161 protein-coding genes, 2 tRNA genes and 1 pseudogene are annotated in these 174,085 nt (G+C 58.6%); 86 read left to right on the top strand and 78 right to left on the bottom strand.

The window, feature by feature from the left end:
* Window positions 1-287 precede the first annotated feature (287 nt).
* Window positions 288-1,490, bottom strand: a complete 1,203-nt coding sequence (tyrS, locus tag GJU83_RS18325) for a tyrosine--tRNA ligase (RefSeq protein WP_069184837.1) — start codon at window positions 1,488-1,490, stop codon at window positions 288-290.
* A gap of 304 nt (window positions 1,491-1,794) precedes the next feature.
* On the opposite strand from tyrS, the gene GJU83_RS18320 reads away from it, so the two are divergent.
* A complete protein-coding gene (locus GJU83_RS18320; RefSeq protein ID WP_153634913.1) occupies window positions 1,795-3,204 on the top strand; it encodes a M23 family metallopeptidase in 1,410 nt (469 codons plus the stop codon).
* Between the two features lie 7 nt (window positions 3,205-3,211).
* Window positions 3,212-4,309, top strand: coding sequence for an anhydro-N-acetylmuramic acid kinase (locus GJU83_RS18315; RefSeq protein ID WP_069184823.1), 1,098 nt, complete (start codon window positions 3,212-3,214; stop codon window positions 4,307-4,309).
* Window positions 4,310-4,320: 11 nt separating this feature from the next.
* Here GJU83_RS18315 and erpA read toward each other — a convergent pair whose 3' ends face one another.
* From erpA to argC, 4 genes are all read right to left on the bottom strand, one after another.
* Window positions 4,321-4,653: an iron-sulfur cluster insertion protein ErpA gene (gene erpA, locus GJU83_RS18310; RefSeq protein WP_205632679.1), complete on the bottom strand. Its 333-nt coding sequence runs from the start codon at window positions 4,651-4,653 to the stop codon at window positions 4,321-4,323.
* 84 nt (window positions 4,654-4,737) lie between these two features.
* Complete coding sequence (locus GJU83_RS18305) at window positions 4,738-5,223, bottom strand: bactofilin family protein (protein WP_153634912.1); 486 nt, start codon at window positions 5,221-5,223, stop codon at window positions 4,738-4,740.
* A gap of 1 nt (window position 5,224) precedes the next feature.
* Complete coding sequence (locus tag GJU83_RS18300; RefSeq protein WP_069184836.1) at window positions 5,225-5,965, bottom strand: DUF6776 family protein; 741 nt, start codon at window positions 5,963-5,965, stop codon at window positions 5,225-5,227.
* Between the two features lie 16 nt (window positions 5,966-5,981).
* Window positions 5,982-7,019 carry an N-acetyl-gamma-glutamyl-phosphate reductase gene (argC, locus tag GJU83_RS18295; RefSeq protein ID WP_153634919.1) on the bottom strand — a complete coding sequence of 346 codons (1,038 nt, stop codon included), beginning with the start codon at window positions 7,017-7,019 and terminating at the stop codon, window positions 5,982-5,984.
* Window positions 7,020-7,173: 154 nt separating this feature from the next.
* On the opposite strand from argC, the gene GJU83_RS18290 reads away from it, so the two are divergent.
* The 6 genes from GJU83_RS18290 to GJU83_RS18265 all read left to right on the top strand — a co-directional run bounded on the left by GJU83_RS18290 (window position 7,174) and on the right by GJU83_RS18265 (window position 13,376).
* The gene (locus GJU83_RS18290) at window positions 7,174-8,949 is read left to right on the top strand and encodes a chloride channel protein (RefSeq protein ID WP_153634911.1); all 1,776 of its coding nucleotides are present in this window, start codon (window positions 7,174-7,176) and stop codon (window positions 8,947-8,949) included.
* A gap of 3 nt (window positions 8,950-8,952) precedes the next feature.
* Window positions 8,953-9,375, top strand: a complete 423-nt coding sequence (gene hemJ / locus GJU83_RS18285; RefSeq protein ID WP_153634910.1) for a protoporphyrinogen oxidase HemJ — start codon at window positions 8,953-8,955, stop codon at window positions 9,373-9,375.
* Window positions 9,376-9,416: 41 nt separating this feature from the next.
* Window positions 9,417-10,175 (top strand): bifunctional hydroxymethylpyrimidine kinase/phosphomethylpyrimidine kinase, encoded by a 759-nt coding sequence (thiD, locus tag GJU83_RS18280; RefSeq protein ID WP_153634909.1) that lies wholly within the window; start codon window positions 9,417-9,419, stop codon window positions 10,173-10,175.
* Window positions 10,172-10,831, top strand: a complete 660-nt coding sequence (gene thiE, locus GJU83_RS18275) for a thiamine phosphate synthase (RefSeq protein ID WP_153634908.1) — start codon at window positions 10,172-10,174, stop codon at window positions 10,829-10,831. Before thiD ends, thiE begins: the two co-directional genes overlap by 4 nt.
* Before the next feature lie 15 nt (window positions 10,832-10,846).
* The gene (gene hemL / locus GJU83_RS18270) at window positions 10,847-12,127 is read left to right on the top strand and encodes a glutamate-1-semialdehyde 2,1-aminomutase (protein WP_153634907.1); all 1,281 of its coding nucleotides are present in this window, start codon (window positions 10,847-10,849) and stop codon (window positions 12,125-12,127) included.
* 328 nt (window positions 12,128-12,455) lie between these two features.
* Window positions 12,456-13,376 (top strand): lipase family alpha/beta hydrolase, encoded by a 921-nt coding sequence (locus GJU83_RS18265; protein WP_153634906.1) that lies wholly within the window; start codon window positions 12,456-12,458, stop codon window positions 13,374-13,376.
* A gap of 34 nt (window positions 13,377-13,410) precedes the next feature.
* Here GJU83_RS18265 and GJU83_RS18260 read toward each other — a convergent pair whose 3' ends face one another.
* From GJU83_RS18260 to GJU83_RS18245, 4 genes are read right to left on the bottom strand one after another with little or no spacing between them, the layout of a single operon-like run.
* Window positions 13,411-14,733, bottom strand: a complete 1,323-nt coding sequence (locus GJU83_RS18260) for a tetratricopeptide repeat protein (RefSeq protein WP_153634905.1) — start codon at window positions 14,731-14,733, stop codon at window positions 13,411-13,413.
* A 53-nt stretch (window positions 14,734-14,786) separates the two neighbouring features.
* The gene (locus tag GJU83_RS18255; RefSeq protein WP_228715209.1) at window positions 14,787-15,152 is read right to left on the bottom strand and encodes a hypothetical protein; all 366 of its coding nucleotides are present in this window, start codon (window positions 15,150-15,152) and stop codon (window positions 14,787-14,789) included.
* Window positions 15,149-15,847, bottom strand: coding sequence for an anti-sigma factor family protein (locus tag GJU83_RS18250; protein WP_228715208.1), 699 nt, complete (start codon window positions 15,845-15,847; stop codon window positions 15,149-15,151). The genes GJU83_RS18255 and GJU83_RS18250 overlap by 4 nt, the downstream gene beginning before the upstream one ends.
* Before the next feature lie 4 nt (window positions 15,848-15,851).
* Entirely contained in the window at window positions 15,852-16,439 is a 588-nt protein-coding gene (locus GJU83_RS18245; protein WP_167516412.1) for an RNA polymerase sigma factor, read from the bottom strand.
* A 224-nt stretch (window positions 16,440-16,663) separates the two neighbouring features.
* On the opposite strand from GJU83_RS18245, the gene GJU83_RS18240 reads away from it, so the two are divergent.
* Window positions 16,664-17,599 (top strand): DUF4382 domain-containing protein, encoded by a 936-nt coding sequence (locus tag GJU83_RS18240; protein WP_153634904.1) that lies wholly within the window; start codon window positions 16,664-16,666, stop codon window positions 17,597-17,599.
* A 58-nt stretch (window positions 17,600-17,657) separates the two neighbouring features.
* Here the strand turns inward: GJU83_RS18240 and GJU83_RS18235 are convergent, their stop codons facing one another.
* Together GJU83_RS18235 and mrcB are read right to left on the bottom strand one after the other, a co-directional pair.
* Window positions 17,658-18,239, bottom strand: coding sequence for a tetratricopeptide repeat protein (locus GJU83_RS18235; protein ID WP_153634903.1), 582 nt, complete (start codon window positions 18,237-18,239; stop codon window positions 17,658-17,660).
* Entirely contained in the window at window positions 18,236-20,476 is a 2,241-nt protein-coding gene (gene mrcB / locus GJU83_RS18230; RefSeq protein WP_228715207.1) for a penicillin-binding protein 1B, read from the bottom strand. The genes GJU83_RS18235 and mrcB overlap by 4 nt, the downstream gene beginning before the upstream one ends.
* Window positions 20,477-20,723: 247 nt before the next feature.
* On the opposite strand from mrcB, the gene GJU83_RS18225 reads away from it, so the two are divergent.
* Genes GJU83_RS18225 through GJU83_RS18215 form a run of 3 tightly spaced genes read left to right on the top strand, consistent with a single transcriptional unit; the run spans window position 20,724 to window position 23,051 of the window.
* Entirely contained in the window at window positions 20,724-22,274 is a 1,551-nt protein-coding gene (locus tag GJU83_RS18225; RefSeq protein WP_370686089.1) for a bifunctional aminoglycoside phosphotransferase/ATP-binding protein, read from the top strand.
* Window positions 22,275-22,314: 40 nt separating this feature from the next.
* The gene (locus tag GJU83_RS18220; protein ID WP_069184808.1) at window positions 22,315-22,683 is read left to right on the top strand and encodes a pentapeptide repeat-containing protein; all 369 of its coding nucleotides are present in this window, start codon (window positions 22,315-22,317) and stop codon (window positions 22,681-22,683) included.
* On the top strand, window positions 22,680-23,051 hold the full coding sequence (locus tag GJU83_RS18215) for a Rieske (2Fe-2S) protein (RefSeq protein WP_153634900.1): 372 nt from the start codon (window positions 22,680-22,682) through the stop codon (window positions 23,049-23,051). The genes GJU83_RS18220 and GJU83_RS18215 overlap by 4 nt, the downstream gene beginning before the upstream one ends.
* On the opposite strand, the gene sfsA is transcribed toward GJU83_RS18215, so the two are convergent.
* Entirely contained in the window at window positions 23,035-23,766 is a 732-nt protein-coding gene (gene sfsA, locus GJU83_RS18210) for a DNA/RNA nuclease SfsA (RefSeq protein WP_153634899.1), read from the bottom strand. The two genes, GJU83_RS18215 and sfsA, sit on opposite strands and share 17 nt — an antisense overlap.
* A gap of 178 nt (window positions 23,767-23,944) precedes the next feature.
* On the opposite strand from sfsA, the gene dksA reads away from it, so the two are divergent.
* The 11 genes from dksA to pgi all read left to right on the top strand — a co-directional run bounded on the left by dksA (window position 23,945) and on the right by pgi (window position 35,825).
* The gene (gene dksA, locus GJU83_RS18205) at window positions 23,945-24,385 is read left to right on the top strand and encodes an RNA polymerase-binding protein DksA (RefSeq protein WP_008173182.1); all 441 of its coding nucleotides are present in this window, start codon (window positions 23,945-23,947) and stop codon (window positions 24,383-24,385) included.
* Between the two features lie 61 nt (window positions 24,386-24,446).
* Window positions 24,447-25,319 (top strand): tRNA glutamyl-Q(34) synthetase GluQRS, encoded by an 873-nt coding sequence (gene gluQRS, locus GJU83_RS18200; RefSeq protein WP_153634898.1) that lies wholly within the window; start codon window positions 24,447-24,449, stop codon window positions 25,317-25,319.
* A gap of 50 nt (window positions 25,320-25,369) precedes the next feature.
* Window positions 25,370-25,546: a hypothetical protein gene (locus GJU83_RS18995; RefSeq protein WP_048497702.1), complete on the top strand. Its 177-nt coding sequence runs from the start codon at window positions 25,370-25,372 to the stop codon at window positions 25,544-25,546.
* The gene (locus GJU83_RS18195; RefSeq protein WP_153634897.1) at window positions 25,536-28,499 is read left to right on the top strand and encodes an ATP-binding protein; all 2,964 of its coding nucleotides are present in this window, start codon (window positions 25,536-25,538) and stop codon (window positions 28,497-28,499) included. The genes GJU83_RS18995 and GJU83_RS18195 overlap by 11 nt, the downstream gene beginning before the upstream one ends.
* 7 nt (window positions 28,500-28,506) lie before the next feature.
* Entirely contained in the window at window positions 28,507-29,910 is a 1,404-nt protein-coding gene (locus GJU83_RS18190; RefSeq protein WP_069184803.1) for a sigma-54-dependent transcriptional regulator, read from the top strand.
* 417 nt (window positions 29,911-30,327) lie between these two features.
* Window positions 30,328-30,588, top strand: a complete 261-nt coding sequence (locus GJU83_RS18185) for a hypothetical protein (RefSeq protein ID WP_227514598.1) — start codon at window positions 30,328-30,330, stop codon at window positions 30,586-30,588.
* Window positions 30,581-31,945 (top strand): polynucleotide adenylyltransferase PcnB, encoded by a 1,365-nt coding sequence (gene pcnB, locus GJU83_RS18180; RefSeq protein WP_069184801.1) that lies wholly within the window; start codon window positions 30,581-30,583, stop codon window positions 31,943-31,945. Before GJU83_RS18185 ends, pcnB begins: the two co-directional genes overlap by 8 nt.
* On the top strand, window positions 31,945-32,442 hold the full coding sequence (gene folK, locus GJU83_RS18175) for a 2-amino-4-hydroxy-6-hydroxymethyldihydropteridine diphosphokinase (RefSeq protein ID WP_153634896.1): 498 nt from the start codon (window positions 31,945-31,947) through the stop codon (window positions 32,440-32,442). Before pcnB ends, folK (GJU83_RS18175) begins: the two co-directional genes overlap by 1 nt.
* Before the next feature lie 59 nt (window positions 32,443-32,501).
* Window positions 32,502-33,296 (top strand): 3-methyl-2-oxobutanoate hydroxymethyltransferase, encoded by a 795-nt coding sequence (gene panB, locus GJU83_RS18170; RefSeq protein ID WP_153634895.1) that lies wholly within the window; start codon window positions 32,502-32,504, stop codon window positions 33,294-33,296.
* Window positions 33,293-34,141: a pantoate--beta-alanine ligase gene (panC, locus tag GJU83_RS18165; protein ID WP_153634894.1), complete on the top strand. Its 849-nt coding sequence runs from the start codon at window positions 33,293-33,295 to the stop codon at window positions 34,139-34,141. Before panB ends, panC begins: the two co-directional genes overlap by 4 nt.
* Window positions 34,142-34,163: 22 nt before the next feature.
* Window positions 34,164-35,825, top strand: coding sequence for a glucose-6-phosphate isomerase (gene pgi / locus GJU83_RS18160; RefSeq protein WP_153634893.1), 1,662 nt, complete (start codon window positions 34,164-34,166; stop codon window positions 35,823-35,825).
* On the opposite strand, the gene folK (GJU83_RS18155) is transcribed toward pgi, so the two are convergent.
* A complete protein-coding gene (gene folK / locus GJU83_RS18155) occupies window positions 35,808-36,332 on the bottom strand; it encodes a 2-amino-4-hydroxy-6-hydroxymethyldihydropteridine diphosphokinase (protein WP_153634892.1) in 525 nt (174 codons plus the stop codon). The two genes, pgi and folK (GJU83_RS18155), sit on opposite strands and share 18 nt — an antisense overlap.
* Window positions 36,332-36,706 carry a dihydroneopterin aldolase gene (locus GJU83_RS18150; protein WP_136631297.1) on the bottom strand — a complete coding sequence of 125 codons (375 nt, stop codon included), beginning with the start codon at window positions 36,704-36,706 and terminating at the stop codon, window positions 36,332-36,334. The genes folK (GJU83_RS18155) and GJU83_RS18150 overlap by 1 nt, the downstream gene beginning before the upstream one ends.
* A 140-nt stretch (window positions 36,707-36,846) precedes the next feature.
* On the opposite strand from GJU83_RS18150, the gene plsY reads away from it, so the two are divergent.
* Window positions 36,847-37,437 (top strand): glycerol-3-phosphate 1-O-acyltransferase PlsY, encoded by a 591-nt coding sequence (plsY, locus tag GJU83_RS18145; protein WP_153634891.1) that lies wholly within the window; start codon window positions 36,847-36,849, stop codon window positions 37,435-37,437.
* Between the two features lie 3 nt (window positions 37,438-37,440).
* Here the strand turns inward: plsY and tsaD are convergent, their stop codons facing one another.
* A complete protein-coding gene (tsaD, locus tag GJU83_RS18140) occupies window positions 37,441-38,496 on the bottom strand; it encodes a tRNA (adenosine(37)-N6)-threonylcarbamoyltransferase complex transferase subunit TsaD (RefSeq protein ID WP_153634890.1) in 1,056 nt (351 codons plus the stop codon).
* A 238-nt stretch (window positions 38,497-38,734) separates the two neighbouring features.
* Between tsaD and rpsU the strand changes: the two genes are divergently transcribed.
* The 8 genes from rpsU to GJU83_RS18100 all read left to right on the top strand — a co-directional run bounded on the left by rpsU (window position 38,735) and on the right by GJU83_RS18100 (window position 50,674).
* Entirely contained in the window at window positions 38,735-38,950 is a 216-nt protein-coding gene (gene rpsU, locus GJU83_RS18135; protein ID WP_007153483.1) for a 30S ribosomal protein S21, read from the top strand.
* 149 nt (window positions 38,951-39,099) lie between these two features.
* Window positions 39,100-40,827, top strand: a complete 1,728-nt coding sequence (dnaG, locus tag GJU83_RS18130; RefSeq protein WP_153634889.1) for a DNA primase — start codon at window positions 39,100-39,102, stop codon at window positions 40,825-40,827.
* Window positions 40,828-40,946: 119 nt separating this feature from the next.
* Window positions 40,947-42,791: an RNA polymerase sigma factor RpoD gene (gene rpoD, locus GJU83_RS18125; RefSeq protein WP_069184791.1), complete on the top strand. Its 1,845-nt coding sequence runs from the start codon at window positions 40,947-40,949 to the stop codon at window positions 42,789-42,791.
* A 96-nt stretch (window positions 42,792-42,887) separates the two neighbouring features.
* A tRNA-Ile gene (locus GJU83_RS18120) sits at window positions 42,888-42,964 on the top strand.
* Window positions 42,965-43,169: 205 nt separating this feature from the next.
* Window positions 43,170-44,507 (top strand): alkane uptake protein AupA, encoded by a 1,338-nt coding sequence (gene aupA / locus GJU83_RS18115; protein WP_153634888.1) that lies wholly within the window; start codon window positions 43,170-43,172, stop codon window positions 44,505-44,507.
* Between the two features lie 12 nt (window positions 44,508-44,519).
* A complete protein-coding gene (locus tag GJU83_RS18110) occupies window positions 44,520-47,747 on the top strand; it encodes an Ig-like domain-containing domain (RefSeq protein ID WP_153634887.1) in 3,228 nt (1,075 codons plus the stop codon).
* A gap of 157 nt (window positions 47,748-47,904) precedes the next feature.
* Window positions 47,905-50,199, top strand: coding sequence for a molybdopterin oxidoreductase family protein (locus tag GJU83_RS18105; RefSeq protein ID WP_069184788.1), 2,295 nt, complete (start codon window positions 47,905-47,907; stop codon window positions 50,197-50,199).
* 19 nt (window positions 50,200-50,218) lie between these two features.
* Window positions 50,219-50,674: a DUF2489 domain-containing protein gene (locus tag GJU83_RS18100; RefSeq protein WP_069184787.1), complete on the top strand. Its 456-nt coding sequence runs from the start codon at window positions 50,219-50,221 to the stop codon at window positions 50,672-50,674.
* A 335-nt stretch (window positions 50,675-51,009) separates the two neighbouring features.
* Here the strand turns inward: GJU83_RS18100 and GJU83_RS18095 are convergent, their stop codons facing one another.
* From GJU83_RS18095 to GJU83_RS18085, 3 genes are all read right to left on the bottom strand, one after another.
* Window positions 51,010-52,374 carry an HDOD domain-containing protein gene (locus GJU83_RS18095; RefSeq protein ID WP_153634886.1) on the bottom strand — a complete coding sequence of 455 codons (1,365 nt, stop codon included), beginning with the start codon at window positions 52,372-52,374 and terminating at the stop codon, window positions 51,010-51,012.
* A 150-nt stretch (window positions 52,375-52,524) separates the two neighbouring features.
* The gene (gene recG / locus GJU83_RS18090; protein ID WP_153634885.1) at window positions 52,525-54,600 is read right to left on the bottom strand and encodes an ATP-dependent DNA helicase RecG; all 2,076 of its coding nucleotides are present in this window, start codon (window positions 54,598-54,600) and stop codon (window positions 52,525-52,527) included.
* An 8-nt stretch (window positions 54,601-54,608) separates the two neighbouring features.
* Entirely contained in the window at window positions 54,609-55,568 is a 960-nt protein-coding gene (locus GJU83_RS18085; RefSeq protein WP_069184785.1) for a hydrogen peroxide-inducible genes activator, read from the bottom strand.
* Window positions 55,569-55,644: 76 nt separating this feature from the next.
* Between GJU83_RS18085 and GJU83_RS18080 the strand changes: the two genes are divergently transcribed.
* Complete coding sequence (locus GJU83_RS18080) at window positions 55,645-56,511, top strand: NAD-dependent epimerase/dehydratase family protein (protein ID WP_069184784.1); 867 nt, start codon at window positions 55,645-55,647, stop codon at window positions 56,509-56,511.
* A gap of 67 nt (window positions 56,512-56,578) precedes the next feature.
* On the opposite strand, the gene GJU83_RS18075 is transcribed toward GJU83_RS18080, so the two are convergent.
* The 4 genes from GJU83_RS18075 to gmk all read right to left on the bottom strand — a co-directional run bounded on the left by GJU83_RS18075 (window position 56,579) and on the right by gmk (window position 60,289).
* Window positions 56,579-56,965 carry a deaminase RidA gene (locus tag GJU83_RS18075; protein ID WP_008169589.1) on the bottom strand — a complete coding sequence of 129 codons (387 nt, stop codon included), beginning with the start codon at window positions 56,963-56,965 and terminating at the stop codon, window positions 56,579-56,581.
* A 78-nt stretch (window positions 56,966-57,043) separates the two neighbouring features.
* On the bottom strand, window positions 57,044-59,185 hold the full coding sequence (locus GJU83_RS18070; RefSeq protein ID WP_069184783.1) for a RelA/SpoT family protein: 2,142 nt from the start codon (window positions 59,183-59,185) through the stop codon (window positions 57,044-57,046).
* A gap of 171 nt (window positions 59,186-59,356) precedes the next feature.
* The gene (gene rpoZ / locus GJU83_RS18065; protein ID WP_069184782.1) at window positions 59,357-59,569 is read right to left on the bottom strand and encodes a DNA-directed RNA polymerase subunit omega; all 213 of its coding nucleotides are present in this window, start codon (window positions 59,567-59,569) and stop codon (window positions 59,357-59,359) included.
* 87 nt (window positions 59,570-59,656) lie between these two features.
* On the bottom strand, window positions 59,657-60,289 hold the full coding sequence (gmk, locus tag GJU83_RS18060) for a guanylate kinase (protein ID WP_069184781.1): 633 nt from the start codon (window positions 60,287-60,289) through the stop codon (window positions 59,657-59,659).
* Between the two features lie 149 nt (window positions 60,290-60,438).
* On the opposite strand from gmk, the gene GJU83_RS18055 reads away from it, so the two are divergent.
* Complete coding sequence (locus tag GJU83_RS18055; RefSeq protein WP_069184780.1) at window positions 60,439-61,266, top strand: RluA family pseudouridine synthase; 828 nt, start codon at window positions 60,439-60,441, stop codon at window positions 61,264-61,266.
* 21 nt (window positions 61,267-61,287) lie between these two features.
* Here the strand turns inward: GJU83_RS18055 and GJU83_RS18050 are convergent, their stop codons facing one another.
* A complete protein-coding gene (locus tag GJU83_RS18050) occupies window positions 61,288-62,154 on the bottom strand; it encodes a YicC/YloC family endoribonuclease (protein WP_069184779.1) in 867 nt (288 codons plus the stop codon).
* A gap of 168 nt (window positions 62,155-62,322) precedes the next feature.
* Between GJU83_RS18050 and rph the strand changes: the two genes are divergently transcribed.
* Window positions 62,323-63,039: a ribonuclease PH gene (gene rph, locus GJU83_RS18045; RefSeq protein ID WP_069184778.1), complete on the top strand. Its 717-nt coding sequence runs from the start codon at window positions 62,323-62,325 to the stop codon at window positions 63,037-63,039.
* A gap of 150 nt (window positions 63,040-63,189) precedes the next feature.
* On the opposite strand, the gene GJU83_RS18040 is transcribed toward rph, so the two are convergent.
* Window positions 63,190-63,996, bottom strand: coding sequence for an exodeoxyribonuclease III (locus GJU83_RS18040; protein ID WP_069184777.1), 807 nt, complete (start codon window positions 63,994-63,996; stop codon window positions 63,190-63,192).
* Between the two features lie 81 nt (window positions 63,997-64,077).
* Here GJU83_RS18040 and pyrE point away from each other — a divergent pair, with 81 nt between their 5' ends.
* Entirely contained in the window at window positions 64,078-64,716 is a 639-nt protein-coding gene (pyrE, locus tag GJU83_RS18035; RefSeq protein WP_069184776.1) for an orotate phosphoribosyltransferase, read from the top strand.
* A 3-nt stretch (window positions 64,717-64,719) separates the two neighbouring features.
* Window positions 64,720-65,373, top strand: coding sequence for a DUF4124 domain-containing protein (locus GJU83_RS18030; RefSeq protein ID WP_069184775.1), 654 nt, complete (start codon window positions 64,720-64,722; stop codon window positions 65,371-65,373).
* A gap of 96 nt (window positions 65,374-65,469) precedes the next feature.
* Here GJU83_RS18030 and GJU83_RS18025 read toward each other — a convergent pair whose 3' ends face one another.
* Window positions 65,470-65,892, bottom strand: a complete 423-nt coding sequence (locus tag GJU83_RS18025; RefSeq protein WP_069184774.1) for a hypothetical protein — start codon at window positions 65,890-65,892, stop codon at window positions 65,470-65,472.
* 455 nt (window positions 65,893-66,347) lie between these two features.
* Here GJU83_RS18025 and GJU83_RS19095 point away from each other — a divergent pair, with 455 nt between their 5' ends.
* Window positions 66,348-66,557: a fibronectin type III domain-containing protein gene (locus GJU83_RS19095; RefSeq protein WP_227514595.1), complete on the top strand. Its 210-nt coding sequence runs from the start codon at window positions 66,348-66,350 to the stop codon at window positions 66,555-66,557.
* A gap of 7 nt (window positions 66,558-66,564) precedes the next feature.
* On the opposite strand, the gene GJU83_RS18015 is transcribed toward GJU83_RS19095, so the two are convergent.
* Window positions 66,565-66,903: a DUF2782 domain-containing protein gene (locus GJU83_RS18015; protein ID WP_069184772.1), complete on the bottom strand. Its 339-nt coding sequence runs from the start codon at window positions 66,901-66,903 to the stop codon at window positions 66,565-66,567.
* Window positions 66,904-66,990: 87 nt separating this feature from the next.
* Here GJU83_RS18015 and polA point away from each other — a divergent pair, with 87 nt between their 5' ends.
* Together polA and GJU83_RS18005 are read left to right on the top strand one after the other, a co-directional pair.
* The gene (gene polA, locus GJU83_RS18010; RefSeq protein WP_069184771.1) at window positions 66,991-69,723 is read left to right on the top strand and encodes a DNA polymerase I; all 2,733 of its coding nucleotides are present in this window, start codon (window positions 66,991-66,993) and stop codon (window positions 69,721-69,723) included.
* A 232-nt stretch (window positions 69,724-69,955) separates the two neighbouring features.
* Window positions 69,956-70,330 carry a hypothetical protein gene (locus GJU83_RS18005; RefSeq protein ID WP_069184770.1) on the top strand — a complete coding sequence of 125 codons (375 nt, stop codon included), beginning with the start codon at window positions 69,956-69,958 and terminating at the stop codon, window positions 70,328-70,330.
* A gap of 36 nt (window positions 70,331-70,366) precedes the next feature.
* On the opposite strand, the gene GJU83_RS18000 is transcribed toward GJU83_RS18005, so the two are convergent.
* The 3 genes from GJU83_RS18000 to GJU83_RS17990 form a co-directional block, all read right to left on the bottom strand.
* Complete coding sequence (locus tag GJU83_RS18000) at window positions 70,367-71,650, bottom strand: OmpP1/FadL family transporter (RefSeq protein ID WP_069184832.1); 1,284 nt, start codon at window positions 71,648-71,650, stop codon at window positions 70,367-70,369.
* Window positions 71,651-71,891: 241 nt separating this feature from the next.
* Complete coding sequence (locus GJU83_RS17995) at window positions 71,892-73,013, bottom strand: PilT/PilU family type 4a pilus ATPase (protein WP_069184769.1); 1,122 nt, start codon at window positions 73,011-73,013, stop codon at window positions 71,892-71,894.
* A gap of 216 nt (window positions 73,014-73,229) precedes the next feature.
* Complete coding sequence (locus GJU83_RS17990) at window positions 73,230-74,264, bottom strand: type IV pilus twitching motility protein PilT (protein WP_058091364.1); 1,035 nt, start codon at window positions 74,262-74,264, stop codon at window positions 73,230-73,232.
* 140 nt (window positions 74,265-74,404) lie between these two features.
* On the opposite strand from GJU83_RS17990, the gene GJU83_RS17985 reads away from it, so the two are divergent.
* From GJU83_RS17985 to GJU83_RS17940, 10 genes are all read left to right on the top strand, one after another.
* Window positions 74,405-75,109 (top strand): YggS family pyridoxal phosphate-dependent enzyme, encoded by a 705-nt coding sequence (locus GJU83_RS17985; protein WP_153634884.1) that lies wholly within the window; start codon window positions 74,405-74,407, stop codon window positions 75,107-75,109.
* Between the two features lie 61 nt (window positions 75,110-75,170).
* Window positions 75,171-76,004: a pyrroline-5-carboxylate reductase gene (gene proC, locus GJU83_RS17980; RefSeq protein WP_153634883.1), complete on the top strand. Its 834-nt coding sequence runs from the start codon at window positions 75,171-75,173 to the stop codon at window positions 76,002-76,004.
* A 22-nt stretch (window positions 76,005-76,026) separates the two neighbouring features.
* Complete coding sequence (locus GJU83_RS17975; RefSeq protein ID WP_064228405.1) at window positions 76,027-76,611, top strand: YggT family protein; 585 nt, start codon at window positions 76,027-76,029, stop codon at window positions 76,609-76,611.
* A gap of 243 nt (window positions 76,612-76,854) precedes the next feature.
* On the top strand, window positions 76,855-78,819 hold the full coding sequence (locus GJU83_RS17970) for a dynamin family protein (protein WP_136630823.1): 1,965 nt from the start codon (window positions 76,855-76,857) through the stop codon (window positions 78,817-78,819).
* A gap of 127 nt (window positions 78,820-78,946) precedes the next feature.
* The gene (gene metX / locus GJU83_RS17965; protein WP_153634882.1) at window positions 78,947-80,095 is read left to right on the top strand and encodes a homoserine O-succinyltransferase MetX; all 1,149 of its coding nucleotides are present in this window, start codon (window positions 78,947-78,949) and stop codon (window positions 80,093-80,095) included.
* Window positions 80,092-80,691: a methionine biosynthesis protein MetW gene (gene metW / locus GJU83_RS17960; protein ID WP_069184764.1), complete on the top strand. Its 600-nt coding sequence runs from the start codon at window positions 80,092-80,094 to the stop codon at window positions 80,689-80,691. Before metX ends, metW begins: the two co-directional genes overlap by 4 nt.
* Before the next feature lie 2 nt (window positions 80,692-80,693).
* Window positions 80,694-81,149 (top strand): DUF4426 domain-containing protein, encoded by a 456-nt coding sequence (locus GJU83_RS17955; RefSeq protein WP_153634881.1) that lies wholly within the window; start codon window positions 80,694-80,696, stop codon window positions 81,147-81,149.
* Window positions 81,150-81,154: 5 nt separating this feature from the next.
* On the top strand, window positions 81,155-81,754 hold the full coding sequence (gene rdgB, locus GJU83_RS17950) for an RdgB/HAM1 family non-canonical purine NTP pyrophosphatase (protein ID WP_069184762.1): 600 nt from the start codon (window positions 81,155-81,157) through the stop codon (window positions 81,752-81,754).
* 5 nt (window positions 81,755-81,759) lie between these two features.
* Window positions 81,760-82,926 carry a radical SAM family heme chaperone HemW gene (gene hemW / locus GJU83_RS17945; protein WP_153634880.1) on the top strand — a complete coding sequence of 389 codons (1,167 nt, stop codon included), beginning with the start codon at window positions 81,760-81,762 and terminating at the stop codon, window positions 82,924-82,926.
* On the top strand, window positions 82,926-83,459 hold the full coding sequence (locus tag GJU83_RS17940; RefSeq protein WP_153634879.1) for a hypothetical protein: 534 nt from the start codon (window positions 82,926-82,928) through the stop codon (window positions 83,457-83,459). The genes hemW and GJU83_RS17940 overlap by 1 nt, the downstream gene beginning before the upstream one ends.
* Before the next feature lie 17 nt (window positions 83,460-83,476).
* On the opposite strand, the gene trmB is transcribed toward GJU83_RS17940, so the two are convergent.
* From trmB to GJU83_RS17925, 3 genes are all read right to left on the bottom strand, one after another.
* A complete protein-coding gene (gene trmB / locus GJU83_RS17935; protein WP_153634878.1) occupies window positions 83,477-84,208 on the bottom strand; it encodes a tRNA (guanosine(46)-N7)-methyltransferase TrmB in 732 nt (243 codons plus the stop codon).
* A 71-nt stretch (window positions 84,209-84,279) separates the two neighbouring features.
* A complete protein-coding gene (locus GJU83_RS17930) occupies window positions 84,280-85,812 on the bottom strand; it encodes a YifB family Mg chelatase-like AAA ATPase (RefSeq protein WP_153634877.1) in 1,533 nt (510 codons plus the stop codon).
* Between the two features lie 63 nt (window positions 85,813-85,875).
* Window positions 85,876-86,130 (bottom strand): accessory factor UbiK family protein, encoded by a 255-nt coding sequence (locus GJU83_RS17925; protein ID WP_069184757.1) that lies wholly within the window; start codon window positions 86,128-86,130, stop codon window positions 85,876-85,878.
* Window positions 86,131-86,511: 381 nt separating this feature from the next.
* Between GJU83_RS17925 and glnK the strand changes: the two genes are divergently transcribed.
* Window positions 86,512-86,850: a P-II family nitrogen regulator gene (glnK, locus tag GJU83_RS17920; RefSeq protein ID WP_008173268.1), complete on the top strand. Its 339-nt coding sequence runs from the start codon at window positions 86,512-86,514 to the stop codon at window positions 86,848-86,850.
* 74 nt (window positions 86,851-86,924) lie between these two features.
* Window positions 86,925-88,208, top strand: coding sequence for an ammonium transporter AmtB (locus GJU83_RS17915; protein WP_069184756.1), 1,284 nt, complete (start codon window positions 86,925-86,927; stop codon window positions 88,206-88,208).
* Window positions 88,209-88,275: 67 nt separating this feature from the next.
* Here GJU83_RS17915 and speE read toward each other — a convergent pair whose 3' ends face one another.
* Entirely contained in the window at window positions 88,276-89,157 is an 882-nt protein-coding gene (gene speE, locus GJU83_RS17910; protein WP_153634876.1) for a polyamine aminopropyltransferase, read from the bottom strand.
* A gap of 178 nt (window positions 89,158-89,335) precedes the next feature.
* On the opposite strand from speE, the gene speA reads away from it, so the two are divergent.
* Entirely contained in the window at window positions 89,336-91,246 is a 1,911-nt protein-coding gene (gene speA, locus GJU83_RS17905) for a biosynthetic arginine decarboxylase (protein WP_153634875.1), read from the top strand.
* A gap of 6 nt (window positions 91,247-91,252) precedes the next feature.
* Here speA and GJU83_RS17900 read toward each other — a convergent pair whose 3' ends face one another.
* Complete coding sequence (locus tag GJU83_RS17900; protein ID WP_153634874.1) at window positions 91,253-92,290, bottom strand: AraC family transcriptional regulator; 1,038 nt, start codon at window positions 92,288-92,290, stop codon at window positions 91,253-91,255.
* A gap of 235 nt (window positions 92,291-92,525) precedes the next feature.
* Here GJU83_RS17900 and GJU83_RS17895 point away from each other — a divergent pair, with 235 nt between their 5' ends.
* Window positions 92,526-93,125, top strand: coding sequence for a sigma-70 family RNA polymerase sigma factor (locus tag GJU83_RS17895; RefSeq protein ID WP_064228420.1), 600 nt, complete (start codon window positions 92,526-92,528; stop codon window positions 93,123-93,125).
* A complete protein-coding gene (locus GJU83_RS17890; RefSeq protein WP_069184752.1) occupies window positions 93,122-93,760 on the top strand; it encodes a ChrR family anti-sigma-E factor in 639 nt (212 codons plus the stop codon). The genes GJU83_RS17895 and GJU83_RS17890 overlap by 4 nt, the downstream gene beginning before the upstream one ends.
* A gap of 84 nt (window positions 93,761-93,844) precedes the next feature.
* Here GJU83_RS17890 and GJU83_RS17885 read toward each other — a convergent pair whose 3' ends face one another.
* The gene (locus GJU83_RS17885; protein ID WP_153634873.1) at window positions 93,845-94,588 is read right to left on the bottom strand and encodes an SDR family oxidoreductase; all 744 of its coding nucleotides are present in this window, start codon (window positions 94,586-94,588) and stop codon (window positions 93,845-93,847) included.
* 167 nt (window positions 94,589-94,755) lie between these two features.
* Here GJU83_RS17885 and GJU83_RS17880 point away from each other — a divergent pair, with 167 nt between their 5' ends.
* From GJU83_RS17880 to GJU83_RS17870, 3 genes are all read left to right on the top strand, one after another.
* Complete coding sequence (locus GJU83_RS17880; RefSeq protein ID WP_153634872.1) at window positions 94,756-96,531, top strand: acyl-CoA dehydrogenase C-terminal domain-containing protein; 1,776 nt, start codon at window positions 94,756-94,758, stop codon at window positions 96,529-96,531.
* A gap of 273 nt (window positions 96,532-96,804) precedes the next feature.
* Complete coding sequence (tcdA, locus tag GJU83_RS17875) at window positions 96,805-97,596, top strand: tRNA cyclic N6-threonylcarbamoyladenosine(37) synthase TcdA (RefSeq protein ID WP_069184749.1); 792 nt, start codon at window positions 96,805-96,807, stop codon at window positions 97,594-97,596.
* Between the two features lie 21 nt (window positions 97,597-97,617).
* Window positions 97,618-99,495 carry a cation:proton antiporter gene (locus tag GJU83_RS17870; protein ID WP_153634871.1) on the top strand — a complete coding sequence of 626 codons (1,878 nt, stop codon included), beginning with the start codon at window positions 97,618-97,620 and terminating at the stop codon, window positions 99,493-99,495.
* Here GJU83_RS17870 and GJU83_RS17865 read toward each other — a convergent pair.
* The 4 genes from GJU83_RS17865 to GJU83_RS17850 form a co-directional block, all read right to left on the bottom strand.
* The gene (locus GJU83_RS17865) at window positions 99,481-100,464 is read right to left on the bottom strand and encodes an NADP-dependent oxidoreductase (protein WP_069184747.1); all 984 of its coding nucleotides are present in this window, start codon (window positions 100,462-100,464) and stop codon (window positions 99,481-99,483) included. The two genes, GJU83_RS17870 and GJU83_RS17865, sit on opposite strands and share 15 nt — an antisense overlap.
* An 81-nt stretch (window positions 100,465-100,545) precedes the next feature.
* Window positions 100,546-101,007 (bottom strand): acyl-CoA thioesterase, encoded by a 462-nt coding sequence (locus tag GJU83_RS17860; protein WP_069184746.1) that lies wholly within the window; start codon window positions 101,005-101,007, stop codon window positions 100,546-100,548.
* Window positions 101,007-102,089 (bottom strand): SMP-30/gluconolactonase/LRE family protein, encoded by a 1,083-nt coding sequence (locus GJU83_RS17855; protein ID WP_153634870.1) that lies wholly within the window; start codon window positions 102,087-102,089, stop codon window positions 101,007-101,009. Before GJU83_RS17855 ends, GJU83_RS17860 begins: the two co-directional genes overlap by 1 nt.
* Window positions 102,090-102,189: 100 nt before the next feature.
* Window positions 102,190-102,987: an alpha/beta fold hydrolase gene (locus tag GJU83_RS17850; protein ID WP_153634869.1), complete on the bottom strand. Its 798-nt coding sequence runs from the start codon at window positions 102,985-102,987 to the stop codon at window positions 102,190-102,192.
* A gap of 398 nt (window positions 102,988-103,385) precedes the next feature.
* Here GJU83_RS17850 and GJU83_RS17845 point away from each other — a divergent pair, with 398 nt between their 5' ends.
* The 3 genes from GJU83_RS17845 (at window position 103,386) to GJU83_RS17835 (ending at window position 106,659) form a co-directional block, all read left to right on the top strand.
* The gene (locus GJU83_RS17845) at window positions 103,386-104,468 is read left to right on the top strand and encodes an AraC family transcriptional regulator (RefSeq protein ID WP_153634868.1); all 1,083 of its coding nucleotides are present in this window, start codon (window positions 103,386-103,388) and stop codon (window positions 104,466-104,468) included.
* On the top strand, window positions 104,468-105,898 hold the full coding sequence (gene cls, locus GJU83_RS17840; protein WP_153634867.1) for a cardiolipin synthase: 1,431 nt from the start codon (window positions 104,468-104,470) through the stop codon (window positions 105,896-105,898). Before GJU83_RS17845 ends, cls begins: the two co-directional genes overlap by 1 nt.
* Before the next feature lie 83 nt (window positions 105,899-105,981).
* Window positions 105,982-106,659: a GntR family transcriptional regulator gene (locus GJU83_RS17835; protein ID WP_069184741.1), complete on the top strand. Its 678-nt coding sequence runs from the start codon at window positions 105,982-105,984 to the stop codon at window positions 106,657-106,659.
* Between the two features lie 6 nt (window positions 106,660-106,665).
* On the opposite strand, the gene GJU83_RS17830 is transcribed toward GJU83_RS17835, so the two are convergent.
* Together GJU83_RS17830 and GJU83_RS17825 are read right to left on the bottom strand one after the other, a co-directional pair.
* Window positions 106,666-108,747 carry a patatin-like phospholipase family protein gene (locus GJU83_RS17830; protein ID WP_370686088.1) on the bottom strand — a complete coding sequence of 694 codons (2,082 nt, stop codon included), beginning with the start codon at window positions 108,745-108,747 and terminating at the stop codon, window positions 106,666-106,668.
* A gap of 142 nt (window positions 108,748-108,889) precedes the next feature.
* Window positions 108,890-109,495 carry a hypothetical protein gene (locus GJU83_RS17825; RefSeq protein WP_153634865.1) on the bottom strand — a complete coding sequence of 202 codons (606 nt, stop codon included), beginning with the start codon at window positions 109,493-109,495 and terminating at the stop codon, window positions 108,890-108,892.
* Window positions 109,496-109,712: 217 nt separating this feature from the next.
* On the opposite strand from GJU83_RS17825, the gene GJU83_RS17820 reads away from it, so the two are divergent.
* Window positions 109,713-110,078: a hypothetical protein gene (locus tag GJU83_RS17820; protein WP_153634864.1), complete on the top strand. Its 366-nt coding sequence runs from the start codon at window positions 109,713-109,715 to the stop codon at window positions 110,076-110,078.
* A 13-nt stretch (window positions 110,079-110,091) separates the two neighbouring features.
* On the opposite strand, the gene GJU83_RS17815 is transcribed toward GJU83_RS17820, so the two are convergent.
* Window positions 110,092-112,893 (bottom strand): ATP-binding protein, encoded by a 2,802-nt coding sequence (locus tag GJU83_RS17815; protein ID WP_153634863.1) that lies wholly within the window; start codon window positions 112,891-112,893, stop codon window positions 110,092-110,094.
* A gap of 95 nt (window positions 112,894-112,988) precedes the next feature.
* On the opposite strand from GJU83_RS17815, the gene GJU83_RS17810 reads away from it, so the two are divergent.
* Window positions 112,989-113,222 carry a DUF2789 domain-containing protein gene (locus tag GJU83_RS17810; RefSeq protein WP_069184830.1) on the top strand — a complete coding sequence of 78 codons (234 nt, stop codon included), beginning with the start codon at window positions 112,989-112,991 and terminating at the stop codon, window positions 113,220-113,222.
* On the opposite strand, the gene GJU83_RS17805 is transcribed toward GJU83_RS17810, so the two are convergent.
* The 7 genes from GJU83_RS17805 to GJU83_RS17775 all read right to left on the bottom strand — a co-directional run bounded on the left by GJU83_RS17805 (window position 113,216) and on the right by GJU83_RS17775 (window position 121,803).
* The gene (locus GJU83_RS17805) at window positions 113,216-114,703 is read right to left on the bottom strand and encodes a GGDEF domain-containing protein (RefSeq protein ID WP_153634862.1); all 1,488 of its coding nucleotides are present in this window, start codon (window positions 114,701-114,703) and stop codon (window positions 113,216-113,218) included. The two genes, GJU83_RS17810 and GJU83_RS17805, sit on opposite strands and share 7 nt — an antisense overlap.
* A 68-nt stretch (window positions 114,704-114,771) precedes the next feature.
* A complete protein-coding gene (xerC, locus tag GJU83_RS17800) occupies window positions 114,772-115,704 on the bottom strand; it encodes a tyrosine recombinase XerC (RefSeq protein ID WP_153634915.1) in 933 nt (310 codons plus the stop codon).
* 28 nt (window positions 115,705-115,732) lie between these two features.
* Window positions 115,733-116,479 (bottom strand): DUF484 family protein, encoded by a 747-nt coding sequence (locus GJU83_RS17795; RefSeq protein ID WP_069184736.1) that lies wholly within the window; start codon window positions 116,477-116,479, stop codon window positions 115,733-115,735.
* A 16-nt stretch (window positions 116,480-116,495) separates the two neighbouring features.
* Window positions 116,496-117,410 (bottom strand): diaminopimelate epimerase, encoded by a 915-nt coding sequence (dapF, locus tag GJU83_RS17790; protein ID WP_153634861.1) that lies wholly within the window; start codon window positions 117,408-117,410, stop codon window positions 116,496-116,498.
* A 14-nt stretch (window positions 117,411-117,424) separates the two neighbouring features.
* Window positions 117,425-118,675, bottom strand: a complete 1,251-nt coding sequence (gene lysA / locus GJU83_RS17785) for a diaminopimelate decarboxylase (protein WP_153634860.1) — start codon at window positions 118,673-118,675, stop codon at window positions 117,425-117,427.
* A 41-nt stretch (window positions 118,676-118,716) separates the two neighbouring features.
* Window positions 118,717-118,878: an LPS translocon maturation chaperone LptM gene (gene lptM / locus GJU83_RS17780; RefSeq protein ID WP_228290018.1), complete on the bottom strand. Its 162-nt coding sequence runs from the start codon at window positions 118,876-118,878 to the stop codon at window positions 118,717-118,719.
* Between the two features lie 66 nt (window positions 118,879-118,944).
* Complete coding sequence (locus GJU83_RS17775; RefSeq protein WP_153634859.1) at window positions 118,945-121,803, bottom strand: class I adenylate cyclase; 2,859 nt, start codon at window positions 121,801-121,803, stop codon at window positions 118,945-118,947.
* 109 nt (window positions 121,804-121,912) lie between these two features.
* Here GJU83_RS17775 and GJU83_RS17770 point away from each other — a divergent pair, with 109 nt between their 5' ends.
* Window positions 121,913-124,357, top strand: a complete 2,445-nt coding sequence (locus GJU83_RS17770; RefSeq protein ID WP_153634858.1) for an EAL domain-containing protein — start codon at window positions 121,913-121,915, stop codon at window positions 124,355-124,357.
* A 25-nt stretch (window positions 124,358-124,382) separates the two neighbouring features.
* Here the strand turns inward: GJU83_RS17770 and argH are convergent, their stop codons facing one another.
* Window positions 124,383-125,792 carry an argininosuccinate lyase gene (argH, locus tag GJU83_RS17765; protein WP_153634857.1) on the bottom strand — a complete coding sequence of 470 codons (1,410 nt, stop codon included), beginning with the start codon at window positions 125,790-125,792 and terminating at the stop codon, window positions 124,383-124,385.
* A gap of 119 nt (window positions 125,793-125,911) precedes the next feature.
* Between argH and GJU83_RS17760 the strand changes: the two genes are divergently transcribed.
* From GJU83_RS17760 to GJU83_RS17735, 6 genes are all read left to right on the top strand, one after another.
* A complete protein-coding gene (locus tag GJU83_RS17760; RefSeq protein ID WP_153634856.1) occupies window positions 125,912-126,952 on the top strand; it encodes a sensor histidine kinase in 1,041 nt (346 codons plus the stop codon).
* 29 nt (window positions 126,953-126,981) lie between these two features.
* A complete protein-coding gene (locus tag GJU83_RS17755; RefSeq protein ID WP_153634855.1) occupies window positions 126,982-127,731 on the top strand; it encodes a LytR/AlgR family response regulator transcription factor in 750 nt (249 codons plus the stop codon).
* Between the two features lie 95 nt (window positions 127,732-127,826).
* Entirely contained in the window at window positions 127,827-128,768 is a 942-nt protein-coding gene (hemC, locus tag GJU83_RS17750; protein WP_153634854.1) for a hydroxymethylbilane synthase, read from the top strand.
* Window positions 128,749-129,558, top strand: coding sequence for a uroporphyrinogen-III synthase (locus GJU83_RS17745; RefSeq protein WP_153634853.1), 810 nt, complete (start codon window positions 128,749-128,751; stop codon window positions 129,556-129,558). Before hemC ends, GJU83_RS17745 begins: the two co-directional genes overlap by 20 nt.
* 8 nt (window positions 129,559-129,566) lie before the next feature.
* Window positions 129,567-130,688: a uroporphyrinogen-III C-methyltransferase gene (locus GJU83_RS17740; RefSeq protein WP_153634852.1), complete on the top strand. Its 1,122-nt coding sequence runs from the start codon at window positions 129,567-129,569 to the stop codon at window positions 130,686-130,688.
* Window positions 130,685-131,926, top strand: coding sequence for a heme biosynthesis HemY N-terminal domain-containing protein (locus GJU83_RS17735; RefSeq protein ID WP_153634851.1), 1,242 nt, complete (start codon window positions 130,685-130,687; stop codon window positions 131,924-131,926). Before GJU83_RS17740 ends, GJU83_RS17735 begins: the two co-directional genes overlap by 4 nt.
* A gap of 1 nt (window position 131,927) precedes the next feature.
* Here GJU83_RS17735 and GJU83_RS17730 read toward each other — a convergent pair whose 3' ends face one another.
* The 3 genes from GJU83_RS17730 to rho form a co-directional block, all read right to left on the bottom strand.
* Entirely contained in the window at window positions 131,928-132,932 is a 1,005-nt protein-coding gene (locus GJU83_RS17730; protein ID WP_153634850.1) for a 2Fe-2S iron-sulfur cluster-binding protein, read from the bottom strand.
* 1 nt (window position 132,933) lies between these two features.
* The gene (gene ubiD, locus GJU83_RS17725) at window positions 132,934-134,421 is read right to left on the bottom strand and encodes a 4-hydroxy-3-polyprenylbenzoate decarboxylase (protein ID WP_153634849.1); all 1,488 of its coding nucleotides are present in this window, start codon (window positions 134,419-134,421) and stop codon (window positions 132,934-132,936) included.
* Between the two features lie 242 nt (window positions 134,422-134,663).
* The gene (rho, locus tag GJU83_RS17720; protein WP_069184724.1) at window positions 134,664-135,926 is read right to left on the bottom strand and encodes a transcription termination factor Rho; all 1,263 of its coding nucleotides are present in this window, start codon (window positions 135,924-135,926) and stop codon (window positions 134,664-134,666) included.
* Between the two features lie 363 nt (window positions 135,927-136,289).
* Here rho and moaB point away from each other — a divergent pair, with 363 nt between their 5' ends.
* Genes moaB through GJU83_RS17700 form a run of 4 tightly spaced genes read left to right on the top strand, consistent with a single transcriptional unit; the run spans window position 136,290 to window position 138,822 of the window.
* Window positions 136,290-136,862: a molybdenum cofactor biosynthesis protein B gene (gene moaB / locus GJU83_RS17715; RefSeq protein ID WP_153634848.1), complete on the top strand. Its 573-nt coding sequence runs from the start codon at window positions 136,290-136,292 to the stop codon at window positions 136,860-136,862.
* A 34-nt stretch (window positions 136,863-136,896) separates the two neighbouring features.
* Window positions 136,897-138,111 (top strand): molybdopterin molybdotransferase MoeA, encoded by a 1,215-nt coding sequence (locus tag GJU83_RS17710; RefSeq protein WP_153634847.1) that lies wholly within the window; start codon window positions 136,897-136,899, stop codon window positions 138,109-138,111.
* Window positions 138,112-138,113: 2 nt separating this feature from the next.
* Window positions 138,114-138,374: a MoaD/ThiS family protein gene (locus tag GJU83_RS17705; RefSeq protein ID WP_153634846.1), complete on the top strand. Its 261-nt coding sequence runs from the start codon at window positions 138,114-138,116 to the stop codon at window positions 138,372-138,374.
* Window position 138,375: 1 nt separating this feature from the next.
* Window positions 138,376-138,822, top strand: a complete 447-nt coding sequence (locus tag GJU83_RS17700) for a molybdenum cofactor biosynthesis protein MoaE (protein ID WP_153634845.1) — start codon at window positions 138,376-138,378, stop codon at window positions 138,820-138,822.
* A 64-nt stretch (window positions 138,823-138,886) separates the two neighbouring features.
* Here GJU83_RS17700 and trxA read toward each other — a convergent pair whose 3' ends face one another.
* Entirely contained in the window at window positions 138,887-139,213 is a 327-nt protein-coding gene (trxA, locus tag GJU83_RS17695) for a thioredoxin TrxA (protein ID WP_008169901.1), read from the bottom strand.
* Window positions 139,214-139,504: 291 nt separating this feature from the next.
* On the opposite strand from trxA, the gene ppx reads away from it, so the two are divergent.
* Window positions 139,505-141,031: an exopolyphosphatase gene (gene ppx, locus GJU83_RS17690; RefSeq protein ID WP_153634844.1), complete on the top strand. Its 1,527-nt coding sequence runs from the start codon at window positions 139,505-139,507 to the stop codon at window positions 141,029-141,031.
* A gap of 6 nt (window positions 141,032-141,037) precedes the next feature.
* Here the strand turns inward: ppx and GJU83_RS17685 are convergent, their stop codons facing one another.
* A complete protein-coding gene (locus GJU83_RS17685; RefSeq protein WP_153634843.1) occupies window positions 141,038-142,990 on the bottom strand; it encodes an ATP-binding cassette domain-containing protein in 1,953 nt (650 codons plus the stop codon).
* Window positions 142,991-143,036: 46 nt separating this feature from the next.
* Here GJU83_RS17685 and GJU83_RS17680 point away from each other — a divergent pair, with 46 nt between their 5' ends.
* The 3 genes from GJU83_RS17680 (at window position 143,037) to GJU83_RS17670 (ending at window position 144,818) form a co-directional block, all read left to right on the top strand.
* Window positions 143,037-143,594 carry a TIGR02444 family protein gene (locus tag GJU83_RS17680; protein ID WP_153634842.1) on the top strand — a complete coding sequence of 186 codons (558 nt, stop codon included), beginning with the start codon at window positions 143,037-143,039 and terminating at the stop codon, window positions 143,592-143,594.
* A complete protein-coding gene (locus GJU83_RS17675) occupies window positions 143,591-143,977 on the top strand; it encodes a DUF4124 domain-containing protein (protein ID WP_069184716.1) in 387 nt (128 codons plus the stop codon). The genes GJU83_RS17680 and GJU83_RS17675 overlap by 4 nt, the downstream gene beginning before the upstream one ends.
* A gap of 124 nt (window positions 143,978-144,101) precedes the next feature.
* On the top strand, window positions 144,102-144,818 hold the full coding sequence (locus GJU83_RS17670; protein ID WP_153634841.1) for an FKBP-type peptidyl-prolyl cis-trans isomerase: 717 nt from the start codon (window positions 144,102-144,104) through the stop codon (window positions 144,816-144,818).
* 93 nt (window positions 144,819-144,911) lie between these two features.
* Here GJU83_RS17670 and GJU83_RS17665 read toward each other — a convergent pair whose 3' ends face one another.
* Window positions 144,912-145,391, bottom strand: coding sequence for an Rsd/AlgQ family anti-sigma factor (locus GJU83_RS17665; RefSeq protein WP_069184714.1), 480 nt, complete (start codon window positions 145,389-145,391; stop codon window positions 144,912-144,914).
* Between the two features lie 100 nt (window positions 145,392-145,491).
* A complete protein-coding gene (locus GJU83_RS17660) occupies window positions 145,492-145,998 on the bottom strand; it encodes a disulfide bond formation protein B (RefSeq protein WP_174805061.1) in 507 nt (168 codons plus the stop codon).
* A 93-nt stretch (window positions 145,999-146,091) separates the two neighbouring features.
* Here GJU83_RS17660 and GJU83_RS17655 point away from each other — a divergent pair, with 93 nt between their 5' ends.
* A complete protein-coding gene (locus tag GJU83_RS17655; RefSeq protein WP_153634839.1) occupies window positions 146,092-146,541 on the top strand; it encodes a flagellar basal body-associated FliL family protein in 450 nt (149 codons plus the stop codon).
* Between the two features lie 20 nt (window positions 146,542-146,561).
* Here GJU83_RS17655 and rmf read toward each other — a convergent pair whose 3' ends face one another.
* From rmf to GJU83_RS17635, 4 genes are all read right to left on the bottom strand, one after another.
* The gene (rmf, locus tag GJU83_RS17650) at window positions 146,562-146,777 is read right to left on the bottom strand and encodes a ribosome modulation factor (protein WP_069184711.1); all 216 of its coding nucleotides are present in this window, start codon (window positions 146,775-146,777) and stop codon (window positions 146,562-146,564) included.
* A gap of 121 nt (window positions 146,778-146,898) precedes the next feature.
* Entirely contained in the window at window positions 146,899-148,452 is a 1,554-nt protein-coding gene (gshA, locus tag GJU83_RS17645; protein WP_153634838.1) for a glutamate--cysteine ligase, read from the bottom strand.
* Window positions 148,453-148,518: 66 nt separating this feature from the next.
* On the bottom strand, window positions 148,519-150,858 hold the full coding sequence (locus GJU83_RS17640; RefSeq protein ID WP_153634837.1) for a Tex family protein: 2,340 nt from the start codon (window positions 150,856-150,858) through the stop codon (window positions 148,519-148,521).
* A gap of 49 nt (window positions 150,859-150,907) precedes the next feature.
* On the bottom strand, window positions 150,908-152,644 hold the full coding sequence (locus tag GJU83_RS17635) for a putative bifunctional diguanylate cyclase/phosphodiesterase (RefSeq protein WP_153634836.1): 1,737 nt from the start codon (window positions 152,642-152,644) through the stop codon (window positions 150,908-150,910).
* A gap of 143 nt (window positions 152,645-152,787) precedes the next feature.
* Here GJU83_RS17635 and rep point away from each other — a divergent pair, with 143 nt between their 5' ends.
* Complete coding sequence (rep, locus tag GJU83_RS17630) at window positions 152,788-154,806, top strand: DNA helicase Rep (protein ID WP_153634835.1); 2,019 nt, start codon at window positions 152,788-152,790, stop codon at window positions 154,804-154,806.
* A 78-nt stretch (window positions 154,807-154,884) separates the two neighbouring features.
* On the opposite strand, the gene GJU83_RS17625 is transcribed toward rep, so the two are convergent.
* Window positions 154,885-155,298, bottom strand: coding sequence for a c-type cytochrome (locus GJU83_RS17625; RefSeq protein ID WP_069184706.1), 414 nt, complete (start codon window positions 155,296-155,298; stop codon window positions 154,885-154,887).
* Between the two features lie 202 nt (window positions 155,299-155,500).
* Between GJU83_RS17625 and GJU83_RS17620 the strand changes: the two genes are divergently transcribed.
* Both GJU83_RS17620 and GJU83_RS17615 read left to right on the top strand, forming a co-directional pair.
* Window positions 155,501-155,839 (top strand): hypothetical protein, encoded by a 339-nt coding sequence (locus tag GJU83_RS17620; RefSeq protein WP_069184705.1) that lies wholly within the window; start codon window positions 155,501-155,503, stop codon window positions 155,837-155,839.
* 11 nt (window positions 155,840-155,850) lie between these two features.
* Window positions 155,851-156,975 carry a phospholipase A gene (locus GJU83_RS17615; protein WP_153634834.1) on the top strand — a complete coding sequence of 375 codons (1,125 nt, stop codon included), beginning with the start codon at window positions 155,851-155,853 and terminating at the stop codon, window positions 156,973-156,975.
* A 38-nt stretch (window positions 156,976-157,013) separates the two neighbouring features.
* Here GJU83_RS17615 and GJU83_RS17610 read toward each other — a convergent pair whose 3' ends face one another.
* From GJU83_RS17610 to GJU83_RS17555, 12 genes are all read right to left on the bottom strand, one after another.
* Entirely contained in the window at window positions 157,014-158,372 is a 1,359-nt protein-coding gene (locus GJU83_RS17610) for a phosphohexomutase domain-containing protein (protein WP_136630860.1), read from the bottom strand.
* Between the two features lie 9 nt (window positions 158,373-158,381).
* On the bottom strand, window positions 158,382-158,858 hold the full coding sequence (bfr, locus tag GJU83_RS17605) for a bacterioferritin (RefSeq protein ID WP_136630861.1): 477 nt from the start codon (window positions 158,856-158,858) through the stop codon (window positions 158,382-158,384).
* Between the two features lie 89 nt (window positions 158,859-158,947).
* Window positions 158,948-159,154 carry a bacterioferritin-associated ferredoxin gene (locus tag GJU83_RS17600; protein WP_153634833.1) on the bottom strand — a complete coding sequence of 69 codons (207 nt, stop codon included), beginning with the start codon at window positions 159,152-159,154 and terminating at the stop codon, window positions 158,948-158,950.
* 111 nt (window positions 159,155-159,265) lie between these two features.
* Window positions 159,266-160,549 (bottom strand): Xaa-Pro dipeptidase, encoded by a 1,284-nt coding sequence (gene pepQ, locus GJU83_RS17595; protein WP_153634832.1) that lies wholly within the window; start codon window positions 160,547-160,549, stop codon window positions 159,266-159,268.
* Window positions 160,542-161,456 carry a LysR family transcriptional regulator gene (locus GJU83_RS17590; RefSeq protein WP_153634831.1) on the bottom strand — a complete coding sequence of 305 codons (915 nt, stop codon included), beginning with the start codon at window positions 161,454-161,456 and terminating at the stop codon, window positions 160,542-160,544. The genes pepQ and GJU83_RS17590 overlap by 8 nt, the downstream gene beginning before the upstream one ends.
* A gap of 75 nt (window positions 161,457-161,531) precedes the next feature.
* Entirely contained in the window at window positions 161,532-162,542 is a 1,011-nt protein-coding gene (locus tag GJU83_RS17585) for an ABC transporter ATP-binding protein (protein WP_069184700.1), read from the bottom strand.
* Window positions 162,539-163,537: an ABC transporter ATP-binding protein gene (locus tag GJU83_RS17580; RefSeq protein WP_069184699.1), complete on the bottom strand. Its 999-nt coding sequence runs from the start codon at window positions 163,535-163,537 to the stop codon at window positions 162,539-162,541. The genes GJU83_RS17585 and GJU83_RS17580 overlap by 4 nt, the downstream gene beginning before the upstream one ends.
* Window positions 163,538-163,541: 4 nt before the next feature.
* The gene (locus GJU83_RS17575) at window positions 163,542-164,474 is read right to left on the bottom strand and encodes an ABC transporter permease (RefSeq protein ID WP_014575818.1); all 933 of its coding nucleotides are present in this window, start codon (window positions 164,472-164,474) and stop codon (window positions 163,542-163,544) included.
* Entirely contained in the window at window positions 164,471-165,520 is a 1,050-nt protein-coding gene (locus tag GJU83_RS17570) for an ABC transporter permease (protein ID WP_153634830.1), read from the bottom strand. The genes GJU83_RS17575 and GJU83_RS17570 overlap by 4 nt, the downstream gene beginning before the upstream one ends.
* A 77-nt stretch (window positions 165,521-165,597) precedes the next feature.
* Complete coding sequence (locus GJU83_RS17565; protein ID WP_153634829.1) at window positions 165,598-167,160, bottom strand: ABC transporter substrate-binding protein; 1,563 nt, start codon at window positions 167,158-167,160, stop codon at window positions 165,598-165,600.
* 156 nt (window positions 167,161-167,316) lie between these two features.
* Window positions 167,317-168,039 carry an LrgB family protein gene (locus GJU83_RS17560; RefSeq protein ID WP_153634828.1) on the bottom strand — a complete coding sequence of 241 codons (723 nt, stop codon included), beginning with the start codon at window positions 168,037-168,039 and terminating at the stop codon, window positions 167,317-167,319.
* Window positions 168,032-168,391 carry a CidA/LrgA family protein gene (locus GJU83_RS17555; protein ID WP_153634827.1) on the bottom strand — a complete coding sequence of 120 codons (360 nt, stop codon included), beginning with the start codon at window positions 168,389-168,391 and terminating at the stop codon, window positions 168,032-168,034. The genes GJU83_RS17560 and GJU83_RS17555 overlap by 8 nt, the downstream gene beginning before the upstream one ends.
* Before the next feature lie 75 nt (window positions 168,392-168,466).
* On the opposite strand from GJU83_RS17555, the gene GJU83_RS17550 reads away from it, so the two are divergent.
* On the top strand, window positions 168,467-169,012 hold the full coding sequence (locus GJU83_RS17550; RefSeq protein ID WP_069184694.1) for a YaeQ family protein: 546 nt from the start codon (window positions 168,467-168,469) through the stop codon (window positions 169,010-169,012).
* 91 nt (window positions 169,013-169,103) lie between these two features.
* Window positions 169,104-169,180 (top strand) — tRNA-Arg (locus GJU83_RS17545).
* A gap of 152 nt (window positions 169,181-169,332) precedes the next feature.
* On the opposite strand, the gene GJU83_RS17540 is transcribed toward GJU83_RS17545, so the two are convergent.
* From GJU83_RS17540 to GJU83_RS17530, 3 genes are read right to left on the bottom strand one after another with little or no spacing between them, the layout of a single operon-like run.
* Complete coding sequence (locus tag GJU83_RS17540) at window positions 169,333-170,598, bottom strand: MFS transporter (protein WP_153634826.1); 1,266 nt, start codon at window positions 170,596-170,598, stop codon at window positions 169,333-169,335.
* Window positions 170,595-171,200: a 2-hydroxychromene-2-carboxylate isomerase gene (locus tag GJU83_RS17535; protein WP_153634825.1), complete on the bottom strand. Its 606-nt coding sequence runs from the start codon at window positions 171,198-171,200 to the stop codon at window positions 170,595-170,597. The genes GJU83_RS17540 and GJU83_RS17535 overlap by 4 nt, the downstream gene beginning before the upstream one ends.
* An 11-nt stretch (window positions 171,201-171,211) precedes the next feature.
* Window positions 171,212-171,946 carry an SDR family oxidoreductase gene (locus GJU83_RS17530; RefSeq protein ID WP_153634824.1) on the bottom strand — a complete coding sequence of 245 codons (735 nt, stop codon included), beginning with the start codon at window positions 171,944-171,946 and terminating at the stop codon, window positions 171,212-171,214.
* A gap of 112 nt (window positions 171,947-172,058) precedes the next feature.
* On the opposite strand from GJU83_RS17530, the gene GJU83_RS17525 reads away from it, so the two are divergent.
* The gene (locus tag GJU83_RS17525) at window positions 172,059-172,553 is read left to right on the top strand and encodes a winged helix-turn-helix transcriptional regulator (RefSeq protein WP_153634823.1); all 495 of its coding nucleotides are present in this window, start codon (window positions 172,059-172,061) and stop codon (window positions 172,551-172,553) included.
* Between the two features lie 161 nt (window positions 172,554-172,714).
* Here the strand turns inward: GJU83_RS17525 and GJU83_RS17520 are convergent, their stop codons facing one another.
* On the bottom strand, window positions 172,715-173,137 hold the full coding sequence (locus GJU83_RS17520; protein WP_153634822.1) for a tetratricopeptide repeat protein: 423 nt from the start codon (window positions 173,135-173,137) through the stop codon (window positions 172,715-172,717).
* Between the two features lie 83 nt (window positions 173,138-173,220).
* Here GJU83_RS17520 and GJU83_RS17510 point away from each other — a divergent pair.
* Window positions 173,221-174,085: pseudogene (locus GJU83_RS17510) on the top strand (IS3 family transposase); the annotation flags it as partial.

Below are 174,085 nucleotides of genomic sequence, written 5' to 3'. Positions count from 1 at the left end.
ACCTTGTCAACCGTTTATTTTTCGGTGTTTTCCGTCCCCGGAAAGCGCCGAAAAATCACCCGGCTTACTGCTTATTTCGAGGCGCGCATTCTACAGTGAATTGCTTGCCTGTCAACTGCTTTCTGAAGAATTTTAAAACTCAATTTCTTCAACACTTTCAAGCAGTTGCCCCTTCGAATTTGGAGCCGCTTAAGTGGCTTGCCCCTCGAAGGAGATGCGCATTCTACAGACCTGCCCGGGGGTGTCAACGGCGATTCTGAAAAAAACTCAAAATCGCCCAAAATCGGTCACGCAGTAATCAGAACACGGGCGATCTTCTTCTTACCCGCCTGGATTACACAATCATCACCCTCTACAAACATCCGATCGCCTTCGAATTGCTGACCGTCGACAAATACCGCTCCGCGCCCCAGGACATCCCTGGCCGCCGCCCCGTTCTTTACCAAACCGGCGAGGCGAAGCACTGCCGCCATCGGAATCTCGGCCTGCCCCTCCAATGACACCTCAACAGTCGGCACATTATCAGGGATCTCGCCGAGCGCCACCCGGTTACCGGCGGACTTGTGAGCAGTTCGGGCTGCCTCCTCATCGTGAAAGCGGGTAATGATCTCTTCCGCGAGCAGCTTTTTATAGTCCTGGGGATTCGCTCCGCCAGCAACAGCCTCACGAAAGCCTTCCACTTCGGCAAGCGGCCGGAAACTCAAAAGTTCAAAGTAGCGCCACAGGAGATCATCCGGCATGGAGAGCAGCTTGGTATACATTTCGCCAGGCGAGTCGTTGACGCCCACATAGTTCCCCAGAGACTTGGACATCTTCTGAACACCATCAAGCCCTTCCAGAATTGGCATGGTAAGGATCACTTGAGGCGACTGCCCATAGTGCTTCTGCAGGATACGACCCATAAGGAGGTTGAACTTCTGATCGGTACCCCCCAATTCAACATCAGCTTCCATGGCAACTGAGTCGTAACCCTGCACCAAAGGGTAGAGGAACTCGTGAATTGCGATCGCCTGCTCAGCCCGGTAGCGCTTGGTGAAATCATCCCGCTCAAGCATGCGGGCGACGGTATACTGGCCCGCCAGCTTAATCATATCTGCAGCGCTCATCTTGCTCATCCAATCGGAATTGAACATGACGCGCGTTTTTTCAGGATCCAGGATTTTGAACACCTGCTCTTTATAGCTAACCGCGTTCTCGGCGACCTGCTGCTCTGTTAAAGGAGGACGCGTTGCACTCTTGCCGGTCGGATCACCGATCATCCCGGTGAAATCACCGATCAGAAACATCACTTCGTGCCCCAGATCCTGGAACTGACGAAGCTTGTTGATTAGAACGGTGTGACCAAGATGAAGGTCAGGCGCAGTGGGATCGAAACCGGCCTTGATCCGGAGCGGACGACCTTCTTTCAATTTCTCGATAAGCTCATCTTCCGGAATGAGCTCGTCTACGCCTCGCTTGATTATCGCCAACGCTTCATCAATGGATGCCATGAACAACACGTCCCCGCTTTGATCCTGAAAAAATTCTGTCAGTTACAGAGTTCAACAAAAGAAATCTGTGAGTTACCTGTTCCCCTGCTAAAGTTAGCTGACCAGAAATTGACCAACACCGAGTTTACAGGGCGGCGTATTATAACAACGCTGTCGAAAGAAATCCGGAGGATGGAACAGTAACCGTAATGTTCCACGCTGTCCCGCATGCATTTTATACGGTAATCTGTTGGACTATACTTGAACAACAGCTTTAATTAGGTAGTACAAGCTGCCGTAATGCCGATTAAAACGGGTGCGATACGTGCTAAAAATGTTTCCCAAAACTCACATTACCATTGCTGCTGCGGCCACGGTTGTTGTTACCGCTGCCATTCTTATGAGCCCCAGCAGCAACGTTGAAGCAAAGCGGATGTCCTACTCCCTGGATCTGGAGCAGGGCACTGTTTCCGAAACCGACGCAGCAACTGTGGAAGCAACACCGCCAGCCGGTGCAGCCAAAGAAACCCAGCCGGAAGCATCCGCGCCAGAAATGGCTGTAGAAGCCAGCAAACAGGTAAGCGTTGCAGAGCCGGAACAAACTGCCGCTCCGAAGGAGCCCGAATTCGACTGGCAAACCTTCGCGATCAAGTCCGGCGACACCCTTTCTTCCCTGTTCAAGAAGGCGGGCTTCAATGACGGCATCATGCTTTCTGTTATTCACGGTGATGGCGAGGCAGACAAGCTACAGCGACTCTACGCGGGCGAGACTATTCGCTTTGCAACAACCGAAGACGGCTCACTTGCAGCGATTGATCTGCAAAGGAATCGCCTGGAAACCCTGAAGATTAAAAAGAACGGTGAGAGTTTCACCGGCGAGACCGAAATTCGTAAACCGGAAGCACGACCGGCTTTCGCATCAGGCACCATTGACGGTTCTCTTTATCTGGCTGCACGGGAAGCCGGTCTGAATGACCGTTTGACCATGGAGCTGGCCGGTATCTTCGGCTGGGATATCGACTTTGTCTACGATGTCCGCAAGGGAGACCAGTTCGAAGTGGTTTACGAAGAGCTCTACCTTGACGGCGAGAAGTTCGATACCGGTCGAATCCTGTCTGCCCGATTTGTTAACCGTGGCGAAGAAAACCTCGCCCTGCTTTACACCGACAGCAATGGCGATGCCGATTACTACGCGCCGGACGGCAAAAGCATGCGCAAAGCCTTCCTGCGGACCCCGATTAATGCCCGGGTTTCTTCCCCCTTCAACTTGCAGCGCCGCCACCCAGTTTTAGACGTTGTCCGCCCGCACGAAGGTACCGACTACGCGGCACCTCCCGGAACGCCCATCAAGGCTGCAGGTTCAGGGCGGGTTAAATTTGCCGGCTGGAAAGGTGGCTACGGGCGAACCGTCATCCTGCAGCACGGTGACAACATCACCACCCTGTATGCCCACATGAGCCGCCTGGGCAAAGGTATCAAGAATGGTACACGGGTCAAGCAGGGCCAGACTATCGGCCACGTCGGCTCCTCCGGCATGGTCACTGGTCCGCACCTGCACTACGAGTTCAGGCTGAACGGGTCTCCGCGCAATTCGCGCACCGTCAAGCTGCCGGATGCCAAACCCATTCCGTCTTCCGAAATGGCCCGATTCAAGCAGTTCACAGAACAACGAATCGCCCAGTTCGACGTTTTCCGCGAGAGCTATCAGCAACTCGCACTGGCATCAGACGACTGAACCAGGAATGGAAGCCTGGATAGGGTTGATGTCGGGCACCAGCATGGATGGCATTGATGCCGTGCTGGTGTCTTTTCAGAACAACACCGTAACGATTCACGCCTCGCATACCACTCCCTACCCCGACCAGATTCGCCATCGCCTGCTTGCTGCCAGCCAGAATCAGGCTGCACCGGACGAGGTCGGTGAGCTGGACACCCTCGTCGGGACGCTGTTTTCCGAGGCCGCGAACGAAGTCATCCAAAAGTCAGGTTTTGACCCAACCGCGATTCGCGCCATTGGCAGCCATGGACAAACCATACGGCACCAACCCTCCGGCACGGCTCCTTTTTCAATCCAGATTGGGAATCCCTCCGTGGTTGCCGAAGCTACGAACGTCACGACGGTCGCCGACTTCCGGCGTAGGGATATGGCGGCGAAAGGCCAGGGGGCACCCTTGGTTCCTGCCTTCCACAAGGCCTTTTTCAGCTCGAATACGGAAAACCGCTGCATTCTGAATCTCGGTGGCATCGCCAACATCACCTGGCTCCCCGCCAGTGAAAACACGCCGGCCACCGGCTTCGACACCGGCCCGGCCAATGCACTGATGGACGCATGGTGCCTGGACCAGACAGGACTTCCTTTTGACAGCGATGGCCATTGGGCCTTCGAGGGCTCGGTCAACCAGGAACTTCTCGAAGACATGCTCTCTGATGCCTACTTTTCGAAGACGCCCCCGAAGAGCACCGGGAAAGAAAGGTTCAATCTTGATTGGGTCAGAACACTGGTAGGTCGCCATCCGGAGATTCCAGCGGAAGATATTCAAAGGACATTGCTGCAACTGACCGTTACGAGCGTCGTCGACCAACTGCCTGAGACCAGGGGCCTTCGGGTTTACGTTTGCGGAGGCGGGGCGCGAAATCCGCTTTTGATGGAAGAGCTGGGTAAGGCACTGCCCGAAGCCCAACTTTCACTGACCTCGGAACTGGGGCTAGACCCGCAGATGGTAGAGCCTGTGGCATTTGCATGGCTGGCAAAACAGGCGCTGGAAGGAAAACCCGGGAATCTCCCGGAAGTCACCGGAGCAGCCGGGCCACGCATTCTGGGCGCCATCTACCCCGCCTGACGTTTTCCGGATCAAATGGAGAAGGAACTGCCACAGCCGCAAGTGGAGCTGGCATTAGGGTTCTGGACCACGAACTGTGACCCTTGCAGGCCTTCCTGATAATCAATCGTGGCGCCCACCAGATACTGGTAACTCATCGGATCAACCAGCAGGAACACGCCATCACGCTCGATCACGGTGTCTTCTTCATCCTGGTTTTCATCAAACGAGAAGCCGTACTGAAATCCGGAGCAGCCACCACCTGTGACAAAGACGCGAAGTTTCAGTTCGGGGTTTTCCTCTTCCTCGATCAACTCACGTACTTTGGCAACGGCATTGTCACTGAAGAACAGCGGTGTCGCCATTTGTTGCTGAACTGCGCTCAAGTTCGCCTCCGGATAATCGTGAACAACTCTCGCGATTATGGTATTCCCGACTAAAACAATCAACTATTCGGACTTTCCACCATCGCCCGATTCCTCGGGCTCCGCTGTTTGATCACCAGCAGGAGCCTGTTTAGGGCCGGCACCGGCAGATTTGGCACCCTGGGAGAGCAGCCCGACTGGCTCCCGCTGATGAACCAGGTTGCCGTTCACCGAGGCGCCCATCGCCATCTCGATCAGGTTGTAGTAGACGCTGCCATTGATGGCCGCTTTTTCCGCCAGTTCAAGATGTGCCGATGCGTAGACATCACCATTTACCGTACCGTTGATGATGACGTGAGGCGCGTTGATGTCGCCCGTCACTTCGCCCACCTCCGAGACCCTCAGTACTGCATCTGTGCCCTCATCGGCAACCACCTTCCCGCGAATTCGGCCATCCACATGAAGCCCACCGCTGAAATGCACATCGCCTTCCACAGTCGTTCGTGAGGAAATAAGTGTGTCAAAGTGGCCAGTGGGCCGGCGCGGCTTCTGCTTTTTCTTGCCAAGCATGTCAGTTCTCCGTTAAATCGTCCCAGTTAAAGGTGCGCTCGGCTTGCGAGGATTTTCTTCCTTCCGCCTGGGCTACCACCTGGATTTCCAGCGGCTCAAATTCTTCCGGCAGTTTCAGGGAACCTTCGACGTCCTGAAAATACCGGAAACGGAATTTCACGCCGAGATCGGCTATGTCCTCCGAAAGGTCGCGCAGAGCGATGACCTCTTTCTCTTCATCACGCAAACCGATGACATTGACCGCTACGACACCTGAAATGTAGCTCTTGTTGTTGCCGACCTGAGTCAGCACCAACTTGAAGTCGTAGCTATCCTGATTACGGGTCGGAACCAGCGTGAAACTGTCAACCTGGAGGCCTTTGCTGGTCTCCGATGGCGCCATGATATTTTTATAAAATGTCAGGTCCGATTGCAGTGACACAATCCGGGTTTCCAGCTCGACAATGGTTTTGCGAGCCTGATTCAGGGCCTGCTCATCTATGACCCGTCCTCGCTCCAGGTTGATCAGCTGTTGCCGGGCCTTGCGATAATCCTCTCGCAGGGCCTCGACTTCATCCTCCAACACCTGGTTTGACTCCTCAGCGCTGGAAAACCGGAAACCACCCTGAGCCAGGCCGGTTGCATATCCGGCGATTGCCGCAACAACGGTAAAAATCAGCAGGATGGCCGTTCTGCGCAGGCGATACCCGGGACGATGGCGAATAACGACATACTCTTCAGCCGGCTTTCGCTGTTCGCTCACGATCTTTCCCTGGGCATCAAGGCAGCAGCGCCGGGGCTTCAAGCCCCATGGTTTCTTTGAGGCCGAACATGATGTTCATATTCTGAACCGCCTGCCCTGCTGCGCCTTTCACCAGATTATCGATGACAGAAGAGACAATCACGATGTTGCTATGCTCCTGTCTGTGCAGCGCCATACGACACTGGTTTGCCCCGCGCACACTTCGGGTCTCCGGATGGCTACCAAACGGCATGACATCGACAAACGGCTCGTCCGCAAAGCGCTCCTCGAACAACGTCTGCAGCCGATCAAAATCGGCCGGGTTCTTCAGCTCCGCGTACAGCGTCGCCTCAATACCGCGGATCATTGGAATCAGATGGGGAACGAAGGTTACGCCCACATCACCTCCGGCCGCCCCGGACAGACCCTGGCGAATCTCTGGCAGATGACGATGCCCTGAGGCGCCATAGGCCTTGAAGCTTTCACCAATCTCACCATGCAGCATACCAATCTTGCCCTGCCGGCCTGCGCCGCTGGCGCCGGATTTGGCGTCCGCGATCAGCCGGGCAGGATCCACCAGCCCCTGCTCCAGCAATGGGAGGAAGCCCAGCTGAACCGCTGTAGGATAACAACCGGGGTTGGCAACCAACTGGGCTGTCCGGATTTCATCTCGCACCACCTCCGGCAAACCATAAACCGCCTTTTCAGCCCATTCCGGACTTTCATGAGCCATCCCATACCAGTTGGCCCAAACATCAAGATCCTTAAGCCGGAAATCCGCAGAAAGATCCACCACACGCACGCCGGCCGACATCAGTTCCGGAACCATTCGCATGGCCACACCATGAGGCGTGGCGAAGAAAACCAGGTCGCAGGCTCCAAGCACGGCTACATCCGGCTCGGAAAACGCCAGGTCATAGTGGCCACGCAAATTCGGGTACATGTCCGCTACCGGCATGCCCGCCTCAGACCGGGAGGTAATACAGCTGACCGAAACTTCAGGGTGAACCGCGAGGATTCTCAGCAGTTCCACACCGGTGTAACCGGTGCCACCAACGATGCCTACTTTAATCACCATCTTCTCCAGCGACGTCGTATCAGAATTAATAGCTTTGACGCCGTAGTCTACCATGATAAACCAATGACTTATTGCAGCCCTCAAGGCGACCGTTACAATGTTGTCAGAATCTTTCTGACCGTCCATCCAAATCCACCGGAACTCTGGCCTCATGCAGAAAATCTGGCACCAGATTACCGAGCATCTGATTCCCGTTTTCCGGCGCCGATTGTCCGGTGTTGACGCATTACCGCAACTGGCCGTGCTCGGCCTTCTCTCCGGGCTGTTTACCGGAGGCGTCATACTCGTATTCCGCCTGGCCATCGAGTGGCCGCTCGAACATTTCCTGCCGGGAGAAGGTTCCGAATCCTTCGAGGAACTGGACCTGCTGACCCGGGGGATTCTCCCTCTGGCCGGCGCTCTGGGGCTGGGCTTGCTGATGCACCGGCTGGCCACACACGACCGCAAGGTCGGGATCGTTCACGTTATGGAGCGTTTGAACTACCACCAGGGCTACATTTCCATGCGAAGCGCCATGGTGCAGTTTATCTCGGGAGTGGCCACTGTGGTCAGCGGCCAATCGGCGGGGCGCGAGGGGCCGGCCGTGCACCTCGGTGCCGCCTTCTCGAGTCTGATGGGGCAATGGATGCGTCTGCCGAACAACAGCATCCGGACGCTCGTGGCCTGCGGCTGTGCGGCGGCCATTTCGGCCTCGTTCAACACGCCGATCTCCGGGGTTATTTTCGCCATGGAAGTGGTGATGATGGAATACACCATTGCGGGTTTCACGCCAATCATTCTGGCGGCGGTGAGCGCAGCGATTGTGACTCAGGCAGTGTATGGCGCGGAACCGGCCTTCAGCGTACCGGCGCTGACCATGAACTCGCTGATGGAGATCCCCTGGATACTGGCCATTGCCGTCATTATCGGCATCGCCGCCGCGCTGTTTATCCAGTTGGTGGACACCATGGGCAAGCACCACCACCGTCCGGTTTTGTTGCGCATTACCATTGCGGGCCTTCTGATGGTGCCCTTCGCCATTTTCATTCCGGAGACCATGGGTATCGGGTACGACACCGTCAACGAAACCATTAACGGTGAGCTGGCGTTCTGGCTATTGCTGGGTGCTGGCGCCGCCAAGCTGGTCATTACCTCGCTTTCCATCGGCCTGGGCATGCCAAGCGGCGTGATTGGCCCGACGCTGTTCATGGGGGCAACCCTGGGCGGCGCCATGGGCCTGATCGGCGCACAGATTTTGCCGGAACACGCCTCGTCGGTTGGCTTTTACGCGATGCTCGGAATGGGTGCCATGATGGGTGCCGTGCTCCAGGCACCACTCGCCGCCCTGATGGCACTCATGGAACTCACGCGGAACCCCAACATCATCCTTCCGGGCATGCTGATTATTACCACGTCGAGCCTGGTGACCAGCGAGGCCTTCGGCAAGAAATCGCTGTTCCTCACCATTCTCAAGAACCAGGGGCTGAGCTACCAGAATTCTCCCGTGATCCAGGCCCTGCGCCGGGTGTCGGTCGGCGCCATCATGGATCGCAGCATCCTGCGTACTGAACGACACTTGACGGTGGAAGAGGCGCGCAAGGTCCTGAAATCGGAACCAAAGTGGCTGGTGGTTGAGGGCAGCAGCGGACCCACGGCACTGTTGCCGGCAGTCGACCTGGCGAGATATCTGGAAGACACGGAAAAACTGGTGGCCGACGAGGAAATCGAACCACCGGAGTCCATTGACCTGATGGACATTCCCGCCAATCGTCGCGACGTTGCCCCGGTGCAGTACCAGGCCACTCTGGAGGAGGCCCTGGACCAGTTCGATGCAACCAATGCCGAGGCCCTTTACGTACAACGTCACGTGGCGCCAATGATCCAACGCGTTTATGGCGTGGTTCTGAAAGCCGATATCGAGAGTTACTACCAATACCGACGGAGCTGACGAATGCTGTGGGTGAAAGCCTTCCATATTATTTCACTGGTGTGCTGGTTCGCCGGCATCTTCTATCTGCCCAGACTGTTCGTCTACCATGCGGCTTGCGAGGACGAGCCCGGCCGTGAGCGCTTCAAGATCATGGAGCGGAAGCTGTACCGGGGCATTACCACACCTTCGATGATCGCAACCGTCGTCTTCGGTGTCTGGCTGATCAGTTACAATGCAACTGGCTATTTCAGCCAGGGCTGGATGCATGCGAAGCTGCTTCTGGTGGCCATTCTGATCATTTACCATTTTTACTGCGGGCACCTTGTAAAGGTCTTCCGGGACGACCAGAACACCAGAAGCCATGTGTTTTACCGCTGGTTCAATGAATTGCCGGTCCTGATCCTTCTGGCCGTCGTCATCCTGGCTGTTGTCAAACCGTTTTGAGGAGCTGAGTCATTAAACGCTATACCCGACCCCAGGTTCTGATTCTTTCCGGCCTCGACCCCTCCGGCGGCGCCGGCATCCAGGCCGACATTCAGGCAGTCACCTCGCTGGGCTGCCACCCCTTGCCCGTTCTGTCCTGCCTCACGGTTCAGGATACGCGCAACGTTTATGGCGCCGAGCCGGTCTCCGCCGAGCTGATTCGCCAGCAGCTCCGGTGCCTTGCTGACGATACCCCCATTCACGCCATCAAAACCGGCGCCCTGGGCAATGCGGCAGTGGTGGATGTGCTGGTGGATTTCATCCGTGAACACCCAGGCGTACCCGTGATTACCGATCCGGTGATCAAAGCTGCGGGTGGCGGCGACCTGGCCGATGACGAGCTGGTTAGCGCCATGAAAGAGAAGCTGTTTCCCCTGGCAGAAATGATTACGCCAAACGGTATTGAACTGGCGATGCTCGGGGGCAGCGATAACCCGGACCAAGCTGCCAACAACCTGTTGGAAAGCGGGTGCGAATCGGTATTGGCCACTGGCGGGCACGGTACCGGCGTTCACATTATCAACACCCTCTACAATCACGCACCTGACCCCATGCGCTGGGAGGTCGAACGTATCGGCGGAGAGTACCATGGCACGGGCTGCACGCTGGCCGCGGCCATTGCGGCCGGAAGGGCCTCGGGCCTGTCTCCACGCGCGGCCATCTCGCAGGCCCAGAACTACGTCCATCGCGCCATACTCCACGCGTTGGACGTTGGCAAAGGCCAACCGGTACCGGACCGAGGGATTCTGTGGGAACGATGAGCAAAGGGCTTCGTCCGGGCCTCTACGCAATCACCGACAGCGTGCTCACACCACCCGAAACACTGATCGAATCGGTCGAGGCAGCGCTTCGCGGCGGTGCCGTCATGGTACAATATCGCGAGAAACACGCGCCCATGGCGGTACGACTTGCCCAGGCAAATGACCTGCAAGCTGTTTGCCGGAATGCCGGTGTGCCTTTGCTGATCAACGACGACCCGGATCTGGCAAAACGTGTGGGCGCTGCCGGCGTCCATATGGGGCAAACCGACGGCTCACTGGCAGCTGCCCGCGCGCTTCTCGGCGAGGAGGCGATTATCGGCATAACGTGCCACGCCGATCTGGCTTTGGCGCGCGCCGGGCTGGAAGCAGGCGCCGACTACCTGGCCTTCGGGCGCTTTTATACGTCTTCGACCAAACCCGGAGCACCGGCTGCAGCCCCAAGCGTGTTAACCGAAGCCAAGAGTTTCGGGCGCCCACTGACGGCCATTGGCGGCGTCACTGCAGAAAACGCAGAACCACTGATCCGCGCCGGGGCCGATATGCTTGCCGTGGTTGGTGGCCTGTTTGGCGGTACTGCCGACGAGATTGAGCTGCGAGCCAAAGCCTTCGAGCGCTTGTTCGCAAGCCATCACCCACTTTTTTCAATTCCCGAATAACAGGAGCCCAGATCCATGACGCACTCCGAAACCCTGTTCGAACAGGCTCAGAAATACATCCCCGGTGGCGTAAATTCTCCGGTCCGGGCGTTTCGCGGTGTCGGTGGTACGCCCCTTTTCTTCAAGCACGCCCAGGGCGCCTACCTGTACGACGAAGACGATCAGCGCTACATCGATTACATCGGTTCCTGGGGCCCCATGATTCTTGGCCACGGTGACCAGCGCATAAAGGATGCCCTGCACGCCCAAGTGGATCTGGGCGTTGGCTATGGCGCACCCACTGCCCTCGAGACCGAAATGGCCAAGAAGGTTTGCGAACTGGTGCCCTCCATCGAACTGGTCCGCATGGTGAATTCAGGCACCGAGGCCACCATGAGCACCGTTCGACTCGCCCGGGGCTACACCGGTCGTGACAAGATCGTGAAGTTCGAGGGCTGCTACCATGGCCATGTGGATTCACTGCTTGTCAAAGCAGGCTCCGGCGCCCTTACCCTGGGCGTACCTAACTCCCCGGGCATCCCCGCCAGCCTGGCTGAGCACACCATCACGCTGACCTACAACGACATGGACAGCGTTCGGGAATGCTTCCGGGAGATGGGCGACCAGATCGCCGCGATTATCGTTGAGCCAGTGGCAGGTAACATGAACTGCATCCCGCCGGTCCCCGGCTTCCTTGAGGGGTTGCGGGAAGTGTGCGACGAGCACGGCACCGTGCTGATCTTCGACGAAGTAATGACCGGGTTCCGAGTTTCCCTAGGCGGCGCCCAGGGGCTGTATGGCGTAACCCCGGACCTCACCGCACTGGGCAAGGTAATTGGTGGCGGGCTTCCGGTCGGCGCCTTTGGCGGCAAACGGGAAATCATGGAACACATCTCACCACTGGGACCGGTTTACCAGGCAGGCACCCTGAGCGGCAACCCCCTGGCCATGTGCGCCGGCCTGACAACACTGAATGCAATCTCCGAGCCCGGTTTCCACGACCGGCTGACCGAGAAAACCAATGCTGTTCGCGACGGCCTGAAAGAGGCCGCTGATGCCACTGGCATCCCGTTGACGGTCCAGAGTGCCGGAGCCATGTTCGGATTCTTCTTCACCGAGGAAAGCTCTGTTACCCGCTTTGACCAGGTGATGGGCTGTGATGTCGAACGCTTCAAGAAGTTCTTCCAGGGCATGCTCAAGGAAGGCGTATATCTGGCACCATCCGCCTTTGAGGCAGGCTTTACGACAGCGGCACTGTCCGAACAGGACATCGCCGATACGGTAGCGGCAGCCAAAAAGGTCATGGCTACGCTCTGATATTTCCGCTGTCCCCATCGGTGGCCCCGCAGGTCGGAACATGTCCTGCGGGGCCACCGATGTGATAGCCATCACAATTCCACGGCGAACACCCTTCCCTGGCCTTTTGTGCCGTTGACTTACCATCCCGTCTGATCAAATGTTGATCTAATCTCTACCGAGATGCTCTGACGGCACCAATCTAACAAACACAAGAATCAAGTCAGCGCACGGAAGCACTCGGTCTGCCCCAAGGCAGATGCAGTACGAGCAGGAAGTCTCTGGAGCAACCCGTTAGGTTGAGCCGCAGTTTGAATAACAAACACAACATCAAACTGTAGGAACGACAATGAAACTCTGGATCCAAGCAATGGCCCTGGCCCTGACTGTGGCCTGGTCGGCCCCCTCCGCCGCCTGGTGGTGGGACTCTACCCCTTCAAACTATACGGATACTCGCTACCCGGTTGTGCTGGTGCATGGCATGTTCGGCTTTGATTCGATTGCCGGCGTGGACTACTGGTACGGCGTTGCCGAGGATCTCCGCAAATACGGCGCTGATGTTTACACCACTCAGGTGCCCGCCCTGGACAGCACCATTGCTCGCGGTGAAGCGCTTCTGCCGCAGGTACAGGCGATCGCCGCGGTGCACGGCAAGGTCAATCTGATTGGCCACAGCCACGGGGGCCCCACGGCCCGTTACATCGCCAGAGTGCGGCCGGATCTGGTCGCCTCAGTGACGTCGGTCGGCTCGCCCCATAAAGGCTCGCCGGTCGCCGACCTTATCTACGGCTCCCCTGCCGAAAGCCTGGCGGCCAGTCTGGGGAATGCATTGGGTGGGCTTATCGATCTGCTGTCCGGTGGCGGTTATAACCAGGACCTGCGGTCAAGCCTGGAATCCCTCACCACCCAGGGCAGCGCCGAATTCAACAGCTTTGCCCCTGCCGGGGTTCCAACCACCTCTTGCGGTGAAGGCGCCTACTCGGCAAATGGTGTCCGCTTCTATTCCTGGGGTGGCACCGGTGTTCTGACCAACGTACTGGATCCGTCCGACGCGTTGTTAGGCACCACCAGCCTCGCCTTCGGCTTCAGCCAGAACGACGGTCTGGTAGGCCGCTGCAGCAGCCGGTTTGGCAAGGTTATCCGGGATAATTACTTCATGAACCATCTGGATGAAGTGAATCAGGCGTTGGGCCTGCATAGCCTCTTCGAAACTGATCCAAAAGCGGTTTTCAAGCAACACGCTAACCGCCTGAGAAACGCAGGACTGTAACGGGTAGCCGGTCTTCTGGCTTTGCCTTGCAGAGCTAGAAGGCCCCTTCCAGGGTAAACATCAGCGTCTCGCGCTGATAGTCATATTGCGAAAGACTGCTTCTGTTATCCCGAACCAACCACTCCCCCCTGACAAGCCAAAGGCTGTCCAGAGACTTCTCCACCAGCAATCCGATCTCCAGACGGTTATCTGTTCTGCGCCCGCTCTCGCCTTCCCCGGACACCAACTGATGGGCGTCCCGGTATCGACTGTGGCGAACAGAGCCTGTTGCTCCGAATACGATATCTGGCCGCCACTGGTAGCGACCGGCAAACTCCAGTGTGTGGTGGGTAGGTGAGACACTGATAAACTCATTGGTTGTTTGCAGATCCCGCCGGTCATTGATTTCCAGTGAGTATTCGCCGTCCAATCGCCAGGGTCCGAGGTACTTCCGCGCATGAACGCGTGCTCGATACCACTCTCCGTCATAGGCCTCGAAGCCTGAACCACCATTCACGGCAGCCGCCGCCAGAGCGATTCCACACTGATCCGGGGCTACGGGTAGCGAACACTCACGCCAACGATAAAACCCCTCGATGCCGTATCGGGTTTCAAGGGATTCGCTGCCAAACCAGGACTTCACCAACGACACCAGAGCGCCGCGCTCACCTGCAGTGAGGGTCTCAGACCAGGCCAATCGTCCCTGCAATACCTGAGCGTCATACTCGTCATCGGAAGGATGTTCCCGGGAATAGGCGGCAGCATCGAGGGAAAGCCGAGAGCGGGTGCCGACTGGCCGTTCGTAGGTTCCGGCAGCCAGCGCTTCGAGGAACAGCCCACCTTCACTCGACGCCGTGTCCTCGGGCAGGCCGGCAATATTGGAATCGTAACCGCCTGAGATTCCCAGATAGCCGCGAATGGAGGGCTGGCGGGCCAACCGAGGCGATCCACCATCCAGTTTATTCAGTTGCGCCCGGGCCAGTGCCCGGATTTTATCCGGAGCGCTCTCTGCCGAGGCCTGCTCGAACCAATGACGGGCTTCGGCAGACTCCTCCGTAGCAAGCGCGACCAGACCGAGGTTATAACGCGCCAGGGCGCCATTGGAGCCATTGAGCAATGAACGGAAGGCAGATTCAGCGGCGCCATAATCGCCCAGCTGGTAGCAGACAACACCGAGGTTATAGAAAAGCGAAGGAGATCTCAGGCCATCATCAACGGCCCTCTGGAAGCGCTGTTTCGCGGCGTTCAGGTCTCCTGCTTCAAAGGCTTCAACGCCAGCACGGAAATCCTCCATGCCGGCTTCCGTTTCAGCCGCCTGAAGAGCAACCGTGGGCATTAACAACAGGATCAGGAACAGGGCGCGCCAAAATACCAGCAAACGGGTCTCTCCGGGTTAATCCTCGCAGGGGATGCCCGGTTACGTACCCGGCTTCAGCGATCCAGTCCTGGTGCATCCGGCAGTTCTGGGCGCTCCGGGCGCTCTGGCTTACCCTTGATCAGTTCTCGGGATTGCCTGGCCTTTTCGGACATGGACTCACCGAACTCTCGCCCCCTTTCTCGGGCTTCACTCGCCGCATCCAGACCCCGGGAGCCAGATTTGCCTGGATTTTCGGGTCTTTCGATAGCGCGGGGTAACTCGATTTCCCGCACCACGGAATCGGTGAGCTCTGCGTCGTCAGTCACCATGCGCATAGTAACATCCAGATCCTCGTTGGCCAGCGCTGTTGCCGGTATAAAGAATCCGACCATCAGAAATCCGACCAGCTTGGCGCTCAATGCAAGTGTCTCTCTGATCATGATTCTGGTCCCTCGACGGTCTGCTGTGGGTATTCTGGAATCGGGGCACGGAACGTTTTATGGCGATCTCCGGTGTCCAGTCGAGCCACCAGCTCTCCAGAGCCTGGGAACAGCAACTTCAACGGCAACGACAGCACGTTCTCGCCCGCATCAAGGCTAACCTGCCAGCTAAGCTCTCGCTGCCCCGGCCAGGAGGCCACCTCCACATTGGGCGGGAGTTCCAGAGTCAGCGTGACATTTTCCAGCGCTTCACCGGAATGGAAGGCAAGACGCACAGTTCTCTCAACCGGTTGGGCAATCCCGGTTGCCAACCCTTCAGCGGCATTCTCCGACAACGCAACGGTCGGGTCTGCATCATCCGTAACAATACCCGGCGTTAAAAAGACACCAAGACCAATACCCAGCGCCAGGGCCGCCGCAATGGCACCACCCAGAGCCCCGTGGCTCCATCCGGACTGCGGACTGCCCGCGCCCCGGGCCGAACTCAGAACACGATTCTGAAAATCAGGGGAAGGCGCCGGGACGCTGAACTGCTCCTGCAACGCCCGGTTAAGAGCACGCTCAGAAGCAAGCCACTTACTGCACGCTGGGCAGGCAGCAACATGCTCCTGCACCCGATCACGGGCGGGGGCGGAAAGCTCATTGTTAATGTAGGCGGGCAGATCCACCCGGATTTCGTTGCAGGACATTGTCATCACCTCATCCCCCCACACGTCCAGCCGGCTCGGTTGGTTCCAGCTCCCGCTGCAATTTCTTTCGCAGGGCCGCCCGGCACCTGTGTAAGCGCGATTTCACAGTCCCCAGCGGGATATCCAGCACCTCCGCAATGTCCTCCTGACGCCAACCGTCCACATCATGAAGAAACAAAAGGGTCCGCTGATCGGGCGTCAGGGTCATCATCACCCGGTCCAATGCCGGTCCCAGGCGCGAGTGTTCGAGCTGCAGGTCCGGGCCAACGTTGTCCGATTCGAGGCTATCCAGCCAGTCAGTCTGGCCTTCAGTACCAATCAGCTCCGTCAACGGGCGGTCGCCCTGTCGGTTCTTACGCCGAACCTGGTCAATAAACTGCCGGTAGACCACCCGGTTTAACCAGGGCCGCAGCTGATCAACGCTTTCCAGCTCATCAAGCTTCGGGAATAGCTTGACCACAACATCCTGAACCAGATCCTCTGCATCCTGTTGTTGGCCGGCCAACCGGTAAGCAAACCGGTACATGGCGTCCAGGTGAGGCTGCACCAGGGCGTCAAACCGCCGGGACTTGGAGGGTTTGAAAGGAAAGATTGCCAAAGCCGTTGTTTACCTGCGTGGGTTCATGCCAGCGGCGCAGTCTATATCAAGTTGCCGGGCCGATGCATTGGCCGCGTTCCCGATCTGACGATTCAACGGTTGCCCGGACATTAGGGAACGTTAACAAAATTTCCGGAACTCTGCCCTCCACTGCAACGTGAGGATGAAGTCAGGTAGCGATGTTGCTTCGCTATGATTCCAGTAAATAAACCTTGGAGGTTTATATGAAACGTTCGGTTCAACTTATTGCCATTTCGACTCTTGCTGCGGGCATGGCAGCCTGTGGTGGAAGTGGTAGCGACAGTTCAGCGTCTTCGGGCACCGGAACGGTTTCCTTCGGTATTACCGACGCCCCAGCCATGGACCTCAGTAATGTCACCATTGCTTTCACGGAAATCCGCCTGAAACCCGAGGATGGTCAATGGGTGGAATTTCCCCTTGAAGGATTTGAACAGGTAAACCTGCTGGATCTTCAGGGTGGACTGAGTGAACCACTGATTAAAGATGAAGAAGTACCGGCCGGCACTTACACCGAACTGCGCCTGATCATCGACACGGACAACTCCTTCGTTAAGCTCGACTCGACTGGTGATAGCGAGTACTCACTGGCAGTGCCCTCTGGCGAGCAAAGTGGCCTCAAGCTGAAAGGTGATTTCCTGGTGGCCGCAGACACAACCACCAATTTCACCATCGACTTCGACGTGCGCAAGTCCATCGTCAACCCACAGGGTAATGCCCTGGCCGACTATATGCTGAAACCATCTTTGCGACTGGTGAACAACCTTGAGGTGGGCTCTATAAGTGGTCAGGTGGACGTCGCCCAGATCACTTCCACTCGCATGGCGGATGAGACTCTGGCTGACTGTCAGTACGACGGCGCTGTTTACGTCTTCTCTGGTGAGAATGCAGAAACCTCGGATCTGAACGTAAACAACGAGGAAGGCAACCCTCTCATGATTGTGCCAGTTGAGCTCGACGTTGAATCAAGCCTCTACAGCTACACCGCAGCATTCCTGCCAGAGGGTAATTACACCATCAGTTACAGCTGCCAGGAAGATAACAACGAGGAGGATGACGACATTGAGTTCGAAGGTACCCAGAGCCTTGAGGTTGTTGCCGACCAGACAACTGAGGCCGAGTTGATTCCGCTCGTCGAATAAGCCTCTGCACCGGCAGGCGGTCGCTAGACATCAGCGACCGCCTGCCGCGCAAAAAACATCACAGGGCGGCCGCCCTCGCCTCCGCCTGATCCGCACCCGCTACATTCCCGCGAGCCCGGCGGATATCCGCCAGCAGCAACCATCCCGCTCGCTGCAGCCGGATATCACTGCCCGCCAGCGACAGCCCTTTCAGCGTGAACTGTTCGGCAGAGCCCAGCTGATTGCCAGCCACATAGGCTTCCGACAGCTTGAAATACACCTCGGCCGATCGGGGCGCAATCCGTTGTACACGCTCAAGACGGGCGATGGCGCCGGATACGTTACCCTGGGCCAGCAGCTGCTCGGCTTCACGCACCAGGCTCAGCGCGGCCGGCGAGAGGCCATCACCGGTTTCACGATAGCTTGGGGAACTGGAGCGGGAAGGCTCACCGGGTTCCTGCGCCGCCTCGGGCTGTTCACTCTTGCGCCAGACCGGGGCTTCGCTCTCCTCCGTGTCTGTGCTGGTTCTCGGTGGCTCGGGCGCCTTGGCGGGCTCACCACCAACGGGCACATAGATTCCACCGCCCGGCCCGGAGGCACAGCCGGCCAGTGACAGCAGTGCGGCCAACAGGGCGGCCCTGAATGAAAGTCGGTCAATCATTGAAACAGTCCTTCAAACCAGCCCCGGATCCGACGTTCCAGATTTCCGGAGCAGGAAATTGTTTGCGTGGGTTCACTGCCGGCAATGTAAGGCAACAGTCGTGCATTGTCACAGTATTCGTCCGTCAGTGCCTGCCGCTCTGAATTCACCCAGTGATAGTTGACACCGTCTGGCACCACGGGAGAAAAGCCATGCTGGGGAACCTGAGCCATAAACCTCGACCACACCGGCAGGGCGCCACTGGCCCCGGTCAGCGATGTGGGGCCGTTATCATCGCGCCCAACCCAGGCGACCGCAAGCAGATCGCCACTGAAACCGGCAAACCAGGAATCCCGGCCATCGTCAGTGGTTCCTGTTTTGCCGGCGAGGGTGAGTTCCTGGGGAACGGTGTAGTAAGCCGAGCGTCCCGTCCCCTCCTGCATGGTTTCCTGCATGGCGTATTGCACCAGGTGCACGGCGGCAGGGTCGGCCACCTGTTCAACCTCAAGACTGTAGCGGGACAAGGCCTCACCGCCGGCATCCGTTACTTCCCGTATCGTGCGCAGCGGGGTATTGAAGCCCGAGGTCGCCAGTCCCTGGTATATCTGGGCGACCGTCACAGGGCTCATGGACACCGACCCCAGGAGCATGGATGGGTAACGGGAAATGGGTGTATCCACGCCAAAGGCAGTCAGTGTCTCCCGCACTACGTCCACGCCGATATCCAGCCCCACGCGAACGGCCGGCAGGTTGTAAGAACGAGACAGAGCCTTATGCAAAGGCACTTCACCCCGCTCCTCGCCATCGTAGTTCTTGGGTTGCCAACGTTTGCCGTCGTCGAACTCCAGAGTGAAGCTCTTGTCCAGCACCGGTGTACTCAGGGTGTATCTTTCCGGTTCCTGCAAGGCAGACAGATAGATAAACGGCTTGATCAGAGATCCGATGGGGCGATTGGCATCCAGCGCCCGGTTGAATCCGGCGAATTGCGGATCCCTCCCACCGACAAGGGCCAGCACCTCGCCGGAATCCTTCGCGGTGACCACAAGTGTCGCCTCCAGAGCTTCCGAACTCTGGCCGCCGGCCAGTCTCGGGAGGGTCTCAGTTACCGCGTACTCTGCCGCGTACTGGATAGCGGGGTTCAGAGTGGTGAAGATTCGCAGTCCTTCACTGCGCAGATCCTCTTCCTTGTAGTCACGGGCCAGGTGCCGCCGGACCAGGTCAATGTAAGCGGGGTAGCGGTTTTCTGAGTAGGATGGGCGCTCACTGACCCCAAGGGGCAGGCCGCGGGCCCTCGCCGCTCGGCCCGGTTCAATCAGGCCCGCCTCTTCCATTTCGGAAATAACCAGATTCCGTCGCTCGGTTGCACGCTCGGGATGGCGGCGCGGATTGTAATAACTGGGGCCTTTGACCATGCCCACCAGCAACGCGATCTGGTGCACATCCAGATCTTTCAGGGATTCGCCAAAATAGAACTGGCTGGCCAGGCCGAAACCATGAATGCTGCGAGTGCCGGCCTGCCCGAGGTAAACCTCGTTCAGATAGGTTTCCAGGATGTCGTTTTTTTCATAGTGCAACTCCAGCAATACCGACATCAGGGCTTCATTGGCCTTTCTCACCAGTGTCTGCTCGCGAGTCAGGAAGAAGTTCTTCACCAATTGCTGGGTCAGCGTGCTGCCACCCTGGACGATGCGCCCGGCCTGGATGTTGGCCAGCATGGCCCGGCCGATGGAGAGAGGCGCGATACCGAAATGGTCGTAGAAATTGCGATCTTCCACCGCCATCAGTGTGGTGGGGAGCAGCGCCGGCACCTCGTCCAGCTGAACCAATACCCGATCTTCCTTGTGGGCTGGATAAATACCGCCAATCTGCGCTGGCTCCAGCCGGACGATCGGGGCGCTTTCACCCTGAATCACCGAAAAACCCTGAACCCGATCGCCCGAGACCGACAAAGAGATCCGGCGCCGGGGCTCATCACCGTCCGGGAACGAGAAGCCCCGGGTACTGATGACGAAGCGATTGCCACTGCGCTGGTAACTACCCGCTTTCTCGCCGCCCCCTTTCCGGAAACCAGAGAGGCTCAGTTCTCGCTCGAGCGCGCTGGCACTGACACTGGCCCCATCGAAAAGCTCAAGCGGGCGGGCATAGACGCGGGAAGGTACTTCAAAGCGCCGACCCTCAAAACGGGACGTTACAACGGCATCCAGATACACCATCCAGCCGGCCAGTAAAACGAGACCAATGGCACATAACCGGAACATGAAACGCCAGAACCACGGCCGACGGCCATTGTTCGAAGAACGCCTGGAGGGCTTTCGCTTGGGGCTGGAAGATGCTTTGGATTTTTTCATGGCGCGATTATAACGAAGGGAGCGGTGAGGAAGGCAGGCCATCCATGTGTTATTTCTGTAATCTGCCCGTTATGATAGGGCAAGAAAAATCAATGGGTTCAGGGAACGCGAGGAGAACACGGTGAGTGAGACATCCCCAGGCAATCTGATTCTGTCGATGCAGAATCCGGACCTGTACGACCATCCGGTGGATGGCTTTCAGGTTATCGAAACTCACATCTCACAGGTGATCCTGACCGGTGATTACGCCTACAAAATCAAGAAGCCCATGGATTTCGGCTTCCTCAACTTCTCTACCCTCGATCGCCGGAAGCATTTCTGCGAAGAGGAGCTGAGACTCAACCGACGGCTGGCAGAAAAGCTGTATCTGGAAGTGGTACCCATTACCGGAACACCGGATGCCCCGATCCTCGGCGGCGAGGGCGAGGCTTTTGAATACGCCATCAAGATGCGCCAGTTTGGCCAGGACCAGCTTTTCGATCGCCTGCAGGAGCAGGGTAAACTGCCCTCGGACTTGTTGACCGACCTTGCCGGCCAGGTCGCCGGCTTCCACGATCAGTTGCCGCCCGTGCCGGATGACAAGCCGTTAGGAACACCAGAGGCTGTGTTTGCCGCCATGCAAGAGAATTTTGACCAGATCCGTCCGCTGATTGACGATCCGGATCTGCTCATGCAGCTGGACAACCTTCAGGCCTGGACCGAATCCACCTTCGAGCGGCACCGGGAGCTGATTGCCCACCGCCGTGCCAGTGGTATGGTCCGGGAATGCCACGGCGATCTCCATCTGGCAAATATCACCCGCTTCGACGGCGAGGTCACCGTATTCGACTGCATCGAATTCAACGAGCCGTTTCGCTGGATTGATGTTATCAACGACCTCGCTTTCCTATTGATGGATCTGGAGTCTCGCGGGGAGAGCGCTCTTGCCAATCAGGTGCTCAATACTTATCTGGAATATCGGGACGACTTCGAAGCGCTGCCATTGCTGCCACTCTACAAGGCCTATCGCGCCATGGTCCGCGCCAAGATTGCGCTATTCACCATGGGCAATCCCGGCATCACGGACACCGAAAAAGCCGACCTTATGCAGCGCTATCGCGGCTATGCACAACTGGCCGAGGATTACGGCTCCATTCCTAACCACTACTTGCTGGCTACCACTGGCCTTTCTGCCAGCGGCAAGACGTGCGTCAGCGCCGCCATGGCCAACGAGCTGGGGCTGATACGCCTGCGGTCCGATGTCGAGCGCAAGCGACTGCATGGACTGGCTCCGCTGGAGAGCTCACGTTCACCGACCGGTGGCAACCTGTACACCGAGGAAGCGACCGAGAAAACCTATCAGCGACTGGCCGAGCTGGCCGGTCAGGTTCTGGCGGCCGGGTTCCCGGTGATCGTGGACGCCACCAGCCTGAAAGAAAAGGAGCGGTCCCTGCTGGCATCCGTCGCCGAAGCCCAGGGCGTGCCCTTTGCCCTGATCCATTGCGAGGCGCCCGAAGATCTGCGCAGGGAATGGATCCGCAATCGCAAGGGCGATGCCTCCGAGGCCACCGAGGAGCTGCTGGACGCCCAGCAAACCTGGTTTGAACCGTTAACGGCCGAAGAGAAGACCCACACCATTCATCTGCACACCGATCAGGAGCATGTGGCCGAAGCCGTGGCCGACCGTATCCGTCAACACCTGGGTATCCCCGGCGGCAAGGCCGGGTAAGAACAACATCTGGCTCCCACTGGCGAGCGCGAGGTTAGATATGGACGATAAAAGCGAACACGAAGTACATCAGATCAGCCACCCGCTCTACGATATTCTTCGGAGCGAGGATATGCAGGCGTTCAATGCCGAGAAGGCAAAGCTCACAGAGTTCCCCAGTTTCGCCCATGGCGATTTCCGGGGCCTGGATCTGAGAGGGATGGACGCCAAGGGGCTGGATTTCCGCCATGCCTACTTCCGCGGTGCCGACCTGAGAGGCGTGGACTTTTCGAAGTCCAGAATGGAAGGCTCAAGCATCGCCAGCGCGAAAATTTCAGGCTGCTACTTCCCTCATCGCCTGCACGCCGATGAGATCGTCATGTCCCTGAACCACGGGACCCGCATGCGCTACGCCATATTGCCGAAATGAGCAACAACCCGCACTCCTGGCAGCCCGTGTGTCCCGCGTCCGAGCTGACACCGGGCCAATTCGTCGAGTTTCGGCTCCGGGAGAAGGCCCGGGAGCCTGCAGGCATGCCGCTTACCGGCTTCCTGTTCCTCGACGGCACCACGCCCCGCGCCTACCTGAATATCTGCCCGCATCTCGGTGTTGAGCTGAACTGGATGCCGGGCCGGTTTATGGATTCCGACAATCTGTTCATCCAGTGCTCCACCCACGGCGCCCTGTTCAAGCCTGGCGACGGCGAATGCATTGCCGGTCCCTGCCAGGGCGATGCGCTTACCCAGCTGGATCTGAGAGAGCACGACGGCCAGATCGAGATCAGACTTCCAGAATAACCGGCACCGACTCGGTCAGTGTCAGCACCCCCGTGGGAGTACCATCACTCTCACTCAGGTCGGCCCGGTAGGCGACCACTTCCACACCCGCATCACAGGCTTCGCGCAGCAACTCCCCGTATTTGCGGTCGATGTGGTCCGCCGGGCGAACGGTCTGAATGCCGGTGTGATTGACCACGAAAAACAGCACCGCCCGATCACCCTGCTGGACCTGGGCCATCAGCTCACGAAGGTGTTTCTGGCCACGCTCGGTTACCGCATCCGGGAAAAAGCCCTGGCCATCCTCGGCCAGGGTAACGTTCTTGACCTCCACCCAGGCATCGGCCGCGGACTCGTGACCAGACAGCAACAGATCGATCCGGCTTTTCTCCGCACCGTATTTCACCTCGGCGCGGCACTCGCGATAACCGGCCAACTCCACCACGGTGCCGGCCTGAACCGCTTCCCTGGCCTGGCTGTTCGGCCGGGCCGTGTTCACGCATGCCAGCTGTCCCGGCGAGGTTTCCACCAGCTCCCAGGTGTATTGGAGTTTGCGCTTGGGATTATCGCTGCGGCTGAGCCAAACCCGGGCATTCTCTGGCTGACAGCCCAGCATGGAGCCGGTGTTCGGGCAGTGGGCGGTTACCTCCGAGCCATCCGGCAGCCGCACGTCTGCCAGGAAGCGTTTGTAGCGGCGGATAAGCCGGCCTTCAACCAAAGGTTCTGGAAACTTCATGTGATCTCCGTACAAAAGTCGATGTCACAAGGCTGGCACCCCCGTGACTAATCTGCTATTTTCCGCAAATTCCCGTTTCAGGACGAATGCTTCATCCAGGGTATAACCGCACAGCCACGGGGGCTCACGCGGAGGGAAGCAACCGTTCTTGTGAAGTACAAACAAGAGGCCGGGTTCAATGGCAACGACTGCAGAACAACCACGCGAACGCTTTACCAACTTCACCCCCTATGAAATGAAGAAGGGTGAAGAGTATATGAGTGCGGAAATGCTTCAGCACTTCAAGGATCTGCTGCTGCAATGGAAGCAGGAGCTGATGGAAGAAGTCGACCGCACCATGCACCACATGCAGGAAGACGCCGCAAATTACGCGGATCCCAGCGATCGCGCAACCCAGGAAGAAGAATTCAGCCTGGAACTGCGCACCCGCGACCGGGAGCGGAAACTGATCAAGAAAATTGACCAGACCATCGACCGCATCGACAAGGACGACTACGGCTTCTGCGATCAGTGCGGCGTGGAAATCGGTATCCGCCGTTTGGAAGCGCGTCCGACTGCGACCCTGTGCATCGACTGCAAGACTCTGGCCGAGATTCGCGAACGCCAGACCGGCATCTGAGCCGAACCTTCAACAGCTGCCGGCCGCGGGCTATTCCTGCCCCGCCGGCTGACTGACGATCATGAACAACTCTTCCTATCGGGGCCGCTTTGCGCCCTCTCCGACCGGCCCGCTGCATTTTGGCTCACTGGTTACTGCGCTTGCCAGCTTTCTGGAAGCCCGCAGCCAGGGCGGCCAATGGTTTATTCGCCTGGAAGATCTCGATCCGCTGAGAGAGCCGCCGGAAGCGACCGGCCAGATTCTAGCCAGCCTGGACGCCCATGGCCTGTTCCCCGACGAACCGGTACGGTTTCAATCCAGACGTCACGACGCCTATCAGGCCGCCATCGATCAATTACTCGAAAGCGGCTACGCCTATCGCTGCCAATGCTCACGGAAAGAGCTGCAAGCCCATGGGGGCCGACACCCCCACCAATGCCGCAGCCGCAAAGCCATAGACGGTGACCGCCCATACGCCATCCGCTTTGCCCTGGAAGATGAGGACTGCCACTGGCGGGATCAACTCCTGGGCCCACAGCATCAAACCGTGCGCGCTGAGCTTGATGATCCCGTGATCCTCCGTAAAGAGGGGTTCTACGCCTATCAACTGGCGGTGGTTGTTGATGACATTGATCAGGGCATCACGGACGTGGTGCGCGGGTCGGATCTGCTGGACATGACAGCGCAACAGCAGCAGATCTACCGGGCTCTGGGCGCCCACCCTCCCCGTTGGCTACACATTCCGGTCATACTGAACGAACACGGCCAGAAACTCAGCAAGCAGACCCACGCCCCGGCGCTCAACGATGAAAGGCCTGTCGACAACCTGTTCGAGGCCCTCGTTGCCCTTGGTCAGAATCCGCCTTCGGAACTGGCAACCGGTTCCCCGGAATCCTTGCTGGAATGGGGCCGGGAGAACTGGCACCGGGGCGCCATCCACCTGACATCCCGGTGAGGGACATGGTATAAAGCCTTTCTCACACCTCAGCGCGGATAGCATGCCTGATGTATATCTACCGTCTGGTCTTCCTGTTGGTACTGGCCATCTATATCTTTTCGCCCAACATCCTTGACTGGTGGACTTCGCCGGGAAACGTCTGGTACAGCCCCTACATTATCTGGGCCGGGCTGATTGCCATCGGTTTCTGGCTGGAATGGCGGCGGGACCCCAATGAGTTTTAGTGCCTCCGGTCTGCTGCTCGCCAGCCTGCTCTACCTGATTCTGCTGTTCGGCATTGCCTGGTTTACCGAGCGGGGCATGGTGCCGAGGCGCTGGGTTCGCCACCCGCTGGTTTACGTGCTCAGCCTGGGGGTATACGCGGGCATCTGGGCGGTCTACGGCGCCGTTGGCATGGCCGCCGAATCCGGCTACGGCTTCCTCGCCTACTACCTGGGCATCAGTGGCGCCTTTTTGCTGGCACCGGTACTTCTGAACCCGGTCATGAGGATTGGCCGCGCCTATCAGTTAACCTCCCTGGCCGACCTGTTCGCCTACCGCTACCGGAGCCAGTGGGCAGGAACCCTGGTCACCCTGTGTTCCGGCGGGGCCATACTGGCGCTGCTGAGCATGCAGATCCAGGCCGTCGCCACCTCAGCCAGTATCCTGGCGCCGGACACCTCTCCCAAGCTGATCAGTGTGATGTTCAGTATGATCGTGGTGTTGTTTGCCATGCTGTTCGGAGCACGCCGTAACCAGAATTCCGATAACCACCAGGGCCTGGTACTGGCCATTGCCTTTGATTCTCTGGTCAAACTGGCGGCGCTGCTGGTGCTCGGGGGCGTGATCCTGTTCGGGGTCTTCGATGGCATGAACGGTCTGGAGCGTTGGCTGGACAACCGAACCTCGCCAGCCACCACCATGACTCTGAGCATTGACGACGGCAGCTGGCGGGCATTGATGCTGATGTCCTTTGCCGCCGCACTGGTGCTGCCGCACATGTATCACATGACCTTCAGCGAGAACCCTTCCCCAAAGGCACTGGCCAAGGCCAGCTGGGGCCTGCCACTGTACCTGTTGCTGCTGGGCCTGCCGGTACCCCTGATTCTGTGGGGCGGGCAGGAGTTGGCCGTCACCACCGGCCCCGGGTTCTTCGCTATCGGCGCTGCCCAAGCGCTGGAGAGCCCTGTACTGACGCTGTTCATGTACATTGCCGGCCTGTCCGCAGCCAGCGGCCTGATGATCGTCAGCACGCTGGCACTGGCGGGCATGGCCCTGAACCACGTGGTCCTGCCGCTGAAAACCCCGAAAGACCAGGGCGACATCTATCGCTGGCTGCAGTGGATCAAACGTCTGCTCATCGCCGTGATCATTTTCCTGGCATTGCTGTTTCACGAGGCCGTTGGCAAGAACCTTGACCTTTCCATTCTCGGCGCCATTTCCCTGTCAGGCACATTGCAGCTTCTCCCGGGCGCCCTGGGCGTGATTTACTGGCCGGAGGGCAACCGCCGCGGCCTGATTGCCGGCCTGATTGTCGGTTTGACCATCTGGGTGGTTACCCTGGTACTACCCTTCTCCCATACGGCCAATCTGCTGGCCTGGATAGACGCGCCGCTGATACCGGATTACACCAACTGGCATATATTCACGTTCGTCAGCCTGACCGCCAACATTACTGTGTTCGCGCTGATTTCCATCCTCAGCACCAGTACCAGTGAAGAGAACAGTGCAGCCCAGGCCTGCTCGCTGGGTGCGCTGTCCCGCCCTCAACGCCGTGAACTGCTGGCGACATCCTCCAGTGATTTTGTGCGGCAACTGGCGGAGCCTTTGGGCTATGGCGTCGCACGGCGGGAAGTGGAGCGTGCACTGAGCCAGTTGAAGCTACCCAACGTGGAATACAGGCCTTACCAGCTCAGACGACTGCGGGATCAGGTGGAGATCAATCTGTCGGGTCTGCTCGGACCCTCTGTCGCCCGGGACATGGTCAAACGCCATCTCGGCTTCAAGCCTATGGCCCAGGGTGGCACCGCCCAGGACATTCGCTATGTCGAGCGGGCCCTCGGCGACTACCAGAACCGCCTTACCGGCCTGGCCGGAGAGCTGGACAACCTGCGACGACATTACCGCCAGACACTGCAAAACCTGCCGATTCCCGCCTGCTCCGTGGGCGAGGACGGTGAAATCCTGATGTGGAACCACGCCATGGAGGCGCTCACCGGCATTACCGCCGATGATGTGGTCGGCGCCAGGCTGATGGCACTGCCGGAGCACTGGCATCTGCTGCTCGAGGATTTCAACCGCGGGCCCGACCTGCATCGCTACAAACACCGGCTGGATCTGCGTGGCAAGCCCCATTGGCTGAACCTTCACAAAGCCGCCCTGAGCGGGCCGGACCACACCGAAGGCGGCAGCATCATCCTGGTGGAAGACCAGACCGAAACCCGACTGCTGGAAGATGAGCTGATGCACAGCGAGCGGTTGGCGTCGGTGGGTAGACTGGCGGCCGGCGTCGCCCACGAGATCGGGAACCCGGTAACCGGCATCTCATCGCTGGCCCAGAACCTGAAACTGGAAACCGATAACCCCGATATTCTCGATACGGCAGACCAGATCCAGCAACAGACGCGGCGCATCTCCACCATACTGCAGTCGCTGATGAACTTTGCCCGCACCGGCAACCACGCCCAGGCCAACCGGTACGAACCGGTGACGATACATCGTTGCGTGGAAGAGTCTATCAACCTGCTCTCCCTGAGCGACAAGGGCCTGGGCATTCACTACATCAACGACTGCCCGCCCTCCTTGCAGGTGCTGGGCGATGAACAGCGCCTGGTGCAGGTGTTTGTTAACCTTCTTGCCAACGCCCGGGATGCCTCGCCCGAAGGAGGCACCATCCGGGTCAGTGGAAAGGGCGATGGCTACTCCGCTATCATCGAAGTCGTTGATGAGGGCTCCGGAATCCCCGGGGATCAGCTCGATCATATCTTCGAGCCGTTTTACACCACCAAGGCCCCCAACCAGGGAACCGGTCTTGGCCTGTCGCTGGTGTACAGCATTATTGAAGAGCACTATGGCAACGTTCAGGTAGACAGCCCGGCGGACGCCGACACTGGCCGGGGAACCTGTGTGAGGCTGAGATTGCCAGCCTACGAACCGGAAACCGGCAACATTGCCATCAGCCAGAACCAAAGGTCTTGAGACTCCTATGCCTCGCATTCTGATCGTGGAAGACGAAGACATTATTCGCTCGGCAGTTCGCAAGCTGCTGCTGCATGCCGGCTATGAAGTCGCCGATGCGGCTTCCGTGGAGGAAGCCGAACAGCACCACGAGCCGGATCAGTTTGACCTGATCATATCGGATCTGCGCTTGCCAGGAGCAGCAGGCACGGAACTGATCAACCGCGCACCCAATACACCGGTGCTGATCATGACCAGCTATGCCAGCCTCCGGTCAGCCGTGGATTCCATGAAAATGGGGGCCGTTGAGTACATCGCAAAACCGTTCGACCATGATGAAATGCTTGCTGCGGTGGAGAATATCCTGGCCCGCCAGCCCTCTGCCCGCAATGCGGGTGATGACTCGGCGGCACCCTCGGAAACGCCCGAGAGTAGCGACCCGGCCAATATCATGTTCGGCCAGTGCGAGCCTATGCAGAGGGTATTTACCCTGATCCGGAAGGTGGCTCCGACAGAAACCACCGTACTGATCCAGGGCGAATCCGGTACCGGCAAAGAGTTGGCCGCGCGCGCCCTGCATCTGCTGAGCCCCCGCGCCGCGAAACCGCTGATTTCGGTAAACTGCGCGGCCATCCCGGAAAGCCTGATTGAATCGGAACTGTTCGGCCATGAGAAAGGCGCCTTCACCGGTGCGGTTTCGGCAAGAACGGGTCTGATTGAGGCGGCTGATGGCGGTAGCCTGTTTCTGGACGAGATCGGCGAACTGCCGGCTGAAGCCCAGGCCCGCCTGCTTCGCGTGCTGCAGGAGAGCGAGATCCGGAAAGTGGGTTCAACCCAGAGCCGCACCGTAAATGTGCGAATGATTGCGGCCACCCATCGCAACCTGAAGGCCATGACCCGAACCGGGGAATTCCGGGAAGACCTGTATTACCGTTTGAATGTTATGCAGATCCGGATACCGCCTTTACGCGAGCGCCAGAGCGATATTCTGGGACTGGCTCGCCGCTTCCTCAAACGCCAGGGGGAGAGAATGGGCAAACCCGATCTCAACCTCAGCCCCGAGGCCATGCGCGCCCTGGAACGCCATCGCTGGCCGGGTAACGTACGGGAGCTGGAAAACGCCATTGAGCGCGCCACCATCCTCTGCGACGGGGATGTGATTACGCCGTCATTGCTGGACCTTGATAGCGAAGGCAACGACGAATACATCCCTGAGACCCTCGTGGAAGGCAACAACGAGCAGACTCACACCCGCGAGGTGGATTCCTCCAACGATCTCTCTTTGGAGGACTACTTCCAGCATTTTGTCCTGGAGAACCAGGATCGCATGAGCGAGACAGAGCTGGCTCAAAAATTGGGCATCAGCCGAAAATCCCTCTGGGAACGTCGGCAGCGGCTCGGCATCCCCCGGAAAAAATCCTCGGGCAACTGAGCCCGCCAAAGTGTGAATCGGCACTCAGTTGTTACCCCATGTTCCTGTCGGTAACACTCCTCACTAAAGTAACGTGATCTGGGTAACACTTAGGTTGAATACGGGGTAACACTTATGGCCTACAAAATCGTAAGGCACTGTTAATAAAGAACATTCAAAACCTGGCACACGGACTGCAATCTATTTGGCGCACAACAACAAAAACAAGAGTGACAAAGCAGCGCCAACAACAAGAACAAAAAGCTGCGGGAAACGTTCGGTAACAAAAACAACAACAGAACGTGAGCGAACTGAGTGTTTTGGGTACTTTGCTTTTTAGTGGTCCCACGGCACGTGCGAGTTGTAGATGTAGAGAAGAATCGCCTTTGAGGTGACGCTGCAGCTACCCCAGACCCGCCCGATGTCTCTGACCGCTCTGTGTATTCAAAGCTTTCCGTTTGCGCTGCTGAGATGCCCCTCAATGGGGATATGCAGTGGGGTACAAAAACCAAGAAAAATCCCGGCAAAAACAAAAACAATGCAGATCGTCAACGCTTTGAGGGCGGATTCGTGAAAACGGATCCGCCTTTTGATTTTCTGGGCCCCGGAACGGTAATCCACGGCAAACGTGTGCAAATCCTGCTCAAACCGTTAAACTCTCGGTTTTTGCTCATCGCAACCACGGATTTCAATGCCTAAACGACTCGTCGAAAAACTCCGTTCCTTTATGCCCGGCAACGGAAAGAAGAAAGCCCGCACCTACCAGCGACGGGAAATTCCCCGGGACCAACACAATGTCTCACGCTCGGTGATCAGCGAGCCTGCAAAGAAAGTCCTGCATCGTCTGAACAAATCGGGCTATGAAGCCTACCTTGTAGGCGGCGGCGTCAGGGATATCCTGCTGGGTGGAAAGCCCAAGGATTTCGACATTGCCACCAATGCCACGCCGGAGGAAGTTCACGACCTGTTCCGCAATTCCCGGCTGATCGGACGCCGGTTCCGGATTGTCCACGTGGTGTTTGGCCGCGAGGTGATTGAGGTAACGACCTTCCGGGGCAACGCCACGGAAGCGGATACCGACACCGATGATGACGATCGCAGGACCAATGAACACGGTCTGCTGCTGCGCGACAATGTCTACGGCAACCAGGAAGAGGATGCCCTGCGGCGCGACTTTACCGTCAATGCCCTATACTACTGCATCCGCGACTTCACCGTTATCGACTTTGCCAACGGCATCGAAGATCTGCGCAACCGGCAACTGCGTCTGATTGGCGACCCGGAAACCCGCTACCGGGAAGACCCGGTGCGTATGCTTCGTGCTATTCGCTTTGCCGCCAAACTGGGCTTCGATATTGAACCGGAAACCGAAGCGCCAATCGGTGAGTTAGCCCCTCTGTTAACCCATATCCCGCCCGCGCGCCTGTTTGATGAAGTACTCAAACTGTTCTCCGCAGGCCACGGTGAAGCCACTTACGATCTACTGACCCGTTACAACCTGCTGGAGCCCCTGTTTCCGGAGACGGTCAGAGCCATTCAGGCCGGAGAGCCGGACGAGCTTATTCGCCAGGCCCTGAGAAACACCGATGCCCGGATTGCCCAGGGCAAGTCGGTCACGCCCTATTTCCTCTTTGCCGCCATGCTCTGGCCTGCGCTGCAGGCAGAATGGCACCGCAGGCAGGATAACGGTGACCCGGTCCAGCCCGCCCTGCACGGTGCCATTGGCAAGGTGATTGGCCGCCAGGTTCAGGCGACATCGATTCCCAAGCGCTTCTCCGGCCCCATGAAGGAAATCTGGGAACTACAGATGCGCCTGCCCCGGCGCCAGGGCAAGCGGGCTTTTGCCACCATGAGCCACCCGCGGTTTCGCGCGGCTTACGATTTCCTGCTGGTTAGAGAGGCGTCGGGCGAGATTGAACCGGGGCTGGGCCAATGGTGGACCGAGTTCCAGCAAGAAGACGAACGTGGCCAAGAACGGATGCTGTCACAATTAAGCAGCGATGCGCCCAAAAAGCGTCGGCGTCGCCGCAAACCGGTCAAACGCCCCGCCCAGTAATGATGACAGACGTCTTTATCGGTCTTGGCAGCAATCTGAAAGACCCTGCAGCCCAACTGGCCCGGGCAGTCTCTGCCCTGGCTAACCTACCGGAGACGGTTCTGGTGGCCCAATCGCCCTTTTATGCCAGCCGCCCGGTGGGGCCCCAGGACCAGCCTGACTTTGTTAATGGGGCCGCGTGGTTAAGGACATCCCTGGCGCCACACCAGCTTCTTGACGAACTGCAGGAAATTGAACACAAGCACGGCCGGGAGCGGCTTCGGCACTGGGGGCCCCGCACGCTCGATCTGGACATACTGCTGTTCGGCAACCAGGTACTCGACGATGATCGCCTCACCATTCCTCATCGAGAGTTACGGAACCGCGACTTTGCGCTCCAACCCCTAATGGACCTGAAGGCCGACCTCGCTCTGCCGGATGGCACCGCCATTTCCAAGCTGCGCAGCCAATGCCCCGACAACGGCTTGCGCAAGCTTCCGCCGGCGGATTACCCTTAACACTTCAACGCCGATACCCCGGCACGCCCAGGCCCATCCACCCAAAAGGCAAGGATTCTATGGCTGTTACCATCAATACCCTGCGTGAGTTCAAGCAGAAGGGCGAAGCCTTCGCTGCCCTTACCTCCTACGACGCCACCTTTTCTCAGGTGGTCAGCGAAGCGGGCGTTCACGTCATCCTGATTGGCGATTCCCTGGGCATGGTACTCCAGGGGCACGACAGCACTCTGCCGGTCACCATGGATCAAATGGTGTATCACGTCAGCTGCGTGGCCAAAGGCAACCGCGGGTCCCTGATCATGGCAGACATGCCCTTTATGAGTTACGGCACCGTTGAGACTGCCATGGAAAATGCCGCCGAACTGATGCGGGCAGGCGCCCACATGGTAAAACTTGAGGGCACGGACTGGATGAAAGAGACCATTACCGCCCTGACCGAACGGGCCGTGCCCGTATGTGCGCATCTTGGCCTGACGCCGCAGTTCGTCAATAAATTTGGCGGCTACAAGGTGCAGGGCCGCGACGAAAAGGCGGCCGAAATGATGATCGAGCATGCCTGCGAACTGGAGGCAGCCGGCGCCGATGTCATCCTTCTGGAATGCGTCCCCGCGCCTCTGGCGGCGCGAATCGCCCAGGCCATCAAAGCACCGGTCATTGGAATAGGCGCAGGCCCGGACACTGACGGCCAGATTCTTGTCCTGCACGACATGCTGGGCATTACCACTGGCCGCAAGCCGCGGTTCGTGAAGAACTTCCTGGCAGAGACAGATTCAATACAGGAAGCCCTGCAGGCCTACGTGAAAGCCGTGGGCGAGCGCACATTCCCCGCTGAGGAGCATACGTTCAAGGCATGAGAACCGTACATTCCCTGAAAGAACTGAGAACCATCCTCCGCGGCTATCGCCAGCAGGGAAAAACCATCGGCCTGGTTCCCACCATGGGCAACCTGCACGAAGGTCATATTTCACTGGTTCGCAAGGCGGCTGAAATGGCGGATGTGGTGGTAACCAGCATCTTCGTGAATCCGATGCAGTTCGGAGCCGGCGAAGACCTGGATACCTACCCGAGAACGCTAGCCGAAGACCAGGAAAAGCTCGCTTCCGCCGGAAACACCCTGGTATTCGCGCCCGCCGCCGAAGAAATCTACCCGGAAGGCCTGGCGAAGCAGACCCAGGTTATTGTGCCTGATGTCAGCGATGGCCACTGCGGTGCCAGCCGGCCAGGTCACTTTGAGGGTGTAGCCACGGTGGTTACCATGTTGTTTAACATGGTTCAGCCAGACTTTGCCGTATTTGGCGAGAAGGATTTCCAGCAACTCGCCGTGATCCGGAAAATGGTCAGGGACCTGATGATTCCGGTGGACGTGGTGGGCGCCCCCACGGTGAGAGAGGACGATGGGCTGGCGAAAAGCTCACGTAATGGTTACCTGACAGCTCAGGAGCGGCAGATTGCGCCGGCGGTCCACCAGGCCCTGCAGGCCACAGCGACCAAGATCAACGATGGTCGTACAGATTTCCAGGCACTGGAAAGCGAAGCTGAGCAGAGTCTCGGGGATGCTGGTCTCAGGCCGGACTACTTCAACATCGTCAACAGCCAGACCCTCAAGCCGGCCACACCGGAGGACAGGGAGATTACTATTCTGGCAGCAGCCTTCCTGGGCAAAACCCGCTTGATCGACAACCTGTCCCTTACCCGATAAGCCAACAGAAAAGGAACCTCTGATGCCCGCACATCCTGCAGTACTGACCTCGAAACCCGAATGGCAGACACTGAAGGAGCACAGGGAACGCCTGGAAGGCGTTTTGATGAAGGATCTGTTCGATAAAGATCCGGGGCGGGCAAAGCGCTATTTTATCGAGGGAGCAGGTCTGTCACTGGATTTTTCCAAGAACCGGCTTACGGATGAGGTGTTGGAGGCACTGTTGGCTCTGGCCAGCAGCTGCGACCTGGAAGCCAGGCGGGGGGCCCTGTTGCAGGGGGAGCGGGTCAACATTACCGAAGATCGCCCTGCCCTGCATACCGCCCTGCGCCATCCCGGCAACGAGGCCATCATGATAGACGGCGAGGACGTGGTCGCCGTGGTACAGAGCACTCTCGATCGCATGGAAACACTGGTAAACGACGTTCTGCACCAACGTCGCACCGGATACACCGGCAAGCCTTTCACCGATGTAGTGAGCATCGGTATCGGCGGCTCCTATCTGGGCCCAAAGCTGGTCAGCGAAGCCCTTCAGCCCTACGCCCAGTCTGGTATCCGCTGCCATTACGTGGCCAACATCGACGGCACAGAGATTTGTGAGACCCTTCGCCAGGTAAACCCGGAAACCACCCTTTTCCTCATCCAGTCGAAGTCCTTCCGTACGCAGGAAACGCTGGAGAACAGCAAGGTGGCGCGACAGTGGTTTCTGGACCGCTGCGGTGATGAACAGGCTGTCTCGCGGCATTTCATGGCAGTGACCGCCAACGTACCCGCGGCACAGGACTTCGGCGTTGATTCGGACAACGTTTTCCCGATGTGGGATTGGGTAGGCGGACGTTACTCGCTCTGGTCTGCCATCGGACTTCCCATTGCCTTCCGTGTTGGCATGGCCAACTTCCGGGCTCTGCTGGCCGGCGCCCATGCCATGGATCAGCACTTTCGTGAAGCGCCACTGGCGGAAAATCTGCCTGTCGTCATGGCCATGCTTGGCGTCTGGTACAACAACTTCTGGGGTGCCGAGACCCACGCAATCCTGCCCTACGATCACTACCTTCGCAGCCTGCCGGACCACCTCCAGCAGCTGGACATGGAAAGCAATGGCAAGAGCGTGACCCAGGCCGGCGATACCCTGGGCTGGCAATCCGGACCGGTCATCTGGGGTGGGGTCGGCGCCAATGGCCAGCACGCCTATCACCAATTGATCCACCAGGGCACCCGACTGATTCCGGCGGATTTCATCATCCCCCTGAAATCCCACAATCCGGTGGCTACCCATCACGCAGACCTGTTTGCCAACTGCCTGAGCCAGTCCCGGGCCATGATGGCCGGCAAATCACTGGAAGAAGCCAGGTCTGAGCTGAAAGCAGAAGGGCGGGACGAAAGCGAGATTGAGCAGCTTGCGCCCCACAAGGTCATCCCCGGCAATAAGCCGAGCAATACCCTGACCATGGAAAAGGTTACCCCGGAGACCGTGGGAGCCCTGATCGCGCTCTACGAACACCGCACCTTTGTTCAGGGGGTAATCTGGGATGTAGATTCATTCGACCAGTGGGGCGTGGAACTAGGCAAACAACTGGGCAAGGGTATTTTGCCGCGACTGCTTGGGGATGAAGGAGGCAACCAGGCCAGCGACAGCTCGACCGATCACCTTATTGAGCGGTTCCGCTCAGCCGGCAGCGCTTGAGATCTGCCGCCCTTGCCAGTTGAAATCTACCGGCCAGAGCCGCTGGCCGGTGCTGTATTCCCGCCACAACTGGCCGTAGGATTTACCGCACACCGGATGCACCTCCTCCGGCGCGATGTCGGCGAGCGGCCGCAGCACGAAAGCGTTTTTCAGGATTTCCCCTCTGGGCAGCTCGACGCCATCTATCCGGCCGACCGCGTCACCATAGGTGAGAATATCCAGATCAAGGGTCCGCGCGCTAAATTTCGGGACATCCCGACGCCGGCCGTTGTCGGCTTCCAACTGTTTGAAACGCTGTGACAGTTCGGCAACCGACAAGGACGTATCTACGCCCACCACGAGGTTCAAGAACGGAGAACCGTCAAATCCGACAGCCTCGCTGTCGTAGACCGGGGAGATAACCAGCTCGCCAAACCACCCAGACAGGGCATCAAGTGCCGCAGTGACGTAGCGCTCCCTGTCCACATTGCTGCCAATGCTGATGTATACCCGGGCGGCCGCTGCCATTAACGTGCTCCTGTCTCAGTTTTCTCTCCCCGTTCGATCTGCACGCCCACCGCCTTTGCTGCAGGTACAGCGCCAGGCTTGCGGATAGCCAGTCGCAGCCAGCTTATGCCGAATTCATCCTGCAGGGTTTTGGCCAGAACTTCCGCCCCATACTCAAGCAGTTTCGGCCTGAGCGTCTGCAGGCAGGACTCGACCCGGGTACTCACAGCCGCGTAATCCAGAGCGTCAGCAACTTCGTCGGTCTTGCCCGGCACCCGGTTATCCCAGGCCATTTCCAGATCAATCACCAGGCTCTGGGTGACTTCCCGCTCCCAGTCGTAAACTCCGACCACAGTCTCCACAACCAGGCCTTCGATCAATACGGTGTCTGCCAAGGGTGCTCCCGGGTTCTTCCACTCTTTGGTGATTGAATAACGCACAGCCAGGGGATACTGTGATCAAGCCCGCCTGCGTTTTCAGGGCGGGCATTTTCGCACATATTGGCCATGGTCGTCTTTGCTTCCGAGCCCACAGCATGCTTCTCAGTGACCCGGTGTTAACGGTTTTACTCTGCGCCGCCGCGTATGTGGCAGGCTCGGTGTTGTTTGCGCTGCCGGTATGCCAACTCTGGAAACTGCCAGACCCGCGGGCCCAGGGCTCCGGCAACCCCGGTGCCACCAACGTCTACCGCACAGGCGGTTGGCCGCCAGCACTGCTGACTCTGGCACTGGATGCGGCCAAAGGCTGGCTTCCCGTATGGCTGGCTCATGCCGCCGGCCTTTCGGTAATGGTTCAGGCCGTCGTTGCCCTTTGCGCCGTCACCGGCCACATGATCCCGATGTTTTATCGTTTCAAGGGTGGAAAAGGGGTTGCAACCGCACTTGGGGCCGGCCTTGCCCTGGCTCCGGTTACAACGTTGATGATGGCCGCTATCTGGATGCTGGTGATCTGGCGCTGGCGCATCTCAGCTCTCGCCTCCCTGGTGGCGATTATCAGTGGCCCGTTGATCAGCGCCTTCCTTGAACCGGAAACCCTGCCCCTGTTCGGTCTGCTCGCCCTGCTGATTGTGGTTCGCCATCGGAACAATCTGATCCGGTTGGCCCAGGGACGCGAAGCCGGGCTCTAGAAATCAGTCCACCAGACCGGTGGATCGCGGTTCGTTGATCGGTGGCAGCGTGTTCATTGGCCATCTGGGCACAGCCACAATCCGCTCACCGTCCTGTTGGCCAGCACTCATGCGCTGGGCGCCAGCGTAGGCGATCATTGCACCGTTATCCGTGCAGAATTCTGGCCGGGCATAGAACACGTTGGCCTTGAGCTTGGCAGTCATTTTCTCCAGGCCCGCCCGAAGGCGCTTGTTGGCACTGACACCCCCGGCAATGACCAGACGCTTGCAACCTGTCTGCTCCAGGGCCCGACGGCACTTGATAGTCAGTGTATCAACCACAGCAGCTTCAAACGCCAGGGCGATATCCGCCCGGGTCTGCTCATCCAGCCCGCCTGCCTCCCGTGCAGCATTGACGGTGTTGAGGGTGAAGGTTTTCAGGCCGCTGAAGCTGAAATCCAACCCGGGCCGGTCGGTCATTGGCCTGGGGAACCGGTAACGGCCTTCGGTTCCCTTTTCCGCGAGCGCCGCCACCCGAGGGCCACCCGGATAGTCCAAGCCGAGCATCTTGGCAGTCTTGTCAAAGGCTTCACCGGCGGCATCGTCCACCGATTCGCCCAGCATCTCGTACTCGCCAATGCCATCAACCCTGACCAGTTGGGTGTGGCCACCAGAGACCAGCAATGCGACGAACGGAAATCCGGGCGGGTTGTCTTCCAACATGGGGGCCAGCAGATGCCCTTCCATGTGGTGCACGCCCAGAACAGGAACACCCAGGGCAAAACCCAGGGCATGGGCCACCGAGCCGCCAACCATCAGGGCGCCCACCAATCCAGGGCCTGCAGTGTAGGCAATACCCTCTATATCTGACCGACGTTTGCCCGCGTCTGATAGTACCTGGTCGCACAAGGGCAGCAGCTTTCGAACGTGATCCCGGGACGCCAGCTCAGGCACGACCCCCCCGTAATCGGCGTGCATGTCGATCTGACTGAACAGGGCATGTCCCAGCAATCCCGCTTCGGTGTCATACAGCGCCACGCCGGTCTCATCACAGGACGTCTCGATACCTAGAATCAGCATAATGTCGGGCCACATTGGTTGGCAGAAATGAAAACGACGCGCATTTTAGCAGAAACCCGAAACCCACTGGCAGATTCATCGAACAAACATTGACCTTGCTATAACGCAGGCGCTATCATTGCCGCCCTAAAATATGCACTGGTCGAGTTTTAGCCAATCTGACCAGGGATCGAGAACCGATCTGGCCACGCCAGACGGACAAAATTGAAACCGAATCTATCAGGTAGGTGATTTCCGAATGCCAGCTGTTAAAGTGAAAGAGAATGAGCCGTTTGACGTAGCACTGCGTCGCTTCAAGCGTTCCTGCGAAAAAGCGGGTGTACTTTCTGAAGTACGTCGTCGCGAGCACTACGAGAAGCCGACCGCTGTTCGTAAGCGCAAAGCAGCCGCTGCCGTTAAGCGTCATCTCAAGAAGCTTCAGCGGGAACAGCGCAAGTTCGAGCGTCTGTACTGAGTTTTACCTGACGCCGCTTGACTGCAAAGCACTGATTGCCTGTCCAGCCGCAGGCTGCACAGAGCGACTCAAAAATGCCGCCGAGGCCTGGCTTCGGCGGCATTTTTGGCTATTGGCCAACTCCGATGACGGCCTGATGTGGAGCCCCCATGAGCGGACTGATCCCTCAACAGTTTGTTGAAAACCTGCTGGATCGTATCGATCTGGCGGAGCTGATCGGTTCCCGCATTACGCTCAAGAAAGCCGGGGCCAACTACAAGGCCTGCTGCCCGTTCCACGACGAGAAAACGCCCTCGTTCAACGTCCGGCCAGACAAAGGCTTTTACCATTGTTTCGGATGCGGCGCCCACGGCGATGCCATCAGCTTCGTCAGGGAGTTTGAAGGCCTGGGATTTACCGAAGCGGTTGAGGAGCTGGCCAAACGAGTGGGGCTTGAAGTCCCCTATGACCGGGCGGCAAAGCAGGAAATGCAGCAGGCGCGGACTTTAACCGACGCGCTGGACTTTGCCACCCGTTTCTATCAATCGGCACTCAAGGGTCAGCAAGGCGCCTACGCCCGGGACTATCTGAAACAACGGGGACTGAATAACGCCATCATTGAGCAGTATCAGGTGGGGTATGCCCCCTCAACCGGTACCGCCCTGTTTGATGCCGCCAGCAAGGACCTGCAAGGCCCGCTGATTGAAACAGGGACGGTGTCTGACAAATACGGCAGGCCAAGAGATCTGTTCCGCAACCGGGTCATGTTCCCGATCCGTAACACCCGCGGCAGAACCGTTGCCTTTGGTGGGCGCACGCTTGGTGACGACAAGGCAAAATACATCAACTCTCCGGAGTCAGATGTATTCCACAAGAGTCGCGAGATTTACGGGCTTTTCGAAGCCAAGCAGGCCATCCGGCAGTTAGACAAGCTGCTGGTGGTTGAGGGTTACATGGACGTGATCGCCCTCGCCCAACACGGCATTCACTATGCAGTTGCGACACTGGGCACCGCGACGAATCAGGACAGTCTGCAGGCACTGTTAAAGCAGGTCAGGCACATAGTGTTCTGCTTCGACGGCGACCAGGCCGGCTTCCGGGCCGCCGACAAGGCCATGGAAAACGCGCTGGAACTGATGGCCGACGGCCTGCACCTGCAGTTTCTGATGCTGCCTCAGGGCGAGGATCCGGACACCCTGGTGCGCAAGGAGGGAGCGCAGGCGTTCCAGAAGCGCATTGAAGGCGCAACACCTCTGTCGCGGTACCTGTTCGACCGGCAGAGTGAAGGACTGGACCTGCAGCTGCCGGAACACCGGGGCGAACTGCGAGCCAGGGTTGAACCCCTGCTGAACAAAATGCCCAGAAGCACCCTTCGGGATGCCATGTGGCACGAAATGCTGCGCCTTTGCGGTGGCCGGAACCAGTGGCAGAACCGCCAGCAGGGACAGAAAGGCCGGTGGAACGGCGAGCGAAGGGACCGGGTTTCCGAAGATCGGATTGATGTAAAGCTCAGCAAGGACAGCATTCTGTGCCTTGCCCTGCTGGAAGCACCAGACCTGGCCACTGAAGTGACCGACTTGGCCCGCAGCTCCCGGCAATTCAATCAGGCCCGGAATTTTGCCGAGTGGATTCTGGCAAGCGACATTCGGGACCGGAAAACGCTGGTGCGCGGGATGGCGCTTGATTCAGCCGCTCGCGAGCGGTTTTACCACCTGTTTGACGGGATCGAGCACATTCCGGCAAGGGAAAGCACCTTGGCAGCCGCCCGAGAGCTGCTGAGCCCGAATGAAGAGGCTGCCCGCCAGCAAAGGCTTGCCACACTATTGAGAAACCTGTCCAACCTCACGAGCGAGGAACGACAGGAGCTGAGAGCCCTGAGTGGTGGCACCGGGGACTAGCAGCACTTGAAACTTGACGCTCTGATCACCATCTAACCATTCGGTGGCAGAGCAACCGAGCGACAGCTATAATGGCTGTTTAACTTTTTTCCGTCTAAAAGCGAGTTCACAGGGTGTCTATGTCAGGCAATTCGCAAAAATCACGTTTGAAAGACCTCATTGCACGAGGCAAGGAACAAGGTTACCTGACTTACGCCGAGGTAAACGACCACCTCCCGGAAGACATCGCCGACCCGGATCAGGTCGAAGACATCATTCGCATGATCAACGACATGGGTATCCAGGTGTGCGAAGAAACACCCGACGCCGATACCCTGCTCATGACCGAGGGTGATTCCACCGCTGACGAAGCCGCCGCCGCTGAAGCCGCCGCCGCTCTGGCCGCTGTTGAAACCGATGCCGGCCGCACTACGGATCCAGTTCGCATGTACATGCGCGAAATGGGCACCGTCGAGCTGCTTACTCGCGAGGGCGAAATCGTCATTGCCAAGCGCATCGAGGAAGGCATTCGCGATGTGATGGCCGCCGTTGCCCACTTCCCAGGCACCGCTGGCACCGTTATCCAGGCCTACGACCGCATTCTTGAAAACGAAGGCCGTATCAGCGACATCGTAACCGGCTTCCTGGATCCGGACGATGCCGAGCCGTTCATGGGTGAGGACACCACCCCCGAAAGCTCTGATGATTCCGACTCTGATTCAGACGATGACGACGACTCCTCGGAAGAAGAAACCGATAACGGCCCGGATCCGGAAGAGACCCGGCTTCGTTTCGAACTGCTCAACGAAAAGCTGGATGCAGCCAACAAGGCTTTGGCCAAGCACGGTCGTTCCGACAAAAAAACCCAGGAAGCCCTGAACGAGCTGGGCCAGGTATTCGCTCCGTTCAAGCTCGCCAACAAGGCATTTGACGAACTGGTCAACGTGGTTCGTTCCACCAATGATCTGGTTCGCGAGAACGAGCGCGCGATCATGCAGATCTGTGTTCGCGAGTGCAAAATGCCCCGCAAGGACTTCATCAAGTCATTCCCGGGCAATGAAACCAACCTGGATTGGGCCGACAAGATCGCCAAGAGCAAGAAGCCTTACGCAGCGCCGATGGCCGAGCGTATTGACGAGATTGTTCGCCTGCAGAAGCGCATCCAGAACGTGCAGACTGAAGTGGATCTGGACGTTGCCGATATCAAGGAAATCAACCGTCGCGTCTCCATCGGTGAAGCCAAGGCTCGCCGTGCCAAGAAAGAAATGGTTGAAGCCAACCTGCGTCTGGTTATTTCTATCGCCAAGAAGTACACCAACCGTGGCCTGCAGTTCCTGGATCTGATCCAGGAGGGCAACATCGGCCTGATGAAGGCTGTCGACAAGTTCGAGTACCGTCGGGGTTACAAGTTCTCGACCTACGCGACCTGGTGGATCCGTCAGGCTATCACCCGCTCCATCGCGGACCAGGCCCGCACCATCCGTATTCCGGTGCACATGATCGAGACCATCAACAAGCTCAACCGCATCTCCCGACAGATGCTGCAGGAGATGGGCCGCGAGCCCACGCCGGAAGAGCTGGGCGAGCGCATGGAAATGCCCGAGGACAAGATCCGCAAGGTACTGAAGATCGCCAAAGAGCCTATTTCCATGGAAACCCCGATCGGCGACGACGAAGACAGCCATCTGGGCGACTTCATCGAAGATATCCAGGCTCTCTCCCCGGTGGATTCTGCTACCGCCGAAGGCCTGCGCGAAGCCACCCGCTCGGTACTGGCCGGCCTTACCGCCCGCGAATCCAAGGTACTGCGGATGCGTTTTGGTATCGAGATGAACACCGACCACACCCTGGAAGAAGTCGGCAAACAGTTCGACGTAACCCGGGAGCGTATCCGTCAGATCGAAGCCAAGGCGCTGCGCAAACTGCGTCACCCGTCACGCTCCGACCACCTGCGCGGCTTTATCGACGACCAGGGCAACGGATAAGCACTACAACAGTAGCGGGCGCCTTACCTCACCGGTATAATGGCGCCCGCTTTGTTTCCCCCCAGGAAACACCTTTCAAAACAGCATTCGCTGAACGGGCCTATAGCTCAGTTGGTTAGAGCAGGGGACTCATAATCCCTTGGTCGCTGGTTCGAGTCCAGCTGGGCCCACCACTTCCTGTATCCGCAATGACAAAGAATATCCATACGAAGTGTCAATCGTTTATCGATACATGGTTCTCCCGCCCTTAATTTTTGTCAAAAAAGCCAACGTCCCCAAAAGACAAGCCGAATACACTAGCTCCTGAACAAAAATACCAGCCGTGCAAGGACACCTCACGGCACGAGTATAAAAACAACGAAGTAATGGAGTGTATCAATGGCTTTTTCCTCCCTTTCCCGGTCAAGGGCACTGTCTCTTGCTATCACCACCGCCTCTGTCGGTTTTTCTCTTCCGGTCAATGCCAGCATGGGCAACCTTGGCACCACCTACGGCGTTATGCCGGTGGATGTCGCTACGGCCCAGTCCCTGTCGATGTTCAACGACCAGGTATCTGCCACCTATTACAACCCCGCTTACTTGACCAAAGATGAGCGCGGGGAGCTGACCGCCGGCATTCTGCATGCCGAGCAGGAGCTTCGTTCTGCCAACCCGAATGCCAATGGCGATATTCTGGCCAACTCGCCGAGCCAGCACGTTCTTATTGGTATGAAAACCAATCTGGGTTCTTTGACTCGCTTCAAACATCCAATCTATCTGGGCTTTATTGCCGGCGTTGAGAAATACGGCAAGGAAATGCTGGCCTTCGATTCGCAAACCACGGAGAACGGCCAGTTCCTGCAGTATGGAAAAGAACCCCTGTTCCTCAACATCGGGGGCGCTACGCCAATCTGGCGTGGCATCTCCGCCGGTGCCTCGGTGCGCGTTACCTTGGATGCCCAGGCAAACCTTGATGCGGTCTCGACCCTCGGTGGCGAAACCAGCCGCGAGCGACTGGCAGTCAACGCTGAACCCTCACTGAAAACGATCCTGGGCACCAACATCGACCTAGGAAGCACGTTTTGCCCGGACAGCGACTGTTTCCTGGACGGCTGGGAAACCGCATTCACCTATCGCACCAAGTCAGCTGCTTCTACATCGGTGGACTCCAACATTATTGTTACCCAGACCATCCCGGATCCCGGCCTGAGTCTGGCGGTCTCTACCATTGACTCCTTCCAGCCGGAAACCTTTGGTGTTGGTGCCCAGTACAGGGGCGAAAACTGGCGGATCGGTGGCAGCGTGGAGCAGCAGAACTGGTCAGAGCTGGAGAACGAGTTTTCTTCCGACACAATCAAGGATCAGCAGTCGGTGCCAGCGGGCAGCCGGATTCAGTTCGACGACGTGCTGATTCCCCGAATCGGCGCCGAGTACGCGCTCAACAAGAACTTCTCCGTACGTGGCGGCGTGGCGTACGAGGAATCCCCCCTCAAGTCCACTCGCAATCCGGAGATCAATTATCTCGATACCGACAAGATCGTGGTCGGCCTGGGCCTGAGCGCCACATACGACCGCACCCGTCTGCTGGCCTACCCCGTCCGCCTGGACATTGGTTATCAGTACCAGCAGCTTCAGGAACGGGATTTTACGCTGGTGGATTTTGATGGCAACGAAACACCGGTTACGGCAGACGGCGACGTTCACGTTGTCAGCGGCTCCATTACCCTGAAGTTTTAAGGAGGGCACGCCATGAAGTACAACAAAACACTGGCACTGGTTCCCGCCCTGTTACTGGCTGCCTGTGGCGGCGACGAACAGACCATGAACGAGACAGTCTCTCCCGGCTCTGTGATCTATTCCTATCCGACCGACGGGCAGGCGGGGGTCAGCCCGAAGGCAGACATCGTTCTTCGCTTCAGCCATGCGCTGACCGACGAGGATGCGGGCCTAGAAGAAAAGATCCTGATGGAATCCCAGGGCCAACCCGTGCCCTTCTCGATCAGCCGGGTGGACGGGGGTAAAAGCCTGAAGCTGTCCCCTACCTCAGAGCTCGACCAACTCGGCGCGTACACGGTGACCTTTAGCGAGCCCCTGGTGGCCGAAGGCGGTCGACAAATAGTCACACCCAACGCGGTGGGCGACGCCGGCATCCAGTTCGAGACCCGGGGCGGCTTCTCCGGGCCGGCGAGCACAACCAACTCAGCCGAGGATTTTGGTATTGCCTGGCAGGTGCCGGCAAATGATGGTCCGTTCAAGGCCATGAACTTCTCTACCTTCCGGTTGGCCATGACCCATCCCGTCCACCCAGAGTGGGAGGCCCTGGGCGGGTCGATCCAGCTTCGCGATGGCAACGGCGATGAAGTCCCGGCGATGGTTCGGGTAAAAGGCAACCGGATAACCGTGGATCCCTGCGTGGTAGAGGATCCCAGGGAATGTGGCAGCAAGGACGATGTTCTGGATACCAGCCAGACCTACACGCTGCAACTCGAAAACCTGGCCAGCCTCAACTCCCCGCAGACCGATCGGTTCAGTCACGAGTTTACATTCACGCCCAGAGAAACCGGACCCACCGTGGTGCTGCAGCAATCGGCCGTTGACTCCGGCCTGGCGTCAGGTGCAGTGGAAGAGGACGCAGCCCGGTCAGTTCTGAACGGACAGGTCATCAACGGCGTAACTCTCAATTCCGTACTGCAAGGTGAAGCCGGCCCATCCCAACAGACCGGCGACCTGTTTGCGGAGCTGGCCTATGCACCAGCGTTCGGGGCCGATGAAGCACTGCCGTTGCGCATTGCCCGCGGCAGCGTGCTGAACAGCACCAGTCTTGATGTTCTCGTGGGCGGGGAGGTGCCGGTTCTGGATGCCGCCACCGGCCAACTCCAGACGACCGGCAACATCAAGGTCACCATGCTCTCAGATGCCTCGGGCTACCTGAGCCCTAACCCCTATACCGACGACATCAACGCACCAAGGCACATTACGTTGTTTATGGATGTCTCCATGAACACCGAAAACGCACAGCCCAATGCGGCGCTGTCTCAGGATTTGATGGGTGTGGAGCTGCGCGGCATTGCCCTGGTGCAGGATGGTGTACTGACCATCGACGCCATCGGCATGGTGGAGCCCAATCTTCTGGGGCAGGAGTACACTGACTCGACCATCGCGTTCCACCTGCAGGCCGCGACCGATGCCGACTCGGTACTTGATGCCGAAATGCTCCGTGAATTGGACAGCACACCGCCGAGCCTGTCCAGTTGGATGCCCGGCCCCGACAATGCCATTCCAGACACGCGCCAGTCTATGCAGCGGCCGGGGGATCCGGTCATTCTCTTCTTTGACGAGCCCCTGTCCAAGGACTCCATTGATTCCGGCGTCTCGCTGTTCGCTGATGGTGTTCCCGTCGAGGCACTTGAGACCAAGCTGGACGGAACGGCGATCATCCTAAATCCCGACGGTGGCCTTCGCCATGGAGTCGACTATGAAGTCGTTGTTGATGGTTTGACCGATCTCGCCGGCAACCCGGCCACCACCGCTCCCTTGCAGTTTTCACTGGAAGACATCGGGGACTCCTCCGTAACCAGACGCCCTGCCCTGGCCCTGACCACCTATCCGGGCTACCCATGCGAAACCGACCACAGCCTTCTGGACCTCTCCGCTGGCGTACTTGGGCAGTGCTATTCGGATGGCGGTGTCGGAGACATTCTACCAGTCAGTACCATGCCGTCAGATCGCCCCATCACCGTGGTCTTCTCAAAGTCCATGGATCTGGATTCGATTGTTCCCGGCGACACGTTTATGGTTGAAAAAGTGAGTCAGGAACCGAATGGCTCGGTGACAGTCCTGGAAAGCGATGTGCCTGGTCGGCTTGAGAAAAACCTTCAGCGGATCCGCTTCTACCCGGACCAGCCCTGGGAGCCTGGCGCACACTACCGCTACACCCTGAAATCATCCGAAGACGCCGGTACCTGCACAGCCGGAAACTACGGTTCGATTTGCGACAGCGATGGATTAGCCCTGAAAACCGACCTGCTTGAAGGGCTGGATGACGGCGGCAGCAACAACGGTCCCGATGACATGGTGATCTATTTCACTGGAACAGAGCCGCTGGACAGCGTGTTCACACCGCTGCGGAACCTGCCCGTTCGCGATACCAACGCAAACTTCCTGGTGGATTGCGACTCAAATACCAATCCGGAGTGTCTTGAGCCTTTCGCCCACGAGGGCAGCGACAATGACGGTTGGGCCGCTTCAGCCAATTCAACCAAACTGAGGGTGCGCAATAACGAGGCCTCCGCTTCTCCGCCTGTTATTGTCGCCAGTACTGCCGATGCCCGGGTTGGCTGCGAAACCGGCGAGCGTTGCCCGAAAGACAAGTTCATCTATCAAACCTATGCCCTGAACACGGAGGTGGTTGGCCCTGGCGTGTATGAACCAACCGGCGATGAAGGGATTCTGGTGAACCTGTATCCCACGCAATTGGCGACCACTTCGATCAGTGTGTTCACAGAGCTCAGGGTTTTTGGATTTATCCCACTTCAGGAGGAATCCATTACCAATACCCAGGTTCTCCGCATGCGCTACGCCAAGGACGATCCGGCGTGTTCGGGCCCGGCCTGCAGCCGTTCCAGCCTGATACCCGGGGTGATCACCGAAGGCGACAATGGCCAACCGGTATTCAAGACCCGGGCGGAACTGATGCTGGATGCACCGGACATGGAAATTCCTCTCGGGGGCCGTCACGATCTTTATGGCCGGGAATTTGTGCTTGAACTCGAAGGCAATATCACCTTTTTCGATGACGGCCGGATGCAGATTGAGCAACGCAACTCCAATCTGGTGGACATCAACGTTCGGGCGCGAGCCCTGGGCGTTCCCGGTGGTGAAATTGTGACGATTGATCTGCCTCTTCAGATTCCCGAACAGGGCGTCTACCTCAACTTCATCTCCAACCCGGTCAAAGAGATACCAGAAGACCACTAAAGGGCTCTGGAGTCCGCACAAAGGGTCAGCCTTCGGGTTGGCCCTTTTTGCAAAGGAGGATACCCCATGTCATTCCCCCTCTCGGTCATTTACTGCTAATCTGGTTTCACATTGAAACCGCGACAACACAATAACAACCTGCCAGGAGCACCTCCTCATGGAAAACGGCACCCACTATCGTACCTGTCACCTTTGCGAGGCCATGTGCGGTGTCGCAATCGAACTGGAGGACGGTCGGATAGCATCCATCAAGGGTGATGAAAATGATCCACTGAGTCGGGGACATATCTGCCCGAAGGCGGTTGCGTTGCAAGACCTGCACGAGGATCCGGACCGCTTGAAAAAGCCGGTCCGGAAGACCCAGAGCGGCTGGCAGGAAATGGAATGGGCCGAGGCCTTTGATCTGGTCGCCGAAAAACTCCACCAGACCCGTCAGGACCACGGTCGCAACAGCATCGGCGTCTATCTGGGCAACCCGAATGTCCACAACCACGGATCTCTGGTTGCCACCATGCCGTTGCTGCGGGCAATCGGAACACAGAACCGGTTCTCGGCAACCTCGAACGATCAACTACCTCACATGCTGGCCAGCCTGGAGATGTTCGGGCACCAGGTTCTGTTTCCCATTCCCGACATCGATCACACGGATCTGTTTATCTGCATTGGCGCCAATCCCATGGCATCCAATGGTAGCCTGATGACCGTTCCGGACTTTCGAGGACGGCTCAAGGCCCTGAAACAGCGCGGAGGCAGGATGATCGTGGTTGACCCGCGCCGCACCGAGACCGCGAAGCTGGCCGACGAGTTCCATTTCATCCGGCCCGGAAGCGATGCCCTGATGCTGATGGCTATGGTGCATACATTGTTTGAAGAAGGGTTGGTGGATCCTGGACCGGCCGAGCGCTTGGTGAAGGACGTAGACCTTCTGCGTCTGGCCGCCCTCAGCTTCACCCCCGAGGCCGTCAGTGAGCCCACCGGCATCTCCGCAGAGGACATCCGGGCGCTGGCCAGGCAACTGGCCAATACCCGGAAGGCGGCCCTGTATACCCGGATGGGCACCAGCACCCAGACGTTTGGCGGTGTGGCTACCTGGCTGGCCTACTGCCTTAATATCCTGACCGGGAAACTGGATCTGCCGGGCGGAGTTCTGTTTTCGCAACCGGCGATCGATCTGGTGGAACTCGGCGCCATGGCCGGTCAAAAAGGCCACTTCGGCAAACGCCACAGCCGCGTCAAGGGGTTGCCTGAGTTCGCCGGTGAGTATCCTGCCAGCACCATGGCCGATGAGATGCTGACACCCGGTGAAGGGCAGATCCGAGCCTTTGTCACCGTTGCCGGCAACCCGGTGCTTTCCAGCCCTAACGGGCGACGCCTGGAAGAGGCTCTCACCGGCCTCGACTTCATGGTATCGGTGGACTATTACCTGAACGAAACTACCCGTCATGCCGATATCATTCTGCCGCCAACAGCGGCATTGGAACGCAGCCACTACGACCTGATTTTCAGCATGTTTGCGGTGCGCAATTTCGCCAAATACAGCGAAGCACTGTTCGATGCCGGCCCGGACACCCGCCATGACTGGCAGATCTTGCTGGAACTGGCCCATCGGCTGGAAAAGCTCCAGAAAGGCGGGAAGCTCCCCATGCGCACGGAGCTGGGCTGGCGCGCTTTCAAACAGATTGGCCCCGATCCCATTCTTGATCTGCTGTTGCGCTCAGGTCCCTATGGCGCTGATGCCGGACGCGCCCGGGGCTTTGTGCAGCCCGCGGTTGATCTCGCCATTGACATCCTGCCGAAGCGAAACCCGCTTCGTGGCCTGGCCAAACTCAGCCCCCTGAACCGCCACTGGGACGAACTACCCAAAGGACTATCCTTGAGCGCCCTGAAGGATAATCCGAATGGGGTCGATCTCGGGCCGCTGCGACCATCCCTGCCAGAGCGGCTGTTTACACGCGACGGCAAGATCAACCTTGCCCCCAGGCGCTACCTTGACGATCTCGGGAGGCTGCGCGATACCCTGGCAGCTCCCGGAGGAGATTCCCTCCAACTGATCGGCCGGCGCCATGTCCGAAGCAACAACTCGTGGATGCACAACAGTCAGCGGCTGGTAAAAGGCAAGGACCGTTGCACTTTGATGATCCACCCCAGGGATGCCAGTCGCCTAGGTTTGCAGGCGGCTGACTCCGCCGAGATTGCCTCTGAATCCGGGCAGATTGTTTTACCGGTCGAGATCACCGAGGATCTCATGCCGGGCGTGGTGTCCATTCCCCATGGCTGGGGCCATGACCGGGAGGGCACCGGCCAGTCGGTGGCAACAGCCCACGCTGGCGCCAGCATCAACGATGTGCTCAGCGACGGCGATATTGATCCGCTCTCCGGTACTTCCGTATTGAATGGGCAACCCGTCAGTGTGAAAGTCTGGCGCCCGGAGCGCCAACGCAAACGGGCTTGATTCAAAAAAGGAGTCGATAATGCCCCAGTGGCTGCAATGGAGTCTGATCATCGCTGGCCTGGTCGCCATTATCCTTTTGCTGGTGTTTATCCGCCGTCAAATAGGATTGCTCTCGGAAAGCCGCAAGCGGCAGGCCAAGGCGGAGGAGTTCCAGACCAACCGCAGAAAAGACATGATCCGCAGTATCCGGGTCATCGCTATGGCGGTTGAAGAGGACCAGATCGAATACTCGGAAGCCTGCCTCAGGCTAAAGGGCCTCCTCGACCACATTGCCCCGGAGTTGTTGGATCAGGCGCCCTTCAGGATTTTTCAGGAAGTACACGACCAACTGCAGCACATGCCCACCCATCGGGCCCGTCAGGCAACGGAAACGAAGTTCGTGGATAAAATGGACAAGGAACGATTTGAGGTTGAGCAGAAACACGCCGACGAGATTCGCAGAGCGGCAACGGCTGTCCGACACCATTCTTTTTGACCGCAGTTACGCGCTCGCAGCAACTGGTCAGACCTCATTTTTGTAACATTTTGTAACTCGAATAGTGGTAAAACAGATATTTTAGTTCAGCAAATCAAAAGGTTCTGTAGATTCGAAAAACTGACACCCTGCTCATTCCTTCACAGTTACAACTGTTGACTTTTCTTTTTTCTATCAGGGTCTAAATTGAAAACAGGGACGCACCTATCATCTGCGGAAGGTGCCACCTAACGTTGTTTTCTCCTGATAAGTTTGGACGACACTGCAATAAAGCGGGTGAGCTTGCCGGCCTTGGGGCCGGCTTTTTTTGGTAAGAGCCTGGAAAAGGCTGTCTGCTACTGGCTCATCATGCCGGCCATGGCCATCACACTGTCCTTGCTGTTAACCAGTTCATCAAACTGTTCTTCAACCTGCGCCCGATCGAGCCCGAGCCCATCATAAAACCCCTGACTGACTTCCTCTCCCGCGCCCAGAGCCACGCCCCTGGCCGTTAGCAACTGACGGCCCAACCACAGCAACCTGGCATAGACGCTGTGACTGCCATCGTACGAGGAGTTCTTCTGATAGCGGATCGCCAGGGTAACCTCGTCCGGCATGCCCCAGTTCTCCATCAGCTGGGCGGCGATCTGTTCCCGGGTAATGCCAAGCAGATAGTGCTCGATAACCGAAGAATCAATATCGGGATTTACTTCCAGTGACCGGCACACCAGCTTGAAATGGGGTGGGAACACCTGTGCAAGAACCAGATGACCGAAGTTATGGAGCAGTCCGCCGAGGTAGGCAAGGCCGAACACTGGTCGCTCACCACGAGGCATCATGCTGGCCAGGATGCCCGCTGACTGAGCCTGCCAGATTGCCTGCTGCCAGTAATCAACGTAGCCCTCCGGGTGATCCTGGGGCTGCTTTAGTGCCCGCCCGAGAGAAAGGCCCATCGCCAGGTTCATGACCAGATCGAAACCGAGCACCCGGGAAACGGCGTCGTGCACTGACTTTACCTGGCCTGCCGCCGCATAGAACGAAGAGGATGCCCAGCTCACCACTTGTGCTGCGAGGCTTGGGTCACTCTCGACAATATCAACGAGGTCACCCATGACGGCGTTCGGATTGACCCTGAGATGGATAATCCGCTGGGCCGTTTCCGGCAGCGGCGGCAGCTCAAGAGTGTCTTCCAGTCGCTGTTGTATTCTCAGACCGGTGAATTTCTTGATGGCCGAATGGAATTGATCCCGATCTCTGTCGTGGTCATCATAATTCACGGAAATAGATTTCAGGGCGACCGCAAGAGAAAGCCTATCGGCGTTGGCTGTCAGAGCCTGAAAGTCCTCTGCGGGCATTACCATCGCCAGGTTTTGTTCGCCAAGCTCCAACGCAACCGCAGAAAGTTGATCTACACGCTCATCAACAAGCGTTGGCCAGCCGGTCAATGACGGCAATGCCGGAAGCGCTTTAAGGCCCGCCCGTTCTCTCACCCGCACTTGTTCCCTGCGCTTCATCAGACGTAGATCGCGCCCGAGTTCCTTGTTCATCTGTTCTAAATCAATCAGATCGTCCTTGCGACAAATCACCTGAAAGTTTCCTTGCTCATCAGTCAGCAAGACCATGCGTAACAGTTCTTTTCGGCTGGCGGTGCTAACATCCCTCAAGGATACACCCGCGGCGGTCTCACCCAGAGCCTGCTGAACTGCGACAGGTAATTCCATAAAAATCTCCCGAATATTGCTGTTTTCCGTCGGATTACCCGATGGCGGAAATCATGTTGAGTTCAGTATAGGGTAAAGAAATGACCCCGGGGTTGACTGAACTCTATTTCCAGAACGATTTCATACGCTTTCGAGGCCTTGATGGACGCTTTACACATCACCGTAACGGGTTCTTTCACCAAGCCAACGTCGAACCAGAGCGCCGACAATCTCCGGATGAGCCATCAGGCCTGGCGCCATTTCCCGAACCGGCTCGATCCAGCCCTTGTCCCGTTCAAAGTCCGCCAGCCGAAACTGCATCATACCGGTTTGCCGGGTCCCCAACACCTCTCCCGGCCCCCTGATTTCCAGGTCTTTCTCGGCGATGAAGAAGCCATCCTGACTGTCCCTCAGGGCCTGTAGCCGTGCCTTGCCATTCACAGACAACGGCGGGTGATACATCAGCACACAGAAACTGGCCTGCTCGCCCCTGCCAACACGACCGCGAAGCTGATGCAGCTGTGCCAGCCCAAGCCGTTCAGGGTTTTCAATGATAATCAGCGAGGCGTTCGGTACGTCCACGCCCACCTCAATAACCGTGGTTGCAACCAGCAGATCCAATTCGCCTACCTTGAACTGCTCCATCACCGCCGCCTTTTCCTGAGCCTTTAGCCGCCCGTGCACCAGCCCCACCTTCAGATCCGGCAATCGCTCGGCCAACTCCTGAGCGGTGACCTCTGCCGCCTGACACTGCAGGGCTTCGGATTCTTCTATGAGAGTGCAAACCCAGTAGGCCTGTCGCCCTTCACGGCAAGCGCTGCGAACCCGTTCAATCACATCTTCCCTGCGGCTGTCGGGAATCACGATGGTTTCTATCGGCTTTCTGCCCGGCGGAAGTTCGTCAATAACTGAGGTATCCAGGTCTGCATAGGCGCTCATGGCCAGCGTTCGGGGAATCGGCGTTGCCGTCATGATCAGCTGGTGGGGTGCCAGCGACCCACCCACGCCCTTTTCCCGCAAGGCCAGCCTCTGGTGTACGCCGAAACGATGCTGTTCGTCCACGATCACCAGGGCAAGGCGGTGAAACTCGACGTCTTCCTGGAACAAGGCATGGGTGCCTATCACCACGGTGGCATTGCCAGATTGGACCGCGTCCAGTGTTTCAGCCCGGGCCTTACCCTTGACCTTCCCGGATAGCCAGGCGAGGCGAATACCGAGTGGCTCCAGCCAGGCCCGGAAATTCTGGAAATGCTGTTCAGCGAGGATTTCGGTGGGCGCCATCAATGCCACCTGGGCACCGGCGCCAATGGCCTGCAAGGCGGCTAGCGCCGCCACCACGGTCTTGCCGGAGCCAACATCCCCCTGGACAAGCCGGAGCATTGGCAGCGGCTGACTCAGGTCCTGACGGATGTCGGCCAGCACATGACGCTGGGCACCGGTGAGCGCGAAAGGCAGGGAATCCAGGAAACGGTCGGGCAGATCCCCCGTGGGCAAAAGTGGCAGCGCCTCCCTGGCCTGGATTTGTTCGCGTACCTGAAGCAAGCTAAGTTGGTGCGCCAGCAACTCCTCCATTACCAGGCGCTGCTGAGCCGGGTGACGCCCCTCCATCAGGAGATTTACCGGTGCGCTCGCAGGAGGGGAATGCACAAGCTGCACGGCGTCGGTGATTCCGGGCAACTGGTACTCGGCCAGCAGATTCTCCGGCAGCCAGTCGCGAATCGGGAACCGCTGGAGATAGCCCAGGGCCTGCTGGCACAGCGAGCGCACCCGGGGCTGCTGAATCCCCTCGGTCAGTGGGTAAACCGGCGTCAGGGTAGCCTCACCTTCAGCTGGCATAGGCGGTGGATTAACCTGGTATTCCGGGTGGTAAAACTCATAACCTGCACGGCCCGGACGAACCTCGCCAAAGCAGCGAACCCTGGCGCCCTCGCTCAGCTGGTTCTTCTGGGCGGCGTTGAAATGAAAAAAACGCATCACCAGGAAGCCGCTGTTATCCCGCAGAGTCACCTGCAGGCTGCGCCTGCGCCCCATCACGAGATCGGCTTTCATCACCTCCCCTTCAACCACCGCCACATCGCCAATGCGAAGGCTTCCCATGGGTACGATACGGGTGCGGTCTTCGTACCGATGGGGCAAATGGAACAACAGATCCTGCAGGGAGGTGATACCCAGCTTGGCGAGTTTCTCCGCCAGGGCGTTCCCTACGCCCTTGAGCTGGGTGACCGGTATGTCATCCAGTGACGTCATAGTCGGGCTCAGGCGCTTTCGGCCACAGCCGGCGTATCCGTTTTCGCCTTTTCAATGACCCGGCACTGACTGGCAGCCAGGGACAGCACATCAATAGCCTTGGGCCGGGGGAAGGTAACCCGCCAGGCCAGAGCCACCGTGCGGAACGGCACCGGCGGCGCGAACGGCCGAACGGCCAGAATGTCCTCATGGTACTGCATGGCCGTGGCGGCCGAGAGTGGCAGTACCGTGATGCCCAGACCGGAGGCGACCATATGGCGAATGGTTTCCAGGGAACTGCCTTCGGTGACCAGAGCCGGTGAGCCGTTGTTGGCCCGATGCGTTACCGCCTCCACCAGGGGTGGACAGGACTCCAGCACCTGATCCCGGAAACAGTGGCCTGGCCCCAGCAATAGCAATTGCTCTTTAGCCAGTTCATCGGCCGTCAACTGCTCCTTGCTTGCCAGCGGGTGTCCGGCAGGCAGCAGGACAACAAACGGCTCGTCGTACAGCGGCAGGGTAACCACTTCCGGCTCTTCAAACGGCAGGGCAATAATAATGGCGTCCAGCTCGGACTGCCGGAGTTTCTGCCTCAGGTTGGCAGTGTAATTCTCTTCAATGTAAAGCGGCATTTCCGGAGCAGCACGCCGCAGTTCCGGCAGCAGGTGCGGGAACAGATAGGGACCAATGGTATAGATGGCACCCACTTTCAAAGGTGAGTTGAGCTGGTTCTTGCCATCCTGCGCCATGTCCTTGATCAGGCCTACCTGATCAAGGACACGCTGGGCCTGCTCAATAATGCGTAGGCCGGTTTCGGTGACACGGATGCTGCTTTTGCTTCGCTCGAACAGAGGGATTCCGAGCTCATCCTCCAACTTTTTAACGGCAACACTGAGCGTTGGCTGACTGACATGGCAACGCTCTGCGGCCCGGCCAAAATGCCTTTCGCGGGCCAGCGTAACGACGTATCGTAACTCGGTGAGAGTCATGGTGAGCTCCGGTCAGAAAGATGCGGGTCGAAGTTTCACGAATTTATGAGGTCAAGCATAAGGATTGAAATTGTCTATGGCAATCACCGAAGGTAGTAAGGCGCCCCGAATTCTGGTGGCCGGTTGCGGCAAACTCGGGGGTGCCATTGCCAGCCGACTGGAAACCTCGGCCACCGTGTACGGCCTGCGCCGAAACCCCGACCGGGTTCCCGAGGGCATTCAAGGCATCGGCGCCGACCTGACCCAACCGGAAACCCTCAGCGGTAAACTGCCGGAAGGGCTCGACATCGTTCTCTATTGCCTGACGCCCTCCAGCTACGATGAGCAGGGTTATCGGGACGCCTACGTGACCGGCCTGGCAAACTTGTTGGAAGCCCTGGGCGGTCAATCGCTGAAGCACCTGTTTTTTGTCAGTAGCAGCAGTGTCTATTCACAGGATGACGATAGCTGGGTCGATGAATCCAGCCCCACCAAACCGGTCCGGTTCAGCGGCGAGCAGGTTCTGGCCGGTGAGCAGACCGCGCTGGAAAGCGGCCATCCGGCAACGATCATTCGTTACAGCGGCATTTATGGGCCCTCCCGGCGGCGTTTTCTTGAGGAGGTTCAGGCGGGACGCATGAATCCGACCAAGCCAGCACCGTTCAGCAACCGGATTCATGAAGACGATGCCGCAGACGCGGCGGCCCATCTGGTGAACCTGGCACTTTCGGGAGCGACTCTTCAAACCTGCTACCTTGCCAGCGACTGCGAGCCGGTGCGGCTTGATGAGGTGGTGGACTGGGTCCGGCAGCAGACACCCTGTGCCGAGCCAAAGCCCGATGCCCGAAAAGGCGGGCGGGCCGGCAGTAAACGCTGCTGCAACAAAAGACTGCTGAGCACCGGCTTTCAGTTCCGCTATCCGGATTTCCGGGCCGGCTACCGTGCCATGATCGACCAGGGCTGAGCCTTCGGCATTAAAATAAAAAAGGCGGCCCGAGGCCGCCTTTTCTGAATTCTGGTGTCATCAAGTCTTAGCTGAGCACCATCACCGCTTCCATTTCAATGGGCACACCCTTGGGCAGCGCCGCGACACCCACCGCCGCGCGGGCCGGATAGGGTTCCTGGAAATAGGTGGCCATGATCTCGTTGACCGTGGCGAAATTCGCCAGATCAGTCATGTAGATATTCAGCTTCACGATGTCCTTCAGCTCGCCACCGGCGGCCTCGCAGACAGCCTTGAGGTTATCAAACACCTGCCGGGTCTTGGCAGAAAAATCGCCGGCGACCACTTCCATGGTTTCCGGTACCAGCGGAATCTGGCCAGACAGGTACACGGTGTCCCCTGCCTTGACCGCTTGGGAGTATGTACCGATCGCCTGGGGCGCATTCTCGGTCTGAATTACAGATTTGTTGGTCATGACCCTTGATTTCCTCTCATCCAAAACGCCAATCGTCGCCCTTGCGGCGCGCGCCTGTCAACCGGGCTTTGGTCGGGTTCAGTGCCGCACGCGGCTGATGTGGGTAATTGCACGAATGTTGCGGATTCGACGCATTACCCGAGCCAGGTGCCGCCGACCATTCACGTGCACCACCAGGCTGACAACGCCAAACCGGGCATTCTGCTCTTCCACATTAATGCGCTCGATGTTTCCGTCAGCCATGGCTACGGCATTGGCCATCTCGGCAATCACACCACGCTGGCGCTCCAGCTCTACCCGCAGCTCAACGGAAAACTCATCGGTAATGTCCTTGGCCCACTTCAGATGGGTCAGGCGGGCCCGGCCCTCGTCATCCTCCGGCAAGCGGGAGCATGTATCAGAATGAATCACCATGCCTTTGCCGGAATCCATCACCCCAACCACCGGGTCTCCCGGAATCGGCTTACAACAGCTGGCGAACCGGACCAGCAAACCTTCGGTGCCACGGATGGTCACGGGGCTGTGATTTCCACCCTCGATATCGCGAGGCCCCTCAGCTGCCTCAGTTTCTTCGGAGCCGCTTACAAGCTGACGGGCAACCAGGTAGGCCATACGATTGCCCAGGCCGATGTCACTGATCAGATCATCAAAACTGTTCACCTGATTATGATTCACGACCGCCTGCTTCTGGGCGTCGCTGATCTCTGACAGTTTCGCGCCAAAGCCTTTGAGGGACTTCTTGAGCAATGTGCGGCCCAGCTCCAGCGATTCCGCCCGCTTCTGGCTCTTGAGCACATGACGGATACTGCTGCGCGCCTTGCCGGTCACCACAAAACTCAGCCACGCCGGGTTAGGCCGGGCGCCGGGTGCGGTAATGATCTCGACGGTCTGGCCACTCTGCAGAGGCTGACTCAGTGAACCCAGGTTGCGGTTGATGCGACACGCGACGGTAGCGTTACCAATATCGGTATGGATGGCATAGGCGAAGTCCACCGGCGTTGCCCCGCTGGGCAACTCCATGATGCGGCCTTTGGGCGTGAACACGTAGATTTCATCCGGGAACAGATCCACTTTCACGTGTTCGATGAACTCCATGGAGTCATCGGCCCGCTCCCGCATTTCCATCAGCCCCTTCACCCAGCGGTCCACCCGCGCCTGATTCACGCTGGTCACACTGCTGGGCTCGTTCTTGTACATCCAGTGAGCCGCGATACCGTTATTGGCGATGTGCTCCATCTCCTCCGTACGGATCTGGATCTCGATGTTCACATGCATACCGAACAGAGTGGTATGGAGCGACTGATAGCCATTGGCCTTGGGCATGGCAATGTAGTCCTTGAACCGGCCAGGCAGCGGCTTGTACAGGCTGTGAACGGCGCCAAGGATGCGGTAGCAGTCATCTTCGGTGTCGGTAATAATCCGGAAGGCATACACATCCATGATTTCATGGAAGGACTTCTGCTTGAACTTCATCTTGTTATAGATGCTGTTCAGGTGTTTTTCCCGGCCCAGAATCCGGCCCGGCAGGCCTCGCTCCTCCAGCTTTTCCTGCAGCTTCCCGCGGATATCCTCGATAATTTCCCGATGACTGCCCCGGAGTTTGTCCACGGCCTTGGAAATGTACTTGGAGCGCATGGGGTACAGGGAGGTAAAGCCCAGGTCCTCAAGCTCGGTGCAGATGGAGTGCATGCCCAGGCGGTTCGCGATGGGGGCATAGATGTCGAGTGTTTCGGTGGCGATGCGTTGGCGCTTTTCGTAAGGCATCGGGCCGAGCGTGCGCATGTTGTGCAACCGGTCCGCCAGCTTCACCAGAATGACCCGGATGTCCCGCGCCATGGCCAGGGTCATTTTCTGGAAGTTTTCGGCTTGGGCTTCCGCCCTGGAGCGGAACTCGATCTGGGTCAGTTTGCTGACACCATCCACCAGTTCCGCAACGTCCTCGCCAAACTGTTCCGCCAGAGCGTCCTTGGGAATACCGGTGTCTTCAATTACATCATGGAGCATGGCCGCCATCAGACTCTGATGATCCAGCCGCAGGTCGGCGAGAATATGGGCAACAGCCAGGGGATGGGTAATGTAGCGGTCGCCGCTCTTGCGCATCTGGCCTTCATGGGCCTGCTCGGCATAATAGTAGGCCCGTCGCACCTGGTTGATGCGATTGGTATCAAGATAGGAGCTGAGCTCTAGAGCCAGTCCTTCAACCGTAGCCTCTGCCGACACCGCGCCTCCACAATTCCATGAAATTCAGGGACAAAAAAACCCGAATGCTCGCATCCGGGTCCTTCCATAGTCCTTCCAGCAACGTTCTATAGTTACACTATAAAACCGCGGGGACAGATTTCAATGCTTCTCACTTGCGGACAGATACTTATATACCTGGCCGCAGGTGCCTTACTCGTCGTCGTCTTCCTTGAGCAGATCACGAGTAACCTTGCCTTCGGCAATTTCGCGCAGAGCAATTACCGTAGGCTTATCATTCTCTTCAGCCACCATCGGCTCGGCACCCTTGGTAGCGAGCTGACGGGCACGCTTGGTTGCCAGCATTACCAGCTGGAAGCGGTTATCAACGTTTTCCAGACAATCTTCAACGGTAACTCGTGCCATAACTTCCCCGACTCATAAAATGACTGTTTTCAGCAGACCGCACAGTTTACTGTGACCGGTTCAATTTGTATACAGGAAAACCCCGTATCAGCGCGGGCCCGACAACCCCGCCAGGAGCGCCCGGTGCCTGGGCTGCTGAACCTCCATGCGCAGGCGTTGGGCGCGAACAATGGCCAGCAGATCAGCGAGCGCAGCGGCGAAGTCATCGTTGACCACCAGGTAATCGAACTCCACCGCGTGACGGCACTCCTCCTCAGCCTCTGCCAAACGACGCTCCACCACTTCCGGCGCATCGGTGCCACGCCCGACCAGTCGCTGGCGCAACACTTCAGGCGAAGGAGGAACGATGAAAATGCTGACACACTCGGGAATCAGTCGGCGCACCTGGGCGGCGCCCTGCCAGTCAATTTCCAGGATCACATCCTGGCCCTTTGACAGGGTTTCCCGAACCCAGACCTGGGAGGTACCGTAGTAGTTACCAAAGACGTCGGCGTGCTCAAGAAAATCGCCCCGGGCGATCATCGCCTCAAACTCGACCCTGCTCACGAAATGATAATTCACCCCGTCCTGCTCACCTTCTCGCATAGTGCGCGTGGTATGGGAAACGGACACGCCGAGTTTCTCGTCATTGCGGAGCATTTCCGCCACAAGGCTGGTCTTGCCGGCACCGGATGGCGCGGAGATAACGTACAGAGTACCCTGCTCAACTGCCTGACTCATAACCCGAGAACTCCAAACCTGAACGCGACGGCCGCCTGTTTCGACCGGTAAAGCCGGGAATTATACGGACTTTGCCAAAACACCGCACCCCAGAGGCGAGCCAGCTGATACCATTTGCCTATCCATCCGCTCAATGACTGCAAAATCCCATGCGAACCACCATCGATATCAACTTGAAGCAAACCAGCAAAGCCATAGACGCCCTGAGTGAGGCGGCGCCGGGGCTCTCCCGACAGAAAATCAAGGATGCCATGGCGAAGGGTGCTTGCTGGTGGACGCACAAGGGCAAGCGCCTTCGACTGCGCCGCGCCACCAAGGAACTCAAGCCGGGCATCCGGCTGCAGCTTTACTACGATGAAAAGGTGTTGGCGAGAAAACCGGAGGATCCGGTTCTACTGGACGATCTGGAGCGCTACACAGTGTGGTTCAAGCCTCACGGCCTGCTGGCCCAGGGCTCACAGTGGGGTGACCATTGCAGCCTGCTTCGCCTGGCGGAACTTCAGCTCCAGCGCCCCTGCCACCTGATCCACCGACTTGATGCCGATGCCGCCGGGCTGATGCTGATTGCCCATGACCCGAAAGCCGCAGGCGCCCTTTCCCAGCGCTTTTCAGGCAGAACCATGACCAAGCGTTACAAAGCGCGAGTGTGTGGCGTGATGGAGACGCAAGACCAGGTGGTTGATGCGCCCGTTGAGGGAAAACCGGCGGTCAGTCATGTTTCGACACTGGCGACCAATGAGGCTGAGCAGACTTCCCTGCTCCAGGTCAGTATCGAGACCGGTCGGAAGCACCAGATCCGCCGCCATCTGGCTGGCCTCGGGCACCCGATAATCGGTGATCGCCTGTATGGTCGGGCCGCAGGCGTTCCCTTGCAGCTCCTGGCCTTCTATCTCGAATTCGACTGTCCCCTCAACAAACGCAAGATGGTGTTCGAACTGCCCGCAGAGCTGGACACCCTGGGACAGAACCAGAGCTGACCACTAAAACAGAAGCCCGGGCTATTCCAGGTTCTGCACCTGCTCCCTCATCTGCTCGATGAGCACCTTGAGATCCACCGCGATGCGTGTGACGCCGGCATCGATACTCTTGCTGCTCAGGGTATTGGCCTCCCGGTTCAGCTCCTGCATCAGGAAGTCGAGCCGCCGGCCTATAGCGTCGTCGCTTTTGAGGGTATCCGTCACCTCGCCAATATGCGCGTCTAACCGATCCAATTCTTCGGCAACATCGCTCTTCTGGGCCAGCATGACCATCTCCTGGGCCACCCGCTCGGCATCCAGCTCCACTTTGGCTTTTTCAAACCGCTCCCGAAGCGTTTTTTCCTGGGCATCCAGCAATTCCGGCATGCGTTTACGCACATCGGCGACAAGACTGCCCATGGTATTGAGGCGATCCTCGAACAGAGGCCGCAGGCGCTCCCCCTCACGCTCGCGCACCGAGGCCAGGTCGGACACGGTCTGTTCGAAGAGTCCTATAGCAGCCTCTTTTGCAGGGCTGTAATCCTGCTCCGGCACAGACAATACGCCCGGCCATCTGAGGATATCCAGGGCATTGATGTGGGCCGGATTATCCAGCATCCGGTTGATGTGGTTGGCCGCCTCATTCACCGCCTGGGCCATGTCTTTGCTGATCTCGAAGCTCTGGGACGCCTTCTCTGCAGACTGCAGGCGCATGGACACATCCACCTTGCCCCGTTTCAGCTGTTTTCTCAGCTCTTCCCGAAACCGGTTTTCCAGTTCCCTGAAAGCCTCCGGCAACCGGAATGAGGGCTCCAGATATCGATGGTTGACGGTCCGGATTTCACAGGTCAGCGTACCCCAGTCTCCCTGGACATCCTTGCGGGCAAATGCGGTCATACTTCGGATCATGTTGGCTCCGCTTCGATAGATAATGATAAACCCAGTCTAACAGGCTCTTAACAGCGTCGGCGAACCGGACAAAAGCCCAACACCAACGTGTTATACTGACCGGCCTTTTCGACAAACGTTCGACCGGGACACGCGCCCGGACATTCAATAATGATTTCAGGAAATACTATGCGTCCAAGCGGCAGAACGCCCGAGCAACCTAGAGATGTTCGAATCACCCGCAACTACACCCGTCATGCCGAAGGCTCGGTGCTGGTGGAATTCGGGGATACCAAAGTCATCTGCACCGCCTCCGTCGAAAACAAGGTTCCCCCATTTCTCAGGGGCGAAGGCAAGGGCTGGATCACCGCCGAATACGGCATGCTGCCCCGCTCCACGGGCAGCCGAATGGGTCGGGAGGCTGCCCGCGGCAAACAGGGTGGTCGCACCGTCGAAATCCAGCGCCTGATTGGTCGCTCCCTGCGTGCTGCGGTGGATCTGACCGCCCTTGGCGAACACTCCATTACCATCGATTGCGACGTCATCCAGGCCGATGGCGGCACCCGCACCGCGGCGATCACCGGCGGCTGCGTGGCGCTGGTGGACGCCCTGAACCACCTGGTCGCCGAGAAGCGCCTGAAGAAATCGCCCCTCAAGCAGATGGTCGCCGCTCTGTCGGTAGGTGTTTACAAGGGTACGCCGGTGGTGGATCTGGACTACCCGGAAGATTCCGAAGCCGAGACCGATATGAATGTGATCATGACTGACCAGGGCGGATTCATTGAAATCCAGGGAACGGCGGAAGGAGCTCCGTTCGACCAGTCAGAGCTGGACAGCATGCTGACTCTGGCCAAACAGGGTATCGAGCAGTTGTTTGAGATTCAGAAGGCGGCGCTGGCTGATTAAGGTTGTCGCCCGCGTGTCCGGAGGGGGAGACCTTTCCGGGACACGCTACAAGCACATCCATGTGCGCTCGGCTCCGGCCCTCCCTGGCCGGAGACGGTCCCGAAAAGGTCTCCCCCTCCGAACCCGCTACTATCAAGGTAAGATCTCGCCTCAGAAGCCGATTTCTATGTCGTAATCCATGATCACCGGGGCGTGATCGGAGAAGCGTGTTGAATCGTCGATCCAGCCGTCCTCGATGGTCTTGCGGATGCCAGGTGTCAGTAGCTGGTAATCCACACGAATGCCGGCATTCCTGCGGGAACCCTCGGCCTGCTCGGGCCACCAGGTGAATTGGTTGCTCTGTTTGTTGATCTCACGGAAACCGTCGACGCAGCCCATTTCGTCAAACAGGCGATCCAACCATGCACGCTCGTGGGGCAGGAAGCCGGAGAAGTCCAGCTTGTGGTATAGCGGGCTGGCATCGGTTACGTGATGGGCGGTCTGGAGGTTGGCGCAGAAAATGAACTGCCGACGCTTGCGCAGTGTTTTCTGCATGTGTAGGCCGAAGGACTCCATGAACTCGTCCTTGTGATCCAGCACCGTGAGGTCGTCCTCGCCGATCAGCTCGTCTTCGCGGCCAAGGGCGCAGGGCGCGAGCACGCAGGCGACAGACACCTTGTCAAAATCGGCCTGAATGAACCGGCCTTCGCGATCCGCCTGTTCATTGGCGAACCCGTACATGATGGCTTTCGGGAAATGGCGGGTGTAAATACCGACACCGCCATCCTCGTTTTTTTCGCCATCAATGAAATAGGCTTCGTACCCTTCCGGAATCAGGTTGTAGTCTTCAATCTCGTAGGCCCGCATGCGGTGATCCTGGACACAGACCACGTCAGCGTCCTGCTCTGCCAGCCAGTCGAAAAAGCCTTTTTCAACAGCCTGGGCGAGGCCATTGACGCTGATTGATACTACCCGCATACGTGTTCCCTGATTCGGTTTGTGTGTATGATACCGTTTTTACGCGCTAATTAAAGAACAACACCCGCCAGAAGCCTTGTCATGCACGACTATCAGCAAACATTTATCGAATTTGCCATCCGCCGGAATGTACTACGCTTTGGTGAGTTCACGCTCAAGTCGGGCCGAACCAGCCCCTACTTCTTTAACGCCGGTCTGTTCAACACCGGGGACGACCTGCTTCAGTTAAGCAAGGCTTATGCCGCCGCGATAGCACGCAGCGGCCTGGATTATGACATTATTTTCGGCCCTGCCTATAAGGGCATTCCGTTGGCCACCGTTACCGCCATGGCCTTGGCTACAGACGGTAACAGCAAACCCTTTGCGTTTAACCGCAAGGAAAAGAAAGATCATGGTGAGGGCGGCAACATTGTTGGCGCACCGTTACAGGGCAAGGTACTGATTGTTGATGATGTAATCACTGCCGGAACAGCGATCCGGGAATCCATCGACATCATCCGGGCTGCCGGGGCCGAACCGGCAGGCGTGCTTATTGCCCTCGATCGTCAGGAAAAAGGTAATGGCGAACTGTCCGCCATCCAGGAAGTGGAAAAGGAATTCGGCATCCCGGTGGTGAGCATCATTCGTCTTGAGCAAGTGCTGGACTACCTCAAAGCCAACCCGGAGTTCGCCGGGCATGCCGAAAAGGTGGCCAGTTATCGGGATCGTTACGGAGTCTGATTGATGGCCAATCGTCTGACCGCAATATCTGTCAAAGCTACGGCATTGGCGCTTGCCCTGGGTTTCTCTGCCCAGGTCGCGGCCAATATGTACCGTTACACGGATGAAAACGGCCAGATCGTCATCAGCAGCACCATTCCCCAGGAAGCCACCAAACGTGGCTATGACATTTTGAGCAACAATGGCCGCGTCATTGAGACCATTCCGCCAGCGCCAACCGAGGAAGAGATTGCCGCCCGGGAAGCGGAAAAGCAGCGCCAGAAGGAACTCGCGGAGCAACGCGAGAAGGACCGCGCGCTACTGAAGCGCTTCAGCCATCCGGATCAGGCGGTAAAAGCCATGCATCGGAAAATCCGGGAGCTTGAGGGCCTGATACAGCTCAAGCGAGGCAACATTTCGGTGATATCCAGCCAGCTGGATAGCGAACAGAGCCGTGCCGCCAACATGGAGCGGGCCGGTCGCGAGATTCCCGACGCCACGCTGGAAAAAATCCGGCGCCTGGAATCCCAGATACGGGATATTGAGCGGGAAATCACCTCACAAACCCAGGAAATCGAAGAGCTGCGCAAGGCCTTCGAGGCCGACATAGAGCGCCTGGAAGAGGTCACTGGCGAGGCGCGGACCGTACCACTCGATCACACCGAAACCGAAGACTGATTTTTTCTGGAACGCACCTGCATACAAAAAGGCCGCCGGGTAAAACCGGCGGCCTTTTTCATTTCACTCACCTGTCAGTGAGACGCTATCCGCAGCTCAGGCGGAAGCGGTGCTCTTCTTGGCAGTAGAAGTGGTCTTGCGCGCAGTGGTCTTGCGGGCAGCCGGCTTCTTCGGCTCAACTGACTTCTTGGCATCCTTGGCAGCGTCAGATACGTCGTCAGCGGCTTCTGCCACGGCATCCGCGCCTTCTGCGGCTTCTTTCTCCAGCTTGGCGACCAGATCACCAGCGAAGCTGCCGAAACGGCTGTTCAGGTTGCGAAGTTGCTCGAACAAGCTGTCGCTGTAGCCGTTGTAGCGCTTGCGCAGGGTCTTGACGCTGTATTCACGCGCTTCGGACTCCAGCTTTTCTGCGTAGTCGAACGGCTTGGCAGCCAGTTTTTTCTGCTGCTCTTCAGCGGCATTGATGCCTTTGTCGACGATTTCCTGAAGCTGTTCCTGATAGGACTTGAGTTTACCCATGATGAATCTCCTTGGTTTCCTGAAGGTTTCAAGACCCTGTCGAAACCAGTGCAACGAGGGCCTTTCTTTAATCTCACAATCAAAGTTACGCCCTAAAATTAGAATGTTCATACTAAAAGCAGGAGGTGCACGGATAAGGGGTTTTACGGATTATTCACTTGATCCTGAAAACCGGACTGGCATAATGCCGGGCTGTTAAAGAAGCCCGTCTCCCCGTTTTATTCTGGCTCCATACGCTTTTCCCAAAATCAGGCCGATTTCCGGCACGTATGTGAGTAACGATGATCACCTGTAGACCAAGACATCTGCCATTGGCCCGAATTCTTCTGCCCTTGTTGGCCACGCTTTTCCTTCTTGCTGGCTGCAGAGGAGATTCCCAAGGATCCGGATACTCGGCGACCGAGGGGAGAGAGCTAAGGTGGACGGCTCCGCTGACGCGCGAAGATGGCTCCTCATTGAAACCCGGAGAAATCGCCGAATTCAGAATTTACTACCGCCTGAGGCATCAGGAAAACCTCAAGGTAATCCGCATCGAAAGCCCCGCTACAACGAGCCTCTCTCTGGCGCAGATGGCTCCGGGCGCTTACGAGTTTGCAATTACCACCGTAGATATCGAGGGACTGGAGAGCCGACGTTCATCGCCGGTTACCATCGACCTGATCTGATTGCGGTTTACCAGCGGAAAATCACCCAGCTGGGCACCAGCATGTCGGACTCGGTTTCCCGGATCCAGCCGCCACCGTCTGCCGGCACCAGGTAATACTCCGGGCCGGCCTCCGGCACGACCTTGATTTCCATGAGTTGGCCATTAACCCGGTATTCGTAGAACACTTCCTTTTCACCCGGCCGGATAACAATCTCCGGGCCCTCGCTCGCCGGCTGGTAATCCGAGATCACCACCGGCTCCTCGGGGGTTGCCACCGGCGTCTCATCCAGGGCGCCTTGCTCCTGCGCCAGGGCAGCCAGAGGCAGGCAGGCGAGCAACAAAGCCGGGCAGGCGATTCGTTTCATTTTCGTGATACCCTTTCGTCCATCGATTTCAGTACAGAGTTGCACAAGCCAACCCACGCTTCAATCAGATTCCGGACCTGTTTTGACATGACCAGCAAAAACACCCCACCCGTGGTTCTTGTGGACGGATCGTCCTATCTTTTTCGCGCTTATCATGCACTTCCGCCACTGACCACAAGCAAGAACCATCCGACCGGTGCCATCAAGGGCGTTATCAGCATGATCCGACGCCTGGAGCAGGATTTCCCCGGCTCAAAAATGGTGGTGGTCTTCGACGCCAAGGGCAAGACCTTCCGGCACGACCTGTATGAAGAGTACAAAGCTAACCGGCCGCCCATGCCTGAGGATCTCGCCTGCCAGATCGAGCCCATTCACGAGATCGTCAAGGCCATGGGACTGCCGCTGCTGACAGTGACTGGCGTTGAGGCCGACGATGTGATCGGCACCCTTGCCAACGAAGCGACCAGCAAGGGCATTGATGTGGTGGTGTCTACCGGCGACAAGGATATGGCGCAACTGGTCAGCGATCACGTCACCCTGATCAATACCATGACCGAGACGCGGATGGATCGGGACGGCGTGGTGGAAAAATTCGGCGTGACCCCGGAGCAGATCGTCGATTACCTCGCCCTGGTCGGAGACAAGGTCGACAACATCCCCGGAGTAAACAAGTGTGGCCCGAAAACCGCGGTAAAATGGCTGCAAAGCTACGAAAACCTGGACAACGTTATTGAGCACGCTGACGAGATCAAGGGCAAGATCGGCGAATACCTGCGCGAGGCCACAGAAACACTGCCCCTGAGTCGCGAACTGGCCACCATCCGCACGGACGTGGAACTGGATTTTGGCCTGGAAGACCTGAAGCTTCGGGAGCAGGATGACGAGCAGCTGCTCGAATTGTTCAAGGAATATGAGTTCCGCACCTGGATTGCCGAACTGGAGCAGGAAGAGACTTCATCCTCCAGCAACCCCCAATCCAGAGAAGACAAACCCGAACAAGAGGCCGGTAAAAAAGACTACAGCGTCATCACCGACCAGAAGGAGCTGGATCAATGGCTGGAGCGCCTGAAATCGGCCGACCTGTTTGCCTTCGACACGGAAACCACCAGCCTTCGCTATATCGACGCTGAAATAGTGGGTGTCTCCTTCGCGATCAACCCGGGCGAAGCCGCTTACGTTCCCCTGGGCCACGACTACATGGGCGCCCCCGAACAGCTGGATCGCAACCAGGTTCTCGAGCAGCTCAAGCCGCTGCTGGAGGATCCTCAACTGGCCAAGGTCGGGCAGAACCTGAAATACGATAAGAACGTACTGGCTAACCACGGCATCACCCTGGAGGGCATTGCCGAGGACACTATGCTGGAATCCTACGTTCTGAACTCTGTCGCTACCCGCCACGACATGGACAGCCTCGCCATGCACTACCTCGGCGAGAAGACCATCAGCTTCGAATCCATCGCTGGCAAAGGCGCCAAACAGCTCACGTTCAACCAGATCGAGCTGGAAAAAGCCGCTCCCTACGCCGCCGAGGATGCAGACATAACCCTGCGCCTGCACCAGACCCTGAGGCCACAGCTGAAAGCCACCGGGAAACTGGCTTCGGTGTATGAAGAAATCGATCTGCCACTGGTCCCGGTGCTCTCGCGCATGGAGCAGAGAGGCACCCTGATCAGCGCCAGTACGCTGCGCCAGCACAGCCAGGAACTGGCCGAGCGCATGGCGGAACTGGAAAAAGAGGCTCACGATGTTGCCGGTGAAAACTTTAACCTGGGCTCCACCAAACAGTTGCAGGCAATCTTCTACGACAAGATGGGACTCCCGGTCATCAAGAAAACCCCCAAGGGCGCACCATCAACGGCGGAACCGGTGCTGCAGGAACTGGCCCACGAGCATGAGTTGCCGCGCCTGATTCTTGAGCACCGCAGCCTTAGCAAGCTGAAGTCCACCTACACCGACACCCTGCCGGAGTTGATTCACCACCGCACCGGCCGTGTTCACACCTCCTACCATCAGGCTGTCACCGCCACCGGCCGATTGTCGTCTTCCGAGCCCAACCTCCAGAACATACCCATTCGCAGCGAGCAGGGACGCCGTATACGGCAGGCCTTTATCGCGCCTGAGGGTTACAAACTGGTGGCGGCCGACTATTCCCAGATCGAGCTGCGGATCATGGCCCACCTGTCAGGCGACAAGGGGCTGTTGAAGGCCTTTGAAAAGGGCGAAGACATCCACAGGGCAACTGCATCGGAAGTCTTCGGCGTCAGCCTCGAGGAAGTGTCCTCAGACCAGCGGCGCAGTGCGAAGGCCATCAACTTCGGCCTGATCTATGGCATGTCGGCCTTTGGGCTGTCCCGGCAACTGGACGTTGAGCGCAAGGTCGCCCAGCAGTACATCGACCGCTATTTCGAGCGCTACCCCGGCGTCCTGAAATACATGGACAACATCCGCAAGCAGGCTCATGACGACGGTTTCGTCGAGACGCTCTTTGGCCGGCGCCTGTACCTGCCTGAAATCAACGCCCGCAACAAACAGCTGCAGCAGGCAGCCGAGCGAACGGCGATCAACGCGCCCATGCAGGGCACAGCCGCGGACATCATCAAACGGGCCATGGTGGATGTGGAGAACTGGCTACTCAAGGATCACGCTGATGAGGCCCGCATGACCATGCAGGTTCACGACGAATTGATTCTGGAAGTGAAGGAGTCGGCCCTCGACAAGATCCGTTCGGGACTCGAGAAGCGCATGTCGGCAGCAGCCGAACTGGACGTACCCCTGCTGGTGGAAGCCGGCGCCGGTGACAACTGGGATGAAGCACATTGATTCGACCCAGAACAGGGCATGGAAGCCAAAAACGCACCGAAATCAACCGCAGTACCAACCCCCGAACCTGCCTGTGAGTCTCCGGACTCCAGGGCAGGCCGTGGACACGCCTTCTCTCCGGAATCGATACCGTCACGGCACGAAATTCGCAACGCAATTAGAGTCGGCGCCCTGCCCCACCACATTATCCGGGCAGCGCCATGTTGTGACATCCATCTCCGAGGCTCAAACCATGACTTCTCTGGCATCTGAACGTAGCTGGCTGCTGGACCCCAGCGTGCTGAAACTGGTTCACCAGTGCCGCCGCCTGATTCACACGGAATTCGGCGTGAAACTGCACCTCACGGAAGAGCACCTGGAACAACAACTGGCCGATTACGCGCGAAAAACCCGCTCAAGCCAGTTGACCCGTACCTGGGAAACTCTCAAGGAACAGGTTCCACAGCTGAACATCGAACCCGAGGAGGAAGATGATGGCTTCAAACGTAACTATCGGGGTCAGGTGATAGCGGATGCCCCATCGGCATCGGCGGACGACCAGGAGGAAGGGAAGCTGGACCCGCCACGGAAGAAGAAGGTGATTTACCGGGGACAGGTTATTGGCTGACCAGCCCTTGGGCTGGCCAACCAGATTCACGAGAGATCAGAAGGACTTGCTTACCTCGAACGCAGCACTCCAGGCGCTCAGATCGTACTCGGCAGCATAACGGCTCGGGTCTTGAACACCAGCCACCAGTTCCGCGATCTCACTCGGATTTTCATGCTGATAGTTCCTATCATTGACTTGCGGATCGTCCGTGAACAACAGCGTTCCAAGCGCCACGTCAACCGTCCAGCCGCTTTGGGCATCAGCCCACTGGGCACCGAGAGTGAGCCAATGACGATCACTGGAGGGAATTCGGGCAGTGACATACTGATCCACAGGCGATTCATCCCAGGCATACCCGGCTTTGAGCGCCCACTCGGGCGAAGCCTGCCAGATAGCGCCGGCATTCACCTGCCAGCTGTTTTTCCACTGCTCGGTCACGTGAGAAATCACGGCGCCCTCTTGCGGTGCACCGCTGATGGCACCGCCAGCCTCGGTGCTGACGATATCAAGCTCCTCGAACCGGCTCCAGCGGGCGTAGGTTGCACCGGCCAGGAGAGTAACGTCGTCTGTAAGGCTGTGACGCACTCCGAGAGTCGCGCTTTCAGGAATCGCCAACGGCACCTTGATATTTTCTGAGGCGGACATTGTCGGTCCCATCGGATTAGCCGGATTGGCTATGCCAGAGATTTCCAGGTCACCCTCCAGCTCAAGTTCCGTGCCCGTCTGAAGCGTAAGGCCAATTTGAGTGGCCCTGGTCAGCTCATAAAGGAATCCAACACGGAACGTCATGCCAACGTCGTCACCCTCTGCATCCGCATAGGGCTCTTCAAGTGCAAGCGCTGGGGCACCTACCTGGGCACTGATGTCCTGGTAGCGACTCAGGCGACCTTCGGCATAGAGGATGTTTAAACCAACCCCCATGGAAAGTCCCCGGCCATTGTTCAGAGAAATCGAGGGCGTAAACGCAATCGCCGTAAGCTCTGTTTTGTCTGCGAAAAAGCGGCCGGCAAAATCGTTTTCATAATCCGCCGCGAGGCCGTAGGGCGCATGGACTCCAAAACCGACATCAATCGACTTGTTGATCTCATGGCTGAGATAAAAGTTGGGCAATACAGCCGGGTCAGCGATGTCTCCGCCGTTACTGGCAGGACTTACGGGTACCGCAGGGTTGTTGCGTGACGTCCGGATGCTACTTTCCTTGGCCTCGGCATCAATATCCAGAACCGCCGCACCAAAAGAAATATTGGTGCCGGACAGTTGGCTCATCCCGGCGGGATTGAACAAAACCGTGGTCGCATTCTCGGGGTTGGCAGCGGCACCGGCATTGGCGGTGCCCATGGCGCTGGCGCTCTGTTCATTGAGGGAAAAACCGCCTGCGAGAGTGCTGGCAGGTGCGGCGAGCGCCGCGAGGGTGGCAAAACGTACGGCTCGTGCAAGCATTGAAGATCGGTGGTGCATGGTATCTCCTTATTGAATCGCGCGGAGTATACGCACCACCCCTTACTGGCCTCAAATGCCATCCCTAACGGTTCAGGAGCCTACCTTTCTACAACTAAAGTCTAAAAAGAACCTGATCGTATCAGTCGTCCTGTATCGAGAGCTTGTCCACAGAGGAAGACAGCTTGTCCGCCCCCTGAGCGTCGGCACCCAGCTTGATCATCAGGCGCAGGTCGTTGGCAGAGTCGGCATGGGCCAGGGCATCTTCGTAGGTAATGGAGCCCTCTGCGTACAACTGATACAGGGCCTGGTCAAAGGTCTGCATGCCAGACTCGTTGGATTTCGACATCAGCTCCTTCAGACGATGCACCTCGCCCTTGCGGATCAGATCCGCCACCAGCGGGGTATTGATCAGCACTTCGATAACCGCTTTACGTCCCTTGCCATCCGGTGTTGGCACCAGTTGCTGGGCCACGATGGCCTTGAGGTTCAGGGACAGGTCCATCCAGATCTGGTTGTGCTGTTCCGGCGGGAAGAACTGGATAATCCGGTCCAGCGCCTGGTTGGCGTTGTTGGCGTGCAGGGTGGCCAGACACAGGTGACCGGTCTCGGCGAACTGCACGGAATACTCCATGGTCTGCCGGGTCCGCACCTCGCCGATCAGGATAACGTCGGGCGCCTGACGCAGCGTGTTCTTCAGGGCCACCTCGAAGCTTTCGGTATCGATGCCCACCTCACGCTGGGTAACGATGCAGCCCTGATGCTGGTGCACGAATTCGATCGGGTCTTCGATAGAAATGATGTGCCCCCGACTGTTACGGTTCCGATGCCCCAGCATGGCCGCCAGGGACGTGGACTTACCGGTACCGGTGGCGCCCACGAACATGATCAGGCCACGCTTGGTCATGGCGAGTTCCTTGATAACCTCCGGCAGCGACAGGTCGTCAATCTGCGGAATCTTCACCTCGATCCGACGCAGCACCATGCCACAGAGGTTCCGCTGGAAGAACGCAGACACCCGGAACCGGCCAATACCCCGGGCACTGATCGCAAAGTTACACTCGTGGGTTTCCTCAAACTCGGCGCGCTGTTTGTCGTTCATGGCGCCGTAGACAAACTCCCTCGTCTGCTCCGGCGTCAGCGCGTTCTTGGTGACCGGGAGCACTTTCCCGTTCACCTTCATGCTTGGGGGAACGCCCGCCGTAATAAACAGGTCCGAGCCGCCCTTTTCCACCATTAGCCGCAACAGCTTTTCGAATTCCATTTTTTGTACCCAATCTTCATCGTTTGGTGCTTGGGTGGGGCGGGTTCCGCTTCCCGGGACACGCTGTGAATACGTCCATGTACGCTTGACTGCAGCATCCATGCTGCAGACAGTCCCGGGAAGCGGAACCCGCCCCACCCGTCAAACTATATTCGGGGAGTCTTATGAATTCCCCGTCTGCTCCTGGCACCAACGACACGGCCGGGAGCAATCCAATTAAAAGTTATCAGGCATCTTGGCCTTGGCCCGCGCTGCTTCACGGGAAATAAGGCCCTTCTGCAGCAGCCGCTCCAGGCACTGGTCGAGGGTCTGCATACCCAGAGAACCGCCGGTCTGGATCGACGAATACATCTGGGCGATCTTGTCTTCCCGGATCAGGTTCCGGATCGCCGAGGTGCCAATCATGATCTCGTGAGCCGCAATCCGACCGCCGCCCATTTTCTTCATCAGGGTCTGGGAGATAACCGCCTGCAGGGATTCGGACAGCATCGACCGAACCATGGACTTTTCCTCCGCCGGGAACACGTCGACCACACGGTCGATGGTCTTGGCAGCGGAGGTGGTGTGCAGGGTGCCGAATACGAGGTGGCCGGTTTCCGCGGCCGTCAGTGCCAGGCGGATGGTTTCCAGATCCCGAAGCTCACCAACCAGGATGATGTCGGGGTCTTCCCGCAGGGCTGAACGCAGTGCTTCGTTGAAGCCGAGGGTATCCCTGTGAACTTCCCGCTGGTTGACCAGGCACTTCTTGGAGTCGTGCACGAATTCGATGGGGTCCTCGATGGTGAGGATGTGCTCGTACCGGGTGTCGTTGATGTAGTCCATCATCGCCGCCAGGGTAGTGGACTTACCGGAACCCGTAGGACCGGTTACCAGCACCAGGCCGCGAGGCACCGACGAAATATCCTTGAACACCTGCCCCATACCCAGGTCTTCCATGGTCAACACCTTGGAAGGGATGGTCCGGAACACGGCACCAGCGCCACGGTTCTGGTTAAAGGCGTTAACACGGAAACGGGCAACACCGGGCACTTCGAAGGAAAAGTCGGTTTCCAGGAATTCCTCGTAGTCCTTGCGCTGCTTGTCGTTCATGATGTCGTAGATCAGCCCGTGGACCTCTTTGTGCTCCATGGGCGGCAGATTGATGCGACGCACATCACCATCAACACGAATCATAGGGGGGAGGCCGGCAGAGAGGTGCAAGTCAGACGCGCCCTGTTTCGCCGAAAAGGCAAGCAGTTCAGTAATATCCATAGGAATCCTCGGAAGGCTTTTTCTTTTATCCTGGTAGCTTCCGCCCGGCGGGGCCCCGGCGCGGTTCACTTGGCATTTCAGTGACCTGCGGGTAACGTGTCACCGTACAAGTGACATACCGAGCGTGGCAATCTCACACTATGAGCAGCATAGCAGACAACATCGGGAGCGTAACCCGACGCATACAAAAAGCAACATTGCAGGCTGGGCGCGAGCCGGGGGCTGTGCATTTGCTCGCCGTGAGTAAAACCCGACCGCCGGAAGATCTGCGGGAAGCCTTCGCGGCCGGTCAGCATGCCTTTGGGGAGAACTACCTGCAGGAAGCCCTGGAAAAGATCGAGGCGCTGTCTGACCTTAATGGCCTGGAGTGGCATTTCATCGGCCCGATCCAGTCCAACAAAACCCGGCAGATGGCTTCTGCCTTCAGTTGGGTGCACAGCGTCGACCGCCTCAAGATTGCCCGTCGCCTCAGCGAACAGCGTGACCCTGCACTGCCACCATTGAATATCTGCCTTCAGGTCAATATTAATGAAGAGGACAGCAAATCCGGGTGCACGCTTGGGGAGTTGCCGGACCTGGTGGCTGAGATCGGCGAACTGCCAAACCTTACATTGAGAGGGTTGATGGCCATTCCGGATCCGGATCAGCCCGAATCCGGGTTGAGAGCCAGCTTCCGGAAGCTGGCCAATACCCTGAAGCAACTGAGGGCAGATCATCCCGACGCCGGGCCGCTTGACACGCTGTCCATGGGAATGTCCGGCGACCTGGAAGTTGCTATTGCGGAGGGCGCCACCTGGGTACGGGTCGGCACCGCACTTTTCGGCCAACGCCCAGTAAAGCGCTGAATCTGCCGGTTCCTGCTATGATCAGGACCGGACGTTAAAACGATCAACCGGGGAGTTAACCTTGAGCACATCACCAACCATTTCTTTTATTGGTGCCGGCAACATGGCCAGCGCCATCATTGGCGGTATGCTGGATAACGGCTATCAGGCCGGCAATATCTGGGTGAGCGCGCCGGATGACGCGCACCTTCAAAAAATCCGCAAGCGCTTCGGCGTGAGCGTAACGACAGACAACCGCTACTGCGCCCAGCAGGCCGACATGGTGGTTCTCGCGGTAAAACCTCAGGTAATGGCGGATGTCTGTCGCGATATCGCGCCGGTCGTTCAAAATACACGCCCCCTCATGGTATCCATTGCCGCCGGACTGACAGCTGACACACTGGACGGCTGGCTGGGAGGCGGGCTGCCGTTGGTCCGTGTCATGCCCAACACACCCTCCCTCGTTGGCAAAGGGGCCGCGGGCCTGTTCGCCAACGCAGAGGTGAAAGACAAACAGAAGAAAATGGTGGAATCGGTGTTCGAAAGCATCGGTTCAGCGCTCTGGGTTGAGGACGAGAACCTGCTCCATGCGGTTACCGCTCTCTCCGGTAGCGGCCCGGCCTATTTTTTCCTGATGCTCGAGGCGCTTGAAGAGACTGCCACCGAAGCAGGCATTGCTGCCGGAACCGCGCGAGAACTGGCCATCCAGACCATGGCAGGAGCCGCCGAAATGGCCGCGAGAAGCGAGCACGACCCCGGCCAACTCAAGCGCAACGTGATGTCTCCCGGCGGAACGACCGAGCAGGCAATCAACACCTTTGAGGAAGGTGGGATGCGCGAGCTGGTATCCAAAGCCTACAAAGCAGCGTTCAAACGCTCGGAAGAAATGGCCAAAGAACTGGCAGGCAAACAGTAACCGATAACGGAGACACGGCTTCATGCTGGCAGACATTCTGATTACCATCCTGCTGATCGCATCCACCTTCTACATGACCATTGTGCTGCTCCGGTTCCTGCTGCAACTGGCCCGGGCAGACTTCTATAATCCGATCTCACAATTCGTGGTCAAGGCCACCAATCCGCCGCTGCGTCCGCTGCGCCGCTTCATTCCCGGCTGGGGCGGTGTGGATGGCGCTTCGCTGGTGCTTGCGGTCATCATCCAGGGCATCACTTTCTTCCTGATACTGGTTGCCCTGAATGGCGGCATCCCCGCCGTGAATCCGATCACTCTGCTCGTATGGGCCGTGCTGAACGTTCTTGACCTGATCGTAAAGATCTACTTCTGGTCAGTGATTGCGGTGGTGGTCGTCAGCTGGATAGCTCCCGGCAGCGGCCACCCGGCGATTCAGCTGGTCGCCCAGATCACGGAACCGGTGATGCGCCCAGTGCGCAATATCATGCCCTCCATGGGCGGTCTGGACCTGTCACCCATTATTGTGTTCCTGATTCTGAACGTAATTTCGGTGGTGATTGAGCATATGAAAATGGCCGCAGGCCTTGGCTCTATCGGGCTGGGTATGTAAACCCCGTCTCAAATATACACTTTGTAACACTTAGCCACGAAATCCATAATCTCCGGACTGCAACGTCAAGCGACTGATTTTGCAGTCCTTTATCTCAAAACCCTCCAACTTCCTCCAATCCTCTCCGTGCCGCTCTGCCGCAAACATAGATAGAACAGGATAGTATTAACGGTAATTAATCCGTCACCCGTGAGCACCCCGTTTGAACCGGGATACCCGGAAGTCGCGCAGAAGGAAAATCCGATGAACCAACAGGGAACTCTGTCGCAGCAGGTAGAGGCTTATCACAACTGGAAAAAAGAGCTGATCCGACAGATCGGCCGATACCGGTTGTGGCTGCAGGATAACAATCTGTTTTCCGACGATGTCAGCACCCGTATCCGCCATGGACTGGAACTGCTGATTGAGGATGAGCTTACCATTGCCTTTGTCGGCGAGTACTCCCGCGGGAAAACCGAGCTGATCAACGCCCTGTTCTTCTCGGAATATGGCCAGCGCATGCTGCCTTCGCAGGCAGGGCGTACGACCATGTGCCCCACCGAGCTGTTTTTTGATCGCAGCGCCAACGAGAACTACCTGCTCCTGCTGCCCATTGAAACCCGAAACGGAGACCTGTCCCTGCAGCAACTGCGCAAACAGCCGGAACGGTGGGTAAAGCATGAGCTTGATGAGCGCGACCCGGAAATCATGCGGGAAGTGCTGGCCGAAGTTGCCCGGGTGAAAAGCGTATCACCGGATGAAGCCCGGAAACTGGGCTTCGACGAGGATATGCTGGAGCACGACCGCAACAACCCCGGCAACGTCCTCGTGCCGGCCTGGCGTAATGCCCAGATCAGTATCCGTCACCCTCTGTTCGAACGCGGTTTGCGCATCCTCGACACTCCGGGCCTGAATGCCCTGGGTTCAGAGCCGGAACTGACCATCAGCATGCTGCCCCGGGCCCATGCGGTCATCTTTGTGCTCAGCGCCGACACCGGTGTGACCGCCAGCGATATGACCATCTGGAAGGAGCATATCGACACTCAACACGCCGATCACCGCGCCGGTCGTTTTGCCGTCCTGAACAAGATCGATGTGCTCTGGGACGACCTGCAGGGTGAACGCCACACCAACGAGGCAATCGAGCGGGTGCGTGGCTACACCGCCGATCACCTCGGCATGCGGCAGCATGATGTTATCCCCGTTTCCGCCAAACAGGGTCTGGTGGCCAGGGTCAGGAAAGACAGCGACCTGTTTGACCGATCCAATATCGGCCAGCTTGAGCAACTGATTATCCAGCGCATCCTGATGCACAAGGAACAGTTGATCACCCAGAGCCTGATCAACGACCTCCTGGGCATGCTCCAGAATAGCCAGGCAGCGATGCAGTACCGGCTGGAATCCCTGGAGGAAGAACTCCAGGCGTGCGCAGGCGTTACCATGGACAAGGCAGCGCTGGGCCGGCTGGCAGAGCGCGCCCAGAAAGACTACGACTTTTATTACAAGAAGCTGATTACACTGCGCTCCAGCCGGCGCCTGATGGACTCCCAGGGTGACTTGCTGAAGAAACTGGTCAGCGAAGACCGTTTCGAAGAACATGCTGAACGTGTCCGCACCAGTATGTCGAAAAGCTGGACCACCGCCGGCATGAACCGCGCCATGGACCAGTTCTTCGAATTGCTTGAAAGCGACCTGACCAACCTGTTGAGCGAAGGGCACCTGGCCGAGAAAATGGTCGGCGCCATTTACCGTCGCTACAACGAGGACAACCGGGCCCGTCATCTCGAGCCCATCCCGCTCCGCGCAGGGCGCCACGTCATCGCCATTCGTGAGTTGCGCAAGAAGGCCCGACGCTTCCGTATCAGCCCGAAGAACCTTCTGACCGAACAGTCGGTTCTGGTTCGCCGTTTCTTCAACGTCATGGTGGGCGAAGCCCGCACCCTGCACGCTCGCGTTCGCCACGACGTTGAACGCTGGCCGTCAGAGGCACTCTTGCCGATCATGCAGTACTCCATGGAGCAGAAGCAGCTACTGGAGCACCAGATCCGGCGCCTTCGCGACATGGTGCGCAATGACCGGGACAGCCGAACCGAGCGCCAGCGCCTCACCAACACCATTGCCGATCTGCGCAAACAGCTGGAACTGGCCGATGCCATGCAGCGCCAGATCCGCAAGCCGGCCCCCACCCTGATCCAGCAAAAAGTTGTGAATATCTCCGGGGCCGTCTGAGCCCCGCGAGAGCAACTATTCAGGCGGTTGCAGCCATCACGCCCCGGCTTTAAACTGCTGGGCTGGCGATGGCTTTGCCATTGCGTTTCCAGACACTTACGGATCGAACCAGGAACCAATCGCGCCGATGCCTGATACCCTGCCTGCGGATTCTGTCGGGATTGTCACCCCGCAGACCTATCATTTCGACGCTCCCATCGATCTGGCCTGTGGTCAGACCCTGGAAAACTACGACCTGGTCGTGGAAACCTACGGCACCCTGAATGCCGATGCCAGCAACGCCGTTCTTATCTGCCATGCCTTGAGTGGCCACCATCATGCCGCAGGCTATAATTCCGCTGACGACCGGAAACCGGGCTGGTGGGACAGTTGCATTGGCCCAGGCAAACCGATCGATACCGACCGTTTTTTCGTTGTCAGCCTGAACAACCTGGGCGGCTGTCACGGCAGCACAGGGCCAAACAGTATCAACCCGGAAACCGGAAAACCTTTCGGCCCGGAGTTTCCGGTCATCACCGTGGGCGACTGGGTCAAGAGCCAGGCATTGCTGGCCGACCGGCTTGGCATTCAATGCTGGGCGGCGGTTGTTGGCGGCTCCCTCGGCGGCATGCAGGCCCTGCAGTGGAGCCTGGATTATCCCGACCGGCTGAGGCACGCCGTGGTGATTGCCTCCACGCCCAGACTCACGGCGCAGAATATTGCGTTCAACGAGGTGGCACGCCAGGCCATCACCACCGACCGGGAGTTTCACGACGGTCGCTACTACGACTTTGAGACTGTTCCAAGGCGTGGCCTGATGCTGGCTCGAATGGTGGGGCACATCACCTACCTGTCAGATGCCTCCATGGGCGAAAAATTTGGCCGCGAACTACGTGACCAGGCCTACAAGTTTGGTTACGACGCGGAATTTCAGGTAGAAAGCTACCTTCGTTACCAGGGCGAGCGGTTTTCAGAGTCTTTCGATGCCAATACCTATCTGCTGATGACCCGGGCGCTGGATTATTTTGACCCGGCCTACGAGTTTGGCGGTGACCTTTCGAAAGCACTGTCGGGGGCCAGTTGTGAATACCTGGTGTTGTCGTTCAGCACCGACTGGCGTTTCACGCCCGCCCGCTCCGAGGAAATGGTCAACGCCATGATAGCCGCCCGCCGGAAGGTCAGCTACGCCGAGGTGGATGCTCCCTGGGGCCATGACGCATTCCTGATTCCGACCCCGAGGTACACTGACATATTCAACGCCTACATGGACCGGGTTGCACGGGAGGTCGGCGCATGAGACCGGATCTCGAAATCATCCAGCAATGGGTTCAGCCGGGCCATCACGTCCTGGACCTGGGCTGCGGCGACGGCACCCTGCTCGACTTCCTCCAGAGGGAGCGCGGGGCCAGTGGCTTCGGCCTGGAAATCAACCCGGACCACATCACCACCTGTATGGGCCGGGGAGTGGCGGTCATCGAACAGAACCTGGACACTCAGGGGCTGGGCAACTTTGATGATGGCAGTTTCGATGTTGTTCTGATGACCCAGGCGCTCCAGGCGGTGCGGCGCCCCGACAAGGTGCTGGATGAGATGCTCCGGGTTGGCAAAGAAGGCATCGTTACCTTCCCGAACTTTGCCCACTGGCGACTGCGTTGGGGACTGACTTTGAGCGGACGTATGCCCGAATCCGAAGCACTGCCGTATAAATGGTACAACACGCCCAACATAAGGCTGTGCACTTTCAAGGATTTTGAGGCCCTGTGCCGGCAGAAAGGCATCAGAATCAAAAGCCGGAGGGTGGTCGACGGCCAGCACCAAAACAGCTGGCTGGCGCGGCTGTGGCCGAATTTGTTGGGTGAAATCGCCATTTACCGAATCACACGGGAGACATAGCGATGATTGCGAAAACCTTCTCCACATTCCGTAACCTTCTGGGAATTGCTCTGATTGGCCTGTTCAGCCTGCAGGCACAGGCTGGCTCGAAAGATTTCGGGGAGTACACGGTGCTCTGGAGTGTCCTGCCCAGCACGTTCCTCGCCCCTGAAGTTGCCAAGGCGAACAATCTCCAACGCAGCAAGGGCATCGGCATCGTCAATATTTCCATCATGGAGGAAAACGAGGACGGATCCATGTCCCCGGTCAGTGGCCAGGTGGAAGGCAAGGTCACCAATGATGTCCAGCAGGTTCGTTTCCTGGCGTTCCGCCGCATCCAGGAAGGCGACTCTGTGTACTTTATCGCCGAGTACCAGTACTCATCCGGTGAGCTGATGACCTTCAATGTCACGGCCCGTCCTACCGGACACCAGCAGGACCTGGCGGTGCGGTTTGCTCACACACTGTTCAGCGATTAAGCACTATGACCGAAAAACTCGTCATCGCCAGCAATAACAAAGGGAAAATCGCCGAATTGACGGAGCTTCTGTCGCCTCTGGGCATGACGCCGGTTGCCCAGGGCGACCTGGGTGTCAACGAAGCCGAGGAGCCGGCGGTTACCTTTGTTGAAAACGCCATCCTCAAAGCCCGCCACGCCGCTAGGGAAACCGGCCTTCCGGCCCTGGCAGACGACAGCGGCCTGGCGGTGGATGCCCTGGGAGGCCGTCCCGGGGTTCGTTCCGCCCGCTTTGCCGGCGCAGATGCGACCGATCAGGACAACGTAAACGCCCTACTGGACGCCATGGCCGACGTGCCAGACGACCAGAGGAACGCCCAGTTTCATTGCGTACTGGTATACCTGCGTCACGCCGATGACCCCACGCCCATCATCTGCCATGGCCGCTGGCCGGGCTCGATCCTCAGATCACCCCGAGGCAGCGGCGGCTTTGGTTATGACCCGGTGTTCCTCGCACCGGAGCATGGCTGCAGTGCAGCCGAACTGTCCCGATCCGAGAAAAGCAGCATCAGCCACCGCGGACGAGCCCTGACGATTCTGCTGGATCAGCTCAAGGCCGAGGCCTGAGACAGTTGAGCAATACCAACCCCGAGGAAGATCAGCAGCCAACCGCGGTCAGGCCGCCCCTGAGCCTTTATATCCACGTGCCATGGTGCGTGCGAAAGTGCCCCTACTGCGATTTCAATTCCCATGCCTTTACCGGGACCATACCCGAGTCTGCCTATCTGGAGGCCCTGCTCGAAGATCTCGACCAGGATCTGGCCTTTGCCGCCGACCGACCGATAGAAACCGTGTTCATTGGCGGCGGCACCCCGTCCCTGATGAGCGGCGAATTCTACGACCGCCTGTTCCGGGAACTACGGGCAAGACTTGCCTTCAAGGCGGATGCCGAAATCACCCTGGAAGCCAACCCGGGCACGCTTGAAGCCGGCCGCTTCGAAGCTTTTCGAGAATCGGGGATAAACCGTCTCTCCATCGGAGTCCAGAGCTTCAACCCCGACCATCTCAGAAACCTCGGGCGCATTCACGACACCGATGCCGCCCATCGGGCGATAGATGCGGCACGCCGGGCCGGCTTCGACAATTTCAACATCGACCTGATGCATGGTCTGCCGGGACAGACCCCGGAGCAGGCCCTGGACGATATCCAGACTGCTCTGCAGTATGAGCCACCCCACCTGTCCTGGTACCAGTTGACCCTGGAACCCAACACCGAGTTCTACAGCCGGCCTCCGGACCTGCCAGACGACGACCACTTGTGGGACATCTATCGCCAGGGAGCTGAGCTGCTGCACAAACGGGGATACCAGGATTACGAAGTCTCGGCCTGGAGTCTTCGCGGAAAAGCCTCTCGCCATAACCTGAACTACTGGACCTTCGGGGACTATCTGGCCCTGGGGGCCGGCGCCCATGGCAAGATAAGCCTCGCCGACAGCAGTATCCGGCGATACTGGAAGACGCGCCAGCCGGATGCCTATCTGAACCGGATCGGCAGCCGCACTGCCGGCACCGATCTCATCGCCTGGGAAGATCTGCCTCTGGAATTCATGATGAATGCCCTGAGGCTGAAAGAAGGAGTGGATGAAAGCCTTTTTTCAGGCCGGACGGGTTTACCCCTGACTACAGTTGGGGTAAAACTTGAACAACTGCGAAATGAAAAGCTGCTGGTAAGCGATCGGTTGCAGGCAACGGACCTGGGCCAGCGATACCTGAACAGCCTGCTGGAGCGTTTTCTCTGATGGACCCTGCACACGGAGTGGCCGCCTATCCCAAAAGCCTGAAAGCCAGCTTGCTTGTGGCCGCCGTGCTGCTGTTTGCCCTGCTTATGGTCAACCAGCCACTTCAGACTGCCTCGGCGCCCCAGGGAATCGTCAGCTACCAGCTGGCCGGCACCGCTGATCAGGCCCACGCGATTTTTCGAAGCTGGGGAGGCGAAGGGGTTGCATGGGCGAAAGTTTCACTGTGGCTGGACTTCTTATTTATCCCCGCCTACATGCTGGCCCTGATCCATCTTACCCGGCATTTCACTCGAGATCGTCCGGGAGTCAGGGAGCGGATGGTTGCAAGATGGATACGAGCCCTGTTCGTTACCGCCGGCCTCAGCGATGGCACAGAAAACATTCTGTTGCTGAACAACTTCAATCCACCCACTGACGAACTGAGCCTGTCCGCAACCCTGTGCGCGTTGATCAAGTTTACAGCGTTGACGCTCGGCATTGCCGGTCTGGTCATTATCCGGGCGGCCCGGCGCCATCCACTGGCGCATCACTGATCCCTGTTCGCCGGCAATCAGTTCGTCCGGTAGAACAGCAAGTCCCAGACACCGTGGCCCAGGGTTTCACCCCGCTTTTCAAACTTGGTAATGGGACGGTCGTCGGGGCGAGGCGAATAGCCGCCGGACTCCTGAGTATTGGCAAAGCCCTCGGACTCATTCATTACCTCAAGCATGTGCTCGGCGTAGTTTTCCCAATCAGTCGCCAGGTGCAGGATGCCACCGACCCTCAGCTTGTGACGGACCCGCTGGACGAACTCGTGCTGGATCAGTCGACGCTTGTGATGCTTTTTCTTGTGCCAGGGGTCCGGGAAGAACACCATCACGCGATCAAGACAGGCGTCCGGCAGGCAAAGATCAATGACATCGTTGGCATCGATACTGTATATCCGGACATTTTCAAGGCCCCGATCCTCGATCTCCTTGAGCAATGCGCCGACACCGGGCTGATGAACTTCAACCCCGATAAAATCCTGCTCGGGAGCCGCTTCGGCCATCTCTGCCAGGGACCGTCCCATGCCAAAACCGATTTCCAGGTTAAGCATGTTGTCTCGGCCAAAAACCTCACGAGGGTCGATCATTCCGTTCTCGCGGGTCAGGCCGTACTTCGGCCAACTCCGTTCAAACGCCTTTTTCTGGCCTTCCGTCATGCGGCCCTGCCGCAGAACGAAGCTACGCACACCGCGACGGGTCGTGACCGGGGAATCGGCGGAATCTTTGGGATCTTGCGGTTCTTTCTGGTCTGTCATCTGCAATCCTTAACCGCAGGCAGCGGGTCTGTTTAACGGTATTTGCCAACAGTTTACCAGAGTGTCGTCGCTCAGGCGGATACCACCGAGTTGCGGCCCTGTTGTCGGTCCAGTTGCCGGTAACCCAGCGCTTCAACCAGATGGCTCTGGCCTAGCTCTTCACAGCCCTCCAGATCCGCAAGCGTTCTGGCAACCCGCAATATGCGGTGCAACGCCCGGGCAGAGAGGCCCAGCTTTTCCATCGCACCGGTGAGCAGTCGTTCACCGGTGCCATCAAGTCGGCATGCGGACTGCAGATCACGCCCGGACAGTGCGGCATTCAGGCAACCCCGCTCTGCTTGCCGGGCCCTCGCAGCCAACACACGCTCCCGAACGGTGGCGCTGGTTTCGCCATCGCCACCCTGCCGCATCAGTATGTCCCCACCCTGCACAGGCACTTCAACGTGGAGATCGAACCTGTCCAGGAGCGGCCCGGAGATTTTCGACCGGTACCGCGCGACCTGTTGTGGCGTACACTGACACTCAATGGTGGGATGACCGCTATAGCCACAGGGACAAGGATTCATTGCACCCACCACCTGAAAACGGGCCGGAAAATTCACCTGCCGCGCCGCGCGACTGATCGAAATCTCGCCGGTTTCCATCGGTTCCCGCAACACCTCGAGCACTCGACGCTCGAATTCTGGCAACTCGTCGAGAAACAGTACGCCCCGATGCGCGAGGGAGATTTCACCGGGCCTCGGGCTGCTTCCACCGCCCACCAGAGCGACGGCCGATGCGGTGTGGTGAGGCGATCGGAACGGCGGCTCCCGCCAGCCCCCGGAACGAATCGGAAGCCCGGCCACCGAATGGACGCTGGCCACTTCCATGGCCGCTGCATCCTCCAGCCCCGGAAGAATGCCGGGCAACCGACTGGCGAGCATACTCTTGCCGGTTCCCGGTGGACCGAAGAACAACAGGTTGTGGTTGCCAGCCGCAGCGACCTCCAGAGCCCTTCGGGGTACCCGCTGGCCACGCACATCCGACAGATCCGGCACCTCACCCTGAGTGGCCGGCGCCTGTTCCAGCGAGGATCGCGGCACTGGCACCAGGCGGGCGCGGCCACTCAAATGCTCGCACACCGCCAGCAGGTGGCCGGCCGCCAGAACGTCACCCTGGCTGGCCAGGGCCGCCTCCTCGGCATTGCCATGCGGAACGAGCAAACTCCGCTGATCTTGCCGGGCCGCCAGCACAGCCGGCAATACACCCTTGAGCGGCCTCAATGCACCATCAAGGGACAATTCGCCCAGAAATTCGCAATCGGAAAGACTCTCCACCGGGATCTGTCCCGAGGCTGCCAGAATGCCCAGAGCGATGGGCAAATCGAACCGACCTCCCTCCTTGGGAAGATCGGCAGGCGCAAGATTAATGGTGATTCTGCGGGCAGGAAACTCGAAGCCGGCGTTCAGGAGAGCGCTCCGAACGCGCTCCTTGCTTTCTCGGACACCGGTTTCCGGCAGGCCCACGATCGATAGCGCCGGCAGACCGCCGGAAAGATGGACCTCGACGGTAACGGCCGGCGCTGACACGCCAATTGAGGCGCGGGAATGAACGATAGCAAGCATGACAACCTTCCATGGTAATGAGCGGAACTGCTGGCCCGGCGTCCTGCCGGGCGTGTCCGTGGTTTACTGTTTTGGCAGGGAATTTTCCAGTTCGGCCACCCGCTTCTCGAGCGCGTCCACCTTTTCACGGGTCTTCAGCAAGACGGCCTGCTGGGCATCGAATTCCTCTCGTGTCACCAGCTCAAGGCGGGACAGTACAGCCATCACAGTCGCCCGGGCCTGGGTTTCAAAATCTTCCCGTGCAGCGCGGGCCATGTCGGGTACGAACTGGCCAAACTGGCCCTGCAGCTGAGCAAAAATATCCTGTGGACCTTTCACACATCACCTCACGAATCACTGAAATGTCCGGCTTCGACTAAAAGACAGGGCCTGTTGCCGGTCTGCGGGAGTGTATCACATCGCAGCCCCTGCCATACTGTAGGTTGCGGACCCTATAATGGGGGCTGCCCGGCCAGAGAGCCCGCTCCAATTTGGCTCACTGGTCAGCTACCCGCTCTATTTTGGTGCACAACTTTGCGCCATTCTGGTACGCGGATATCATATATAATTGTTTTTATTGTAATTTTTTGCGTTGGCATACCCGATGCTAAAGCTCTCGTACGCAATCCGCACAATTGGTGTGCGAGGTGGCAGCATCCCGAACTCAACAATCGGCCGACGGGCCCTCACTGTTGGGACGGCTTTACCAAGGAGAAAGCAATGAAACTTGTGACAGCGATCATCAAGCCTTTCAAGTTGGATGATGTCCGTGAGGCACTATCCGAGATTGGCGTACAAGGCGTAACCGTCACTGAAGTCAAAGGCTTCGGTCGGCAAAAAGGCCATACAGAACTCTATCGTGGCGCGGAATATGTAGTGGACTTCCTGCCCAAAGTGAAGGTGGAAGTTGCCATTGGCGACAACCTGCTGGACCAGGTCATCGAGTCCATCACCAAGGCAGCCAACACCGGCAAGATCGGCGACGGCAAGATCTTTGTGACTGAACTGGCTCAAGCCATCCGGATCCGGACTGGCGAAACCGGCGAAGAAGCGGTCTGAACCAGCTCTGATAATTCGAACAGCCAACGCAAAAAATTTTTATAACCTGAAAAGCCTCGTGCGGAGGGCTTCATATGGAAAGCAATCTAAATCACATTTTTGAACTCCAGTATGCGCTGGATACCTTTTACTTCCTGATTTGCGGTGCCCTGGTCATGTGGATGGCCGCCGGCTTTGCCATGCTGGAAGCTGGCCTGGTGCGTGCCAAGAACACCACCGAAATCCTGACCAAAAACGTGGCCCTGTTTGCGGTCGCCTGTACCATGTACCTGATTGTCGGCTACGACATCATGTACGACGGTGGCATCTTCCTGAGCGGCGTCACAACTGTGGCCGAGATGGACGACGCAGCCATTGCCGGTGTCATTGCAGCCTCTACCGAAGCTGGTTTCAGCGACATGGGTGAGTACAGTGGCGCTTCCGACTTCTTCTTCCAGGTTGTCTTCGTTGCGACCGCCATGTCCATCGTTTCCGGTGCCGTGGCCGAGCGCATGAAGCTCTGGGCTTTCCTTGCTTTCGCGGTTGTTATGTGTGGTTTCATCTACCCGATGCAGGGTTCCTGGACCTGGAACGGCGACGCGGTATTCGGCATGTACGAGCTGAGCTACAGCGACTACGCCGGTTCCGGTATCGTTCACATGGCCGGCGCAGCTGCAGCCCTGGCTGGCGTTATCCTCCTCGGCGCCCGTAAAGGCAAGTACGGCGCCAAAGGCGAGATCCGCGCCTTCCCGGGTGCCAACCTGCCCCTGGCAACGCTTGGTACCTTCATCCTGTGGATGGGCTGGTTCGGGTTCAACGGTGGCTCTACCCTGAAGCTGGGTGGTATCGGTGTTGCCAACGAAGTTGCCAACGTGTTCCTGAACACCAACGCGGCTGCAGCCGGTGGCCTGATTGCTGCCCTGATCGTAGCTCGCCTGATGTTCGGCAAGGCTGACCTGACCATGGCCCTGAACGGCGCCCTGGCTGGTCTGGTTGCCATCACTGCCGAGCCGGCGGACCCGTCTCCCCTGCTCGCCACCATCATTGGCGCCATCGGTGGCACCCTGGTTGTGTTCTCCATCGTGACCATGGACAAGCTGCGCATTGACGACCCGGTCGGTGCCATCTCTGTGCACGGCGTGGTTGGTATCTGGGGTATCTTCGCGGTTCTCCTGTCCGACGCAGACGCTACCTTCATGGGTCAGCTGGTCGGCATGCTCACCATCTTCGTCTGGGTATTCGTTACCAGCCTGATCGTCTGGAGCATCCTGAAAGCCGTCATGGGCATTCGGGTCAGCGAAGAAGACGAGTACGAAGGTGTGGATCTGTCCGAGTGCGGTATGGAAGCCTATCCGGAGTTTGTCAGCGGCAAGCAGTAAGCCCTGACACAAAGCACGAAAAAAAGGGGCGCCATCTGGCGCCCCTTTTTTTCTTTGCAGACCTTACTCAGCCTTCTTCCGGTCGAACCTCATCTTCCAGTGCGTCCACCATGAACTGAGGCATTGCCAACGCACCCCGATGCACGCCGGCATTGTAATAGCGGGTGACGAATGGCCGATTGTTGGCATCTTCCTCACGGAAGTATTTGACCGGGTTCTCCTTGCTGGCCATGGTGCAACTCCACCAGCCGGTCGGATAGACCGGCTGCGGGAATGGCAAGGTCTGCACGTGCTCGAATCCGGCCTTGCGCATGTCCTCGTGAATGCCTTTGATGATGTTGTCGGTGTGCAAGAGCGGTGATTCGCTCTGCTGGACAATGATGCCACCTTCACGCAGCGCCAGCATGGCATCCCGGTAGAAATCCAGGGCAAACAGGCCTTCGGCGGGACCGACCGGATCGGTGCTGTCGATGATGATCAGGTCGACACTGTTCGGCTCAATGTCCCGCATCCACTGGATGCCATCCCCGAAGAAGAAATTGGCGCGCGGATCACTGTTCGCTTCGCACAGCTCCGGGAAATACTTCTCTGACATACGGGTGACACGCTCGTCGATTTCCACCTGCCAGGCTTCTTCGACGCCCGGATGTTTGAGCACCTCTTTCAGGGTGCCGCAGTCACCGCCGCCGACAATGACCACCTTTCTGGGATCCCGATGAGTGAACAGGGCCGGATGGGTCATCATCTCGTGGTACAGGAAATTATCGCGGGTGGTCAGCATCACGCAGCCATCCAGAACCATCAGGTTACCGAAGGTCTCGGTCTCGTAGATTTCCAGTTTCTGGAACGGTGTCTGCTCCTCATGAAGCTTCCTTTTCACCTGCAGGGAAAACGCCGTCCCCTGGTCCTGGAATACCTCAGTAAACCAGCCGTCGTTGAGTGCTGTCATGTCTTGCCTCCCGCTGTGGGCCATGGGCTGAATTGAAAGGGCGTATTGTAGGGGTGCCCCCTCGTGAGCTAAAGCGATAATCGCGGTGAATGGCCAGGTTTTTTCCACACCGGGTGCTTTTAGCCCGGAGTGGGAATCCATACAATGGCGGCCAGTGTTTCCTGACAGGATAGCAAGCATGAACGAAGCCAGCGCCACCCCGGCCCACAAGGTCTACAACATTGCCCACTGGAGCGATGGCTATATCGGTGTCAATGATCAGGGCGAGGTATTGATCCGCCCGGATCGCGGCCACAGCGACGCCCGAATCAACCTGCCGGAGTTGACCCGGGCTCTCACCGACTCCGGCGTTCAACTGCCGGTGCTGGTTCGCTTCGTTGATATCCTGCACGACCGGGTCAACAAACTGTGTAATGCCTTTAACAAGGTCGCAGGAGAGCACGCCTACCAGGGACGCTACACGGCGGTTTATCCGATCAAGGTTAACCAGCAGCGACGCGTGGTCGAGGAGCTGCTGGCCACCGAGCCGGCCGCCTCGAAAGGCCAGATCGGCCTCGAAGCGGGCAGCAAACCGGAACTGATGGCGGTGTTGGCCATGTCACAGCATCCAGGATCGGTGATCGTCTGCAACGGCTACAAGGATCGGGAGTATATTCGCCTGGCCCTAATTGGCCAGACCCTGGGCCACCGGGTGTTCATCGTCGTTGAGAAAAAGTCGGAACTGCCACTGATCCTGGAGGAAGCGGAGCGCCTCGGCGTATCGCCGCTGATCGGGGTGCGCGCGCGACTTGCGACCATCGGCAAAGGCAACTGGCAGAACACGGGTGGTGAGAAGTCCAAATTCGGCCTGTCTGCCAGCCAGGTGCTGGATGTCGTCAACACACTGCGTGACGCAGGAGCGCTCCATACCCTGCAGTTGCTGCATTTCCACCTTGGCTCCCAGATCGCCAATATCCGGGATATCCAGACCGGGCTCAGGGAATGCGCCCGCTTTTACAGCGAGTTGCGTCAGATGGGCGCCCCCGTGGGCACCGTGGATATCGGCGGTGGCTTGGGAGTAGACTACGAGGGCACTCGCTCCCGCAGCAGCTGCTCCATGAACTACAGCGTGTACGAGTACGCCTACAATGTCGTGCACGTACTCCAGGCCGAGTGCAATCGCCACGGCATTCCCCATCCGGACCTGATCAGCGAATCCGGGCGCGCCCTGACCGCCCACCATTCGGTGCTGGTGACCAACGTGATTGACCGCGAAGCGCCAGAAAACCGGTCGCCGGAGCAGCCGGACGATGCGGCGTCGGCACCATTGCACGACCTCTGGCGCGATCTTGAAAGCCTGCAGGATGCCAGCACGCCGCGCTCGCTGGCAGAGATCTACCATGACGTGCTGCACGCCATGGCCGATGTTCATGCCCAGTTTGCCCACGGGGTGCTATCCCTGCAGGAACGGGCGGATGCCGAAACGCTGTACACCCGCTGTTGCCGACTGTTGCGGGATCAACTGGACAGCAGCAATCGCGCCCACCGGGAAATCATCGACGAGCTCAACGAGAAACTGGCGGAGAAGCTGTTCGTGAACTTCTCCCTGTTCCAGTCATTACCCGACGTCTGGGGCATCGACCAGATCTTCCCGGTTATGCCGATCAATGGCCTCGACCGCCCCCTGAACCGACGGGCAGTCATCCAGGACATCACCTGCGATTCTGACGGACGCATCGACCGATACGTGGATGGCCAGGGTACCGAGACCACCCTGCCCCTGCCCGAGGAAAAGGCCGGTGAGCCGTTGCTTATGGGCTTTTTCATGACCGGCGCCTATCAGGAGATTCTGGGCGACATGCACAACCTGTTTGGCGACACCCATTCTGTAGATGTGCGCCTGACGGCAGATAGTGGCTACCAGATCAGCGCCCCCATCAACGGCGATACCGTGGCCAAGGTATTGCGCTATGTGAACTTCGAGCCGGATACGTTGATGGATGCCTATCGACGCAAGTTCGCCACCTCTGGCATGGCACCTGAGGCCCAGTCAGCGCTCATGACTGAGCTCGCCGCAGGTCTGGATGGCTACACCTACCTGGAAGAATAGCCAGAATCAGAGTTTCTGATGTCCGCGACGCCAGGCGCTCGGGGCAACGCCTTCCCACTTGCGAAAGGCCCGGCCAAAGTTGGAGGGATCACTGTAGCCGAGAGCCTCGGCAATCTCGTCGATCGTCAACTCATTACGCCGCAGCAGGTCCACGGCACGGCGGTGTCGGAGCGAGTCCTGCAGCTGTTGGAACCGAACCCCTTCGGCTGCAAGCTGCCGGCGCAGCGTCCTTGTGGACATCTTCAGGTGCTCGGCCACTTCCTCCAGCGCCGGTAAACGCTGGCTCCGCCCGGTTTCTAGAAGACGTATTACCCGGTCCGAGACCGACGTAGCGCCCTCTATGAACCGCATTTCCTCTTCACACTGGGCCTCGGCAATCCGACGGGTCACCGGGTTCGAAAGAGACATAGGCGAATCAAGAAAAACCCGCTTGAACCGAAGCTGATTCACGCCGCTGGCGAAGGAGATCTGACTGCCGAACAGTTGGCGATAGGCGGCTGCATTTTCAGGCTCCGGGAAATCCAGAAGGCATCGCCCGCCATCCAGAAGCCGGTGTCCGAACAGCAAAAGATTTACGTCCATCAACGACGCCATCACCACATCAACATTGAACCGGTACAGGTCTTCGATACTGTGGGCAAGATCCAGCTGTATCACCGCCTCGCGGCCCTCCACGAAGAAAGACAGCTTCATGTAAACAAAACGGATCTGGAAATATTTGATCAACACCGTCAGCGCCTGCTCGAGGGTGTCGCAACTGATGGCGGCCTGGGCAAGGGAGCCGTGGGTGGTGAATTTCAGTCGTTTGCCGTATTCAAGCCCGAGGGCCGGATCGCGGCTTTGGACCAGGCTTTCACGACACAGGGCGCTGAACTGATCAACGGTAATGAAATTCTCCGGGTGACCAAGCATGGAAGGCCGGATTCCGGAGGCCGCCAATAACCGGGACCGTTGCAGCCCACGGTCCTCCGCCAACTGGCAGAGAATGTCCGCATAGTGGGCCCGGATAACGGGCAGGTTTCCGGTAATGCCGAGTGCATTCATGGGAGATGGTCTTCCGGTATCGGTGTCTTGTCCAGACTAGACCGCCCTACGGGTTCCGGCAATCACCGACGAGACGACCGGTGACCGTCGCTGGCGCCAGATTTCTGATTTTTTTCAAACTGGCTGATCCACCGGGCAAACCGATCCGTAAACATTGACACTGACAAACCCGGGACGAGTGCATAGAATGATGACCAGAACAAGCTCAAATCATGCGACTGTCAAGGAGCGTCCGGTGACCACACTGGATCAAAAGCCAGCCAGCTCTGAGGGCCGAAAAGACCCCTGGAGCCAGATGCTGCAGAAAGTGGGTAAGAACCAGGATCGCGAAGCATATCACGCGCTGTTCGAGCATTTTGGCCCGCAAATCAAGTACTACGCCATGGCCAACGGCCTGGCAAGTCACGCGGAAGAGCTCGTGCAAGAGGTATTTGTATCCATCTGGAGGCGTTCGTGCCTCTACGATTGGCGCAAGGCCGCTGCTTCCACCTGGATTTTCACCATCGCTCGTAACCAGCGCATCGACATGTTGAGAAAGATGCAGCGCACCAGCGCCGAAATGCCGGTTGAGACAGAAGACCTTTGGCAGATTCCTGGTGAAAACGAGAACGAGCCGGTCACGTCATTGCACCGTCTTATGTCGGAGAGGCGCATCAGGGAATCCCTGAGTCACCTGCCGGAAGAACAGATCACGGTGATCGCCAAGGTGTATATGGAAAACAAGTCGCACCAGATGGTGGCGGACGAGCTGGACATCCCGCTCGGCACCGTCAAAAGCCGGGTGCGGCTGGCATTGAACAAACTGAAAGTGATACTGCAGGACCAGAACGTATGACACGGCACCACCCCGACAGCCTGAGCCTGATGGAGTACAGCGCAGGTAACCTCAGCGAGCCCCATGCTCTGTGCATCAAGCTCCACCTGGACAAGTGTTCCCACTGCCGCAGCCGTGTGGACACGCTGGACAGTCTGGGTGCTGTGATGATGGAACAGCAACCGAAGGTCACTGTCTCTGAGAGCATGTTCGACAACATCCTTTCAAAGATCGACAGTGAGCCGTCAGTTGAGCCTGCAGCGCCAGCCGTCCCAAGGGTAAGCGCGCTTCAGAAGCTTCTTGGCGAAGACCTCAACAGTTTGCCGTGGAAACGTCAGCTTGGGGATGTGAGTGTGCTGGACATTACGGACCGGTTCCCCGGGCAGAAAGAGCAGGTTGTTCTCCAAAAACTCGCTGCAGGCGGGAAAGCTCCGGCACACACCCATCGTGGCGAGGAAACAACCATCGTTCTGCAGGGCGCATTTGCTGACCAGAAAGGTGTGTTCAATCAGTGGGACTTCGTGGTATTGACCGACGAAGACGAGCACAAGCCGGTTGCGGTTGGTTGTGAAGACTGTATTACCCTGTCTGTGCTCAGTGCCCCGGTCAAGCTCACCGGCACGTTTACGCGGATGCTTAACCCGTTCATCCGGTGATGCTGCACCGACTTTTACAGAACGCAAAAAAGGGGCGATTGATCATCGCCCCTTTTTTATTGGCTGAACCAGCAGTACCCCCGATTACCAGGGCAATTCCGAACCATCCCAACTGAGAAATCGTCCGTTATCTTTCTCCTCAACACTGTCGAGCACCGCCAGCAGGTTGGCGGCCGTTTCGTCAGGAGTATGCACTTTCAGCTTTGCAAGGGATTGACTGAACGGTTCGCTTAACGCCGATTCGGTGGTGCCCGGATGCAGGGACACGCAGGTGATCGGTTTGCACCGTCGTGGCAACTCGATGGACAGGTTTCGCACCAGCATGTTCAGTGCCGCCTTCGAGCTGCGATAGGCGTACCAGCCTCCGAATCCGTTATCGGTAATCGATCCGACTTTCGCGGAAATCGCCGCCACCCGCTTGAACTCCCGGTGACGGAGCCACGGCAACAGTGCCTGAGAGAGTAACCCGAACCCGGTTGCGTTCACGGCAAACGCTCGCGCCATGCTCCCGGCGTCCAGATCCTCAAGCCGCTTCTCCGGGAACATCTCCGGCCCGTGGAGCAAGCCGGCGGCATAGATGAAACCATCAATACCTTCCTTTCGGTCCAGCAACGAGTCCAGTGCCTTTGCAACAGCCGCTGGCGATTCCGCATCCTGCGCATCCCATGGCAACACTGTACTTCGCTCATGGGCCCGCAAAACCTCCGGCGCCCTCTCCGGCTCACGACACAAGCCGATCACACGGATCTGCGAATCCCGTTCGATCAATTGCGCGGCCAGAGCGCCCCCAATGGCGCCGGAAACCCCGGCTATCACTACTCGTTTCATGAAAAACCTCCTGCGTTCCGGAGGTCATACGAAAATTCTGTCATCCAGACTGCAAAACGGTGAACCAGCAAATTAAAACAACCGTATGAAACCAGTGTTCAAATCATCTTCGGGGTCCTGCCATTCCGCGCAGAACCCCATTAAAAAGCGCACGTAGGAGAGTATCCATGCAATACCAGGCTCCGGCGAATGACCTTCGCTTTCTGTTGTTTGATGTATTGGGCGCAGACCGGCTGCATGAGCTGGAAAAATACGCCGATGCCACTCCGGATCTGATTTCTGCGGTTATTGACGAGGCCGGCAAACTCGCTGCGGAAGTCATCCAGCCCACCAACCAGGCAGGCGACCGGGAGGGCTGCACCTACGACCCGGAAACCCGCTCAGTGACAACTCCGGACTGCTTCAAGGACGCCTACAAAAATTTCGTTGAGGGCGGCTGGACCGCGCTGGACGCGCCACTTGAATACGGCGGCCAAGGCCTGCCCCACACTCTGAAGTTTGTGGTGGACGAGATGGTCTGTTCCACCAATCTTTCGCTGGGCATGTACCCCGGCCTGACCCACGGCGCCATCAGTGCCCTGCATGCGCACGGCTCCGACGAACTGAAAAAGGTCTACCTGGAAAAACTGATCTCCGGCGAGTGGACCGGCACCATGTGCCTGACCGAACCCCAGTGCGGCACCGACCTTGGCCTGATTCGCACCCGGGCGACGCCGAACGATGACGGCAGCTACGCCATAGAAGGTACCAAGATCTGGATTACCGGTGGCGAGCACGACCTGGTGGACAACATCGTGCATCTGGTGCTGGCCAAACTACCTGGGGCACCTGATACCACCAAAGGCATTTCGCTGTTTGTGGTGCCCAAGTTCCTGCCCGAATCCGGTGAGCGCAACCCGGCGTTCTGCGGCGGCCTTGAGCACAAGATGGGTATCAAGGGCTCCGCCACCTGCGTCATGAACTTTGAAGGCGCCAAGGGCTGGCTCGTCGGCGAGCCGAACGACGGAATGCGTGCCATGTTCACCATGATGAACGAAGCGCGCCTGATGGTGGGCATGCAGGGTCTCGGCCTGGCGGAAATGGCTTACCAGGAAAGTCTCGGCTTTGCCCGTGAGCGTTTGCAGAGCCGTTCATTGAGTGGCCCGAAGAACCCCGACGGCCCCGCTGACCCGATCATCGTACACCCGGATGTGCGCCGGATGCTGATGCGGCAGAAAGTTCTTAACGAGGGCATGCGCGCCCTGGCCCTGTTCGCAGGACACCAGCTGGATCTGTCGGTTGCCCATCCGGACGAAACCGTCCGGGAATCCGCCGATGACCTGGTTCAATTGCTTACACCGGTCGTGAAATCCTTCCTTACGGACGAGGGCTTCAACAACGCCAACACCGGTCTACAGGTACTGGGTGGTTCCGGCTTCACCACCGACTGGCCGCTGGAACAGCTGGTACGGGATGGTCGGATTGCCAGGATCTACGAGGGCACCAACGGCATTCAGGCCATGGACCTCGTGGGCCGTAAGCTGAGCCTGAAAGGCGGTCAACTGGTGCGCACCCTGTTCGGAACCCTGAGCGGATACCTCAAGGACAATCCGGAGGCGCCGCACCGGGAAGAACTGAAAAACGCCATGAAAGCGCTGGAAACCGCCACCATGTGGCTGGCCACCAATGCACCGAAGGATCCGGAGCAGGCGGGCGCTGCCGCCACGCCGTATCTGCGCCTTATGGCACTGACCGTGATCGGCTACCTCTGGTCCCGGATGGCCAACGTGGCCAACGAACAGCTTGCCGCGGGCGAGGGCAACAAGCCGCTGCTGGAAAGCAAGGTAGTGTCTGCACGCTTCTACTTTGAAAAGCTGCTGCCGGAAGTGGACTGGCTGCTGGGTGATATCCAGAGTGGCAAGGACAGCCTGATGGCGTTCTCGGACGATCACTGGGCAGCGTGATCCCGATTCCGGCCAGAGACCAGACACTCTGGCCGGAAATGACCGATCAATGACAGCTTGTGACCTTCAGCGCGACACTCCGAGACTTGATAATGATCACGTTGATTAGTGTCTCTGAACTAGTCCTGCCCAGCTCCCCGTCGGACTGGGTATTTTGAAAGCCACGCCCTGCGTGGCTTTTTTTATGGCCACTTTTTTGTCTGTGCGGTCACTGGGTTACAATTGCGCTCTTTGATTTTGTCCGGCTTTTGAACGGACCAACACGGGGACACCATGAACGCCGACGATTACGCTTTCCGCTTTGGCGGTATCGAACGACTCTATGGGCGCCGTGCCCTGGAAGCCTTTCGTAGCAGCCATGTGACCGTGGTCGGGCTTGGTGGTGTCGGGTCGTGGGCCGCGGAAGCCCTGGCCAGAAGCGGCATTGGCACAATCACGCTGATCGACATGGACGATGTCTGTGTATCCAACACCAACCGCCAGCTCCATGCCCTTGAAGGCCAATACGGGCGCACCAAGACCGATGCCATGGCAGACCGGTTGCGGGCGATCAACCCGGCGGCAAACATTCAGGTGCATTTCGGCTTCCTGACCACCAAGAATGTCAGCGAGCTGATCACCGGGGACATGACCGGGGTGGTCGACGCCATCGACAGCGTCAAGGCCAAGGCTGCCCTGATTGCCCACTGCCAGCGCCGGAAGATTCCGCTGGTCTGTGCCGGCGGCGCTGGCGGGCAGATCGACCCAACCCAGATTCAGGTGGCGGATCTGAGCAAAACAACCCAAGACCCACTTTTGGCCAAAGTACGCAACCTGCTGCGCCGGGAATACGGTTTTTCCCGGAACCCGAAGCGTCGCTTTGGTATTGAGGCCGTATACTCCCTGGAGCAGCTGACGTATCCTGCCGGTGACGGCGAAGTCTGCCTTCAGAAACCGGCCACCGACGGCCCGGTAAGACTGGATTGCGCCTCAGGCTTTGGCGCCGCCAGTCCGGTAACCGCCAGCTTCGGTTTTTTTGCGGCCTCCCGACTTCTGAATCGGATCGCCAGACGCGCCAACCAATAGATCAACGGAACTGAAACCAATATGCCAGTCAGTACTGTCCTGCTTCTTGCCAGCATTGGCGTTCTCTCACTTTTCTGCCAGTGGCTTGCCTGGCGCGTCCGCATGCCGGCGATCCTGTTCCTGCTGGCAGGTGGCATTGCCGCCGGGCCTGTCCTGGGCTTTTTGGCCCCGGAAGTGGTTTTTGGCGACCTGCTGTTCCCGGTTATTTCCCTGGCGGTTGCCATCATCCTGTTCGAGGGCAGCCTGACCCTGCGTTACGAAGAAATACGCGGCCACGGCAAGATGGTCCGCAACCTGATTCCTGTGGGCTCGATTGTCACCTGCATCATCGGCACCCTGGCTGCACGCTGGCTTCTGGACGTTTCCTGGGCTGTTGCCCTGCTATTTGGCGCCATTTCCATCGTTACCGGGCCCACCGTAATCGCACCGCTGCTGCGCTCGGTTCGGCCGGATTCGAAACTGGCTAACATCCTGCGCTGGGAAGGCATCATCATCGACCCTGTCGGAGCCCTTCTGGCGGTTCTGGTGTTCGAAGGGATTGTCTCCTGGGGCCAGGGCAACGTGTTTGGCCATTCGCTCTATATCTTTGGCAAAACCCTTGCGGTGGGCTTCCTGATTGGTGCCATTGCCGGGTATCTCAATGGCATCGTGTTACGCAAGCACTGGATTCCCCAATACCTGCACAACGCCGGTACCCTCACCTTTATGCTCGGCGTGTACGCCATCTCCAACGAACTTGCCCATGAGTCAGGCCTGTTGACCGTAACTGTGATGGGCATCTGGATGGCAAACATGAAGCAGGTGCCCATCGATAGCATCCTGGAGTTCAAGGAATCCCTGAGTGTTCTGCTGATTTCCGCCCTGTTCATCATCCTGGCGGCACGGGTTGAGTTTGCCGCCATTGCCGAGCTGGGCTGGGGTCTGGTGGCCGTGCTGGCCCTGTTGATGCTGGTAGCCCGTCCGCTGAGCATTTTCCTTTCCGCCATCGGTACAAGCCTGAACTGGAGGGAAAAGCTCTTCCTTAGCTGGATTGCCCCCCGGGGCATTGTTGCCGCGGCGGTGTCGGCGCTGTTTGCCTTCCAGTTGCAAAAGCTTGGCTATGAAAGTGCCGGTGCCCTGGTACCCCTGGTCTTCATGCTGATCATCGCCACCGTCACCCTGCAAAGCCTGACAGCCCGGCCGATAGCCCGCCTGCTGAGAGTCGCGGAACCGGCGGAATACGGCTTCCTGATTCTGGGTGCAAACCCGGTGGCCCGGATGATTGGCACGGCCCTGAAAAAGTATGAGGTGCCGGTGACTCTGGCCGATACCAACTGGGAGAACGTACGCCAGGCCCGCATGGAAAACCTGCAGGTTTACTTCGGCAACCCCGTGTCTGAGCATGCATCAACTCATCTGGACCTGACAGGCATCGGCAAGCTGCTGGTCATCTCCCCGTACAAGCACATGAATTCCCTGGCCACCTACCACTTCCTGGACTGGTTCGGAAACAAGTGTGTGTTCAGTCTGGCAGAGGGTGATCAGGATCAGAAGGCGCGCCACCAGACGGCTGAAAAGATCCAGATGACCAGAGGCCTGTTTGACGGCGTCAGCTACGCCAAGCTGGCCAGTCTTGTGAGTCAGGGCTTCACGGTGAAGACCACGCAACTGAGTGAAGAGTTTGGTTACGAGGAGTTCCTGAACAAATACCAGAACCAGGCCCTGGTACTGTTCACCTTCGACAGCAAGGAACACGTCGCTCCGGTTTGCAGCATGAAAGACCTGAAGCCGGAAAACGACTGGATCCTGATCAGCCTGGTACCACCCCAGGCCAGGAAGGAACGCAAGGAGAAAGAAGCCGAACAGCCATCAGCCGGCGAGGATGCACCGGCAGAGGAAAATCCTTCATCGACAATCTAGCACCAGTTTGCCGCGCACGTGCCCACCTTCAAGCAGTTCGTGGGCCTGCGCAACATCCTCAAGCGAAAAGGCCTTCTCGATGTGCACCTTGACGTCACCGTCCTCGATCAGCTCGGCAATCTCATCCAGGTGAAAAATGTCGGGACGCACCGTCATTCCGTGAGCGCGTAATCCCATTTCCTCCGCCGCACTGATGATGTCATCGGCGGTAACGGTGGGGATGGTAACAAGGACTCCGTGCTCACCCAGGGTGTGTAGTGAGCGCTTACCCGTATCGCCGCCCACCAGATCCAGCACCACGTCCAGGCCATAGCATTCCTCGCCGATATCCGTGGTGCGGTAGTCAATCACTTCGTGCACCCCGAGTTCCGCCAGGAAATCCCGGTTGCCGGCCGAAGCGGTGGCGATGACATGGGCACCGCGCTCCAGTGCAAACTGAACCGCAAAATGCCCAACGCCACCGGCGCCGGCGTGGATCAGAATCTTTTGGCCAGACTCCAGTTTCGCCATTTCAAACAGCGCCTGCCAAGCCGTCAGCGCCGCGAGGGGCAAGGCACCGGCAGACACCAGGTCCAACTCTTCCGGCACGATAGCCAACTCATCAGCCGCCGCCAGGGCGTACTGCGCATAACCGCCACCGCCGGCCGGAAATCCCACCATCCCCATGACCCGATCGCCGGGCGCAAGGGTGGTCACGTTGGCACCAACCCCGACAACCTCACCGGCCACGTCGTATCCTGGTGTCCAGGGCAACGAATTCTCGATCTGCCTGGCCGCAAACCCCAACCCCTTCCGGGTTTTCCAGTCAATGGGATTGAGACCGGCTCCGTGCACCCGGACCAGCACCTGTTCGTCTCCGGGAACGGGAACGTCAGCCTCTACCACCTGCAGGACATCACGCTCCCCAAATCGATCGTAGATCACATGGCGCATTGTGGCTTCGGCATTCTGATCAGCAGTATTTTCCATGGGGATCTCCGGACAACAGGTTAAACGGGATTGGCTTTGAACAAGACTAGCTGAAGTAAAGCACAAAAGTGCTCGGGGGACCTAGAGCCCCTTGCCTCCGGCCACAACAGCAGAGCCGAGGATCTCGGCAAATTCTTTCGGCGCGCGGGCGGGCCGCTGGCTTTTCATATCAACACAGGCGTGAGTGGACACCGCCCTGACCAGGGTTTTGCCATCCGACGGACGCACCAGCTGGAACTGCCGGGCAGACCGGAAACGACCGTCGTAGTCGGTCAGCCAGGTTCCCAACACCAGTTGGTCCCCGGTATTGGCCGAGGCCAGGTAATCGATCTCCGTGCGGGTGATGGCCATCGCCTTGCCGGTTTTCTCATGCAGGGCCCAGGTCATTCCCAGACTCTCTATGTGGGCCCAACTGACGTCTTCAAGCCAGCGCACATAGACAACGTTATTGGCATGTCCGAGCCTGTCGGTATCCTCAGCGCGCACCGTAATATCAATGGTGAAAGGCGCGGGCAGATCCCAGGCAATGTCGTGCTGCTGCATCAGTTGCTTTCTCCGAGACCGGGAATGGCCTGCAACGGTAGCCGGCCAATACGATCATTGTGAAGTGAACCAAAGTACAGGTTGCCATCGTGGGGGTTCACCGAAGTAATCTCCTGCAAATGGGTTCCCCGGGTGTCATGGAGGCTGGTAATAACCTTGCCGTCCCGGTCGAAGGCGATCACCAGACCATATTCCTGAGGGGTGGGCTTCAGGCTGTCAGGCAGCTTTGCCACCAGATCCTTGAGCCAGGGCCGTGGGTGCATGGCATCCACTTTATGATTGCGCAGGGTAGGAAATGCGACCCAGTAGCGGCCCTGCTCATCCACCGCCAGGTTATCGGGAAAACCGGGCAGATTGTCGGCAAACACCTCTGCCTGCCCGGCTTTGGGTCCGTGAATCCAGTACCTCAGGATGCGATATTTCCAGGTTTCGTTAACCAGCACGTAGTCACCTGCAGGAGACACCGCAACGCCATTGGCAAAATGCAGGTTGGCCAGGAGGACTTCGGCCTTGCCGGTTTTCGGGGAGTAGCGCAGCAAACGGCCGTGGGGGCGCATTTCCAGCAGATCCAGCAGGTATTCCGGCTGACGGAATTTCGAGCTGGCGTCGGTGAAGTAAATTCGTCCGTCATCGGCAATATCGACATCATCGGTAAACCGGAACAACGTACCCTCTGCTTCCCGGGCCAATACGGTAATCTCTCCTTCAGGAGTGATCGAAAGCAGCCCCCGCCAGGAATCCGCCACAATCAGGTTACCCTGCTTATCAAACACCATGCCCAACGGCCGGCCATCGGTGGACAACCAGTTTTCAACCCGACCATCCGGGAACACCCGCACGATGTAACCATCCTGGGTGCCGGTGTAGAGCACACCATCCTCACTGACGGCCGTATCCTCGGGACCGTACACCTGGCCGCGGGCCAGCAGGTCCGCCAACCTCAATCTCTCGTTCGGCGCAATGGGTCCGGTGAGGGGCGGCGGTGAGGGCGGACTCCACGCTTTACTGTCAACAGGCGAAGGTGTCAGCAGGAAGCTGCCCAATAGCAGGAAAACAACCAGCAACCCCACCATCCATTTCATACACTCTGCCCGCCTGTTGTTCTATCAATTCCGTGTGTCAGCGTTTGAGTTACCTTAGCAGACCGGCCGGTGGGCAGGAAAATACCTGACACGAGCGCTGTCAGTCTTCGGCACTGAGGAAACGGCGGCACAGGGCAGCAAACGAGTCGGCCTTTTCTGCGTGAAGCCAGTGGCCGGTACCCTGGATAATACGCAACTGCGCCCGCGGAAACAGTCGCTGAATATCATCCCTGTGTTTTTCCTGGATGTAGGCGGAGTCGGCTCCCTTGAGAAACAGCACAGGGCCCTCGAAGGGGCCAGCGCCCTCGGGCGCTCTGGCCAGATTCCCGTAGCACGCATCAATAACCGGCAGGTTCAGCCGCCAGCGGAACATCGGCCCGCCCTCCTGCTGCGCTTCCCGGGGAATCCGCTCGAGGTTTTTCAGGAGAAACTGACGCACACCCGGCTCTTCAACGAAGTCGGCCATCAGTCTGTCGGCATCCTGTCGGGAACGTACGTCAGTCAGATCCATGCTGGTCAACCCTTCCAGAATGGCATCATGCCGTGGCTTGTAGTTAACCGGGGCAATGTCCGCCACGATCAGCCTGTCCACACGCTCAGGAGCCTGCAAGGCGACCTGCATAGCCACCTTGCCGCCCATGGAGTGACCAAGGAGACTGACCTTATCCAGTCCCTGTGCATCCATATAGGCAAGCACATCTGCCGCCATGGCCGGATAATCCATGGTGTCGGTGTGCGGTGAGCTACCGTGGTTCCGCTCGTCCAACGCGTGGATCTGCCACTGGTCTTCGAGACGGCGGGCGATACCACCAAGATTGTCGAGGGATCCGAACAGCCCATGCAACAGGACCAGGGGCGGGCCTTCGCCGGTAATACGGTGATTCAGCTCAACAGTCATGGGCAGTCAGTCTCCGGATTGGTCTGCGTTCTCAAACCGGATACATTACCACTGCCAGCCTTGCGAGCAAGTACCGGTATTGACGATCATTTTCCGAAGACGAAAAAAAGCCGGGCAAAGCCCGGCATGAAGGTCATAGACGTTAAGCCTGAGAAATCAGCAATAGAAGATGCTGTTCAGGTACTCTGCGAGCTCGATGACGTTTTTCCGCTCAAGCTCGGTATGGGGTACAAAGATTTCCTGTTCCATAAAACACCTCCTGATTGCCTTTCCATTGCTTCAACCTGATACCCTGATGTTATCGTTCAAGCCACGGGTGACCGTTGACAGGCGGTTGCATACACTTGACATTTTGTATCAGCCCTCATGACAGCTCGTTAACTATCAGGCCGTATACCGTGACATCTGCCCAACCGGATTCCACCAGCACTCCCCTGGTCGCTGCCTCGAGCACGCTGGCACTGGTTCATTACCTTGAGCGACAGGGCGTGTTCAATGCCCCTCACGTTGAACAACTGACCGGGCTGACGATGTCGGAACTTACCGACCCGGACCGTCGAGTCCCCGCGGATGCCCACTACCGGCTCTGGGAGCACGCAGAGTATGTTACGGGCGACCCTGGCGTTGGACTGCATGCCGGCAAGGTTGTGGATCCGGAACGGATGGGACTGGTGGGGCATGTATTCTTCAACTGCGACACACTGGGTGAGGCTGTTACCCAATATGTCCGCCTGCATCGGCTGATTAATGAGTCGGTATTCCTGAGCTTCGAGCAGACCGCTGACCAGGCCATCCTATGCTGGCAGCCAGACAGGGCCGAACATTACTGCCGGCAGGATATGGACCGCACCCTCGCCGCGTCTATCACCCGCACCCGTCATTTCATCCACCCGGGCATTCAGGCCGAATGGGTGGAAATTGCCCACCGGGCGCCCGTGTACGCGCACGAATACGAAAAGCTCTTCGGCGGGCCGGTCCGGTTTGACTGCGGCATCACCAGACTCGCCTTCAACAGCCGGCATCTGGGGCATCCGATTCCCCGCCGTAACCCGTATGTCTATTCAGCCGTGCTGAAACAGGTCAATTCCCTGCTGGCCAGGCTGCAGAGCCGTCGCTCCTTTGGCCGCAAGATTCACCGGCTGATATCAAAGCAGATGGCAACCGAAAAGATTGATGCCGACACGCTGGCCCGGCAGTGCCACATGAGCCGACAGACTTTGTACCGAAAGCTCAAAAAGGAGGGCCTGAGCTTTCAGGGCCTGGTGGAACAGGTCCGGCAAGACAAGGCGCTCAGGTATGTGGCGGGGGATCAGTATGCCCTCGGCGAGATTGCCTTCCTGCTCGGTTTCTCTGAACTCAGCGCCTTCAGCCGGGCGTTCAAACGCTGGACCGGCACCTCGCCGGCCGAGTACCGTGCGAGACACCTGGCAAGCCCAGAGGCAGAACACCAGGAGCCGGACACCAGCAAAGGAGAGCGATAGTGGACGACCTGTCTCTGGTTGCGATTGCCGTTGGCATTCTTTACCTGGGCGCATTCGCCTGCGTCTACCGCATTCTGCTGACCTATCGCACTACCCAGGGTGCCATCGCCTGGATCATTGGCCTGATCGCAGTCCCTTACGTTGCGGTCCCCATGTTCGTCCTGTTCGGACGTAATCGTTTCGGTGGCTACGTGAAGGCTCGTCGTCTCGGAGACCGGTCACTGACCAACCTGCTGAACCGGTTCGAGCAACAGACCACCTCCATCCCGGTCCCTACCAGCGACCGTTTCACAGACGAACTCCAGGTGCTCTGCCGGCTGGGACGCCAACCGTTTACCGACGGCAATCGATGCACGCTTTTGCGGGACGGCGAAGCCACCTTCGACGCCCTGTTCGAAGCCATGGAAGACGCCGAGCACTACATCCTGCTGGAATTCTACATCGTGCGGTCAGACCGGGTTGGCCGTCGAATCAAATCGATTCTTGAACGCAAACTGGCCCAGGGTGTGGAGGTCTGGTTCCTGTATGACGATATTGGCAGCGTCTGGCTACCGAGGAACTACCTGAAGCAGCTCGCCGCCGCCGGCGCCCGGATTGCCTCGTTCGGGGACGGTAACATCCGCAGGCGACGATTCCAGATCAATTTCCGGAACCACCGCAAGCTGCTGGTCTGCGACGGTAAGGTCGGCTTTGTGGGTGGCATCAACCTGGGAGACGAGTACCTTGGCACCGCCATGGATCAGGAGCCCTGGCGCGACACCCATTGCCGGATTGAAGGTCCGGCCGTTACCGGCTTGCAGCTGGCGTGGTTGGAGGACTGGAATTGGGCCAGCAACGATTTTCCCAGCCTTGACTGGGAGCCGGTCGCCAATCAGCCCGGGAATGACGAGGTGCTGATGCTACCAACCGGCCCGGCCGACACCTGGGAAACCTGTACCCTGTTCTTCCTGAACTGCATCAACAACGCCCGATCCCGGCTCTGGATCGCCTCGCCCTACTTCGTGCCGGACTTCCAGATCATGAATGCGCTGCAACTGGCGGCGCTTCGGGGCATAGACGTGAGGATCCTGATTCCGGAGAAATCAGACAGCCGCCTGATCGGTCTGGCCGCCTACTCCTACCTGGTCCAGGCCTGCAAGACCGGAATCGGCATCTATCGCTACCAGCCGGGCTTCATGCACCAGAAAGTGATCCTGGTGGATGATCGCTATGCGGCAGTAGGAACGGCCAATATGGATAACCGCTCCATGCGACTAAATTTCGAGATCACCGCCATTACCACAGCACGGCATTTCATTCGCAGCGTCGAATCCATGCTGGAACAGGATCTCGACAGCTCCCGGCTGATGACCGAAAGGGATTACAAGGACCGCTCCATACTGTTCCGCCTGGCTTGCCGTGCAGTCCGCCTGCTGGCACCGTTGCTCTAGACTTTCCGATCACTGGCTCCGGAATACCCGATGTGCGACTATGCCTACACGATTCAGCCAGTACGCAGTAGCGACAGATCACCATGAATGCCTTCAAACCCAGAGAAACACTGACCGAACAGGTCGCCCGCCACATTGAGAACCTGATTGCCTTTGGCCAGCTCCGATCCGGAGAGCGGATCTACGAGGGCGCCATGGCCAAGCAGATGGATGTCAGCCACGGATCCATCCGGGAAGGGCTGTTGCTGCTGGAGAAGCGGCACCTGGTCCGGAACGTTCCGCGCAAGGGCGCGTTCGTGACACCCCTGGACGAGTTTTTCGTTCGCAGCCTCTACGAAACCCTGGAACTGTATCTCACCCACACTGGCCGTAAGCTGGTTCGCAACTGGCAGGCTGATGACATGGCCAGGCTGGAAAGTCTCTATGACCAGATGAAGGCCTGCTACGATAAAAACGATCTGATGGCCTTCCTGGAACTGGGCATTGAATACACCAAGGCATCGCTGGCCTATGCCGACAACTACTTTATTGTCTCCGCCATTGATGACCTCTGGCCGTCGGCCAAGCGCTGTGCCTTCGTCGCCTTCCAACAGGGAGGCAACCAGGTGCTTGAAGACAACCTGTCGCACATGGAGCAATCCATCAGCGCGATCAAGGACCGGGATGAAGACCGCCTGGCGGAAATACTGCACCGCTTCGCTCTGCAACAGTGTCAGCAGGTTCTCACCGCCATCGAAAAGACCGGCAACAAGACCGCGTGATGGGCCTCAGTAAAACAGCTGGGTGAACGAGAAACCGATATTGAGGTAGGCCGTCCAATTGTCCTCGTTGTTGTAGGCGGCGGCCAGCTGAACCGGGCCTAGGAAGGTATCCACACCGGCAAACACACTGGAGGATTTAACCGAGCTGTCCCAGCCGGCAGCATCCAGCGAAGACCAGGCATTGCCCGCCTCGAATCCGGCACCCACGAACCAGGGCAGAAGTGGCCCACCAAACGTCTGGCTGGCATAGGCGGAGACCATCAGGGCATTGTCTCCGGTAATTTCGCCGGGCGCGTACGCCGACAAGCGGCGAAAACCTCCCAGGCGAACCGCGTTTTCAATGCCTGGCGTACCCTTGGTTACCGCATGGGCATACACCAGCCCGGTCAACGTCAGCCCCTTCCAACTCTCGGTACCCAACGCCAGACCGGTTACCGAATCGAATTCCCGGTCGGATCCCAGACCCTCTCGCTCAAAACGCCCCCGAAGGCCGGCGAAACCACCAGCCCGCGGGAAAAAGGTATCGTCCAGCGAATCATGAACCAGTTGCAGGGCCATTCCACCCTGATGCACGGATCCCTCCGGGGCCACCGGCTGGCCGATCTGCTCATCCACCGTGGCATAGCCCCGGGCATAGATCAGCCGGATCTCGGCATTGCCGCCGATTTCCATACCCAGAGCCAGATCCGCTTTTCGGAAGGTCACGTCCACCTCCGCTATTCGCGTTCCCGAGGCGTCGAACTGGCTAAAGGTATCCCGGGAATATTCGCCACCGAGCACCAGGAATCGTTCATAGCCGTAATCCAGGGGCTGATACCACTGGGTGCGGAGCCAGGGTTCGGTGCCGAGCTGAACACCGGTCTGCCACTCCCCACCCAGCTCGTTCAACTCGGTCATGCGAAGGGACGAGGCCAGATTGAAACGGGTTTCCCCGTCAAAGTTATCCTCATAGTTAAGTCCGAAAGACAGATAGTTTGGCCCCCAGCTCTTCTCCTGGACACGGATGGTCAGAACCGTACCGTCGGGCGACGAGGACGTGGAGTACGACACGATTTCGTAGTAGCCGAGGCCATAGATTCGTTTGAGATCGGCCTCCAGCTGCGTGGTATTCAGGGGCTCGCCGGTTCTCTGTCGGATTCGCTCTTTGAGAAAGTCGCGGGCCAGCCGACGACTGTCTTCGATGTCGATGCGTGAAATAATCTCTACGCCGGCGTCCTGCGCCGCTATGCTATCTCGCCAGGCTGCCCACGCCTTGCGGGAGACGGATAATGGCCGCAATTCGACCCCATGCTCCCTGGCGGTGCTGGCACCCAGCTCAAACAGTACCGGCGCATCGTAGAAATCGGCAGAGGTGTAACCTTCCAGGTCCGGTCGTATCAGAACATCACCTTCAGCCAGCAAATCCAGCTGCTGATCGGTGTTTCGTCGGGTCATGATGGTTGTGAGCTGACCGACCACGGAAAAGGCGCCCCGCAGTTCGTCGGTCTGCATCAGGCTGTCGGTAATATCTATGGCGATGATGACGTCAGCGCCCATTTCCCGTGCAACGCTGACTGGCAGGTTATTGGCGACGCCACCGTCCACCAGCAGCTGGCCATTACGCTCCACTGGCGCATAAACGCCTGGAATGCTCATGCTGGCCCGAATGGCCTCGGACAGGTTGCCCTCACCGATAACCACCTGCTCGCCGGTTTCCAGGTCCGTGGCAACGGCCCGGAATGGAATGGGAAGCCGGTCAAAATCCTCAACCAGGGCAGCGTTGCGCGTCAACTCGTTGAGGATGAACCCGAGGTTCTGGCCGGCGATCAGCCCACCACCGACATGCAGGCCATCGGCGCGAACACCAATTCCCGGTACCACCGGAAACCGCCAGTCATCCTGCTTTCGCCGAACCGGTTTGTAGACTCGACCAGGGTCGTCTCGAAAGCTGGAAAGCCAGTCCATCTCGATAAAGCGCTGCTCGATGTCACTGACCGGCATACCACTGGCATAAAGGGCGCCCACCGCAGAACCGGCACTGGTACCTACGACAAGGTCAACGGGAATCCGCATTTCCTCCAGCACCCTGAGCACGCCCACATGGGCCATCCCCTTGGCGCCACCGCCGCTGAGAACCAGCCCCACCCGGGGGCGTTCCTCAGCCGGCGCCAATGGTGCCAGAAGAAGCAGGCTCGCGGTCAGTAGCCAGGGCGCAATCGTTGCCCAACGGTTGCGCCGATTCACAGCTGGCTCATTTCCGCTCGGGGGAATCGTCGTCCGCCAGCGAGAGATGGGACACATCGGGTACCACCGGCGGGGGCAGATCACGGTCCACGCCCAGGTCACTGCCGGGCGGCGCCAGACTCCACTCGTCCAGATGCTGGAACATGGGAGGTTCCACTTCGGTCTTCTCTGCCAGGGTGACTCCGACCGGATCCAGGCTCAGGCCGGAGCCGGAGAGAATGGTATCCACCTTTTCGCCCGCCACCGGCAGGCGATCGCCGGGTTCGGTTTCGGGGACTCCACCGCGCTTTGCTTCCGCCGGAGGAGCTACAGACTCCTGCTGCTGATGGGGCTGGTCCGCCGGCGCCGCAGGCCTGGGCTGGGGTGCAGCATTGGAGGCAGGGCGGGCGTCAGCCATCGGCTGGACGTAAGCAACCATGCCGTGCTTCCTCAGAACCGCACGGTACTTTTCGGCCTGAACCTCTTCCAGCTTGTTACGAATAACCACCGGCTGACCACTGAACATACGGTCGACCTGCTCAAGCGAGGCCTTGAACAGGGTGCGGGCGTTATTGCGCGCGGTTTCCAGATCCGTTCCGGGAACGCATTCCCCTTTAAAGACAAGCTGAAACATGCGTTTTCCTCTTAGCGTCCGTCTTTCTCACATCATAGTTGATAGTGTCCAGCATCGGGAGCCCGGGACACTGCCCGCAACTTCATCGAGAGTGCAAACAATTGATAAATTAATGCCACATATCGCGCACAATGCGACAGACTCTGCAATAATGTACGGTAACCAAAACTTACACTTGGTTACATACAGACCGAGTTGTCACCAGGGAGTGGCCTCAATGACTATCAAACACTCGCTTCGCCTCGCCATCGCAGCCATGTTGCTGTCGGCGCCTTTCGCTCATGCAGAAAACCTTGACGTACTCATGAGCCAGGTGTTCCCGGAAGCCCAGGCGACTTATATCGGTTACGAGAGCGTTGAACGACAGGATATCCCTGCCAGCGCCGCGGTTGACCGGAAGTACCTGATTGTCGATTTTCGACTGGCGTCGAATGAGATGGCATCGGAACAACTTCAGGCCAGTGTACACAAAGTCTGCATGACCCTGCTCAAGGACCGCGACCTGATCCGACAGCTGTCGGATTCAGGCTATGACATGGTTTCCGTCGCTTTCGATCGTCGTTCACAGTTCGACTGCCTCTGAGGCGCCCGGTAGCTCATTCTTCCCGGCCGAGCAGTTTCGGGAAGGCTTCCAGGGCGCTGTTGACCGCATCCAGGTTGAACGCTTCAACGTCCGCCAGCAGCTTTTCCCCGTAGCGCGTCACCGACCTTGAGCGGAACCGCTGGCCCCAGGCCAGCACCCGTCGGGCAAAGTCTTTCATCTGTTCCGGATCGCCACTTTCCCTGACGGACTCCCACTCATCACCGAAGTCAGCCGCCAGCTGTTCCCTGAGCCAACCCCGTTCCTGCATGCTGAGGGTCTGGGCCAGCAGTCGTTCGGACTCCTTCGGCGCTCCCTCGTCTTCCGCCTGCTCCACCGTCGCTTCTACCCGTGGCAGCGTTACCGTAAAGACCGACCCTGTGCCCGGTTCACTCTCCACCTCCAGCTCCCCGCCCATCATCCGGGCCAGTTTCCGGCTGATGGCCAATCCGAGACCGGTACCACCATAGCGCCGGGTATTCTGCCCCTCCTGCTGCTCAAAGGCATCAAAGATCCGGTCAACCTGGTCCGGTGGAATGCCAATACCGGTATCGCTGACCGTGACCACCAGTTTGTAGAACTGGCGTTCCGGGGCCTCTGTGCTCTGTTCCACGCTGTCGGATCGTTTTTTGAGCGGCTTCGCGGTGGCTCGAACCGTCACACCACCATCATGGGTAAACTTGATGGCATTGCCGACCAGGTTGAACAGGACCTGCCGAAGACGGGTCTCGTCCAGCATCATGGCAGCGGGCATACGTGAGTCGACACTCACTTCCAGAGTGATGCCCTGCTCGCGGGCCCGCAGATCGAAGATATGGCGAACATCGTCCAGGAGACGACGCACCGACACCGCGGAATAGTCGAGCCTCATCTTTCCTGCTTCGATCCGGGACAGGTCCAGAATGTCATTGATCAGCATCAGCAGGCTCCGGCTTCCCGCCCGGATAGCATCCAGGTAGTTCCGTTGCTGCGGGTCGGTAACGCTGTTGCTGAGTAGATCGCTGTAGCCAATCACCGCGTTCATCGGCGTGCGGATTTCATGGGACATGTTGGCCAGGAACTCACTCTTTGCCAGGCTGGCCGCCTCCGCTTCCCGGGCCAGTCGTTCGGCTTCCAGTTTGGCGGCGCGCAGTTCGTCCTCGCTCCGGCGCAGGGCATTCTCGGAACGGATGCGCTCATCCACCTCCCGTGAAAGTTTCCGGTTCCAATACAGGAAAATCAGCACCACCAGAATGGCAATCAGCACTACCCGCCGAACCACGGTGTAATCCGTTTCCTGCTCAATATCCAGGTGGATCCAGCGATTGTAGATGGACTCTGTTTCGCTGGCCTCGAGACTGCCCAGCGCCTTGTTCAGCACCCGGTGGAGTTCCGGACTGTCCTTGCGCACGGCCAACCTCAAATCGTACTGGTAGGGCGTGATACTGGTGATTCTGAGGTTCGACAGGCCCAGTCTGGCAACGGTGTAACTGACCGCCGGAATATGGGTAACCATGACGTCCAGATCGCCATTGGACAGCGCCAGAAGACCTTCCTCCACACTATCCATCGGATACAGGTCCAGGTTTGGATGGTTAATCAGCAGATAGTCATGGGCTGCATGCCGGTTCACCACACCCACCCGTTCGCTCCGGAGTTCACGAAGGTCCCCGATAAAGCGTCCGTCATCGCGGATGGCTAGAGCGATGGGCACTGTGAGGTAGGCCCGGGTAAATAAAAAAGCCTCTTCCGTGCGCGGTGTTCGGGACAATCCCGGGAGTATATCCACGTCACCCGATCGGAGCTGCTCTTCAGCCTCCATGCGGCTCCCCGCCACTGCACGGGTAAACCGGACATTCAGCTCGGTTTCGAGCCGTGTCAGCAGGTCCGGAACCAGGCCGGTAGGCCGGCCATCCTGGGTATATTCGAACGGGGGCCAGTCTGAGCGGAAAGCGACCTTCAAATCCGGATGGCGCTCGAGCCAGTCAATGTCCGATCCGGAAAGCTCCAGCCCACTTCGCTCCATCGCCGGCTGATCTGCCTGAAGCCAGGACTGGCGGATAGTTCGATGCTCATTATGACTGATCGCAGCAATGGCTTTGTTCAGCACCTGATAAAGATGATCCCGATCAGTATCCACCTGCAGCACCACATCCACCGGGCTGTTATCGAGCAGAACCGACAGACCAATGCCGTTCACCATGGCCGATTGCAGGTAATCGGAAACCAATGGCACTGGGGCGAGAAAGGCGTCAGCCTGCCCCGAAAGAATCCGCCCGACGGCTTCGCTTACATTGCCAACCGGAACCGGTGTGAATTCTTCAACCGGATCCAGCATGGGGTACTGATTGGGGTCACCGGCGATCACGGCAACCCGGCTGCCTTCCAGATCGGCCAGGGTTCGAATGGCAGCATCGCCAGCACTGACGAACAGGCCGTAAGTGAGGGACATCAACGGATCGGTAAAACGTTTTCCGGGCACCACTGGCATTCCGGGCATCCGGGTGGTCAGAACCGCATCGGTTGCCAGCTCACTCTGAACCGGGCCGGTTTCCTGCACGGATCCCAGAACGACTGGCTCCATGGAGACGCCAAGCTTATCCGACAGCCGGGCGAGGTAATCAATGTAGGTTCCGGCCAGGACACCATTACCGGTATCAAAAACCAGCGGAACCTGGTCACTCCGCAGGCCAATGCGAAAACGCTCCTGCTCTTCCAGCCAGGTCAGCTCCTCTGTGCCCAGAACTGGTGCGGGCGACACTTGCGGCGGTTCCGCTCGCACCGGGGATTGAAACAGCGCCAACAGGCAGCATAGTACAAAGGCAAGGGTAACCTTCACTGGATATCCTTAGGGGTTCCGCTACATTTCAGGGAACAATACCTGCAAACGCCATTGATTTCATTCAAGCAAACGGCCAACGGGAGACGAATTCCATGGATACCAGCAAACACACCCTAAGCACTCTGTTCGAACAACTTGGCCTGGCGTCTGACGCCAAAAGCATTGAGGATTTCGTCGCCAAGTACTCGCCCCTGCCCAGCGAGGTCGCCATCCAGGACGCCCCCATCTGGTCCGAAAGCCAGTCTCACTTCCTTGAGGAGGGGCTTGAGGAAGACAGTGACTGGGCTGAGGTTATCGACGAACTCGACGCGATGATGCGTCACTGAACGGCGGCACTTTTGCCGATCACAACCTGATCGCGACCTGCGTCCTTGGCCTGATAGAGGGCGCGGTCTGCGCGGTCAAACACTGATTCTTCGGTATCGCCGACAACGAACCCCGCCAGACCAGCGGAAAAAGTCACCGTCACCGGTTCGCCCCGAAAATGAAAGGGCAGCCTGCCGACATGCTCCCGCAGTTTATCAACCACCGCCCTGGCATCTGCCGGCTCGGTTTCCGGAAACAGCACCACGAACTCCTCGCCGCCAAACCGGGCCACAAAGTCGGTGGTGCGCAGTCGCTCCCTGACCTCCCGCGCCACAAGTTGCAATACCCGGTCTCCAGCCTTGTGGCCGTAGGAGTCGTTGATCCGTTTGAACAGATCAATATCCAGCACACCCACGGTCAGCGGATGGCTGTACCGTTGCCAGCGGTTGTACTCGAATGAAAGGCGTTCCTGCCAGGCTTCGCGATTGGGTAACTCGGTGAGCAGATCGGTCATGGCGCGCAATCGCTCCTTGCGGACCTGCTCCTGCATCTGTTCGGAATGAGCTTCCATGGCGGCTACTTTCTCTTGCATTGCCTCAAGCTGCTCGGAAAGAGCACGCTCGCGCTCTGACTCCTGGGTTCGAAAGCGACCGACGGCCTGACCGATGGATTCAAGGTGACGGCTGACCGACTGTTTGAGATCCTGCAGATCATCACTCTCCTGCAGCCGTTGGCCCACCCGCTCGATCTCCTCACGGATTTCCCGATCCAGATGCTCGGAGGCATCCAGCCGACCGGACTGGGCCGAAGACTGGGCAGAGAAGTGCTCCCTTAGCAGCTCCAGCCGCTCATCCAGGCGCTTGAGGAAGGCCTCGAATTCACGCTTACTGCGGGTAACGGCGGCTATCACCAGCTCTGCCACATGGTTCAGCCCTTCCCGAAGTTCATCCCAGTCGTTGCTGGCCAACAAAGACTGCTGCAGAGCACGAGCCCGCGCCTCAGCCGCAGGCTCGAGGGATACCTGGGCGAGCATCTGTCCCAACAGTTGGCCTACTCGGCGAGCAATGCGCAATCTCTGGGCATTGTCTTCAATATCCTCACCATTGCCCTGGGCAGCCTCGGGCTGCTCGGGGTTCTCGGGGTTCTCGGGTTGAGATTCCGTATTGGTCTGCTGCTGTTGTTCTGGCTCCCGAGATTTTCGGGAGAAGAAGGAGAGCTTCGTGTCGTTTGCGGGCTGACGCTCGTCGAGCAGGGCGACCTGACGGTCAATCTGATCCTGCAATTCCTTCCAGGCTTCCACATCCACCCGGTTCTTCCGCAGGTCCTTGCGAATTCGCACCAACAGGCGGTCCAGTTCCGGCGTTTGGCCTTCCGATGCCAGACTGGTTCGAACCAACATGCGCTCAAGGGTATTACGCTCGGCCTTCCACTGCTTTTCCCGGTTTTCTGCAGACTCGAGTTCCCGAAGGTATTTATCCTTCCAGGACTGATCCGATGCCATGAAGCGCTCCCGCCTATCCTTGCTGTACTGTTGATGTTTGAAAACGCCTGAACTGCCTGTTGCCGGTTTCAGGAACTCTCGTCACTGGTCTTGCCATGATACTTATCGCGACGCGCCCTGGGGTGACTCTGGTCATAAACCCGTGCCAAATGTTGAAAATCAAGATGAGTATAGACCTGGGTTGTGGCAATGTCGGCGTGCCCCAGTAACTCTTGTACGGCCCGCAGGTCGCCACTGGATTCAAGCATGTGGCTGGCAAAGGAGTGTCGCAGCATGTGGGGATGGAGTTTCTGGTCGGCACCGCGGCTGATCCCCCAGCGGCTCAGGCGGGCCTGGATACTGCGGTGGCTGAGCCTCTCGCCCCGCTGGCTGACAAACAAAGCGGCTTCACCGTCACTGGCCAGCGCGGCTCTGTGCTGCAGCCAGGCCTGAATGGCGGCAATTGCCTTGCGCCCTACGGGCAGCAGCCGTTCCTTGCCGCCCTTACCCAGCACACGGACTTCTCCACCGCGCAGATCGACGGTATCGAGATCCAGGCTTGCCAACTCCGCCAGCCGCAGCCCAGAGGAGTACATCAGCTCGAACATGCACAGGTCGCGGACCTCCAGGGGGTCGTCCGGTTGACAGTCAAGCAGATGATTCAGTTGATCCACGTCTGCCACTCGAGGCAAGCGCCGACCACTCTTGGGGGCACGGATATCCAGCGCCGGATTATCCGAGGCAAGTTTCTCCCTGAGCAGGAACTGGTAAAAACGTCGGGTCGCGGAAAGGTGCCGGGCAATGCTCCGGCCTGACAGACCCTCCCGGCTGAGCGTTGCCACATAGCGGCGCAGATCGTGATTAGTGACCCGGTGCCAGGCGGTTAACCCGCTCTGGCTCAGCCAGCTTGCCAGACGTTGCAGATCGCGCTGGTAGCTTTCGCAGGTTCTGGGGGAATGACGTTTTTCAGAAGCCAGATGCCGGATAAATTCCGTCAGCGGCCCGACAAGCTCCTGGGGCACCGAAGGACGCTCCGGAACCGCTGACACCTTAGCGGGACTCCGTCGCCATATCGGTGACCGGCGCAGCCATGGTGTGGCGCTGCACCATGGGGGGCAGGAGGCGGCTGAGGGTATCACTGATGTAACTCAGAAACAGCGATCCCATGCTCTGGTCAAAATAGCCCGGCTGGCAGCTGCCGACCGCAAACACACCTACCAGCTCATCATGTCTGAGCGGTACCAGCGCCACGGAGGCAATCGGTTCTTCCCGGTCCGGGAACAGAAACTCCCGCTCGCTCTCACGGAACTGGCCGCATACGGCCCTCTCGCCTTCCAGCAGGCTACCCAGTCGCTCACGGGCCACGGAGGGACTCACCACATGCAATGCACCCTGGGAGGCCTCGGGCAGTTCGACATCGGTGAACAACAGTACGGAGGCAGCGTCGAGGCCGAAATCGCCGCGGATGCTGTCGTCAATGGCCGAGGCCATGTCGTTGAGGGTCCGGGCCTCAATCACCTGCATCAGTAAGCGCTTGCTCTTCTCGAACAACCGGTCATTGTGGCGGGCGATGGACACCAGCTCCACCAGCTCCCTGCGCAGAGTGTCCCGTTGCTCCCGAAACAGATGCACCTGGCGCTCCACAAGGGAAATCGCCCGACCACTGTCGTGTGGCAGGGTAAGACTGCGCAGCAGTTCGTCCTGATCAATAAAGAAATCGGGGTTGGCTCGCAGGTAGTCTGCCACCTCTTCCCGCGTGAGCTCACCGGCCTTCTGTCGGGCCGTTTGTTCTGTCATGGAGTACTCCTGGCTGTCAGGATCTTTGTTTATGGGGGCGACCGCTCCTGCGGCGGCGACCACCAGATTCACCCGGCAGCCTCAACTGCCCCTCAAATACACTGGTTGCAGGCCCTTCCATCATAACAGGGGACCCCTCACCCTGCCATTCGATGACCAGCTTGCCACCCCTCAACTCCACCTCCACGCGGGAGTCCAACAGACCACGCAAGCAGCCGGCAACAACAGCGGCACAGGCGCCGCTGCCACAGGCCATGGTCTCGCCGGAACCCCGCTCAAATACCCGGAGTCGAACATGAGTGCGGTCGAGGATCTGCAAGAACCCGATATTGGCCCTGGCCGGGAATCGGGGATGGCGCTCGAGCTTGGGCCCCAGCGTTTCCACCGGCGCCTGTTCCACATCCTCAACCAGCAATACGCCATGGGGATTACCCATGGACAGGGCGCTCAGTTCCACTGTCTGGCCATCGACATCCACGGTGTAGACGTCCTTGCGGCGGTCAGCGGCAAACGGAATCGCCGGCGGATTGAACTCAGGCACACCCATGTTAACCATCACCATGCCTTCGCGCCCCACGCGAAGCTCAATCACGCCTTTCGCGGTCTGAACCCGGATGACTTTTTTATTGGTCAGGCGCTGGTCGCGAACGAATCGCGCGAAACACCGGGCCCCATTGCCGCACTGCTCCACCTCGGATCCGTCCGCATTGAAAATGCGATAACGGAAATCGACATCCGGCAGACCAGGCGGCTCCACCACCAGCAGCTGGTCGAAGCCAATCCCGAAATTCCGGTTGGCCAGTTCCCGGATCATCTCAGGCCGCAGACGGAACGGCTGGCTGATGGCATCCACCACCATAAAATCGTTGCCCAGCCCATGCATCTTGGTGAACCGAAGCGTGGGGCCCTGATTCCGGCGTTGCTGTGTCATCTCCTCGCCCCCGCTCATTCAGGAAGGCAGCTCTCGGGTGCGAGCTGGTCTTCGAGAGTTTCACGGCGACGAACCACATGCACCTGGTCGCCATCGACCATCAGTTCCGGCGGCCGGTTCCGCGTGTTGTAATTGGAACTCATGACAAAGCCGTAAGCACCGGCAGAGCGAACTGCCAGCAGATCCCCCGCCTGCAGGCGCAGATGACGATCCTTGCCCAGGAAGTCGCCGGTTTCACACACCGGGCCGACCAGATCCCAGGCCTTTTCCTCGCCTTCCTGATGCGGCCTGACCGGAATGATCGCCTGCCAGGCGCTGTACAGGGCCGGACGAATCAGATCATTCATCGCGGCATCAATGATGGCAAAGTTCCGATGCTCGGTGCACTTCAGGAACTCGACCCTGGTCAACAGAATGCCGGCATTGGCGGCAATGGAACGGCCCGGCTCGAGAATCAGCTCCAGCTTCCGGTCACCCAGGCGCCCGGCCAGCGCTTTCACATAGTCCGATGGCTGCGGCGGCTGCTCCTGATTGTAGGTAACACCCAGGCCACCGCCCATATCCAGATGATGGATGTGAATGCCCTGCTCCGCCAAGGAATCAACCAGGGCCAGCACACGGTCAAGAGCGTCCAGGAACGGTGACACACTGGTCAACTGGGAACCAATGTGGCAGTCAACACCCTTCACTTCGAGATTCGGCATACCGGCGGCACGGGCATACACCTGTGGGGCTTCGGCAATGTCGATGCCGAACTTGTTCTCTTTCAGACCCGTGGAAATGTAGGGGTGGGTACCGGCATCAACATCCGGGTTCACCCTCAGAGAAACCGGTGCCTTCACGCCGAGCTCGCCCGCCACGGCATTGAGCCGGTCCAGCTCGGTGTCGGATTCCACATTGAAACAGCGCACGCCCACCTCGAGCGCCCGCTTCATTTCCCACTCCTGCTTGCCAACGCCGGAGAAGACCACCCGTGATGGGTCGCCACCGGCTTTCAATACCCGCTCCAGCTCACCGGCCGAAACAATATCGAAGCCGGCACCGAGTCGGGCCAGAACATTCAGCACGGCGAGATTGCTGTTGGCTTTTACCGCGTAGCACACCAGATGCGGATGATCCCGAAGGGCATCGTCGTAGGCCCGATAGTGCCGTTCGAGCGTCGCGCGGGAGTAGACATAAGCCGGAGTGCCAAAACGATCGGCAATGGCAGAGACAGGGACATCCTCGGCGTAGAGCTCGCCGTCGCGGTAGTTGAAATGATCCATGAGTTTCCTGATTCGTTGTACGGGGTCGGGAGGCCGGCGTGCTACTCGCGGTTTTCTTCCCTGTCTGACGGCTCCTGGGCGGAATCCGCCGCGGAATTCGCAGATGCGGCCTGACTGTCACGGTACAACGGACCTTTCTGGCCGCAACCGCTCACAGTCAGAGCCAGCACCAGCACCATGATCGGCAGAGTCCACGCTCGCATATCGGCTACCTACCCCTGAGTTCACAATGGACGCAGTATACCTGACACCCGCCCCGGGCCGCGAGGTCAGCGCGCGTTTGCAAGGTGCCGGTTCAAAGAGTCCTCCAGTACAGACCGGTAATAAAGGTACTGACTGGTCTGGATGTCCTGCTGATAGACACGCGGGTCGAGGTCGTGGGGCAGATGGACGTCGGTCAGGTACACCGGGTAACCCTCGTCACTCTGGCGCAGGGACCGGATGTAGTGGGCCACCGCCGGAATCAGTTGGTCACCATATTCCTGTACGCTGAATTCCTGGTCACCGCAAAAGATGTCGAAGCGCAGCCGACTGTCCCCCTCATGGATACCCACGGCCTGAACCTCAAACCCGGGCAGGGGTACGCCCGAATCCGATTCGGGACGGTATTCGGCGCGCCAGGTCCCGTCACGCCGGATAATTTCGTAACACTGAACGCCTGCAACTACTCCGGCCGAGTCGGTGTGGCGCAGCAGCCGCCGCTCAATCAGGTTATCCAGAAACCGCAGAACCGGTACTAGAAGGTGCCGGCGGCTGGTCACCGCCTGCTCCCAGCTGAACACCGAACCCAGCTCATCAACCACCCAGAGCCGCGCCCGTTCGCCCATAATCCGGTAGAACACCTGGATATTATCCGGTTCGCTGGCCAGGCAAACCGCCCGCAGGGCCGGCTCCTCCTGCAGCGCATAACGATCGAACACCACCGGCAGGTAGCGTTCCTGGGGCATTGCCAGGTGCTCCATCAGCGCTTCAAAACTCTCCAGGGCCACGAATCCCGGCTCCAGGCCATTGAACTGGAGCAGGAAGTAGCGTCGATCCATCTCAATCACATAGCGCAGCGGATGCGGGCCGGCACCGCCGGCGAAGAAGGGTCTGAGCACATCGGCAAACAGTTCCTGAACCCGGCGGGCAATTGCAGAACCGTGGCCCCGGTTGTGGCAGTGCACCTGAACGCCGGGCAGTTCAGCCGGATTTGCTGCCACCGAGGCGAGGATATTCTTCAGGCACTGGATCAGGGTATCGCCGGCCGCGTAGTGTTGCAGACTCACCTCGTGCCAGCTGTTGAAGGTGATCTGGTCGATGCTGATCACCAGGTTCTCCCGACCGCCACTGAAACCAAGAGAATCATGCCGTGAGCTGAGCTTGTGGAGCCCCTTTTCCGTGAGGTGCGCCTGGGGATCGACACCCACGTTGACCAGCAGCAGGTTTCTCAGGGGGCGAACACCCCGGGACAGCGCCTCCCGCTCGGCCGGCGGAACCGGAAAGGGCAGAAACGCGGATAGCGCGTCCAGCATTTCCCGCAATTCGCTGACCGAGGCAATGCTGGTTCCCGAACGCACGTTCAGTCGTGTCGATCTTGTCAGCAGACCATTGCAGTAGCACCAGACCATCAGTTCCGCCAGATTACCCGAGCGACGAATGACGGGTTGCCAGAACGCATCGGCCGGATCTTCCAGATCCCGATACAGGAGCCAGCCATTGGAATCGCCACCCTGCTCCGACTGATGATGGAACGCCAGGTTTTCCTCGGCCAGTGAAGGGGCCAGCCCGGGGTTGATCTGCTCAATCTTGCCGGCTTTGCGCTGAAACGCCGCATAGAGTTTGCGGCCCAGCAGGTTGATATCGTTGGCACTGATAGCAGCCCGCTGGCCATGTTCCCTGGCCATTTTCGACAGCAACCGGTAACTATGAGTCAATTCGTTGACAATGGTTCGGCGCAAGGTGGTGACATCCTCCGCCCGCCAGCGCTGACGCTCGTCCAGTTCTGACAGCGTACTCTCGGACCAGCCCCAATCTGTCACTAGCTGGCGCAACAGGCGAGCGCGCCACTGCTCCCCTGAAGCCTCGGACCGGGTCAGCGGCAAGCCGGCTTTCAGGTACAGGCTCCGACGGATCAGGTCCAGTCTCGAGGCCACTTCCGGCCCGGCAAGCCAGCCTTCAAGGCGGCTGTAAAGCATGACGTAAGGGTCGAGGCTGTCGGCATCGGTCTCTCCCCGGAATACCGCCCGCTTGAACGCGGCGGACAATAAGGCCTCGCCGGTCGTGCGCGCGTAGCATTCGATCAGAAGCAGCTTGAGGATCGACTTCCAGGGCGCGTCAATTCCCTTGTACAGCTGCCAGACACCGGCACCGAGAAATTCTGCCTCGGGGATCCCCGGTACCGGGCCAAAATCGATGTAATCCTCGGCGCGCACAAACCGGAAATCGACCAGCTTGCGCATGCAGTCGTCGTAGTTTTGCTCCTGTTCCGGGGGAATCAGCCACCACATGGGCCACGCGCCGGCCAGATGGATGCTGGTCCGGTAGAACTCATCCAGAAGCAGGAAATGCTGGGCACTGCCACAGTTTTCGCCGGTTACTTCCGCCCGCTGTCGGCCGGCCCGCCAGTCCGAGGCACAGAAAACGAAAACATGAAGCTCCACACCAAACGATTCCGCCCAGCGGGTCAGCTTGGTGGCCTTGCGTTCAAGACAGCGAATGCCCCGCTCCGGCAAATCGCTGCGGTGGCAGAGCCAGACATCGAGGTCACTGGCCACGGAGTGACCCAGGGTTCCCGGGCTGCCCATCAGGAATACGGCGTCCAGATCCGGCTTGCGCTTGCCCTCATCCTTCAGCGAAAAGGTTCGGGCCAGCCGCCGCGCCGCATTGATCGTGGCCGGCGAAGGTTTGTAATTACTGAAACCATAAGGGCAATCGCTGTCCAGATAACCGGGCAACGCGGGATGGTTGAGATGAAACGCCAGGGGCAGAATTTCCAGCACCATCTGCTGGCGATAGGACAACGCCGAATGGGCGCGATTCCAGCGCTGCTGATTGACCAGTAGAAACCGGTCCCTCAGACGACGGAGGGTCTTGCGATCTATTCCCTCCTCAAAGTCGAGGGAAATCGGGGCAACGTGGGCGGTCAAGGCGGCTCCGCAGAGAGGTTCTTTTCAGCATCAGTATGAGTATGATGTCGGCATCGTGGCAAAACCTTTAGAAAAATAAAAGCTGGAGAACGCGCGAGGCTCATCCGCTGTGAAAGAATTCATCATCCGCCGCTACCGATCGGAACAGTCCCCGGCGTCTGAGCGCCAGACTGTTTTACGCATCGACGATGAAGGCAAAGTGCTGTTCGCCGACCATCAGGCCGAGGCGGTGCTCGGCTATGACGCCAGCGAACTGGAGGGGCAGCCGGTGCATCGCATACTGGCGTCACGCCAGGACGATCCCTTCGCACCCGCCAACCGCCATCGAATCGAGAGAGGCCAGAATGTCCTGGTGACCTTCCGGCACAAGGAGGGCTTTTTCTATACCGCCAGTCTAACCCTGCGGCTGGACATGCGAGACTCCGACAAGGCAGCCAGCGCCACGATAACCCTGTGCGACAGCTCCAACAGGGATTCCCGGCTGTTGCGGGCCGCCGAGAGCAGTGCCGGTTTCGGGATCTGGGAACTGGACACTCGAAGCAATGAAATGACCTGGACCGAGGGTATGTTCCAGCTTCTCGAACTGAGACCTGGCGCCGAGATCACCCCCGAGCAGGCGCTGTTTTACTGCCAGACCGGACAGCCCCGGGTGCGAGCCATGTTCCGTCGCTGCCTCCGCACGGGAGAGGCGTTTTCCCTTGATCTTGATATCGTCACCTCGCGGCAGAACCAGCGGCGGGTGACGCTCAGTTGTCGGGCACTGAAGCAGGGTGGCAGGATTCCACGGCTCGGCGGCACCCTGGTGGACCGGACCGCCGACATGCAACTCGACAAAGCCCGCCAGCATGCGAACACCATGCTTGCTGCCACCACCAGCGCCACCCCGGATCTGGTTGTCGCCGTCGATGCTTCGTTCAACCTGCTCCATTTCAATACCCCCTGGGCCAGACAGTTTTACGAGACCTTCGGCCGGCACCCCGAAGTGGGCGATAATCTGAGCGACCTTCTGAACGAGTTCCCGAACGAACGAAGGCTGATGGAGCGGCTCTGGCACCGGGCCTTCGAACGCGACAGCTTTGTGGTTGAGATGCCCATGGCCCAGCAATCCCGTGAGTTGCCGGTGCATGAATTCCACTACCAGCGCCTGACCAACGACCAGGGCGACGTCACCGGCGCCGTGCACGTGGCCCGTCGCATAGAGCCCAAGCTGAACCATGCCTCCAGCGAGGAATACCGGATACGCCACGATCCGGTTACCGGCCTGATGAACCGCAAGGCATTCATCGCCCGATTGTTGAGAACCCTGGAGCAGAAGACCCATCGGGAATCCTGCGACAGTCTGCTCTACCTGGATCTTGACGAATTCGAGCGTTTCAACGATCTGGCCGGCAGCGGAACCTGTGACCGCTATCTCCGGGAACTGGCCGGAAACCTGGGCGTACGGGTGCGCCAGCGCGATGCCCTGGCTCGACTTGCCGGCGACACCTTCGCACTTCTGATCGAGAACTGTCCGGAAGCCCGGGCCCGCAAGATCGCCCAGGAAACCCTCAATCTGATCGGCGACTTTGTTTTCGACTGGCAGGGACACAAGCTCCAGACCACCGCTTCAGGCGGTCTTCTGATTCTGGACGGCGACCTCCCCGGAGACCCCGAGCAGCTTCTGAGCCAGGCAGCCGATCTGTGCCATACCGCCAAGACATCCGGGCGAAACCGGGTGCACGCCGCCAGGGCCATTGTCCACCAGACCGACGAATCCACTGCTAGCAAACGGGTCGAGCAGATCCGCGACGCGCTGGATAATCACAACCTGATTCTCGAATACCAGGCAATGCGACCGGTGGCCAGCCCCACCTGGGGCGACCATATTGAGATCCTTTGCCGGATTCCGACGACCGCAGACAATGAAGCAGCACTGAAGCCCGACGACTTCCTGCCGATCGCGGAACGTTTTGACCTGGCCAAACGACTGGATCGCCAGGTGATCCGACAAACCCTGGATTGGCTGGGCAACCAGCCGTTGCTCGAACCACGATTGAAGTACTGCGGCTTCAACCTGTCCCTGGCCAGCGTTCTGGACGATACCTTCGCGGATTTTATGGCCGATGCGCTCAGTGATTCAGCGTTCGACCCCGGCTGTTTCTGCCTGGAAATCAGGGAAGCCCACGCCACCCAGTACCCCGATGACGTGGCCGTCCTGTGCGACGCATTGCATCGGGCCGGTTTCCGTGTCGCCCTCGACGGCGCCGGTGCGTCGGTTGAAAGCTATAGCCTGGCCGCCAGATTGCCGGTGGACATCATCAAACTGGATCGGAGAATGGTTCAGCAGCTGGAAGAGGACCCGGTGCAGCAGGTGATGCTGGAAGCCCTGCACCGGATTGCCGAGGCCGCCGGCAAGATCACCGTGGCCACTTTTATCGAGAGCGACGACGCCCTGCGCAAGGTCCGGACCTTGGGCATACATTACGGGCAGGGGTACCGGCTTTTCCGCCCACAACCGCTTGATGAACTCACCCCCGCGGCAGTGGACCTGACAACGGGGCGAATCGGCGGCTAGCCGTTCCGCCCCCCGGGGAAACGCTTCAGCCCAGTTGAGCGCGGGCTCTACCGACCGCCGCGCGCACCTGGTCCGGGGCAGTGCCACCCAGATGGTCACGGGCCTGGACCGAGCCTTCCAGGGTGAGCACATCAAAGACATCAGCGCCAATATGATCGGAGAACTGCTGCAGCTCTTCCAGGGTCATATCGGACAGGTCGCGACCTTCAGCCACCCCGAACGCCACGGACTTGCCAACAATTTCGTGGGCATCCCGGAAGGGTACGCCTTTCTTCACCAGGTAATCCGCCAGATCAGTGGCGGTGGAGAAGCCGCGCTTGGCCGCTACCCGCATGTTATCCGCCTTGGAGCGAATCGCCGGAATCATGTCGGCATAGGCCTTCAGGCAGCCCTTCACGGTATCCACGGTGTCGAACAGCGGTTCCTTGTCTTCCTGATTGTCCTTGTTGTAGGCAAGCGGCTGGCTCTTCATCAGGGTCAGCAGGCTGATCAGGTGGCCGTTGACCCGACCGGTCTTGCCCCGGACCAGTTCCGGCACATCCGGATTCTTTTTCTGGGGCATGATGGACGAGCCGGTGCAGAACCGGTCCGGCAGGTCAATGAAGTCAAACTGGGCAGAGGTCCAGAGCACCAATTCCTCGCTGAACCGTGACAGATGCGTCATCAGCAGCGCCGCAAAGCTACAGAACTCGATGGCGAAATCCCGGTCGCTGACGGAGTCCAGGCTGTTCTCGGTGGGCCGGTCAAAGCCAAGCAGCCGGGCAGTCATTGCCCGATCAATGGGATAGGTGGTGCCAGCCAGCGCAGCCGCGCCCAGGGGCATTACGTTCACCCGCTTGCGACAGTCCTGCAGGCGCTCGGCATCCCGCACCAGCATCTCGTACCAGGCCAGCAGGTGATGCCCGAAGGTCACCGGCTGGGCAGTCTGCAGATGGGTGAAGCCGGGCATGATGGTATCCGCCTCGCGCTCGGCCAGGTCCAGCAGGCCTGCTTGCAGGCGCTTCAGTTCCTCGGCGATGACATCGATTTCGTCCCGCAGGTACAGACGGATGTCCGTGGCCACCTGGTCGTTACGGCTGCGACCGGTGTGGAGTTTCTTGCCGGTGATGCCAATACGGTCGGTCAGGCGTGCCTCGATGTTCATGTGCACGTCTTCCAGACTCACGGACCACTGGAAATTGCCGGCCTCGATATCTGCCTTGACCCCGTTCAGGCCCTCGATGATCTGGTCCCGCTCCTCATTGGTGAGCACGCCAACCTCGGCCAGCATGGTGGCATGGGCAATGGAGCCGGTGATGTCGTGATGGTACAGGCGCTGGTCAAATCCCACGGATGCGGTAAATTTTTCAACAAAGGCATCGGTGGGTTCACTGAAGCGTCCGCCCCAGGGTTTTTCAGAGCTTGTGGTCTGGTCAGACTTTTTCTGATCCGTCATGGTCTATCTTTCCTGCTGACAGCCCGGCATCATCTGGCGGGAACTGGGTACATTGAACGTGGCGGGAGTATACCATTCTGACCCGGGTAAAGGAGACACCCCGTAACGGGGACAAAGGTGTGACAGAGAGAGAGTTCTTCGTTCCGGACCTGTGCCGGGTGAGGGCCGTGTTCCTGTTGCTGGTCACCAGTGAACTGCTGGTTCTGGTGCTCGCCATCGTGCAGGCGGAGCGGGGCTGGATTGACTGGAATTACTTCGGGCTGTTGTCGCTGTTCGTGCAGTGGACCACCCTCACCAGTGCTGCCCTGATCTGCCTCCTGCGCGCACGGCTTGCGCGGATGTCCGTCTCTGGGGCGACAACCACCATTGTTGCCATTGTTTTGCTGGATGTGCTGGCGTTCAGCCTGTTTGCCGACAGCGTACTGCACCCCCAGGATGGCGTGGCCGTGTGGCAGGGAGTGGCCAAAAAAATGCTGCTGGCACTGCTGATCGTGCTCATGGTGCTGCGTTATTTTTACCTGCAGCACCAGTGGCAACAGCAGCGTGAAGCGGAAATGCAGGCGCATCTGGCATCGCTTCAGGCCCGCATTCAGCCCCACTTCCTGTTCAACAGCATGAATACCATTGCGAGCCTGATTGCCACCAACCCGGAACGGGCGGAAGAGGCGGTCCTGGATCTGTCGGAACTGTTTCGCGCCAGCCTTCGCACCGGCGACCAGCTGATCCCGCTGTCCAGGGAACTGGCACTGTGCCAACGCTACCTGGCCATCGAGGCGCTGCGCCTGGGCGACCGCCTGAAACTGGAATGGCAGATTGAAGAGGGTCTGGAGCAACAGGCCATTCCCCCGCTCACGCTGCAGCCCTTGGTGGAGAACGCCATTTACCACGGCATCCAGCCCCGACCGGACGGCGGGACCGTGAGGATTGAAGCCCAGGCCAAAGGCGAGTTTGTGTACCTGCTGGTACAGAATCCAAAGCCGGACCAGAATAACCGGCAACACGAGGGCAACCGAATGGCGCTGGCCAACATACAGTCCCGGCTCCGGGCGCTGTTTGGCGAACCGGCGGTGTTAAAACACAGCCACCAGAACGACGTGTATACCGTTACCCTGAGATTGCCCCGGCAAAAGGCCGGCGAACAAAAAGCCCCAAAAACATGAGTTCATGAACTAGGAAATTGAGACCAGTCATGCCTGATACCCGCAGTGTCCTGATCGCCGATGACGAACCCCTGGCCCGCGAGCGCATCCGCCGGTTGGTGGAGGCGCTCCCGGGTTATCGGGTCTGTGGCGAAGCTGCCGACGGTGACAGTTCTCTGAAACAGGTGGCGGAACTTGAGCCGGATATACTGTTGCTGGACATCCGAATGCCCGGCATGGACGGTATGGAGGCTGCCAGCCGCCTGAGCCAGTTGGCCAATCCGCCTGCCCTGATTTTCTGCACGGCCTACGACCATTACGCCATCCAGGCGTTTGACGTGCAGGCCATCGCCTACCTGCTCAAACCGGTTCGCAAGGAGGCCTTGGCGGATGCCCTGGCCCGGGCCGGCAGGATCAACCGGGTACAGCTGCAGGCCCTGAACGGACAGGCGGCACAGAACCAGGAGCAGCTGGCGGTGCGCACCCACCGGGGCACCGAGCTGATCGATCTGTCGGAAATCCTCTACTGCGAGGCGGATCAGAAGTACGTCACCATCCACCACACTCGGGGTGAAACCGTATGCGACTATACCCTGAAGGAGCTGGAAAACAGTTACCCGAGCACCCTGCTGCGAATCCATCGGAACACGCTGGTGGGTGTCCGGTTTATCCAGGCACTGAAACGGACACCGGATGGCCACAACCTGGTCGTGCTCAGGGATGGTCAGGGCGAGCTGCCGGTGAGCCGCCGCCATACAAGCAACGTGCGCCAGTGGCTTCAGGAACACCAGCCAGGGTGAATCCGTAGCGCTCGCCAGAGTTGGTCGCCACGGGACTTTTCTGCCGCCACAAGGTAACCTTGGCGGACATTTTTTTCGAACCGACAGTGAGTGTCATGTCCAAACGTACCCTTCGCATTGCAACCCGCAGCAGCGCACTGGCGCTGTGGCAGGCGGAATTCATCAAGGCCGAGCTGGAAAGGCTGCACGACAACATCACCGTGGAACTGGTCAAGATCAAGACCCAGGGTGACAAGATACTGGACGTGCCACTGGCCAAAATCGGCGGCAAGGGCCTGTTCGTCAAGGAACTGGAAGAAGCCATGCTGGATGGCCGGGCCGATCTGGCTGTGCACTCCATGAAAGACGTGCCCATGGAGTTTCCGGAAGGCCTGGGCCTGGTCGCCATCTGCGAGCGGGAAGACCCGACCGATGCTTTCGTCAGCAACCACTACGACAGCGTTGACGCCCTGCCCGAGGGTGCCGTGGTCGGTACGGCGAGCCTGCGTCGTGAGGCCCAGCTTCGGGCCTATCGCCCGGACCTGAAAATTCGCGTACTGCGCGGCAACGTCAATACCCGGCTGGCCAAGCTGGATGCCGGAGAGTACGAGGCCATTGTGCTGGCCAGCTCCGGCCTGAAGCGTCTGGGCTTTCACGACCGGATTCGCTACTGCCTGCCGGACACCGTCTCGCTGCCGGCTGTCGGCCAGGGCGCCCTGGGTATTGAATGTCGAGTGGATGACCAGGATCTGCTGACCATGCTTGAGCCCCTTAAGCACAAAGACTCTTGGGATCGCGTCACCGCCGAAAGGGCTCTGAACCGTCGGCTGGAAGGCGGTTGTCAGGTGCCAATCGCGGCCTACGCGCTGCTTGAGGACGACGATACTATCTGGCTTCGGGGCCTCGTGGGCGCCGTTGATGGCACCCAGATTTTCCGGGTTGAAGGCCGGGCACCCCGCGCCGAAGGCGAGCGCCTGGGCCGTGAACTGGCCGAGGACCTGCTGGCTCTCGGTGCCGACAAAGTGCTGGCTGAAATCTATGGCCACACACCAACCTGAGCCCGACCTGTACGGCCGGCGGATCCTGATCTGCCGGCCCGAACCCGAGGCCTCCCGCCTGGCCAAGCGGTTTCGCTCAGCCGGTGCAGATGTCAGGATTCTGCCCCTGATTGACCGGGAGCCTCTGCCGGAAACGCCCGAGCGCCGCACACTTATTCTGAGCCTGGATGAATTTTCCCATGTGATCGCCGTCAGCCCGTTTGCCGCGCGATTGCTGCTGGAGGAGGTGGACACCTGGTGGCCGCAGATGCCAATGGGCATCCGCTGGTATGGTGTTGGTGCCGGTACAGCCGCCGTGCTTGCGGAACACGGCCTCAGCCCACGCCGGCCACCCGACGGCTGGACTAGCGAGGCTCTGCTGGCGCTGCCGTCACTGCAAAAGCTGCAAGGCGAACGGGTTCTGCTCGCCCGGGGGGAAACCGGGCGTGAACTGATTCGGGAAACCCTTGAAGCCCGTGGCGCACAGGTTACCCCGCTGCCTCTTTACCGCCGCTTTCGCCCCGACCACGCCCCACAGAAGGTCCGGGCCACCCTCGGCACCTATGATCCGGAGGCCATCGTCGCCCTGTCCGGAGAAACCTTGAACAATCTCATCGCACTATGTGCGAATAGCAGCCATAATCTATACGATAGGTTATTGATTGTTCCCGCAGATCGGGTTGCCGAACAGGCCCGGGCCGCGGGATTCACAAATCCGTGTATACCAGGAAGCCTTGCCGATAACGACATCGTGGCCACGGTTGCAGCGCAACTTGCCGGCCGGGACGGTGGCTCCGGAAAAGCCAAGTAAGGACGCCCGTGACAGACACTACGAATCAACTGCCCGCAACCGTTTCCAAGGAACCACCCGCCCGCCAGAAACTGTGGCCAATAGGGCTCGTCGCCATCATTGCGCTGATTATCGCTGTCGCCCTGGCCCTCTGGAGCTGGCAGCAGTGGAACAATCACCAGGCCGTGATGCAGAAACTTCAGAGCCTGCAACAGGACACCGCCCAGCTTGAAGACCGATATGGCGACCGCGGCAGCCAGCAGAGCCAGCGTCTGCAGTCCCTGGAAGAGAAACTGGCAAGTCAGCGAGAGCTGATTGCCACCCAGCAGCGCCAGATCGACCACAATGCCCGTGAACTGCTGGAAGCCGGAAATCGCACACGGACCGACTGGTTGCTGGCCGAGGCGGAGTACCTGCTGCGCATTGCCAATCAGCGATTGATGATTGAAAAAGACATCCGCGGCGCGATGTCGGCCCTGCAAGCGGCCGACGAAGTGCTGGCCGAATCCGATGACATTGGTGTCTACCCCGTTCGCCAGCAGCTGGCCCGAGAAATCCTCGCACTCAAGGGCCTGACCGGCGTTGACCGTACTGGCCTCTACCTGAAACTGGAAGCGGCCATCGACAGCATTCACCAGCTTACCGACCAGGCCCTGATCAGCGAGAACGCACCCGGCTTCGTCGTCAACACAGCAACGGAAGAAAACTCTGAAACCGGCGGCGAGCCCGGCGCCATCGCACAGGCATGGAACAAGGTGAAATCAACCTTGATGCAGGTAGTGGTGGTGCGTCGCATGGACGAGCCGGTAAAACCCCTGCTATCCCCGGATCAGAGCGCCTATGCCCGACTCAACCTCCAACTGATGCTGGAAGAGGCAGAGATGGCGGTATTGCGGGGCAATCAGCCGCTGTATGAGCGTGCCCTCACCAAGGCCCGGACCACGATTGACACCTGGTACAACCCGAGCAACCCCCGGGTGACTGCACTGAGCGAGACCCTCACTGAGCTGGCTGGAAAGAACGTGGATCCGGAGCTGCCGGATATCAGCCAGTCCCTGGGCCTGCTCAAGGAGCGACTGGCCGGGCGACTCAATGGCAACAATGACGATGGCGAGGAGAACACTGCTGGTAATGGAGGCGACGATACATGATTCGCCTGTTACTGATCATCCTGCTGGCGCTGCTGATCGGCACCGGCCTGTCTCTCGGGCTGCAATATGACCTGGGCTATATCCGGATAAGCCTTGGCCATTATCTGATCGAAACCAATTTCTGGGTGGGCCTGAGCCTGATCGTTGCCCTGATCGTACTGACCGTGCTGACCATCAACCTTATCCGCCGACTCAGAACCAGTACCGGCCTGGTAGCTGGCTGGATTGCCCGAGGCAACGAACGCCGCGCCCGGCGGCGGACCACCCAGGGGCTTCTGGCATTGGCCGAAGGCAACTGGCCCAGAGCCCGAAAACTGCTGACATCCTCCGCCAGCCATGCCGATACGCCCCTGATCAACTATCTGGCCGCGGCCCAGGCATCGTTCGAATCCGGTGATCACGAGGCGGTGGATGAATTATTGCGCAAAGCCTTCGACAGCACCCCCGGCTCCGACATGGCGGTTGGCATTACCCAGGCCCAACTGCAGCTGGCCGGCAACCGGCTGGAGCAGGCCCTGGCCACGCTGGTTCGCCTGCGCAAACAGTCACCCCATCACCCCTTTGTGCTCAAGCTGCTGAAAAACACCTATTTGCGCCTGGAGGACTGGCGCGAACTGTCCCGGCTACTGCCCGAGCTGCGCAAACGCAGCGTGCTGTCGGAAGCCGAACTCAATGACCTTGAACGTCAGGTATGGCACAACCTGCTGGAGCGTGCCGCCGAGGATTGTCGGCGCCAGCAGCAACAGGACCCCGATGCGTCGCTGGAACCGCTAACCCGCCTCTGGGACGAACTACCGGGCTTCCTGCGCCGCGACGAATACACTATTCGGGATTATGCCCGCCTGCTGGCCGGCCTTGGCGACGAGGTTCAGACCGAAACGCTGTTGCGCAAGGTGCTGCGCAACCACTGGAGTGACGAGCTGATCAACCTCTATGGGCGGGTAAAAGGCCAGAAGCCAGATGAACAGTTATTGCTGGCAGAACAGTGGCTGAAAGACCGGCCGAACAACCCCGAGCTTCTGCTGGCGCTGGGCCGACTGAGCCTGCGCAACGAACTCTGGGGCAAGGCCCGGGAATATTTCGAAACCAGCCTGCGGCTGAAGCGCAGCCGGGAGGCTCTGGCTGAGCTGAGCCGCCTGAATGCCCACATGGGCGAGGAAGAGGCCAGCGTCAAACTGCTTATGCAGGGACTGGCCAAGGATAACGGATTGCCGGAACTGCCGATGCCAAGGGCCTGATTCAGGTCCTTGGCGCGTATTCCAGCACGTCAGAGAAGAACGCCTCTTCAGGCAGACCCGCATCCACCAGCGCATCCATCAGGGTGTACACCATGGTGGGCGAACCGCTGGCATGGACTTCGACATTGTTCCAGTCCATTCCGGAAGCCAGAACAGCCCGAACCAGCTGGTCGTGATGGCCTGCCCAATCGTTGTCTTCATCGTCCCCTACCACCGGCAGGAACGTGAAGCGGGGCCACTCCTCCTGCCACTGCTGTGCCAGGGCGCGAAGGTACATATCCTCGTGCCGGCGCACTCCCCAGTAGAGCTTGACCGGCTGATCGTAGGACGTTTCCCACAGGTAATCCACCAGGCTTTTCATCTGGGCAAAACCGGTACCCGCGGCCACCAGCAGCAAAGGTTTCGTTGGCGCCGAAGCCAGGCATGCCTTGCCGTGGGGGAGTTCCACCGTCACTTCACCGCCCGACGTCAGGGCATCAATGACTTTCTGTGCCGACACCCACTCCGGGGTCGCCTGAATGTGCAATTCGATGTTCTGGGCCGATGGGCTGCTGGCGATGGAAAAGTAGCAGGGGTCGGCATCCGGTAGATTGACCGATAGATACTGCCCGGCGTGAAACGACAGTTCCCGACGCCGCGGGAGCTGCAGCTCAACGCGATAGACATCGTGACTAATGGAACGTACGTCCACGACCTTTGCCTGAAACTTGCCAGGCTGATTGTTTCCAGCTGCCATAACGGCGGATATCTCCAGTTCCAGGTCCGTGAGCGCGATGCTTCGGCACATCATCAAGCGCTCGCAGACCTCTATAATCTGTTGGTTTCGGGTATTCAGTACGCTGCCGGCCAGCAATCGGGCCTCGCAGATTTCACATACCCCATTGCGGCAGGCCGCCGGCACTGCAATGCCAGCCTGCGCGGCAGCGCTGAGCAAATCTGCCTCCGGTGCTGCGGTGAAAGCGATACCAGAGGGCAAAATCCGCACTGTCCTGTGTTCACTGCCCATATCAGTCGGGGCGGGATGCCGGACTTTCAATGCCCAGGGTATCCCACAACTCATCGACGCGCTTTTTGACGTCATCCGTCATGGTGATGGGCTCACCCCATTCACGGGTTGTCTCACCGGGCCACTTGTTGGTGGCATCCATCCCCATCTTGGAACCCAGGCCGGAGACCGGCGAGGCAAAATCCAGATAATCGATGGGCGTGTTGTCCACCAGGGTGGTATCACGGGTGGGATCCATCCGGGTGGTAATCGCCCATATCACGTCTTCCCAGTTACGGGCATCCACATCGTCATCTGTGACAATCACAAACTTGGTGTACATGAACTGCCGCAGGAACGACCATACGCCCATCATCACCCGTTTGGCATGGCCGGGGTACTGTTTCTTCATGGTCACCACTGCAAGGCGATAGGAACAGCCTTCCGGTGGCAGGTAAAAATCCACGATTTCCGGGAACTGCTTCTGCAGAATCGGAATAAACACCTCGTTCAGAGCCACCCCGAGAATTGCCGGCTCATCCGGCGGGCGACCGGTATAGGTGCTGTGATAGATCGGATCCCTGCGATGGGTGACCCGTTCTACGGTGAATACCGGGAAGTGGTCCACTTCGTTGTAATAACCGGTGTGATCGCCAAACGGCCCTTCCGGCGCCATGTCGTCCGGATAGATGAAACCTTCCAGCACAATCTCCGCGCTGGCTGGCACCTGCAGATCGCTCAGTCCTGCCTTCACCAGCTCGGTCCGACTGCCTCGCAGCAGCCCGGCAAAGGCGTATTCCGACAACGTATCCGGCACCGGCGTTACGGCCCCAAGGATCGTCGCCGGGTCGGCCCCGAGGGCCACCGCCACCGGATAAGGCCGCCCCGGATTGGCCTTCTGGAATTCCTGGAAATCCAGGGCGCCGCCGCGATGGCTCAGCCAGCGCATGATCAGACGGTTACGGCCGATGACCTGCTGCCGATAGATGCCCAGATTCTGGCGTTCTTTATGGGGCCCACGGGTAATCACCAGTGGCCAGGTCACCAGGGGGCCGGCATCGCCGGGCCAGCAGTGCTGAACCGGAATCTGGTACAGGTCCACCTGGTCTTTTTCGATCACCACGTCCTGACAGGGCGCAGACCGCAGCACCTTCGGACTCATGCGCATCACCTGCCGGAACAGCGGCAGTTTTTCGATGGCATCTCTGAAACCCTTGGGGGGATCCGGCTCCTTGAGAAACGCGAGGAGCTTACCGATGTCCCGCAACGCTGTGACGTTATCTTGCCCCATGCCCAGCGCCACCCGTTTCGGTGTTCCGAACAGGTTGGCCAGCACCGGCATGTCATAGCCCTTGGGATTCTCAAACAACAACGCAGGACCACCTGCCCGTAATGTCCGGTCGCAGATTTCGGTCATTTCCAGATGAGGGTCGACTTCAACGCTGATCCGTTTCAGCTCACCCAGCTTTTCCAGCTGGCCTATGAAGTCTCGCAGGTCGTTGTATTTCATCGGTTACTCCGTTCAGATATGCCAGTACTACGGAGATCGGTGGTCGCTGGACTGCTTTAAGGCGGTCGAAACAAGATGCGCGCACAGGGTTTGAAGGCGGAACCGGGGGTAGCTTCCCCGGACCGTGCATTGCCAGGGATGGCAATGCCGAGCCCCCAGGGATGGGTTCACGGCGTGTCCGGGGAGGCTGCCCCCGGTTCTGCCCTGCCCCCAAACCCAGAGGCGCTGCTGCTAAAGGAGCATCAACGACGCTTCATGGACTGGAAGAACTCGTCGTTGGTCTTGGTGTCCTTGAGCTTGTCCAGCAGGAACTCGATGGCCGCGGTATCGTCGTCCATGGAGTGCAGGAGCTTGCGCAGGATCCAGACCCGCTGGATATCCGCCTCGCTCATCAGCAGATCCTCGCGACGCGTGCCGGAGCTGCGGATGTTGATGGCCGGATAAGTCCGCTTCTCGGCAATCTTGCGATCCAGGTGGATCTCCATGTTGCCGGTACCCTTGAACTCCTCGTAGATCACCTCGTCCATCTTGGAGCCGGTGTTGACCAGCGCCGTGGCGAGAATAGTCAGGCTTCCGCCCTCTTCCACGTTACGGGCGGCACCGAAGAAGCGCTTGGGCTTTTCCAGGGCGTGGGCGTCAACACCACCGGTCAGGACCTTGCCAGATGACGGGATTACCGTGTTGTAGGCACGAGCCAGGCGGGTGATGGAATCCAGCAGGATGACCACGTCTTTCTTGTGCTCGACCAGACGCTTGGCTTTCTCAATCACCATTTCGGCCACCTGAACGTGACGGGCCGGCGGCTCGTCGAAGGTGGAGGCGATGACTTCGCCGCGCACGGTGCGCTGCATCTCGGTCACTTCCTCAGGACGCTCATCGATCAGCAGCACCATCACGTGGCACTCGGGGTTGTTGCGTGTGATGGACTGGGCGATGCTCTGCATCAGCAGCGTCTTACCGGCCTTGGGCGGAGAAACGATCAGGCCGCGCTGGCCTTTACCGATCGGCGCCACCAGATCCAGTACTCGGGAGGAGAGGTCCTCGGTGCTACCGTTACCGGCCTCGAGCTTCAGGCGCTCGTCCGGAAACAGCGGCGTGAGGTTCTCGAAGAGAATCTTGCTGCGGGCGTTGTCCGGCTTGTCGAAATTGATCTCGCTGACCTTCAGCAAGGCAAAATAGCGCTCGCCGTCCTTGGGCGGGCGAATCTTGCCGGCAACCGTATCGCCTGTGCGCAGGTTGAAACGGCGGATCTGGCTCGGAGACACGTAGATGTCGTCAGGTCCTGCCAGGTAGGAGGCATCGGCGGAACGGAGGAAGCCGAAGCCGTCCTGCAGAATTTCCAGTACGCCGTCGCCGTAGATGTCTTCGCCGCTTTTTGCGTGCTTCTTCAGAATGGTGAAGATCACATCCTGTTTGCGCGAACGAGCCAGGTTATCGAGGCCCATCTCTTGCGCAATATCGAGCAATTCGGGCACGGATTTCTGCTTGAGTTCAGTAAGATTCATAGTTTGTTGGATTTTCAGGAATGGAAGTAAACGAATATTGGAATGACAGGGGTGCCCCTGAACGTATTGATCGTAGTAAAACGCTGAACTTGGTGCTGGCCAGTTGGAGCAACCGGTGTAGATGGAGTCCGGAATAAGGTACTTTAGCCAGAGAGTGGGAACAACCGTTCGCCGGGCAAGAGCGATCATCGGCCACCTGACTGGCGAATGTCAAGTGCACCGCACAAATTAACGGCAATTTCACGCCAAACCGGCCACAACAGGCCTTTGGCGCCTCCCCCTGATGGGTTACTCCCTTCCATTGAAAGGCTGTGATGGCGATACTGGCGTATAACCACTTTTCAATGAATCTGGAGCCCTTCCATGAGCAGTGTACCCAGCACCGAGATGAAACCCCTTAACATTGCCCTGCTGACCGTGTCCGATACTCGTGGGCCTGAACAGGACACCTCCGGGCAGTTTTTGGAGGACAGCGTGGTCGAGACCGGCCACAACCTGGTGGCGCGCCGGATCCTGCCTGACGATGTGTATCTGGTGCGGGCATTGATATCGAACTGGATCGCCGATTCCCAGGTGCATGTGGTGATCATTACCGGTGGCACCGGCCTGCTTGAACGGGACAGTACGCCGGAGGCCGTCAGGCCATTGCTGGACAAATCCGTCGAGGGCTTTGGCGAGGAATTCCGTCGTCTCTCTGCCGCCGAGATCGGATCTTCTACCGTGCAATCGCGGGCGATGGCGGGAATGGCTAACCATACGGTTATTTTCTGCCTACCCGGCTCGACCGGTGCCTGCCGCACCGGCTGGGAAGGCATTCTTCTCAGTCAACTGGACAGCCGTCACACACCGTGCAATTTTTCCGGGCTCGTATTGCGCAAACCCGAGAAGCCCATGGAGCGACTCAACGAAGTGATTGGACAGCGCGCCAAGCGCTGAGGCAAGAAGACATACCGACCGGAGCTCAGATTTGATGGCCAACCCAAACCTCACGCCCCTGGAAGATGCCCTGGAACACCTGTTGTCTAAAGCGCCGGCGGTTGCGCAAACTGAAACCGTCGCCCTGGCCGACGCCCTGGGCCGGGTACTTGCAGAAAACCACTATGTTCCAGCGGACGTTCCGCCGGCGGACAACAGTGCCGTGGACGGCTACGCCTTGCGCAAGCAGGACCTGAGTGGCGACCAACCCGTACCCGTGTCGGCACGGATTCCGGCTGGTGCGGCGCCAAACGCCCTTGCACCCGGCACCGCCGCCCGAATTTTCACCGGTTCGGAGATTCCCGAAGGGGCAGACTCGGTGGTGATGCAGGAACGGGTCGAGGTGACCGATGCCGGCATCGTTGTGCGGGCGGAGGTGGAAGAGGGCCAGAATATACGTCGCCGGGGCCAGGATCTGGCACGGGGCGACCTTGCGCTGGCAAAAGGTACAAAGGTGCGCCCCAATGAGATGGGTCTGCTGGCCTCCATGGGCGTTGCCCGGGTCGATGTTCTGGCGCGGCTGAGAGTCGCCATTCTGTCCACCGGCGACGAGCTTGTAGACCCCGGAACTCCCCTCGGGCCGGGACAGATCTACAACAGCAACCGCTTCACCCTGATGGGACTGCTTGCAGAGGCCGGCTGCGAGGTGGTGTTGTGCGAGACCCTGAAAGACAAACGCGAGGCGACCCGGGAAACGCTGCTGCGTGCGGCGGAGTCGGCCGATCTGATCATCACCAGTGGGGGCGTGTCCGTTGGTGAAGAAGACCATGTGCGCGCGGTGCTGGAGGAATCCGGCGGCCTGTCACTCTGGAAGATGGCGATCAAGCCCGGCAAACCCGTGGCTTTTGGTGCGATCGGCGGCACGCCCGTACTGGGGTTGCCCGGCAATCCCGGATCTGTGCTGGTCACTTTCCTGATGGTGGGCATGCCCTACATACGGAAACGCCAGGGCCGCAGCCCCAAACCTCTCTCGGGCGAGCGGATCCCGGCAGACTTTTCCGTCTCGTCGCCATCGGTGCGCCGGGAGTTTGTCCGGGCCCGGAAGGAAATCCGGGGATCGGAGCCTGTGGTCGCCGCCTTCCCCAATCAGAGCTCCGGTATCCTGAGCTCTACCTGCTGGGCAGATGGTCTGGCCGTAGTGCCCGAAAACACCACGGTGAACCCTGGCGACCTGCTAACCTACTATTCGTTTGCGGAACTGTTGAGCTGAGCATGAGTGATAACACGATTACGGTGCGTTTTTTTGCCCGCCTGCGCGAGGAACTGAAAACTGAACAGTTGGCCATCGAAGCCAGGCCGGGCCTGACAGCCGGCGATGTGCTGGCAGAGCTGGCGAATCAGGGCGGGGCCTGGAGCCAGTTACAGGGCGACCAGCCGGTGATGATTGCGATCAACCAGGCCATGGCGAAGCCGGGCTCTGAGGTCAAACCCGGTGATGAACTGGCCTTCTTCCCGCCGGTAACCGGAGGTTGAGATGATTTCGGTCCAGTCTGAGGATTTTGATGTAGCCGCCGAATACGCCGCGCTCCGTGACAGCGGTGCCGGCACCGGTGCCATTGCCACCTTTACCGGCCTGGTTCGCGACAGCGGTGACCTGCAGGGCGTCACGGGGCTCTATCTTGAGCACTACCCCGGCATGACCGAACAGGTCATTCAGGGGCTTATCGATGACGCCTCGAAACGCTGGGACGTGCGCAAGGCCCGCGTGATCCACCGGGTGGGACGACTGGCGTTGTGCGACCAGATTGTCTTTGTCGGCGTGTGCAGCGCTCACCGCGGGGACGCGTTCGCAGCCTGCCAGTTCATCATGGACGCCCTGAAAACATCAGCGCCGTTCTGGAAAAAAGAGATTACTTCAGGCGGAGAACACTGGGTGGAACAGAAAGCCTCGGATTTGGCGCGATCCCGGGACTGGGAGTAAGTGCCATAAAAAAACCGCCCGTGAGCCTTGGCTCAGGGGCGGTTTTCTGGTGACCCGACGGCAATCAGAGATTGCTGTCCAGGAAGGCCGCCAGCTGGGACTTGGAAAGGGCGCCGACTTTGGTGGCGTCCACATTGCCGTTCTTGAACAGCATCAGAGTAGGGATACCGCGGATGTTGAACTTCGGCGGGGTCTGCTCGTTTTCGTCAATGTTGAGCTTGCAGACTTTCAGTTTGCCGTCGTATTCGTCGGCAATCTCTTCAAGCACCGGCGCAATCATCTTGCACGGACCGCACCACTCAGCCCAGTAGTCCACCAGTACGGGAACGTCTGACTGCAGTACATCCTGCTCAAAAGAAGCGTCGGTTACATTTACGATATTTCCGCTCATTACCTTTTCCTGATTCATGCACTACTGCTGCACAACGGTATTTTCTTCCGGGATAACCATACCGGGGCACAGGTGCTGTTGACTGTCGTTGAAGGCCGCCCGGTGTTGCAAGCAGCCTTTCACCCAAATCACGGTAAGACATACTTTACGCGATTGATCAGCCGGATGTGAAGCGGTAAGAAACGATCCGCGCCTGACCCTGGTCAAATACGCGGTTTTCCGGTTACTGACAGCCCTGAGGGATTTCGCTTATAGTACCTCGCACGTTCACCTTAAAAGGATTCCGACCACGTGACGGCCGCATCCACCGCCGAAAACGCTGCCGCCTCACGCGAGGTACTGGCAGCCATCGACATGGGCTCGAACAGCTTCCACATGGTGGTTGCCCGACTAGTGCATGGGGAAATCCGGACCCTCGAAAAGATGGGTGAAAAGGTTCAGCTCGGGGCCGGGCTGGATCAGTACAATAGGCTCACGGAAGAGGCTCAGGAGCGAGCCCTGGCGTGCCTCGGACGCTTCGCACAGCGGCTCAAGGGCATGCCACCGGAGGCAGTACAGATTGTGGGTACCAACGCGCTCCGCGTCGCCCGAAACGCCCATCAGTTCATGACCCGGGCTGAAGAGGTCCTGGGTTATCCGGTGGAGATCATTGCCGGTCGCGAAGAAGCACGCCTGATTTACCTGGGCGTTTCCCACACACTGTCTGACGATATCGGCCGCCGACTGGTGATCGACATTGGCGGTGGCAGCACCGAATTCATCATCGGGCAACGGTTCGAACCCCAGGAGCTTGAAAGCCTGCACATGGGCTGCGTGTCATTCCGCAACCGGTACTTCCCGGACGGAAAGATCACCAAGCGGCAGATGGACAAGGCCGTGACCCATGCCGAACAGGAGCTGCTCAACATCCGACAGCACTACCGTTCGGTGGGCTGGCAGAGCGCGGTGGGCTCGTCCGGTTCGATCAAGGCCATTGCCAGCGTCCTGGCGACCCTGAAAATCACTGACGGCACCATTACGCTCGCGGCCATGCAGGAGCTTCGCAAGCGGCTGGTGGATATGGGTAAGACGGAAAAACTGGGAGACCTGGGTGTACGCTCGGACCGCCAGAGCATTTTCCCGGCGGGATTCGCCATACTGATGGGGGCATTCCAGTCTCTTGGCATCCGGGATATGGCGTTCGCCGACGGCGCACTGCGGGAAGGCCTGCTCTACGACATTGTCGGGCGCATCCAGCATGAGGACGTCCGGGAGCGGACCATATCCGCGCTACAGGAGCGTTACCATGTGGACCAGGAACACGGTGCCGCCGTTGAGGAAACCGCCGTGGCTGCCTGGCAGCAAGTCGCCGATGCCTGGGGGCTGAATACGGCAGCCGATGAAGAAGTGCTGCGCTGGGCCTGTCGGCTGCACGAGATCGGGCTGACCATTTCTCACAGCCAGTATCACAAACACGGCGCCTACCTGTTGCGCTACTCGGACCTGCCCGGTTTTACCCAACAGTTCCAGCGGGATCTGGCCACCCTGGTGCGTGGCCACCGACGCAAGTTCGCTTCGGCTATCTTCGAAGGCCTGGACCCGGAAGACATCGCAAGGCTGCGCTACCTGTGCGTATTGGTCCGTCTGGCCGTTCTGATCCAACACCCGCGCAATATGGAACTACCTCCGGCCTTTACCCTGACTGCCCACAAGGACAAGCTGGTGCTGGAGTTTCCAGAAGGCTGGCTCGACGACAGGCCACTGACCCTGGCCGACCTGGAGAACGAGCGAGACTACCTCGCCAAACAGGATTTTGTCCTGGAGCTGAACGGCGGCTGACGGCATTCAGCCAGCCAGCTCCGCCTCCAGGGATTCCACCTCTTCACTGACTTCAAGCCACTGGGCCTCCACCTCTTCCAGGCGCGCGGTTGCAGCGGCCTGCTCGCCCAGCAGTTCTTTCAGGCGCGCCTTTCCGCCGTCGTCATACAGACCCGGATCAGACAGTTGCTCCTCCAGAGCCGACAGCGTTTGCTGAAGCTGCTCCATTTCCTTTTCCAGGGCACCCTGCTTCTTGCGATAGGGACTCAGTTTCTGGCGCAGGGCCGCCTCTGCCCGCTTGCGGGCCTTTCGATCCTCGGCGCTCTCTCCTACTGCCCCCACTGCCTCGGAGGACTCTTCGGCAGTCTGCTGCCCGGCAGGTATTCGTTTCGGTGCTTCGGTGTCGTCTTTCCGGCGGTCCGCCAGCCAGCGCTCATAGTCCTCCAGATCGCCCTGGTATTCGGTCACCCGGCCATCATTGACCAGCCAGAACTCGTCCACCGTGTTTCTCAGCAGATGGCGATCGTGTGAAACCACCACAATGGCGCCTTCAAAGTTCTGCAGCGCCATGGTCAGGGCCTGGCGCATTTCCAGATCCAGGTGGTTGGTCGGTTCGTCGAGCAGGAGGAGGTTCGGTTTCTGCCAGGCAATCACGGCAAGCGCCACCCTGGCCTTTTCACCGCCGGAGAACGAGCGGATGGCACTCAGGGCCTCATCGCCATGGAAATCGAAACCGCCGAGAAAGTTCCGGATACTCTGCTCTGACGCCTTTGGCGACAGCCGCTGCAGGTGCAGGAACGGGCTGGCATCAAGATCCAGCGACTCCAGCTGATGCTGGGCAAAGTAACCAATGGCCAGATGTTCGCCACAGGTCCGATCCCCGGATAACAAGGTGCCCTCGCCCCGAAGCGCATCCATCAACGTGGATTTACCGGCGCCATTGGGACCTAGCAGGCCAATCCGGCTGCCGGGCAACAAGGTCAGATTGATACCATTGAGGACCGGGGTATTGCCGTGGCCGGCCTTGCCATTGCGTATCGACAACAGCGGATTGGAGACCTTTTCCGCCACTGGAAACTCGAAGCTGAAGGGCGAATCAATATGGGCCGGGGCAATGCGCTCCATCCGCTCCAGCGCCTTGACCCGGCTCTGGGCCTGGCGGGCCTTGGTGGCCTTGGCCTTGAACCGGTCTATGAAACGCTGGATTTCGGCAATCCGGGCCTGTTGGCGTTCGAAACCGGCCTGCTGCTGGGCAAGACGTTCACTGCGCTGGCCTTCAAAGGCTGAGTAATTACCCGTATACAACTCCAGCTTGCGCCGATCGAAATGCACCACATGGGTGGCAACCCGATCCATGAAATCACGGTCGTGAGAGATGAACAGCAAGGTGCCGGGGTAGCGACGCAGCCAGTTCTCAAGCCACAGGCAGGCATCAAGATCCAGGTGGTTGGTAGGCTCATCCAGAAGCAACAGATCGGACGGCCGCATCAGGGCCTGCGCCAGATTCAACCGGATCCGCCAGCCACCGGAAAATGCCGACACCGGTCGGTCGGCGTCCTCGTCAGAGAAGCCCAACCCACGCAGCAACGCCTCCGCCCGGCGTGCTGCAGACCAGGCCTCGTGCACATCGAGCTCTCCGTGTATGCGGGCAATGGCATGGTCATCCCCGGCCGTTTCCGCCCTGGCAAGCTCGGCTTCCAGGCGGCGCAGATCCAGATCGCCATCCAGGACAAAATCCCGGGCACTCCGGTCGGTTGTCTCGACTTCCTGTGCCATGTGGGCAATGCGGCAACCACCGGGCAGTGAGACTGCTCCCTGCTCCGGGGCCAACTGGCCCAGCAAGAGCTGAAAAAGACTGGATTTGCCGGCACCATTGGCACCGACGATCGCGACACGCTGTCCGGGCTGCACGGTGAGGTCGACGGATTCTAGCAACCAGACGCCACCCCGTTGTAAACTGAGATCGGTTATCGTTAACATGTTTTCATTTTATCAACGTATAGTGTTCAGGGAAGGCACAGCGCCTATGTCGGTCGGCTCGGCTACCATCCCGGATTTTTCGACATCGCCGCTTGAGTTGCCGGAAGACCTGGAACCGGAGAACCCGCTCTGGCGTTTTGCATTGGCGTTCTGGAAATACCCGGACGTTCAGACCAGCTGCCTGGCGCTTCAGGATCAGGGCTGGAGCGTAACGCGCATTCTCAGTGCGGCCTGGCTGGCTCTCTCTGAAAGGGCCTTCACCGGGGTCGAGGACGCTACGGTAACAGAGTGGCGCGACCGTGTAACCGGTGCGCTGCGCAGGGCGAGGAAGTCACTGCCCCGAGACGCCGACAATTGTCAGAAGCTCCGAACCGGCATCGCCAGCCTGGAGCTTGAAGCCGAACAGATCGAACTGGCCTTGAGCTGGCGAACGCTAATGACCAACAACCCGGAACACAATGACATGCAGGGACGCGACACGCTGATCATATCCAATCTCGTTGCGGCGGCACCGACATCACCGGTTGATGACAGTGCCAGGCTCCTGCTGAATACACTGGCCGACACCCTGGCCCACTTCCCCAAGGGAGACCACCAGCCATGATCATGAAATGGCTAATACGGCTCTCGTTTCCGGCTCTCGGATTACTGTTATTGCTGATTTTCTTCGGCCTGAACGATCCGGAGCAGGTCTCCGAACCAGTGGCCGAAGAGGAACAACCGGAAATTCCTGCTTTCGAGGGTCTGGTACCCTCACCGATTCCCACCGAGGGCCCCGAGATCGTGTTCAAATGGCAGGACACCGATGGCAACTGGCACTATGCTGACCAGCCGCCGGAGCAGGGCCGCTGGAACACCCTCGCCATTGAGCGGCGCGACAAGGCTTTCCCGCGCCTCCAATCCCCGGAGCCGGAAACAGACTGGCGATCCCCCTATAGCGCCCCTTTCTCTCTGGGACCATCCGCCGCCGGAACCAACGGCAGCTGAGCTGACGCGTACGGTTTCTTAACACATGTTCAGTGGCATCTGGCGCCGGAACCCGTTACCTTCTGCGTTCTGATAAACACATCGCGGGGCCACACCCCGAGCACCGACGTTAAAGGATAATGCAATGAAGAAAACACTCCTTGCACTGGCAGTGACCGGCCTTGTTGCCGGCTGTTCCACACCGCCCGAAGCCCCGGAACAACCGAAACTGGATTCAACGGACCAGAAGGTTAGCTATGGCATGGGCCTGGTTCTGGGTGAGCGCATGGGCAACGACCTGCCGAACCTGCAGATGGACCAGTTCCTTCAGGGCATCCAGCATGGCCACGCCGGCGACGAGGAAGCCAAGCGTATGAGCCGCGAGGAAATCCAGCAGGCTCTGATGACCTATCAGCAGCAGCTGCAGGAAGAACAGGGCAAGCAGATGGAAGAACTGGCCCAGAAGAATCTTGAAGCGGGTGAGGCCTTCCTGGCAGAAAATGCCGAGCGTGATGGCGTAGAAACCACCGAGTCCGGCCTCCAGTACGAGATCCTTGAACAGGGTGACGGCGAAAAGCCCGCAGCGACCGATACGGTTCAGGTGCACTACACCGGCGAACTGTTGTCTGGCGAAGTGTTTGACAGCTCCCGCGAGCGTGGTGAGCCAGTTACCTTCGCCCTGAACCAGGTCATTCCCGGCTGGACCGAGGGTCTTCAGCTGATGAACGAGGGTGCCCGCTACAAGCTCTACATTCCATCAGATCTGGCTTACGGTCCGGGCGGCAACCGGGCGATCGGTCCCAACGAAACCCTGGTGTTCGATGTCGAGCTGCTGGAGATCAACCCGGGCTCAGGAGACTAAGTTCCGGACAGGCAACGGTCAGTTCTGGCCCTGCCACAAAAAAAGCCCCAGACCGGCATGACCGGCTGGGGCTTTTTTAGATTCCGAGATTTCTCAGGCAGAGGCTACTTTGCCGGCATGGGCATTGTGAAGGTGCTCGATCAGGAAATCCTCCATCTCGAACCGGGTCTCCAGGGTTTCACCCAGCTTCGACAGCTCGCCAAACAACTCTTTGACATCTTCTTCCGACAAGTCCCGGCCATCCAGACGGTCGTTGAAGTTAAGGGCCACCTCGGTGGTCTGCTCAATCCGGGGGTAAACTTTGGCAGCCAGTTCGAGGCCACCATCGTTGAATTCCCTGGCTTCACGGACCAGCTGCTCATAAATTTCGAAGTGGCCGGTGGAGACATAATCCACCAACACTTCACACAGGCGCACAAACTTCTCTTTCAACGCTTCTGTCTGAGAGAAGTCATTTTCCCCGGACAGGTCGCAGTAATGCACCAACAGCTCCTGACGCTCCTTGAGCCAGCGATCAATCAGTTCGCTGACGCCACCCCAGCGCTCCCTGGCATTTCGGCAATTTTCCAACATGACGCCTGTTCTCCGCTTGTCTTCGGTACTTCTGTGTCGGTTTTGATTTTTATTAGGTTTGGATCAAGTTACCCCATGGCTGCGGTCGCCCGCAACCGTTTCAGCCCCGAATCCATTCCCGGGCTTTTTGCCGGCGAAACATCAACACCAGACCAGTGATGACCAGCAGTGAGAAAAACACAGCCGTCCAGCCGGGGATACTCAACCCCAGGAAGCGCCATACCACCTCGGCACAGTCCCCGGTACCCCGGAGAGCGGTAGACAGGACTTCAAACCAGGGCAGGACATCAAGCATGTAGTCAACGGAAGGGCCACAGGCAGGTACCTGGTCCGTCGGGAGACTCTGCAGCCACAGTTGCCGCCCAGCGATACCCAGCCCGGCTCCGGAAGTCAGCACCAGAAGAAAGCCGTAAATGCGAACACCGAACCCGGTGGGCCCCTGGAGGAAGGCCAGGAAACTCACCAGGCCGGTACCCATGAAGCCAAAGCGCTGCAGCCAGCAAAGCGGGCAGGGCTCCAGGCCCATCACATGCTCCATATAGAACGCCACACCCAGAAGCGCGGCACAAACAAGGAAAACAAGCCCGAACACCCATCTGCTGGTCAAAAGAACACCTCGAATCGTGAATTGAAACTGCAAGCGGCCACGGGGCCTGCTATTCTCGTCACTTAACCCTAAACCACGATCAACTTCAAGCCTATGACACGCCAGCCAAAATCCGTTCTGACACTTCTGTTTCTGTTGTTTGCCATGATGCCCTTACCCGCCGTTTCCCAGGATGAGGAGGATACCGAGGAGGAAGTGGCTGAAGAGGAAAGCGGCGTTACCGATTACATCAGCATGGATCCACCGTTCGTGACCCACGTTGGCACTTCCGGTAGCAAGCCAACCTACCTGAAAGCTGCGGTGACACTAAGGGCCCGGAGTACCAGCACACGGCCCGCCCTGGAAGCGCATATGCCACGATTGAGACACGAACTGGTCATGCTGTTTGGTGAACAAACCAATACGGATCGTCTTACATCTATGGAAGGGCAGGTAGCGTTGCGCGAAGAAGCCAAACAGAGGATCAATGCGGTATTGGAGGAACAACAAACCGGCGAGAGCATAGCCGGTGTGCTGTTTACAGAATTCGTGGTGCAGAAGTAAGGCCGGGCCCGGCCAGTGAATCAGGCGATCCGTGAAAACAGATCGTCTGCCTGGTCCCGGTCATCCCGGGCCACCTGATCGGCGTCGTCCCAGCCGGCTTCCCAGGCGGCGATGACAACTTCACCCCGATAGGGGCAGCGGGCTTTATCCATGCCCATGGTCGCAGCCATGTAGCCCTGACGGTAAGCCTTGTTGAGCGCTTCCACATCCCAGCCGAGTTTGATATCCCTTGCCATAGCTGCTTCCCCCGATCCTGATGTTACAAAAATTAACAGCCGGATCGGGAGGAGACAAATCTTTGTTCGGTTTCTGTGCGTCAGGTCCGCAGACTTGTGAGACGGCGCACCAGCTCACTGCTCAGGAACGCAGGTATTGTTCCAGAAACTCGCTGAACGGCAGGGTATCGGCACGCTCCATCTGCGCCTGCTCGGCCAGGGACTCCGCCGTCATGGCCTCAAAGGCCTGGCGCACACTGGCATCCAGGCCTTCCTGCCTGAGGGTTTGCTGATGCTGCTGGGCCATTTCCATGCCCCACTCCCGGTGGCCCAGGCCTGACGAGCGCATGGCGTCCAGAACCCGGGCAGAAGGTACCGTCCATTCACCGCTCAAGGTCTCGCGCTGGGCAGCCAGTGCGCGACGGTAGGTGTCATCCCCCCGCCAGCTATCCAGCAACTCGGCCAGTGGTTCCAGTTGTGCCAGAATGTCGGTAGCAGCGTCTGCCACCGGGGTACGTGATCCACCACGGCAAAGCTTCAATTCCCGGTAACGGCCGCTGGCCACCACATCCTTGTAATTGTCATCAAGACGCTCGCACTCTTCATCGCCGATACGGGGCGAGTCTGACAGCAGGCAATCAAGGAGGAACAGATCGAGGAAATCGATCTGGGCCTCGTTCACGCCCACCGGTGAGAAAGGATCGAGGTCCAGACACCGTACCTCGATGTATTCCACACCCCGGGCTTCCAGGGCCTGGATGGGTTTTTCTTCCCGCTGCGTGGTGCGTTTGGGGCGCACGGCGCTGTAATACTCGTTTTCGATCTGCAGGACACTGGTGTTGATCTGGATGAACTGGTCGCCCCGGCGGGTGCCGATGGCTTCATAGGCCGGCCAGGTGGTGTGGATAGCACGGTCCAGAGTCTGGGTGTAGGTGCTGAGCTCATTGAAACAGATATTCAGTGAGGCCTGGGCATTGTTGTGGTAGCCCAGATCGCCCATCCGCAGGGAGGTAGCGTGCTCACCGTACCAGGTGCGCTGGTCAAATCGCGAGAGATCATGGTTTACGCCGGCAACAAAGCTGGCATCCAGGGCTGGCGAGGCACCGAACAGCAACATCAGCAGCCAGCTACGGCGGCGGAAGTTGCGGATGAGCCAGAAATACTGATCTGACTTGAAGTCTTTCAGGCTTTGCTCGTTGCCCAGCAATTCCTGCCACTTTTGCCAGAAACTATCGGGTAGCGACAGGTTGTAGTGGGCGCCGGCAATGCTCTGCATCATCCGCCCATACCTTACCGCCAGCCCCTGCCGGTATACGTGCTTGAGCTGGCCAATGTTGGAACTGCCGTATTCGGCGATGGGGATACTCGGATCGCCATCCAGTTCACAGGGCATGCTCGCTGCCCAGAAGACCTCATCACCGAGGTTCTGCTGCACGAAGGTGTGGATGTCACGCAGCGACTTCAGCATCCCCCCGGTGCTGTTGAACACAGGCGTGATCAGCTCCAGCAAGGCCTCTGAATAATCGGTGGTAATTCTCGGGTGGGTCAGTGCCGAACCCAGGGCTTCGGGATGCGGGGTCTGGGCGATGAAGCCATTGCGATCCACCCGCAGCCCTTCTTTTTCGACACCCTTGAGAAAACCATCCCAGTCGCTGGCAGCGAACTGACGAAATACGGAATGGCGGGATTCAGCCATGGTCGACTCCTGCTGCGGCCGGCTTGCTCTTCTGAACAACCGGCCGATGAAAAGATTGTAAACCCGTCAGCTGTCCTTGCGCGCCGAGGCAAGCGCCTGGGCCAGCGCGCCAGCCATGGCGCCCTGCGGGGATTTCTGACCGGAACCGCCACTGTTGGCGTTCCGATTACCGCCTTTACGGTTGGCCCCAGAGCGATTGGAGGCCATTGGCTTGCCCTCGTTCTTCTCGCCGGGCTGGTCATCCATGCGCATGGTCAGGGCAATTCGTTTGCGCGGGATATCCACATCCATCACCTTGACCTTGACGATATCCCCGGCCTTGACCACTTCGCGCGGATCTTTGACAAACGTGTGTGACAGCGCGGAGATATGCACGAGTCCGTCCTGGTGCACGCCAATGTCCACGAACGCGCCAAAATTGGTAACGTTGGTCACCGAGCCTTCCAACATCATGCCCGGCTTGAGATCACTCAGGGTCTCAACCCCTTCCTCGAAGCTGGCAAAGCGGAATTCAGGCCGAGGATCCCGCCCCGGCTTCTCCAGTTCCGAGATAATGTCCTTGATAGTCGGCAAACCGAACTGTTCTGTTACGTAATCCTGGGGATTCAGACCACGCAGGAAGGCAGAATCGCCGATAATATCGTCCACCTTGCGGCCATTCTTCTTCGCGATGGCCTCGACCACGCCATAGGCTTCGGGATGAACCGACGACCGGTCCAGGGGATTCTCGCCGCCGGCAATACGCAGAAAGCCCGCCGCCTGCTCGAACGTGCGGTCACCCAGCCGGGTAACCTTCAGCAGCTGTTTCCGGTTACGGAACATGCCGTTCTGATTGCGGAACTCGATGATGTTCTGGGCGATGGTCTGGTTCAGGCCCGAGACCCGCGCCAGCAATGGCGCTGAGGCGGTATTCAGGTCCACGCCCACGCCGTTTACACAGTCTTCCACCACGGCGTCGAGACTGCGGGACAGCTGCACCTGGGAGACATCGTGCTGGTACTGCCCTACCCCGATGGATTTGGGCTCGATTTTTACCAGCTCTGCCAGCGGATCCTGCAACCGGCGGGCAATGGATACCGCGCCACGGATGGTGACATCCAGATCAGGCAGTTCTTTAGAGGCGAACTCGGACGCCGAGTAAACCGACGCGCCGGACTCACTGACCACAATCCGTGCCAGCTTCAATTCGGGATACCGCTTGCTGAGATCGGCGACCAGCTTCTCAGTCTCCCGGGACGCGGTGCCATTGCCAATGGCCACCAGCTCGATCTTGTACTCCCGACACCAGGCCGCCAGTTGCTCGATAGAACGGTCCCACTGGTTCTGTGGCGCGTGGGGGAAAATGGCGCCGTGGCCGGCCACCTGGCCGGTGCCATCAATAACAGCCACCTTCACTCCGGTACGCAACCCGGGGTCCAGGCCCAGGGTGGGTCGAGGGCCAGCCGGCGCCAGCAGCAGAAGATCCTTTAGGTTAGCGCCAAAGACGTTGATGGCTTCGGTTTCGGCGGCCTCTCGCACCTGCGCCATGAGATCGGTTTCAATCTGGGTGGAAAGCTTCACCCGCCAGGTCCAGCGAACGACTTCCGAAAGCCATTTATCGGCGGCGCGGCCGTTGTCACGAATGTTCCAGCGGGCGGCAATACGCTGCTCGGCCGGATGGGGTGCGCGACGGTCGTCATCGGTATCGCCGACCACGATGGTGTAGCCGAGAACGCCCTCATTCCGGCCCCGAAGGATGGCCAGGGCGCGGTGGGACGGAACCTTTTTCAGGGGCTCAACATGATCGAAGTAATCCCGGAACTTGGCGCCCTCGTTTTCCTTGCCTTCCACCACGGTCACTTTCAGCTGGCCCTCCTGCCAGATGAAGTCCCGCAGGCTGCCCAACAGCTCGGCATCCTCGGCAAAGCGCTCCATGAGTATATAGCGCGCGCCATCCAGGGCGGCCTTGGTGTCTTCCACACCGGCTTCTTTATTCAGGTAGCCCTGGGCCGTCGTTTCAGGGTCCAGAGTCGGATCGTCGTAGAGCGCGTCAGCCAGCGGTTCCAGACCCGCCTCCCGGGCGATCTGGGCCTTGGTGCGGCGCTTGGGCTTGTAGGGCAGGTAAAGATCTTCCAGACGGTTCTTGGTGTCGGCCTCCTGGATGGTGGCCTTGAGTTCGTCGGTGAGCTTGCCCTGCTCCTCAATGCTCTTGAGGATGGTGGCACGACGGTCTTCCAGTTCCCGCAGATAGCGCAGACGTTCTTCCAGGTTCCTCAACTGGCTGTCATCCAGTGAGCCTGTGATCTCTTTCCGGTAGCGGGCGATAAACGGAACGGTCGCGCCCTCGTCGAGCAGTTCGACGGTGGCATTAACCTGCTGCTCGCGGACACCGAGTTCCTCGGCGATGCGCCTGGAGATACTGTTCATGCAACCTCTGTCTGATGCTTTGCCAATAAACCAGCAAAGGTACAGCGGCTTACTGCTGCAGGCAAGCGGCCTGGCCCCGCTTGTTCAGGAATTGCACAAGATCGGCCCAGGGCATGGGCCGGGCGTAGTAATAGCCCTGGATTTCATCGCAATGCTGCTGACGCAGGAACTCCAACTGGCCTTCGGTTTCCACACCCTCGGCCACCACGCTGATCTGCAGACTGTGGGCCAGACTGATGATGGCCCGGATGATGTGTTCAGCGTCTGCCGAGTTACCCAGCTCCTGCACAAACGACTTGTCGATTTTCACCAGGGAAATCGGCAAGTGCTGAAGATTGCTCAGGGAGGAAAAACCGGTTCCAAAGTCGTCAAGGGCAAAACTGATACCCAGTTGATTCAACTCCCGCAGGCAGCGCTGGGCGTACTCCGGATCGTGCATCATGGCACTCTCCGTCAGCTCCAGTTCCAGCAGGCTGGTATCCACGTTGGCATTGAAGATGATGCGGAAAATGGTCTCGGTCATCTTGCGGTCGTGGAACTGACGGAACGACAGATTGACGGCGAACACCAGACCCGGGAAGCCCATCTCGGCCGACTCCTGCAGACGCTTACAGGCCTGTTCGATCACCCAGTAACCGATAGGCACGATCAGCCCGCTGCGCTCGGCCACCGGAATGAATTCGTCCGGCCCTACCAGCCCCCGCTCCGGATGATTCCAGCGCAGCAGGCATTCCACACCCCGGACTTCCTCTGTGGCCAGGTCGATCCTCGGCTGGTAGTACAGCTCCAGCTCCTTGCCTCGTAAAGCATTGCGAAGATCTGCTTCCAGGCGGAGCTGGTAACCGGCGGAAATGTGCAACTGGCGGTCGTAGAAGCGGTAGCTGGTGCCCGGGTCGCGCTTGGCTTCGAACATGGCACGGTTTGCCCGACGCAACAGGTTCTCGGCGGTGTCGCCGGCTTCCGGGTAGGTTGCCACGCCAAGGCTGGCACTGACCACCACCGTCTGGCCGTCTATGGTAACCGGCTCATCAAGGGCGTTCACCACCTTGCGGATGATCTGGGTGATATCCAGGGAGTCCTCAACCTTCTCGACAATGATTGCGAGCTCGTCGCCGCCGATTCGCATCAGCGAATCCACGCGCCGCAGCGAATGACGAAGCCGTTCTGCCAGCTTCATCATCAACTGGTCACTTTTTTGATAGCCAAACGATTCGTTGATGCTGCGGAAGTCATCAATGTTGAGGTGCAGCAAAGCCAGCCGATGGCCTGCCCGCTCGGCCCGCAGCAAGGCCTGCTGAAGGCGATCGAAGAACAGATCCCGATTGATGAAACCGGTGGCCACCTCACGGCCCAGTTGTCCGTGGGCAGATTCGGATAACTGATCGCGGTACCAGAGGCATTTCAGGGCCCGACGGAAATTCCAGTGGTCCAGATTCTGGCGGCAAAGGTAATCGGCGGCGCCGGCAACAAGCAATTCGGGCGCCCGCTCCCCGGGAGGCTCGGCACTCAGGGCCAGTACGGGCTTTTCATTGCTGGCGACCGCCAGGTACTGCAGGAAGGAGGCCTCAGACCCACTGTGGAACACGCAATCCCAGACGATAACATCAAAACTGGCGTTGCGAATCAGATCATCGCAATCCACCAGATCCGGGCACCATGTTGCGTCCGCACTGATTTCGACGTCGCCCGCCAGAAGAGCATTCAGCCAGAGAAAATCAGAATAATCTGGTGTCAGAACCAACAGGCGCAACTGTCCGGGCCTCATGGTTTCCAGTGGCAATGTCATCAAGCAGGATCCATTTATGCGTGAACAACCGAGTCCATTCTATTAATCATAGTCTATAGATCCCCAAGGTACAGGAACTCTGACTGGTGTAGAATAAGGCCACGTCCTTTATCCCCATTTCGTTCCATTCTGGCCATGTATTTGTGAACAAGCTCAACCCGAGACAAAGCGAAGCAGTGCGCTATGCCGACGGCCCCATGCTGGTGCTGGCCGGCGCAGGCAGCGGCAAGACCAGTGTGATCACCCGCAAGATCGCCTACCTGATCGAGCAGCTCGGAATTCCGGGGCGTCAAATTGCCGCAGTCACCTTCACCAACAAGGCCGCCCGGGAAATGAAGGAGCGGGTTGGCCGGATCGTTGACCGAAAGCTGACCCGGGGTCTGATTGTATCCACTTTTCACAATCTTGGCCTCAACATGATCCGGGAGGAGCACACGCACCTCGGCTACCACCCCGGCTTTTCCATCTTCGACGCCGAAGATGCCAAGGCCCTGTTACAGGATCTGATGCTCCGGGAGGCCAGTGCCGAGGCCGGCGACGAGCTCAACGACATCCAGATGACCATCTCATCCTGGAAGAATGCCATGCGCGGCCCGGCAGAGGCCCTTAGCAAGGCTGCCGATGAGCGGGAACAGCGTATCGCCATAATCTACAAGAAATACAACGAATACCTGAAAGCCTACAACGCAGTGGACTTCGACGACCTTATCCTGCTGCCGGTAATGCTGTTCCGCTCACACCCGGACGTGCTGGCCAAGTGGCGCCGGAAAATCCGCTACATGTTGGTGGATGAATACCAGGACACGAACGTCTGCCAGTACGAACTGGTCAAACTCCTCGTAGCCGAGCGGGCCGCGTTTACCGTGGTGGGCGACGACGACCAGTCAATCTACGCGTGGCGTGGTGCCCGACCGGAAAACCTGGCCCAGCTCAAAGAAGACTTTCCAAGCCTCAAAATCGTCAAATTGGAGCAGAATTACCGGTCCACCGCACGAATCCTTCGCAGTGCCAACACGGTGATCGCCAACAACCCCCACGTGTTCGAGAAAGCACTGTGGAGTGATCACACCATCGGCGAAGAAATCCGAATTGTCCGGTGCCGCAACGAGGACGCGGAAACCGACCGGGTCGCCACGGAAATTCTCGACCAGAAGCTCAAGAAAGGCCTCGATTTCCGGGACTTCGCTGTGCTGTACCGCGGCAACCACCAGGCGCGACTGCTGGAAATGAAATTGCAGGCTTACCAGATTCCCTATCGGATCTCAGGCGGCCAGTCGTTTTTCTCGAAGAACGAGATCAAGGATGCCATGTCTTACCTGCGTCTGCTGATCAACCCGGATGACGATGCGGCGTTCCTGCGAGTGGTCAACGTGCCGCGAAGGGAAATCGGTCCGCGCACCCTGGAACAGCTCAGCCACTACGCCCGCTCACGCAACGTGAGCCTGTTCAAGGCTCTGGGCGACATGGGGGCAGAAACCCATGTGACGGAAAAGGGGCTGGATCGGCTCCGGCGCTTTGCCCACTGGGTGGATGCCACCTGCGAGCGACTGCACAGCGAGAACCCGGTTCCCGTCATCAAGCAGTTGTTCACGGACATCGAATACGAAGAGTGGCTGCATCAGCATTCCGGGACACCCAAGCAGGCCGAGCGCCGGATGGAAAACATCTGGTATCTGGTGGAATCCATCCAGCGCATGCTTGATGACGGTAAGGGAACCGCCGACGAACTGGGTATCGAAGATGCCATCACCAAACTGATCCTGAGGGACATGATGGAGCAGCGGGAGGAAGAGGACGACAGCGACAAGGTCCAGCTGCTCACCCTGCACGCCTCCAAGGGCCTGGAGTTCCCGCACGTGTTCATCATGGGGCTTGAAGAAGAAATCCTGCCGCACCGCAGCAGCATCGAGGAAGGCAACATCGAGGAGGAGCGGCGACTGATGTACGTGGGCATTACCCGCGCCCGGGAGACATTGACGCTGACCTATGCCGCCACCCGGAAACAGTACGGCGAAAAGCTGGAAACCATCCCGAGCCGATTCCTGGATGAACTGCCCGAGGAGGACCTGAAGTGGGAAGGTATGGGTGACCTGGATGCGGAGGCGAACCAGAAAAAAGGCAAGGCGACCCTCAGCGCCCTGTTGGGTGACCTGGGCCTCTAGTTTCTGTCCAGATGCCCGGATACCCAGATGCAAAAAAGCCCCTTTACGGGGCTTTTTCAACAAACAAAACCGCGGTGCTTACTGGCTTTGCTCGACAAGGTGTTCAACGGCTGCCTGAATTTCTTCGTCTGGGCAGCTGGCACAGCCGCCTTTCGCCGGCATGGCATTAAAACCGTTGATCGCGTGACTCACCAGGGTTTCCAGACCCTTGTCGATACGGGGAGCCCAGGCATCGGCATCACCGATCACAGGTGCACCAGCGGCGCCGGTAGTGTGACAGGCCATGCACACAGCATCATACACTTCGCTGCCGGAGCGAGGGCCAGAGCTGGCAGTTTCGGTGGCCGCCGCAGCCTCGCCACATTCTTCACCCTGCAGACATACTTCACCGACCGGGCTGATACGTGCGCGGATTTCATCTTCGACGCTTGCCATTACGGCGCTAGCTGTCAGGCCTGCAACGACCAATACAGCAGCCAGGACTCTCTTCATCTTCACAATGCACCTCGCATTTGAGCGTTATAATCTTCGGTCGCCGCATTATAGCGACTGAAACCTGGCAAAAAAACCAAACAGCAAAATCATAAATTGATTTCAACCATTTTAATTGCGATTTCGTAAGTCTGGGGGTGTTTCGCGAGCAATCCGGTTACCATGGTGTTCGCCGACGTTCTACCATCCAGGACCTGTTTTCATGACCAATACGGAACCGACTTCGCCCCACCCCTTGCGCAAACCACTGCTGATCGCCGAATTCACGGCGCTGGCGGTTTTACTTGGATCCATGGGGTGGTTTTCCAGCCAGACCAGTAGCGGCCAGACAATCAGCGCCGCCTGGCTGCTCATCCCGGCCTTCGCCAGCCTGGGGGTTTTCATAAGCTTTATCGGTCTGATGTACCTTCGTTGGGTTGCCTCGGCAGACAGTGGCAACCGGTTCAGGCACAAGCTTGTTTTCTCGCTTCTGGCCGTCACGCTGATCGGCGTCTGGATCTACGGCATTGCCAACACCTGGTTCAGCCTGACTGCCAGCTAGGAGACCGCCCCATGACACCCGCCTACCTGTTGACGCGATCGTCGGCTTTCATTGCTCTCGCATTGCTGTCAGCGCCCATTATCGTTCAGGCGCAGACTGAAGAGAGTCCCTCGATTGACTCACCGGAGCAATGCGCGCTGATCGACGACGGGATCAAGCGCCTGGCCTGCTTTGACAGCCTCTACAAGCCTAGGGAGCGTCAGGCCCAGGCCCCCGAAAGCGCCAAAGAACAGGCCGAGAAAAGTGCGGAGCAACTGGCGCCGAATGGCGAAGATCTCGATGCCGTAGCCGGCAATGGGCTGGAGGGCGATTCCGATGCGGGCGTCATGGCGGCACTGGTGGACCGATATGTGGCGGCTGAAAAGGCCGTATTTTCGTTCTCTGGCAGTTTTGTGGGCCACCGTCCCACCTATATCCTGCCCGTAAGCTGGGTGAAAGATCCGAACGAATCCCCTTCCAGCCCCAGGCTGGGGTCCATCGGCTATGACTATGATCTGGAACGGGAAGAAGCCAAGTACCAGATCAGCTTCAAGGTGCCGCTGCTGACGGGCATTCTGGATGACCGTACAACGCTCTGGTTCGGCTATACCCAGACCTCGTTCTGGCAGGTATATAACCAGGATGATTCGGCGCCATTCCGGGAGACCAATTACGAGCCAGAGATATTCGCCCGATACCAGACTGACTGGGATATCGGACCGGGCCGGCTCAATGGCGTGACCCTGGGATTCAACCACCAGTCAAACGGCCAGTCAGAGCCGCGCTCCCGGAGCTGGAACCGCATTATGGGGTCTGCCGCCTACAGCTATGATCGATGGCTGTTTATGGTTCAGCCCTGGTACCGGATTCCGGAGAACAGTGAAGACGACAATGCCGATATCGAACGTTATCTGGGGCATGCGAATTACTACGCGGTATACAAGCTGACCGAAGATCGCACGTTTTCGTTACGGCTGATGAATAACCTGAGATCGGAGAATAACAAGACGTCGGTGGAGTTCGGGTACAGCTTTCCGATGGGGGATACGATTAAAGGGTTTTTCCAGTACTACAACGGGTATGGTGAGAGCCTGATTGACTATAACCATCGAATTCAGCGGTTTGGTATCGGGATTATGCTGAACGACTGGCTCTGACCGTTTCGGTGTAGTGAGGGACAGAGCCAGCCGCTGAGTTAGCCTTCTTTGTTCAGCCGATCCATCTCGGCCAGCAATTCTTCGGTTTTCTCTTCCATCAAGGGGATATTCGCCCGCGATTCCACATTCAGACGGACAACCGGCTCGGTGTTGGACATCCGGAGGTTAAAACGCCAGTCGTCGAATTCGATGCTGACGCCGTCCACGTGGCTGACGCTATTGGCGCCGACGCTGTATTTGGCTTCAATCGCAGCGATAACCTTGGGGGGATCGGCGATGGTGCGGTTGATTTCGCCGCTGGCCGGGTAGGCTTCGATTCGGGCATCAATCAGCGACGACAATGTCTGGCCGGACTGGCAGAGGCGTTCGGCAACCAGCAACCAGGGGATCATGCCGCTGTCGCAGTAAGCGAAGTCGCGGAAGTAGTGGTGGGCGCTCATTTCGCCGCCGTAGACCGCGTCCTCGTCACGCATTCTCTGCTTGATGAAGGCGTGGCCCGTCTTGCTTTCGATGGCTTCGCCGCCGGCGGCTTTCACCAGATCCAGGGTGTTCCAGGTCAGACGGGGGTCGTGTATGACTTTGCCGCCGCCGGTTTTGTGCAGGAACTGGTCGGCCAGCAGTCCGACGATGTAGTAGCCCTCGATAAAGCGGCCGTTTTCGTCGAAGAAGAAGCAGCGGTCGTAGTCGCCGTCCCAGGCGATGCCCATGGCGGCACCTTCTGCGATAACGGCGTCGGCCGTGGCCGCCCTGTTTTCCGGGAGGATCGGGTTAGGTACGCCGTTCGGGAAATGGCCGTCTGGCTGATGGTGCACTTTGACGAATTCAAAAGGCAGGTGCTGTTCGAGTTCGTCGATAACCAGGCCGGCACCGCCATTACCGGCGTTGCAAACAATCGTCAGCGGGCTGAGAGAACCGGCATCGATGTACCCCAGAAGGTGATCGACGTAGGCGCTCATCACTTCCAGGGGCTCGTACCGCCCCTGCTCTGCAGCATCAGCAAAAGGTTCCAGCACCCGATCTCGGATCTCATTCAGCCCATTATCGGAACTGATGGGCCGGGATTCGGGGCCGACCATCTTCATACCGTTGTGATCTTTCGGGTTGTGACTGGCGGTGACCATGATACCGCCATCCATCTTGTAGTGACTGGTCGCGAAATACACCTGTTCGGTGCCGCACAGACCGATATCGAACACATCCGCCCCTGCGGCCATCAAGCCGGAGCTGAGCGCTTCAGCAATGTCCGGGCTTGAGAGACGAATGTCGTAGCCGACGATCACTTTCTTCGCGCCGGTTATTTCCACGTAGGCGCGGCCAATTTTCTCAGCCAGGATCGGATTCAGTTGATCCGGCACCCGGCCTCGCAGGTCGTAGGCCTTAAAACATGACAAGTCCATTGTCTGGAATTACTCCGCGGCGGATGATTGAAGCTGGATGTAGTTCTGGACGCCCATCTGGGAAATCATTTCCAGCTGGGTTTCCAGCCAGTCGATGTGTTCTTCTTCGCTATCGAGAATGCTGCGGAACAGCTCACGGCTGGTAAAGTCCTGAACTTCCTCGCAATAGAGGATCGCTTCTTTCAGATCGCTGTGAGCAATTTCTTCCAGCTTCAGATCGCAGGAGATCATTTCCTCGACGTTCTCGCCGATTAACAGCTTGTTGAGATCCTGGAGGTTGGGCAGGCCTTCGAGAAACAGGATCCGCTCAATGAGCAGGTCTGCATGCTTCATTTCGTCGATGGACTCTTCGTATTCCTTGGCGGCCAGCTTGGTAATGCCCCAATCCTTGTACATGCGGGAATGGAGAAAGTACTGGTTGATCGCGGTCAGCTCGTTGCCGAGGACCTTGTTCAAATGCTGGATGACCTTTTTATCGCCTTTCATGATAGGGCTCCCTGATGGCCGAATGTGTCAGCCTCTTAGGATAGCCCCTTATCGGACAAGAGAAAAATAGAACCGGACAATCGTACCGGTCAGGCAGGCTGGGCGAGCATATTGGCCATCGCCATGTAGTCGGGCGTGCGGCTCTCGCGCAAGATTTCGCGGGCAGTGCAGGCACAGCGTCCACACTGGGTGCCAACACCCAGCTCTTTGCCAAGCTGGCGCATGGATGACACGCCGTTATCGGCAGCTTCGCGAATTTCCCGGTCGGTTACGCCGTGGCAAAGGCAAACGTACATAGCAGTGAATCACCAATGACAATAAAAGTTAGTGATAATTATTGTCATTGGCATCTCGAAATGCAAGCCTTCTGGCTTAATTTTGTGCAACTTTTTGTGTTGCGAGACTCATTAACCTCGGGTCAGATTCCGCGAGCCGTTTTCGGTGACCACCACGTTGTCCTCGATACGAATGCCCCCGCAGCCCCTCAACCGGCTAATCAACTCGCGGTTCAGGTACTGCCCCAACTCCCCTTCCAGCAAGGGATCCATCAGGGAAGGAATAAAATAGAGACCCGGTTCGATGGTGACCACCATATCGGGTTCCAGCCTGCGGGTGAGACGGAGAAACGGCGCGTCTTCCGGAGGCGGCGTTGGTTTACCAGCCACATCGTGAACCTGTACGCCCAAGAAATGACCGATGCCATGGGGGAAGAACACACGGGTGATGCCCTTTTCGACGATGTCATCATCGTCCAGGCCAGACACCAGACCGGTGGCCGACAGCAGGGCGGCAAGCCCCTGATGCGCCTTGCGATGGATGTCGATGTAGTCCACCCCGGGCGCGACCATGTCGCAGAGCCTGACCTGGAGTCGGTCGAGACCATGGATCAGCGCCGCAAAGTGTGACTCCTGCGGGCCTGCCGTGGTGCGGGTGATGTCGGAGCAGTAGCCACGAAAACGGACTCCGGCATCAATCAGCAAACTTCGGGGCTGCCCCAGGGGCTGCGTATCGTAATACTGGTAGTGCAGTGTACCGGCGTGCTCGTTCAGGCCGATGATGCTGTGATACGGCGCCTCAGCTTCCCGCTGACCGGTTGCCTTCTGGTAGGCCAGGTTGATGCCGAATTCACTTTCACCGGCCAGGAACGCCTCCCTGGCGGCGGCATGGCCTTCCAGAGCCAGACTGTTGGCCTGTGCCAGACACTCGATTTCATATTGAGTCTTGCGCACCCGGGTTTCGTCCAGTTCCCGGAGCAAATCGTCCGGGTTTGTGTCTCCGGGAACATTACTGATCAGTGCGGGGTCGCCGATCACCGCCAGGCTGTCGGGATCATCCAACAACGGCGCCTCGGGTGAATCGCTCCTGCGAACCTCGATAAACTGCTGCCAGGGTTCTTCCGCCAAAGGCGAACTGGCGTGCCAGAAATCCACCGGCTCATACAGCCACAGCACGGGTTTGTGCCCCGCCCGAATCCAGAGCCAGCCGTGTTCGCGACCGGCCAGCCCGGTCCACTGAAGGAACGGACCGTAACCCTGAAAATGCCACGCCTGGTCATCACCATAGCGGTATGGCGCGGCGCCGGATGAGATGAGCAGGCTGTCGTAACCATGCTCCGACAGCGCCGATTCGTATCGGGCCTGCAGTTCTTTCAGGTGATCGATCTGCAGGTGCAACAGGGCATCATCAGGCATAGCCATCTTCCAGTGTTTTCCAGAGGGTTAACAGATCTTCCGAGCGGGTATCCCGGAGACGGATCAGGCGGATTTCCAGGGGCACGTCCCAGCTCTCATCACCAGCACGCGCCAGACTGCCGAATTGTTCGCTTTTTTCGGTCATGCGCCGGGGCAGCCACCCCATGCCGAAACCCTGTTTGACCAGCGCCTTGATACTGGCCGACTGGGTATTCTCATTGAGTGGCAACAGGTTGGCGCTTAGCCTGCTGCGAACAAGATGGCCTTCAATCGCCGATTGCAGGAAACCACGACTGTGGTAGGCAATCAGCGGTACCGGTTGTTCAGCACTGCCCGGCAAGGCAAACCGGGGATGCCCCTGATCGTCAGAAACGCTGACCGGGACCAGGTGTTCACGAGCCAGCACCAGCCAATCGTAACTGTCGGCGGTCAGCCTGCCGCCCCAGGGCAGATCCGGATGCCAGTAACACAGAACCAGATCACACTCACCACTGTCCAGCGCCTCCAGAAACTGCTCCCCCACCCAACTGGTAGCGTTCAGGTTTAGCTGCAGACGTTCAGCGATGCCGGCATCCTGGGCCCAGCCCTGGTAGAAGTGCGAAAACAGCCCCTGGGTGGACCCCACACTGATCCTGGCAGACACCTCGGCTTCAAGAGCGGTAATGCGATCACGGGTATCCCGAACATCCCGGGTAATCCGCTCGCACAGTTCCCGGAAGATCTCGCCGGCAGGCGTCAATGAGAGGGGCAGCGTCTGACGATTGATCAGCGTGCTTCCCATAGCCTCTTCCAAAAGTTTGATCCGTCGGCTGAACGTAGGTTGGCTCACGTGCTGCAATTCAGCAGCACGTGAGAAATGGCGCGTTCGGGCCAGCGCCAGAAAATCTTCCAACCAGCGTACTTCCATGGAGTCCCCTAAGGGTATGTCGTTGTATCGATGCGAGTTCTGCTGCTGGCATCATAGCCTATCGCAGCGGCGCCGTTACAACCGGCCCTCTTCCACCGCGTGGCAGGCAACCTGGGTACCGCCATCCGTGGTGATCAACTGCGGGATTTCCTGCCGGCATCGCTCGTTGGCATAGGGGCACCGACCATGGAACACGCAGCCCGACGGCAGATTCACGGGAGTGGGCACTTCCCCTTTCAGCCGGATGTGGTTGGGGCGGTCGTCCTCCAGTTTCGGAATCGCAGAAAGCAGCGCCTGAGTGTATGGATGCCGGGGGGCGGAGAACAGCGTTTTTGTATCCGCCAGCTCACAGACTCTTCCCAGATACATCACCGCCACCCGGGTGCCGAAATGCTCCACCACCGCCAGATCGTGGGTAATGAACAGATAGGTCAGCCCGCGGCTTTCCTGGGCGTCCATGAGCAGATTCAGCACCTGAGCCTGAATAGACACGTCCAGGGCCGAAATTGGCTCGTCCGCCACAATGAATTCGGGATCCACTGCCAGGGCGCGAGCAATGGCGATCCGCTGGCGCTGGCCACCGGAGAACTCATGGCCAAAGCGGCTACCCCAGTCCGGATCAATGCCCACCGAATGCATCACCTCGTGGATCTTGTCCCGCACCTGCACCGGCGACCAGTCCGGATGGTGAAACCGGATCGGCTCCTCCAGGGTCTGCTGGATGGTCATGCGGGGATTCAGGGAGGCGTAGGGGTTCTGGAAGATCATCTGCATCTTGCGACGGTAGGGCAGAGAATCCTTGCGCTCCAGGTTGTCGATGCGCTGGCCGTCGTAGTGGATCTCGCCGGCGCTGGGCGAGAGCAAGCCCATGACGGTACGGGCCACGGTGGATTTGCCACAACCGGATTCGCCCACCACGCACAGGGCTTCGCCCTTTTGCACTTCCAGATCGACGCCGTTGATGGCATGGACCGCTTCCTGTTTGCGGCGGAAACGGCCAGCCTCGAAGGTGATCTGCTCCAGCAGGCTGCCGGAGAGGTCAAAGCGTTTCTCAAGACCGCGGATACTTACCAACGGGGAGGTCATGATTCGGCCTCCTGCATGCGTTTCTCCTGCTCAATCAGGTTGGCGACTTCGTAACAGGCCACATTCACATTGCCAGAGCGGACATACTCGGGCATCGCCTGCTTGCACTGTTCGGTGGCGAACTTGCAGCGGGGATGGAACGGGCAGCCCGAGGGCACATTCTTCAGAGACGGCATTGACCCGGGAATCTGGAACAGACGCTCGCCGGGCTCGCCCATCTGGGGCAACGCGTTGATCAGCCCCTGGGTGTAGGGGTGCTGGGCATCGTTAATAATTTCCCGGGTCGGGCCCTGCTCGATGATCCGGCCGGAATACATGACCAGCATTCGCTGGGTGACCTGTGAGACCACGCCCAGATCGTGGGTAATCAGCATCAGCGCCACATTCTCCTGCTCGCACAGGTTCAGTAGCAGGTCCATGATTTCCGCCTGGATGGTGACATCCAGAGCCGTTGTCGGCTCATCGGCGATGATGATTTCCGGGTCCAGCAGCAGAGCGATGGCAATGATCACCCGCTGGCGCATACCTCCGGACAATTCATGAGGGTACTGATCCAGACGCTTCTCCGGCGACGGAATCTGCACTTTTTGCAGCCGGTCCAGCGCAATGGCGCGGGCTTCTTTTTTACTGATCTTCCTGTGGGCCAGGATAGCCTCGACCATCTGGGTGCCAATGGTGAGCACCGGGTTCAGGGTCATCATCGGGTCCTGGAAGATCATGGCAATGCGGTTACCACGGATTTTCCGCAGTTCCCGCTCGCTCATGGCCGCCAGATCCTTGCCCTCGAACAGGATCTGCCCGCCGGCGATGTAGCCCGGCTTGGCAATCAGGTTGAGAATCGAGAACGCCGCCACCGACTTACCGGCACCGGATTCACCAACCAGGCCCAAGCGCTCACCCTTGTCGAGGGTAAAACTGATTCCCCGCAGCGCGGTCAGATCACCACCACGGACAGCAAAGCGCACATCCAGATCTTTAACTTCCAACAGTGCCATGGTGTTACCCCTTGTACAGCCGTGGGTTCATCACATCCCGCAACCAGTCACCCAACAGGTTGATGACCAGAACGAGCACCACCAGCACCAGGCCCGGGATCAGTGTGATCCACCAGGAACCGCTCTGGATGTAGTCGAAGCCGGATTTGATCAACGAGCCCAGCGACGGCTGGGTCTCCGGCATGCCAAGCCCCAGGAACGACAGGGCCGCCTCGGAGATAATGGCGTTGGCAATCTGGACCGTGGCGATAACAAAGATGGGCGACAGCGTGTTGGGCAGGATATGCCGGAACATGATCCGACGTGTCCCGAAGCCCATCACCTTGGCGGCGTCGACGTATTCCTTCTTTTTCTCCGCCAGCACCGAGGCACGAACGGTGCGGGCAATCTGGGGCCACTCGGCGACACCGATGATGAAGATCAGCATGTAGATGGCGATCTCACCGAACATCAGGTTGCCGAAGCTGGCCTTGAATACTGCGCCCACGATGATGGCAACCATTAGAGTGGAGAAGGACAATTGCACATCGGCAATACGCATCAGCACCGCGTCTACCTTGCCACCCAGGTAGCCGGCGAGGAGGCCGAACAGAATGCCCAGAAACGCCTGCAGGACCACCGCCCCGAAACCGATCATCAGGGACACCCGGGTACCGTAAAGAATCGTGGACAGCAGATCCCTGCCCTGAGCGTCGGTGCCCAGGGGGAAGGCCGGATCAGCTCCGCTCATGCCCACCGGGGGCAGCTCGGAATTCATGATATTGATCTGCGCCAGATCGTAGGGATCGGCGGGTGCCAGCAGGGGCGCAAACACCGCCGCCAGCACCATCAGCAGCAACACGGCGAAGCTGACAATGGCCACCTTGTCGCGCTTGAAGCTGTACCAGAAGAAGGACTCGCGGAAGCGGTCCCAGCGGGAAACCGTTGCCGTTGTCATGCTTTCTTTCCTGTCAGTTTGACGGTGGGGTTCACCAGTCCGTAGATCAGATCCACCAGGGTATTGGTAATCACGAAGATCAGGCCCACCACCATCAGGTAAGCCACGATCAGCGGGATGTCGCTGCGGGTAATGGCTTCCAGGAACATCAGGCCCACGCCCGGCCACTGGAACACGGTTTCCGTGAGGATGGTGTAAGCCACCATGATGCCGATCTGCACACCGCCGACGGTGATCACCGGCAGCATGGTGTTCTTGAGAGCATGCAGGAAGTTGATGCGGCCGGCACTGAGGCCTTTGGCACGAGCGTAGCGGACGTAGTCGCTCTGCAACACTTCCATCATCTCGGCCCGGATCAGCCGGATGAACAGCGGCAGCATGATCGAGGCCAGCGACACCGATGGCAGGATCAGGTGCATCAGGCCACCGCTTGAGAAAAAGCCGGATTCCCAGGTGCCGAACAGGTGCGTCAGCTCATCACCGCGACCATAGGAGGGCAACCCGCCCTCGGTGGAAAAGAACTCGTTCAGCCACTGCCCCCAGCCGGTGTCCGACGGAAACCAGCTCACCGTCACACCAATGGAGAACAGCTGAATCAGCACAATGGCCGTCAGGAACACCGGGATGGAAATACCCACGGTACTGACGCCCATAAAGAATTTGGATAACCACGCCTGGGGCCGGATCGCGGCATAGACACCGATCGGCACAGATAGAAACACAATAATCAGGCTGGCACCGATGACCAGTTCCAGTGTTGCCGGCAGGTGCTCGGCAATCACTTCCAAGGTAGGTTTGCTGTAGAAGTAGGAGTTGCCCAGGTCACCCTGCAGCGCATTGCCCGCAAAACGCAGGTACTGCACCACCATCGGGTCATTTAGGCCAAGCTCGTCTCGAATGGCTTCCCGCTCCTCCTCGGAGACGGACATCCCCACCATTTCCTGAAGCGGGTCCCCGAGGCCATCCTGAATGGCAAAGGCAATCACACTGATCACAAACATGACCAGAAACGCCTGGGAAATCCGCTGAACCAAAAACGCTAACATGGAAAGCTTCCGGATAAGGCTTGCAAACAAAAGGCCGGCACCGGATCACTCCAGCACCGGCCTGCCGTTAGAGGCGATTACTCGATAACCAGGTCACCCAGGTACGGGAAGTTCATGACGTTGAGCACCGGCTCAATCTTCACATTCTTCTTCGAAGCCCAGGCCAGGTCCTGCCAGTGCAGCGGAACAAAGGCGGCGTCGTCATACAGACGCTGCTCCACTTCCTGCAACATGGCCGCGCGCTTGTCCAGGTCGGTCTCGACGTTGGCCTTCTGTACCAGGGCGTCGATTTCAGGGTTGCAGTAGTTGCCGGCGTTGTACTGGCCAGCGCCGCTGTCGGCATCCGGGCAGAAGGTCAGGAACTCGTAGAAGTTGGCGGAGTCCTCGGTATCCGCATGCCAGCCGATCATCATCATGTCCGCCGCACGGTTGTCGTACTCCGGCCAGTACTGGGCCTTCGGCAGGGTTTTCAGATCCACCTTGATGTTGATGCGCGCCAGCATGGCGGCCACTGCCTGAGCGATCTTGTCGTCGTTCACGTAGCGGTTGTTCGGCGCCATCATGGTGATGGTGAAGCCATCCTCATAACCGGCTTCCTTCATCAGTTGCTGGGCCTTGGCCACATCGAAGCGCGGTTTCAGAGACTCGTTATAACCCTGGTAGCCTTCTGGGGACATCTGGGCGGCCGGGGTTGCGAAACCCTTCATGATCTTGGCTGCAATGCCTTCCTGATTGACCGCATAGGCGATTGCCTGGCGAACCTTCGGGTTCTTGAAGGCTTCCACACGCTCCTGGTTCATGTGGAACAGGATGATGCGGGTACCGCTCATGGTGACCAGGTTGGCGTTCTTGTCGTTGCGGATACGCTCCAGATCATTGGGCGGAACCGGCGCGATGAAGTCGACGCCACCAGACAGCAGGGCAGAAACGCGGGTGTTGTTCTCCTTGATCGGAGTCAGCACGATCTTGCCGACGTTACCCGGAGACTCGGTATCCCAGTAGTCGTCAAAGCGTTCGAACTCGACGCGCACACCCTGCTTGCGCTCAGTCACGGTATACGGACCGGTACCCGACAGATTCTCGGACGCGAAGGAGTTGCCGTGCTTGAGGATGGCACTCTTGTCCTTGCCGTCTTCGGTCTGGCCGGTGTAGAACTCGCTGTCGAACGGGAAAATATAGGTGGCGGTATTCAGCAGCAGCGGATACGGCTCGCGGGTCACCAGCTCGAAGGTGTAATCATCGATGATGTTAATGCTGCTGAAAGGCTTGAAGATGGCCTTGAAATCCTGGCTCTGCTTCAGGCGATCGAAGGTGAACTTCACATCGGCGGTCGTCAGCTCGTTGCCGGAATGGAACTTAACGCCCTCACGCAGTTTGAAGCGCATGGTGTTTTCGTCAATCCGCTCCCAGCTCTCTGCCAGTCGCGGCTCAAAGCCAAGATCCTTGGTCCAGCGCAGCAGCGGATCGAAGGTCATATGGGACAGTTGAAGGATGCCGCCAGACAGCTGCTCATGAATATCGAGGGTCACGGGGTCGGCGTCGTACGCCATCTTCAGTTCCTTGGTCGCCTCGGCAGAGAGGGCTACCGGTGCCGATGCCAGGGCCATGGAACCGACAAATGCTGCAATCAGTTTTTTCATCGCGTTTTCCGTCGCTGTTTTAGGAATTTTCACGGAATATCGGCGCAGAACGGCGCCGAATGCCTGGCCAACAAGCTAGTCTCGGAAAACACTTAGGGCAATCGAAATTACGACAAGGGGCTATACGCCAGGTGAATGACCTGATTTGGCGCAGACTTACAGCCGGAAAACCAGAGGTAAGATCAGGGCCGTAAACACGCCAGTGAGCCCCATCCCGAGCGAGGCAAAGGCACCGGCGGCGTGACTGATTTCAAACGCCCGCGCCGTGCCAATCGCATGACCATTCAAACCCAGGGCAAAACCGAGGATACGCTCGTCTTTAACCGGCAAAAGCCGCGCAAGCAGGTCAACGAAGAGGGTTGCCACCACGCCGGTAATCAGAAGCCCGCCCATCATGAGGGGCACGGAACCGCCCAATTGCTCCGTTATTCCAATGGCGATGGGTGCTGTTACCGACTTGGGCGCCAGGGACGCCAGCACCTCCGGCGTGGCCCCCAGAGCCCAGCCAATCACGACGGCGTAAACCGCCGCCATGGTGGCGGCAATCGGCAGAGTGACCACAATCGGGCGCCACATGGCACGGATATGGTGCATCTGTTGGTAAAGCGGAATCCCCAACGCCACGGTGGCCGGCCCCAGCAATACCGTCAGCCAGCGCGCGCCTTGCTGGTAATCCTGGTAATCCACCGCCAACGCTGCGATAACACCGGACAACAGGCACGCAGAGAGGACCACCGGCGGCAACCACAGGGGCCGCCCGATGCGGGAAAAAAGCCAGTTGCCGGCGAAGAAGGCACCAAGCGTCAAACCGATCGCCAGGATTGGAGTGGCGGCAAGCGTGTCCGGTAACGCCTGGAAGCGGGCAAAAAATTCACTCATGATCGCTCACTCCCCTGGCGGTCACAGCCTTCATTAACAGCAAAGTCGTCAGAACACTCAGGAAGGTGCCCGCCAATAGCGCCGCCGCAACCGCCAGCCATTGGCCCGAGAACTGGTCCGCCGTGAAGAACACCCCCACAACTCCCGGCATGATCAGGAGTACAAGTACCGAAATCAGGCCCTGGCTGGCCCGGGCCAGATCATCACTGACACTGCCTTTAACCATCAGGGTAAACGTAATAACCACCATACCCAGCACGCCGCCACTCACCGGCAACGCCAGAAGCAGGCGCACAGACTCGCCAAGAATAAAAAACAGCACCAGAACCAGAAAACCACGCAACATCGGCATGCGCTTACACTCACCCGGGAAAGAATTGCATTACACTAGCCCAATCCACCACTCAGATACCAATTCAGGAAGCCCATGGCGCTCAAAGCAACCATCCACAAGGCGACGCTCAACATTGCCGACATGGACCGTCACTACTACGCGGATCATCACCTGACTGTGGCCCAACATCCGTCAGAAACCGACCAGCGAATGATGATCCGACTGCTCGCCTTTGCCCTGAACGCCAGCGAGACCCTGGAATTCACCAAGGGGCTGAGCACCGATGACGAACCCGAGCTTTGGCAGAAAGACCTGACCGGCGAGATTGAAGTGTGGATTGAGCTGGGGCTGCCAGAAGAGGATCGACTGAGAAAGGCCTGTAACCGCGCCGGCAAAGTGATCCTGTACACCTATGGCGATCGGGCTTTCCCCGTCTGGTGGGACAAACATCATGGCAAGCTGGAGCGTTTCGACAACCTCACCATCTTTCACCTGCCCGGCGACAGCACCGAAGCCCTGGCCAAGCTCGCCAACCGCTCCATGAGCTTCCAGGTAACCATTCAGGACGGCGAAGTCACCTTCAGCAACGACAGCAATCTGGTGACAATCACCCCGGAGCAGCGACTCATCCAAAGCTGACGCCGGGACTTGCCCGCAGGGGCTGGACAGCGACCCGCTTCGCACGTAACATTGCGCACTCGAAATCGGCACACCGCTGCCGGCTTTCGTTCCGCCCGTAGCTCAGCTGGATAGAGCGTTGCCCTCCGGAGGCAAAGGTCATAGGTTCGAATCCTATCGGGCGGGCCATTATTTCAAAGGCTTGCGTGAAAACGCAGGCCTTTTTTATTTGGTTGTGTCCAAATTAATGGCTTCAAGCAGAAACTAGCGCCCAAACCATCGCCGTTCAGCTGAGACTCAGCTGCGAGCATTCGTAGTCAGATAAACGAAGCAAAGCTTGATCAAGCGGCCAGCGCTGTCGCCTTTCGCTGAGACCAGGGATATTCCTTAACCGGCAAGTGAATCACCGCTGACAGGGCCCCGACCCCCACGCCAACCCACCAGACCAGAGTATAGTCGTTGTAGGTGTCATACATCGCGCCACCCAGCCAGACCCCCAAAAAGCCGCCCAGTTGATGGGAAAAGAATACCAGGCCGTAGAGCGTACCCATGTATTTCAGGCCGTAAATATGAGCGACCAGCCCCGATGTCAACGGTACGGTGGCCAACCAGAGCGAACCCATGGCAACGGAAAACAGCACCACCGTTTCTGGGGTGATCGGGGTCATGATAAAGGCCGCCGACACAAGCGTTCTCAGCAGGTAGACGCTGGCCAACAGGTATTTCCGGGAGTACTTGTTACCCAGCCAACCAGCGCACAGTGTTCCGCCAATATTGAACAGCCCAATCAGTGCGATGGAAATGGCGCCAAGACCGGAAGCCGACGTCACCCCAAGCGTATATAGCAGGCTGTCCGGGGCAATTGGGCCGCACATTTCCGTAATGAACGCCGGGAAGTGTGCAGTGATAAAAGCCAGTTGGTAGCCACAGGAAAAGAAACCGATAAAAATAAACAGGAACGACGGGTCACGCACCGCACGCTTGATGACAACACCGATGGGCTCCTCGCTCCCCATGGGCTTCTGCGGCTTCGGTGCTCGCATGAGCAACAAAGCCATCATGGAGAGCACGATAAAGCCTGCGCAGGCAAGAAACACCGACTGCCAGGGCATCTGGCTAAGAAGAGCGTTGGCCACGGGCGGACCGACGATCTGGCCGGCAGAACCTGCTGCCGTGGCGATTCCGAGCGCCATCGACCGGTGTTTGTCTGAAGCCGCACGCCCGACCACGGCGAGGATGACTCCGAACCCCGTACCCGCGATGCCGAAACCAACCAGCATTTCCAGCAACTGATGTTGCCCAGGAGTTATAGCAAAAGCCGACAACACCAACCCGACCACGTAAAAAGCGCCACCGCCCAGAATCGCCTTCCGGTCGCCATAGCGTTCCGCGAAGGCGCCAAAGATCGGTTGCCCTATGCCCCAGAACAGGTTCTGAATCGCAATGGCCAGTGAAAACGACTCCCGCGGCCATTGAAACTCCAGGGCAATCGGCAACTGGAACAGCCCGAACGAAGCACGAACCGCGAAACTGACCAGAATGATGATGCACCCGGCAATCAGGACAGGGTTGATCAGCCGATCATAGGTGCCCGAAGAGGCGTTCAAATTTCTGCTCCCCGGCTGACTGAAAGGTAATTTTCCAACTGCGGCATTCGATCTTGTCCGAAGAACATCTCGTCACCAACGAAAAACGTAGGAGCGCCAAAGATACCACGCCTTACCGCTTCTTCGGTGAGCCGTTTGAGTTCGGCCTTTACGGATGGGTCTTCACAAAGAGCCAGCACTTTGCCGGGATTAAATCCTGCCAGGGAAAGCACGTTAGCCGCGACTTCGGGATCATTCATGTTTTTCTGATCAACCCACATCGCGCGAAACACTGCTTCCAGATACCGATGAAACTCCGGAGCACCCAAAAAGCCAACGGCACCCCGCATCAGTAAAAGCGTGTTTATCGGGAAATAGGGATTGAAGTTCAGGGTCACACCGTAAGCCCGAGCAAAACGTTCCATATCCATGCGTGTATAGCGGGATTTCGTTGGATTCATCGCTGGCGACTGATTGTCGGTAGCTTTGAAGACGCCCCCCAGCAGCATGGGCTTCCAGCGTATGTCTGAGTTTGCTCTTTGAGCCAGCGCGGGCAGCTGTGTCCAGGCCAGGTAACTGGCAGGGCTTCCCACATCAAAATAGAAATCGATTATTTGAGTCATGGCGTCACTCCCTAAAAGGTTTCCATCCAGGGCCGGAGGTCCAGTTCATGGGTCCAGCAGTCTCTGGGTTGTTCGTGGAGCCGCCAATACTGCTCTGCAATATGGTCGGGATCGAGGATACCGCCCTGCGCTTTAAGCGCGTAGCGATCTGGAAAGTTATCGCGGATAAAGGCGGTGTCAATCGCACCGTCGATGATTGAGTGCGCCACGTGAATACCTTTGGGCCCCAGTTCTCTGGCCATACTCTGAGCCAGGGCTCTCAAGGCGAACTTGGCACTGGAAAACGCGGCAAAACCGGCACCGCCCCGCATGGAAGCCGTAGCACCCGTAAAGATGATGGTTCCCCGGCTCCGCGGCAGCATGACTTTGGCCGCCTCCCTGCCAGCAAGGAATCCCGCGAATGCGGCCATTTCCCACACCTTTCGGTAAACACGTCCGGTTGTCTCGGTAATCGAAAACTGAACATTGGCACCGATGTTGAACACCACAACACCTACTTCACCGATTTCTGACTCAATTTTTGAGAACAAACCGCACATAGCCTCTTCGTCACGAGCATCGCAGCCCAGTCCGATGGCCTTACCGCCATTTTCTTCAATCTTTTGGACGAGCGGAGCTAAGGCGTCCTGATGACGTCTTGTTGCAACGACCACATAGCCCTCTCTGGCAAATCGTTGTGCAATCGCCCCACCAGTGGCGTCGCCGGCACCGATCACTACAGCCACTTGTTGTTCGTCATTTGTCATAACTCTTTGCCCCTTGCTACATTTGGGTTCTTTTTTGGAACCAACTAATAGTCAGTTCCTTTTTGGAACCTGTCAAGATAAAATGAGAGAGGAATCCAAGGGGAGTTAACACATGCGTTGGGAAGAGCTGGATCAAGAGCCATGTTCAGTGGCCAGAGCCTTGGCTGTTGTCGGTGATCGCTGGACACTCATCATCCTGCGGGACTGTTTTCTGGGAGTACGTCGATTCGATCAGTTCGAAAGCCGGCTTGGCATTACCCGTCACGTCTTAACGGACCGGCTGAAAAAGCTCGTTGAGAACGATGTACTGACCAAAGTTCCGTATCAGGAAAAACCACTTCGAGAGGAATACCGGCTGACCGAAAAAGGGCTAGCCCTACACCCGGTAATCATGGCACTGGTGCATTGGGGCAACACTTACATGACCGATGAGCGCGGGGTTCCTCTGATACACATCCATAAATCCTGCGGCCACCGCATGTCTCCGGTGACTACTTGCTCCGAATGCGGTGAGGAAATAACTGCTCGGGACATTCGTGTCGAAGTCGGTCCCAATTGGGAGAGGACAGCCCGCGATCTGATCCCAAAACGCGCTCCCAAGCAATGAAGGTAATATGTTTGTCTGATTTCAAGCGGGAAACGGGAGAAATTAAGAGTTGCGGATGTTCGCTCTTGTTTAAGGAATTCGAGGAGCCCGGACTGGTCGCAAAGCGAACATTCAGATTTGGGCATAACGATGTTCTGAGTCGGGCCGCTGGTTCGCCATCGTCAGTCACCAGCTCGGGCGCGCATTTCCCAATACTCAGCGCGCTCGGTGTCCTTCTGCACGCCTTTTCCCGTGCGGTAAGCGCTTTCAACCTGTTCCATGGCAATCCAGTCGCCGATTTCAGCTGCCCGCAGATACCAACGAAAGGCATTGCTGTAACTCTGTTCTACTCCCTTACCCTCCGAGTACATGTTAGCTACGTTAAGCATGCCCTGAGGATTCCCGTCCTCGGCGAGTGTAAGATAGCGCTCGAACGCAAGGTCATACTGACCCATTTTATAAACGGCATAGGCTTCCAGCGTTCTGATCATTTCCCGAGCAACGCGAATCTGGTCATCCGACGCCTGGGCTGTAGTTGCATTGGGTGCCATAAAGACTAACGCCGCGAGTACCGTTGCTTTGAGATCGTGCCTGTATGATTGCATGACAACTTATGTTTCCTGTAGTGGTTCAATGATTCCGGACACCAACGTAGGTGGTAAGATCGCCACCATAAACGAGGTGTCTGATGACCAGAAAGCGACGTTCTTTTTCTCCTGAGTTCAAACAGGAAGCAGCCAGCCTGGTGCTGGATCAAGGTTACACGATTCCCCAGGCGAGCGTGTCCCTGGGAATTGGTGAAAGCGCTATCCGGCGCTGGGTTAACCAACTGACCGAGGAGCGTGACGGTGTCACCCCGAAGGGCAAGGCGTTAACCCCGGAGCAGCGCCGTATTCAGGAGCTGGAAGCCCGCTGCAAGCGCCTTGAGCAGGAGAAAGACATACTAAAAAAGGCTACCGCTCTCTTGATGTCGGACGACATGAATCGTACGCGCTGATAGACCAGTTAAGTGAGCAAATGCCTGTTGAAATGGTCTGCAATGCGTTTGATATCAGCCGTTCCAGCTATTACGAATACCGCCAACGGCGGAAGCACGTGAATGTTGAGCGTCTGGCCCTGAAGGCTCAGGTAAACCGTCTCTTTACCAAGAGCCGCAGCTCTGCCGGCAGTAGAACGATCAAGGGCATGCTCAATGACGACGGCGTTGTTATTGGGCGCTTCAAGGTTCGACGATTGATGAGTGAACTGGGGCTGATCTGTAAGCAGCCGGGTCCTCACGCCTACAAGCAGGCGACCGTTGAGCGACCGGATATCCCGAACCATCTGGCTCGTGAGTTTACGTTAGGCCGGCCCAATCAGGCGTGGTGTGGTGACATCACCTATGTCTGGAGCGGCCAGCGGTGGAGTTATCTGGCTGTCGTTCTGGACTTGTATGCCCGACGAGTTGTTGGTTGGGCGATGTCATCCAGCCCCGATGCCGATTTGATGGTCAAGGCTCTGGATCACGCCTGGGAACAGCGTGGTCAACCAGAAAAGGTCATGTTCCACTCAGA

The organism is Marinobacter salsuginis (assembly GCF_009617755.1).
Classification (GTDB): Bacteria; Pseudomonadota; Gammaproteobacteria; order Pseudomonadales; family Oleiphilaceae; genus Marinobacter; species Marinobacter salsuginis.
Note: the sequence above shows the minus strand (reverse complement) of the source record. Positions and strands in the feature narration are given on the sequence as shown.

Excerpts from the sequence above, each read along its gene's own strand:
- tyrS (WP_069184837.1), bottom strand. The coding sequence starts at position 1,490 with ATGGCATCCATTGATGAAGCGTTGGCGATAATCAAGCGAGGCGTAGAC.
- GJU83_RS18315 (WP_069184823.1), top strand. The coding sequence starts at position 3,212 with ATGGAAGCCTGGATAGGGTTGATGTCGGGCACCAGCATGGATGGCATT.
- erpA (WP_205632679.1), bottom strand. The coding sequence starts at position 4,653 with ATGGCGACACCGCTGTTCTTCAGTGACAATGCCGTTGCCAAAGTACGT.
- GJU83_RS18305 (WP_153634912.1), bottom strand. The coding sequence starts at position 5,223 with ATGCTTGGCAAGAAAAAGCAGAAGCCGCGCCGGCCCACTGGCCACTTT.
- GJU83_RS18290 (WP_153634911.1), top strand. The coding sequence starts at position 7,174 with ATGCAGAAAATCTGGCACCAGATTACCGAGCATCTGATTCCCGTTTTC.
- hemJ (WP_153634910.1), top strand. The coding sequence starts at position 8,953 with ATGCTGTGGGTGAAAGCCTTCCATATTATTTCACTGGTGTGCTGGTTC.
- thiE (WP_153634908.1), top strand. The coding sequence starts at position 10,172 with ATGAGCAAAGGGCTTCGTCCGGGCCTCTACGCAATCACCGACAGCGTG.
- hemL (WP_153634907.1), top strand. The coding sequence starts at position 10,847 with ATGACGCACTCCGAAACCCTGTTCGAACAGGCTCAGAAATACATCCCC.
- GJU83_RS18265 (WP_153634906.1), top strand. The coding sequence starts at position 12,456 with ATGAAACTCTGGATCCAAGCAATGGCCCTGGCCCTGACTGTGGCCTGG.
- GJU83_RS18255 (WP_228715209.1), bottom strand. The coding sequence starts at position 15,152 with ATGATCAGAGAGACACTTGCATTGAGCGCCAAGCTGGTCGGATTTCTG.
- GJU83_RS18250 (WP_228715208.1), bottom strand. The coding sequence starts at position 15,847 with ATGACAATGTCCTGCAACGAAATCCGGGTGGATCTGCCCGCCTACATT.
- GJU83_RS18240 (WP_153634904.1), top strand. The coding sequence starts at position 16,664 with ATGAAACGTTCGGTTCAACTTATTGCCATTTCGACTCTTGCTGCGGGC.
- GJU83_RS18235 (WP_153634903.1), bottom strand. The coding sequence starts at position 18,239 with ATGATTGACCGACTTTCATTCAGGGCCGCCCTGTTGGCCGCACTGCTG.
- mrcB (WP_228715207.1), bottom strand. The coding sequence starts at position 20,476 with ATGTTCCGGTTATGTGCCATTGGTCTCGTTTTACTGGCCGGCTGGATG.
- GJU83_RS18225 (WP_370686089.1), top strand. The coding sequence starts at position 20,724 with ATGCAGAATCCGGACCTGTACGACCATCCGGTGGATGGCTTTCAGGTT.
- GJU83_RS18220 (WP_069184808.1), top strand. The coding sequence starts at position 22,315 with ATGGACGATAAAAGCGAACACGAAGTACATCAGATCAGCCACCCGCTC.
- GJU83_RS18215 (WP_153634900.1), top strand. The coding sequence starts at position 22,680 with ATGAGCAACAACCCGCACTCCTGGCAGCCCGTGTGTCCCGCGTCCGAG.
- sfsA (WP_153634899.1), bottom strand. The coding sequence starts at position 23,766 with ATGAAGTTTCCAGAACCTTTGGTTGAAGGCCGGCTTATCCGCCGCTAC.
- dksA (WP_008173182.1), top strand. The coding sequence starts at position 23,945 with ATGGCAACGACTGCAGAACAACCACGCGAACGCTTTACCAACTTCACC.
- gluQRS (WP_153634898.1), top strand. The coding sequence starts at position 24,447 with ATGAACAACTCTTCCTATCGGGGCCGCTTTGCGCCCTCTCCGACCGGC.
- GJU83_RS18995 (WP_048497702.1), top strand. The coding sequence starts at position 25,370 with ATGTATATCTACCGTCTGGTCTTCCTGTTGGTACTGGCCATCTATATC.
- GJU83_RS18195 (WP_153634897.1), top strand. The coding sequence starts at position 25,536 with ATGAGTTTTAGTGCCTCCGGTCTGCTGCTCGCCAGCCTGCTCTACCTG.
- GJU83_RS18190 (WP_069184803.1), top strand. The coding sequence starts at position 28,507 with ATGCCTCGCATTCTGATCGTGGAAGACGAAGACATTATTCGCTCGGCA.
- pcnB (WP_069184801.1), top strand. The coding sequence starts at position 30,581 with ATGCCTAAACGACTCGTCGAAAAACTCCGTTCCTTTATGCCCGGCAAC.
- folK (WP_153634896.1), top strand. The coding sequence starts at position 31,945 with ATGATGACAGACGTCTTTATCGGTCTTGGCAGCAATCTGAAAGACCCT.
- panB (WP_153634895.1), top strand. The coding sequence starts at position 32,502 with ATGGCTGTTACCATCAATACCCTGCGTGAGTTCAAGCAGAAGGGCGAA.
- panC (WP_153634894.1), top strand. The coding sequence starts at position 33,293 with ATGAGAACCGTACATTCCCTGAAAGAACTGAGAACCATCCTCCGCGGC.
- pgi (WP_153634893.1), top strand. The coding sequence starts at position 34,164 with ATGCCCGCACATCCTGCAGTACTGACCTCGAAACCCGAATGGCAGACA.
- folK (WP_153634892.1), bottom strand. The coding sequence starts at position 36,332 with ATGGCAGCGGCCGCCCGGGTATACATCAGCATTGGCAGCAATGTGGAC.
- plsY (WP_153634891.1), top strand. The coding sequence starts at position 36,847 with ATGCTTCTCAGTGACCCGGTGTTAACGGTTTTACTCTGCGCCGCCGCG.
- tsaD (WP_153634890.1), bottom strand. The coding sequence starts at position 38,496 with ATGCTGATTCTAGGTATCGAGACGTCCTGTGATGAGACCGGCGTGGCG.
- rpsU (WP_007153483.1), top strand. The coding sequence starts at position 38,735 with ATGCCAGCTGTTAAAGTGAAAGAGAATGAGCCGTTTGACGTAGCACTG.
- dnaG (WP_153634889.1), top strand. The coding sequence starts at position 39,100 with ATGAGCGGACTGATCCCTCAACAGTTTGTTGAAAACCTGCTGGATCGT.
- rpoD (WP_069184791.1), top strand. The coding sequence starts at position 40,947 with ATGTCAGGCAATTCGCAAAAATCACGTTTGAAAGACCTCATTGCACGA.
- aupA (WP_153634888.1), top strand. The coding sequence starts at position 43,170 with ATGGCTTTTTCCTCCCTTTCCCGGTCAAGGGCACTGTCTCTTGCTATC.
- GJU83_RS18110 (WP_153634887.1), top strand. The coding sequence starts at position 44,520 with ATGAAGTACAACAAAACACTGGCACTGGTTCCCGCCCTGTTACTGGCT.
- GJU83_RS18105 (WP_069184788.1), top strand. The coding sequence starts at position 47,905 with ATGGAAAACGGCACCCACTATCGTACCTGTCACCTTTGCGAGGCCATG.
- GJU83_RS18100 (WP_069184787.1), top strand. The coding sequence starts at position 50,219 with ATGCCCCAGTGGCTGCAATGGAGTCTGATCATCGCTGGCCTGGTCGCC.
- GJU83_RS18095 (WP_153634886.1), bottom strand. The coding sequence starts at position 52,374 with ATGGAATTACCTGTCGCAGTTCAGCAGGCTCTGGGTGAGACCGCCGCG.
- recG (WP_153634885.1), bottom strand. The coding sequence starts at position 54,600 with ATGACGTCACTGGATGACATACCGGTCACCCAGCTCAAGGGCGTAGGG.
- GJU83_RS18085 (WP_069184785.1), bottom strand. The coding sequence starts at position 55,568 with ATGACTCTCACCGAGTTACGATACGTCGTTACGCTGGCCCGCGAAAGG.
- GJU83_RS18080 (WP_069184784.1), top strand. The coding sequence starts at position 55,645 with ATGGCAATCACCGAAGGTAGTAAGGCGCCCCGAATTCTGGTGGCCGGT.
- GJU83_RS18075 (WP_008169589.1), bottom strand. The coding sequence starts at position 56,965 with ATGACCAACAAATCTGTAATTCAGACCGAGAATGCGCCCCAGGCGATC.
- rpoZ (WP_069184782.1), bottom strand. The coding sequence starts at position 59,569 with ATGGCACGAGTTACCGTTGAAGATTGTCTGGAAAACGTTGATAACCGC.
- gmk (WP_069184781.1), bottom strand. The coding sequence starts at position 60,289 with ATGAGTCAGGCAGTTGAGCAGGGTACTCTGTACGTTATCTCCGCGCCA.
- GJU83_RS18055 (WP_069184780.1), top strand. The coding sequence starts at position 60,439 with ATGCGAACCACCATCGATATCAACTTGAAGCAAACCAGCAAAGCCATA.
- GJU83_RS18050 (WP_069184779.1), bottom strand. The coding sequence starts at position 62,154 with ATGATCCGAAGTATGACCGCATTTGCCCGCAAGGATGTCCAGGGAGAC.
- rph (WP_069184778.1), top strand. The coding sequence starts at position 62,323 with ATGCGTCCAAGCGGCAGAACGCCCGAGCAACCTAGAGATGTTCGAATC.
- GJU83_RS18040 (WP_069184777.1), bottom strand. The coding sequence starts at position 63,996 with ATGCGGGTAGTATCAATCAGCGTCAATGGCCTCGCCCAGGCTGTTGAA.
- pyrE (WP_069184776.1), top strand. The coding sequence starts at position 64,078 with ATGCACGACTATCAGCAAACATTTATCGAATTTGCCATCCGCCGGAAT.
- GJU83_RS18030 (WP_069184775.1), top strand. The coding sequence starts at position 64,720 with ATGGCCAATCGTCTGACCGCAATATCTGTCAAAGCTACGGCATTGGCG.
- GJU83_RS18025 (WP_069184774.1), bottom strand. The coding sequence starts at position 65,892 with ATGGGTAAACTCAAGTCCTATCAGGAACAGCTTCAGGAAATCGTCGAC.
- GJU83_RS18015 (WP_069184772.1), bottom strand. The coding sequence starts at position 66,903 with ATGAAACGAATCGCCTGCCCGGCTTTGTTGCTCGCCTGCCTGCCTCTG.
- polA (WP_069184771.1), top strand. The coding sequence starts at position 66,991 with ATGACCAGCAAAAACACCCCACCCGTGGTTCTTGTGGACGGATCGTCC.
- GJU83_RS18005 (WP_069184770.1), top strand. The coding sequence starts at position 69,956 with ATGACTTCTCTGGCATCTGAACGTAGCTGGCTGCTGGACCCCAGCGTG.
- GJU83_RS18000 (WP_069184832.1), bottom strand. The coding sequence starts at position 71,650 with ATGGGCACCGCCAATGCCGGTGCCGCTGCCAACCCCGAGAATGCGACC.
- GJU83_RS17995 (WP_069184769.1), bottom strand. The coding sequence starts at position 73,013 with ATGGAATTCGAAAAGCTGTTGCGGCTAATGGTGGAAAAGGGCGGCTCG.
- GJU83_RS17990 (WP_058091364.1), bottom strand. The coding sequence starts at position 74,264 with ATGGATATTACTGAACTGCTTGCCTTTTCGGCGAAACAGGGCGCGTCT.
- GJU83_RS17985 (WP_153634884.1), top strand. The coding sequence starts at position 74,405 with ATGAGCAGCATAGCAGACAACATCGGGAGCGTAACCCGACGCATACAA.
- GJU83_RS17975 (WP_064228405.1), top strand. The coding sequence starts at position 76,027 with ATGCTGGCAGACATTCTGATTACCATCCTGCTGATCGCATCCACCTTC.
- GJU83_RS17970 (WP_136630823.1), top strand. The coding sequence starts at position 76,855 with ATGAACCAACAGGGAACTCTGTCGCAGCAGGTAGAGGCTTATCACAAC.
- metX (WP_153634882.1), top strand. The coding sequence starts at position 78,947 with ATGCCTGATACCCTGCCTGCGGATTCTGTCGGGATTGTCACCCCGCAG.
- metW (WP_069184764.1), top strand. The coding sequence starts at position 80,092 with ATGAGACCGGATCTCGAAATCATCCAGCAATGGGTTCAGCCGGGCCAT.
- GJU83_RS17955 (WP_153634881.1), top strand. The coding sequence starts at position 80,694 with ATGATTGCGAAAACCTTCTCCACATTCCGTAACCTTCTGGGAATTGCT.
- rdgB (WP_069184762.1), top strand. The coding sequence starts at position 81,155 with ATGACCGAAAAACTCGTCATCGCCAGCAATAACAAAGGGAAAATCGCC.
- GJU83_RS17940 (WP_153634879.1), top strand. The coding sequence starts at position 82,926 with ATGGACCCTGCACACGGAGTGGCCGCCTATCCCAAAAGCCTGAAAGCC.
- trmB (WP_153634878.1), bottom strand. The coding sequence starts at position 84,208 with ATGACAGACCAGAAAGAACCGCAAGATCCCAAAGATTCCGCCGATTCC.
- GJU83_RS17930 (WP_153634877.1), bottom strand. The coding sequence starts at position 85,812 with ATGCTTGCTATCGTTCATTCCCGCGCCTCAATTGGCGTGTCAGCGCCG.
- glnK (WP_008173268.1), top strand. The coding sequence starts at position 86,512 with ATGAAACTTGTGACAGCGATCATCAAGCCTTTCAAGTTGGATGATGTC.
- GJU83_RS17915 (WP_069184756.1), top strand. The coding sequence starts at position 86,925 with ATGGAAAGCAATCTAAATCACATTTTTGAACTCCAGTATGCGCTGGAT.
- speE (WP_153634876.1), bottom strand. The coding sequence starts at position 89,157 with ATGACAGCACTCAACGACGGCTGGTTTACTGAGGTATTCCAGGACCAG.
- speA (WP_153634875.1), top strand. The coding sequence starts at position 89,336 with ATGAACGAAGCCAGCGCCACCCCGGCCCACAAGGTCTACAACATTGCC.
- GJU83_RS17900 (WP_153634874.1), bottom strand. The coding sequence starts at position 92,290 with ATGAATGCACTCGGCATTACCGGAAACCTGCCCGTTATCCGGGCCCAC.
- GJU83_RS17890 (WP_069184752.1), top strand. The coding sequence starts at position 93,122 with ATGACACGGCACCACCCCGACAGCCTGAGCCTGATGGAGTACAGCGCA.
- GJU83_RS17885 (WP_153634873.1), bottom strand. The coding sequence starts at position 94,588 with ATGAAACGAGTAGTGATAGCCGGGGTTTCCGGCGCCATTGGGGGCGCT.
- GJU83_RS17880 (WP_153634872.1), top strand. The coding sequence starts at position 94,756 with ATGCAATACCAGGCTCCGGCGAATGACCTTCGCTTTCTGTTGTTTGAT.
- tcdA (WP_069184749.1), top strand. The coding sequence starts at position 96,805 with ATGAACGCCGACGATTACGCTTTCCGCTTTGGCGGTATCGAACGACTC.
- GJU83_RS17870 (WP_153634871.1), top strand. The coding sequence starts at position 97,618 with ATGCCAGTCAGTACTGTCCTGCTTCTTGCCAGCATTGGCGTTCTCTCA.
- GJU83_RS17865 (WP_069184747.1), bottom strand. The coding sequence starts at position 100,464 with ATGGAAAATACTGCTGATCAGAATGCCGAAGCCACAATGCGCCATGTG.
- GJU83_RS17860 (WP_069184746.1), bottom strand. The coding sequence starts at position 101,007 with ATGCAGCAGCACGACATTGCCTGGGATCTGCCCGCGCCTTTCACCATT.
- GJU83_RS17855 (WP_153634870.1), bottom strand. The coding sequence starts at position 102,089 with ATGAAATGGATGGTGGGGTTGCTGGTTGTTTTCCTGCTATTGGGCAGC.
- GJU83_RS17850 (WP_153634869.1), bottom strand. The coding sequence starts at position 102,987 with ATGACTGTTGAGCTGAATCACCGTATTACCGGCGAAGGCCCGCCCCTG.
- GJU83_RS17835 (WP_069184741.1), top strand. The coding sequence starts at position 105,982 with ATGAATGCCTTCAAACCCAGAGAAACACTGACCGAACAGGTCGCCCGC.
- GJU83_RS17830 (WP_370686088.1), bottom strand. The coding sequence starts at position 108,747 with ATGGCCCATGTGGGCGTGCTCAGGGTGCTGGAGGAAATGCGGATTCCC.
- GJU83_RS17825 (WP_153634865.1), bottom strand. The coding sequence starts at position 109,495 with ATGTTTCAGCTTGTCTTTAAAGGGGAATGCGTTCCCGGAACGGATCTG.
- GJU83_RS17820 (WP_153634864.1), top strand. The coding sequence starts at position 109,713 with ATGACTATCAAACACTCGCTTCGCCTCGCCATCGCAGCCATGTTGCTG.
- GJU83_RS17810 (WP_069184830.1), top strand. The coding sequence starts at position 112,989 with ATGGATACCAGCAAACACACCCTAAGCACTCTGTTCGAACAACTTGGC.
- GJU83_RS17805 (WP_153634862.1), bottom strand. The coding sequence starts at position 114,703 with ATGGCATCGGATCAGTCCTGGAAGGATAAATACCTTCGGGAACTCGAG.
- GJU83_RS17795 (WP_069184736.1), bottom strand. The coding sequence starts at position 116,479 with ATGACAGAACAAACGGCCCGACAGAAGGCCGGTGAGCTCACGCGGGAA.
- dapF (WP_153634861.1), bottom strand. The coding sequence starts at position 117,410 with ATGACACAGCAACGCCGGAATCAGGGCCCCACGCTTCGGTTCACCAAG.
- lysA (WP_153634860.1), bottom strand. The coding sequence starts at position 118,675 with ATGGATCATTTCAACTACCGCGACGGCGAGCTCTACGCCGAGGATGTC.
- lptM (WP_228290018.1), bottom strand. The coding sequence starts at position 118,878 with ATGCGAGCGTGGACTCTGCCGATCATGGTGCTGGTGCTGGCTCTGACT.
- argH (WP_153634857.1), bottom strand. The coding sequence starts at position 125,792 with ATGACGGATCAGAAAAAGTCTGACCAGACCACAAGCTCTGAAAAACCC.
- GJU83_RS17755 (WP_153634855.1), top strand. The coding sequence starts at position 126,982 with ATGCCTGATACCCGCAGTGTCCTGATCGCCGATGACGAACCCCTGGCC.
- hemC (WP_153634854.1), top strand. The coding sequence starts at position 127,827 with ATGTCCAAACGTACCCTTCGCATTGCAACCCGCAGCAGCGCACTGGCG.
- GJU83_RS17745 (WP_153634853.1), top strand. The coding sequence starts at position 128,749 with ATGGCCACACACCAACCTGAGCCCGACCTGTACGGCCGGCGGATCCTG.
- GJU83_RS17735 (WP_153634851.1), top strand. The coding sequence starts at position 130,685 with ATGATTCGCCTGTTACTGATCATCCTGCTGGCGCTGCTGATCGGCACC.
- GJU83_RS17730 (WP_153634850.1), bottom strand. The coding sequence starts at position 132,932 with ATGGGCAGTGAACACAGGACAGTGCGGATTTTGCCCTCTGGTATCGCT.
- ubiD (WP_153634849.1), bottom strand. The coding sequence starts at position 134,421 with ATGAAATACAACGACCTGCGAGACTTCATAGGCCAGCTGGAAAAGCTG.
- rho (WP_069184724.1), bottom strand. The coding sequence starts at position 135,926 with ATGAATCTTACTGAACTCAAGCAGAAATCCGTGCCCGAATTGCTCGAT.
- moaB (WP_153634848.1), top strand. The coding sequence starts at position 136,290 with ATGAGCAGTGTACCCAGCACCGAGATGAAACCCCTTAACATTGCCCTG.
- GJU83_RS17710 (WP_153634847.1), top strand. The coding sequence starts at position 136,897 with ATGGCCAACCCAAACCTCACGCCCCTGGAAGATGCCCTGGAACACCTG.
- GJU83_RS17705 (WP_153634846.1), top strand. The coding sequence starts at position 138,114 with ATGAGTGATAACACGATTACGGTGCGTTTTTTTGCCCGCCTGCGCGAG.
- GJU83_RS17700 (WP_153634845.1), top strand. The coding sequence starts at position 138,376 with ATGATTTCGGTCCAGTCTGAGGATTTTGATGTAGCCGCCGAATACGCC.
- trxA (WP_008169901.1), bottom strand. The coding sequence starts at position 139,213 with ATGAGCGGAAATATCGTAAATGTAACCGACGCTTCTTTTGAGCAGGAT.
- GJU83_RS17685 (WP_153634843.1), bottom strand. The coding sequence starts at position 142,990 with ATGTTAACGATAACCGATCTCAGTTTACAACGGGGTGGCGTCTGGTTG.
- GJU83_RS17680 (WP_153634842.1), top strand. The coding sequence starts at position 143,037 with ATGTCGGTCGGCTCGGCTACCATCCCGGATTTTTCGACATCGCCGCTT.
- GJU83_RS17675 (WP_069184716.1), top strand. The coding sequence starts at position 143,591 with ATGATCATGAAATGGCTAATACGGCTCTCGTTTCCGGCTCTCGGATTA.
- GJU83_RS17670 (WP_153634841.1), top strand. The coding sequence starts at position 144,102 with ATGAAGAAAACACTCCTTGCACTGGCAGTGACCGGCCTTGTTGCCGGC.
- GJU83_RS17665 (WP_069184714.1), bottom strand. The coding sequence starts at position 145,391 with ATGTTGGAAAATTGCCGAAATGCCAGGGAGCGCTGGGGTGGCGTCAGC.
- GJU83_RS17655 (WP_153634839.1), top strand. The coding sequence starts at position 146,092 with ATGACACGCCAGCCAAAATCCGTTCTGACACTTCTGTTTCTGTTGTTT.
- rmf (WP_069184711.1), bottom strand. The coding sequence starts at position 146,777 with ATGGCAAGGGATATCAAACTCGGCTGGGATGTGGAAGCGCTCAACAAG.
- gshA (WP_153634838.1), bottom strand. The coding sequence starts at position 148,452 with ATGGCTGAATCCCGCCATTCCGTATTTCGTCAGTTCGCTGCCAGCGAC.
- GJU83_RS17640 (WP_153634837.1), bottom strand. The coding sequence starts at position 150,858 with ATGAACAGTATCTCCAGGCGCATCGCCGAGGAACTCGGTGTCCGCGAG.
- GJU83_RS17635 (WP_153634836.1), bottom strand. The coding sequence starts at position 152,644 with ATGACATTGCCACTGGAAACCATGAGGCCCGGACAGTTGCGCCTGTTG.
- GJU83_RS17625 (WP_069184706.1), bottom strand. The coding sequence starts at position 155,298 with ATGAAGAGAGTCCTGGCTGCTGTATTGGTCGTTGCAGGCCTGACAGCT.
- GJU83_RS17620 (WP_069184705.1), top strand. The coding sequence starts at position 155,501 with ATGACCAATACGGAACCGACTTCGCCCCACCCCTTGCGCAAACCACTG.
- GJU83_RS17615 (WP_153634834.1), top strand. The coding sequence starts at position 155,851 with ATGACACCCGCCTACCTGTTGACGCGATCGTCGGCTTTCATTGCTCTC.
- GJU83_RS17610 (WP_136630860.1), bottom strand. The coding sequence starts at position 158,372 with ATGGACTTGTCATGTTTTAAGGCCTACGACCTGCGAGGCCGGGTGCCG.
- bfr (WP_136630861.1), bottom strand. The coding sequence starts at position 158,858 with ATGAAAGGCGATAAAAAGGTCATCCAGCATTTGAACAAGGTCCTCGGC.
- GJU83_RS17600 (WP_153634833.1), bottom strand. The coding sequence starts at position 159,154 with ATGTACGTTTGCCTTTGCCACGGCGTAACCGACCGGGAAATTCGCGAA.
- pepQ (WP_153634832.1), bottom strand. The coding sequence starts at position 160,549 with ATGCCTGATGATGCCCTGTTGCACCTGCAGATCGATCACCTGAAAGAA.
- GJU83_RS17590 (WP_153634831.1), bottom strand. The coding sequence starts at position 161,456 with ATGGAAGTACGCTGGTTGGAAGATTTTCTGGCGCTGGCCCGAACGCGC.
- GJU83_RS17585 (WP_069184700.1), bottom strand. The coding sequence starts at position 162,542 with ATGACCTCCCCGTTGGTAAGTATCCGCGGTCTTGAGAAACGCTTTGAC.
- GJU83_RS17580 (WP_069184699.1), bottom strand. The coding sequence starts at position 163,537 with ATGGCACTGTTGGAAGTTAAAGATCTGGATGTGCGCTTTGCTGTCCGT.
- GJU83_RS17575 (WP_014575818.1), bottom strand. The coding sequence starts at position 164,474 with ATGACAACGGCAACGGTTTCCCGCTGGGACCGCTTCCGCGAGTCCTTC.
- GJU83_RS17570 (WP_153634830.1), bottom strand. The coding sequence starts at position 165,520 with ATGTTAGCGTTTTTGGTTCAGCGGATTTCCCAGGCGTTTCTGGTCATG.
- GJU83_RS17565 (WP_153634829.1), bottom strand. The coding sequence starts at position 167,160 with ATGAAAAAACTGATTGCAGCATTTGTCGGTTCCATGGCCCTGGCATCG.
- GJU83_RS17560 (WP_153634828.1), bottom strand. The coding sequence starts at position 168,039 with ATGAGTGAATTTTTTGCCCGCTTCCAGGCGTTACCGGACACGCTTGCC.
- GJU83_RS17555 (WP_153634827.1), bottom strand. The coding sequence starts at position 168,391 with ATGCCGATGTTGCGTGGTTTTCTGGTTCTGGTGCTGTTTTTTATTCTT.
- GJU83_RS17550 (WP_069184694.1), top strand. The coding sequence starts at position 168,467 with ATGGCGCTCAAAGCAACCATCCACAAGGCGACGCTCAACATTGCCGAC.
- GJU83_RS17535 (WP_153634825.1), bottom strand. The coding sequence starts at position 171,200 with ATGACTCAAATAATCGATTTCTATTTTGATGTGGGAAGCCCTGCCAGT.
- GJU83_RS17530 (WP_153634824.1), bottom strand. The coding sequence starts at position 171,946 with ATGACAAATGACGAACAACAAGTGGCTGTAGTGATCGGTGCCGGCGAC.
- GJU83_RS17525 (WP_153634823.1), top strand. The coding sequence starts at position 172,059 with ATGCGTTGGGAAGAGCTGGATCAAGAGCCATGTTCAGTGGCCAGAGCC.
- GJU83_RS17520 (WP_153634822.1), bottom strand. The coding sequence starts at position 173,137 with ATGCAATCATACAGGCACGATCTCAAAGCAACGGTACTCGCGGCGTTA.